Below are 230686 nucleotides of genomic sequence, written 5' to 3'. Positions count from 1 at the left end.
ATGACTGGCCGCGTCGAGCTCGATCACGTCGAGGTTCCCTGGCCCGCCTGGCCCGAGAGCGACGCACGAATTACAGGTACCGCACGGCGTGGCGGTGGGGCCGTGCTCACAGTTCAGGGAGCGAGCGAGGATGCGCGCTGAGGAAGTCTTTCCGCAGCCACGCGGACCCGAAAAGAGGTAAGCGTGGTTGATCCGGCCGGCATTAAGCGCAGCACTGAGCGGCTCAGTCACGTGCTCCTGGCCGACAACTTCAGCGAACGTCGCGGGACGGTATTTGCGGTATAGCGCCACGCGGCCAGAGTACCGGTCAGCTCTGACTAAGGTGTCCTCGCGCCGCGGCTCCGAGCACGGCACAATGGCCAGCAGGTAACCCCAATGCCGGGGACTACAGGAGGTAGCCAGTGGCCAGCGAAGGTACACACGCATCGAGTGCGCTTGATCGACTTTCTCCGTTTCTCGACGACGGCCGTATCGCGGACGGTGTGATCGGCAGGCCACGCCTCGTGAACGGGTACGTCGATGTTCTGCCTGACAGTCCTGAAGATGACTCAAAGTCGCTGGCCCAGCGCACCATGGAGTTCCCTCTGCTCGCACCGATCTATGAGCACATCTGGAGGCCGGCCGGTGTGCTCGCGTTCATGGGTTTCAATCTCCAGCACTTTCGCGAGGAACGCGAAAAGACAGTGCAGGCTCTGCATCTCTCCGGGGATCAGACAGTCCTCGACATCGCGTGCGGCCCCGGCAACTTCACCGCAACTTTCGCCGACGCGCTGAGCCCTGGCGGGCTCGCGATCGGTCTCGATATTTCGCGTCCTATGCTGCGGAAAGCGGTGGAAACCAACAGCCACCCGAATGCGGTATATCTCCGCGGTGACGCCACAAGCCTGCCATTCCCAGATGCAGCGCTCGACGCGGTTACCTGCTACGCCGCGCTCTACCTGATCCCAGACCCTTTCACCGTGCTCGACGAGATGATGCGGGTGCTCAAACCGGGCGGGCGAATTTCCGTGATGGCGAGCCGCGCATCCGAGTATCCCGCGATCCGTCGAGCACAACGGCGCGTCCTAGGACTGACCGGGTTGCGGATGTTCGACATCAATGCGTTCACGGATTACTTCCGCTCCTCCGGACTCACCGAGATCACGCAGGAAATATACGGTGTGGTGCAATATGTGCACGGGATGAAGCCGACGGGCTAGGTATCAGGCTTCCGGGCTCTCGGAGAGCTTCTTCTCCGCCGCGGCGAGCAGCACGCAGGTCGCGACACCATCCATCGCAGCGCGCAGGTCGTCCATCGAGGGGAAACTTGGTGCGAGACGAATGTTGCGGTCGTTCGGGTCCCTGCCGTAGGGAAAGGCTGACCCTGCGGCAGTCAGCGCAATTCCTGCTTCCTTCGCCAGCTGGATCGTCCGCTTCGCCGTTCCATCCATGACGTCGAGACTGATGAAGTATCCGCCTTCAGGTTCGGTCCACGTCGCGACCTTCGACTCACTGAGCCGTTCGTCGAGAATATCGAGTACCGCCTGGAATTTGGGCGCGAGTATGGCGCGATGCCGGGCCATGTGTGCACGGACGCCGGAAGCATCCTTGAAGAACCTCAGGTGACGGAGCTGGTTGATCTTGTCCGGGCCGATGGAGGCCTTGCCGAGGCTGTTCTTGTACCAGGCAATGTTCTCGTCGGAGCCACCGAAAAAGCTGACTCCAGCGCCCGCGAAGGTGATCTTCGACGTGGACGCGAAGATCAGCGGTCGATTCGGGAAGCCCGCTTCCGAGGCCATGCCCAGAATGTCGTAGACCGGCGCGTCCCTCTCTGTCAGCGGATGGACCGCGTAAGCGTTGTCCCAGTAAATCCGGAAGTCCGGGGCACCGGTGGGCATCGATGCCAGCTGTTGAGTGACCTCTTCTGAAAAGACAGCCCCGGTTGGGTTCGAATAGATGGGAACGGCCCACAGTCCCTTGACTTGGGGATCGTTGACGAACTCGGTGACCACATCCATATCGGGGCCGTCAGCCAGCATCGGAACCGGAACCATCTCGATTCCGTAGTGCTCACAAATCGCGAAGTGCCGATCGTAGCCAGGGCTTGGGCACAGGAATTTGATCCCCGGTTCAGCTGACCACGGCCGGACAGAATCCGGATTGCCCGTGAGAAGCTGGAAGGCAATCGTGTCATGCATGATCTCGAGGCTGGCGTTGTTGCCTGCCAACAGGTTCGACACCGGCATACCCAGAAGTTCAGCGAAAATCGCGCGCAATTCGGGCAGTCCGTCGAGCCCACCGTAGTTGCGGCAATCCGTGCCCTTGCCGTCCCGGTAGTCCGGCCCCGGCAGGGACAGTAGCTCACCCGCGAGGTCGAGTTGCTCGGGAGAAGGCTTGCCTCGGGTCAGATCGAGTGTGAAATTCTTCGCCTTGAGTGCTGAATACAGGTCCTTCAGCTTGTCTGCCTCGTTTTGCAGTTCGTCACGGCTAAGGGTCTCGATCGACACCATGTATGGCCCCGCCTCTCACGAAGAAGTTGGGGGACCCCGCGCACCCGTCAGAGCCCGTTGACCCTTGCTGCCTTCCGGCCCTGGGGGGATTCACAGGATGCACGCCACGCGGGATCCACGGGACAGTGTAGCGGGTCGCTGACTCCCGCGCAGAACCCCCTCATAGAAGTGTCGCTCTCCGCCTCCGCAGCGCGGGCCTTGCAGCGAGTTTGCATTCGAGGCCCGCCAAACCGGTATCATTCCCCGTGGAGGATTCGCCTAGCGGCCTATGGCGCTCGCCTGGAACGCGAGTTGGGTTAACAGCCCTCAGGGGTTCAAATCCCCTATCCTCCGCCAGATGCGCGAGTGGACCCCCGGTAAGCAAAGCAGACCGGGGGTTCACTCGTCCCAGCCGGAAACGCAGGGGTGGCTCGCTGGAACAATGAAGACAGATTTCAAGAAAACCCTCGACTCGTACAAAGCGCGCCACCACACGTTCCGGATCGTCGACGTACCCCCGTTGCAGTACCTCATGGCCGACGGACACGGCGATCCGAACACCGCGACGGAGTACGCCGACGCTATCGCGGCGTTGTACCCGGTCGCCTACAAACTCAAGTTCGCCAGCAAACAGGATCTCGGCCGGGACTACGTGGTCATGCCTTTGGAAGCACTGTGGTGGGCGGCGGATATGGACGCCTTCACGGTCGAACGTGATAAGTCCCAGTGGGACTGGACGGTCATGATCATGGTGCCTGACTGGATCACTCGCGACATGTTCAACACAGCGGTCGCCAGGGTTGCCACCAGTAATCGTCCGATCAGCCTCGACAAGGTTCGCCTGGAGACGCTCCGGGAGGGCAGGTGCGTACAGACGCTCCATGTCGGTCCATACGACGACGAGACCGAGATCCTCTCGGAAATGCATCACGAGTTCATCCCGCGCTCAGGCTTGCGGATGACGGGGAAACATCACGAGATCTACTTCAGCGACTTCCGGAAGGTCGCGCCATCGAAACTGCGCACCATCCTCCGCCAGCCGGTCGGGGAAGCGTAGCCAACGATCCGTTTGGCTTCCAGGCTAGGCTTAATGAATACTATTTTCGTTATAGCCGCCGATCGTGAGGACTCCGGTGCCTGCCCTAGCCACTACTGCGATCCTTCTGCTGGCCATCGTGGGCGGCGCCACAGTAGGTCTCACCACACCTGAGTTGATCCCGGACGGCTTGATAGACGTCACGATCTTTGCGCTGCTGGTGCTGCTTTTCCTGCCAATCAGTAGCCAATCGATGCGGCGCGCGTTCCGCAATGTTCGCTTCACCGCGAGCGCGTGGCTCGCCAACTTCGTCATCGTCGCCCCTTTCGGCGCGTTGCTGGCGTGGCTTCTATTGAGTGGGCACCCAGCCGCGATCGCCGGTCTGACGATCTACTTTGCTGCGCCCTGCACTGATTGGTTTCTGGCTTTCACCAAACTTGCCGGCGGGGAAACCGCCGGTGCCGCGGCATTGATCCCCCTCAACCTCGCAACGCAAGTGGCGCTGTTTCCTGTAGTGGTCTGGCTCGTGTCGGATCACGTTTCCGGCTTTGCGATCGCCGATCTGTTCACCACGATGCTGGTGTGGTTCGCCCTGCCATTTGGCGTGGCCGCCCTCATCCGGGCGTTACTGCCGCGTGCGGGATATCGGAGAGGTGCGGAAGCGTTGCTCTCGCGACTGCCGGATGTAGGCGTGACCGTCGCGCTCGGCTTGCTTGTGTTCCAGATCTTTGCGGTGCACGCGGGAACGATCACCGGCGCACTGGCTCTCGCGCCACTGGTTCTCGCCGCAGTAGTCGCCTTCTTTGGCTTCGCCCTCGCCGTTTCACAAGTCCTCGGCCGCGCAGCAGGGCTTTCATCGCCGGAACGGACAGCGCTCACGATGACGACGAGCGCTCGCAATGCCCCACTAATGCTGGCCCTGACGATGACCACGATCCCCGACCAGCCGCTGATGTACTCGGTCATCGTCCTCGCAATGCTGGCCGAGTTTCCCCATCTCACCGCGCTCGCCTACGTCTTCCGCCGCAAGTTCGGAAGCGCACCCACCCTGGTCCCCCTGGTGCCGCGCAGGCGCAGCAACCACGCCGTTCGTTATAGATAACGATTATCGGTATCGTTGTAGGGGTGTCTTCCTCAGCTACGTCCCCACTTCCCACCGTCGACGTCCTAGTCGCGGGCGCGGGCCCAGCAGGTATCGGATGCGCCCTTGCCCTGCAGTCGGTCGACAGTCTGACCTACGGCGTCATCGAGCGCGGTGTGGTTGGCCAGTCGTACCGCGACTGGCCGCGGTGGACGCGGTTCCTTACGCCCTCCTTCACCGGCAATGCGTTCGGCGCGATTGACATCAACGCCATTCACCCCGAAACCTCACCTGCACTTTTGCTGCAGACCGACTACCCCTCAGGTGAGGCGTACTCGCATTACCTCAGCAAGCTCGTCGAACTGTTTGAGCTCCCTGTCGTCGAGAACACGATGATCGAATCGGTCGCACGCGGCGCCCGTGACGAATTCGTCGTGACAACGTCGCGCGGCCCCGTCACCGCCCGAAACCTGATTTGGGCGGGCGGCGAATTCTCGGCACCTCACATACCCGAGGTCAGCGGCGCTCACCTAGCAGTCCACAGCTCACAGCCGCGGGCCTGGGAGCCTTCAGACGGCTCACGCGTCGTTGTTATCGGCGGATACGAATCCGGCATCGACATCGCCTGCTCACTCGTGGCACGCGGCCACCACGCAACCGTCCTCGATCCCGAATCACCATGGGAAAAAACCGGTTCTGACCCGTCACTCACGCTCTCGCCCCGAACACGGCAGCGCCTCCGCGTCGCACAGGCCAGAGGTGCTCTCGACCTCGTCGGCGCGGCCGCAGCTGCGATCTCCCAGCCAAACGGCAGTTATACGGTCACGGATACCACCGGCACACACCACACCTCGACCGCACAACCAGTGCTCGCCACTGGCTACCGCCCACACCTCGGCCCTGTCCAGCACATGTTCGCGACGCGTGATGACGGGTGGCCATTGCTCAACGCCGACGACGAGTCGACTCTCCAGCCCGGCATCTTCCTCAGTGGTCCCGCAGTACGGCACAAGAATCTCCACCTCTGCTTTATCTATAAATTCCGGCAACGCTTTGCCCACGTCGCCAAAGTCATCGGTGAGCGGCTGGATCGAGATACCAGTGCCTTGCGGTCCTGGAAGCTCGCGGGAATGCTTGTCGAAGACGTCTCCTGCTGCGATAAGGAATGCGTCTGCTGACGCACGTACGATCGTCGAGTGGACAGTTCGCAGACCGCTGGTCGCGCCGGTCGTTACGCCCCCAGCCCCACTGGCGATCTCCACATCGGAAACCTCCGCACGGCGCTGCTCGCATGGCTCTTCGCGCGCTCAACGAGCCGCCGGTTTCTCATGCGTATGGAAGACCTCGATGACCGTGTCCAGCCTGAATCGGCTGACAGGCAGCTCACGGACCTCGAGTCACTCGGTCTCGACTGGGACGGCGAGGTCATCTACCAGTCCGACCGGAGAGATCGCTACAACGCGGTCGTCGAGGAACTAGCCAGTGCGGGATACACTTTCGAGTGCTACTGCTCGCGCAGAGAAATCCACGCGGCGGCGTCCGCTCCTCATGCAGCACCGGGCGCGTACCCGGGCACATGCCGCGATCTCACGGCCTCACAGCGAGAAGAAAAGCTTCGCAGCGGCAGGTCTCCGGCCGTGCGGCTTCGCAGCAGGGTCGCCGAGTACACCGTCGACGATGCGCTCCACGGCCAATTCACGGGCGTCGTGGACGATTTCGTGCTTCGCCGGGGAGACGGAACACCCGCCTACAACCTCGCTGTTGTCGTCGACGATTCCGCGTCTGGGATTGACCAGGTAGTGCGCGGCGATGACCTTCTGACGTCCGCCCCGCGCCAAAGCTACCTAGCCTCACTCCTCGGGCTCCCGATACCGCACTATGCTCATGTGCCGCTTGTCCTCGGCCCGCATCGGAAACGGCTCGCTAAGCGAGATGGTGCGATCACGATGAGTGAACTGCACATGTCGCCGCACGCGCTCGTCGGCCTGCTCGGCCGATCACTCAACCTCACCGATCGTGACCGCGCCACCCCTGCTGACCTGCTCGAAAGCTTCAGCCTGGAGCGGCTTCAGCGCCACCCCTGGGTGTTCCATCCCCGGAAACGCTAACCACTGCCTGGAGCCTTCGCGTGCACCGGACTTGTAGGGTCAGACCGATGCCAGCACTCAGAGCGCCACGCAAGCGGATCGGAGGACGCGACTCGTGACGACCCTCGAGGCGCTGATACTTGGCATCATTCAGGGCGTTTTCATGTTCGTTCCGGTCAGCTCGACGAGTCACCTTGCGCTCGCGCAGCACTGGCTGATCAGTGCCGGGTCCGGTATGCCGGCACCAGACTCGCCCGAGATGATCCTGTTCGACATCATCGTGCACGTTGGCACGCTGGTATCGATCGTGATCGTCATGCGGGAACCGCTGTTCCGCCTCCTCCGCGGACTCCTCTCCGACGCACGCACACTCGCCGACGGAGATCTCGCGGGCAGAGTGAAGAGCGGACAGCTCATGTACATCCGGCTCGCTTTGCTCGGCACGATTACGGTCATGGTGACCGGGTTCCTGGGCCTCGCGATCCGCGCATTCGGAACCGAGGTGTTCGCAACCCCGGCGCTTATCGCAGGTGCGCTGATAGCCACAGGCGCAATCCTGTGGTGGACCGACACTATTGGTCCTCGATGGCGCGGCGCCGCCCAGCTCACCGTGTGGGTGGCCGTGGCGATCGGAATCGCTCAGGCAGCGGCGCTCGTGCCGGGTTTGAGCCGCAGCGGTTTGACGATCGCGATGGCGCTGCTGCTCGGACTGCACCGGCCGCTCGCGGCGCAGTTCAGCTTCTTCGTGGCGATACCCACAATTCTGTCTGCAGCAATGCTCCAGGGATGGACCGTGATACGGGCTGAAGAATTGACCATCCACCTCGGGTCATACGCGGTCGCCTTCGTCGCGGCTGCGGTAGTAGGTGCTGTCGCGCTAGCTCTAGTTCTCAAGCTGCTGTATGCCGCCAAATTCCGATACTTCTCCGTCTACGTGTGGATACTTGCAGTCGTAGTCCTCATCGTGCAGCCAGCGACCACTCACCTATGACGATGGGGCGAATGTCGTAATGTGGGTCTGTTAGCCACCGGGCACTACTACAGCGCAGGGATGACGGATGAGCGAGAAGGAGAAGCCGCAGCGCGGCAAGCACGGACGGCCCCGCAAGAAGAACAAGCCGCAGGGCGGAAACGCGTCGGGCGCGGGCAATCCGCACGCTTTCAATCCAGATGCGGCCTACGGGTCGGGCAGGTCGTACCTGCCGTCCGGCCACACACCCGCCGACCTGTTGCCCCGACTCGCCGCCCGCGTGATCGATGGGCTGTTCGTTGGCGTACCGGCATTGCTGGTGTATCGAGTGCTCGTCGAAGGCCTCGGCGGGCTCGGCGCCGTCCTCGGAGCATTGATCTACGGCGTCACGCTCGTCGCATATGCCACCATCCTCGAAGCCGGCGGCGGCCAGACCATCGGCAAGCGAATGCTGGGAATTCAGGTTCTCGGACCGAGCGGCGGTTTCCCCACCAAGTCTGAAGCGTTCCGCAGAAACTCCTTCTACGTGTTGCAGGCAGTAGTCATGCTGCCGTTCTGGCTTGTTCAGATACTCGCCCTGGTTGTTCTACTCGCGGTGTTCATTTCCATCGTCGTCAGCATCGAGCGCAGCCCGCACAAGCAGGGCCGTCATGACGAAGTCGCCGACGGCACGCAAGTGGTCCGTGTCTGAAATCTGTGCTTGGATACCCTGGTGACAAAGGCGACCTTCACCCCTGATCAGCCACGCACTGCCGTTTTCGCGCAGGTGAACAGCGGTCTTTACGCAACTGTGGTCGCGGTGTTCGCGTCACTGTTATTCATGTCAAACATCGCTGCCACCAAAGGAGTGGAGTTCGGACCGCTTCTCGGCGGTTGGTCGATCATCACCGACGGTGGGTTCTTCCTGTTCCCGTTGGCGTACATACTCGGGGGGATTCTCGCGGAGGTCTACGGGTTCAGAGCTGCGCGTCGCGCGATCTTCATTGGGTTTGGTGTAGCCCTGCTCGCTGCCGCCTCATTCTGGGTCGTGGCCGTCTTGCCAGCTGCGGGATTCTACGAAAATCAGGCAGCGTTCGAAGCGGTCGTCAAGGCATACCCGCAGATTCTGCTCGCCAGCCTCACCGCCTTTGTCGCAGGACAGCTACTCAACTCTTACGTCATCGTGCGGGTCAAAGAGCGGACCCGCGAGCGCCACTTGTGGGCGCGGCTGATGGGGTCCACGGTCGTCGGCCAGTTCGTCGACACATTGATCTTCTGCGCCATCGCCGCGACCGCGATCGGCATCGCCACTGGCGGTGACTTCCTGAACTACCTGTTCTTCGGTTTCGTCTACAAGACGGTGCTCGAAGCGCTGCTGCTGCCCATCACCTACCGGGTGGTCGCCTTCATCAAGCGACGCGAACCCAGCTACCAGGCTCAGCTCGCCGTGTCGACGTCGTAGACTTCGGTTGCCGGTTTCGCGAGAAGCCGGTCGGCCATTTCCTGTTTGAGGACAGCAAGTCGTTCCGCTTCCGCCGATGTCCACTCCCCTTTGCGGGCAAGCTCGATGAACTCACGCACAACGAACCCTTCACGAATGATCAGCGTGACGGAGCGTTCGCGATAGGTGAGGGTGAACACGTACCGCTGCAGCAGGTCTCCTCGTTCGGCCCGCTTCAACGTGGGGTCAACGGTGTAGCGATTCTCCAGCACCGCCCTGGTCACCATCTCGAACGCGTCACGCGCACCGGGACCGGGGAACGGGGTGACGATGCTGACTTCGCGGCGCTCAACAGGCTGTCCGGGATCGAGGAGCGGGAACGCACGCTCCATCACTTTGAACGCGTGGGCGACACCGCCTGGCGCTTCCATACCGTTGTAGCGCAGCAGATCGTCGTAGCTAAAGGCGATCGCATTGCCGTTTTCCTGCACGAGCAGAGCTTCCGTCACGGTTCACCTCCCCGACCTACTCATACCGGAACTCACTCCTCGCGAGTACCCGCAGCCCGCTTCCGGAGCATCTTCAGCGCATCCGTGCACCACAACGCCCACAGCACGAGGACCGGCTGAAACAGCAAACGGACCCCGCGCGCGACGTCGGAGTCCAGCCCGAACGCGTCCGTTTGGGTCACGAACTGATTGATGTTCCCGGGGAAGATCGCCACAAAGAACCCTGCGACGATCCAGCCGACAAGAACACGCTTGCGCCGCAGCGCAATGAGTGCGGCACCGAGTGCGATTTCCACCAGTCCGGACGCAACGACAACGAAGTCGCCATCCAATGGCAGCCAGACGGGGACCTGCGCCAGGAATTCACTGCGCGCCCACGTCAGGTGAGCAACTCCGGCAGACACCAGGAAGAGACCAAGTATCCACCGGGCGATCGTCTTCGGCAGTGCGCTGCGTTCGGCAACCTCGAACCGTTTGGCCATGCACCGAGTATGGCAGCTACGCGCCGTAGTACGTCCCCAGCACCTCGCTGCGGAGATCGGCGAAGTAGCCGCCGTCAATGCTGTCGCGTATCCGGTCGACGAGCCGAACGATGAAGCGTTCGTTGTGAATGGTGGCGAGGGTAGAGCCGAGCAACTCCTTCGACTTGTACAGATGATGCAGGTACGCGCGCGTGTAATTCGCGCAGGTGTAACAGTCACATGTGTCGTCGATCGGATTGAAGTCGCGCTTATACCGCGCCTTATCCATGTTCACCCGGCCGGTCGGGAGATAAATCGCACCGTTCCGGGCGACACGGGACGGCGATACGCAGTCGAATGTGTCCGCGCCGTTCTCGATCGCGACAAACAGGTCGTCGGGTTCACTGATGCCTAACATGTGCTTCGGGGTTTCGTCGGGCAGTTCTTCATTCACCCACTGAACAATCGTCCCAAGCTGGTGTTTCTCCAATGCACCCCCGATCCCGTACCCATCGAACGGGCGCCCATCGAAGCTCCGCAGCTCGGTCAGCCCACGTGCCGCCTTCCTGCGGAGATCCTCGTACTGTGCGCCCTGGACGACGCCAAATAACGCTTGGTAGGGCCGGTGGGGTCGGTCGACCGTCTGTTGTTCGTGCTCATCGAGGCATCGTTGCGCCCACGCGTGTGTTCGCTCGACCGAACTCTCCTGGTATTCGCGAGTATCGACGAGCGTGGTCAGTTCGTCGAAGGCGAAGATGATGTCCGCACCTAGCTGATGCTGAATCCGCATCGACACCTCGGGTGTGAAGCGGTGCTTCGAGCCATCGATATGGGACTTGAACGTCACGCCCTCGTCATCAACGTGGGCGAGCCGCTCCCGCTGGTGGGCACGGATGTCTTCGGGCTTTGCCTGACTGACCTCCATCGCGAGCACCTTTTTGAACCCCGCACCCATCGACAGCACCTGGAACCCACCACTGTCCGTAAAGGTCGGTCCGCTCCAGTTCATAAATTTGCCGAGACCGCCCGCCTCGTCCACGATGTCAGCACCTGGCTGCAGGTATAGGTGATAAGCGTTCGCGAGGACCGCCTGAGCGCCGAGGCCACGCACCGTTTCCGGCAGTACCGCCTTAACGGTCGCCTTGGTGCCGACGGGGATGAACGCGGGGGTCCGGATTTCGCCATGCGGCGTGCGGAGCGTGCCCGTTCGGCCAAGCTTCCCGTCAAGGGGTGTGGTTATCGTGAAGTACTGAGAAGAGTCAGGCACACGCGCAATCCAATCCGCTAGCCCCGGTCGTGTGCAAGTTCGTGCATGGTTTCGCGGTTCCCACTGCACGAACGTGCACACGACACGAGCGACTAGACCTTGGCTAGCTCGGTATCAGACTTGGGAGTCTCGAGTTGCCGCGTTAGCTTCTCGCCTTCCACGTCAACGTTCGGAAGGATGCGGTCAAGCCAGCGTGGCAGCCACCAGGCCTTGTCACCGAGCAGCGACATGACCGACGGGATGATCACCATCCGGACGATGAACGCGTCGAACAGGATCGCCGCGGCGAGGGCGAAGCCCATCACCTTGATGAATGCCATGTCCTCCGCGATGAACGCGGCGAACACCGACATCATGATCACAGCTGCAGCGGTGACGACGCGGGCACCATGCGAGAACCCACTGATAATCGCATCCTTAGCGGACTCACCGTGGACGTATGCCTCGCGCATCCGGCTGACGAGGAACACCTGGTAGTCCATCGCCAGACCGAAAACCACACCGATCAGGAAGATCGGCAGGAAGCTCACCAGCGGTTGCGGGTTGGACACGATGCCCAGCCAGTCCAGCTGGAAGATCGCAACCGTGGCGCCAAATGTCGCCGCGACACTCAAGAGGAAGCCCAGCGTTGCGGTCAGCGGCACCAGAATCGACCGGAAAACCAGCATGAGGAGGATGAACGCCAGCCCGACAACAACCAGGAGATACGGGATCAGCGCGTCGGCGAGGCGATCCGAGACGTCCAGTTCCATCGCTGTCTGGCCAGTCACTCCGAACTGGATACCGGTCTCCTCCGCGAGTGCAGCTTCCGCGTCGCGGATGTCCTGCACCAGCGCCATGGTGTCCTCCGAAATAGGACCGGATAGCGGCGTGACCAGGATCTGAGCAGTGTCACCGGCCTCGTTGACACCGACGATCTGCGCGTTTTCCACATCTCCGAACCCGTACATAGTTTCGACCACCGTGCCGAATGCGTCCATGCGGGCGTCCTCATCGACGTTCTGTGCGTCCGCGACGACCAGCAGTTGTCCATTGCGGCCTTCACCGAACGACTCGGCCGTGATCTCGTAGCTGTCGCGCGCCACCGTGCCAGGCGGTTCAGTCGCCGGTGTCGGCAGTGCAAGCTGCAGATTCGCGGCCGGTATCGCGAGCACACCCAGCAGCGCCACTCCACCGAGGAGCGTGACGACCGGGATTCGGGTCACGACGTTGGCCCAGCGGCGACCGTTCGTCATCTTGGTGGGGTGCTCTGGATCGACCTCACGCAGGAACGGGAGCCGGCCGCGGAACACCCACGACTTCGTCAGTCCGAGCACTGCGGGAAGCATGCTGATTGCGATCAGCACTGCAAGCGACACCGTCAGCGCCGCGGCACGTCCCATATCTGTCAGGAATGGAATGTTGACGACGCGCAGTGCGAGCAACGCGATGATCACGGTGAGACCAGCGAACACAACCGCCGAGCCGGCGGTGCCGACGGCACGCCCCGCAGCCTCGTCCCGGGGGATACCAGACGACAGCTCGGCGCGGTATCTCGAGAGGATGAACAGCGAGTAGTCGATCGCTACGGCCAGACCAATCATGATCGCAAGGGTCGACACCATAGAGCTGAGCTCCAGAAATCCGGTCGCCGCGGTGATCAGAGCGACACCAATACCGACACCGACGATCGCGCTGAACAGTGGCATGCCCGCCGCGACGAGGGAGCCGAAGGTGATCACGAGAACGACAGCGGCCACAGCCATCCCGACGAGCTCCGAAGCGCCACCTGGCGGTTCCATTATCTCGACTGCGGAGCCGCTGACCAGGACGTTCAGGCCAGCATCGCGTGCAGCCTCGGCGGGTTCCTGCAGTGCTTCGCGGAGTTCTTCATTGACATCGGAAAAGTCCCCAGCGACAGGAACATCCAAGTAACCGACGGTGCGGTCCGCGCTCAGTGGGCTTACGGCCGCAGCATCAGCATTGGCTTGCTCTTCAGGTGTGCCCTGCGATAGCAGCTGTTCAACGAGCCCGTCATGTGCCGCGACCGGATTGACCAGTGCGCCAGGCGCGTCCGGCCCAGGCTCTGCTTTCGCGAAGTCCTCGACCTGTTCGACGCCACGGATCGCGTTCAGCATGTCCTCCATCGCCGCCTGGTTCTGCGGCTCGTCGAGGGTCTGGCCCTCTGGCGCGGACACCAGGTAGCGAGCGGACAGGGAACTGAAGGGGTCGGCTGCCCCACCGGGGAACCGCTCCGCCATGAGCTCTTGGGCTTCCTGTGCAGGAGTACCAGGAATCGAGAATGTATCTTTCGTCGGGCCGGACAAGGTCACCGCGGCCACGCCCGCTAGGACAAGCGCAGCTAACCAGAACGAAAGGACTATGCCCTTCCGGCGATAGGCGAACTTGCCCAGCCGGTAGAGGTAGGTTGCCATCAAAGCTCCTGTCGTGGACGTGCAGACGACATCGTCTGCACTGAAGTCGGTTGCTGCAGACCGGACTCGACGAGGTCGAAGGCCTCATCGATCAGCTCAGGAAGAGTCCGTCCGGACACATTCCCGCTGAGCCACAATTCGACTGCTGTGCGCAGCGCGGCTGTCGTCGACGCGAGCACAACGTGCGGATACAGGTCAGTTCTTGAGTCTGTGCCCGTCCGTTGCGCCACGATGCGTGCTGCCCGCGCCATCGCGCGGGTGTAAAGAAGCTGATGACCAGCTGCGACGTGTGGATGCACCTCCGCGAGGTGTAACGCACTAGCGAGTTCCCCAAGCCGGATGACGTCATCTTCAGCGGCCACCGCAAGCAGCCGCCGCAAGGAAACGAGGATTGGTTCGCCCTCCGGCATCGCGGCAAGCGTGTCGGTCAGCCCCTCCAGCCGTGTCTCGAGGTGAAACACGATCGCGTCTTCTTTGTTCGCGAAGTAGTTGTGGAAAGTCCGCGCGGAGACACCGACCTCGGCTGCGATGGCTTCTGCCGTCGCAGCTTCGAAGCCTCGCTCGCGGATGATCCGGACCGTCGCAGCGCTGAGCGCAGCACGGGTCGCGGCTTTCTTCCGCTCGCGGAGACCAATCGATGGATCCATGACATCGATCTTCGCGATTTTTGCGACAGCCTGCAATATTTCCGCTAAATGCAGAAATATGATTTACAACACGGCGTTACTCAATTCGTGATGCCGATTTGGGCAACCCGGGCACCTGACGCCCACACAAGATCAGCTGGAGCCAACTCGAGTTCTACTCCCGCCGCCCCACCCCCAATTAGCACGGTGGGCTCAGCAAGAAGCGCTTCGTCGACCACAACAGCAACATCGGACGGCAAGCCGAGTGGCGACACCCCGTGCTTGGGATAACCGATCACACGATCGAGTTCCTCGGCACTCGCGACTTCCATTCGCGTGGACTGATGCAGCCCGTCCGCGATTGCTGCAAAATCGAGCTTGCGGTCCATCGCGCACACTGCCACTGCGTAGTGGCCAGAAGACTTCGAGCGCAGAAACACCGTCTTGGTGATCCGACTCAACTGGTAGCCCAAAGCATCAGCGAAATCTTGCGGTGAACGAATCGGCGATTCAAACGACTCATGATCGTGAATCGCGACATTGACACCAGTCGCATCAACGGAACGCAACACATTGACGTGCGGTGAAGTCACCAGTCTCCCGCTCTCCTGCAGTTAATCGTTTTCGGGATGAAGGCGATCGATGATCGCCGAGCGCACCGGCGCTGGGACAGCTGGCGCATAGCGCTTGAGGTACGCGGCAAGCCACTCTCGCCGCGAGGCGAGGAAGGCGAAATCACTCGCCACCATGTGCCGCAACGCGATCAGTGGGAACGGGCAGTCGAGCGGACGGAAGTCCTGGTTCCACAACCCTGCCTCACCGCAACCGGGATAGAACTGACCGATCATCAGACCCTCGGGAACCACCAGCTGCTTGCGTGCTGACTGCACCGCATCGATCAGCGAGTAGTCCTTCAGATCTGGGAAGACAACCATCACCGACTTGTATATCTCCTGCGGGCCGTCGACTGGCTCAAGCGTGCTGAACGCTTCGATCAACTCGTCCGTGTACTGCCCGACCTGATCTTCCGTCAGCTCCGAGCCGCGCACGACGGCCGCCCACAGCATCTTTCGGTTGAGTGACGGTGCGGTATAAGGGCAGACAGGCCCCGTGCGGCCAAGATCAACATGGGGATGCGTCAAGAACTGCGTCGCCCATCCGAGCAGTCCGCTGAGAACATCGTCGTCGGCGACCTCGGCCTGAGAGGCAAGATTGACCAGCGTGATGCTCCTCGCGAACTTAGTTCGACGCTCCGTCGCTGTCATATCCACCACCCCTCACATGCCCGCCAACATCAACAGCTCCCGTCGCGAGGGTAACCCGCGGCCACCCTTACACGATAAATTTGTGACTTCCGTCATCAGCTTGATACACACGTATGGATCACGTGAGGCTATCGGCTTGACGATCAAATTCGTTGCAGCTGAGGCCCATCAGCACGACAAATGGGCGGTTATGTCCGAAAATTCACCTCACATCTTTTACATAGCCGCCCGCTCGTCTAGGGCAGTGTTGTGACGTAGCCTGTCTTGGAGCTCGCGCGAATGCGGTCCGGCTGTATCGCGATGCGTCATCCGACTCTTCGAACATTCTGCGCACCGAACTCCCCCGGCCAGCGCCGCGCCGACCAAGATGGCAACCACCTGAAGTCTGGTGAGCGCGCCGCCGTCGGCCACGTTTGCGAGGAGTCCGAAGTCATCTTTGACCAGGCCGCCGATCCCGTTGATCAGCAATATGATGCCAACAATCTGCAGTGTCGCGCGCATTTTTGAGGCTCTTTCTTAATTGTTCAGAATCACTTCTGCAGTGCATTCACCAGCAACAGCACCCTACGATGCCGGCAATCCACAATTGGGTCTCGCTGGACTTCGCGCCCAGCCGCTCATGCCAGCGCCGCAGCTGTGGCTCAATGCGCTCCCGCGCGAGCCGATATCCGACAACATGAGCAGCGGGGGCGCCAGCATGACCGATCCAGACTCGGCAGCTGTGATTGCGGGTGCCGGGGATCCCGCGTCCACACCAATCAGAGCCCTCCTGGCCGATGACTACGAGCCGCTCAAGACCGCGCTGCGTTTCGTTCACGACGCGGCGGACGACATCCTCATCGTGGTGAAGCCGCGGATGGCCACAGCGAGGTCACCAACGCGCGAGCGTTGCGACCGGACGTCGTGCTAATGGATGTGCAGATGCCGCGCGTCGACGGGATCGACGCCACTCGGGAGATCGTCCGTGAAGAACTAGCAGAATTACTCGTGCTCACCACGTTCGATCTCGACGAGTACGTCTTCGGCGCGCTGCGTGCCGGTGCCGCCGGCTTCCTGCTCAAGACTGCCGGACCAGGTGACATCCTCTCCGCGGGTCGCCGGGTCGCCGGGTCGCCGGGGATGGTGTCGCCGCCCCGACCCAAGCGGCGAGCCGGACCCGGCCGTGTCGGCACTCGATCGCCACACCGACCTGACGCCACGCTGGCCAAACTCGGCTGCGTCAGCCGTGTCCAAGCTGCCATTCTGGCGCGCCAGGCCGGTCTCGTGTAAACCGCTGGCACCACGAGCTATGGGTGCGGATTGCGCCAATTCGACGTTCACGCAGCGGCTTTCCCCGAGCGATCCGACTGGACTCTCGAATCGAGATCCGGCACTGCCCATCATCGGACGGCAATCGGTGAAGACGCTGTTTGGCAGCCTGCGCGAAGGCAAGAGAGATCGTCCGGGCGACTTGCGAGTGCACTAGATTCAGATTTCGATTCCCGCCTTCTTCAGAAGCGCCGGGTCGGTATCTTCGGTGGCGATGCACGACATGATTTTTGATTTCCTGTTTTCACGACCGACTATGATCATAGTGCGTTTGCGCCGGTCACCCGGTTCGGCTTGGCCCATGCCGCTTTCGACCAGTTCATCTTCGTAGTCGTTGATCACGTCGCGTGCTTCCCGCTCGCTTGGGTAGTATTCGACACCAAAGTAGGTTCGGCGCTTCTCGGTGCCTTCCGTCGTGATCACGGCGATGCCTTCCTCAGTCAAGAGGACACCGCTCGGCATGATCTTGGTTCTGGACTCGACACCCGCCTTCTCGTCGAACACCTCGTGCGGACCATCGTTGAACGGTGGTTTGTGAAGAGCCGCCACCTCAGCTTCGCCCCAGTTTTGCGGGACCGGGGGCGGCTGCCATGCCGGTGCTGCGGGTTGTGGCTTGGAGGCCGCATCGGCCACATTCTTGTTCTCACGCTGGCGGAGTAGCACCCAGGCGAACAAGCCAGATAGGCCAGTCGCGACGAGGAACTGATCGAGTCCCTCAGTGATCGACAGCGCAGCGCCAAGCGCAAAGAAAATCAGACCGATGCACGCGAGCGCGGTTACCGCTTTGCTGTTAAAGATGTCGCTCATTCGCACGCCACCCCGTCGTTGTCGCGGTCAAGAGCCGACCGGTAACCGGGCTGCCCCGCATAAATTGGTGCCGCGCCAGCTGCGCGTGCCGCGGTGCAGTTCTGGTAATACGCGCTGCCCCCGGCAGGCTCCTGATAGACCGGAACTGGCGCTGGTGCAGGAATGGGGTCCTGTGTTTGAGGAGGCGGCGGCAGGATGTAAACCGGCTCAGGCAGCGGCTCAGATTCGGGCTGAGGCTGCGGTTCTAGTGTTGGCTCCGCGGTAGGCACTGGTGCGGCCGCAACGATTGTGCCGCCGCAGTCAACAAGTACCCGCTCGATAGCTTCGCGCTCGGCCTGCGTCACCCACAAGTCATACTCCGCTTTGACCTCAACTTGTCGGCTGACAAGGGCACAGCGGTAGGAGCGATTCGGTGGCAGCCATGTCGCAGCGTCACCGTCACCCTTCTGCTGGTTCAGGGTGCCTTTGGTTGCCTGGAGATTCCGCGGGTCATTCGCGAAGTCCTGTCGCTTGACCGCGTTCCACAGCTGCGCGCCTTTTTGCCATGCGTCTGACAGCGAGACGACGTGATCGATCTGAACATCGCTGGAGCGCTCCCCTCGCGTGAACTCGATGGTGGTGCCTGAGTAGGGGTCGGCGAGAGTGCCTGCCAGGACCGTGCAGCCGCTTGATCCAGGCTTGATCCAGATGCTGTTGAGGTCTCGCCTGAGGATGTCGTTGCGGGTGTCGCAGCCGTTGCGGCCTCCCTCGACGTTCACGTCGTCGGTCCAGGCTTGACCGAACAGCGCACGATCGTAGCCAGTCTTCGGTGCTCGTCCCTTGATATCTAAGGTTGCGAGAAGTGCGAGGGTGCTGGTGGCATGTTCAGGGGTGTCATTGACCTGAACGATTCCCGGCGCCTCGAGCGGTTCTTCGCGGCTCGCAGCGGGGCTGCTTGTTACGGGGCTGCTTGTTACGGGGCTGCTTGTTTCGGGGCTGCTTGTTTCGGGGCTGCTTGTTTCAGGGCTGGGAGGCGCCGGTGCAGGGGCCTGTGTTGTGGTGCCTACGATCGTGCTCGCGACAGCGGTGTCCTGGGGGTCTGCGTCAGTCTCGGGTGGTGGCGAGATGATGGCGCCGAGGAGGATTAGGGCGGCGGCAGAGAGTCCCACGATGCTTGAGGTGCGCATCGGTGTTCTGGGTTTTTGGAGAGTCGTCAACTCTGGTTGTGTCCGGTCTGTCAAAGGGGTGGTTCGTGATTGTGTAATCACTACATCGACCGCAGTCAGCTTTCGTTACGTTTGCACCCGCAGCGACTTGGAGTCCACACCGACCAGCGTGGGCAGCTTGCGGGCCTGACGAAACACCGCACATCAAGTCCAGAAAGAAAAACCTCCCTACCTGCACACACAGGCGGGAGGCTATGGCGGTGGCGGAGGGATTTGAACCCTCGGACGGGGGTTACCCGTCACGCGCTTTCGAGGCGCGCTCCTTAGGCCGCTCGGACACGCCACCGCGCACAACTGTACCCGAGGCTAAACACAGGGCCGAATCCGCTGGATAACGCGGCAAATGGTCATCGGTGGCCGGCGAAGAATTCCGTGACGAGCGCTGCGCACTCAGCTTCCCGTACTCCCCCACAAACTTCTGGCCGGTGCGTGAGCCGCCGGTCGCGCACCACATCCCACAGGGACCCTACTGCGCCGGTTTTGGGTTCCCACGCTCCGAACACGACCCGGGCGACGCGAGCGAGGACGATGGCACCCGCGCACATCGTGCATGGTTCGAGTGTGACGGCCAGTGTCGTCCCTTCGAGTCGCCAGCCGTCGCCCACGAGTCGTGCTCCCTCACGCAACACGGATATCTCCGCGTGCGCTGTCGGGTCGCCATCGCGTTCGCGGGTATTGCCTGCCCTTGTGATGACTGCTCCGTCTGGGCTGAACAAGACCGCGCCGACTGGGACGTCGTCCGGGCCGGACAGGGCCGCGGCTTCAATCGCGGCACCTATCCAACCGGCGTCGTCGGCGTTACTTCTGGATGGAATCGACAACGGCGGCAAATTCCCGCTCGAAACCGAGCCGCTCGGCGATCATCTGCAGCTGTTCGTCCGGGTAGAGGTCGGTTTCAGCCAGAATCACACTCATCACCGGTTCCGGCAGGCCGAGATCCGCCAGAATTCCCAGTTCGCCCTCTTCCCACGGATCAGTTTCGTCGAGTTCGTCAGGGTCGAGGTCGGGGACCTCCACATTGAGCATCTCAAGCACATCCGCAGCTATGTCATAGTCGATCGCCGCTGCAGCGTCGGAGATCAGCAGGTGCGTCCCTGCTGGGCTCGGTCGAACGATAACGAAAAACTCGTCGTCGACGTCAAGCAGACCGAATGTTGCTCCCGAACTACGCAGTTCGCGAAGTTCCGTTTCCGCCTCGCTCAAACTTGTGAGCGCCGCAAGCGGCATTGGGACGCACCGCCAGCGTCCCTCTTCCCGGACAACCCCAATGCCGAAACCATCGATGTCGTACTCGTCATCATTTTGTGTGCGAGCGCGCTGTGCAGCCATGCGGTGAGGTTAGCGCGCAGGGTCGGCACAAGGAACATCTGCCGGCAAATCGTTGAAGATCGGCGCGAGTGTGGGCGTGAGACACTCCGCGCTGTGGTGTGCGACGCTAATCAGGTGTCTGTTCCAGTCTGTGTTCTCGGCCTCGGTCTCATCGGTGGATCGCTCATGCGTGCGGCGCACGCTGCAGGGCGAAGCGTGTACGGATACAACCGTTCTGGTGGACCTGTCGCAGCCGCGCAAGCCGACGGATACGACGTCAGCAGTGACCTCGGAGCTGTTCTTTCACGCGCCCAGGCGGACGGTGCGCTGCTCGTCGTCGCCGTTCCGATGCCCGCGGTGAACACCGTGCTGCAGGCGATCGCCACGACTGCGCGGGACTGTCCCCTTACCGATGTCGTCAGTGTCAAGGGCCCGGTCGCGGATCTCGTGCGTGACCATGGCCTCGACGGACGCTACGTCGGAGGACATCCGATGGCCGGGACTGCGGAATCAGGCTGGGCTGCCGGGTTCGCCGAGCTGTTCAAGGGAGCGACCTGGGTTGTGAGTGCGGACGAAGGACGCGACCCAGTGGTGTGGACTGAGGTGGCGCGACTCGCGCTCGACTGCGGCGCAGCCGTAATCCCTGCCGAGTCGCGGGAGCACGATGACGCTGCTGCGCGCATCTCGCACCTGCCTCACCTGTTCGCGGAAACCCTCGCGTTGTCCGGCGTCCGGGGCGGAGATCTGACGCTGGCGCTCGCTGCGGGTTCTTTCCGTGACGGCACGCGTGTGGCAGGCACGTCGCCTGCCCTCGTGGACGCCATGTGCGAAGCGAACGCGGCCGCATTGCTGCGGGTACTCGACGAGGCGCTAGAAACACTCGCGGCGGCCCGTACCGCGCTCGCAGGTGGCTCAACATCTGAACTCACTAAGAGTGGCTTCGCTGCGCACCAGAAGTACCTGGGGCGCGGGGGGCGACCGTCGATCACCGGGATAGTTCCTGGTGACCACGAGTGGCTAGCGCGGCTACGTGACGCCGGGCGGCGCGGCGAAGCGCTTCTCACGCTCCCTCGGGAGATCTCATGACATTGAACGAACTAGCTGCCCTGCTCGGCGCCGGGCAACTCACCGCGCGCGAGCACATTGAGCATGTTCTTCAGCGGATCAATGATCTCAATGGCACGCCCTGGGAGAATTTGATCGCAGGATGGGACCATCAAAGTCGCCTCGCCGGTGCCGCGCTCGAACAAGCGGACGCGCTTGACGCTCACTTCCAGGAGCGAGGGGCCAGGGGACCGTTGCACGGTGTTGCCGTCGCGGTCAAGGACCTCGTTGACGTCGCGGGCTTTCCGACCCGATGCGGCAGCGGTGCACGTAACGGTGCCGCACCCGCCACACGGGACGCGGACATTGTCCGGCAGCTTCGCGCAGCCGGTGCGGTCATCGTCGCCAAAACTCATTTGCACGAATTCGCGTATGGGCCGACCGGAGCGGTCAATGTCGATGGCCCGGCGGCGAACCCTCACGATCCCGGGCGCATCACAGGTGGCTCTTCCTCTGGCTCAGCGGGCCTCGTGGCTCTCGGCATCGTTCCGCTCGCAGTCGGCACCGACACCGGATGCAGCGTGCGCACGCCGGCCGCTTTATGCGGCATCACAGGACTGAAGCCAGCTGCGGGCGCCCTCTCCACAGCGGGTGTCTTTCCGCTTTCGACCACTCTCGACCATGTTGGGCTACTAGCGGACACCCCGACCGATGCTGCATTCGCCTGGCATGCTCTCACCGGGCACAGCAGCCGCGCTACACCCCGAATGGATCAACTCACTATCGGACGGCTGCACGGACCCGCGTGGACCGTTCACGACGCGGCGGCGGCTAAGGCCGTCGATCGGGCAGCAGAGAAACTGAGGGCCGCGGGGGCCGTTGTCGTCGACGTGGACCTTCCGCATGCTGAAGAACTCATCGCGCTCTACGGCGTCATCACTGGCAGCGAAGCGTACGCAACGCATGAAGAAGCGCTCCGAGCCACTCCTGACCTGTTTCAGCCCATCACGCGCGAACGGCTTCTCGCGCAGCGGGACCGTCTCGCCACCGAATACATTCATGCGCTGCGACGGCGGGATCAGATCCGGGACGAGTGCTTCGCCGCGATGCGAGACGCGGGCGTTGACGCGGTGCTAACCTCCACTACTCCCCTGCGTGCTACCGCGATCGGTGTGGAGGAAGTCGAAACGACGACCGGGACTGTCCAGGTCCGCGCTGAGTTGCTGCGTATGTGCATCCCTTTCAGCATGCTCGGGGTTCCCGCGGTGTCGGTTCCGGCGCAGCACGAGGATGGCCTGCCGTCCGGGGTGCAGATCGCGGCGTTCCCTCAGGGCGCCACAGCTGGAGTCGGTGAGGCTGTCGCCCTCGCGCTCGGCGGTGAAGTCGCCGCCTAGATCCGCTGTCCAAGAGCCGGGTAGTCAATCAGGAACCCGTCGCTGTCGACCGTGACAGTTGCGCTCGCTACCGGGGAGAACACGTGAATGCCCTCTGCGTGGGAGCTATAGGTCAGTGTCTCTTCCCGCACTGTCAGGTCAGGCAGTGACACGTAAACCACGGGTACCTGAACGTCGTTGGCTTCGGTGTGCAGGTCAAGGCGACGGATCGGGAGTGCGTTGAAGAACGGGCTCAAAATGACGTCCACGTCCAGCGCTCCGCCGAACCGGGAACGTGTCGAGGTGTTGCCCTCGTGGACCGTCCAATATCCCTCAGTGTCACGGCTCACTGAGAGGACACGCTCGCCGCGGGCGACGGTCGCGCGCAGCGAAAGCCGCCGCGTCGCACCGAACTCATCGGTGATGAGGTCGTACGACGCGCTGAAGGCCGGGTGCTCGGCGCAGTCCGCGCCGATGATCCGTCCCGCAGCCTTGATCTTCTTGCCGGAAAGCTGGATCCGGACGGATTCCATCCGTGGCGCTGAATGCGCGCCCCAGGTGAAAACAGCGGGCCAGCTTGTCGACGTAAGAGCGTCTGTCACGCCCCTACGGTATGGACCTCACTGCCATGCGCGCAAGAAACTGGGGGAAGTGCCATGAAGTAGGCGTTTCGGGGCCGAGCAATCGGGGCATTCGAGCCAGATGTGGTTCGATACTTGGCCAGATATGTTCAGAGTATTAGCGGTAGGTACGGCCGCGTACATCACGCTTGTCCTGGTTCTGCGCATCTCCGGGAAACGCACGCTCGCCAAACTCAATGCGTTCGACCTGGTGGTTACGGTCGCACTCGGGTCGACACTCGCCACCATCTTGCTCAATTCCGACGTTTCCTGGGCAGAGGGCGCGCTGGCGCTCGTACTTCTCGCCACTCTGCAGTATCTCGCAGCGATCGTGTCGTCGCGGGTATCGTTGGGCCGCAAGGTTCTTACTTCTGCACCAACGCTCCTCCTTCACCACGGCATCGTTCTCGACGACGCTCTGGTGCGGCAGCGAATCAGCACAGCGGAGTTGAATCAGGCCATCAGGGCATCGGGCAGTGCTGACCTGAAGAAGATTGCTGCGGTTGTGCTCGAGACGGACGGGAGCATGAGCGTCATAACGGTGGAGCAGTTCGGTGAAGGCTCAGCCATGCGGGATGTGCCCGGCTCGGCAGTTACCGGCTCATGACCGCCCGATCTTCAGTTCGTTCGGCGAACCGAGTCACAAACGGCAGGACCCTCGTCTCGATAGTCTCGTTGTACACGTAAGGCTGCTGGATGGGGTTCGCGTGTCCCGTCCCATACATGCGGGCCACGAACAATGCGCCGCCCGGCCCGCCGGCACGGTCGAAAATCGCTCGCTGGCTATAGTCGACGTCCACGACGTCATCGAGGATGCCCCGGTGCGGCCGCATGAACACGATCGCCGGGCGTGGTTTGTCGTCGCGTTCCCGGCTCAACGCCACCAAATTGTCCGCCGCACCAGAGGCCACGATGGTGAGGAACTGCGCCTCGATCAGGCTGTTGCTCGCAGCGTTCTCTTCGAAGATCTTGTCACGAAACACTTCGTCAATCGCATCAACCAGCGCATTCGGCTCAAGGATGGGCATGCCGCGAGGGTGGTCGATCAAATAGCGGTCGCGGCGGGCGGCCGTTTCCACCGCAAAGCGCAGAGCACGGCTCTCACGGGCACCCGGCAACCAGCCCATCCAGCGCAACATGTCTTCACCCGCGTCTCTTTTCGCGGGCCGTACGGCGTGGAGGTCAATGGGGGTGCAGTCGAGCACGACCGCCAGGAGGCTCAGCTCAGTGTCGTCGAGAATGTGCTGGGCAACCTCGAGAGCGATGATCCCGCCCATGCTGTGGCCTGCGAGCAGAAGCCGTTCCACTCCCCGCTGCTCAGCATGCTCGGCAATCATCCGGCTGATCACCGCAGTGTCGATACCGGCATTGTCATATTGCACAGCCCACACCTGGCCGACCGTGGCGAACGCAGGCAGTGCGCGGGCTGTGTCACTCGCGTCGAGGTTGCCTAAACCGACCAGATCGACGACCGCCGTGTCTTGGTCGGCCGGTTGCGCCGCATCGTAAATATGATGCAGCGCCGGTTGCGTTTGGGCTAGTCGCTGCTGCTCCGGATAGACGTCGTGCACCCAATACTGGGCAGAGACGATCATCACCGGTATCAGCGCAAGTCCAGCGCGCGCAAGCAGACGGCGAGAACGGCCGAAACGCCGCCACCTGCACCCCAGGCGGGTCGTGCGCAGCCGGGCTTTCCGGCGCTCGTCGTTCCAATCGGTCACCGGGCAGGGAGAGAGAATCCAAACCTTCATGTACCAACCAGCGTAGCCACGCTCATTTGCTCCGGAGAGGACCGAAGTTCGGCGGCCGCGCCGGATACCATCCCACTGTGACGCAATCTCGCCTCGACCAGCCACGTCCGAATTCCCGATTCCTGCTGCTCTCAATCAGGGCACAGGATGAGGCGGCGGACAATGAATACGAGGCGGTGCGCCAGTTCGGTGGCCTCGAAAAGTCGCAGCTGCACAGAATCCGGCTCACCCACGAGCCGCTCGGCGACATCACACTCGATGACTGGTCCGGCATCATCCTCGGCGGCGGACCGTACAACGTCACCGACCCGACCGAAGCCAAGTCGGCCACGCAACTCCGGGCAGAGACCGAAATCCAGGCGCTGCTCGCCGAAGTCGTCCCGCGCGACTTCCCGTTTCTCGGATGCTGCTACGGCATTGGAACACTCGGCACCTACATTGGCGCTGAAATGGACCGCACGCACAGCGAGCCCGTCGGCGGCACGACAATCCACATGACCGACGAAGGCCGCGCCGACCCGCTGATGGAAGGCCTCCCCGCTGCCTTCGATGCTTTCGTCGGCCACAAAGAAGCCATCAGTACGCTACCGCCGCACGCGGTCCGCCTCGCCTATTCCGCGGCATGCCCAGTGCAAGCGTTCCGTGTCGGCAACAACGTGTACGCCACGCAGTTTCACCCCGAACTCGACCTTCCCGGGATGCTCATCCGAATCGCCGCGTACAAGAACCACGGCTACTTCGCGCCCGAAGCGGCCGATACGCTGCGAGATACCGTGCGCCGCTTCGATATCGCTTACCCATCGCGAATACTGCGCCAGTTCGTCAAACGGTACGGCTAGGAATTCACCTCCACCGTGTCATGAATCTGGATCCTGTCTCGTTCATAGGTAAAGAACAAGACAGGAGCTACGCCATGACACACCGCATCGTGGTCCTCGGGGCCGGTTACGCCGGAGCCCCCGCCGCCGGAGTCCTCGCTCGGCGTCTGCACCCCGCAGACTTCGAGATCACCGTGGTCAACGCCGAACCCGACTTCGTTGAGCGGATACGCCTGCACCAGCTCGCCGCCGGTCAGGCCCTGCAGCGTCACCAGTTGGCGGATATGTTCGCCGGCACCGGCATCCGGCTACAACTTGGGCGCGTCACGGCCGTCGATGCCGATCGGCGTACCGTCACCGTGACCGGCGACGAAGGCGCTGACCGCCTCGAGTACGACACCCTCCTATACACGCTTGGCAGTACCGCCGCCAGCCATGGAGTGCCCGGTGTCGACAGTTACGCCTTCCATGTCGCCGGACACTCGGCAGCGCTGCGTCTGCGCCAGCGCCTCGACGAGCTTGGCGAGAATGGAACGGTACTAGTCGTTGGCGGCAACCTGACCGCCATCGAAGCCGCTACCGAAATCGCCGAATCCCGGCCCGGACTGCACGTCGTCCTCGCCACCAGCGGCGAGCTGGGCGGCTGGCTCGGCCCCAAAGCGCGCCGACATTTGCTGCGCGCCTTCGACCGTTTCGGTATCGCGGTCCACGAGCACACAACCATTGATCACGTCGAGGCTGTGGGTGCCATGGCCTCAGATGGGACAGTTTTCCCGGCCGACGCGACCGTGTGGGCGGCGGGATTCGCCGTCCATCCCCTAGCCGCAGCAAGTGGTCTCAGTGTCGAAGACGACGGGCGGATCACCGTCGACCGCATGATGCGGTCGGTCTCACACCCGGAGGTCTACGCTGCCGGCGACAGCGTCTACACCATCGGCGATAACGGGCAGCCGCTGCCGATGTCCTGCGCTTCGGCGGGCTTCACCAGGATGCAGGCGACGGAGGCGATCGTCGGACACCTGACTGGTCGTAGGATCGCTCAAACCAAGTTGGCTTACTTCGGCAACTGCATCAGCCTCGGACAGAAAGACGCGATCCTTCAACTCGTCGACAACAACGCGACGTCCAAGTCCGGGTCGCTGCGGGGCCGTCCAGCAGCGCGGGTCAAAGCGGCCGTCCTTTGGGGCACCGTATGGGGCGCAGCCCACCCGACCTACGGGCTGCCGACTAGGAAGCGCCACCTGACAACCGCGAAGGACCATTCCGCGGAGACGGTCGTCGTAGGGTGACGCTCATGGACACCGCCACCGTGGAGCGTTTCGAGGCCAGCCGGACCCGGTTGGCCTCGCTGGCGTACCGTCTGCTCGGTTCCGCCGCCGACGCTGAGGACGTCGTACAGGACGCTTTCCTGCGTTGGCAAGCCGCCGACCGGGAGCGCATCGAGGTGGCCGAGGCATGGCTGACCAGGGTGGTCACCAACCTGTCTCTCGACCGGCTGCGTTCGGCAAAATCTCGGCGGGAACGCGCGGTCGGCGCATGGCTGCCTGAACCGCTCCTCGACGGCGACCCGATGCTGGGCCCGGCTGAAACCATCGAGCAGCGCGAATCGGTGACATTGGCGGTCCTGACTCTGATGGAGCGGCTCTCGCCGGTCGAGCGGGCCGTCTATGTCCTTAGGGAGGCGTTCTCCCACAGCCACGCCGAGATAGCCGAGATCCTGGATATCACCGAGTCCGCGAGCCAGCAGCACGCGCTGCGCGCTCGGCGCCGTATCGCAGCCGAGCGCAATGTCAGTGAAGTCGACGGTGCCTCCGCGCACCGAATCGTCGAGGCGTTCGTCGCCGCTGCCTCGTCGGGCCGCACCGAACGGCTACTGGAGTTGCTGACCGACGATGCGACCGCAATCACCGACGGCGCTGGCATGGCCGAGAAACTACTGCAGTTCTCGGGCTCCGAGCGGATCGCGATGATACTGCGAGCTGGCTTCAAACCAACTCCGGCGAAACGGAAACTCGCCGGAGGCACCCCTTCGATTCATTCCGGCGTGGTGAACGGTTCCCCGGCGATAATCGCCGCGATTGATGACCGGGTAGTTGGCGTGGTGGTCCTTGAGGTCCGTGACGACAAGGTCGCGATCGTGCGCGGCGTGGCCTCCCCGGCACGTCTCGGTCGCCTCACCGAGGAGTGGGCTCGACGCAAGCACACCGACCCAATTATCGAATCGTGGTGAGAGGTCAGCACTCACTTAACTCGTTGCGAACTTGTGGACGCCACGGGCAATGAGCACTCCGCCGGCGATGCCGGTTGCGGCGCCCACTGTCTGAAGTCCGCCAACGAAGATGCCGAAGACACCGACGAGCGGTCCGGAAACGCCGAATAGCCACGCACCTAGAGAGGAAACATGCGCAAGGGTGTGGGCAGCGCGAGCCAGGAGGACAGTCGAGAGGGCAAACAAAAGGGCTCCGCCAAGCAAAACTGAGATCGCGATCGGCGAGTACACATTTTCGTAGACAGCCTGGGCGCCTGCGTATCCGTCGATCTGGAGATCGCCGAGCGCAGGCTGGGCGAATGCAGCAGTGCCAAAACCCGCCAGCAATCCAGCGCTGCCGATCACTCCAGTGGCCACGCCCCACAGGGCCTGCCTAGGTCGAGCGCTACGGAGCACCAGCACCGCCCCGAGCGCTGACACGGCCAGCGCGAACAAAGCCTGCCCACCGATGCTCCCGATGACGTGCTGTAACAGAAAGCGATCTGTTGTCACGAACTGTGACCAGGCGCTGAACTCGCTCAGCGGATCGGGTTGATGCTCGAACGTTGTCCACAGCGTCAGCACGCTGAATACCGGAAGTAGCCACACGCCCCGGGAGATCATGCGAAGACGATCTCTATCGGGGTTGAGCTCCTGAACTGCTGGTGGATCACGGTGACTCATGTTTCTCCCATGACGCCGGGCTGAGGCCTTGGCTGACTACGAGTGGTCCGCGAAACGCAGGCCACGTTCAGTAAGTGCGGTACGAAGCAGTCTCACGGCTTTCGGGCCTACCCCGTGAAATGCGAGCAATTCACGCTCGCTTAGCGTCGCCACCTCCTCCATTGTGGTGATGCCGCGCGCGAGAAGTGCACTGTTAGCTGGTCTGCCGATGGGTGGGAGGTCACCGATTTGCTGAGGTACGTCGCGAGTGCTCACGACCGCAATTGTCGGTGAGAACGCACGCTTCGGCAGCAGAACAGCGAAACGCTCTTTGCGCGAAAGTTTATATTCTCAAGCTTTCACTATTGAAACTAAAGCAGTCACAAGTTTAGAGTGCAGGTATGCGCTCCTACCGGCAGTACTGCGCGGTTGCCAAGGCTCTTGATGTGGTGGGTGATCGCTGGACACTGCTTATCGTCCGGGAGTTGCTGCTTAGGGGCGGGTGCCGGTTCACCGACCTCCAACGAGGCTTGCCCGGAATCGCCACTAACCTGCTAAGTGAGCGCCTCAAGGAGCTCGAGCGGCACGAGATTGTCAGGCGCGAAGCGGCCGCTCCGCCGGTCGCCACCACTCTGTACCACCTGACCGACGCAGGCCGCGAGCTTGAGCCGGTGGTACGCGCTCTCCTGCGCTGGGGGGCGCGGTTCATGCCTAATCCCGCTGGTGACGAGGCCTTTCGGAGCCACTGGCTCACCTTCCCAGTGTCGGAGCTGCTGCGGGATTCCGAGCCTGACGGCCCGCCTGCCTCGATCGAGGTGCGCACACACGACCAACCCGCCGTCATCGAGATAGCCGCCGGTGAGGTCACCTCTCGAGTTGGTGCTGCGACTTCGCCGGACCTCGTACTCGAAGGTGACGCCCCGACGATCCTGGGGGTTCTCACCGGCATGCTCGGCATGACAGAGGCCCGCCAGCTCGGGCTGCGCACGGAAGGCTCTGCAGTGGTGCTCAGCAGGCTGCAGTACCGAGACCCAGCCCAAAGCGCCGCCGAACGCGGCATTGCGCGACACGTCAGCCATGTTCACCGCCCCGAAGAGGTCCAGTTATGACAAATCAGTGGTCCGCCGATACACGTCCGTCCTGGGTGGACGGTGAGCTGTTTCCCTTCCGAAGCCGTTTTTTGGAGATCGACGGCAACGCAATTCACTACATCGACGAAGGATCGGGACCGACGCTACTGTTCCTGCACGGCAATCCCACCTGGTCGTTTGTGTACCGCGATGTAATCCGCTCACTGCGGGACGAGTTCCGCTGCGTGGCACTCGACTATCCAGGTTTCGGCCTCTCCGTCGCTGCACCCGGCTATCGATATCTGCCCGATGAGCATGCCGACGTAGTCGTGGCCTTCATTGACCGCCTGGGCTTGTCAAACACCACCCTCATCGTCCACGACTGGGGTGGCCCGATCGGCCTATACGCGGCCGAGAAACGGCCGGACAAATTCGAACGCCTCGTCGTGGCCAACACGTGGGCGTGGCCATTCAACGGCGACCTGCGGGTCGAGCTGTTCTCCCGCCTTCTGGGTGGACCAGTCGGACGCGAGCTGATTCAGCGGTTCAACCTGTTCGTCAACGCGTTGATCCCCGCCGGGCATCGGCTGCGGAAGCTCGACGCCGCCGAGATGGCACACTATCGACAGCCTCTCGCCACGCCTGAACGGCGGGCCGCATCAGCCGTGTTCCCGCGGGCTATCACGGCAAGCCGTACCTTTCTTGCCGAGGTCGAAGCTGGGCTGGCTGACATCGCATCCCTTCCGGTCCTCATCGTGTGGGGCGACGCCGACATCGCGTTCCGGGCAACGGAACGTCAGCGATGGGAGCAGATTTTCGCCGATCACGACACAGTGATCATCGAAGGCGCCGGCCACTTCGTGCAGTCCGACGCACCGGATAAGGTCGCGGCGTCGATACGCCACTGGCTCCGGCCAGGAGGGTGACAGACCCCGCACCGCAACGGGCCGCTTCGGCGACACGTTCTGACAGAAGATCGCAGAACGAAGCCTCCTACAGAAACAACTAAACCCCCTGCTAAAGGGGGTTTAGTTGCTGTCTCAACCAGACGTGCGCCCGAGAGGATTCGAACCCCTAACCTTCTGATCCGTAGTCAGATGCTCTATCCGTTGAGCTACGAGCGCGTGTATTCAGTTATACCGGCTAGACCGGCGGCGGAGGCGAGAGGATTTGAACCTCCGGTCCCCTTTGAGGGGGACAACTCATTAGCAGTGAGCCCCATTCGGCCGCTCTGGCACGCCTCCCTGGGCCCCTTGCGTGGGCCACCGGAAAGACTACACATGTCTATACCGCTATTGCAAAACGCCTGCCCATACCCCGTTCCCTCATCGCAAGTTGCTGTCGAACCATTCGAAGATGTGCTGCCGGGCGGCGACTGCAGCCACTTCTGGTGAACCGTCTCCTGTGGCAGGTATGTCGTCAACGTCATCGGCACCTTTCGAGGTGAACCCGAAGCCTTCGTCGGGCCGGTGCCCGAGCCCTGGATACGTCACGATCAGCGTCGCCACGTTCGCGCGGGCAGCGGATTCCCGCAGTAGTTCGATCTCTGACGGCGGCGTCAGCGGGTCGTCCTCTCCGAAGATTCCCAGCCACGGCACCCGCAGTTCGCGGACAGCGTTGACAAGTGGCGGGGTCCCCGCCGCAACCGGCTCGGATATGCCGTGTGCCGCGATGCTGACGGCCGCTCCGATTCGCTGAGTAGTGCTGACGAGCGCCGCCGCCGTGCCTGCACTGTCGAATCCCAGCACGCCGACACAATCCGGGCGAATCCCCTCCCCGTGGAGCCACCCCTCCGCCGCAGCGAAGTCTTCAAATAGTGCGTCTCCGAAGACGGGATCGGTTGATTGGGGCTGCCTGTGAAAGAGATCGGGCGCCGTCACCGCCCAGCCCTCCTCGGCAAGATCTTCCATGAACTGAAAGAGGCTGCGGCTGAAGGAATGGGTTTCGTGCAGGAGCACAATGCCACCGCGCGCCCGTCCCTCCGGTTCCACAACTGTGAGCGGCACTCGTTGTTTCGCGCTACCCGGCAGGGCCGCTGATTCCTGCCGGACACGCACCATACGGATCCCCGACATATGTCTACTCTCCCACCGGTTTGTCCGTTTTTCGAGTGCCAGTCTCAGGCTGAGCCCGCGAACACGAGGACCAGATACTCTGACAGGCGTGAGTGATTCCGCACCGACGGCGCGCACCCGTCCTGATCTCGCCAGCATCCCCGTCTACGTTCCGGGCAAATCGTGGCCCGGTGCCATCAAACTGGCGAGCAATGAAACGTCGCCTGGGCCGCTTCCCAGCGTGGTGGAAGCGATCGGGGAAGCGGCAGCGTCGGTGAATCGCTATCCAGATAACGGTGCGATCGCGCTGAAAGCTGCCCTGGCGAACCATCTGAAGGTCGATCCGTCTCGAGTCTCTGTTGGTTGCGGGTCTGTCAGTCTCTGCCAGCAGCTCGTGCAGGCGACGTGTGGGCCGGGCGACGAAGTACTCTTCGCGTGGCGCTCGTTCGAGGCCTATCCGCTGGTCACTCTTGTCGCGGGCGCCACTCCGGTCCGTGTGCCTCTTGATTCCAGCGCTGTGCATGACCTCGACGCCATGCTCGCCGCGATCACGGACAGCACGCGGTTGATCTTCGTCTGCAATCCCAACAATCCAACGGGGACCGCAGTCGGTCGCGCAGCGCTGGAGCGGTTCCTGGATGCGGTGCCCGATCACATTCTGGTCGTGCTGGACGAAGCGTACTTCGAGTACTTGCGCCCTGAAGGGTTCGCGGAAGGGGACCAGCCCGACGGCGTCGTAATCAGCCGGAACCGCTCGAACGTTGTTGTTTTGCGCACTTTCTCGAAGGCCTACGGGCTTGCTGGGCTGCGCGTGGGGTATGCCGTCGGTCATCCGGAGGTCATCGCCACACTCGGGAAGGTGTACATCCCTTTCAGCGTCAACAGCATCGCGCAAGCAGCGGCGATCGCTTCTCTCTCAGTGGAGGATGAGCTGCTTGCGCGAACATCTGCGGTTGTCGACGAACGGGAGCGTGTGCGGCAGGCGCTCGTCGACGCCGGTTACTCCGTTCCGCAAACACAAGCGAATTTCGTGTGGCTCGATCTGGGTAGCGCTACTAGCGAGTTCGCGGCGCGCTGCGCTGAGGCTGGAGTTCTCATTCGCCCGTTTACCGATGAAGGTGCGCGGGTGACGGTCGGAGATCGCGATGAAGACGACGTATTTTTGCGGTTCGCAAGGAGCGCAGCCGCTGAGCGCGTTTTCGACGTTGTGTGACTAATATCAGCGGTTCATTCCAGCCACACCCGTGACAGAACTGTGACCGCAATGCGCCATGCTTGAGCACCGGTATGGCCTGACACTAGTAGTGATGGCCGAGATGCCGCGTGCGCCACACAGCGTGCGATGATGCCGCAACGACGAGGAAGGAGGAGGCCATGCCCAAAGCACGTGGCCCTGGCAACTCCTTCCCACGGCGCACACACGGCATCGCGGCAGGCGTAGCTGCTGTCGTTAGCGCCGCGGCCTTAACGTTGACGTCTGCGCCCACAGCGCTGGCAGCACCTGATATCCACCCACGTAATCAGCCGTCAGACGACGTCGAACTCCGGTTGCTCTCGTTCGGCGACCTTCGCGATGCGCTGCGGCCGCCAGAGGGAGATGCCGGCAGCATCGTGCAGTCGGACAATTCACGCGTTGAAGCTGGTGGCGCGGGCCATCTTGCTGCTTTCCTTGATCAACTCCGGCGACAGGCACCCCGGTCGCTGCTGTACTCCGCGGGCGGAAACATCGGGTTCGATAACGACAGCGCGTCCCGCGCCTTTCGGATGTTCTCCGGGGAACCGACCATCGATGTGCTGAACTCCTGGGACATTGCCGCATCCGCCGTCGGCGCACCCGAACTGGCTGAGGGACTGCCGGAACTGCTCCGGAAAGCGCAGGGCGGGTGCCACCCCGACCATGGTTGCCAGTTGAACGAAGAGTTCGCGGGCGCGAACTTCCCGCTCCTCGGCGCGAACCTCGTGGATGACGAGAACGAGCCCGTCACATTGCCCTTCTCCATCAATCACGTCGACGACATTCCAGTCGGAGCGATCGGTGTTCTCATGCGTGATGCGGCCACCGGCGCCGCCGAGGCAGGCGCGGCCGGGGATGAGATGCGGATCGAGGACGAGCTCGAGGCGATCGAGCGAACTGCCGAGGTCTTGGAGTTCTTTGGCGTCAAGGCAATCACTCTCCTTCTGTACGGCGATGCGGGACCGCGCGCTGAGGAAGGCCCGAATGGGTGCGGGCTGAGCGAGGGACCCGCGTATCAGCTCGCCTCGGACGCCAGCCCGAATGTTGACGTCATCTTCTCTGCCGGCGGGCCGGATGCATTCAACTGCACAGTGCGCGACCCTGCGGGTGTCGAACGGCCCTTCATTCGAGCAGCGTCAAACGGGCGGGCCATCTCGGTCGCGGACGTCGTCATCAACCGTGCAACCGGAGAAGTGCTCCGAGACCGGACCAGCGCATTCAACCAGGTCGTAACGCGCAATGTCCCTCCTGACCAAGAGACCGAAGACATCATCGCCCGCGCTGAGGAACGCGCGAGCGAGATCGGCGGGCGCCAGCTCGGCGAGATTAGTGGTGAAGCGCTGAGCGAACGCACCGACGCCGGTGAGTCATCCGCAGGCCGGATCCTCGCTGACGCCGCCCAACTCGCCGCTGCCGGTGCCGCGGACTCCCAAGCCACCTTGCTGCCCCCGTCAGCCTTGCCGGAGGACCTAGCGGAATCGATCACCTACGGTGACGCGTTCAGCGCTCCGCGCTCCGCCATGCTCGTGACGCTCACACTGACTGGCGCGCAATTGCAGGAGGTGCTCGAAGAGCAGTTCCGGGACGGTGGCGACGTCGTTCTCCAGCCTTCTGAAGATCTGACCTACGTGGTCGATCCGGACGCGAGCCCGGGTGAGCGGGTCACCGATCTCCAGATCAACGGGGAGTCCGTTCAGGCGACTGATACGTACCGCATCACCGTGACGGACCGGATCGCGGTTGGCGGATACGGCTTCACCGCACTCTCGTCGGGCACCGACCGGGTCGCGTCGACTACGACGAGTAAAGCGTTCACCGACTACATCAGCACCCGCTCCCCTGTCGCGGTGCCTGAGCAGGAGCGGATCGCGCTGCGCTGACCACGTCTGCACCCGCCCACTAGGGTGAGGATATGCCGCGCACCATGACTGTCTCAGAGTCAATCGACATCAGCGCACCCCCGGAGCAGATTTATGCGTTGATCAGCGACCCCACGCAAACAGGCAATTGGAGCCCGGAGAACACAGGCGCGCGGGTGACCAGCGCTCCACATTCGGCCGGAATGGTCTTTCACGGGACGAACAGGCGGGGGCCTTTTCGCTGGGTCACAGAATGCGTCGTCACCGGCGCCGACGCACCTACCCGGTTCCGTTTCCAGGTCCGAAAATGGGGTGTCGGTAAACCTTTCCTGACGGTCCCCGTCGCGACGTGGGAGTACCAGCTTGCGCCTACGCCGCACGGCACGCGCGTCACTGAAACGTGGATTGACGATCGGAGCGCCTGGCCCGATTCAGTCAGTGCTGTGGTCGACCGTTTGCTCACCGGTGGCCGCACGTTCGCGGAGTTCAACCGCCGCAACATCGCTGTGACGCTCAAGAACTTGAAGGCGGCGGTGGAAGCGGATCGCCGCTAGAAGCTTGGTTGACTGCACGCTTGCCCCGCAGAGCTAATTGGTGAAGACTGTCCCCAAATATTCTGGTGATGCGCGTCACCATTTTGCTCAGCGAGGAGCCCAACCGTGACAGGTGTATGCAGGCGTATCGGAGCCGCCGCCCTTGGCGTGCTGCTGTGCAGCATTCCACTCATATTCGCGATCCCTACCGCCACAGCGGCACCGTATTCGCAGTACCTCGACCTCGCCGAAGACAACAGCCTCGGGGAGCGCGGCGGTGGGTTCTCCTCCCAGCTGCCACTCGACCAGCAGACCTTGCGAAGCGCGCTCGACGACGCGCGCGCGGCCGGTGTCGCACCAAGCCGCTACGGCACACTGCTGCGCCAGTATTGGCTAACCGTAGCCGCCGACAACGCCGGGATCGACCTCGCCGAATGGGAGCCACACCGCGGGCTGACCGCAAACCTCGACACAGTCGACAAGGTCTACATCAATTATCTGCGGCTCTACAACGAGAACCCCGAGTTCTACTGGACCGGGATGGCTGGCCTCGCGGGGATCTCTTTCGCTGCGGGCTTCTGGGACCTCGACGACATCGGCCAGCTGCTCAGCGTTCCCGGCATTCATGAGCTTGGTAGCGCAGTAGCGGACGCACTCGCGGACCTCCCCTGGCAGATCGCGGAAGACATGCCGCGCGACGTCCACCTTCTCGCCACCGAAGGCAGCACAATCACCCAGGCCGACATCGACTGGTACCTGCACCGGCTGCTCATCAAACAACGCAACATCTTCATGGACATGGCTCCCCTGCACGAGGCCTACGTGGCGGGCGGCATGGCAGAAATCAATGAGCTTGCACAGAGCGGAGCCTACGACCCCTACATCATCCAAGCCTGGCAACTCCTCTCCAGCGGCACCCGTCAAGGGCTCGCCGAGGCGCTGCTCCGAATGGCATCACGCGAACAAAACCAGATCATTGCCGATCAGTGGGACGAAACCGCAGCAGGCCGCGGCAACAAAGGCCGGATACTGACGTACGTGACGACGGTCGGCGGCAATCCCGACGTGCCAGGCGCGTCACCGCTCGGCACGTTCCGGCCGCTCTCCGTCCATGCCACGATCGAGGGTCAACGCGTCGCAGTCCACACTCCGCTCCCCGCGTTCAACTGGGCCGACCGTGAACCGCGATGGGAGTACATCGAACAAGACCTCGTTCCCGCCTTCCGCACACTTGTGCAAGACAGGCCTGGGGACGCTGCACGCGCCCTCGGGGTGTCCTTCAAAGACCAGGCAAACTCCAACCGGATCCTCATGCGGCTTCCAGACTTCATCGTGCAAATGACGAGTGGCTGGGCGGTGGTGCCTGCATAAGGGGAACAGACCCCACCCCCCACCCCTGGTGACGTCTACGAAGTCACGGCGCGACATCGTCGTCGTGCGAATGGACCGTTACCCTCACCACGGCGTCGTTTTCGACGACTAGCCGACGAACCCTTGCTCCCACACGTATCGCAATATTGCGGTCCAGGCAGCTGGCGAGCAGAGCGCCGATCAAAGCTCCTCGCAAGTTCGGACGCCGGTGGACTAGCTGCCGGTTCGTGTAGAGCCGACAGCAGCATTCGTCGTGCGTGATTACTTTGACTTCGCCAGGTCCAGAGCGATGTCGGTGATGAGGTCTTCCTGCCCGCCGACGAGTCCGCGCTCTCCGACTGCGAGCAGAATCGTGCGGGTGTCCAGGCCGTACTGCTTCGCGGCAATCTCCGCGTGCCGCAGGAAGCTCGAGTACACACCGGCGTATCCGAGTGTGAGGGTCTCACGGTCGACCTGAACGGGCCGGTCTTGTAGCGGCCTGACGATGTCGTCGGCTGCATCCTGCAATCTGAAGAGGTCACAGCCATGCTTCCATCCGTGCAGCTCAGCCACCGCCACGAACGGTTCGATGGGGCAGTTACCGGCGCCAGCACCATGCCCCGCGAGTGAGGCGTCGACGCGGATCACGCCCTCCTCCACTGCGACGACGGAGTTCGCCACCGACAGTGAGAGATTCTGATGCGCGTGTATCCCGATCTGGGTCTTGGAGTCGAGTACATCGCGGTATGCACGCACACGCTGGCGGACTCCGTCCATCGTCAACCGGCCACCCGAATCGGTGACATAGACACACTGCGCACCATACGATTCCATCATCTTGGCTTGCTTCGCGAGCTGGTCGGGCTCGGCGAGGTGAGACATCATCAGAAAGCCGGACACATCCATTCCCAGTTCACGGGCTTTTCCGATGTGCTGTGCTGCGACGTCTGCTTCGGTGCAGTGGGTTGCCACACGGACCGAGGTGACGCCCATCGAGTAGGCACGTTCGAGTTCACTGACTGTCCCGACGCCCGGCAACAGCAAAGTGGTCAACTTGGCACGATGCACCACCGACGCAGCAGCTTCGATCCATTCCCAATCGGTGTTGCTTCCCGGCCCGTAGGTCAAACTATGCCCGGCCAGGCCGTCACCATGTGTCACCTCAAGTGCGTCGACACCGGCCCGATCGAGAGCGCCGGCCACGCGGGCTACGTCGGCAGGGCTGATTCGATGACGCATCGCGTGCATGCCGTCCCGGAGGGTGACGTCCTGAATGTAGAGAGCGGCCCCCTCAGAGGCGTTCGCGCGGCTCGAAGTGTCGGTCATCGTGCTGTCTCCAAATCTTTCTTTTCCGCCAATTTCTCGGCGACCTGCAGGGCGGCAGAGGTCATGATGTCCAGGTTTCCCGCGTATGCAGGGAGGTAGTGCGCAGCACCCTCGACCTCGAGGAACACCGATACCTTCCACAATCCAGGGCCTTTGTCGACACCGCCGGTGAGCGTGGAGACCGACTCGGCCTCGTCGAGTTCGGTGAACTGGACTTCTTGTTTGAGGCGGTATCCAGGAACGTATGCGGCGACCGAAGCGACCATGTCCTCGACTGACCGGCGAATCCGATCCTGATCGGGGTTGGTCACCAGCGCCAACACGGTGTCGCGCATGATCAGCGGAGGCTCGGCCGGGTTCATCACGATGATTGCTTTGCCGTGTTCTGCTCCGCCGACCTTTTCGATTGCTTCAGAGGTGGTTTCGGTGAATTCGTCGATGTTGGCGCGGGTACCTGGTCCTGCGGATTTCGAGGCGATGGACGCTACGATTTCGGCGTAGTGGACTGCTGTCACAGCAGAGATCGCCGCCACAATCGGGATGGTTGCCTGCCCACCGCAGGTAACCATGTTGACGTTGGGCGCATCGAGATGCTCGTTCAGGTTGACGGCGGGAACGACATAGGGGCCTACGGCCGCCGGGGTCAGGTCGATGATCCGTTTACCGAAGGGCCGCAGGGCCGCCTCGTTCGCGAGGTGCGCGGTCGCGGACGTCGAGTCGAAGATGATGTCGATGGAGTCGAACTCGGGGTGTTCGATCAGACCTTGGACGCCTCGGTCCACGGTGCTGATGCCCAATCGTCGCGCCCGTGCGAGCCCATCGGACTGGGGATCGATGCCAACCAGGACGGCCATCTCGACGTTCTTGGCGATGCTTTCGAGTTTGATGACCAGATCGGTGCCGATATTGCCGGACCCGACGACGGCCACTTTGGTGAGAGTCATGCTGATTCCTTCCATGAAATATTGGACAGTTCACGCGGTGGTGAAAGTGGCGCTCACGTCACCGATGCCCGTTATCGATGCGTGGTAGCTCCCCCCGGGAGAAACAGGAACGATGGGGCCGAGTGCACCGGAGAGGACTACATCGCCCTCGCGGAGAATCGAGCCGTACGCGCGGGAGGTGTTCGCCAACCACGCCAGCGCGTTCCAGGGGCTGCCCAAGCAGTCCGAGCCGCGGCCGTGGGATACTTCCTTTCCGTCCTCGAGCAGCGTCATAGTCACTTCGCTCAGAGGCGGTACTGCTTCGACCGGTAGCGATTGTCCGAGTACATACAGTCCGGACGATGCATTGTCCGCCACGGTGTCGGCGAGGCTGATGTCCCAATTGGCAACTCGGCTGTCGACGATCTCGAAGGCTGCGAAGACAGTCTGTACGTAGTGCGGTGCCGTCGCCGCGTCGATCTCGTCGGTGATGTCGTGGGACAGAACGAACGCTATTTCTGCCTCGATCCGCGGCTGCAGCAGCCGGGTGATGTCGATCGTCGGCTCGCCTGTGCAGTCCATGTCATCCAGGAGGACTCCGAAGTCAGGCTGATCGACGCCGAGCTGGTTTTGGACGGCCTGTGCCGTGAGCCCAATCTTTCGTCCGACTACCCTTTTCCCGCGAGCCAGCTCGGCTGCGATATTGACCGACTGAATTCGGTAGGCGGAGTCGATGTCGTGGGTTCCGATGAGATCTCGTATCGGTTGAGATGGGGTCTTGGTTGCAGCGGCGGCGGAGAGTCTGCCTGCCGCGGTGTCTACTACGCGTTGTGCCACGGTCGTCAGTGTGGTGTGGTGTTCGTCGAGTAGGTCGGCGAGGATGTAGCGGGCTCCGAAGTGTTCTTTTCGGGAGCTGGAGTCGTAGACGTAGGCGCCGGTGATGGCGTTGACGGGCAGGTCGGCGAGTTCGTCGAGTTCTCCGGAGTGCAGTTCGACGAATCCGGAGTCGGCGTGCCATGCGCGTGCGACGCGGTCTTCGGTGACGGGGTCGCTGATGACGATGGAGCGTTCGATGTATCCGGTGTAGTCGACGTTGGGGAATTCGCGGACTCCGAAGACGCCGAGGCTCGACTGGTTGAAGGCGCGTAGTTCGGTGTCGTCGACGGGGTCACCGGCGCGCAGGCCCAGTTTGATCAGTAGCTTGCCGCGGCGGATGACCTCGACGTTGAATTCGTGTGCCCCGGTGTGGGAAACCTTGATGTCGGCGAACTTCTTGAGCATTCCGAAGTGCAGTCCCCAGGGGCCCATTATGTCCATCGCGGTCTTGTCGCCGTAAAGTCCGTCGACGAATTCCCACCCTGCCACGCCCTTGCGGTCTCCCCATTGGGTGCGTGCGGTGAGCATCACTGCCTGGTAGGGGGTGTTGCGGCCGTCGTAGGCGTAGACCTCGGCGTTGGTGAAGTAGGAGATGGTGACGATCGGTGGCTCGGAGCGGTCGCTTTTCAGCGGTGGTGGGAGCACCAGAGATTCGATGGCGTCGTGAGTGGATTCGAACGTGATGTCGAAGTGGATGACGCTGGGCATGGCTTTCTGTTCGTAGGCGTACGCGTTGCCCGGGCGCACACCGAACAAGTTGAGCACGCTGCGCCCGATGGGTTCCTCAGTTGCGGGGATGTTCGACTGCGGTTCGGTGGTGCTCACGTCCGATGTCCTTTCGTTTCTTCTCATCTCACCCACCGTCGACGCCGTACCGAACGCGGTCGGAGGCGTTACGGCTCCGCAAACCGACAAAGATCTCGGTGTTGCAAATAGTGAACCGTGATGGGCGTTATTAGAATAGTATTAGTGTGATCCGCGCCTCTGTCAAGAGTGGGCCCGTCTGCGCGGTCGGTATATCGGAACAGCTCTTGCCTCTGCGTCCCGGAGGTGGTAGTCCATATATAGAAGAGTGATGTTCGATAAATGAGACCTACGGACTTCATGACGAGGCCACGGTCAGCAACAGAGGGGTGCATCGTGAATCAGGCCGAGCGAGGCGGGGGCCGTACCGTAAGCCGCAGAACCACCACGGTAGACGGACTCACCACCAGCTTTCTCGAGTCCGGCTCCGGCCCGACCGTCGTTCTACTGCACGGCGGGGAGTTCGGAGGCGAGGCAGAGGTGTGCTGGGAGCGGACGATCCCTGCACTCGCCGCGCACTTCCGCGTGATCGCCCCTGACCTTCTCGGGTTCGGCCACACAGCGAAAGTGGTGGACTTCGTCGACGGAAGGGGACGCCGGCTTCAGCACCTGTCCCGTTTTCTTCAGCAGATTGGCGCGGAAGGCGCGCCGTGCGTAGGAAACTCGATGGGCGGAATGCTGTTGCTGTTCGATGCCGCTTCTGCCTCACCACTTCTCGCTCCCTCGAAGATCGTCAGCATCACCGGAGGCGGCGACCTCACCGAGTCCGCGCACACCGAAGCTCTTTTCGACTACGACGGATCATTCGAGGGGATGCATCGAGTCGTCCAGGCCCTCTTCCACAGGCGAGAGTGGCTCGATGCGGCGTACGTCGAACGGCGCCGCCAGAACAGCCTCGCGCCAGGAGCGTGGGAGGCCGTCGCAGCAGCTCGATTCCGGCGTCCAGGACGCGTCAAAGAAACTCGTCCGAAGCAACCGATCGACTACTCGGCGATCACGACACCGACGTTGGTCGTCGAAGGTGTCGAAGACAAGATCAAGCCCACCGGGTGGTCTAAGACCGTCGCGGATTTGATGCCGAACGCGCGCAACGTACTCGTCGAGGGAGCAGGACATTGCCCACAACTGGAAAACCCCGATGTAGTGAACGAATTGCTGATCGAGTTTCTCGCCGATTCGTAGCTGGTCCGCCGCGCTCGGCGCGATCGCGTCACCGTTGTTACCACCAGCGTCATTCCTTTGAAAGGACACTTCGATGCCCGTAGCTCTTGTTGCGACGTCGCATTCACCCCTGATCGGGCTCAACGACCCGACGACCGAGATCCGAGACGAAGTTCGAGGCGTCCTCGACGATGCCCGCGCATTCGTGCGCGACTTCGACCCCGAACTCGTTGTCATGTTCGCACCGGATCACTACAACGGATTCTTCTACGACATGATGCCGCCCTTCTGCATCGGCGCTTCGGCGCACTCAGTAGGGGACTACGGGCTACCGACCGGCGACCTGAGCGTGGACAAGGCCGCCGCGTACGACATCGGAGCATCCGTACTCGCACAAGGCGTGGATCTCGCGATATCGGAAGACATGCAGGTGGACCACGGTTTCGTACAGCCGCTGCTGTTTTTGTTCGACACCCTGCAGTCGGTACCGATCGTTCCGATCTTCATCAACTGCGTGGCCTCACCGCTCGGCCCTGCTCGTCGAAGTATGGATCTCGGTTCGGCGGTGGGGGCCGCGCTCGCCGATGACGACCGCCGCATTCTTCTCGTCGGGTCGGGGGGTCTCTCGCACGACCCACCCGTGCCTCGGATGGAGGACGCCGCACCGGAAGTGATCGAACGGTTGCTTCTTCGAGGAAGAAATCCCAGTACGGAGCAACGCGCAACACGGGAAGAAAAAACTGTGAAAGCGGCGCGGGCGTATGCCGCGGGTGAAGCGGGCTACCGAGAACTGAATCCGGAGTGGGACAAATTGGTGCTGGATGCACTCAGTTCCGGCGACTTCGCTCGCATCGTTGACCACGACAACGACTGGTTCGTACGCGAGGGCGGGCACTCCTCGCATGAAATCCGAACGTGGATCGCGGCGTACGCGGCCCTGTCCGGTCAGGGTCCCTACCAGGTCCAATCCAGGTATTACCGTCCGATCAAGGAATGGTTCGCGGGATTCTCCACCACGATTGCAACCCCTGCTTCTGCACTCGCACATGCACGGGTATCCAACAAAGGAGTAGTTCGATGAGTATGTGGACGTCCTTCGACGAGGTCCCGTTCCGCGTCAGCTGGATCGACGTGGGCGAGTGGCGCACCCGGGTCCTCGACGCCGGGTCGGGGCCCGTTCTGGTTTTGCTGCACGGCACAGGCGGGCACCTCGAGGCATTCACCCGCAACATCCGAGCGCTCACCGAGCGCTTTCGTGTCATCGCCTACGACATGCCAGGGCACGGCTACACCACACACGCGCACACCGATATCGAGATCGGAACCTACGTCGATCATCTTGCGGAACTGCTCACGACGCTGGGCATCTCGCGAGCGCACCTGTGTGGCGAGTCACTCGGGGGTTGGGTGGCGATCAAGTTCGCCGAGCAATACCCCACGCTCGTCGATCGGATGGTGCTCAACACCCCAGGCGGCACGATGGCGACGCCGGAGGTGATGGAACGTATCCGTTCACTCAGTCAGGCTGCCGCGGACGATCCCTCGCCCGAGCGCGTGCGTTCGCGTCTGGAGTGGCTCATGGCCGACAACTCGTCCGTCACGGACGAACTAGTGGAAGTCCGGCGAGCGATCTACGCTCGCCCGGGTTTCAGTGAATCCATGAAGCACATTCTGTGCCTTCAGAACCCCGCCGTGCGAACACGTAACCTCGTTACCGAGGACACACTCGGCGCGGTGATTGCGCCAACCCTGGTGGTGTGGACCTCCGATGACCCCTCCGGTCCAGCCACTGCAGGTCGAACGATGGCGGAGCAGCTGCACAACGGCAGCTTCGCACTGATCGAGAATGCCGGTCACTGGCCACAGTGGGAGCAGCAGGAGCTGTACGACCAACTGATGCTCGACTTCCTCGCCCGCTCCGAAGTCCCAACCTCATGACCGCGCATCGAGAACGACACGGATATGTCGGTCGGCGAGCCGCACACAGACCACGGTGGGCGTTGCACCTCATGCGAGATCGGACGGTATGAAATGATTACGAGATCGGTCAAGGTCACCGAAGAGTCAGCACGCGGAAAGCGAGGTCGAGCCATGAATCCCAGAGCGAAAGCGGAATCGAATGCACGGCACGGCCTTGGTTCCTTACCCGCGAGCGACGACCCCGCAGCGGTCACAGCAGTCCGCCAGGGCGGCTCTCAAACCCTTGCGCGGGGCCTGTCAGCGCTGATGGCAGTAGTGGAATCAGCCGACGGAATGACCGTCCAGGACATCGCGAAATTGCTCGATGTGCACAGGTCGATCGCCTACCGCGTTGTGCAAACGCTTGTCGAATTCGATCTGGTGACGCAATCGCCGGACAAGGTATACCGCCCAGGTGCCCGGCTGGCTGCGCTATCCGAATCCTACCTACCGACTCTTCGCGCGATCGCAATTCCGGCAATGCGAGAGCTGGCGGAACGAGTGGGATGCACCGTCTCGCTGTTCGTCGCAGAAGGTGACAGTGCCGTCTCGATCGCGATGGCCGAGCCCACCACGGCCACCCACCACATCCGGTTTCGCTCCGGCATGCGTACGCCGCTCGATCGGGGTGCAGCCGGCTATGCGTTGCTCGCACAGAGTCCATTTCGTGACGGCGAACCGTCCCAGGTGACCAAAGCGCGCGTCGACGGGTACGCAACCAGTCACGGAGAGGTCGAGGAGGGCGCGCACGCCGTGGCGGCCGGGTTCTCGGTTCCGAATGTTCGGGCGTGCCTCAACGTCATGACCTATGTCGAGGAACAGGCCAAGCAAGCAGTGACCGAGGTACGTGACTGCGCAGCACTCATCGGCGAGCGCCTCGCCGCCGGCGATCTACGGTAGCAGCCCACTCATTTACACCTCATACGGTCGGCTGCGCGCCGACGTATGTCGCATCGCGCACCCGACCGGCCCCGCTCGGTTCTTTTCGGGTCGCCTGATCTCGAACCATTTCGGGTCTAGCCGACCACTACTGACTCTGCTCAGGCCCTCGCCCGACGCTCCTGCGGCAGGCTCTTTGACAGACGAACAATGGGCCTTAATCAATGAAATAAAACGATGATTTATAGAACGGATGCTCTCATGGGTGACATGGACGGCAAGGTCGGGTTGGTATTCGGGGGCGCGAACGGAATCGGCCGTGCCGGTGCGATTGCACTGGCCCGCCGGGGCGCTGACATTGTCATCGCCGACCGAGACCGCAAATCCGGAGAAGAGTTGGTTAGCAACCTGTCTCAGAAATACGGGAACGCAGCATTCGTCGACGTGGATGTCCTCGACGACGACTCGGTCGCGGCCGCCTACGCATCGACCGAGGAGCGTTTCAAGGCTGTTCACGCGGTCGTGAATTCGGCGGGCACTATCGCCCACAACGTCCCCGACGTGTTCGAGCGCAATATCAACATGTTGCTGTTGTCGGTGTATCGATCGATGCGATGCGCCGTGGACTCGCTCGGACGGGCCGGCGGGGGATCGGTGGTCAATATCGCCTCGATCGCCGGCATCACCGGATCGATCGGCGCACCCGGCTACGGACCCGCCAAGCACGGGGTGGTCGGCATGACCAAGGATTACGCGCTCAGTACGGCAAAGGACAACATTCGGGTCAACGTCGTGTGCCCAGGCTACGTCCTCACTCAACAGGTTTCACGGCTCGCACCGGACCAGGAGTCGAGCGATCGACTGATCAACGAGCAATTGCGTGTACCGATGCGGCGCTGGGGCAAGCCCGAAGAAATTGGGTCGGTCATCGGGTTTCTGTCCTCACCCGAAAGTTCCTTCATGACAGGTTCGGTCATCGTCGTCGACGGTGGACTCACGGCTCGCTGACCCGCTGCGACCACACAAACCCCACGACGGTCACACCGCGCCGTCGCTCGGCCAATTGGAAAGGATGCGAAATGATCATCGGAGACACGAAAATCGAAGCACTGATCGACGGCGAGGCGCTGATGCCGAAGGAATACCTCTACATCGGCGAAAACGCGCCGACCGAGGAGGACTGGTCGCCGTACACCGAGTACCTCGATACCTGTACCGGGCACCAGCTCAACTCGATCGGATCGTTCCTGATCCGTACCGGGGAACGTCTGATTCTCAACGACGCCGGGTCAGGGCCGAACGTGAAGGCGCCCTTCTCCGGCGGCGGACTGCGATCCGCACTCTGGGCCGCAGGTGTCAAACCAACCGACATCACCGACGTCATCTACTCGCACCTGCACCTCGACCACGTCGGATGGACGACGCTTGACGACAAACCGTTCTTTCCCAACGCAGACCTCTGGATCGACCGTCGCGATTGGCATCACTTCGCCGCCGATGACTACGAGATGCAGGAGTGGGAAGCTGCCGCAGTCGACCCCGTGCGCGACAAAATAGCCGCGAAATTCGCGCCGGTCCACGACCGAGTGAACCTATTCGAACCCGACACCGAGATCCTTCCCGGCGTCCGGGCGATGGACGCCGCCGGCCACACACCAGGCAACACGGTCTTCGAGTTGGTCTCTCGCGGTGAACGTGGACTGCTGATCGGCGATCTGGTGCACACCCAAGGCGAACTGGTCAACGGATGGGATCTCGCATTCAACGGAGATCATGCCCAATCCATCGAGACGATCGAGAAGTTCCGGAAGTACATCCTGGACAACAATATCCCCTTCGCTGCGGCGCACTTCCCCGGACTCCGGTGGGGTCGGCTCTGGATCGAACGCGGCACATCTCCGGCGATTGCGTACGCGACAATCTGATCTTTCGCTCCAACTTCGCGCTCCAACTGATAACCCGAGGTCCGAGAAACCCTCTCTCCGAGCGCCTGGGTTGCTCGGTGCCCTGTACACGCCGTCCCGACGCTCCACCTCGGGCTGGCGGCGGTCGGTGCCCTCACGCTCGCTGCTGTCGTGAATTGCCCGCATGCCGACGCGAATGAGTAGGTCGACAACGACTGTCTAACCACCCTGCTACCTAAGGTTTCGAGCTTGTACGCGAGCCCTCCCGCAGGTTGACACGGCGTGTGACCGCTGTTACATTTGTACATAACGATCACCGTGTTGCAAATAACGCACGCATTCTCGTCCGTCGGCCGCGGGGATCGGCACCCGGCTTGCACCGCGTCGGCCGGGATTTCTCCGACGACAACGAATGGACAATGGACATGGCAGATCGCGTGAAGGGCAAAGTTGCCTTGGTTACCGGTGCGGCGAGCGGAATGGGCGCTGCCGACATCCGGTTGCTCGCCGAAGAAGGCGCATCCGTCGTCGGCTGCGACGTGGACAAGGCGCGTCTCGATGCGCTCGTCGACGAACTCAGAGGCGAAGGCTTGGCGGTCACCGCTGCGACCCTCGATGTGTCCGATCCCGACGCCTGGACTGACGTCGTTCGTTTCACCGAGGAGACGTACGGCCCGATTTCGATCTTGGTGAACAACGCCGGCGTCTACGTCACGCCCGGTGTCGAGGACACCGACCAGTCGACATGGGATCGCACCATCGGCATCAACCAGAGCGGAGTGTTCTACGGAATGCGAGCCACCATTCCCTCCATGCGCCGCGCAGGAGGCGGGTCGATCGTCAACATCGCTTCCATTCACGGGATCGTCGGAACGGAGCTCGCGACCGCGTACCACGCCAGCAAGGGCGCAGTCCGGTCCTTGACCAAGCAGGCCGCATGCCAGTACGGCGTGGAGAACATCCGCGTGAACGCAATCGACCCCGGCATCATCGAAACCGCGATCGTGGCCAATGCGCGCCAGTTCGTGGATCTGGAGCCGATGAAGTCGCTCATTCCGCTCAAGCGTTTCGGCGACGCACGTGAAATTGCGAACGGAGTTCTTTTCCTTGGCTCCGACGAGTCCTCGTTCATCACCGGTACCGACCTGGTGATCGATGGCGGAATGATCGCCATCCAATAACAGCCCGCACGATCCCCCGCGCACCGATTCGGTGGCACCGAGAGGCGTTCACCTTGATTCATCCCGAAAGGTTCACATGTCCGAGATCAATAGAGTCGACGTAATCATCGTCGGGGCCGGACCGGTGGGGCTGACCCTGGCGAACATTCTCGGCCAGAACGGCGTCACCACAAAGGTTGTCGAAGAACGAGCAACACTCATCGACTACCCCCGAGGTGTCGGGTTGGACGATGAGTCGCTGCGAGCCTTCCAGGCTGTAGGCCTCGCCCACGCCATAGTGCCGCACACCGTCCCCAACCAGGTGATGCGCTTCGTCAACAGCAAGCGCCGTGTGATCGCCGAGATCGCACCGAGCACCCAGCCTTACGGGTGGCCCAGGCGAAACGGTTTCGTCCAGCCTCTCGTCGATGCGGAACTACTGGAAGGGTTGGGCCGCTTCTCGAATGTCAGTGTCGAGTGGGGCCAGGCGGTCTTGGGCCTGACCGATCGAGGTGACCGTGTCGAGGTCGTCACAAGCAACAACGGTCAATTACAAACGATCGAGGCGTCCTACGTCGTGGGCTGCGACGGCGGACGCTCGGTAACTCGCCGACTCATCGACACCACGTTCGAAGGCACCACCTCGCCTACCCGGTGGCTGGTCATCGACATCGCGAACGACCCGCTCGGCACCCCGAACATCTATGTCGGGGCGGACCCCTCTCGGCCCTTCGTTTCCGTCGCCATCGCGCACGGCATCAGGCGGTTCGAGTTCATGGTCAAAGACGACGAGAGCACCGAAGAGGCGAACACACCGGCGTATCTGCATGCGCGTCTGAAAGACTTCCTGCCCCGGCCTGAGACGGTGGAGATCATTCGGAGCCGGGTCTACACCCACCATTCACGAATTGCCGGTTCGTTCCGCAAAGGCCGGGTCTTCCTCGCCGGAGACGCGGCGCATCTGATGCCGGTGTGGCAGGGCCAGGGCTACAACAGTGGAATCCGCGACGCGAACAACCTGGGTTGGAAACTTGCGGCAGTGGTCAACGGCCTCGCGGCGGACCGGTTGCTCGACAGCTACGACACCGAGCGACGTAAACACGCGCAATCGATGATCGACCTCTCGACCATGGTCGGCAAAGTGATTTCACCGACCAACCGTGTGGTCGCTGGAATCCGCGACGCATTCCTGCTTAGCGCCTCGCGAATCCCCTCGCTCAAGAGATACATCATGGAAATGCGGTTCAAGCCGATGCCCAGCTACCAGACTGGCGCGGTCGTTCACGAATTCTCCTCGAAAGGCCGACTGTCGTCCGCCAGCTCCTCGGGGGTGGGGTCGCTGTTCGTGCAACCGAAGGTCACTCTGCGCGGAGGTGACGTGCACAAACTCGACGAGGTGCTGGGCACCGGTTTCTCCGTCCTCGCCTGGGGAAATTCGCCCAAGAGGATCTTGGACAAGGACGTCGCCGCCGATTGGTTGGGCCTGGGGGCAAGGTTCGTAACTGCGCTCCCGCTTTCGCAGCTTCATTGGAACGACGATGACGATCCCGACGTCACCGTAGTTGCAGACACCGAGGACGTCTTGAGGCAATGGTTCGATTCTCACGACGACGCAGTTCTGTTCATACGACCTGATCGGGCCATCGCGGGATCGTGCATCGCTCAAGACGCCGACGCATTGGCTCGCAAGTTGATCGACACGCTGGGTATGCGCAGCCCCGAACGTAGCTGAGCCTGATCCGACTGCGAATGAGACAGCACGCCACGGCGACATCACGCTGGGGCGTGCTGCGTTCGTTTTCCGTGGTGCCACTCTCGCGTTCGGCACGGTTCGAAGTCGACTCTTCCCCGAGGCGTACAGGGTTGACAGCGATGCAGATCACAGAAATACTGACTCAATAACGACTAAGAACATTCGTTATTTGCACGTGAGCCACTGTCAAAGTCCGGCACGATGGCTTCGGACCTCACTTGAATGTCACGGCGTTCTGCGGGACAGCAACGAGAAGGGAGACACCGGACTCATGGCTGGTGATCGAACATTGAAAGAGACCACATTCGATGTGGTGGTAGTTGGCTCGGGCGCAGGAGGGATGACGGCTGCACTTGCGGCGAACAAGCGCGGCCTGGACACGGTGGTGATCGAGAAGGGTGAATTCTACGGCGGATCCACCGCGTTGTCCGGCGGTGGAATCTGGGCGCCCGGCGCGAAAGCGATGACGCGCAGGGGGCACGTACCGGATCCCGCTGGGGTTTTCACCTACCTGAAAACCATCACCGATGGACTGGTGTCCGACGAACGGCTTCGGGCGTACGTGGATTCCGCGCCAGCGATGATGGACGAGTTGGAATCAGTGAGCAACTGGCTCGAATTCGTCTGGAAGCCTGGTTATCCCGACTACTATCCGGATCTGCCAGGTGGATCAGCGGTAGGTGCCACCATGAATGTCAATCCCATCGACCTACGGAAGCTGGGCGACCTCCGGGACGAGCTCATTCCTCCGCTTGCCCTGGCACCGAAGGGTATCTACCTTGGTCCCCTGGAACTGCGTGACTTCTATCGAATCCGCCAGTCCTACAAAGGAAAACTGGTTCTGCTTCGCTTGCTGTGGCGAATGGTCAAGGCGCGTGTGACGGGCGAGCAGATCGTCGCGATAGGCCAGGCCCTGGTCGCACGTCTGCGTCTGGCAATGCGGGATCAGGGTATTCCCTTGTGGCTGAACAGTCCGATGACCGGCCTCGTGGTAGACGACGGCAGAATCGTCGGTGTCGAGATCGAGCGTGACGGGCATCCGGAGACCATCTACGCGCGCGGTGGCGTCATCATCGCCAGTGGTGGATTCGACCACAACATGCCGATGAGGCAGCGATACCAACCCACGATTGCCCAGGACTGGAGCATGGGCAATCGATACGCCGAGGGCGATGGCATCGAGGCTGCTCAAAAGACCGGTGCCGCCGTTGATCTCATGGACGAAGCGTGGTGGTTCCCGGCAATCGAATGGCCCGACGGGCGGTTGCAGTTCATGCTGAATGAACGAATGATTCCCGGGCAGTTCATCGTCAACGGTGCGGGCGAGAGGTTCGTCAACGAAGCGGCCCCCTACACCGATTTCGGCCATGCGGTGATCGAAGGACAGCGATCGGGCACCACTCACATACCCAGCTGGCTGATCATCGATTCACGATCGTGGCGGAAGTATCTGTTCGCTGGTCACCTCCCACTGCCCAAGATCCCGTTCGCACCGGTCCCGACCGGAACCAAACCTCCGAAGGCGTGGTTGGAGACGGATGTAGTCCAAAGCGCATCGACGTGGCCGGAACTGGCCAGAAAGATCGGTGTCCCGGTCGAAGCACTCAACCGCACAGCGGATCGGTTCAACAACTTCGCCCGAGCCGGAGTCGATAGTGACTTTCACCGCGGCGAGTCCGCATACGACAACTACTACGGCGACGTCACCTTGAGCAATCCGAACCTTGCGCCGCTGGAGTCACCACCCTTCTACGCATTCAAGATCGTTCCAGGCGACCTCGGAACCAACGGCGGAATCCTCACCGACGAACGCGGCCGCGCTTTGGACGAAACGGGAAATCCCATAGAGGGACTCTACGCAACCGGCAACGTCGCGGCATCCGTCATGGGCCGAAGCTACGCAGGCGCAGGCGCCACCATCGGCCCAGCGATGACCTTCGGCTACATCGCAGCGAAACACATCGCCGCGACCGCAGATACTCATCCACACAAAGCCGCGAAGTCGGCAGCCGATCGCCTCGATGAGAAGAAACGAAAGGACATCGGACGTGAGCACCACCGAACCGCAGTCGAACATCCCCGCAACTGAGGAACCCATCGGGCGCAGCGTGCTCAACTTGTTCGGTGTGCGCCCGGGCAACGCGTACGCCTACGAACAGAAAGCCATGCCCAGCGTCATCCACTTCGACATCACGTTCGAATCCACTCACGACGCCATCGAATCTCTGGTGCTCCCACCACCGCTGAAAAGCGACCGCTCCGAGCCACCGATCGTCACCATCTCCTACTTCACCAACGCCGAGGTCTACGCCTACGACGGCCGCAACACCCCCTACCAGGCAGTGATGCTCACCGCACGCACCCAATGGGGAGACCGCAAGGGCGTGGCAGGGTGGGAATTCGTCGACGGACTTTACGGCGACAAGACCGCGATGGACATAATGGGCCCCTGGGGACTGCACTTCGGAATGCTCAAGAAGTTCGCCGACATCAAGGTTTCCCACACCGGGGCACACGAATTCAACGTCGAGGTCATCCGCCGCGGCAAGCTACTGATCAAACTGGGCCTGCGCGCCGGTGACCCCGTCGACGACACCGAACTACGCGCCTTCAACCAGTCGAGCCTCGGCGTCTTCGGAGTCCGCGAATTCCCCAACGTCGACTACACCGGATACATCGAACGCTCCATCGTCATCAGCGACCCCGTCACCGAAGACCGCGTCGCACGCGCATGGCACGCCGACTCCGGATTCGTCGAACTGCACTCCGGAGAACTCGACGAACTCGCCGACCTGCCCGTCAACGCCATCACCGGCGCCTACGTCTACGACTCCAGCTCCCGAAAAGAACACTTCGGAGCCCGCTACATCCTCGCCGACCTACTCGACGAACACCACACCACGCAAGCACCAGCACCAGCACCAGCACCAGCACCAGCACCAGCACCAGCACCAGCAACGCACTGAAAACAACTGCGGGTCGATACAACCCGCACAGAGTTCGGCCAGTGTTTCAACCATAAGTCTGCACCAGATCCAGCATCGAAGACACCGAAGGAATCAACAATGGCTACCGACCGCATCGCTCGAGGCGCCGAACAGTGGGTACAGGATTTCGCGGCGGCCCTGGCGTCGCCCGATGGCACCGACCTCTCCGCGCTCTTTCTCGACGAGTCCTACTATCGCGACACAGGCGCGCTCACCTGGGATTTTCATCAGTACGAGGGACGCTCCGTCATCGAGGGTGTGCTCGGCTCCGTCACCGGTGACCTCGAACCGACGAACTTCCGCCTGGCCGAGCATTGGCCGGCTCCTCAGGTCGTCGACAACGGCGCGGGCCCGGCCGTGGAGATCTTCTTCGAGTTCGATACCCGGTCCGCGAAAGCGATCGCGTTGATGTACGGCGTGCCCGACGAGAACAGCCCGTACGGATTCCGAACACAGTCTCTGTATACCCGACTCGAAGGTATCCACGGCGTCGACACCCCCGCCGTACACCCGGCCGGCTACGGCTACACCCCCAGGCACACGGGCGAGAACTGGCTCGAACATCGCGAACGTCAGCGCGCGTTCGACGAACGTGAACTCGAGGTTCTGATCGTCGGAGCCGGACAAGCCGGACTGATGACGGCCGCGTACCTGCGTTACTTCGGAGTCAACGCACTGGTGATCGACAAGCACGACCGCGTCGGCGACAACTGGCGCAAGCGTTACAGTTCCCTGTTTCTGCACAACACGATCAACATGAATCACTTCCCGATGCTGCGGTTCCCGGAGCACTACCCCCAGTACCTCCCGAAAGACGTTCTCGGAGAATGGCTCGAGACCTACAGCCGTTACCTCGATCTCGACGTATGGACCTCGACAGACTTCGTTGGCGGAGAATACGACGAGGCCAACAAGTCATGGTCAGCGACGGTCGTCACGGCCAGCGGTGAGAAGCGAGTACTGCACCCGCGCCACATCGTCCTCGCAACGGGCGGAATCGGCGGCAAGCCGAACGTCCCGAACCTGCCAGGTCTCGATAAGTTTGCCGGCAAGGTCATGCATTCCTCCGAATTCCACGATTCGGACGAGTACCAGGGCAAGAGCGCCATCGTCATCGGGATGGGGTCAAGTGCACACGACATCGCCCGCGACCTGTGCAACCACGGCGCCAAAGTTACCATGGTCCAGCGCAGCCCAGTAGTGATCAACAGTGTCGAGATCGCCAACTCCGCGTACGCAGCGGGCTACGCAGACGGCGTCCCCATCGAGCTCGGCGACATCCGCTATGGCTTGGCGTTGATCAACTCTCTCCGGGTCGCGAGCTCGAAAATGGCACACCAAATAGGCAAGGAAGCAGACGCCGAACTGCACAGAGGTCTCGAAGCCGCAGGCGTCGTCCTCGGCGACGGACACGATAATTCGGGTTGGCTGGATCTGTTCCTGCGCACCGGCGGCGGCTATTACCTCAATGCCGGCGCCTCAGAGCTGATCATCTCCGGCGACATCAAGGTCATCCAGGCAGATCAAATCACCACATTCACCGAAGCCGGTGCACAACTGGCCGACGGAACGACACGTAACGCAGACCTCGTTCTACTGGCAACCGGTTACCAGAACCGCAAGGTCGAAGTTGCCGAGCAGTTCGGTCAGGAGGTCGCTGATCGCGTAGGAGATATCGCACGGCTCACCGACGAGGGTGAATGGGCCAACATGTGGAGTCAGACCGCGCAGCGTGGATTGTGGTTCAGCGGCGGCGGCATCCCACAGGTCCGCCCCGGCGCGCGCATTCTCGCCCTCCTCATCAAGGCCGACCTACTCGAACTGATTCCCGAGGCCTACCGACGCGACGCTCACTTACTGGCAAGCCAGTAACAGCCGCGGACACAGAAGTGATGGCGGGTGCGGCCTCGTCGAGGCACACCTGGACGAGGCCGCATCCGTCACCGCCTCTGCCCAACTCGCCACAGGAGAACGATGAAAATCACCGTAGACGAAGGGAAGTGCTGCGCAGGCGGCCAGTGCGTGCTCGACGCGCCCGATGTCTTCGACCAGCGCGCCGACGACGGCATAGTTGTTCGGCTCGACGACTCCCCCGGCGAAGATCAACGTGCTGCAGTCCAGGAAGTTATTCCGTACCGGAGCGACAGTCTGAAGCGGAGCCAGCGACCCACCCGTCGCATTCATCAAGTCAACCAACCGGTCTCGGCGCAAGTGAACCGTGAACTCAGCGACGTCTTCATCGAACCAATCGATTTCAGGTCACTCCATCGCAGCCTTGACAGAGACGCACATCACACACAACAGTTCGTTTATTGGTTAGCCCCATTCTTTATATGCACACGAACCGTGGGTTCGAAGCGTCGTGTCGGTAGCCACTTCGAGTGCGGAGGGGTGTACAGCCGGGCCATCCATCGGATGATCGGCGCGACGGCCGACTGTTGCCTGCGCCGCGAACCGGAAACCGATCTCAACGCCCCATGCCTTGTCGAACACCTTCCCCCCAACGAAAGAGAAGTCATGACGAACTCAGTGGTCACCGAAACTTTGAGCCCCCAGGACATCGTCCGTGCGGTCTACTCGGCTTTCAACTCCCTCGACCCTGACATTATCGAGGAGACTGCACGGACATACTTTGCGGACACGGTAGTTGTGCGAGAAGCCGAATCCTTGCCGTGGGGAGGGATCTACGAGGGCATCGAGACCGTCGCTGCCATGACGAAGGGCCTCGCATCCCCCGCCTCCCCCGTCGATGCAGCAAATCTGCACATCGACCACCTACACGTGGGCGCAACCAGCAGCGACAACACCACCCACGTGCTCGCGGCCGTCTCTTTTCCGTGGCGAGGTGCCGTGACCATCCCGATGAAAGCACTGGAATGGTTCACTGTGCGCGACGACAAGGTCGTCGAAATCCAGGTTTACCTGTGGGACACCGCAGCTGCGATATCAGCGTTGCCTGCAACCTGACGATCCCCCGGAGCCGGTGTCGACGCCGACTTTTCGGTTCGCGGACTGACACATGGTTGTAGCGGATGCCGCTCACGCTCCATGACAACGACGATTACGAGATCAATTAGGAGGCAGGTATGAAGCTCGGAGTATCCTTTCCCCAAGTCGAGCTGGCCGGGAGCGCCGCAGCGCTGTCGCAATTCACGACTGCAGCAGAAGATCTCGGGTACGACCATGTACTCATGTACGATCACGTCGTCGGTGCCGTTCACAGAGATCGCACGCCAGCTCTCCCAGAGCTGGCCTACACCGAGCACGACCCGTTCCACGATCCACTTGTCTCGTTCGCATACCTGGCCGCATTGACCACAAGAATTCGTCTCGTGACAGGGGTTCTCGTTCTCCCCCAGCGCCAGACGGTGCTGGTGGCACGACAAGTAGCCGATGTCTCGATTCTCTCAGGTGGGCGCCTCGCGTTGGGTGTCGGCGTTGGGCTGAACTACGTCGAATACGATGCCCTCGGCGAACAATTCAGTACGCGCGGTGCTCGATTGACCGAGCAAATCCCGTATCTGCGACGACTGTGGACCGAGGACGTCGTGACTTTCTCGGGAAAATTCGATCAGATCGACCGCGCCGCGTTGAATCCTAAGCCTCGCATGCAAATTCCCATCTATACCGGAGGCTGGTCGGAAGCCGCCTTCCAACGGGCGGTCGCGCTCGCCGACGGCTTCATCTTCGCGGGCGGCAACGACCACTCTCTCGCCGCATGGTCGCGAGTGCAGCAGTTGCTTCAGGAATCAGGCCGATCACCCTCCTCGTTCGCGTCTTACTTCAATCTGCACATCGATGAACACGGCCCCGATCGCCAGCGGACACTCGACACTATCTCTCGATTGAGTGACGCGGGCGCCACCCACATCACGGCCAGCACCTTCGGCCAAGGCTTCACCCACGTCGGCGAGCACGTCGACTATCTGGAGTGGTTGGCAACCCACGTCGACCAGGGGCCCTGACCATTGACTGATGCCCGCGTAGCCCGCCCTGGTTCTGCGCCGTGAGACGACATCGCACACCCAACATGCACAAGCAATCCAGGAGACACGTGTGAAAGAGCTTGCAGACAAGTCCATCATTGTCACCGGCGCCGGTTCAGGTATCGGCGAGGCCGCAGCAGTGCTCGCAGCCGAACGAGGGGCCCAGGTTACCCTCGCCGACATCGACGACGACGCCGGCCAATCCGTCCTCGACAGAATCCATCGAGACGGAGGAACCGCACAGTTCGTCCATGTGGACATCTCGATCACAGAGCACGTGCAGAACATGGTCGCCGCTGCAACATCCGCATACGGAAAACTCGACGGCGCCTTCAACAACGCAGGGCTGCCGGCATGGGGACAACGCCCGGGAAACACCTCGACACCGTTCGCAGACCTCACACCCGAGATGCTGCAGGGAACCCTCGACGTCAATGTGGTGGGTACCTTCTTGTGCATCAAACATCAGATCGAGGCGATGCTACGCACAGGGGGAGGCTCGATAGTCAATACCTCATCCGATGCAGGAATTCTGGCCATCGCCTCCGCCGGCGACTATGTGACGAGCAAACACGCGGTGATCGGCCTGACCAAGTCGGCGGCGCTTGACTACGCCACCCAGGGAATTCGGGTCAACGCACTCCTACCAGGAATCACCCTGACACCTATGATGGCAAAGTCCTTCGACAAGAACCCCGAATTGAGATCCTGGGCGGACAAAATGCAGCCCATCGGGCGCGTCGCACAACCGGCAGAAGTGGCGGAAGCTGCCTTGTGGCTGCTCTCGGACAGGGCATCGTTCGTGACCGGATCCTCCCTCGTCGTCGACGGAGGCTTCTCCATGGTGTAACGACCGCGCAAGCGTAGTATTTCACGAAAAGCGCTGCGAGCATGAGCACTCGCACCTGCGGCCGTCTGCGCCACACTGTCGTCGGGGCTCGCCGCGGGGAGCCAACAACTCGCATCGGAATCCGACTCACGTCCCGGGCACGGATAGCACCCACGTCCTCTCTCACCCGGCTAGCCACTCCGGCTGGTTATCAAGGTCGTGGAGCGGACCAACGTTTCGCGAATTGCGCCGCGGAACCTCCGCGACGCGACAGCATCCTTGGCCGTGTCTCCGCCCGTCAACCTATAGGCGCTGCAAAGAATGCTCGGCGCGGCGGCGCTTCGGCAATGAAACTGGACACCTACGTCGACCGTTTGACAACGATTGTGCGTCGGCGGAATGGCTCTGGAACAGGCAAGATCTGCCGCGATTGTGGCATTGGCACGAATATTCAACGCGTCGGCACAAATATGCCCTGACTTGCGGGTACAAGTCAGGGCATCCAAGCGGAAGCGGAGGGATTTGAACCCCCGGTCGCTGTTAACGACGCTCGCTTTCAAGGCGAGTGCATTCGGCCGCTCTGCCACGCTTCCACCGGAGATCCTAACGAACGGCCACCGGGATCCGCGAATCGGCTCGTCAACTACTTTGCTCGTGCAGGAATGAGTCGATTTTCTCGAAGACGTCGCTGAGGGCGTTGAGTTGCTTTTGATCGAGAAGGTCGATGAAATTCGCGCGGACGCTTTCTACATGACCAGGAGCGGATTCCCGGAGCGTGTCCAGCCCACGCGGCGTGATGCGCGCAATGACGCCCCGGCCGTCGTCCTCGCAGGACTCACGCACCACAAGACCTTGCCCTTCAAGGCGCCGCACCTGATGGGTCAACTTGCTCCGCGATGCGAGAATGCCCTCAGCCAGTTCGCTCATGCGCAGGGCATTCCTCGGCGCTTCTGAGAGCAGCACAAGGATCCGGTAATCGGCCAGCGTCAGCCCAGTGGCATCAGCGAGGTCCCTGTTCAGGACGGCCATCAGACGCTGACTGCCATCAATGAACGCTCTCCACGCCCGCTGTTCCTCGTCATTCAGCCACCGCACTTGTGTTGGCTGTACGGGGATCATATGCGGTCTCCCTTTGCTCCGGATTTCTGCGTACCGAGCCTAGCTAGGTTCGATGGTTACCAAAGGAAAATACTGCCACAATTTGGGAACAAGGCGGTGTACTGAGAACCGCTAGGCTCGAAGCATGCGTGCCATCACGATCTCAGAGCCCGGTGGACCCGACGTTATGCGCTGGTCCGAGGTGCCCGATGTTAAGCCCGGCCCTGGTGAAGTCCTCCTTCGCGTCGCAGCGACCGCCGTGAACCGTGCGGACTTACTGCAGCGTCAGGGCCACTACCCACCTCCCCCGGGAGCCAGCGACGTGCTGGGCCTCGAATGTTCCGGAGTCATCGCTGAGCTTGGCGAGGGCGTGCATGACTGGGAGGTCGGGGATGAGGTGTGTGCACTGCTCGCAGGGGGTGGCTACGCCGAGTACGTCGCTGTTCCGCACTCCCAGCTCCTGCCCGTGCCGACAGGCGTTGACCTGCGCGTAGCCGCGTGTCTACCAGAAGTGGCATGCACTGTGTGGTCGAACCTCGTGATGACAGCGGGAATGCACCGCGGCCAAACGGTGCTGATTCATGGCGGCGCGAGCGGTATCGGGACGCACGCCATCCAGGTGGCGCGTGCAATGAACGTCCGTGTCGCCGTGACGGCCGGATCAGCAGAGAAGCTCACCGTGTGTAAGGAGTTGGGGGCGGAATGTCTCATCAACTACCGTGAGCAGGATTTCGTTGCCGAAATCGCGGCCTTCACGAGTGACTTTGCCCGGCAGGGTGCAGATATCATTCTCGACATCATGGGGGCGAAGTATCTGGACCGGAATATCGATGCGCTAGGCAAAGACGGGAATCTCGTCATAATCGGACTCCAGGGGGGAGTGAAAGCGGAGCTGAACCTCGGCAAGATTTTGACGAAACGGGCACGAATCGCGGCGACAAGCCTGCGCGGACGCCCCGTCACCGGCCCGGGCTCCAAAGATGAAATCATCAAGGAAGTGGTTGCGCACGTGTGGCCCATGATCAGCAGCGGGCTCGTCCGGCCGATTGTGCATGACGAGGTGCCCATCGCTGAAGCCGCATCTGCCCACCAGATGCTCGATTCCGGCGCGGTTACCGGGAAAATCCTGCTCAGCGTCGCCTGACCATTAACAAGCACCACCCGCAAGAATAGGAACATGTCCTTGTCAGAGAACGATGACATCGAAGTGATCAGCACCGAGCCAGTAGAGGCCGAGGAGTCAACGGCGGCACAAAACGGGAAGCCGGAATCATCATCCACCGCGCTCACCGACCTCGTCGAGCAGCCGGCGAAGGTCATGCGGATCGGCACGATGATCAAGCAACTGCTTGAGGAAGTACGCGCTGCACCGCTTGATGAGGCGAGCCGCACCCGTCTGCGTGAAATTCACGAATCATCCATCCAGGAACTTCAGGATGGTCTCGCCCCAGAACTGCGAGACGAACTCACCCGGATCACTCTGCCGTTCGGCGAGGATGCCGTACCCAGTGACTCGGAGCTACGAATCGCGCAGGCGCAGCTGGTCGGATGGCTGGAGGGGGTCTTCCACGGCATCCAGACAGCACTTTTCGCTCAGCAAATGGCGGCGCGTGCGCAGCTCGAGCAGATGCGTCAGGGCGCCCTGCCCCCAGGAATGAGCCTCGGACATGCACATCACGACCCTGAGCACCCGGAGCATGGCGGACACTCCGCGACAGGCACCGGCCAATACCTGTAGCTAGTCCTGTCTCGCCAGCAGAGCTTTTCCTCGCTGGACTCCGGCGCGAAGCTTGCGCCGCACCTGCGGTGGTAACGCCTGTTTGACACGTACCCGCGCGGACTGGCGCGGGTACAACTGACCGGCAAGGCGTCGTTTGCGCGCCACCAGACTGTCCACGACTCCGGCGGCAAATCCGCCGCGCGACGGCCTGGCGGGAGCGTCGGTATCAGCGTTCAGCGGCAGAACTACCCATGGTGATCCTTCGTCGGTGAGCGAGCGGTGCTTGGTGTCGTAGTAGTCCTTGCGCCCGCTCAGCGCGACCCCCGACGCGCCTGCCGCTGCGGCGAGCAGGTGCGGATGGAAGCGAGTGCTGATCCATGTTTGCCCTGCCCGCGCTGGCAGCCCGTCACGCCACAGCACGGTGAACGGAACAAATACGGCCCCTTCTATTCGGTGCGCGATCTGGTCGTAGGCGACCCGGTCAGTACCCGGGATGCATTCAATGACGGCTACTTGATCGCCGGTCACACCCCATTCGTCGAGCAAACGAATGGCAAGGTCGGCGACGTCCCCGCCGGGCGCATCATCGGTGTTCGTCACTAGGTCGGACTGCAGACACAGGACGACGTCGCGTTGAGCGGCGTCACTCGTGCCGTCGTACACAGGCACCTCGCGACGCAGCTGTCGATCGGTTCCTGACTTCGGTGGCACAGCGAGCCACGCGTCATCTCCGGTCGCGGTGACACCGAGGAGTTCGGCGGATTCACGGTCCCGGACGTCGAAGACGTCGAAGTCACCCACGCTCGCACGGAGCTCGTCCGCACTGCCTGCCGGCATGAGTCCCTGACCGGTCGCGTATAGGCGGGCGCCGGACCGTCGCGCTGCTGCGCGTACAAGCCTCAACAAACCGAGATGGTGGGGCCACACCGAATTCAGGTAGCCACCGCCAAGCAGGTGGATGCTCGACGCCCTGGACAGCAGCCCGATCCCGTCTACGAGCAGGCACGCACGCCCCGGTTCCTCGATGACCCCGTCCAGCAACTCATGCGATTCTTCCTGCGGCCGGTCGCCTGCCTCCACAGCGAGGCGCCACGCGGTGTCCACGAACATCACATGCGGATGACAGCCGTTCAGCAGCACGGACGCCTGGCCCGGTGTGTGGCAGTCGAGCACGATGAGCGCGTGCGGCCGGGCCCGCGCCAAATATCGCAGCCAGGCCGCGGCGATGAATTCGTCACCGTAGTTTGGGTGCCCACTTGGAGCGATGAGGTAGACGACTTCACGGCCTTCGTCGGGCTGCAGCATGAGGACAACTTTGGCGATCTCTTTACCTTTAGGCAACTCGAAGGCTCCTTCCGAGTGTCCCCCGCGCGGCCCTTCCACGATTCCATCCCCCGGCGACTAGGCTTACCGTTCGTGCCCGACTCACCGACTGATCCCCAAGGCGGCGCTCAACAGCCGGATGCCGAACACGCGCACGCGTTGCAGGTCGAGGTTCACGAGATCACTGCGAACTCACGGACCTTTGCGCGGGCGTTCGGTGATCTTCGTACAGGCCTGTCACAGCGCGAACTGTGGCTTCAACTCGGGTGGCAGGACATCAAGCAGCGTTATCGGCGCTCCGTCATCGGCCCGTTCTGGATCACCATCGCTACCGGCGTCCAGGCCGTCGCGATGGGGTTGCTCTACTCGGTGCTTCTGGAGGTTGAGCTTCGGACATTCCTTCCACACGTCACCGTGGGACTCATCATCTGGACGATGATCCAGGGCGCGATCATCGACGGCGCGGAAGTGTTCATCAAAAACGAAGGCTTGATCAAGTTTCTGCCGTCCGCACTGAGTGTCCACGTGTATCGGCTGGCCTGGCGATTGTTCTTGCTCTTCGTTCACAACATCCTGATCTACGTCATCATGCTCGCGATTTTCCGGCCCTCGCTCGACTGGTCGAGCTTGCTCGCGATCCCCGGCCTCGTGCTGATCATGCTGAACGTGGTGTGGGTGACGATGTTCTTCGGAATTTTCGCCACCAGATACCGGGACATCCAGCCGATCCTCAACAGCATGACGCTGTTGCTCTTCTTCATGACTCCGATCGTGTGGACGACGGAGGGCCTGATCGCGCGTGGCGGCGAGGCTGCTGACCGCGCCCGTATTGTCGAGATCAATCCGCTGTACCACTACCTGGAGATAGTCCGTGCACCCATGCTGGGGAACTCCGTCGCGCTTTATCACTGGGGGATCGTCATCGCCTGCACTGTTGTCGGCTGGGTGCTGACAATCGTCGCGCTGCGCAACTACCGGGCCCGCGTGCCCTATTGGGTTTAGGAGGGGACCAGTGCCTGACGAAGTACGCATTGACACTGCGCATGCCTGCGTAGACTTTCCGATATTCGACGCGAAAACCCGGTCGCTGAAGAAGGCCTTCCTGGGTAAGGCGGGTGGTTCGATCGGCCGCACCAATTCGAACGTCGTGGTGGTGGAAGCACTCAGGGACGTCACCATGTCGCTGCGGGAAGGCGATCGGGTCGGCCTTGTCGGCCACAATGGTGCCGGTAAATCCACTTTGTTGCGATTGCTCGCCGGAATCTACGAACCCACCCGCGGCAAGGCGCGCATCCAGGGCCGCGTAGCTCCGATCTTCGACCTCGGTGTCGGCATGGACCCGGAAATTTCCGGCTACGAAAACATCATCATCCGCGGGTTGTTCCTCGGTATGACCCGCAAGCAGATGATGCAGCGGATGGATGACATCGCGGAATTCACTGAACTCGGTGACTACCTGGACATGCCGCTGCGCACCTATTCGACTGGCATGCGAGTCCGGGTCGCGATGGGTGTTGTCACCAGTATCGAGCCGGAGATCCTGCTGCTCGACGAGGGCATCGGGGCGGTGGACGCCGACTTCATGCGCAAGGCCCGCAAGAGGCTGCAGGAGCTGGTTTCCCGCTCCGGCATTCTCGTGTTCGCGAGCCACTCTGATGAGTTCCTGGCCCAGCTCTGCGACACTGCCATGTGGATCGACCACGGCACCGTGCGCGAACGCGGGATGATCAAAGATGTTCTCACCCACTACAAGGGACCCGAAGCCGCGAAGATAGTCGACAAGGTGCAGGCAGATATGGCGGCAGAGGAATGAAGATCATCGCAGTTGTGGTGACACATCGCCGACGTGAGCTCCTCACCGAATCTCTCGCGGTTGTGGCGGGCCAGAACCGTCCCGTCGACCACCTGATAGTCGTGGACAATGCCTCCGAGCCGGAGGTGAAGGAACTCGTCGAATCACAACCGGTACCGGCAACATACCTCGGTTCACAGCACAACCTGGGCGGCGCCGGCGGATTCGCGCTGGGTATGCTGCACGCCCTCGCGCTGGGTGCAGACTGGGTGTGGCTGGCCGACGATGACGGCCGGCCTGAGGGGCCGGAGGTTCTGCAGACCCTGCTGGACTGCGCTGAACGGTACGACCTCGCTGAGGTGTCCCCCGTGGTGTGCAACATCGGCGAACCAGACCGGCTGGCGTTCCCCCTTCGGCGCGGGGTCGTGTGGCGACGCTGGCGGCACGAGCTTGGCGACGAGGACTTCCTGCCGGGCATCGCGTCGCTGTTCAATGGGGCACTGTTCTCGTCCAAAGCGATCGAGGCGGTGGGCGTCCCGGATCTTCGCTTGTTCGTGCGGGGCGATGAAGTCGACGTCCACCGGCGACTGGTCCGCTCCGGCCTTCCATTCGGGACGTGCCTGCAGACGGCATATCTGCATCCCGACGGGTCAGACGAGTTCAAGCCGATTCTCGGCGGGCGCATGCACACTCAGTACCCCGACAACTCGGTGAAGCGGTACTACACCTACCGCAACCGGGGATATCTGCTCGCGCAGCCGGGCATGCGGAAACTTCTGTTCCAGGAATGGGTCCGGTTCAGCTGGTACTTCCTGGTGAACCAGCGTGACTTCACTGGCTGGAAGGAATGGAACCGGCTTCGCCGCCTGGGGCGCCGCGAGCAATTCCGTCGCGTGTAGCAGGTCCACTGACTTCGCGGGCTGATGTATCCCAAATCTGCCCGCAAGATGGCACATCCGCCCGCAAACCCTTCAGTTGGAATTGATAACTGTTTCCATTACTGTCGGCGGTTATGCGCGCGCACTTCCCCTTCACCGCGATTCTCGGGCAGACCGACCTCAAGAATTGCCTCCTATGGACCGCCATCGACCCCGCGATCGGTGGCGTTCTCGCCATGGGTGACCGCGGCACCGCCAAATCGACCACCGTCCGCGCGCTCGCAGACATGCTCCACGCGGCCGGAATCTCCGCGCCCGTCGTCGACCTCCCGCTTGGCGCCTCCGAAGACCGCTTACTCGGATCACTCGATGTTGACGCTGCGCTCGCACGTGGCGAGGTTCGCTTTCGCCCTGGACTACTCCAGGAGGCCCACCGCGGCTTCCTTTACATCGACGAGGTCAACCTGCTCGACGACTACCTCGTCGACCTTCTCCTCGACGTCGCGGCCTCCGGAGTCAACCGGGTGGAGCGTGACGGCCTCAGCCATCAGCACGAGGCCCAGTTCGTTCTTATTGGCTCCGGTAACCCCGAAGAAGGGGAGCTCCGCCCACAACTGGAAGACCGTTTCGGCCTGTCGACGCACGTCACCACGATTCGTGACGTCGGCGTACGCACCGAGATCGTCCGGCGACGGCTCGCGTTCGACGCTGACCCCGACTCCGTGCTGCACGCCTTCCACGACCAGCAGCAAGACCTAGCTGGGCGAGTCAGCCGTGCACGGAACTCACTGGACGACGTGACGATCCCACACAGAGTAAGTGAAGCCGCGGTCCAGCTATGCGTCGAATGTGGTGCCGTAGGTCATCGCGGGGAGATCGTGCTCGTGCGCACCGCGAGGGCCGCCGCGGCACTTCAGGGACGCGCTGAAGTCACCACGCGCGACATCCTGGCCGTCGCCGTGCCCGTACTGCGCCACCGCGTCGCACGTGAACCTTTCGAAAACCCCACTACTGCAAGCGCTCGCGTGCACAACATTGCCGTTCGCACAGTCGGCCTCCACAGCGCGGCCTGATGTGCATCGAACCCGATCCGCGGGAGCTGCTTTCAGCCTCTGATTGGGCACTATGTGAAACATGGCTGCGTGGTGGCGAATTCGGGCTCCTCCTCGTGGGCGACAACTGGGGCCGGGAGCAACTGTGGCGTGAACTCGCACTCGCAGCAAAGGGCAGCGGCACCATGCAACTCGTACCCGCTGCGGATCTCGTCGACACCGAGGGCGTTGCGCAATTTCCCATGCGGATACTCGCCGCCGCGCCCGACACTGAATCCGTCCCGCCCATCCTGTTACGGCGGGTGACCTGCATAATCGGAGTTCAAGCAAGTCCAGTTCGCAAACCAAAACGGATACCGCCGTCCCCAGACCTCACGCGCGCGGTCGTCGAAGCGCTCGAGGCCAACGGACTTCGCGACCACGGTCTTGACGTCACCGCCGGCCGATTCACCCACGCTGTTGCGCAGATGCGCGGCAGCGCAAAGGCAGGGCTCGAAGCCCTGTACCGCACGGTAATTGCGCCGCGGCTTCTCGGCCCAGCGGGAGCTGACCCCGACGGAAGCGTTGGGCGTTCGGATGCAGATGAAGATGCTGACCAGTCTGCCGGGCAACCACCCGAGGCGGACTCTGCTCCTGATCACGGTGACACTGCGACCGAAGGCAGTTCAGCGGACGCCAGCGAAACGGCCAACGTGACCGAAAGTCACGCGGACGAGGAAAGTGCAGCGGAACCCTCTGAGCTGCTCGAGGCGCCACCTACCTGCCAGCCTCCCGAGCAAGCGCGGTTACGCGGCCCCACCGTGCGCGCCTCAACCCGTCGTGGCCCCCAGGTCCACAGTGATCGTGGGCGGCCGGGCCGAGTCGTTTCCGTGGAACGAGCACAAGGCAAGGTCGCCATCCACCCCACCCTGGTGGCGGCTGCACGCCGTCACGCCGCAGGCCAGGGCGAACAGTACCGGGTGACGCGTGCTGACCTGCGCGGCATGCTCCGCACTGGACGCGCGAAGACCGTCACAATCGTGATCGTAGATCGGTCGGATTCAATGGGAATGTTGCGGATCCGCCAGGCAACGGCGATCGCCACCGACGCGCTCGAGCGCGCGTACCGCGACCGCTGCGACGTGGCAGTCATCAGTGCACGCGGGGCCAAAGCCCAGCTCGTGCTTCCTCCCACACGCGGACTCCTGCGCGCCCACAGAGTGATCACCAAGCTGCCTAGCGGTGGAGGCACCCCCCTGGCATCGGCCTTTCAACTGGCCAGAGTGGTCGCGGCGCCGTACCTTGCGCGGAGAAACGTGGCGGTCCGGGTCCTCGTTGTGACCGACGGCAGTGCGACCGTAAAACTCGACCCTGACGAAGCTGCGGGTGCCGTCGAACAAGCGGCTGAGCAACTGACCATGCTCGCGGCGGCGTTGCCTGTGGAGGTCCTGCCATTGACACACACTGGCAGGCGCGTCAGCGCAGAAGATTTGGCGTGGCTGGAGCGAGCTGGGGCCGCTTTCACGGTGGTTCGCACCGTGGGTGGTACTTGAGTCCAAAACTGAACGCGACGACACCCGAGGCGAGGGGCACGCCAGCTAGCCAGATGCTCCCAAGCCGATTAGTTCACTAATGAACACCCCTCAGTCATGACGTTGACGTCAGCAGGCGGCGACGACACACTCCCGGCCGAAGGTAGGACGATACGGACGCGGACGATCATTCAAGTCACATGCCCCCCGCTGGTGTCGTACCGTAACTCTTTTAAGACACTGCGCAGTTCGTTTCGAGAGAACCTTAGGGAAGACCGCATATCGCGGGTCCTGTCGGCAATGCCGCAGGCCGACTCGCGGGGAAGGATCCTCATGTCCGCGAACGTGATCGGCTTCGCCCTGCTCCTCATCGGCGTGTTTATGCTCCTGTCAAAGATCATTCGTGTGAAATGGCGGCTGGCACAGCGACTGTTCATTCCCAGTTCCATCATCGGCGGCGGCATCGCTTTGCTGCTCGGTCCAGACGTGTTCGGCCAGATCATGGGCCTATTCGGAGTTGATCGGTTCTCCGAATCCGGCCTCTTCACCGAGGCAGTACTCGATGTCTGGAGCGCACTTCCGGGGCTCCTCATCTCAGTGGTCTTCGCGGCACTGTTTCTTGGTCACCGCTTGCCGTCGATCAAAGAAGCATTCCATGTAGCTGGGCCACAGATCAGCTTCGGCATGGCGCTAGGCAGTGGGCAGTACGTGCTCGGTTTGCTGCTCGCGTTCCTCGTCCTGGGCCCACTTTTCGGGTTGCCGATCATCTCGGGAACACTGATTGAGATCGGTTTCGAAGGCGGTCACGGCACAGCGGCCGGAATGGCAGCTACGTTCGAAGAGTTCGGGTTCCCTGAAGGGCAGGACCTCGCCCTGGGCCTCGCGACGATTGGTATTTTGTCGGGCGTAATTGTGGGCATCATCCTCATCAACTGGGGTGTGCGAACGGGTAAAACGACGCAGATTACTGACCGGGACGATCTCACGGTCGCCGAGCAGGCCGGCCTCATCGAGAAGGAGGACCGTCGCCGCGCAGGTACGCTCACCGTTCAGCAGTCCTCGATCGAGCCCCTCACGCTGCATTTCGGTTTGATCGCGTGTGCCGTACTCATTGGCTGGATGATCCTTGAGAGCCTGCGGTGGATCGAACAGCAATTCTGGGCCGACAGTTTCGAACTATTCGCGTTCGTTCCGTTGTTCCCGATCGCGATGATCGGCGGAATCATCGTGCAGCTCTTAATTCAGTCATTCGACAAACACGAGATCGTCGACCAGCAGTTGGTCGAACGCATTCAGGGTTTCTCGCTGGACGTTCTGATCATCGCCGCGCTCGGCACCCTTTCGCTGCAAGCGATTGCGGCAAACATCGGCCCATTCCTGCTCCTCGCGATCACGGGCCTCCTCTGGGCGGTGTTCGCGTTCCTCGTCCTCGCGCGTCGCGTTATGCCTGACTACTGGTTTGAGCGTGGCCTCGCCGACATTGGCCAGTCACTCGGTGTGACGTCTACCGGGCTCATCCTGCTGAGGGTCGCCGACCCTGACCTCAAGACACCCGCCTATCCCGCTTTTGGCTACAAGCAGCTGGTACTCGAACCGTTCTTCGGTGGCGGTCTCATTACTGCCGGCTCAATACCCCTGATTATGAGCTTCGGCGCAGGCTGGTTCTTCGGCGGCATGCTCGCGCTGTTCATCGGTTCTATTGCCGCCGGTTTGCTCTACTTCGGTAAACGGAAACCCCTGCGGGTCGAGACCAAGACCAGCTGATTCCGCGGGGGCCACTTGGGTTACTCCGCATCACCGTAATCCGCCGTGCCGCGCTTCCAATACCCCGTGATCAAGTGGTCACACCGCTCGGACGTGACTTCCGTGCGAACCCACCTGCGCAGCGGACGAATCGACCCCGCTTCCCCGGAGATCCAGATGTAAACGCGCTCACCGGAAGGCAGCGCGAGCGTCCGGATCGCCTTTTCCAGAAGATCCGTTGAACCGGGCGCCGCGTCGCCGCGGTGCAGCCATTGCACGTCCAGTCCGGCGGGGGCGTCAAGAGCGACCTCCTCGGATTCGTCCGCAACTTCCACGATTGCCCAGCCGCGCGCATCGCGCGGCAACGTCTCGAGCCAGCGAGCGATGGCGGGTAGCGCAGTAATGTCCCCCGCCAGCAGGTACCGGTCGTAACTGTTCGGTACCACGACGCCACCGGGCGGTCCCGCGATGTGTATCCGGGTGCCGGGTTCGGCACTCGCAGCCCACTCAGAGGCGAGCCCTCCCGGATGGATCACGAACTCGATGTCCAGCTCGCCACCCTCCGCATCGAAACGGCGAACCGAATACTCGCGCGAAACCGGCCGAGGCGCTGACCATCGCAACGACAGACCGTCGCGTTCGGGCAACCGGAGAACGCCATCCGAATCCGGAAAGATCAGCCGTACATGTTCGTCGGGCACGTGCGAGACGAATCCGGCGAGCTCTGGACCACCAAACGTGACGCGCACTATCCCAGAACCGACGGCTGTGCGCCGCAGCACTGTCAGTTCGCGGAGCCCAATCGGGTACCCGACCTTAGCGGCGTTGTGACCCGCTAGAACCTCCGCGAGCCGGTCCTGATAGTCCGTCCGGTTCATTTCGCGCTCCTTCCGCTAGCGGCAGTTACTTCTTCGTTGACATGCGTTCGCTCATTCACACCCCGCAGCGTTCTGAGCCATGCACACAGCACGAGTGTCAGCACACACCCGATCAGTCCGTACACCACCAGGGCTGCGGAAATCGGCACAAGAAAAGACACTGCACCTGCGGCGATAGCCCCGATGGACGCCCCTGCCGTCATTTGAGCGGACCAGACACCAGCGATGCGACCGCGGTACTTGTCGGGGGTGCCGCGCTGGATGACGGCGTAACGCATGATGTCGGTGATCGTGTCGCCGAAGCCGTGCGTGGCGAGTCCCACGACCACAAGCGCGACGGCAGCGGTTGCACCTGCGCCCGCCAGTCCGGTGGCGGAGATCAGCATGCCACCGAAGATCACCCGTCCGCTCCATTGCACCGTCGACGTCCATCCGCTGGTCAGCGACCCAAGGAGCGCTCCCACCGCGGGGGCCGCGTAAAGCAGGCCGATGACTGACGGACCCACACCGAGGACCTCGGTGGCGTATTCGGGTATGAAAACAGTCCACCCGGCCAAGAGCATGGACACGAATCCAGCGATGAGAACTCCGCCGACAACACGGTCACCTAATGCGTACTTGTAGCCGCTAATGACCGACGCGACGGGTGATTCGCGAGCGCGACCTGGAGGCGGCAGCGATGGTAGTCGCGAAATGCAGAACGTGGTCACCGCAGTCGCCACAGCCGCAACGGTGTAATTGACACCCACTCCCCCCACAGCGATGACGACGCCACCAAGTGCGGGGCCCGCGAGGGCGCCGATGTTCCCCGTCAATGCGACGAGCGCACCTGCGGCAGCGAGCTTGTCGCGGGGTATCAGGCTGGGTGTGACAGCCATCAGCGCAGTGACCGAGATGCCGCCACACACTCCGTCGACGACAGCACAGAGGTACAGCACCCAAGTCTGTGGCTCGGGAAGAACGGCGTTGATTGCGAGTACCGCGAAGAACACACCAGCGGTCCCGCGCGCGAGCATGATGAGGCGACGGCGGTCACAGCGGTCCGCGAGGACGCCACCGAGGAAGGTCGCCACAAAGGTGGCAGCTCCGAAGACAGCAGCGACCGCGGCGACCTGCGTGGTGGAGCCGGTCAGGTCATACATTTGTACGGGCAGTGCGACCATCAAGAAGCCGATGCCGAGGATCGACACGGCCCGCGCGGTGAACAGGTACCGGAACTCGCGGCTGGTACGCAGCGGGCTGATGTCGATGAGGAGTCTGTCGCGCAGTGCCACGCGGATCAGTTCGCCCCGAGGACGGCGAACCAGTGGTCGAGTTCTGGCTGTGTTGACAGCGCCACGAAGTCAACGTCCACGCCAGTCTCACGCCACTGCTCGACGAGCGCGATCAGCCGCACCGAGTCGAGTCCCTGATCCACGAGGCTGACGGATGGGTCAAGCTGGTCCGCGGGAACCTCGAGGATGCGCGCGGTATCGGCAAGAATGGTGGAGCGTTGCAGTCCCATGGCTCTTCCTTATTCTGTGATGTGAATGACGGCCTGCCGCCAGATCGCCGCAATTCGCTGGGTGGACTCGGGCCCGAGAACGCCACTGGCAGCGGAGAATTCGCATTCGATTTCGGGCCCGTCGGCACTGTCGACGGTCACCGCGTCCACGTGGAGCGGGTGGTTGAGCCTGGTGGCGGGGTCAACGGAACCACCGAGCGCCTCCCCTTCATGCGCTGTGGTCCAGGCCGCACCGGTTTCTTCCCCGAGCGTCATGCGGCCCAGATAGTTGAACACCACGGACGGCCGCTGGTAGGGCCTCGCCCTGAACTCGTTGTCGTATTCACGCAACAACCCGAAGCCGATGCCACCATCAGGGATGGCCCGCAGCGACGAAGCTGTGTTGTGCAGTGTCGCTGTCAGGTCGTCATCGACGTCGATCAGCACGGGGAACGTCGTGGTGAACCAGCCGACAGTTCGGGAAAGATCTGCGCCGGGGACGAGGTGTTCTTCGCGGCCATGTCCCTCGAGCTCGATTTTCACGGCGCACCCCCCGCGCACTTCTCGCACCGCGAATGCCAGTGCGGCGAGGAGGATGTCGTTGACGGTCCCGCTGGCGAGGACCTTCTCGGTGGTTCGAGTGGGCAGGCGGACGTGGGCGGATCGCATCGTCGCGACAGTGTCCGTTTCGGTCAGCGCACGCGTTCCCAGCACCGGTTCCTCCGCGCTGAGAGCGGGCAGCCACACGTCCCGTGTACTGGGCACCCGGTGGCTGGTAGCAAGGGTCGTTGCCCAGGCCCGGAAGGAAGTGCCCTCCGGCTCGATCCCGTCGCCGCGCACGGCGGCAGCCAGCTCAGGAACTAGCGTCCGCCACGAGACCCCATCGACGGCAAAATGATGGATCGCAAGGAAAACACGACCGGGGACATTAGGCCCCATGTCGAACAGCACGGCTTGCAACATGATGCCGCGATATGGATCGAGAGCATCGAGCACACGGTGCCGTTCCGCGCGGAAAAGCTCCTCCCAGGGGCCCTGTGCCGCGTCGACCCGGCGTACGAGAACCTCTGGCGCGGGGCCGGTCTCATTGAGAACCCAGGTATCGCATGCAAGCCTGGATCGGAGTGCCGGGTGCGCTGAAATAAGCACCCCAATCGCGCTGCTGAGCGCTGCGACCGTCAGTCCAGCGGGCGCGGTGAGAAGCCGGGATTGGGTGAACCGGCTCAGGTGACCGCCCCATTCAAGGGCGTCGCGCATGATAGGCGTGAACGGGACTTCGCCGGTCGCGGGAATTGCGTCGAGTCGTACCGCGGCTTCAGCGTCGGCGACGATGGCGTCCGACTTATCGCACGCTGCCGCCATCGCGGCGATGGTGCGCAGTTCGAATACGTCTCGTGCACTCAAGGCTATGCCTGCCGCGCGGGCTTTCGACACCAGCTGGATGGAGACGATGGAATCCCCGCCGAGCGAGAAGAAATCATCGTCGATTCCGATGTTCTCCAGGCCAAGAATCTCTGCGACAACACCGGCCAGCGTCGCTTCAGTGGCGGTCCGGGGCGCTCGACTGCTGGTCAATGCGGCGAAGTCAGGGTTTGGCAGCGCTTTCCGGTTGATCTTTCCGTTGGGCATCGTTGGGATCGAGTCGATCAAGATCACGGCCGCGGGCACCATGTAGTCCGGCAGACGCGTGTGGAGATCGCTGCGCACATCGAGCGGGTCGACATTGGCCTCAGCAGGGTCGTCACAGGTTATGTACCCGACGATGCGACGAACACCGGACTCGTCGGTGTGGGCTACTGCGATCGCACTGCGCACTCCGGACGCTGCGGCCAGCGCCGCTTCCACTTCGCCGAGTTCGACTCGGAAGCCACGTATTTTGACCTGGTCGTCACCGCGTCCGAGGTATTCAAGACGGTATGGCGATCCGGCAGAGAGTCGCACTACGTCGCCGGTGCGGTACATGCGCTGCCCCGCGATTCCGTGCGGGTCGGCCACAAACCGCTCCGCGGTGAGCTCCGGGCGGTTCAGATAGCCTCGGCCCACCCCGGCCCCACCAAGGTAGAGGTCACCGGTCCCGCCGGGTGGGACGGGGCGCAGCAGGTCGTCGAGCACGTACGCGCGGCCTCCGTGCACAGCACGTCCGAGCGTCGGTGACTCCGCGTCCGCGGCGAAACCGATCAGTGAATCGACGGTGCATTCGGTGGGCCCGTACAGGTTCGCTGCCAACACTGGTGCCGCCCGCAGACGCCGCCACAGATCGGGGTTCACCGCTTCACCACCGAAACCGACAGCGGCCGGACGGTGCGCTCCGCTGAACAGGCCTTCACCTGTCATGTGGTCCAGGAAAGTGGGGGTGACCTCGAGGAAGTCGAGTTCGTGCTCGAGGGTGTAGCGCGTCATCTCTGCCGGGTCACGCATGGTGGTGTCGTCAAAGATATGGACTGTGTGGCCGTCGAGCAGCCACAGCATGGGCTGCCAGGAAGCGTCGAAGCTGAATGACCACGCGTGTCCGACACCCAGGTTCTCGCGAGCCGCCGCCTGCACTGCAGGCTGGTGCAGATCAGCGCGATGGCTGGCGAACAGGTTCACGAGGTTCGAGTGGGTGATCGCCACACCTTTTGGGCGGCCGGTAGAACCTGAGGTGTAGATGACGTATGCGGTGTTGCTGGGCCGCAGCGGGCCGCACCGATCGTCGTCGGTAATAGGGCGTGCCGGCTGTCGTGAGATCAGCTCGCGAGCCGCGTCGAGGTGGAGCACATTGCAGCCACTCAGCACGCTGCCCAGCGCCTCGGATGTCGCAGCGTCAGTAATGACCATGACGGGCCGCGCGTCGTCAAGCATGTGCGCGAGACGCTCCGGTGGATACGACGGATCGAGTGGGACATAACAGCCGCCCGCGGCGAAAACACCGAAAATCGCGGACATCACGGCTGCGGAGCGGGGCAAGGCGATCGCCACTACAGCTTCGGGCCCGACGCCGTGAGATATCAGCGCCCGGCCCAGTTGATTCGCCGCACGACTGAAGTCGGCGAAAGTGAGAATGTCACCGCCACAGACGACCGCGAGGCGGTCTGGTGTTGCTTCGGACTGCGCGGTGAGGTGGTCCGCCATCGTCGTCGCGCCAGCGCGGGCGGGAAGCCAGGACGCGAGTTCCTTACGCTCTTCGTCGAGCAGAAAGGACATCTGCGGGACTGGACGCTCTGGCTGACCGGTGACTTGTGTGAGCAGCGAGACGAAGCGGCGGCCAATAGCGGTGACGGCGTCGGGTGAGAACAATGCTGGCTGGTATTCGAGCCGGACAATCAACTGGTCATGCAGGCCTGCGACCAGGACGAGCGGGAAGTTCGTCGCATCCGCTCCGTGCACGGCATCCACGCGGATACCGCCTGAATCCTGTGCTCGTTCGAGCGCATCCTTGTCGATTGGGTAGCTTTCGAAGATGGTCAGGGTGTCGAAGAGTTCACCGAGCCCCTGGTCACGCTGGATATCAGCGAGGGCGGCGTACTGGTGATCGATGGTTCGGGCGTGGGACCGCTGGACTCGCTCTAAAAGGTCGCCGGCTGTGTCGCCTGGCTCTATCTGTACGCGAACGGGAACGGTGTTGATGAAGAGCCCGACCATGGATTCCACTCCAGGCAGTTCTGGAGGGCGTCCCGATACTGTCGCTCCGAAGACCACATCCCGACGGCCAGTAAGGCCGCTGAGCAGCAACGCCCACGTTGCCTGCAGAACTGTATTGACCGTTACCCCGCGCCGCTGCGCACACGCAAGAACCGCAGCAGTGAGTTCGGTAGGGGTCCCGGGGTCGTGAGTATCGATCTGGCGTGCTTCGCGGGTAGATCCGGGCGCCGCAACCAGTGTCGGCTCAGTGAGCCCCGCGAGCGTCTCCTGCCAGATAGCCCGGGCGGCGGCAAGATCCTGCTTGTCCAGCCAGGCGAGATAGTCGCGGTAGGGACGAACCGGCGCCAGCTCCCCGGTGCCGGCATACAGTTCGAGCAGTTCACGAACGAGGATCGGTGTGGACCAGCCGTCGACGACGATGTGATGCGCCGTCATGATGAGATGGCATTCGCGGGCACCCGTGCGTACGAGATGCCAGCGGATAAGGGGCGGCTGTGTGAGGTCGAACCATTGCCCACGATCGGCGGAGCAAATCTTCTCGAGTTCGGTGAGCTGGGCACCGTTGTGCAGGTGGGTCAGGTCGCTCGTTGTCCAGGGTGCGGTCACACCACGGACAACCAGACCAGCGGTGCGCCCATCTTTACGCTGCCGGAAGCAGGTGCGCAGAGCCGCGTGCCGTTCAAGGAGGGCGTGTGCCGAGTCCCGCAGCCGCTGCTCATCGAGGTCACCTGTCAGCCTCAATACTGACTGCACCGTGTACACGTCAGGCCGAGTATCCGCATCATCGTCCGGCTTGGTGACGGTATGAAGGTAGAGCAGACCGTGCTGCAATGGTGACAGAGGGACAACGTCTTCGAGCGCAGTGGTGCGGGACATCAGAGATCTCGTCCTTAGCCGTTAGTTGTTGGCTGCGGGCAGCGTTTCAAGTGTTTCCTCGATGGAATCGAGCGCGAGTACTGCCGTCTGGTAGGTCGCGGCGTGGCCGTGGCGGACAGGGATCAAGTTCCCGGCCTGAACCGCTGGAAGCGACTGCCACAGATCAGAATTCATAAGTTCCTCGAGTTCCTCGGTAACGGTGCCGTCTTCCTGAACCGCGTAGACGATGACATCGGCGTCGCCGAGAAGCTCGGGAATGCGCTCGTACGACGCGTACTCTGCATGCTCGATAGCATCGTCGTCGGGTTGACCGGGGAAGTCGGCGCCGAGGTCAGCGAACAAGTTCGTGGTGTAGGAATCCGCATACTCGCGGACGAACTCCCCTGCGTTGGCACCACAGATATCGCACACGCCAGCGAATTTCAGGCTGCCAAGACTGGCCTGATACTTCTCCGCGATTTCGGCGGCACGCGCGTCGTATGTCTCTTTGTAGGGACCATAGTTCTGGGCGACTCCGGCAGCGTCGGTCTGCTGTTCACCCAGTTCCCGCCAGTCTGACGCGGTCGTGGGACCGAGGAAGACCACCGGAGCCAGTGCTTCCAGCGCCTCCATGTTGAGGCTTTCCTTCGCGCGAATCGGGACTCCCATGATGATCAGGTCTGGCTCGGCCGCGGCGACTGCCTCATAGTTGATCGACTGCGCCGCCCCATCAGGTGCGATTTTCGGCAGTGCATCGTAGGCAGCGCGAGTTTCCTCGTCCATGCTGTCGATCTCGCGGGTCCACTCGCACACTGCTGAGAGGTTTGCCTGGGCCTGGATCAGCGGCAGGACAGCGTAACCGCACGCCACGATGCTCTGCGGCTCTGCGGGAATCTCGATGGAGCCGTTCTGCGCCTCGAATGTGCGAGTCGAGTCTGATGTGGCTGCCACGTCCGCCGAGTCCGAGTCGGCAGTGGCACTCGTGCCATCTCCGTCATTTCCGCATGCCGCCAGCCCCAGCGCCAGCAGCGACGCCGCAGCGAGTGCCCCCGCACGGCGTGCGCCACTCAGTTTTGTTCCTCGCATGTGCTTGATCTCCCCGGAATGAGAATGCCGGAATTGCCCGACATATTTGGTTAGCCTTACCGAACTTATCATGATCAAGTGTTCAGTTGATGTCCGAGAACTCTGTGAACTCCGCCTCGAACTCTTCGATCTCGTCCTGATTCAAACCGCTTAATGTGAGGTCAGAGGCGGTAAACCCGCCTACCGACGCATCCTCGGCAAGCCCGCTCAATTCCCTTGCCCATCGCTCGGCCATCTGCTGCACCACGTGCTTGGTGACGACGCCAGTGCTGAAGCCGAAGCGCGCGCGCAACACTGTTCCTGCATCGGTTTCCAGCGCCACCACCCCCACTTCAATCGCATGGCTCACTGGCATCTCCGCATCAGTCGATCCACCGAGCGCGTCAGCGGCAGCAGACCACGGCTCTCCCGCCTCCTCACCGAGCGTGAAGCGGCCCAGATAGTTGAACCCAATCTCCGGAGCGGGAAGCGAACTGAGTTCCGCGCGCCCCCCAACGTCAAGGTGCCGCAGCATCCCGTAACCGATCCCGTTATCGGGAATGGCGCGGAGTTGCTCCTTCACGCGCTTCAGCGCGCTCGCCGCATCACCCTCACCAGGGTCGAGCCGAGTGGGGTACAGCGTCGTGAACCATCCCGCGGTACGTGCAAGGTCAGCCCCCGGCACCACGGACTCCTCACGACCGTGCCCCTCAAGATCAACAAGCACACCGCCGGGCCCGTGCTCCGCGACCACCGCCCGGGCGAGCGCACTGAGCAAGACATCGTCGACGCGGGCCCGGAAACTCTCGGGCAGCACAGTAAGTACCCTTTTCGCTACGTGCACAGGGACGTCGACTTCCACTGTCCCGGTCTGTGACATCACGTCGCTGGGACCAAGCTCGCGCGACCCGACCCGGACTCGCCCCCGAGCAGCGAGGATTTGCCTCCACAGCGGCAGTTCGGCCCGCCGCTCGCTGGCACGCTGCGTCAATGCCTGCGCCCAGGCGCGCATCGGCATCCCCGACCGCGCCAGTAGCCGCCCTTCACACGCCGCAGCAAGGTCCGGAACGACGATCCGCCATGACACACCGTCGATCGCGAGATGGTGCACAACGATGAGCACGCGCGGCGTCTCGCCGGTAAACAGAACAACCCTCGTCATTCTGCCTGCCGCCGGATCGAGTTCGCGGTACGCCTGCGCCGTCACCTCCGCGATGACCTCCTCCGCATACCCTGCCGGCAGCGCCACCTCGGCGACGACATCTTCCGCGCGCACGGCGCCCGCCGGGGGAATCTCCAGCGTTCGCATCTGCGCTGTGAAACTCGCCCGCAGGACATCGTGGATGTCGAGAACCTGCTGCATGCCCGCGACCAGCGCCTCACGTGTCAGATCTGCGGGGGCATGCAGCAGCCGCGATTGCGCGAACCGGCGATACTCGCCACCGCGACCGATCATGTCGTGGGTGATCGGCAGCACCGGCACCGTTCCCGTCGCTGACTGCTCATCCCAGGTCCACCGTGCAGGATCATCTGGGACTGCCACTCGAGCCAGTCCCGCAGCGGTGCGATGCTCGAACACCTCGCGTGCTGTTACTCGGAGCCCGGCATTCCGCGCGCGCGACACGAGCTGGATCGCGACGATCGAATCGCCACCGAGCGTGAAGAAGTCGGCATCCGGATCCACCAATGGCAGCCGGAGCGCGTCCGCCACGATGTCGCACATGAGTCGCTCCCGCTCGTTCGCAGCGTCACGCACCGGTTCGGCAGTGAAATCCGGTTCCGGCAGTGCGGCCCGATCAACCTTGCCGTTGGGAGTCTGAGGCAGGACATCAAGGACGGCCACCGAGGCGGGGACCATATGCTCAGGCAATCGTTCTGCGAGGTAGCGGCGCAGCGCGTCAGTGGTGACCACTTCACATGCCGTGACGTAACCCGCAAGTAGGCGCCGACCCGGTGCGTCCTCGCGCAGCATCACGGCGGCCCATTCCACCGATGGATGCTGAGACAGCGCCGCTTCGATCTCGCCCAGTTCGATCCGGAAACCCCGCAGCTTCACCTGGTCATCGGCGCGACCGAGATAGTCGAGCGCCGCGTCATCGGCGCGCCACCGAACTAGGTCCCCAGTCCGGTACAGTCGCTCGCCCGCACCACTGAACGGGCTCGCAATGAATCGGCACGCCGTCACGCCCGGCTGACCCAGGTAGCCACGGCCCACCCCCTGGCCGCCCACATACAGCTCGCCAGCAACGCCCGGTGGCACGGGCCGCAAGAGGTCGTCGAGAACGTACGCCTGGACTCCCGGGATCGGTCTCCCGATCACGGGACGTGCCCCGGCTACCACAGAGACAGCAGTGTCCACAGTGCACTCAGTTGGACCGTAGACGTTGTACGCGGTGATACCCGGGGCGTGCGCAAGCTGCCTCCACAGCTCCGGCGGCACCGCTTCACCGCCGACCATGACCGTGTCAGGGCGGTGGCCTGCACCATCGGCGAGCACCCCCGCAGCGAGCAATTCCGCCATCAGCAGGGGCACACAATCGATGACGTCGATCTGGCACTTCCGCACGTAGTCGACGATTCCGTGAGCGTCAGCTTTGAGCTCCGCGGGCAGCACGTGCAGCGTGTGCCCGTTCACCATTGCCATCAACGGATCCAGGGCAGAATCGAAGGACAAGCTGTATGTCAGCAGAACGCTCTTCGGTCTAGCTGAGCCAAGCACGTGCGCGTCACGTAGATTCGCGAGTCCCACGTGCGGTACGACCACTCCCTTCGGCAGTCCAGTCGAACCCGACGTGTAGATCACGTATGCGGCGTTCCGCAGCTCCGCGCGGCTGTCGCTCAGAGGCGGGCCAAACGTTTTGTCCTCCAGAACAAATTGAGGTGCCGCATCGTGCAGCATATGGTCGACGCGTTCAGCCGGGTAGTCCGGATCGATAGGCACATACGCAGCACCCACCTGCCAGATCGCGAGAACCGCCGTAATCGCGTCCGCCCCGCGCGGAATCTTCAGCGCAATACGTGATTCCCGTTTCGCACCCCGGTCAGCGAGGTCCCCCGCGATACGACGCACGCGCTCCGCGAGCTCGCCGAAGGAATAACGGGCTTCCTCCGATACCAGCGCAGTCACAGCAGGGGTACGCGCCGCCTGCGCGAAAAACGCATCGATCACGGTCATCTGCGGCGCCAATGCGCTGGATGCGTATTCAGGGGGTCCATCCACGAGCTGCTGTTCCTCCCGGGACAGCAGTTGCAGTTCAGTAAGCCGCTGATGGGGATTCGCTGCGATCAGTTCGAAAACCCGCGCCACCCGCGCAGCGAAACCTGCACCTGTGCGGTCATCGAACAGGTCGTGGGCGTACTCGACACGAATCCGCGCCGAACCGTCACATTCCCCCACGACGTCGAACACCAGGTCATACATCGCGGCCTGCGTGTCCACTGTCGCAACCTGAGGCTGCAGGTCCCCGAACACCTCTACCACGGGTGGCGTCCTGTACTGGACGAGCACCTGGAACAACGGGTGCCGTGCAGCATGACGCGGTGGGCTGAGGACCTCGACGACGCGGTCGAAAGACACGTCCTGGTGAGCAAACGCGCTCAGGTCAGCATCGCGGATTCGCATCGACAACTCTTCCAGAGTCGGGTTGCCTGAAAGATCGGATCGCAGAACCACCATGTTGACGAAGAACCCGACGAGACCGTCGAGCGCCGAATCGGGGCGCCCCGCTGTGGGAGTGCCCACCACGACGTCCTGCCCGGCGCCGCTCCCATTCAGGGTTACCGCAACCGCCAAGTGCGAAAGCAGGAACATCGTCAGGCCGTTCCGGCGCGCGAAGCTCTGCAGTTCAGCGACCGTGGACGCACCCACAGTCACCTCCGCGACACCCCCTCGATAACTCGCCGTGCCGGGCCGCGGGCGGTCGTACGGCAACGTCATCTCCGGTGGCAGCCCAGCCAGCGCACCGGTCCAGTACCGGATCTGCTCAGCGGCGAGGCTGCCGGCGTCGTCGGGACTGCCCAGAAGAATGTGCTGCCAATGCGCGTAATCGGCGTACTGGACAGGCAGCGCCGGTGGCGCCCACCTCGTCCCCTCTGATGCTGCGGCGTATGCGGCACCGATGTCCCGCAGCAAGATTGGGGTCGACAGTTCATCACTGGCGATGTGATGAGCAAGCACGAGCAGAACCGACTCACCGCCGGTGACGAACAGCGTGACGTGCAGGGGGATGTGGTGTTCCAGCTCGAAAGCATGCCGAGCCGCTTCGGTGAGCTCATCGTCGAGCGACTCCGCTGCGACGTTGCGGACCGTAAGCGGCACTTCGGGAAGCGGCAACACGTGCTGACTCGCACGACCGTCCTCATCTGCGCGAATGACGGTGCGCAACACTTCATGCCGGTCAAGGACTCGCCGCAGCGCCTCGGTCAGCGCCTCGATATCCAGGGTTCCGCACAAACGCAGTGCGACGGGAATGTTGTATGTCGGTGCCGCGCCTTCTAGCTGGTACTGGAACCAAAGGCGCCGTTGCGCCGCCGACACAGGCGATACGGCTCCCCTGCAAACAGGCTTAAGGGCAGGGCGGTGGCGCACCTGCCGACCACACTCCCTGGCGAGCCCCGCCACGGTCGGGTTGTCGAAGACTGACCGGATCGACAAGTCACTTCCGAGTTTGTCGCGCACCGCTGCGATCAGCTTCGCGGCCGCAAGAGAGTGCCCGCCAAGCATGAAGAAGTCGTCATCTACACCGACGGCACGGAGGCCGAGCACCCCCGCAACAATGTCGGCGACCACACGCTCCACGTGGGTACTGGGCTTTCGCGCCGAAACCATCGTCTGAAAGTCCGGGTCGGGAAGACGTTTCCGGTCGACCTTCCCATTGGTCGTAAGTGGCACCGCATCGAGCGGCATCACTACGGCAGGCACCATGTAGCTGGGGAGCCACTGTGCTAGCTGCTGCCGAACCGAGGTGGCGTCACCGACCTCATCGCCGACGCCGACAATGTATCCAACAAGCTGATTCGCTCCGGTCTCGTCGGGACGAGCGACCGCCAGGGCAGCAGTGACTCCCGGCAGTCGGCGGAGCGCGGTTTCGACCTCAGCAACTTCGACCCGGAAACCCCGGATTTTCACTTGATCATCGCCACGGCCGCGATAGACGATCGTGCCGTGATCAGTCCACCGCACAACGTCGCCGGTGCGGTACATACGCCCGTCCCCAAACGGATTGGCCACAAACCGAGCGGCGGTCAGCGCGGCGGCAGCGAGGTAACCCTGCACCACACCTGGGCCCGCGACGTAAAGCTCACCGTCGCACCCCGGCGGCACGGGCTGCAGCCCTGCATCCAGCACGTACACCTGCAGATTCGAAACCGGCCGACCGACGACAGGTTCTGGATGGTCGCGCACTTCGGCGATCAGCACATCAACGGTGCCTTCCGTCGGTCCGTAGAAATTGAATGCGGCACCCGGACGTTCACGGAGCTGCTTCCAGAGCGAGGCCGTGACCGCGTCGCCACCGAAACCAAGCACCGGCACGCTCCCCTCAGTCAGCAGGCCATGGTCGATGATGTACTCCAGCTGCGCCGGCGGTAGCTCGACGAAGTCCCAGTTCTCCCGGTTCGCCCACGTCGCGAGCAACTCCGGGTCGCGTTGCGTTGTCTCATCGACGAGGTGCAGCGTGTGCCCATCCAGCATCCACAGGTGCGGGCCCCACGATGCGTCGAACGCGAGCGACCACACGTGGCCGACGATTAGGTGTTCTTTGTGCGCGACCTCTTTGGTGCGGCTGAACACACGCGCGCGGTGGCTATGGAACAGGTTCACCGCACCGGCATGCGGTACCTCAACGCCTTTGGGGCGGCCGGTCGACCCGGATGTGTAGATGACGTAGGCGATGTCGAGTGGATGCGGCCTGCGCCGTTCCTTGTTCGTAAGGGGACCATCGGGGTAGCTGCTCACGTCAGCCTCGTCGAGCCAGATTTCGAATGTCCCGGCAACGCGGGAAGCGCAGTCGGCTGTGGTGATGACGCTGCCTGGAGCCGTGCCCTCCAGAATGTGCGCGAGCCGCTCTGCCGGCTGGTCGGGATCGAGCGGTACGCAGGTTCCGCCTGCTTCCAGGACCGCGAACAGCGCAACCAGAGCGTCAGCACCGCGCGGCAGAGCAACCGCGGCGCGACCCGTTGTTCCCAGCCCATCCACTGCGAGCACATGGCGGGCGAGGCGGCGAGCGCGGGACGCCAGTTGCCGGTAGGTCATCGACGTAGCACCGTCATAGATCGCGACGCGGTCGCCGTTGCGGTCACAGCAGTCGCGGAAGAGGTCGACGAGTGTCTGACCCGCTGGAACGCTGGCGTGGTGGCTGTTCCACCCGTGCAGGATGGTTCGCATTTCGGGGTCAGTGAGCATCTGCAATCGAGCGACCGGCGTGTCGCTGCCACCCAGCGCGGCGACGTCGCGGAACACCTTCGTCAGCCTTGCTGCATGCACGGCCAGATCGTTTTCTGTGTACGCCGCGGCGTCAAGGTCGAGCCACACCTCGAGTTCGCCCGTGTTGTCGATGGGGCGTGCCGTCACCATGAGGTCCTGGAGCGGACCGCGGGCGATCGAATGAACCGAGGCGCGAATGTCCCCGAAGCTGAAACGGTCCGCGAACGGTTTGACGTTGATGGAGGCACCCATCACGCCGCGTGAGCCAGCCGGGAGGCGGAGGTCGTTGACGATGTCTTCGCCGCGGTAGCGGAAGTGCGTGCGGCACTGCTTGATGGCCCCGCTCACTTGGCCGATGATGTCAACGACGGTGAACTCGGGCCGCACATCGAGTCGCAACGGAACCACGTTGACAGCTGACATCGGTACAGCCATGGAAGCGCTGCCCAGCCGGTTCATGACCGGGAACCCCACAATGATGTCCCCGCGTCCCGTCACGCCACGCAGATACGTCGTGATCGCCGCGGTGAGCGCGTCACCCCAGCTCGCGCCTGGTACTCCCGTTGCCGCAGCGGCGCTGGCCAGGCCGCGCTTGTCTTCCGCGGTCAGAATGAGGCGGGCGCTGCGGACGGTGCGCGCGATACCGGTTGCGGTGCTGGAAAGGCTGACCGCCTCTTCAGCGCCGTCGAGGTAGTTGAGCCAGAATTGCCTATCCTGCTCCCAGTCGCTGGAGGCGCGATACGCCGATTCCTCCTCGACAACCGGAGCGAATGGGGAAGGGCCAGTGGGGAGTTCACCGCCGTTCACCAGTGCCGTGTACCGCTGTGCTATCCGGCGGATGAGCAGCCCGAAGCCGTACGCATCGATCACAACATGGTGGATGCACAGATAGAGCAGGGCGTGATCGGGAGCCAGCTGCAGGATGGCCCCGCGGACACAAAGCTCTCGCGCCGGATCGATGACCTGCTGGTGATCCGCCGCCATCCACTTCTGGGCCGCTGCCCACGGATCCGCGTGGTGACGCATGTCGAGTCGTTCCACGGCCGGGAGGCTGCGCCTTCCAGGGCGAAGCGAGACTCCCCCGCCAGGATCCGGGATGAACTCCGCAACAAGCACTTCAGCTTCGTTGACTGAGTCTTGCACGGCTGCGGCGAGAGCTTCGTGTGCCACCGCGCCGCACAATTCGACACACTCGGATGTGTTGAAGATCGCATTGGAGGGGTCGAGTTGCTGCGCGAACCACACTCCGAGCTGAGCTCGGGTAAGTGGAAACGACGCATTGTCCTGGAAGAACGGGACAGCCATGTACCTTCCTCATCTTCTGCATGTCGGGGGCTATTTACCGGCCGAGAGGTGGCCAAAGCGGGCTAATCGGACGTCTACCTGGGGGAATCCCCCAAAAGGTTAGGCTAACCATATATGTTCTCGATTGGCGCGGGGGATGCCCGCGGCGACCATCACGTCAGGCAATCGGGAGGAAACTGCGGCATGCAGGCACAGGTGATTTCACAACCAGCCCGCGACTTCCACGGCTGCCTCGAACCCTCGTCCTTCGTGCTGTCCAGGCCGCATGGAACCGTGATCGCGATGGGCACAGCCGCCACGTTCGACTGTGCCAATTCGGCAGCTCACGCGCTGCGGTCGGGAAAAATATCCGCCATAGCTGGAGCACTGCCTTTCGACCCCGAGCACCCCGCCGCGCTCACCGCCCCGCACGACCTGCTCCGCTACAACACCCCGCTAGACCCCAGAGAAGTTGCGCTGCCGCGACTCTCCGTCACCGGCTTCGCCCCCTCGCCCGACACCCACCTCAATCGCGTTCATGCTGCCGTCAGGGCACTGAGCAGCACCACACTGCAGAAGGTAGTCCTTGCACGTGCAGTGGAACTTCGTGCAAGCTCACCCGTCGATTCCTCCGCTCTTCTCGCCCGGCTGGTCCACAGCGACCCGAATCGCAATGGATTCGCGATCAACCTCAGCGCAGCTGGAGGTCCGTGGCAGGGTTGCCATCTCATTGGCGCCAGCCCCGAAGTGCTGATATCGCGCAGCGGCACAACGATCACCTGCCACCCGCTCGCCGGATCAGCGCCGCGTGACCGTGACGCAGAGCTCGACCGAGCGCACGCCGCCAATTTGCGGGCTTCCAGCAAAGACCTCGCTGAACACGCATTCGTCGTAGACCAGATCCGCGCGACGCTGACCCCGTTGTGCCGCGAACTCCGCACCCCGCGTCAGCCCACGCTCACCAGCACGCGGGAACTCTGGCACCTTGGCACACCGATTCGGGGCGAACTCCGAAGCGCCTCAACGACCGCACTTGACCTGGCTCTCGCGCTGCACCCAACCCCAGCCGTCTGCGGCACACCAACGCCGGCTGCGCAGGCATTCATTCGCGAAACCGAGGGGGACCGCGGATTCTACGCAGGCGCGCTCGGCTGGACCGACGCTGCCGGAGACGGCGAATGGATGGTGACCATCCGGTGCGTAACCCTCGCGAGCGACGGTGTCACCCTCACTGCCCATGCGGGAGGCGGCATTGTCGCCGAGTCTGAACCGCATGAAGAGCTCGACGAAACAACCAGCAAGCTGCGCACCATCTTCGACGCATTCGGGGTGGAACAGTGACGGAGCTGACCCTCGTTACCGGCGCCGGAAGCGGCATCGGACGCGCCACCGCCCTCACGCTCGCGAAAGCCGGCCGCACCGTCGTCCTCACTGACGTCGACGAAGCGGCACTCCACGAAACGTCGCGGCTAATCGGCGACCAGCCTGCGTATGTGCTCGACGTCCGGGACACCGCAGAAGTTGAACGCGTGATCAGCACTATCGAAGTCGGCCACGGGCCGATCACCCACCTCGCGCACGTCGCCGGGGTTCTTGTCACTGGCTCGATTCTCGACACCGGCGCGGCGGCCTGGCAGCAGGTTTTCGACGTCAATGTCCATGGCACCGTGAACGTGCTCCGCACGGCTGGCGCAATCATGCGTAAACGGCAGCACGGTGCAATTGTCGTCGTCGGCTCGAACGCAGCGGGAGTTCCGCGAACAGGAATGGGCGCGTACGGCGCTTCCAAAGCTGCTGTCTCCATGATTGTCCGGGTTCTCGGTCTCGAACTTGCACCCTTCGGGATCCGCGCGAATGTGGTGGCACCGGGCTCCACAGACACGGCGATGCAGCGATCTCTCTGGCGCGATGAGGAAACCGGCCTTCGCACCGTGCTCAGCGGCGACCCTGACTCGTTCAAAGTGGGCATTCCGCTGGGCCGCATCGCGGAACCCAATGACATCGCTGATGCGGTGGACTTTCTGCTGTCGGAACGCGCACGCCACATCACCATGCAGACCCTTTACGTAGATGGGGGTGCGACCCTTCGTGCCTGATCACATTCCGTTTCCAGCCGAATTCGCCGCGCGATACCGCGCCGCCGGGTACTGGACGACCGAAACATTCCAGGAATTCCTGCCGCGCCGCGCGGACCGCTTTGCAGATCACATCGCGGTCATCGGACGGGACGCCACAGGCGCCAACCGGGCCCTGAGCTACCTGGAACTCACCACGTCGGCCGAGCGGATCGCCGGGGGATTCGGTCGGCTAGGTATCCGTACCGGTGACCGTGTGGTCGTTCAACTCCCCAACATCGTGGAGTTCATGGAGGTCGTGTTCGCGCTGTTCCGGCTCGGTGCGCTGCCCGTGTTCGCGCTGCCCGCACACCGCAGCGCGGAGATCGGCTTCTTTTGTGAATTCGCGGCGGCGAAGGCATATGTGATCGCTGATCAGCATGGCGGGTTCGACTATCGCGGGATTGCCCGGACCCTGCCGTCCACGCCGCACGTCATCGTTGCTGGGGACGCAGGCGACTTCCTCGCGCTTTCCGGCGTTCGGGCCACTGGGCCCTCAGATGTCACACATGTCGACGCGGAAACGGTCGCGTTCCTGCAATTGTCGGGCGGCACTACCGGCACACCCAAGCTGATACCGCGAACACACGCCGACTATCTGTACTCAGTGCGGGAATCGGCCGCGATCTGTGGCGTGAGCAGCGCGACACGGATGCTTGTGGTCCTGCCCGCCGCACACAACTTCCCGATGAGTTCACCCGGATTTCTCGGCGTGCTGCATGCGGGCGGCACTGTGGTGCTCGCACCAGATCCGAGTCCTTCCACCGCCTTCTCGATGATCGAGCGCCACCGCATCACAATGACCTCGCTCGTGCCACCGCTCGCACTCACATGGCTCGCAGCGCGCAAGAACAGCAGCGCCGATCTGTCGTCGCTCGGGGTATTGCAGGTGGGTGGCGCGAAGTTCACCGAAGAAGCAGCGCGCCGGGTCACACCAGAATTGGGCTGTACGCTGCAGCAGGTATTCGGGATGGCGGAAGGCCTCGTGAACTACACGCGGCTTGACGACCCCGAAGACGTGATAGTCACAACACAGGGCCGCCCGATCAGCCCGGATGACGAGGTTCGCGTTGTCGACGACGCCGGTTGCGACGTCCGCGCCGGTGAGGTGGGCCATCTCCTGACCCGCGGTCCCTATACGATCCGCGGCTACTACAACGCCGCCGAGCACAATAAGACGGCATTCACCGAGGACGGCTTCTACCGCACCGGTGACATTGTGCGCCTCACCGAATCTGGCTACCTCGTTGTCGAGGGACGAAGCAAAGACCAGATCAACCGGGGTGGCGAGAAGATCGCCGCCGAAGAGGTTGAGAACCACCTCGTCGCGCATCCCAACGTGCTCGACGCCGCGATCGTCGCCATTCCTGACGCCTACCTCGGAGAACGCACCTGCGCGTTCGTCGTCGCAGACGGCGAACCACCGAACCCGATCGCACTCAAATCATTCCTGCGCGGCCGTGGACTTGCCGGCTACAAGGTGCCTGACCTCGTACAGGTCGTGCCGGAATTCCCGGTCACCGGTGTCGGGAAGATCAGCCGCGCCGACCTTCGCCGCGCCCTGACTCGCAGCTGGGAGAAAGTGAAATCCTGATGCCCCAGACCTCTTTGCCTAAGTCGATCTCGTATGCCCTGCCGTATGAGCAGCCGTCGAACGTGGCGACGTGGACCATCGATCCGCGGCGCACGGTGCTCTTGCTGCATGACATGCAGGAGTACTTCATTCGCGCGTTCGAGCGCAATGCGGAGCCCCTCGCAACGGTTGTCCCGAACATTCAGCGGATCAGAAAACAGGCGAAAGAGCTGCGGGTACCCGTCGTCTATACCGCGCAGCCCGGCGACCAGCACCCGGCGGATAGGGCGCTGCTTGCCGACTTCTGGGGGCCTGGGCTCAGCGATGATCCACGTGAAACATCCATCATCCACGATCTCGCTCCCGATCCTGATGACACGCTGCTGACCAAATGGCGCTACAGCGCCTTCATTCGGACGAACCTCCGTGACCTGATGCGGGAGTGGGGCCGCGACCAGTTGGTGATTACGGGCGTCTACGCCCACATCGGATGCCTCACAACCGCCCTCGACGGCTTCATGCAGGACGTGGAGATCTTTCTCGTGTCCGATGCGGTCGCGGACTTCTCCGCACGCGAACACAACGAAGCTCTTGCCTACGCCGCCGCCCGATGCGCCGTCGTCCTGCCCACCTCCGGCGTGGACGCAGCATTAGGTGCGGCGCGCGTTTAGGCCACCTGCCCACCCGCCCCGCTCCAGCGAGAGGAACTTCATGAGCGACCAGGATTCCACTGAAATCGACATCGCCGGAATCGGTTTCGGCCCCTCCAACCTGGCGCTGGCCATCGCGATCGAGGAGTACAACGAGACTGCGAGCCAACCACTGCGCGCCGTTTTTTTTGAACGGCAGGAACGCTTCGGCTGGCACCGGGGCATGCTGCTCGACGGAACGTCCATGCAGGTCGCTTTTCCCAAGGATCTCGCGACGTTCCGCAATCCCCGCAGCCGATACACCTTCTTCTCGTACCTGCACGATCAGGACCGGCTCGTCGACTTCGTCAACCACCAGACGTTCTTCCCCTCCAGAAAGGAGTTTCACGCCTACCTCGAGTGGGCCGCTGACCGGGTTGGTGCCGACGTCCGCTACGGCACCACGGTCACCAGCGTCACACCGATGTACGACGCGAACGGCCAGGCGGACACACTCAGAGTCGACACGGAGGGCAAATCTGTGGTTGCGCGCCACGTTGTTGCCGCGGTTGGCCTCCGTGAGCGACTGCCCGAAGGCATCCAGACATCGCGGCGGTGCTTCCACAACCACCAGTTCCTCCATCGGATCGCAGAGATGCCCCCACCTGCGCATCAGCGGTTCATCGTCGTAGGCGCTGGCCAGAGCGCCGCCGAAATCGTGGATTACCTGCACACTCACCACCCGAGCGCCGAGGTGCATAGCGTCTTTTCGCGTTTTGGCTACAGCCCCGCCGACGACAGCCCGTACGCCAACCGCATCTTCGACCCCGCCGTTGTCGACGAATTCCATCACGCGCCCGCCGCAGTCCGGCGGCGCCTGCTCGACCTCCACCGCGGGGTGAACTACTCCGTCGTGGACCCTGATCTCATTGCCAAACTGTACGCGGCGGAGTACCGCGAACGGGTCAGCGGCCAGCGGCGACTGTTCATGCGCAGAGCCTCCCAGCTAACTCGCGTGCAGGAACGACCCGACGGTGTTGACGTCACCATCCGCTCCGATCTTGACGGCCTCGATGACGAGCTCACCTGCGATGCCGTAGTTTTCGCGACCGGTTTCACCCCAACTCCCCTACAACCGCTGTTCGGGACACTCGTGGCGCAACCGCCTGCTGTCACACGCGAGTATCGCCTCAGCACCAGCCCAGGGATTCGCGCCGGAATCTACTTGCAGGGCGGAGTGGAACACAGCCACGGCATCAGCTCGTCCCTGCTGTCCAACGTCGCAGTGCGAGCCGGCGAAATCCTCCAGTCCATCGCCCGGGCGCCGAGCTTCACAAGAAACGAGACATCCGCATAGGAAACGAACAATGAGTCTGTCCTGTTTACGCTGAATTTGCGTGGGCACGGGGTGGCCGCCCCGTCACGGCGGTGATCTCAGCGCTGTGAGCCACGGTCGTAAGCTCGCTCGGTGGCGTCCTTGAACGGGCGCCACCAGGCCTCGTTGAGCCGGTACCAATCGATCGTGGCGGCAAGTCCGTCACGGAAATCGCGGAACTCTGGCTTCCACCCAAGCTCAGAACGCAACTTTGACGAGTTAATCGCATAACGCAAGTCGTGGCCCGGCCGGTCCGCCACGTGGTCGAAGTCGTCCGCGCCGCAGCCCATCAGGTCGAGGATGAGCGCAAGAACATTGCGGTTCGACTCCTCCCCGTCCGCGCCAATCAAGTACGTCTCGCCTGCAGTGCCCTTTTCCAGAATGGTCCACACCGCGCGGTTGTGGTCGTCGACATGAATCCAGTCACGCACGTTCAGGCCTTCGCCATACAGTTTCGGCCGGACCCCGGTCAGGATGTTGGTGATCTGCCGGGGGATGAACTTCTCGACATGCTGGTAAGGGCCATAGTTATTCGAACAATTCGAAATCGTGGCGTGGACCCCGAAGGAGCGCACCCAGGCGCGGACCAGTAGGTCTGCTGAGGCTTTAGACGCCGAGTAGGGGCTTGACGGGTTATACGCCGTCACCTCATCGAACCGCTGCGGGTCATCGAGCTCCAGATCACCGAACACTTCGTCGGTCGATATGTGATGCAGGCGCACACCATGCGACCGGACCGCTTCGAGCAGCGTGAATGTTCCGACGATATTCGTGTTGATGAACGGCTCGGGACCGCGCAGCGAATTGTCGTTGTGCGATTCAGCGGCGAAATGCACGACGAAGTCAGCCTGCGCAACGAGGCGATCTACCAGCGGAAAGTCAGCAACGTCACCGTGCACAAACTCAATATGGCCCCCGACCGGCGCGAGCGACTCCTTATGTCCCGCATATGTGAGCTTGTCGAGGACGGTCACCTGAACATCAGGGTGATCGCGCACGGTCAGGTGCACGAAGTTAGCACCGATGAACCCGGCGCCGCCGGTGACGAGGAGTCGCACAGCACCACACTTTCGGTAGGGGACCCCTACAACCTAGCGAACCCCTCAGAACACGCCAGTGTGAAACGCATGCGCGAGCTGTCGCAACACTTCGATGTTGCCCCACGTTCCCGGCATCACCGCGTCACTGCTGACTGCGACGATTCTGTCCTCACGAACCGCACTGACGTCACCGAACCGGCTCGTCAGGAAGTCGCGAACGGCCCGCTCATGAGCATCATTCTCCACTGAGATGACGATGACCTGAGGGTCCCGTGCGATGAGTGTTTCGGGGGAGATCACCGCTGCGATGAAGTCAGAGAACTCAGGATCAGCTGGATCGAAGACATTGTCTCCGCCCGCTGTACGGATAGTGTCGTATTCGAGCCCGGCACCGATGGCAGAAATGGTCGTGCCTTCAATGTAAAGCTGAGCTACCGAAGGGTTCTCGCGCTCCGCGACAGCAGACTCGATTGCGCTGATCTCCGCCTCAACGGAGCTGGCCAGCTCGCTCCCCTGTGCCTTTACGCCAAGTAGTGCCGGAAGGTTCTCGATGTCGACGACCAGGTCCGATACTTCAGCGGTCTTTCTGCGATCAAAGCAGCCCGCCGCCGCGATATAGACTCCCGCTCCCGCATCGCCGAGCTGGTCGATGCTCGCAAAGCCCTGTTCCGCGGTGAATTCGTAGCTGGTTGGAGATACCACGAGATCTGGCTCGACATTCAGCAGCACTTCTCGCGAGGGTGGCGAGTCCTCACTGAGAATCACGACTGCCTCGCCATCGAGTTGTGAGTTCAGGGCAGCACCCTTGCCCTGCGCCTCACCGACGATGCGATCGGCCACGCCGAGCCGGACAAGCAGATCCGTGGTACCCGGCATCATCGAGACGATTCGCTGTGGGTCACCGTCGAGGGTGACGGGCTGCCCACAACTCTCAGCGGTGCGCCTCTCATGCGCCTCTTCGTCGCTCGCAACCGGGCTCACCGACTGACCACAGGCGGTCAGTGTCAGCAGTCCCGCTGCAGCGGTAGCTATCCAATAGCTCGCTTGCCGCATCCTCATCGTGCTCCTCGGGTGGTGGTCGATATCGGGCTTCGCTGCGCGCTGAATGCGATCACACGGCGCCCATCTGCCGGGTGCGTGAGGGTGTGCGCAGCAACCCGGAAGACATCGCGCAGAAGATCGGGCAGCAGGACATCCTCGGGGCTTCCCTGGGCAGCCACCGTCCCCTCGTTCAGAACAACCACCGAGTCACAGAAAGCCGCAGCGAGGTTGAGGTCGTGGAGAGCAGCGATCGTGGTCAGCCCCCGTTCACGCACCATCGTCATCAGTTCGAGCTGGAAGCCGATATCCAGGTGGTTGGTCGGCTCATCGAGAACCAGTATCGGAGCCTCATGCACGAGCGCACGCGCGAGGAGAACTCGCTGTTTCTCGCCGCCCGACAGGTCGGCGAACATCCGGTTGGCGAGGTGCTTCGCTCCCACCGAGCTGAGCATCTCGTAGGCCAGGGTGAGGTCTCGATCGGAGTCGCCGCCGAAGCCGCGCTGATGTGGGACGCGCCCCAGCAGCGCGATGTCGAGCGCGGTCAAAGCAAAGTCCTGCGATGTTTCCTGAGTCATCACAGCCACGGTTCGCGCGGTCTGCTTGGCGGTGAGTTCACGAATGTCGTGGTCACCGAGGAAGATCGACCCCCCGGTGGGCTTGTGTATGCGGTAGAGCGTCCTCAGCAAGGTCGATTTGCCGCTGCCATTCGGTCCGAGCAAGCCCGTGAAGGTGCCGTCTGGCACGACGAGTGTGACGTCCCGCACGATCTGGGTGCCACGCAGGGCGACGTCCACCTGGTCCAAACGTATCTCCATCAGCTCACTCCCCCGCGGACTGCGCTAGCGCGCCGCATCAGCCAGAGGAAGAACGGTGCCCCAACAACGGCAGTGAGAATCCCCAGTGGAATCTCCGTCGGCTGTGCGAGCGTTCGGGAAAGCAAGTCCGCGAGCATCAGGAAGAGCGCGCCGCCCAGCACTGTTACGGGCAGCATCCTCCGGTGATCCGCACCGACAAGGATCCGCGCGACGTGGGGTATCACAAGCCCGACGAAGCCAATCCCACCGGCAACGGCGACTGTCGCTCCCGTCAGGAGCGCCGCAGCGAGGAGGAGCAGCTTCCGCATGAGGCCTACGTTGACGCCCAGCGCGGTCGCCGCCTCATCCCCCGTGAGCATGGCATTGAGGGAACGCGACTGCAGCATCACCAGCACCGCGAGGGCGGCCAAGCACACCGCCGGGAATACGATCTGGGAGTAGGTCGCGGCCGAGACACTGCCGAGCAGGAAGAACAGCACACTGAAGACGTTCTGCGCTTCGGTTGTGATGGTCAGGAAGTTCGTGATGGCGGAAAGCAGCGCACCCAGGGCGACACCAGCGAGGATCAGCCTGGCTGGAGCAATAACGCCGCGCTGCTGAGCTAGCAGGTAGACAAGCACCGTAGCGACCGTGGCGCCCAGGAACGCGGCGATGCTCAGCGGCACCCCCGCTAATGCGGTCGACCCGAAGACGATCGCAAGTACCGCGCCGACGCCCGCTCCGGCGGACACACCGAGTATGTACGGCTCAGCAAGGGGGTTGCGCACCGTGACCTGCATGATTGCGCCAGCTAGTGCAAGCGATGCCCCGGCGACACCAGCGAGGATCGTCCGAGGCACCCGGAAGTTCCACACTGCCTGGTCCTGGGCCAGCGTCAACGATCCGTCAGCCATCCATGGCATGTTCGGCAGTAGGTGGCCCACGACGATTTTCAGGGCATCGATGAAGGACGTCTGGAGAGGACCGGTGCTTGCTGAGACCAACAGAACCGCAGCGATTCCGACTCCGATAAGCCCACAAAGGAGCGCCGTAGCGCGGCCAGGAGGCCGAGCCACGGTGCGAGCTTCAACGGTCGGACTGGGCACGCAATCTCACAGACTCGAGGACTAGATGAAAACAGTAATCATTCTTAGTACCTTGTCGGTGAATGCGCCAATCGGACCAGCTAGCCGGGCGTCACCAGTCCCGATTCGTAGGCGGCCACAACCGCCTGAGCACGGTCGCGCAGCTGCAATTTCGACAGCACATTGCTGACATGGCTTTTCACGGTCTGCTCCGCAACCACCAGCGCGTCCGCGATCTCGGCGTTACTCATGCCGTGCGCAACGAGTTCAAGCACCTCGCGTTCACGCGGCGTCAACTCCATGAGCAACGACTTGCGACGCTTTGGAGCTGCCCGCCGTTTCGTGACCTCGGCGATGAGGCGGCGCGTCACCGAGGGGGCTAGCAGCGCATCACCGCTCGCGACAATACGCACTGCCCTAACTAGCTCCTCGGCAGTGGCGTCTTTCAGGAGGAAGCCGCTGGCGCCGGCGGCGAGCGCCTCGTAAACATAGTCATCGATGTCAAACGTCGTCAGCATCAGCACTTTGACGTGGTCCCGGGCCGTCGCTGAGGTCAAGATCTGCCGGGTCGCCTCCAGCCCATCCATCACTGGCATACGCACGTCCATCAGCACCACCTCAGGCTCGAGGCGTTTCACAGCTTCCACCGCGTCAGCACCATTCGCGGCATCACCAACGACGATCATGTCGTCCTGCGAAGCGAGCAGCGCACCGAAGCCTTGACGCACCATCGCTTGATCGTCGGCGATGAACAACCTGATGGTCACGTGTCCACCCTATGCCGGCCGGGGTCGCACAACGGTGATGGGCAGCTCAGCGCGAACCTCAAAACCCCCTTTAGGGGTAGGGCCTGCATGAAGGGTGCCGCCAGCGCTGACGGCACGCTCGTTCATTCCCGCAATTCCGTTGCCTGGTACGCCTGACAGCGGCTGCAGCAGCTTGTTTGTGATCACTGCCTCCACCGCGACGTCGGTGTAGGAAATCTGAACGCGAACCGGAGTTCTGGGCGCATGCCTGGAAGCGTTAGCCAGCGCCTCCTGCACGATGCGGTAGAGACTCATCCCGGTCAGCGTGCTCAGATCCTCAGGCGCCTCCCCGCTGAACGACCAGTTCAGCGGCACGCCTGCTCTTTTCGTGCTCGCGAGGAGTTCAGGCAGTTGCTGCGCCCCCGGTTGCGGCGCGCGCTGCACCACCGCATCCTCTGCACGGAGTACCCCGAGCAGACCGCGCACTTCGAGCAAAGCGTCCCTCGCTGTTCCCGCTATCGATGTGAACTCATCACGCACCTCACCAGGAACATTCTTCAATCGGAACGGTGCCGTCTCCGCTTGCACCACCACGAGCGACATCTGGTGCGCGACAACGTCATGGAGTTCACGCGCGATACGTGCACGCTCTTCCAGGATGATGCGGCGTTCGCGCTCCTCATCCCGCAGCCGCTCTTGATCAGAAAGCTGCAGCCGCGACAGCACCAGGCTGCGGAGAAGCACAGCCACGACCATCAGGGCGGTCACGCCTAGGGGAAGTCCATCGGCGCCGGCAGTCAGGTCGAAGACAGCAACCGTCACCGCCCAGACGACCACGCTGACCCATATCCGGCACTGCAGAGCCACCGCCCCAGCCAGCAGCATCAGCACGATCACGTGCACCACTTGCCACGGAAAATGCCATCCGGGCAGCGTCTCGATCTGCATGCTGACGATGACCGCCCACCCGGCAGCCGCGCCGAATCCGAGCACCGGTTTCCGGCGTGCCGCCAACAAAGGCGCCGCAGTAACCGCAGCGACAACCGGCTGCGTCGCGAGCGACACATCGTGCGTCAGCTGCAGAGTCGACCACGCGACCACGAACAGGATCACACTCACGACCGCCAGGGACGCGTCGATCCACACCGTCAGGTTCGCACGCACCCTCGACGCAAGGCCCATGCCATTACCGTACGCAGGCGCGAACCCCCGCGCCTCACTCTGCGGAGCGATCGCTGCGTCATACCTCAGTACTAGGCGCTGACGTTCTCCCCACACAGACTGAGGAGGCATTTCAGTCCCGAAGGTGATGTGTGCAAGCGGCCGCGGTCCATACCGTCCGCCCTATGAACAGCTCAGTGCCGCTTCGTCGACGACGAATAAGATACGCGACTGGGGCCGCCATCCTCACCGCACTGGCGCTCGCCGCCGTCACTCCGGTTGACGCCGCGATCACCGCGAATGCGGTGTCCACGCTGCCTCAGCACAGCGGTCCCAGTACTTCCATGCGAGCGATCACAGCCTTCACCTCGCCCTACTCGCAGTACGGCTGGTGGCCGTCCGACTTCCCTGAGGTGATTGGCTATACGCCCCAGCTGCGTAACGGCATCTGGATGAACATCGACGGTGACTGCTCGTCACCAATTCCGCTGCCCCCCGAGTTCACCGATCCCTGCCGGGAGCACGACCTCGGCTACGACTTGCTGCGATACGCGTCGAGTACTGGCGACGCGCTCGGCAGTGAAGCACGTCAGGCAATAGACGAACGCTTCGCTGCCCGGCTGGACGCCACCTGCGCGAGGCAGACCACCGATACGCCAGCATGGCTGTGCAGCGCCGCAGCGACCACGGCATCTACGGTGGTCGCGGCAAATTCGCTGCGTCAGGCCAATAGTGTCCCCGGACACGAACCGCTTCTGACCCTCCAGCTCGCGGGTATCGTGATCGCCATCGTCATTGCCGCTGTGGGCTTCTCCAGGCTTCGCGGCTTCAGGAAAAACCCTGAAACTTCTCCGTCCATCCCTGACATGCGCGCGAAAGAAACCCGGGGTCGCCCCGGTGCCCCAGTGAATTCCCTCAGAGAAGGATGGACGCCATGGCTGTAGCCCAGCTTCGACACATGACGCCCGCCGTCTCGTACCCTGCTGAGAAGATCTCGCTGGGCACCCTCGCCTGGCCAATTCGTGACTGGTTCATGTTGCGCGCCGGCATGCTCTCCACGAGCGGGATCGCGGTCGCACTGTCCCTCACGCCGGGGTTGCTGCCCCGAGCGGCAGCAATGCAGGCCTTCGTCACCGGCCTTTTCGTACTTGTGGCGCTCGCCCTTCGCGGCGGCATTTCGTGGGTATTGCGCCGCCGTGGGGTGACGGTGCCCGCTGCGTTTCGGGTGGTGGCCGCGGGACTGGGAGTAGTCGTTGCCGCCTACGCGATTTGGCGCAACTCCGAGTGGCAGAACGCGCTCAGGAGCGAAATGCGGATGCCGGAGATCGGGGCAACCTATTGGGCGGTGTTCGCTGGCCTAGCCGGAGCCATGATCGCGCTTGCCATGCTCGGTGTCCGCCTCATCGCGCGAGCCTCCCGCTCGCCGATGAAGCTCGTGGGGACCGCCGTCGTTGTCGGCGCTGTCGTGTACCTCGTCGCGCTGCCCGCGGGAGGTTCCATGGCCACTCGGGCTGTTCAGCCAGTCAGCCTGGATATGCCCGGGCAACTTGCTAATACTCCGTGGGTCTCAGGCAGTGTGGATTCCGGGGTCTCCTGGGAGGAACTGGGAAGTTACGGTCAGCGTTTCGTGCTGGGCTCGGGAGCCGCCGGGGCATCGAGTGGTGCGGTACGCGTTTATGCGGGCATGTCCGCGGCGGATTCCATCCAGCAGCGCGCGGCCCTAGTGGTGCGCGAGCTTGAAAGGACTGGGGGGCTGATGAAGTCGCATTTAGTCCTCGCTTTCCCCACTGGCAGCGGCTGGATTGACCCGGCTGCGGCCAGGGCGATCGAAGATCGATTCGGCGATGATGTGGCGACCGCGGCCATGGCCTATTCGACAAGTCCGAGCTGGATCAATTATCTATTCGGCCGGGTGGAAGCGGAGGAAGCCGCAGCGATCTTCACCTCCGAAGTAGCGGCGCGCCTTCAGGAGATGCCCCGGGCGGAACGCCCCCGAATGTACCTTTACGGTCTCAGCATGGGTTCGGTCGCTGGTGCAGCAGCACTGGCCGCACTCGATCACGTTGGCCTGGAGCCCTGTGGTGTCCTCTGGGCCGGAGCGCCGCCCGCCGTGGACCGCACGACGACGCGAACCGTTGTTGTCGAGAACCCCAGCGATCCCGTTGCTGTCTGGGAACCGCGCCTCGCTGTATGGCCGACAGAACGCCTGGACGTCTGGCTCCCAGTTGTGTCGTACCTCCAAGTGAGCGCTGATCTGGCGAATTCGCTTGCCGCTGGCCCCGGCTTTGGCCACCGCTACGGCGCCGAGCAGGGTGACCTTTTGCCGGACTGCGGACCTGAACACTATTAATTTCAGTCCGCTACCGATTCCCGGTGCTTGATTCGGGCCCGGAACCTGACACGATTGCCTTATGCGGGGAATAATCCTGGCGGGCGGCACAGGTTCGCGCCTGCATCCGATCACGCTTGGCATCAGCAAACAGCTGCTGCCGGTCTACGACAAGCCGATGATCTATTACCCGCTCTGCACGTTGATGATGGCGGGGATTTCGGATGTTCTTGTGATCACTACCCCACACGAACAAGGGCAGTTTCAGCGTCTGCTCGGTGACGGCTCACAATTCGGAATCAGCCTGACGTATGCGGTCCAGCCCGAACCACGCGGGCTGGCACAAGCGTTCACCCTTGGTGCGGCGCACATAGGCACAGGTGCGGTCGCACTCATTCTTGGCGACAACATCTTCTACGGTCCGGGAACGGGAACGAGTCTGAAACGGTTCCACGGACTCGATGGAGGTTTCGTCTTCGGCTACCGGGTGTCGGACCCGTCCGCATATGGGGTGATCGAGTTCGGTGCCGACGGGCGGGCGATATCTCTGGAAGAAAAGCCAGCGAAACCCAAATCGCACTATGCGGTGCCGGGCTTGTATTTCTACGACAATGACGTTGTCTCCATCGCGCAAGGTTTACAGCCTTCTCAGCGCGGTGAATACGAGATCACCGACATCAACCTCGCGTACCTGAACGCAGGCAGACTTTCCGTGGAGAAACTCGGCCGTGGCACCGCCTGGCTCGACACTGGAACGTTCGACTCGTTCCTCGAAGCGTGCAATTTTGTACGCACAATCGAGCATAGGCAAGGCATGAAAATCAGTGCGCCTGAAGAGGTCGCATGGCGGTGCGGCTACATCGATGACCAGACTCTCGAGCGCCACGCGCATGTGCTCATGAAATCGGGGTACGGAAGTTACCTCCTCGAACTGCTGGAAAGCGAAAAAGACGATGGAATTTCGTGAACTGAGAATTCCCGGTTCCTGGGAAGTCACTCCTCGCCAATTCTCTGATGACCGTGGCGTTTTTCTCGAATGGTTCAAACAGGAAACCTTCACAAGCACGACCGGTCAGCGCTTTGAACTGGAGCAGGCGAACTGGTCTGTATCAAGCGAAGGTGCGCTGCGTGGTATTCATTTCGCTGACGTACCGCCAGGCCAGGCGAAGTACGTCACGTGCGTGCGCGGCGCGATACTCGACGTCGTCGTGGATGTCCGTGTCGGCTCACCAACGTTCGGGCAGTGGGACAGCGTCTTGCTTGATGACACAGCGAAGCGCGCGGTCTTCATCGACGTAGGGCTGGGACACGCCTTTTACGCACTCGATGAGAAGGCGACGGTCCTTTACCTCTGCACCAGCGGGTACAACCCGAAAGCGGAACACGGGATCAACCCACTCGACCGCGATATCGGAATCGAGTGGCCGCATATCGGCCACACGGGACGGCGGCTGGACCCGATTCTGTCCGACAAGGATGCTGCGGCGCCGACCCTGAAAGAGGCTCAGGAGCAGGGGCTCCTGCCGACGTTCCGCGGGTAGGAGTGTTGGACGCGGTCAGCGAGGCTATCCGGGATTGTTGTTGTGACGCGGTCCGACGGACCCGACAAGCGTGTGGCCGCAGCGGAGGTCGTCATTGCCATCGAGATCGTCTCACCTGGATCGAAGCGCACCGATACCGTCACGAAGCGTTCCGAATACGCCGAGGCCGGAAGCCCGCACTACTGGATAGTCAATCTTGATGAGCCCGCCACATTGACGGCTCTGCACCTCGCTGGGGACTTCGGCTACCAGGAGGCCCCCGCCGTTTCCGGCGATTTCACGACGGCGGAACCGTTCGCTCTGACGCTCCAGCTTAACGGACTCGCCGACGCTCGCTGACTGTGCACGAGTCAGGAGATCTTGAAGATCACTGCGCGCTGAACGATGAAGTTAATGACTGTCGCCGTCCCTTGCGCAATCACGAACGCTACCGGGACCCGCCAGAGCGCGTCTTCGGGAAAATAGTGGTACAGCGCGGTCGAGATGCCTACTTGGAGCGCAAAAGTGACGCCGTAGAGCGCGATGACCGCCACGAATCGCGCGTTGCTGTGGGGTGCTTTGAAGGTCCACCGCCGGTTGATCATGTAGGCGGTTGTGGTGCCCAGGATAAAGCTGATCGATTTCGCCAGCCAGAACGGAAGCCCGAGGCCAAGAAACGCAAGCAGGGAACCGAAGTCCACAATCGCTGAAAGCCCGCCCGTTACACCGAAGCGGATCATCTGTGTCTTCAGGCTGACATCGGCGGTGCTGGTGTATTCGTCGAGCGGCAGCTCAACGGGCAGGGGCACTTCGTGGTGTTCTTCGGACGCTGTTGCCACGAGGCGAGCCTATCGTGCCTTTGGCAAGATTCCCGGCACTTGCGCGAGCTAACACTGTTAGCCCACAATGGAGCTAACAGTGTTAGCCAAGGAGGCTGTCGTGAAGTTCGCCAAATATCCGCTCATCGCACTCGGTGTAGTACTCCTTGCCGGAATCGGCAGCTACGCCTGGACCGCAATCACTAAACCCTCCATTCACACATCGGTGGACATCAACGCTGGCCCCGATGCTGTGTGGGAGATACTCACTGACTTCGACGCGTACGGCGAGTGGAACCCGTTCATCATCCACTCCTCTGGCGCAGCCGAAGTCGGCGCACAACTGCACAACACGCTGAGCAACGGCGATACCGAAATGGAATTCGCGCCCACGATCGTCGTCGCCGATCCGGGTTCAGAACTCCGCTGGATCGGTCAGTTCCTCCTGCCAGGGATCATCAAGGGTGAGCACTATTTCCTTATCGAAGAGACCAGCCCCGGCAGGGTACGTTTCATTCAGGGTGAAGACTTCCGCGGAGCACTCGTTCCTTTTGCTGGAAGTGCACTCGACGTCGAAGACGGCTTCGACGCAATGAATCAGGCGCTCAAGAAGAAAGCAGAGGAGGAGAGTGACGCCCGAGTTGCCGGAGCGGCCCCCACTCCCTGAACTTTCCGTGCGCGCTCGTGAAATCACCGATTGCGCGAGACGCCTCCTCGAGGCTCACGGCTGGGAGTACGTGACTATGCGAGTTCTTGCGGCGGAGCTGGGCATCAAAGCCCCGTCGCTGTACAAACACTTCCGCGGCAGAGAGGCGCTGCGCGCCGCACTGATCAGCGATGGGCTCGCTGAAACCGGTCAGCGACTATTCGCCGCGATCACGGAAGAACACTCGATCGCGGCGCTTCTGCACGCCTATCGCCAACTGGCACGCGAGAGCCCCAGCATGTACCGGCTCGCGACCTCGGGTGAGATGCCGAGAGCAGACCTTCCGGACGGGTTGGAAGAGTGGGCCGGATCGCCATTTTTCCTGGTCACAGGTGACCCATACGATGCACAAGCACTGTGGTCTTTCGCACACGGAATGTCGATCCTCGAGATCGACAATCGCTACCCTCCAGGTTCAGAACTTGACCGCACCTGGGAGAGGGGCATCCGGGCCTTCACTAATTCCCTGCGGGCTGAGTGAGTTCGGCCTGTCCGCCGCCAGGTGTCAGAGCGGGCGAGTAACCTCTACCTCGATGTCAACGACTGCCAAATCAGGCGCTCCGGGGTTCAGCCCGGAACTGCCCACTCAGACAAAGACGCTAATGGGCTGGGCACGTACCGCGCCGACCACAGCTCAGGTGCTTTCGACGCCCGACGTTGAGCTCATCGCCAAGGCCGTGCGCATGGCCAGCGAAAAGGCCGAAAGCAAACCCTCCTACCTCCAGCGGGGAATCATCGCGCGGGGGTTGGGCCGCTCCTATGGCGACCCGGCACAAAACGCCGGTGGCCTCGTCATCGATATGAATCCGATCAACCGGATTCATTCGATCGACGCGGACACCCAGCTCGTGGACGTTGATGCGGGCGTCAACCTCGATCAGCTGATGAAGGCGGCACTGCCGTTCGGGCTGTGGGTTCCGGTCCTCCCGGGGACCCGCCAGGTCACCATCGGCGGGGCGATCGGGTCCGACATTCACGGCAAGAACCATCACAGCGCGGGGAGCTTCGGCAATCACGTGGTGTCAATGGATCTGCTCACCGCAGATGGCCAGGTTCGTACGCTCACGCCACACGGAAAGAACTCCGAACTGTTCTGGGCCACCGTGGGCGGTCAGGGGCTCACGGGGATCATCTTGCGGGCAGTCATCAAGATGACGCCGACGGAAACCGCGTACTTCATCGCCGACGGTGACCGCACGCGGAATCTGGATGAGACGATCGCCCTGCACAGCGACGGCAGTGAGGATCAGTACGACTACTCCTCGGGATGGTTCGATGCGATCTCCAAGGGCCCCAAGCTAGGCCGGGCCGCGATCTCGCGAGGATCGCTCGCCAAATTGGACGAGCTTCCGAAGAAGCTGCAAAAAGACCCGCTGAAGTTCGACGCGCCGACATTGATGACGCTGCCCGACGTGTTCCCGAACGGGATGGGCAACAAGTTCACCTTCGGCATGCTCGGTGAGGTTTGGTATCAGAAGTCCGGCACCTACCGGAACAAGGTGCAAAACCTCACGCAGTTCTATCACCCGCTCGATCTCTTCGGTGAATGGAACCGCGCCTACGGAACGACTGGCTTCCTCCAGTACCAATTCATTGTTCCCATAAGCGCGGTCGATGAATTCCGGGCAATCATCCGCGACATTGCGCACAGCGGCCACTACTCGTTCCTCAACGTGTTTAAGAGATTCGGTCCAGGCAATGACGCGCCGCTGTCCTTTCCCATGCCTGGGTGGAACATCTGCGTCGACTTCCCGATCAAGCCCGGTCTCCACGAACTCGTCACAGACCTGGATCGTCGTGTTCTCGAAATGGGTGGTCGTCTCTACCTCGCCAAGGATTCGCGTACCACTGCGGAAACCTTCCATGCGATGTATCCGCGGATTGACGAGTGGATCAAGGTCCGCCGCTCCGTGGATCCGAATGGTGTCTTTGTCTCCGATCTCGCCAGAAGGCTGGAACTCCTATGATCGATGCTGTTGGCAATCCCAAGTCCATACTGCTGCTCGGCGGCACGTCAGACATCGCGCTCGCTATCGCTGAGCAGTACCTCGCAGCAGGGCCTGTCCGCGTCGTGCTGGCAGCGCGGCCCTCAGATCGCCGTGAGGCCGCAGCCAGCCGCATGCGACACGCGGGGGCCACCGTCGTTCTGGTCGACTTCGATGCGCTCGACGCGTCCAGCCACGAAAAGTCCATCGACGAAGCCTTCTCCGGCAATGACATTGACGTCGCTGTAGTGGCATTCGGGCTCCTCGGTGATGCCGAAGAAATGTGGCAGGACCAGGTCAAAGCTGTCGAGCTCGCAACCGTCAATTACACCGCTGCGGTCTCTGCTGGCGTGCTCATCGGCGACAAACTGAAAGCCCAGGGCTACGGACGGATAATCGCGCTGTCGTCAGTCGCTGGGGAGCGGGTCCGCCGGTCGAATTTCGTCTACGGTTCGAGCAAAGCCGGATTCGACGGTTTCTACCTCGGGCTTGGCGAAGCGTTGCGTCCGTTCGGTGTTCGCGTCACCGTGGTGCGCCCGGGCATGGTTCGCACCAAGATGACCGACGGTATGGACGAAGCTCCCATGACAATCACCGCCGAAGAAGTCGCACGGATCGCCGTCAACGCGTCGCGCAAGGGCAAAGAACTCGTGTGGGCTCCTGCGCCGTATCGCTTCGTCATGTCCGCGCTACGGCACGTACCCCGACCGCTCTTCCGAAAGCTCCCGATCTAGCCCGAAGATGCACCCGCACTAGAAGTGGGCAGCTGCGTTAGCAATTTCCTGCGCAGCTGCCCACTTCTAGTGCATTTGGGTGCTTCTGGCCGCGGTCCTACAGCACCCGTGAGGAGTTCCTGACGGGCCCGTAACGCCCAGGTAGCGCGGCAGACACCGCAGCGCGAGACGCTCGGTTTATGTTGAGCACACCTCAGTTCCTGCACGGCGTCTTCCCGTTCAGCGGGAAAGGTCTCGACAAGCCGAGGCTGATCGACGATTCGATGGCGTTCACCGTTCCGTCAGGTCACCTCGCGCAGCCGCTCTACTTCCGTGGCGGCCACACAGGCTCCAGCCTTGTCACGGTCACATTGGTTCGAGACGGGACCACGATGCGGATATTCCCCATGGCCGCACAGGGCGCGGTTAACATTCCCCTCCGCGTCGTTGAAGACGTCGACCCCGATACCCGACTGGAACTGCACGTCGCCGCGCCGAAGGGATGCTCCGGCGAGGTCGTCATCGACTTCGGGCTGGTACTGATATGACGCGGAGGCGCCTTCTCGTCATCGGCAACGGGATGGCCGGGGCGCGGACAGTCGAAGAGATCATCCACCGTGGCGGCAAGGAGCAGTTCGACATCACCATGATCGGTGATGAGCCGTACGGCAACTATAACCGCATCATGCTCTCGCACGTTCTGGCTGGTGAGGCCACGATCGACGACGATGATCTGCTGCTGAATCCGATGAGCTGGTACCGGGACAACGGCGTGACCCTCTACGCAGGTGATCGCGCGACCCGACTTGACCGCTTCGCCAAATACGTGCGATGCGAAAGCGGACGGTCGGTCAGCTACGACACCCTGATCATCGCGACGGGTTCGACGAGTTTCTTTCCGAACATCGACGGCCTCCGCGCCTCCGATGGCCACCTGATGAAAGGTGTCTTCGGTTTCAGGAACATCGAGGACACCAACGGGATGCTGCAGATGGCGCACTCCCGCGACAAGACACACGCTGTAGTCATCGGTGGTGGGTTACTGGGGCTGGAAGCGGCGTACGGCCTGCGCACCCAAGGGCTCACTGTCGATGTGGTGCATTCGCCCAGCTACCTGATGAACCAGCAACTCGACGAGCGCGGCGGAAACGTGCTGCGCAGGGAAATCGAAAAGTTGGGGATCGCTGTACACACCGGCGCGCGTACGACCTCCGTGCACCGGGACGCGGCAGACGACGTCACGGGCGTTGGGTTCGCCGACGGGACCGATCTCCCCGCCGACATGGTCGTCGTCACTGCTGGTATCCGGCCCAACACCGAGTTCGCGCGGGCTGGTGGAGTCATCGTGGAGCGCGGAATCGTGGTCGACGACCACATGCGCTGCGAAGACGAAAGCGCCATCTACGCGGTTGGGGAATGCGTGCAACACCGCGGCGAGGTCTACGGTCTCGTCGCACCGGTGTGGGAGCAGGCAGTCACACTCGCCGATCATCTCACTGGAGCCAACCCCGACGCCGCGTATCACGGCTCTCGCATCACCACGAAGCTAAAGGTCGCGGGCATCGACGTCGCCGCGATGGGTGTGAAGGGACCTGAGCGAGACGATGACGAGTTCGTTCAGTTTTACGAGCCTTCGACTGGCGTGTACAAAAGTGTCGTCGTCCGCGACGGCAAACTCATCGGGGCAATGCTGCTTGGAGACGTCAGCAAGATCGGGTACCTGAGCCAGGCATTCGACGACAAGGTACCCCTGCCAGAGGAACGCATCAGCATGTTGTTCGACCTGGGCGGGCCCGGAGAAACAACCGGCGCCATGGAACTTGCTGATGACGCGCAGGTTTGCAACTGCAATGGCGTCACCAAGGGCGCGATCGTCGATTGCGTCCACCGTGGAGCGTCGTCGCTTTCCGAGGTGATTGCGCAAACCCGGGCCGGAAAGGGTTGCGGGTCCTGCAAAAACCTCGTGGGCGATATCGTGGCGTGCGCCGCAGGCGGAACTCTCGAGCCCGACCCGGCAGCCGACTACTACGTTCCTTGCATCCCATTGACAAAACCACAGCTTATTGCCGAAGTCCGCGATCGTGGGCTGCGGTCTGTGTCGGCAGTTTTCGCCGACCTCGCCGTTGACGGCAAGGAGGACGCCACCGCGAAGATGCCCCTGGCGTCCCTGCTGCGAATCATCTGGGGACCGGACTGGGCCGACGAGCGTGGAGCGCTCTTCATCAACGACCGTGTGCACGCGAACATCCAGCGCGACGGCACTTTCTCCGTCGTTCCGCAAATGAAGGGTGGCGTCACCACGCCCGATCAATTGCGCAAAATCGCGGACGTCGCCGACAAATACAACGTACCGATGGTGAAAGTGACCGGTGGCCAGCGGATCGATCTGCTGGGCATCAAGAAGGAAGAACTCCCCCGCGTCTGGGAAGATCTTGGGATGCCTTCCGGCTTCGCTTACGGAAAGTCGATGCGCACCGTGAAGACGTGTGTCGGCAGCGATTTCTGCCGGTACGGGCTCGGCGATTCAACTGCCCTCGGAGTTGAGCTGGAGACTCGGTTGCAGGGCCTCGAGTCGCCGGCGAAGCTGAAAATGGCGGTGGCGGGCTGTCCCCGAAATTGTAGTGAGGCGTTGTGCAAAGACGTCGGCGTCGTCGCGGTCGGCTCCGGCTGGGAAATCTATCTAGGTGGCGCGGCAGGCGCTCACATCCGTAAGGGTGATCTCTTCACGACCGTCGAAACTCCGGACGAGGTCCTACTGCTGTGCGGGCGATTCGTTCAGTACTACCGCGAGAACGCCAAATGGCTGGAACGCACCTACGACTTCGTTCCTCGAGTCGGTCTCGACACCCTCAAATCGGTGCTGCTTGATGATTCGGAGGGAATCGCCGCGGAACTCGACGCACGCCTGCAGCTTTCGGTAGAGGGCTACCGTGACCCCTGGCTTGAGCGCGCCGCGCCGCGTTCGCCCGCGCAGTTCGCGTCGGCGCTGCCGCTACTGCCGCTACCACGGGTACCTGTCCGATGAGTTGGGTAAGTGTCGGTCATGTCCGCGACCTCACGCCCGGTGAGGGACGCACGTTTGTCGTTGATGGCCACCAGATCGCGGTGTTCCTGTTGCCGGACGGATCAGTTCGAGCGACTACTGCCGTGTGTCCACACAGAGGCGGCCCGCTCGCGGACGGGCAGATCGACTCGGACGTCGTGGTGTGTCCGCTGCACCAATACGCGTTCGCTTTCGAATCAGGCCTTTGCACCACGGGGGAGGTCGAACCCGTGCCGATCTACGCCGCGCGCTTGCAGGACGAAGCTATCCACATTCGGGTCTAACGATTTCAGGCGGAGGAGACCAACGCGGCAGACCCTGCCGCCACGGGCGCTGTCAATGCGGCGCCGCCTCGCCTTCTGGTGTCACGACAAGCCACAACCCGCCGAAGCCGAAGACGTTGTGGCACTTAACCTCCCACGGCTCTTCGGCCGCGTAGAAGTACAACGGCCAATCGTTGTAGGTGACTTGGGTGGCGCCGTCCGTACGCTCGACAGTTCCCAGCAATTCGGTGACGACCCCGTCGGCCCCCACGGGCTCGCCCTCGGTCAATACTGGAGGCCAGGCGAGCGCGCACTGTTCGTAGCACAGTGGCTCGCCGTCGCTTTCGACGTCGAATAGGTAAATCGCCTGTCCCGAATCGTCGTAGAGCATGTCGCCGAACTCACTGCCCGCAGCAATGATGCCCGTCCCAGCCGGGCTGTCGTCTGACTCGAGTGCAGGCTGTTGCGGCTCAGCAGCAGTGGCCGCGCCTTCGGTTGCCGGCTCGACTGGTGGCGGTTCCGTAGTTTCCACTGCCGGTTGCTCGCCACCACACGCGGAGACTGAACACACCACGAAAGCTGCAAGCAGCACACGGATACGCATATGACACCTCCAGGAGCCGGATTGAGCATATCGTCCGGATTTGGTCTCGCCCAGACCTGACTCTGCTACCCGACATACCACTTTTTGTCCGATTTGCGCCCTCCACCGGGACTCGAGGTGGTGAAGTCGTACTGGCAGCGGGACGGGTAGCGCCCCGACCCATGTTCACTACACTGGATAGGCAAGCTAGAAGCCGTGCAGCTCACCAGCGGGCTCACTTCTCGACAGAGATGTAAGGAGGAGCACGATGTCAGCACGAATTCCGTCTTCCCGCAGGGTTCCGTCCACTTCCGAGGATGTGCCCGAGGCTGACCGCCTCGAACAGGAACTCTCAGTGGGAGCTGACGAAGACACCGGCTCGTCTCCGTCCATCAGCGCATCAGAGATTTTCGGTGCCAACGAGGCCGACGTAGCTGAACAGCTTCAGGAGGTCCCCGAAGACGACGATTACCCCCGCGAATAGCAAACTCAGGTTCCCGGCGACGGCCCGTCGGAAGGTAATGCCACACCGTACGAATACCATCGGGGATTGTGCCGAGTTCTGGTGGTTCGAAATCTGATGGTCGCCTACGCGTCGCGCGCATTGTTGCGCTGCTGACGGGTCTGGCCGGGTTCCTGCTTGCGGTGGCGACGCCGCTGCTGCCGGTGCATCAGACCACCACCACGATCAGCTGGCCCCAAGACGACCAGGCCACCAGCATCGAAGCGCCCCTCATCTCCTACCTGCCCGTCGAGGTCAGCGCCACCATCCCCTGCGCAGTCTTCAACGACCTGCCCGACGAGGGCGGACTCGTCGCAGCCACCATCCCCGCACAATCACCCGACAGCCAGCGCTTCGGCCTCCAGATCCGCGCCACCGAAACCCAGGCTGAGGTGCTGGTCAGGAACGCGCTGGTCGCGTCGCAGCCGCTCGAAGAACTCGCGAACTGTGATCAGCTTCTAGTAGGGATCACAAAAGGCGCGGTCACTGCCGAATTCGCGGGTATTGATGTGGAGCCCCAGATCCGCGACGGCAACCAGATGCCGTACGTCGTGGGTGTGTTTTCGGATTTGGAGGGTCCTGCTCCGGACGGGCTGAACGTCACCATCGAGGTGGACTCCCGGTTCACCACCAGCCCCACCCTGCTGAAAATCCTCGCCATCACCATCGGCGCCATCGCCACCCTCGTCTCCCTCGCCGCCCTGCACCGCCTCGACCTCACCGACGGCCGCCGCCACCGCCGCTTCCTGCCCGCCTCCTGGTGGAAACTCTCCCCCCTCGACCTCATCGTCGGCGCGATCCTGCTCGGCTGGTACTTCATCGGCGCCAACACCGCCGACGACGGCTACATCCTCAACATGGCCCGCGTCGCCGGCCACGCCGGCTACATGGCCAACTACTACCGCTGGTACGGCGTCCCCGAAGCCCCCTTCGGATGGTTCTACGACGTCACCGCCGCCCTCGCTGCCCTCTCCACCGCCAGCCCCTTCGTCCGCCTCACCACCCTCATCGCCAGCATCCTCTGCTGGTGGATCATCTCCCGCGAAGTCATCCCCCGCCTCGGCCGCCGCGCCCGCCACACCCCCGCCGTCTACTGGACCGCCGCCGCCGTCTTCCTCGCCTTCTGGCTCCCCTACAACAACGGCCTGCGCCCCGAACCCGTCATCGCCGTCGGCGCCCTGCTCACCTGGATCAGCGTCGAACGCGCCATCGCCACCGGACGCCTGCTCCCCGCCGCCATCGCCACCATCATCGCCGCGTTCTCCCTCGCCGCAGGCCCCACCGGACTCATGGCCGTTGCCGCCCTGCTCGCCGGCTCGCGCCCCCTGCTCGCCATCCTCATCAAACGCGCCAAACAACTCAGCCAAAACACCACCACCGGCAACAAACACACCCCCCTCGCCTGGGCCGCCCTCACCGCCCCCCTCCTTGCCGCAGGCACCGCCGTCCTCTTCATTGTTTTCCGGGACCAGACCCTCGCCGCCGTCAGCGAAGCCAGCCGCCTCCGCACTGCGGTGGGCCCGTCATTGACGTGGTACGAGGAAATGGTCCGATATGAGGAACTGTTCGGTCCTGCCTCGGATGGCTCGCTGTCACGGCGTTTCGCTGTACTGATTTTGTTCTTCTGCATCACGATCTCCGCAGCGGCGATCATCCGTAGGGGTGGCCTGCCTGGAGTACCGACCGGCCCTGCCGCGCGCATCCTCGGCGTAACGGTCGGTTCACTGCTGTTCCTGACACTGACACCCACCAAGTGGACGCACCACTTCGGCGCGTTCGCCGGAGTCGGTGCTGCTGTGGCCGCACTCACGGCCATCGCGATGGGCCCGACGATCCTTCGGTCCGCCCGTAACCGCCTTCTCGCGCTGTCTGTGCTGATGTTCGTTGTCGCCTTCGCGCTGACCGGCACAAACCGCTGGTGGCACGTCTCCAACTATGGGGTGCCCTTCGATGACAGGCCCCCGCTGTTCCTGGGGCGCGGTGTGGCGAACTGGCTCCTGGCCCTGACGCTGCTGCTGCTCATAGCGGCGGCGATTTTCCACTATCTCGAGCTCCGCAAAGGAAAGTTCGACCCACCCTGGCCGGTCCGCGTGGTGACCACAGCACCCGTCATGATCGTGTCCTTCGCTGTGGTCATCTGGCAGCTCGTGTCAATGACGGTGGGCGCGGTAAGTCAATACCCTGCGTATTCCGTGGCGCGCGCCAACTTTGATGCCGTCGGTGGCGAGCCGTGCGGAATGGCGAGGGACGTGCTGGTTGAGACTGATCCCACAGCAGGGCTTCTCAAACCGATAGGTGACATCGACGCAGTCACAGCGCTCGATCAGGGGGAAAACACTGGTTTCACCGCGAACGGCGTCGCCGGGGACCTCACTCCGGAGTCGCTCGAAGATGACGGCACAGCATCGACGCCCGTCGCCATGGGCGAGAGTGATGCTGAGGAAGAGCTGACCACGATAGATCCGACGGGCACGGGAACGTCAGGTCCGCTGGAGGCTCCTGGCATCAATGACAGCATTGTGCCGCTCCCGTTCGGGCTTGATCCGGCGCAGGTGCCACTTCTTGGCAGCTACCGCCCCGGTGGCGGCCGCGGCGCCCTCACATCGGGCTGGTACGAGCTTCCTGCCCGATCCGACGACACGCCCGTGCTCGTTATGACTATCGCGGGACGTGTAGCTTCCGTAGATCCGTTCGGCCGCAGTATTCGCGGACCGGTGGTCGAGATCGAATACGGGACCCAGGGTGGCCCGGAAACTGACATCGAAGTCCAAGGCAGCATCCAGCCGCTTGATATCGGGCCGATCCCGTCGTGGCGCAATCTCCGCATCCCCATGGCCGCGATCCCGGAGGAAGCCAACGCCGTTCGCGTCATAGCTCGCGATGACGAACTCGCTGAGGATCAGTGGGTTGCGCTGACGCCGCCGAGGCTTCCGGCAATGAGCACACTGGGCGATGTTGTCGGTACCGAATCACCGGTTCTCATCGACTGGTCCGTCGGCCTCTCATTCCCCTGTCAGCAGCCTTTCCTCCACAGATACGGTGTTCTCGATATGCCGCGGTACCGCATCACAGGCGATTTCGAACTCAAAGCTGGCACGGATATCGCGCAGGGCAGCTACGGGGGCGGTCCCGTGGGCGTGACCGCGCTCGTGGGCGCACCTATAGCGCTCCCGACTTACCTGCGCGATGACTGGGATCGAGACTGGGGTTCACTGCTCACTTTTGAGCCTTATGATCCCGATGCTGTCCCTGCTGAGCTGGCGCTGGATACTACTACGCGGTCTGGGCGGTGGAATCCTGGTCCGATCCGGTAGATAACACTCCGATCAATAACACAGCACTCACGTAAATGAGTTTGTGATCACTCTTAAGCTAAGAATCCGTACGCTCAGGCGGGGATTCGGACGCTGTGCGAATACCATCGTGACTTGTGCCTGTGGGAATGGAGTCGTCGAAGACGGGTGGTTCAGTGACTGACAGTGGTGTAAGGGCTGCGCGCATTGTTGCGCTGCTGACGGGTCTGGCCGGGTTCCTGCTTGCGGTGGCGACGCCGCTGCTGCCGGTGCATCAGACCACCACCACGATCAGCTGGCCCCAAGACGACCAGGCCACCAGCATCGAAGCGCCCCTCATCTCCTACCTGCCCGTCGAGGTCAGCGCCACCATCCCCTGCGCAGTCTTCAACGACCTGCCCGACGAGGGCGGACTCGTCGCGGCCACCATCCCCGCACAATCACCCGACAGCCAGCGCTTCGGCCTCCAGATCCGCGCCACCGAAACCCAGGCTCAGATCGTCGCGCGAAACAGCGTCCTGCACTCGATCCCCAGAGAGCAGATCACTGGGTGCGACGAGATCCGCCTCAACATCACGACTAATCAGCTCACCACCGAGTTCACTGGTGTTGCCGGTTCTGACGACCTCGCGTCCACCACCCGTGAGGGCAACTTCATGCCACAGGTCGTGGGTGTGTTTACGGATTTGGAGGGTCCTGCTCCGGACGGGCTGAACGTCACCATCGAGGTGGACTCCCGGTTCACCACCAGCCCCACCCTGCTGAAAATCCTCGCCATCACCATCGGCGCCATCGCCACCCTCGTCTCCCTCGCCGCCCTGCACCGCCTCGACCTCACCGACGGCCGCCGCCACCGCCGCTTCCTGCCCGCCTCCTGGTGGAAACTCTCCCCCCTCGACCTCATCGTCGGCGCGATCCTGCTCGGCTGGTACTTCATCGGCGCCAACACCGCCGACGACGGCTACATCCTCAACATGGCCCGCGTCGCCGGCCACGCCGGCTACATGGCCAACTACTACCGCTGGTACGGCGTCCCCGAAGCCCCCTTCGGATGGTTCTACGACGTCACCGCCGCCCTCGCTGCCCTCTCCACCGCCAGCCCCTTCGTCCGCCTCACCACCCTCATCGCCAGCATCCTCTGCTGGTGGATCATCTCCCGCGAAGTCATCCCCCGCCTCGGCCGCCGCGCCCGCCACACCCCCGCCGTCTACTGGACCGCCGCCGCCGTCTTCCTCGCCTTCTGGCTCCCCTACAACAACGGCCTGCGCCCCGAACCCGTCATCGCCGTCGGCGCCCTGCTCACCTGGATCAGCGTCGAACGCGCCATCGCCACCGGACGCCTGCTCCCCGCCGCCATCGCCACCATCATCGCCGCGTTCTCCCTCGCCGCAGGCCCCACCGGACTCATGGCCGTTGCCGCCCTGCTCGCCGGCTCGCGCCCCCTGCTCGCCATCCTCATCAAACGCGCCAAACAACTCACGCCAAACACCACCACCGGCAACAAACACACCCCCCTCGCCTCGGGCCGCCCTCACCGCCCCCTCCTCGCCGCCGGCACCGCCGTCCTCTTCATCATCTTCTACGACCAGACCCTCGCCGCCGTCAGCGAAGCCAGCCGCCTCCGAACCATCATCGGACCGTCTAATAGCTGGTACAACGAGTTCTTCCGATACAGCGAACTGTTCAGTCAGACTGCCGACGGATCGATTGCGCGCCGGTTCCCAGTCCTGATCATGATCGTCTGTATCTTCACTGCCGCGGCGGCGATCATTCACTCCGCGTCGAAGAGCAAACTGGCGAAGGGCCCCACGCTGCGTTTGCTCGCGGTGTCGATCATGTCGTTCGGATTCCTCGCAGCTACACCGACCAAGTGGGTACACCACTTCGGCGCGTTCGCGGGTATTGGAGCCGCGATTGCGGCGCTTGCGGCCGTCGCACTGACGACGCCGCTTTTCCAATCGCCGCGAAACCGCGTGTTGTTCACCGGAATAGTCGTCATCATCGCCGCGTACGCAGCTACCGGGCCCAACGCGTACTGGTATGTGGGAAGTTTCGGCGTGCCGTGGTGGGACAAGCGGCCGTCTATCCAGGGCTACACGCTAGCGACGGGTGTGCTCGTTTTCGGTCTGGCGCTGCTCCTGGTGGGCGCTTTCCTCTATCTCCGGTATACGGAGGCTCAGGGCAAACGAAAGTGGTTCCTGGTGCCTCTCGCGGCCCCAATCGCCGTCGTGACAGGACTGGTGGTGCTGTTCCAGTTCGCGTCACTCGCGAAGGGCGCCGTTTCGCAGTACCCGTCCTACTCCATCGGACGGTCGAATGTGGACGCGGTACTCGGTGAGCCGTGTGGCCTCGCCCGCGACGTTTTAGTAGAAACGGACCCCAATGACTCGTTCCTGACACCGGTCAGTACCGACGACCCGGTTGAAGCGTTTACCGGACAGTACAGCCAGGGTTTCGACCCCAACGGTTTCCGGATCGATCTGGCACCTGAAGACATCGAAGTACGGGCCAACGGACCCAGCACCATCGACCCTGATGGCCCGTTCGTGACCGGCGGTTCCCTTGACGCGCGGGTACTGGACGAGCCTGGGATCAACGGCAGCTTGGTACCGTTGCCCTTCGGGCTTGATCCGTCACGCATCCCCACCGCGGGTACCCATGAAGCTCAGCAGAGCAATGTCGCTGAGCTCACCACTGACTGGTACGAGTTGCCCGAGCGGTCCGACGCGACGCCGCTCGTCGTGATCACCGCAGCGGGCCGCATCGCGTCAGTCGACAGCGATGGAATCGACACGTACGGACAGCGGGTAGAGCTCGAGTACGGCCGCAGCGATGGTGACGATTATGAGGCTCTCGGCCGCATTCAGCCCATCGACCCGGGCCCCAGCCCCATGTGGCGGAACCTGCGGGTTCCGATGGCTGACATCCCGCCCGAGGCCGATGTCGTCCGCGTCGTCGCACGCGACGCGGACCTCGAGCCCCGTCAGTGGATCGGCCTCACACCACCGCGTGTACCCCAGCTTGAGACACTGCAGGACATCGTCGGCACCACAACACCTGTGCTGCTCGACTGGACTGTTGGTCTGCATTTCCCCTGCCAGCAGCCTTACCTGCACCGCTACGGCGTTGCCCAGAATCCCGAATACCGGATCACCCCTGACCGCGGCGTGATCGCAGGCGCGAACAACTGGCAAAGCCACCCGGCTGGCGGCTCGCTCGGGCTCACCAACACTCTGAATCGGCCAACAACTCTCGCCAGCTACCTCGCTGATGATTGGCGCCGGGACTGGGGCGAGCTCATCCGCTACACGCCACATGTCGAGGAGGCCGCCCCAGCTGACCTCGAACACAGCACGGAGCTGCGTTGGGGCCGGTGGACGCCCGGCGAGATCAGCTGGTAGGCAGCAGGACGGTTTGCTACGGAGCCGACCCATGGGTCGGCGCTACGCCTCCACAGAGGTGAGGTGGGCAGATATCTTTATCGCCCACCTCTGAGCGACAGACTGTTAGTGGATGGAAACTGTCGCTCAGAGGCGGGCAGACCGTTACCAGTCCTGGCGCGCAGAATCGGCGGCGCGGATCAGCCGGGATGAAGCGAATACTTCTTCGGCATACGCTCCGGGGCCTTGTCCTGCAGCGCACGCAAAGCCCGGCGGAGTTCCAGCCGCGTAGCTGACGGTTCGATCACGGCATCGATGTACCCGCGTTCCGCAGCGATGTAGGGCGTGGAGATGAACTCGTTGTAGTGGTCGATGAACTTGCGCCGGAGTTCCGGGGCTTTGTCCCCCGCTGCGGCAAGTTCTCTGCGCTTTAGGAGTGCGACCGCGCCCTCCGCGCCCATGACAGCGATCCGGGCGGTGGGCCAGGCAAAGTTGAGGTCCGCGCCGAGGTTCTTCGAACCCATCACGGCGTAACCGCCGCCGTACGCTTTACGCACAACCACGGTCACCTTCGGCACATCTGCCTCAAGATACGAATTGAGGATCTTCGCTCCCCGGCGAATGATGCCGTTGCGCTCCTGCTCCAGACCGGGGAGGAAGCCCGGGACATCGACCACACAGACGATCGGAATCTCGAACGCATTGCAGAAGCGGATGAACCGGGACGCCTTCTCGGAAGAGTCGATGTCGAGGGCACCACTGAGGTGCAGCGGCTGGTTCGCGAGCACACCGACTGGGCGGCCGTCGATCCGGCTGAAACCGACGATTATGCTGCGCGCGTATTCGGACGATATCTCGTGGAACTCGCCGTCATCGAATACTCTCCGCAGGATTTCGTGCATGTCGTACGCGGAGTTGTCCGCATCCGGGATGAAGGAGTCAAGCGACCGGTCTGAATCCGTGATTTCAGGTTCCAGACCGGGGTTGACGACAGGCGGTTCCTCATTGCAGTTGGAGGGCAGGTAACCGAGAAGTGTGCGAACCCAGGCGAACGCATCTGCCTCGGTTTGTGCGACATGATTGACCGTGCCGTACTCCGCCTGCTTGCGTGCGCCGCCGAGGTCTTCAGCGGAGATGGTTTCGCCTGTCACCGCTTTCAGGATCTCGGGTCCCGTGATGAACATGTACGCCTGATCATCGACGGCGACAACGTAATCGGTGATAGCCGGGCCGTAAACGGCGCCGCCCGCACATTTGCCGAGCATGACAGATATTTGGGGGACTAAGCCGGAGAGTTTGATTTGGCGCCTGCCGATCTCCGCGTAGAAAGCGAGCGAAGTGACAGCTTCCTGAACACGCGCCCCACCCGAATCATTGATGCCCACCACGGGGCAGCCGATCTTCAGCGCGAAGTCGAGTGCGGCACACACTTTCCGGCCGAACATCTCACCGAGGCTTCCGCCGAAAACAGTCAGGTCGTGGGAGAACACAACCACGGGCCGACCCTCGACGGTGCCGTGGCCAGTCACCACTCCATCGCCGTACGGATTGTCGGCCGATCCCGGCGCCTTGACGAGCGCGCCGATCTCGACGAAGCTACCGTGGTCGAGGAGCATGTCGATACGCTCACGCGGCGAGGGAAGCCCTTTCGCGTTGCGCTTTTCGATTGCGCTCGGGGCGCCGGGTTCTTTGGCCTTCTCGAGTTTTTCTCGAAGGTCCGCCAGCTTCGCTGCTGTGGTGCTCACGCGCTGGTGCTCCTTACTGTGCAGAACGACGGTTTCTTTCGATCTGATCAAGTCTGCCAGCAAGGTGAGCGGCAACGCGCGCGATCACCGGTTCGTCGACAACGCCGAGGTGATCGCCGGTGAGCTGAACGATCTCCAAATCCTGGGCTACTGAGCCCCAGCCACCGTCCGGCGCGATCTCCGCGTAGCGGGGCTCCAGCTGGATCGCGCCGTCGTGCATCCGCTCAGCCTTATACAGGACCACGGGGCCCTCGTAGGGGTCAGGCTGGAGCATCTGAACTGCACGGTTGTCCAGGAATGAGGCGCGTTGATGCTCGATGATGCCGCCGCTGATCGTGTGGTTCGCGTCCTTCAGCATGCCGAGCAGGAGCTGAATCTGGCCCTGGTCATCCCTCTTGGTGAGCTCATCGATGGGCAACGGGAACTGGAAGCCGTAGTTGACTGCGGCAAAGTCGTTGAAACGCTGCCAGCGCAACGCGATCTCTTCGGGCGTGTCGGGTATCGGCTCTGACGGGAAAACCGTGTCAAGAAGGCCGAGCAGCGCCACCTCTTCACCCGCGGCCCGCAATCGCTGGGCCATCGCATAGGCCAGTGCGCCGCCGAACGACCACCCGACGAGCACGTACGGCCCGTGCGGCTGGATTTCACGCAGCGCCGGAAGGTACTCGTCGACGCGGCCCACGAGTTCGCCCTCGACACGTTCAAAGCCGAAAACCGGGACGTCAGTGGGCAGTCGCTTCGTGAGTGGCTCGTACACCACCGTCGATCCACCCGCAGGATGGAAAACGAAAACCGGGAGGCGGCTGGACTCGGTGGGGGCACGCAGGGTGCGAACGAGGCCGACGTCCCCTTCTAGGTGCGTCCGGACGAGGTCGGCAAGCTTTTCGATCGTGGCTACTGAGAGAACCTCATCAGCGGTGATCGTGCCGCCTGTCCTTTCCGACAGCTTCGCGGCGAGCGTGGCCGCGACGCTTTCCCCAATCGGTGGCAGCGGCGAGAAGATACCGCCGGCGGACGTCCCGGTGACAGTCGCCCACTGCGCGAAGGCGAGTCGTTCCGCCGCATCGCGTGGTGGGACTTCCAGCCCGGCTGACTCGGCGACGCTGCGCTGATCGAGCGCGTTCGCCTCTTCCCGTGGCGGGACAGGTGGGATCGTCTGCTCAGGGTTCGCAGTCAGTTGCTCGATCGCGGGAGGTGTCGCTGCAGTGCCCTCGCGTTGCTGGTCAGCCAGTGACGCGACGTCTTCCGGGTTTTCCAGCGCGAACCTCAAGTATTTGTCAACGTCGTTCAGGCTTGCGTCACGCAGTACTTGGACCTGCACTTGCGGAATATTGAACTCGTATTCGACGCGATTCTTGATCCGCACAGCCATCAGCGAGTCGAGGCCTAGCTCGATCAGCGGTATCTCAGCGGGCAAATCCTCTGCTGAATACCCCATCGACTCAGCAATGATGCGGGTGAGCCGTTCGGTGGCGGGCTCATCACCTTCGGGATCCCACCGGTCGCCGGTCTCGTCGAGTTCGACATCACTATCCGGCGTTTCTGGACGCGCAGCCGGACGCGGAGCGTGGAAAGTTTCGGGAGCATTCAGCGGACCGCCAGCGGTGACAACCGCATCAGCTACCAGCGAAAATTCGTCACCGTTCTGCGCGTACACGCGCAGCGATGCGCCACCTGGGTGTGGGTGAAGCATCGTGGTCAGAGTGCCTGCCTCCGGCAACCCACCGTGGTAGATCACCGCGCCCAAGTCGACATCCGACAGAACCTGCGCAGCTGCACCGAGTACCAGGCTGTCGAGATCAGCCACGGCCCCGGCCACGACCTCCCAGGCGTGCTGGCCGTCAGGAAGCGCGACGTGCGCGCCCGGCACACGCTGGCTTCCGCCACCCGTAGCGGCGCGAGCCCGTGTCCAGTGTGGCCGCTTTATCCAGGCTGTCGGGGGCAGTGCCGTGAGTTCACCGGAGCCGGCGACGTGTGCCAGGTCAAGCGCATGCCCATGCACATAGAGCTGCGCCATCGCATTCAGCAGGGTGGCGGCTGATTCTTCCTTGCGGTTCTGCGTGTAAATGAGCTGCGGTTCGTGCAGCCCAGCGGCGAAGGTCGTCGCAGCGACTGACATCAAGGCGACAGGGTGCGGGGCGAGTTCGACGAACGTCGTGTAACCATCTGAAACGGCGTTGTTCACCGCCTGGGTGAACCACACCGTGTGCCGGACGTTCTTTGTCCAGTAGTCCTCTCCGTGCAGCGGCGCCCCGCGGCGCGGGAATTTCTGCCCTTCGTGGACGGACGAGAAAACTCCGCATTCAGGTGGCCGTGCGTTGATACCCATGAGTTCCGCGGCAAGTTCACCGATGATCGGATCCATCTGCTCGGTATGGCCTGCGCCTTTGGTCTCGAGCAGCCGACCAAGCTTCTGCTGTGATTCGGCGCGCGCTACGACGGCGCGGACTTCGTCGTCGGGACCACCGATGACAGTCTGCGTTGGCGCCGCATACACACAGATTTCGATGCTGGGATAGTCGCTGCGCAGGTCAGCGAGTTCGTCTGCCGAAAACTCGACGATCGCCATGCGTCTGATGTCGGCACCGCTCAGGCCTGCTTCTGTCTCACCCATGAGGCGCGCACGGGCGCAGATCACTCGCACCGCGTCGTCGAGTGGCAGGCCTCCCGAAACAGCGGCAGCTGCGACCTCGCCAACTGAGTGGCCCAGGACGGCAGCTGGGCGGGCGCCGAACGCACGCAGCGTCGCCCCGAGCGCCACCTGAATCGTGAAGATGCCGAGCTGCGCGAGTTCGACGCCGTACTGCACCTCTTCGTCAAAAAAGAGGTTTTTAATGCTGTGCCCCGACTCGTCGATCATCAGCGCATCGATTTCGTCGACGCGTGCCGCGAACGCGGGAACCGCCTCGTACAGCGCGCGGCCCATACCGCGGAACTGAGACCCAAAGCCGGAGAACACCCACACTGGAGCGTTGCCAGCGGGTGAGTTCGCGGAGAAAACACCTGGCCCAGGCTTGCCGGAAGCTATCGCCTGCAGACCGGTGATGAGATCCTCGTGACTGCTCGCCACGACGGCTGCGCGTGAACGACCATGGTTTCGTTTCGCGAGACTGCGCGCAATCACATCGAGCGGCGCCTTCTGACCCTCGTCCGTTTCCAGCCATTCGATCAACTGGCGGGCAGCCAGCCGTCGACGCGACGGAACCGCGGCGGAAACTGGGAAAATGAACGGTCCGGACTCCGTCAGCGGCGCCAGCGCTGGCGGCTCCGCTGCCGCGTCACGGTGGTACTCCTGCACCACGACATGCGCGTTGGTGCCGCCGAAGCCGAAACCGGAGATGCCTGCGGTTGCGGTACCCGAGTACCGTGGCCACTCTCGTATTTCGTCGACGACCTCGAGTTTCGCCTCGTCAAAAGGAATGTACGGGTTGGGTCCGGTGAAGTTGATCGTCGCGGGCAACAAATCATGCCGCATCGAAAGCAAAACCTTGATGAGCCCAGCTGCGCCTGCCGCTGACTCAAGGTGGCCAAAGTTCGTTTTCGCCGATCCCAGCAGCGTGGGAAGCAGATCGTCGCGACCGCGCCCGAGGACCCGGTTGAGCGCCTCCGCTTCAATAGGGTCGCCGAGTAGCGTGCCCGTGCCGTGGGCCTCAATGTAATCCACCGTTGTCGGGTCGATTCCCGCATCGCGGTAGGCGGCGCGCAGGACTGCGACCTGGGATTCTGGATTCGGGGCGGTCAGCCCGTTGGATCTGCCATCGGAGTTGACAGCGGACCCTTTAATCACACCGAGGATCGTGTCGCCGTCAGCCACCGCGTCGTCGATTCGCTTCAGCGCGACTAGTCCGCCGCCTTCCGCACGCGCGATGCCATCAGCATCCTTCGAGAACGCCTTGATCCGGCCATCTGGAGCGAGCACGCCCGCGGCGCCGAACCCCAGCGTGGCGGCAGGGGTGAGGAGCATGTTCACACCGCCCGCCAGCGCAATATCCGACTCGCCGGAACGCAGACTCTGGACCGCTTGATGCACCGCCACCAGTGACGACGAGCATGCCGTGTCCACAGAAATCGACGGACCACGGAAGTCGAACGTGTACGAAACACGGTTCGGGATGATGCTCGACGATGTTCCTGTGAGCGCGTAGTAGTGCGCAGTCGACGGGTCGCTCACTGTCAGCAGGCTGTAGTCGTTGGACGAGCTGCCGATGAAGACACCGACCTGCTGGCCCCGCAGATCACTAGCGGGGATGTGCGCGTTCTCGAGCGCTTCCCACGCAAGTTCGAGTGCAAGCCGCTGCTGTGGATCGACATTCTCCGCTTCAAGCGGTGACATCCCGAAGAATTCGTGATCGAAACTCTTCACATCCTCGAGGTAGCCGCCGAAAGTGGGAGTTTTCTCCAGCTCCGCAGCGATCACTGGGTCTCCCGCGTACTCCTGCCAACGGCCAGGAGGCAGGTCGCTGATTCCGTCACGGCCTTCCGCGAGAAGATTCCACATCTCTTCGGGAGTGTTCGCGCCACCGGGGAACCGCGCGGCCATTCCGATGATCGCGATATCGACGTGCGCAACAGCAGCGGGCCGCTGCGGTTGCGCAGTGCCCGGCGCTTCTTCAGCCGATTCTTCAGGCCCATCGATGATGCGCTTGGCCAGCGCTGCGATCGTCGGGTTCTCATACGCGATCGTCGCACTCAGCGCAATTCCGAGGAGTTCCTCAATTTCACCGCTCAGCGCGACAGCATCACGGGAGGAAAGACCGAACTCCTCCATCGGGCGGTCTGCTGAAACCTGCTCGCGCGGGAGACCGGCGGACACCGCCACCCAATCACGAAGCCAATCGGTCAGCTGGGCAACAGTCATCTGCTGTGCGGTCAAAACTACTCGCTCACGCTGTCAGGGAACGCGGTCTGGGCATGGCCCCCACGAAGGGTCCCATCAATGTAACTGGCCTTGCACGCCCGGCGTGCAATCTTCCCACTCGACGTCCGGGGAATGGAACCAGCGGGCACCAACAGCACGTCGCGGGCGGTCACGCCGTGACGAGACGCGATTGCTGCGCGCACATCGTCGGCGATCGGTCCAGGATCGGCCTTGCCAGCTCCAGGAGCCCGCTCGCCCACGACGACGAGCTGCTCAGCCGAATCGTCTGCGTCGAACCCTGACCCGGCGAGCCCGCTGTGCGGGTTGTCGAAGACAGCGCGAGGAAGCTGATTTGCAGAAACCGAGAATGCGGCGACGAAGCCCGGGCGCAGCGAGGAACTCGCCTCCTGAGCTGAATATTCGAGATCCTGCGGATAGTGGTTGCGGCCGTCAACGATCACGAGGTCCTTGACCCGGCCGGTGATGTACAGCTCTCCATCGATATAGACGCCGTAGTCACCAGTGCGCATCCAATTCGCGTCCTCGTCCACGCCGGAAGCATGACTGCCTTCCTGGAGCCGGACCTTCAGCTTGTTCTGGAAGGTTTCGGCTGTCTCGCCTTCGCGGCCCCAATACCCTTGGCCGATGTTGTCACCGTTGAGCCAGATCTCCCCCACCCGCTCGTCCGGAAGCTCTTCGCCGGAATCGGCGTCGACGATTGTCGCCCACTGGCTGGTCGACACATAACCGCACGAAACCTGCGGCACGGCCTTCGGGTGAGACGGGTCTACGCGGAGAATCTTGCCGGCATTGAGTTCCTCACGATCGACATAGAGGACCCGCGCTTCTTCGTCGCGGTGCGGTGTCGAGACGAACAGCGTGGCCTCGGCCATGCCGTACGACGGCTTGATCGCAGTGTTCGGGAGGCCGTAAGGTCCGAAAGCGTCGTTGAACTTCCGCATCGCCGCAGGCGTTACCGGCTCACTGCCGTTGATCAGCCCAATAACGTGGCTCAGATCGAGTTCCTCACCATCTTTTGGAAGCCCGCGCAGCGCGGCATGCTCGAACGCGAAGTTCGGCGCCGCAGCGAACGTGCCCTCGCCATCACTTTCAGCAGCAAGTTCCTTGATCCAGCGGTACGGGCGCTGGACGAACGCACGCGGCGACATGATCGTGATGTACTTCCCGCCGAACGCCGGCAGAATAACTGTCAGCAGACCCATGTCATGGAACAAAGGCAGCCACGTCACGCCGCGTGAATGCTCGTTGAGACCTAGCGACCAGCACATCTGGAGCACGTTGGTGCTGACAGCGCGATGCGTGATCTCCACACCGGCGGGAACACGCGTCGAACCGGACGTGTACTGCAAATAGGCGATGTCATCGAGTGAGGGGTGCGGCAAAGTCCACGACGCTTCAACAGAATCTGGGATCGCATCGACGGCGATGATCCGGGGGCGTTCATTCGCAGGCCGGGAGCGGAAGAACTGCCGCACACCGGCAGCTGACTTTGTGCCAGTCAGGATCGCCACCGGCTCACAGTCACCCAGCACCGCGTGCAGGCGGTCGGTGTGGCCAGGCTCATCTGGGTCGAAGAGCGGCACCGCGATTGTTCCCGCGTGAACAGCAGCAAAGAACGCTACGACGTAGTCGAGGCCCTGCGGCGCGAGGATCGCGACACGATCACCTTTATGCGCGACCTGCTGCAACCTTCCCGCGACGGCGCGAACACGCATGCCGAAGCGCTCCCACGTCAACTCGTGCGCAACACCCTCGCGGTCGTGCGAGTAGTCAACGTAGCGGTATGCAAGTTCACCTGCGTTGTTTCGGGAATGCTGCTCAACGAAGTTCACGAGAGTTGCCTCCGGGGTGAGGATAACCTCACCCGCTTCGTTGAAGAACTCGTCCATGCCTCTCCCTAAATATGCAGGTGTGAACTGGCGATTCCAGCAGCCAGTCCCGGGCGCAGCAAATCTGCTCTAACACCACACCCCATGTGACCGATGTACCGTTTCGTATGCCGCTACGGCGTCGGCTTATCCCGTAGCGTGTCGCATTAAGCCCTCTGTATGTTACAGACGCGCTCACAATGCGCGATAAACCGCACCGAATCGGTTGTCAGCCTCACTTCTTCTTCCGGTAACTGCCCTGCCGCCGCTAAAGTACCCGCCTACCTGCGTCTTCGTGTGTGTAAGAGGGGACCACATTACTTACGTCTCGGTGAGACGAACGCATCATTCGTGACAGGCCTGTGACTCGGCAATGTCGCGAATGACACGAAACGGCCACCGATGCTCGAAGGCATCTAATCACGGATGCGCAGGTCGTGGCGCCTCATTGATGAGGTCCGTCGACCACTGCGTCAGCCACTGCGGCGTTGTAGTTCCATTCTCATCGATCACAAACGTGTGATACATCGCATGTACCGGGTTCTGAATATAGTCATTGAACAGCCGATGGATCGCGCCCAGCAGGTCCGTGAGCACGGGGGCGTCACAGATCCCGTCATTCGGTGCACAAATCTGAACTGTCTTGTCGGCAAGATCGCCGAAGCCTCCGCTGCGCTTGCCGGAGAATGTCGCACCGGGGAGGAAGGGGAACCCAGCGAGCGACACCTCGAGACCGATTCCACTCACGGGAGGCCCGGCAGTGGGCGCAGCTTCGGGATCGCGGCGGCCATCAGCGACGAGAGCCACACCCAGCACGTTCTCTGCGGGCACTGGCCCGTTCCCGTTTCCGATCTCCGACGCAATGTCACCGGCGATCACGGCGCCCTGCGAAAACCCGACTAGCACGTAGCTCGTGAGCCAGCACTCATCATGCTTTGCAGCAAGCACGTCACGGGCCGCGTCCGTACCAGCGCGGCGACTGTCGTCGTACGTCATCTCGGGTGGTCCACCTGGCCGCTGAAACTGCGCCGGGTACGGCAATGTGTAAATTTCAGCGCGCTCCGCGCCGAATTGCTGCTGGAGCGGCTGTGTGACGCTCAGCAGCAGAGAGTTCGGGTTGGCGCTCGGATTGAATGGGTCGTCATTTGCGGAGGACTCCCACGTGCCCGGGATAGACAGCAGTTGCACATCCGGGCAATGCGCAGGTTGCGTCAGCTCCTCCGTTGGCTCTGGCTCCGGTACGCCAGGGATGGGGACGTCGACGCGCTGGGCTATGCGCAGCGCAAGCACGACGAGCGCCACGACGGCGGCGAGCACTAGCAGTACGACTAGCAGTCTGCGAAGACCTCGAGACTTCCCGGATTTCTTCCGCCCGCGTCGTGTCGTTGATTGGTTTGCCCAGGCCATGCGTCACTCTCCGCAGTAGTGTTGCTCGGCGACTTCAATGTAGGTCTGTGCCACGTCATCGACTGTGTCGTCAGAACCACTCAGTTGCATCTCGAGGCCGACCATGGCGGTTACGTTGACCAGCATGTCTTCACGGGAGGCGCCGTCACGCACCGCCGCGCACACATATTCAGCCGTACCCACGGCCTGTTGACCTGAACCGTAAGGCGAGGCGCCAGAATCGCGCAGCTCCTTGACGTAGCGGGTGCCGCGCTCGTCAAGCGGCGGGTATTCGGGGTCCGAGGTATCTGGGTCCGCCTCAGCTGTTTTCTCCGGCCGCTCGGTGTTACGGTCGCCGTCACCGTCCTCGTCGTCTTCAGCTTTGGGTTCGGACGACGGCGCCTCAGTCACGGTGGTGCCCAGGTCAGGCGTTCCCGAGACGACGGACTCATTTCCGCAGGCCATCGTGAATCCGCTAGTAGCGATGAGCACAGCGAGCAGCACCGGCAGACGCCAGCGCACGCTGGATCTTGACTGCGTCACTTTCCCATCATGCATTTAAGGCCTTCCCCCAATTCAGTCACGGGCGGGCGGCGCATCCCCGTCAAGCGCCCTTCGCCAATCACCGCACCAGCGTACAGAGCTAGGGCGGGCTGCGATGCGCACCGCACGGTGCACGTCACAGCCCGCCCCCAACGGCGCTGCTGGGGAAGACGCCGTCAGCCTGTGTTTACTTTCGTTTCGCCATCGCTCACCAGGACGTATCCGTTCTGGAAGTTTTGCCGCAATCCCTCTTCGGTGTCATGGGCATCACTTGTGGGGTATCCGAGGGGGCCAGCTTCGTAGCCTTGTTCAGCCCAGGCATCCATGATGTCGCCCTCGAGCACCGCCCAGGCGCCCGAAGCCGGTGACCAGTAGATGTTCCCGTTCGCGAACTCAGTGAACCTGCCGGAACCGATGTTGTGCTCGCCTGATTGTGGGTACCCCAGGACACCAGTTTCGCGGCCCAGCTCGTTGTAGTGATCCCAGATCTTTCCGAACACAGCCGTCGTACCACCACGGGTCGTTGCGAATACCGCTCCTCGCTCGAATTTCTGCAGTCGGCCGCGGCGGTCCTCGGTGTTCTCGATGCCAGAAACGGGGTAACCCATGTCACCTGCTTCCCAGCCATTTTCGCCCCACACTTCGCGGAAGCCGGAATGAACCATCTGAGCGCCCGTCTCGGGTGTCCAGTAGATCGCGCCCTTCTCGAATTGAGTGAAGAACCCGCGGCCATCGGGGGTGGGGGTTTCACTCGTCGTGGGTAGCCCGAGCTGACCGCGCGCGCCGCCTTCCTTCTCGTAGAGCGCTTCGATCTCGCCCTCGATCTGGTGCGCCCCGAGTTCTGGGGACCAGTAGATGGTGCCGTGCTCGAACTCTTGCCGCTTGGCGCCGCCCCGCAAGGTGCGCTCATCTGTCAGGCAGACCCCGAGGTCGCCGCGCTGTTGAGCAAGTTCACCAATTGCACCGCCGACCTCACACGTAGGTTCGTCGATCACGGACCTGTTCGGCGCGGCGGTACTCACACCAACTGAGTCGACATTGATGGCCTCTGCGATCTGCGGCCAGGCTGCGTGCAACTCTGACTGCCAGTACGGCCACGAGTGGGTACCGGTGTTTCGGTAGCGGACCGTGGCGTCGATGCCGAGATCGTTGAGGCGAGCGGCAAAGTTCTGCGTCGTCAGTCGCGAAAGCACTTCGAGCGCCATGCCCGCCGAGTTCTCGGGGATACCGGGAACCAGCCCTGGCCGGTCATGTGTTCCCTGCGCGCCCGTGCCCGCCGATACGTAGAGGCTCATGCCGCGCAGGTTCCGAGCGAGTTGGAGCGGGTCGTGTTCCGCCCACAGTGAGTTGTCTGGCGTACCCCACATGTTGTCGGAGTTGAAACCACCTGCATCGAGCATCGCAGCCTTGATCGCCCGCTGCATGCCGTAGGTGGTCGTACTCAGATACCCCGACAGTGACCCCGCGAACTGGAACATTCCCCGGTTTCGGGCTGGCAGGAACATCGCGGCGGTGCCGCCCATCGACAGGCCCAGAATGCCCTTGTTGTCGTTGACGCGATAGTCGCCGTGCAGAATCGGCGGGAGTTCCTTCGTCAGGAACGTCTCCCACTGATAGTTCTTGTCATTATCGGGCTGCAGCCAGTCCGCATAGAAGCTCGACTGTCCACCGACGGGCATAATCACGTTGACGTTTTTGTCACCGAAGAAGGCAGCCGCGTCCGTCTCCAGCATCCAGCCGGACTGGTCGTCTCGTGCCCGGAGGCCGTCGAGCAGGAAGAGTGCGGGAAAGCTCCAGTCTGGCTGCGCGTGGTAGTCACGCGCGAGCAGCATCTGCACCTGGATGGTTTCGTTCATCGCGGGCGAGTACACCCACAGCGAAAGCTGGCGGTCAGAGATCTTGTCGACCCGGTCTACCCGCACCCCTGGGACCGGCGCAGGCGACATTGGATGCAGCGCGGGACTCTGGGATGAGATCGCGGGAGGCGCGGCCAGCGCCGCCGGTGCAATCCCGGACGAAATAGCGAGCGGGGCGATCAGGATCGCCGCACAGGCTGCTACTTGGCGACGTCCGGCACCCCGGCTCCGGCGGTCGGTTCCGCGATCGCCGTGCTGCAACGAAAGCCGCATGAGGCACTCCTCAATTCGTGGTGGTATCGAGCTAGATCCGGCTAGGGCTGTTAGACCCACTGCCAAATGCACAGTCTCTTCATACCTTCCAACACCACAGTTACACGAGATGCGCCATGCCATGCGTGAGGCAATTGTTACTAGATGTGCGCAGGCTAGTTATCGAAACACCCACCCTCGGTCGTCAGCATTCAGTACGACTGACTCTTCGGCGGGGCCTTGTAGGGTCAGCCCGACGGAAGCAATGTAGCGAAATCCACCGCTGAGGTGGATCCGGCTACCATCCGGTCCCGCCCCAGAAACGCCGAAACCCCCCGTCCCTAAGGACAGGGGGTTCACGACCGACGAGATTCCCCAGCAGAGGTTCACTCACCCAGCGTTACCGCTGCATCACGCACCAAGTGCGCGGAGGATGCCCGGCTTGGCGTTCGCAAGCTCATCCTGCCAGTAGCCCCATGCGTGGACACCGACCGGCGGGTAGCTGTACGTGGCGTTCAGGCCAAGCGCATCCGCACGACCCTGGAATGCACGGGTGTTGAGCAGCGAAACGACCTCAAGTCCCATTGCGTTCGCAGTGTGGAAGTAGTCGATCGGCTCGCGGATCTGGGTGTGCTGACCTGGAATGCCGCTGCCTGCCGAGATGAACAGCGTCTTACCGGCGAGCTTCGGAGCGAAAACAGTCGGGTCATGCGCTGCCCAGGCTGGATCCCACGGCGGGCCCCACATGTCGTCAACGTTGTAGCCACCCTCGTCAAGCAGGGCGAGCCGGATGAGTGACGGCATACCCGGAGCAGAAAGGTTCAGGTAACCCGAGAACGAAGCGGCATAGGTGAAACGGTTGCCGTGATCGGCAGCAAGCTTGAGTGCTGCACTACCGGCCATAGAAAGACCTGCAACCGCGTTGTTCGTGGTGCGGATACCGATCGTGCCGAGGTAGTTCGGGAGTTCCTGCGCGAGGAAGGTCTCCCACTTGTAGGTGTAACCCTGAGCGTTGGTGGAGCTCGGGCCGTACCAGTCAGCGTAGAAGCTCGCGCGACCGCCGACCGGCATCACCAGGTTGACGTTCGAGTCACGGAACATTTCGACCGCGTTGGTTTCGATCGTCCAGCCGCTGCGGTCCTCGCGAGCACGAAGACCATCCAGCAGGAAGAGCGCACCGTTACCGCCACCTGACGAACGAACGATATCCACTGGAATGTTGCGGTCCATCGCTGCCGAGTACACGTTGTGACGTTCAATACCCGGTTGGGCTGAAGCGACAGCACCTCCGGTGAGTCCCGCAATCAGCGGCAGCAGTACGCCGACCGCAAAGGCGGCGACTGTCCGCTGTCTCCATCTTTGAGACAGGCGCGGTTTGGCGAAACGCATGGATAAATCTCCCTCTTCTCGTGTGCACCACCGTGTCGCCGCGTCAGCGTCGGGTGCCGTCGCGACCACACTGGTTCCCTCCCCGACACCAGCGCTACGACCCTCGCGGATCTAGCAACCCTGGCAATCTCCTGAGAGCTCGGTGTGTAGATCGACTCGGACACCATAACCGTTACACGTCGGCAGTATCACATTTCCAACACCGCCCGGTGACGAATACAGTACCGCAGCACCGCGACCTGGGGCGGTGCGAATGGGAGAACTAATGGTGGTCACAATTGCATCACGGAACACTGACGCCTCTAAATTCGCAGGTGACCTGGCTGTTACCCCGAGAAGCAGCGTTCGATCTCGTCGGCAGGAAGGCGCTCAATCCGGTAGGACGAACGCCACATCGAGTCCTTCAGATTGCGGAGGAATTGGCCCGTGTTGAGCTCATCACGGTAGCCACCGAGGAGCTTCTGAGTCTGAGGACAGTTGAGAGCTTCCTGAGAGTCCGCGACCCACTCAGGATCGAGGAAACCGGGCAAACCAGCCGCCCGAGACGTCACGGCACCGCTGTCCGCGATAACCCAGTCTGGCAGCAGAAACTTGTCGTGTCCGATCCGGCCACCGGGGATTCGCTCAGTGTGCCCAGCAAGGGGGTAGGCAAGCCCCACCGGGTCGAGGATACGCACGTCAAGCGGCGACAGCATGCTGGTCATTCCCAGCTGCAGGAAGAAGACCGTTGAGGCGGGAGCGTTGCCGTCCACTGGCTCCGCGAGCGGCACGACCGCCCAGTAATACTGGTCTGCCGTCGGCAGTAGCACCGCACCTCGGGGGGCTACTTCTTGTGCATCGAGCATCGATTCCATGCGCGGATATTCAATGTAGTCTTCGGCAAGTATTGGATGCGCCACATTTGTCCAGTAGCGGTAGAACTGGCGCTCATCGACGATCCCATGGTCTGGGACACCGTCGACGACTCCGGGATCGCTCACAATGACAATTACGCCCGACCACGTCATCACGCCGACCCAGAATGCGACTATGACGCCGCTGACGCGGTAGCCGTAGTGCCGCCGCGTTGGACCAGAACGAGTCTTAACCCGTCGCGGGACGGTCAGCGGCACGACAGCCACCGGCAACAGCAATGTAAACAGCACCGGGAGCAAGGTCCGGCCGTGCATGAAGTCACCGCCGACCCGGATCACATAAGTGCCGAGCAGCAAGCCGTTGGCGAGGAAGAACGCGACCACGAAAGTCGGTGTTTGCAGTCGCGCCCGCAAAACCGGCCGTGCCGCGGGATCGCTATCCCCCACGACCGTCGACTCGTCCGGGGAATTAACAGACCGCGCATCCCTGCCAACCGCGCCGTCACGCCCCCGGAACTGGATGAGAATGACCACTGAAAGCAAGACCAGGACTACCACCGGCAGCCAGAGCCAGTAAGGCCCGACGAGATCGCCAAGATACATCCAGCCCTTATCCCAGCGTGCGCCGCCAGCATCCTTCGCGACGGCGGTACTCGGATACGGCAGAGCGTAGTAGCCCATCCGGAATACCTGGTAGGTGACTGGGATGACGCCTGCAGCCGCGACTATCGCGATCCGGAACAACAGCCCCGAGGGCACGAGCAGAAGGACGATGATCGCGAGCCCACCGAGGACCGCCAGTTCTGGCCGCACAAGCGGGCCCAGCCCGGCGATGAACGCGATAAGCAGTGTGGCTGCACCTGCATGTCGGCCGGCGAACGACCATCTCACAAGTAACCACCACATAAGCCCGATCCACGCGAGCACGAGCCCCGATTCAAGACCTGAGGTCGCGAAATCACGAGCTGGGGGGACCGCAAGGTACGCGATAACACCCCCGGGCATCAGTACGACAGCCGAGGCTGGGCGTCCGAACAGGGTCTGCCCATAGAGCCGCGCACTGCCGAGCATCGCCAGTGCGAGGGCGCTCACGCTGAAGAGGAGCGCGAGGGTCAGTACGACGTATTCGAGGCGGCTGCCGGTGGCCCAGCCAGCAAACGTCACGATATACGTCCACAGGGTGGAGGTATTGGCCTCGACCCGCTCGCCCGCGTTGAAGACGGGGCCATTACCCGCGAGAATGTTGCGCACGGTGCGCAGCACGATCAATCCGTCGTCAGAAATCCATCTCCGCTGCCACGCGCCGAACGCAAACAGAGAAATGACAGCGAGAATCCCCACGCCGAATACGGCACGTGACGCCGTAAAGCGAGGGGAAACTGTGTCACGCGACGTAGACCGCGACACCGACGACTCCAATCCATGCAACCGCGAGGAACTGCAAGACCCGATCGCCAAGGGCGATTTCTTCGGGCTCGCCAGCGTGTCCACCATCAATATCAACGGCGTAGCGCAGGATCGCGATTGTAAACGGAATCATCGACAAAACGAACAACCCAAGGCTGCTGCCATCGCCGCGTGGCGCGCCCGGGCCGCCGGCATCCTGCTCGAATGCCCACAAACCGTAAAAGATGATTACGGCCGTTGCGGAGAGGGTCCACACGAAGCGCAAGTATGTCGCCGTGTAACTCTCCAGTGCTTTCCGGATCTTCGCACCGGTCTCTTCAGCGATGCGCAATTCGGCATACCGCTTGCCCGCTGCCATGAACAACGAACCGAACGCCGCGACCAGCAAGAACCACTGTGAAAGTGGGATTCCGGCTGCGACGCCACCTGCCACGGCCCGAAGCAGGAAGCCTGAGGACACGATGAAGATATCGAGCACGGCCTGATGCTTGAGGCCAAAGCAATACGCGAGCTGAACCACGATGTAAATCGCGATTACCACCGCTAGCCCGCTGCTAGCAACAAAGGACAGGGCGATAGCAGCGGCAAAGAACACCACTGACAACGCGTAAGCGAGCGGCACAGGCACAACACCGGCCGCGATTGGCCGGAAACATTTCGTCGGGTGCGCACGGTCCGCTTCCACGTCGCGCGCATCGTTGACTAGGTAAATACCTGAAGCCGCGAGGCAGAACACGACGAACGCGATCGCGACGCTGGTAAGCACCGGTCCATGGCCAATCGAGCCATCCGCGAGAGGCGCGGCAACGACAAGGCCGTTCTTCACCCATTGACGTGGGCGGATCGCCTTGAGCAGCCCATCAGCCAGCGATGTCGGTGGCTTCCGCGTTCTGGCGCGAGTCGGGTCCTCAGGCTCGACCAGATCGCTCATCCTTACCCCTCTCGACCGCATGTGGTCACAACTAGTCCAGGTGCCGCACTAGCACGCACAGCTTATGCCCATCCGAGCTTTTCCTCGGCCAACCCCACGGCAGCCGCGGAAGCCACGCCCACAGCGGCGCCCGCGAGTACATCGGTCGGGTAGTGCACGCCGAGCACGAGACGAGACAGCAACATCGGCGGAACGATCAGCGTCGCAAGTGGAAGCCCGGTGAGCCTACCTAGGAGAATCGCCGCTGCGGTCGTCGACGTTGCGTGAGATGACGGAAAACTCAATTGGCTAGGTGTACCGACATTGATCACGATATCTGGATGCGTTGGACGCGGACGGCGGACGACACGTTTGATTGCTATCGACGCGGCATGCGCACCCACGGCCCCGACGGCAACCCCAAGCCACTGCCGCCGCCTGGCTGGGTCAGCCACTGCACCCACCGCAGCGATACCCACCCAGCCGAGTGCGTGCTCACCGAAATGTGACATAAGTCTTGTAGCTGGAATTACCCCGGGCTTGCTCACAATCACGCGCTGGATAGCTGCAAGGAGTGCAGCTTCTCCTGCCGGTGGCGCGCCGAGTTCATGGCGGTGATCACTCGCGATCTGGCTCATCGTCCCTCTCATTGGTACTGGGCGAAGAACTGGCCCCAACGTTCCCGGCTGGTCAGTTCTGGAGCTGCACGCCGGTACTCCGCCTGCACCTCGGGGAAGCGGCGTTCCAGTTCCCTGCGCAGGCGCATCGCTTCCTTGAGGAGTGACTTCGCGAGCTTTTTGTCTCGTTTGCGGTAGACGACTCCCCGACCATCAGCAGTCGTGACTGTCACACCGTCAACCTGTGAGAGCAGGAACCAGCGGGCGTCCATCGTCGCGACGTTCATCTGCGGGCGTTCAAGGTGCTGCTCGTTCACTGGGCGCATGTTGTGGATGATCGCCTTGCCGAGCCGCTTCACCTTCGCAGGCATCCCGAGCGGCAGACTCACATCACCGACATCCGCGCCGGAGGGGAGCGGCAGATCCGTGGCAGAGCCTGCGACTATCGCGTCCGGATACTCGCCGCGAATCTTCTGCACGTTTGCCAGCGATGTAGGCAGCACATCGAACAAACCATCCGGTCCCGCGAGGAAGTCCGCAATCGCGGCGTTCTGCAGCGCAACTGTCGAGTATTCGAGACACAGCAGGTGCTTGAAGAGCGGCTTCATTGTGCTCTTCACTAGTGCACGAGCCCCCCCGGGATTGTGAAGCGCTGCGACGATAAGACGGTTGCGCATGTGGTAGTACGCCTGCCAGTCAATGACGTCGTCCTTGTCTGACCACGCCATGTGCCAGATCGCAGCACCCGGAAGCGTGACGGTCGGATACCCCGCTGCGGCCGCGCGCAAGCCGTATTCCGCGTCGTCCCATTTAATGAACAGCGGGAGCGGCTGGCCGAGCTCTTCGGCGACCTTCCGGGGGATAAGGCACATCCACCAGGCGTTGTACGTGACATCGATACGTCGATGCAGGTCGGGCGACTCGTCGAGCGGCTTTGCCGCGAAATCATGGTCATACTCTGTGTGCGGCGCCGGTCCCCAGACAAACTCACCAAAGCGCACAACCTCGCCCATTACGTGCAAATGGGCCCGGTTCTGCAAGTTCAGCATCTGGCCACCGACGAGGACAGTGCCGCGCGCGAAGCGGGAGAAAGCAATGGCACGGAGGATGCAGTCCGGCTCGATCTCGATGTCGTCGTCCATGAAAAGAATGAACGGGCTATCGGTCGTTTTCAGCGCCTCATACATCACCCGGGAGTAACCACCGGAACCACCGATGTTCCCCTGGTTGTGGATTCGCAAGCGGTCGCCGAGTACCTCCGCGGCCTCGTCAAACCCTGCCTGATCCTTCACCTTCCGCGTGCCCTGGTCCGGAATGATGACCGCATCGATAACGTCGAGCACCAGCGGGTCAGAACCCAGCGCAGTCAGCGCTTTCACACAGTCATCAGGACGATTGAACGTCGGAATTCCGATTGCGACTCGTGCCTCACCTGGGGCAGGCGCTGACGCATACCACCCGCCAGCCAGGAGTTCGATGTCCGCCTCTGCGCTGAGGTCAAACCAGATCCAGCCGCCATCCTCGAACGGCGCCAGGTCGATCGCGGCTTCGATCACTCGCGTACCCGACTCTCCACCGTCTGTCTGCACGCTGGTGACGTGGATGCGGGTTCCATCGGCTTTCGACCGATAAATATCGGCACGGCAATCGCCACTGACTTCGAGACGCAGAACTATGCTCCCGAGAGTGCTCCAGCGGCGCCAGTAGCTGGCAGGAAAGGCATTGAAGTAGGTGCAGAACGAGACTTCTGATTCGTCCGCGATTCGCACCGATGTGCGCGACGTCGCGTGCGCACGCTTAGGGTTCGAATCTGCCTCGACGAGATACAGTCGCCGGACGTCGAGCGGCTCGCCGGGGCGAGGCAAGAGTATCCGCTGAAGGAGAGACACTGCCTGAGAGGATCCGTCTCCGGCTGCCTTGTCGGTCTCCACTGCATGCGCCTTTCTGGTGATATTCGTCGGTCGAACGGCCCCCCGCCGACGTTTATTCGCCGCCATCATGCCTACTCAGAGGCGAACCGTCGGTGAAGTGCGGGGCGAGGACATTGTCGAACAGGGTGAGAGCACTCGCGATTGCCATGTGCATGTCCAGGTACTGGTAGGTCCCGAGCCTTCCGCCGAACAGCACATTGTTCGCTGCGGTCTCAGCTTTCGCCCGGTCGCGATAAGCCGCGAGCCGCGCTCGGTCGTCCGCGGTGTTGATCGGATAATACGGTTCGTCGCCCGACTCCGCGAACCTCGAGAATTCGCGCATAATGACCGTTTTGTCGTTGGGGTAGTCCCGTTCCGGGTGGAAGTGCCGAAATTCGTGGATTCGGGTGTACGGGACCTCCGGGTCGGGGTAATTCATGACCGGGGTTCCCTGGAAGTCGCCCGTGTCGAGCACGTCCAACTCGAAGTCGAGGGTGCGCCACCCAAGCTCGCCGTCGCAGTAATCAAAGTAGCGGTCTATAGGGCCGGTGTAGACAACCGGCGCGGCCGGAGAGGTGCTCCTCAGTTCCTCGCGCACGTCGAAGTAGTCAACATCCAGCCGCACTTCGATAAGCGGGTCGGCAGCCATGTTCTTCAGCCAGGCCGTGTAACCGTCGACGGGCAGGCCTTCGTATGTGTCGTTGAAGTACCGATTGTCGAACGTGTAGCGGACTGGCAGGCGAGTGATGGTGCTCGCCGGGAGCTGCTTCGGATCGGTCTGCCACTGCTTCGCCGTGTAATGCTTGACGAACGCCTCGTAAAGCGGCCGGCCAATCAGCGAGATGGCTTTCTCTTCTAGATTTTGCGCCTCTTTGGTGTCGATCTCGCTCGCCTGCTCAGCTATCAGCGCGCGCGCCTCGTCAGGTGCGTAGTAACGGCCGAAGAACTGGGCAACGAGCCCGAGCCCCATGGGGAACTGATACACCTGGCCGTCGTGGACCGTGAATACGCGATGCTGGTAGCCCGTGAAGCTCGTGAACTGGTTGACGTAATCCCACACGCGCTGATTGGAAGTGTGGAAGAGATGGGCACCGTACTTATGGACCTCGATGCCGGTGGCGGCCTCCGGCTCCGAGTAGGCGTTGCCGCCGATGTGGGGTCGCCTGTCGAGGACGAGGACTCGCTTGCCGAGCTGCGTTGCAGCACGCTCCGCGATCGTCAGCCCGAAGAAGCCGGAACCTACCACGATCAGGTCGAACGCGCTCTGCCCGTCAGACTGCCCGTCAGATTCTGAAGCCACTTTTACCCCTGTCGATATCCACGTGCCCGGCTACCGGGCTTCAGGGTAACGGACCGCTACCGCGGTAACGGTGCGAAGGCGCGCGGGCGGGTCCTATGGGGCGGCCCTCATACACACATTCCCGGTCATGTCACGACCGGGTACTCCAGATCTTAACCACATAGAGACTGTTCAGTGCGTTACCTGTGTTGCTGGGGTGCCTATGGTCTTTGCAGTGACTGAAGGGTCTGTTGTGCATTGACGGGACAGCCGTGAATGTGATGGGCCGAAATCGACGTCACGCAAGAGCGACCAGACCGCAGATCAAGGGAGTCACTGCGTTGCCGAAACACCACCCGAAACGATTGCTGTCGCTGAGTGTTGCCGCCGGTGTCGCTGCTGCTGGCTCGCTAGCGGGAATCGGATTCACAAGCAACAGTCCCGGCGTGATCAACGCTGCAGAAGAAACCGACCACGAGCCCACGTCGATCGAAGAAGTGCCAATCAACCCAGGCACAACCTCCGCCATCACGGGCATCGGAGGGGCGCCCGGGCACATCTCTGACGACGGAGATGAACCCGTCGTCCGCGAGATCAGCCAGGACACCCCATTCAACATGTTCGGCCTGACCTGGGAGGGTGAAGGCGACCCGGAGGCCTGGGTTCGTGCGCAACTCGAAGACGAAACCTGGACCGACTGGTTCGAGGTCGAGCCGATCGACGCATCCAGCTACGTCAACGAAATCGAGGAAGGCCGGACCGCAAGCGAGGTCGTCTTCGTTGGTGACACCAACCGGGTCCAGATCAGCATTGGCGGCAAGGTCAACCCCGTGCTGAGTGGTGACACCGAACCTAGCGAACCGATCGCACCCGAAGACGCCGCACCGAACGACGGGGCCGCCGCGGACGAGGCGCCCGAAGGTGCACCAGCCGAAGCACCTGCCGACGAGGTGCCAGCCGAGGCACCTACAGATGAGGCGCCCGAAGAGGCGCCCGGCGAACCAGGCGACATCTCTCGGCCCCTGATCGCACAGCCACCCGCACCTGAGCGGTCCGGCACTGCTGAGAACCTCACCGCGATTCTCGTTCGCCCGAGTCGCGCCCCGATCGCCGATGCACCATCGGACGTCTCTGATCCAGTTGACATCGCGGGGGTGCCGACGAAACCAACGGTGATCAGCCGAGCTCAGTGGGGCGCCAACGAAGGCATCCGCTGTAACCAGCCCCGGGTCAACGGTGGCCTTGGAGCCGTTGTCGTGCACCACACGGCCGGCAACAACAACTACACGCAGGAGCAGTCGGCGCAGATCGTCCGCGGCATCTACGCGTACCACGCGCAAACACTCGGCTGGTGCGATGTCGGTTACCACGCCCTGGTTGACAAGTACGGCCGCATTTTCGAGGGCCGTTTCGGCGGAATGGAACGGGATCTACAAGGCGCTCACACCGGCGGCTTCAACGTCAACACTGCCGGGTATTCGATGATCGGGCACTACAGCAACGTGACGCCGCCACGTGCTCAGGTCGAGGCGATCGGCAAGCTCGCGGGCTGGCGCCTCGCACTCGAGAACCTCAGTGCCACCGGCAACTCGCTCCACTACTCTGAGGGCACCTCGTTTACATGGATTCCGCAGGGCCAGAGCGTCCGTCTGCCGAATATCTTCGCGCACCGTGACGTCGGTTACACCGAGTGCCCAGGCAATCTCGGGTACCAGCAGATGGCAACCATTCGGAACATTGCTGCCGAATATCAGCAGTCAGCTTCGGGTGGCACTCCGCCACCAAGCAACGGCGGTGGGGGCGACAACCCACCCACAACTCCGCCGACGACTCCTCCAACGACGCCACCGTCAACCCCTCCCCCCGGTGAAGGCTCAGTGACGCCTCCGGTGCGGGGGAACTCGGGATGGAGTTCCAGCGACCTGCTTAGCGCGATCGACAACCAGCTGCCACGGCTGCTCGCTCAGCTTCGCACCGACGCTAGCGATCAGGTCGGGGAAGAAATTGCCCGCCGCTGGTACACCCTTGGCGGCGCTGAGGGCCTCCTAGGCACTGTCGTTGAAGGCATCAGCGATGCCTCCGGCGACGTCAGGAATGCCAAGTTCGAGAACGGAACGATCTACTGGTCCGAAGAAACCGGTGCACGTGCTGTTTGGGGCGCCATCGGTGAGAAATGGGCCGCGTTAGGTGCAGAGCAGTCCGATCTCGGCCTGCCGATCACCGAGGAGTTCACTGTGCCTGAGGGAGTTCGGACGAACTTCCAGAACGGATACCTCGTCTTCGACGGTACGACCGGCACGGTCGACGCTCACCTCAGCGCGGAGGCAGCTCCCGCCGAGGGATGATCCGCTGAACACAAGGGTGGCCCGCGTTTCAACGCAGGCCACCCTTTGCGTTTCGGGGTCATCCCCACCAGTGTTCGAGGACATGGGCAACGCCGTCGTCATTGTTGGTCTTCGTGATCTCGTTCGCTGCGATGACCGCGTCGCGGTGCGCGTTACCCATCGCAACACCATGCTTCGCCCATGCCAGCATGGGTACATCGTTTGGCATGTCACCGAAAGTGACGGTTTCGGCGGGGGTTCTGCCGAGGCGCTCCGCAGCCCATGAGAGTCCCGATGCTTTGGTGACGCCGGGCGCGGAGAGCTCGATCAATCCGTGATTCGTAGAGAAAGTGATGTGTGCGCGATCCCCTACGAGGGGCAGGAGTGCGGCTCGAAGATCAGCGCTCGCTGCACCAGCTTTACGCACGAGTAGCTTGATCGCAGGTGCGGACAGCACTTCAGTTGCGGACAACTCCACGTTGTCCGGGTTCAGCCACGCGTGCTCGTAGCCGGGTGCGCTGACGAATTGCGGCGACGCCGCGTCATGGGCGCTGCGCCCCACCCGTTCGGCCGCGAGACCGCAACCCGGGATGGCTGTCAGGGCGCAATCTGCCAGCCATTCCAGCGTTTCCACTGGTAGCGTGCTCGCCGTTAATATCTGGTCCGCCGAACTGTCGTACACCACCGCACCGTTCGCGCAGACCGCGAGCGGCGCATAGCCAAGTTGCTCGATGATCGGCTTCAGCCACCTCGGGGGACGTCCAGTGGCGAGCACAAATTGGGCACCGTCGGCGACGGCCGCGGAGATGACTCTCCGTGTGCGGTCAGTGATGCGGTCTTGATCATCGATGAGGGTTCCGTCGACATCTGAGCCGATGAGCCGTGGCGGCTCGGATGGCCGGTGAGGTAGCGAAGTCACCCTACTATCCTGCCCCGCGATCCAATCCCGCGTTTACTCAGGCGTCCCGGTTCCGCTTCCGGGCGCGCCGCTCAGCAATTTCCTCGTTATCCAAGAGGGTTGCCTCATTGAGAGTCGGGGCGCCACCACCAAGGCGCTGCGGAACCCACCACGCACCTGACGGATGGGCACCGTACTGCTGCTGAGCGTGCTCGAGCAGCTGCTGCATACTCGACCTCACTGACAGCACGAGCTCGTCGAGTGGTTGCGTCGGGAGTATCGGCTCGCCGATGTGTAGGCGCAGCGGTGTCCGCGAACGGTGCAGATTTTTCGGTTTGCCTTTGGTCGCTATCCGTTGGCTGCCCCACAGCACAGCCGGGATGATCGGCACGTCCGCGTCAATCGCCATCCGGGCGACGCCACTTTTGAACTCCTTGAGTTCAAAGCTGCGGCTGATGGTTGCTTCCGGAAACACTCCCAGAAGGGCACCTTCACGGAGTGCTGCGACCGCTGCCTGGTAGGAGGCTGCACCGGCTTCCCGATCCACGGGGATCGTACGCGTGAGTGTGACGATCGTTCGCGATAAGGGGTTTCGCCACAACTCGTCCTTGGCCATATAGCGGACTGCCCGGCGAACGCGAAGCGGCCCGAACCCTGCATACATTGGATCCATGTAACCGGTGTGGTTGATCGCGTAGACAGCGCCACCCTGGCGTGGAACGTTCTCCGCACCTACCACGGTGAGCTGGGCTCCCTGGTAGGCCCGAATGATGTAGGCGAGCAACACGAAGAATCCGTATGCCAGCACAGCAATTGAGCTGGCGACTGTCTCTCGCGCGCTACGGATCATTGAGGCCCTGCTTGTTCTCTGGCCTTTCTGGCCGCTATGCGCGCCTCCGTGTCCCGACGATCCAATTCGGTTGCTTCCTCCAGCGTTGGGGCACTGCCCCCGAGTCGCCGCGGGACCCAGTACTCGCCCTGGGGGTGCGGGCCATACTCATCCTGAACCTTCAGCAGCATTTCTTGCATGACGCCCTTCACCTTCGCTGTGAGTTCGGCGGCAGGCTCGAACGGGGCGATCGGTGCGCCGACGGATACGGAGATGGGCGTGTTCGTTCGGCCCAGCCGCTTGGGGTGGCCCTTGGTCCACACACGCTGCGCACCCCAGACAACGATCGGGATGATCGGGACGTTGGCTTCGATCGCCATACGCGCGGCGCCAGATTTGAACTCTTTCAGCTCGAAACTGCGGCTGATTGTCGCCTCGGGGTACACGCCCACGAGTTCGCCGTCGCGCAGCGCCTGAACTGCCGCCTCGTAGGCACCTGAGCCGGCTACCCGATCGACCGGAATATGCTTGAGGGAACGCATGATTGGGCCAGTGATGCGATGGTCGAACACTTCCTGCTTGGCCATGTACCGGATGTAACGCTTTGCGGGAACCATCGCTTTGCCCGCATACAAGAAATCCAGATAGCCGGTGTGGTTCACGGCGATCACCGCGCCGCCCTTCCGGGGCATGTTCTCTTCTCCCTTGATGGAGAATTGGAGTCCCTGGGCGCGGAAAAGAACTTTTGCAATGGCAACGACAGGGCCGTAGACAGGTTCCACGCGCCCTAGCCTAGCGGGTAATCCGGACATTGTCCTTCGGGATTCGGGGGCGGGACGCGACCTCAGCCGCTTCGGGGAGAATGCAGGCTATGGCATCCAATGGGTCTTCAAAACGACGCGAGCGCCAGTACTCCTGGGTGGATCCGATGGCGGTGCGCGGAAAGCACTTCGAATTGAGCGGTCTCGAGTTCCTCCGCGCGCTTGCCTCCGGCGAACTAGAGCACTCCCCTATCGCACACACCCTTGGCTTTCGAGTGACGGAGGCGAAGGAGGGCTCAGCCACAATCGAGCTGGAACCGGCGGAGTTTCTCTACAACGCAGTTGGTTCCGTGCACGGCGGTGCCGTTACAGCGATTGCTGATTCCGCGATGGGGTTCGCGGTGAGCACCACGCTCCCGGCATCCGTCGGTTATACGACGCTCGATCTCAACATCCGGTTTCTCAGGCCAGTGACTGAAGAGACCGGCACGATCAGAGCGACCGGCTACGCCGAGCACAGCGGGCGGACGACCGCGACCGCGCGCGCTGAGATCCGCGACAGCGACGACCGCCTGCTTGCGAGCGCTACCGCCCGCTGCATGATCCTCCGGCCGGAATCTTCCTAGTTGTTCGGCGTCAGCAGTTCAGTGCCCACGAACGGGACGAGCGCAGCTGGCACCCGGACGCTGCCGTCTGCCTGCTGATGGTTCTCGAGCAGCGCGACGATCCAGCGTGTGGTCGCCAGCGTGCCATTGAGGGTTGCGGCCATCTGCGGTTTGCCGTTCTCATCTCGGTACCTGATGCCAAGGCGGCGGGCCTGGAACGTCGTGCAGTTCGATGTCGACGTCAATTCCCGATAGGTCTGCTGGGTGGGGATCCAGGCTTCACAATCGAACTTGCGCACAGCCGACGAGCCGAGATCGCCAGATGCGACATCAATGATCCGATAGGGAACTTCGATCGCCGAGAGCATGTCCTTCTCCCACCCGAGGAGCCGGTTGTGCTCAGCGGTGGCCTCGTCTGGCCGGCAGTACGAGAACATTTCGACTTTGTCGAACTGATGGACACGGATAATTCCGCGCGTGTCCTTGCCGTAGCTGCCAGCTTCCCGCCGGAAGCACGACGACCACCCAGCGTAACGCCGCGGCCCTGCGCTGAGGTCAAGAATCTCACCCGAGTGATACCCCGCTATCGGTACCTCAGACGTCCCGACCAGGTACAGGTCATCATCCGCGAGATGATAAACCTCGGCAGCATGCGCGCCGAGGAAACCTGTACCAGACATGATTTCTGGACGCACCAACACTGGCGGGATCATCGGGGTGAAGCCCGCGGCGACTGCCTTCTGGATAGCAAGCTGCAGCAAACCGAGCTGAAGCAGAGCGCCGTACCCCGTGAGGAAGTAGAAGCGAGCACCTGAGACCTTTGCGCCGCGTTCCATATCGAGCAGACCCAGCGATTCTCCGAGCTCGAGATGGTCCTTCGGGTTTTCGATCGATCGCGGCTCTCCCACAGTCTCGAGCACCGCGAAGTCCGCTTCGCCTCCGACGGGAACGTCTGGATGCACGATATTGGAGATCGCGCGGTGCGCCTGCTGCATACGGTCGTTAGCCGCGCTCTCATCGGCTTCCGCATCTTTAACCCGCTGTGCGAGTTTGGCGGCGCCGTCGAGCAATTCCGCGCGGTCTTCAGGCGACGCTTTGCCGATGCGCCTTCCGAGTGCCTTGTGTTCAGCCCGCAAGTTGTCCGCGGACGCTACAGCCGAACGGCGTTCTGTGTCCGCCTGCAACAGCGTATCCACTAGACCGGCGTCTTCACCACGGGCGCGTTGTGAGGCGCGGACCGCTTCTGGATCCTCACGGAGGAACTTAAGGTCGATCACAGCTGAACACACTACTGCGCGGGGCTGGCAACTGTCTTATCGTGTTACTCGCCTGGGCCAGTTACGGGCGCCGACTCCAGCAGCCGCACATAGTCTTCGCGCCCGAACATCGTCGCTGCGGCGATAGCCGGTGGCACGCCCGTGTAGGGGTCCGCACCCGCGCGCACGAGCGTCGCGACAATCTCGTCCTCGCCCTTGAATACTGCGCCCGCAAGTGGTGTCTGGCCGCGATCATTTTGCTGATCCACATCGGCACCCCGCTCGACGAGTAGCGTGACGACCTCCGCATGCCCGTGGTATGCCGCAAGCATCAGCAAAGTGTCCCCCTTCCCGTTGGACAGATTCGCTGGCACTCCGGCGTCCAAGTATGCGGCCAGCGCTCGTACATCACCCCTGCGTGCCATGTCGAAGAGGCGTCCCGCGAACTCGGCGAGTTCGGCATCGTCCGTCTCGGCGTCGCTCATTCTTCGACCGTACCGGGGGCGAATTCCGGGAGCCCACTCGTCCCCCCGGCGAAATGCGTGCATCATAGAGGCCGATGACGAACGAACACGATGAGCGTGACGAACCGAGCAGCGGTGACGATGCCGCCGCCGATCAGCCATTAGATTCGGCTGCTGCGCCCGGCTCCGAGGAGCCTGGAGAAGGTGTGAACAGCGCGCCGACAGACAGCACCGCGACGACCGCGCCCAAACGGCCGCGCAAAGGCCTTCGGATCGCCGCGCTCGTCGTCTTACTAATCCTGGTAGCCGGCGGAGTGACGAGTTTTGTCCTCACCCAAGATTTTGGTGAGCAGGAGGACGAACCCTCACTGACAACTGTCGCCGCGCCCGAAACTGGTGCAGTAGCGGGTGAAGCGTTCGCGTCCGCGGAGGCAGGCGACTGCTTGTTCTGGGAGGCGGGCGACGCCGGTGACCTTTCGCTCGTTGAGTGTTCGGAGGAGCACCGCTTCGAGGTCGCGTCCGTAATGGACCTAGCGCACTTCCCGGGCGGTGAGTTCGGCGCGGAAGCCGAGTTCCCTTCTGAACTTCGCTTCGCGGAACTTCGCGCCCAGGTATGTGAACCGGCCGTCTCGGACTATCTCGGAGCTCGGTTTGACCCTCGCGGCAAGTTCAGCGTTAACCTGATCAATCCGGGGGAAGCGGGCTGGAACGCAGGCGAGCGAACGATCCGGTGCGGTCTGCAGAACGTGGGTACCACTGGAGAAGTTTTCCCGGTTCGAGGCCATGCTGCTGACCAAGATCAGTCCGTGACCTGGGAGCCGGGCGAGTGTATCGGGATCAACCATGACATCCCCACGGACCCCGTTCCGTGCGAGGATCCCCACGCGTTCGAGGTCGTCGGAATTGTCAACCTGGTTGACGAGTTCGGGGAGGGCTATCCCTCGCCTGACGATCAGGACCGATTCCTTGATGAGCGGTGCCGCCAGCTGAGCGCAGAATTCTTGGGGGGCCCCGAACGGCTCGAGGAGCTCGGCCTCACCGCATTCTGGGATACGCGCACGCTCTCGAGCTGGCTTGCGGGGAGTCGTTTGGTGAATTGCGCGGTCGGCGCGCAAACCGAAGGTGCTGGGTTCGCGACGATCGCTGGTTCGGTGCGCGGAGAGTTCACGATCAACGGGCAGCCGCCCGGTGACGCCCCGGCTCCTGATGCTCCCGAAGACCCGGAGAACTGAGGACTGAACCAGTCGATGCCTGTAGCTATGACCGACGAGCGTTTCGAAGAGCTCGTGTCTGATGCGCTCGATCTCGTTCCGGAGCAGCTTGCGCGCGCGATAGACAACGTCGTCGTGCTCGTGGAGGAACGTAATGAGGAAGAACCGGACCTGCTCGGGCTTTACCATGGTGTTGCGCTTACCGAACGTGACTCGTTCTACGCTGGCAGCCTTCCTGACACCATCACGATTTATCGCGATGCGCTGCTGACAATGTGCGAGTCCGAGGATGACGTGGTCCACGAGGTAGCAGTGACTGTCATCCACGAAATCGCCCACCACTTCGGTATTGACGACGACCGCTTACACGAACTCGGCTGGGCCTAAACCTCAGCACACGACGGCACGCTCCACCGAATTTCGTTACTCCCGAAAATTTCGGTGAAGTTCGCGGAACCAAGTGGGGTTTCGCTGCGTCGGTCTATAGCGGGCCGGTGAGATCGATGACATCGCATCTCTCTCGAGGACCCATGTCCGCTGACAGTGGGAGGTTTCGCGGTGGGGGATCAGCTGTATGTCAATCCAGAAGCGCTTTGGGAGGCCGCACAGCGGCTGGAGGCGATGGCGCATCGGATCACTGCCGATCTAGCGAGATGCGCATCCGCGCTGAGCCCTGTGCCAGCGGGGCTGGATGAGGTTTCACTCGCGGCAGCCCGCTGGAGTTCCTCGGCTAGTTCCAGTCTCAACCACCGCACGCATGCTGCCGTCGCTGAGTTGCGGGCGGCCTCGGGTGCGCTGGCAGCCATCGCGGCGGACTATTCGGCGAATGACGAGACGTTCAGCGCAGCGCTGCACGCTCGTTCGTGACCACAGCTGTCAGGGGTAACGACATGGGATTCACAGGCATTGTCTGGGCGTTGCGTCGAGTCGTACGGCTCGCGACCGACCTTCGCGGCGGAGCGCGATCAGGCCCAATGGCTACAGCAAGCGCGCAATGGTCAGACATGAGCACCACACTTGCCGAGACGGCTGACCAGATCGCGGCAGTCACCCGCTCTCTCGGTGAGAGCTGGCGCGGCGACGCGGCCGCCCGGGCGCTGCCCAAGCTCGGTCAAATGGAGGCCTGGCTACGCGCAGCCAGCGTCACGGCCAGCTCGGTGAGCACACAGGCCCGTCTCTGTGCATCGGGATACGACGCTGCGAACGTGGCAATGCCCACTGAAGCGGAGATCTTGGCTGCCCAGGCGATGAAAGCCGCCGGCGCTGCGGCTCCTGGCGTCGCTAGCGGGCTGACTGCCGCGGGCGAGGGCATGGAGCGGGCACTCGACATCCGGGCTGCCGCAGCGATGCACGGGTACGAAGCGGCATGCTCCCCTGTCGGTGTTGCTGTCGACTTCCCGGCCCCGCCAGCTCTTACCAACCTTCAGAGCGCGGAGCCGCAATCGAATCCGGACGGTGCGATTCCGGATGACGTTTCGCTCTCGACCACGCCTGCGTCTGCGTTCAGCAACGTCGGCAGCTCTGGTCCCGCCCACATCAGCCCCGCGCAGGTCTCGCCCGTCGCTGGGGCACTGTCTGGGCCCACTACTCCGCTCGCAGCCGTCACTCAGGGGGCCTCCCACCTGTCGCACGCTGCACATTCCGCCGCGACGATCGCGGGCGTCTCGGCGGCAGCCGTGCGTTCAGTTTCCTCAGTCCTCGGAACTATTGCCGGACCCGCCTCCGGAAGTTCTACGTCGTCCGCAGGTGCGGTGCAGTCCACAGCACCACGATCGAGCGTTACCACGCCCCTTGCGACAGTCAGCGCAAGCCTTGCGGTGGGCGCCATACCTGCGAGCGATCGGCTCCTTTTATCGCGGGGAGCCATAGGTGATGAGCTTTCAGGACACACTCGCGATGCCGATCAGCGAAGCTCACGGGCGATCCGCACGCCTGATGGCACTGGGGAGGCTGGACGGGGTGTTTCGCATCGGACTACACCGGTTTCAGGAGCGCGGGACACGGTGACGCCCGCGGCAATGCCCTACGCACCATTCGCCGGACGCGCAGTCGCATCCGCCGAGGAGGACGACGTCCGCCCCCTCAGAAAGGCTGCCGGTCCCAGAGAGTCCTTTGACACGGGTCCAGCTGGGCAACTCGTCTGTCCTCCGATCATCGGCGCGAATGCTGGGGGGCGGTGACCGTGATACTGGCGCCGCAACTAACGAACGAGCTCGAGGCAGCAACAGTCACGGTTTCCGAACTGGCCGCGCTGCAGTCCTTCGCAGGAATCGAGGAACTGCCGGTGGCTCTGCAGGTCCCGCTCGCGAGCGAAAGCGCGCACCATATCGATAACCTGTCCCGACGCGGCCTGGTCACCGACGGGTATGTGCACCCTGACCTCGCTGATTGGCTGCGCACGCTCATGCTTGCTGAACATGAGGTCACGATCCGGCGTATCGCGGTAGCCCAGCCCGAGCGAATGGTGATCTCCTGGGGAGGTCGCCGTGGCTCGCCGGTGGGTGCCGTCCGCACCGGAGACATCATCAGAATTGCGGCGATCACCGGTGCACCAGCCGCGCCGCTGCGGCGGTTCCTCGGCTCTGTTCCCGCTATGCGAGTGCGCGATGTGCGAGCCCCGCGCGAAGATCTTCTGGAGGCGCTCGGGATGGCGGGAGAGCCAGCAGGAGCGGAGTCTGCGTTCAGGCGCCTCGGCGTTCCCGCTCAGGACGCCCGCCGATTAGTGGATGCATTTTCACGATTGACGGGGATGTCAGAGATCGTCGCCGGCGCACCTCGTGCGGGCAGCATGATCACTTCAGGGGTGTTCGACACCCCGATAGGGAGGCTGATGACAATACCTGCCTGCCCGGGAGACCCACCGTGGCTAACGCTATGTGGTGGCAGCGACGCCCGTATCTCGGCACTTCTCAAGGGGTTGTGCTGGGCGATGCCGACAGGCTCCTGAGCAGCCCCACAGGTCAGCCCATCACGTCACGAACGTGTTCAGCCACGTCGGTGAACGGTGCTTTGAGTTGACCCCACTGGCCAAGTTCCCAGCCACCCCGGGTCGGCTGAAGCTCAACGACCCCCGTGTTCTGAAGCCTATTCATGATCGCGAACATCGGGGTAATCCCCGTGAGCCTTGCAGCAACCAGCCTGATCACCGCGCCGTGACTAACAACAACGACCGTTCCGTTGTCGTCTGCCAGGTACTGATCATGAAGGTCGCCGATGACGGGTAAATAGCGGTCCAGAACGTCGTGCCCGCTTTCACCACCCGGGATCCTCACCGAGTAGTCACCGTGCATCCATGCTGAGTACGCATCGAGGTAGAGACGATGCGCTTCGCGGTCCGCGCGGTCTTCGAGTTCACCTGCCTGAATCTCGTGGATACCCTCGACAATTTGAAGTTCACGGCCAAGCGTCCTCGACAAAGGGTCGGCAGTCTGCTGCGCACGCAATGCGATCGAACTGACGAGCGCGTTGCACGTCCAGGACTGAGCGTCCTTCGCGAGCGCGCTCGCCTGTTCGTGTCCGCGCGCGGTCAGCCCGGCGCCGGGTGGCCGCGTGTCCAGTTTCTGGAGAATATTCGATTCTGATTCAGCGTGCCTTACCAGCACCAGGCGCCCACTCATAGTGTCCTGTCTCCCCGGCGCAAACGCTCAAGCCACGCCGATACCGCGGTGTCGTCAGGAGGCGGACACCCTCCTGACACTACTGTCGGCCAGGATCCCAGAAACCTCACTTCTCCGCCACCGCGACGGAGAGCTTTGAGCGCCTCACCGACGGCCGAGTCGTCGATATGGCCGATGCAGTCGAGGTAGAAGCGGTATGTTCCCATTCCTGTCCTGGTAGGCCGCGACTGAATTCGGCTGAGATCTATCCCGCGGAGAGCGAACTCGTTCATCGCCTTCGCGAGTGCGCCGGGCTCATTTGGCAGGCCAAGAACGATCGACGTGCGGTCACGACCGGTGCGCGGGGGCGGCGGGCCGGGCTTCGTCACAAGGACGAAGCTCGTTCGGGCCCCCTCGACGTCAGCGACTTCGTCCGCAAGGATCTGGAGGGAGCGCTGGCGAGCGGCGAGGAGCGTCGAAATGGCTGCGTCGGCCCGGTTCGCGGCAACATCGTCTGCCGCAGCGGCGTTGGAGGCGGCGGGAACGATCCGGGCATGTCCGAGGTTGTCGGAGAGCCAACTCGAGACTTGGGCGGCGGCAACGGGGTAGGCAGCGATAGTCCGCACGTCCTCCAGGGAGGTTCCCGGGCGCGCCGCGACAGTGAACGCGATCGCAAGTTCGGTTTCCGCGATGATCTGCAGCCGCTCACCACGCGCAAGCGCGTCCAGTGTGGGCACCACCGGTCCTTCGACGGAACTTTCGATCGGAACGCAGGCCATCTCAGCGTGCCCGTTCCGGACGAGGTCGAGTGCCGCAGGCGGGCTGGCGGCTGGGATTCGCTCTACCGTGTCTCGCACGGTTCCTGCGGCTTCCATCTGCACGAGTGCCGCTTCAGTGAAGGTTCCGGCTGGTCCGAAGTAGGCGATTCGCTGCACGCATAAGAGCGTACGTGCCCGGGCCTTCCCAGGCAGCTTAAGTACTAGCACTTCCACCGGAAGGATAAATTGGTTAGCCTTACCTCACCTACTCGAGAGGATGCGATCGATGGCACACCGATCACCGGGCCAATACGGCCCCAACGCCGCGGAGCGGGTCCGGTCCGCATTTAGCCGCGCCCGCACCGCTGTCCTCGCGCTCGACGGAACCGATCCGGTGGCGACGTCCGTTCACCACTTCGACGGCATCGGGGGCATGATCATTGCGGTCCCTGAGGATTGCGCCGCCACCGCCCTGACATGGCAAGCTTGTACTGCGGGAATGCCCGCCGTCCTGGAATTGACCGACGAGGCCCCAGTTGAGCTGCGCGAACCGGTGCGGGCACTCGTATGGATCCGCGGGCAACTGTTCCCGATCGATCCCGACGCTCTCGCAGCGACTGCGGCACGAATCGCGGCGACCTCCCCTCACGTCGAGCTTCTCGACGTCGGCCACGGTATGACCCTGCTGCGCCTCGAGATGACATCCACGGTTGTGGCCGATCACACTGGCGCGGAAGCTGTCCCTGTCGACGCACTCGCGGCAGCCGAGCCGGACCCCTTCTGCTATGTCGAAACGTGCTGGCTTCGTCATCTCGACAGTGACCACACCGATATGCTGGCAATGATCACCCGTAAACTTCCCGCGTCGGCGCGCGCCGGCACTATCCGCCCCCTCGGACTTGATCGCTACGGACTGCGTTTGCGGGTCGAGCATTCTGGCGCGAGCGACAACGCGGATCAAGACATCCGCATCGCGTTCCCTGCCCCAGTCAGCACTCCCGACCAGCTCAGTCAGGCTCTGCGCATTCTGATGGGCTGTCCATTCCTGAATGGGATGCGCGCGAGAGGCCAGTAACGCTGCTAGCTTGACTCAAGGTGAGTATCCGTACCTGGTTCAGGCCCGACCTCCGCCACCTGCCCGAGCCGGAGCCTGACCCCCGCCAGCGGCGACTGCTGTGGATCGAGGTCGGCCTAGTCGTCTTCATCACTCTCGGGATTCAGGGTCTATTCAGTGTCCTTACGTTTGCCGAAGCCTGGCTCGATCCGCGACCGATCGCCGAACAGACCGTCGCGCTGAACGTGACGCGGTCTGATTCCGCGATCATCGACTTCGCGCGGAACGCACTTCTCGTCGTGCGCTTGCTAGCGTGGGCCGGGCTTGCTGGATTTCTGCTGTGGCGGACGGGTGCCGCCACCTGGCTGGCCGCCCAGCTGCGCCTGAGACGTGCTGACATTGGCGCCGGACTCGTCCTCGCGGCGGTGATTGGCCTTCCCGGCCTCGGGCTTTACGCAATCGGCCGCACCCTCGGGATCACATTGGAGGTCGTCCCCAGCGCATTGCAGGACAGCTGGTGGCAGGTGCCGATGCTGGTCGCCTCAGCGATCGCGAATTCCGCCGCTGAGGAAGTCATCGTCGTCGTGTATCTCCTCATCCGGATGCGTCAACTCGGCGTCAGCCCAAACGCGGCGCTTGCCGCATCAGCCTTGATCCGCGGAAGCTACCACCTCTATCAAGGAATCGGCTCCTTCGGGGGCAACATCGTCATGGGCATCGTTTTCGCCCGCTACTTTCAGGTAAGCGGACGGGTATGGCCGCTGCTCATCGCGCATGCCGTAATCGACATCGTCGCCTTCGTCGGGTACATCCTCGTGGTCGCGCGCTAGCCGACGCTTGCACTCGCGTGACGCTGGCTAATACTGAGAACATGACCGAATCTCTCCCCGACATCGGTGACAACAGTCGCAGTCGCATCGTCATCACCTATTGCGTACGCTGCGGATGGTTGCTGCGCGCCGCCTGGATGGCGCAGGAGTTGCTCACCTCGTTCCACGGCGATGTGAGTGAAGTCGCACTGCGCCCCGGGGCCAGCGGTTCGTTCCGCATCGATGTGGGGGAGAGCAACGTCTGGAACCGCGAGACTGACGGTGGGTTCCCCGAGATCACTGTTCTCAAGCAACGCGTCCGCGACGTAGTCGCCCCCGCTCGCGACCTCGGTCACTCCGACCGTTCCACCCTGACAAGCGGCAACGATGACTGATCCGAAGGAATTCTGGCTTGGGTACGTACCCGGCGCCACACCCGCGAAGTGGGCTCAGCGCTGGTCTGAGCGGGTAACCGACGTCCCCCTGCAGCTAGTGCAGGTTTCCGTCTCGGACCAGTGCGCAGCGCTGGTGCAGCGGCGCGTCGACGCCGCACTCGTGCGACTTCCCCCACAACGCGCCGAAGAATGGGACCTACTTAGCGTGGTGCCGCTGTACGACGAGATGCCGGTAGTTGTCGTTCCGCGCGGACACTTTCTCTGCGCTGGCGAGGAGGTGACCTGCGCGGACCTTGCCGACGAAGCAGTGTGGCACCCACTTGATGACATGTTCGCCTGGGAGTGCGTCGGCGGCGTTCCCGGTGTACCGCAGCTCCACCGGCCCGCGACTTCCAGCGAGGCTGTAGATCTCGTCGCGACCGGGACTGGCGTCACGGTAGTTCCGATGTCCGTAGCGCGGCTGCACCATGATCCAGAGCTCGTTCTTCGTCCGCTCGCTGCCGGACCACGCTCGCATGTGGGCATCGCCTGGCTGGCCGAGCGATCGACCGATACGGATGCACTGCTCGACGAGATGGTCGGGATCGTCAAGGGCCGCCGGGCGAATTCGAGCAGAGGGCTCCGCGGTCAGACCTCCGCGATGCAGAAGCCCGCGCCAAAACCGACCGCGAAGACGCCGGGGCGTGGCAAGTCCCGCCAGCCCCCGGCGCGCCGGAAGCAGCCTCGCAAGCCGGGCCGGTGAGGCCACCAAGTATCAGGAATCACCCCGACGGGCAATTTTTGATGCGTAAAGTCGTGGCATGCCCGGCGATCATCGACGAAATCCTCCACTAGGGGAGGACCCCCGCCGTAGTCGCCATCAGCAGCCTCCATGGCCACCGGGGGACCCCCGCGTGCCGCCGGAGAACCAGGCGTGGTCAGCCATACCTCCCGGTCAAGCGCGCCAGCCGCCGCAGCCGGATGCCCGCACACGGCAGTATCGAGGGCAGGCATTCCCCGCGCAACAACCGCCACCTCCCCCGGCGCGACCTCCCCGGACGCGGCAACACGCTGGCCAATGGGCTGCGGTCCCACCTTCAGGGCCGCCCCGGCGCCCGGCCCCGCCGCCACGACAGCACGGACGCCACTGGAGGCGTCGCCGACGCCCGCTGCGGGTGTTCATGATCCTGCTGCTGATTCTGGTGTTCGTGGTCGGGGTCGGTGGATTTCTGCTGGACAGGTCGATGCCGCGAGTCGACGCGCTCTCCTCCTATGAGGGGCGCATAGGCGATACTCCCGGGACCAACTTCCTCATCGTGGGGTCGGACAGCCGGATGGGCCTGACGCCTGAACAGGAAGCCGAGTTCACTACTGGCGGGGAGTCCGGCGCGGACCGTACCGACACAATTCTTCTGGTCCATAAGCCCCGGGGTGGTGACACCGTACTCGTCAGTATTCCGCGGGATTCGTACGTTCCCATTCCTGGATACGGCTATGAAAAAATCAATGCGGCATTTGCATTTGGCGGTGCTCCGCTGCTTGTTCAGACCATCGAAGAATCCACCGGTGTCCACATTGACCATTATCTCGAGGTCGGTTTCGCCGGTTTCGCGGGAATTACCGACGCCGTGGGCGGCGTAGAAATGTGCCTCGACAATCCAATGACTGATCCGTTGGCAGGCATTGACCTGGCCCCCGGCTGCCAGACTCTGAACGGGCGTGAATCCCTCGGCTTTGTACGCAGCCGCGCAACCCCTCTCGCCGACCTCGACCGAATGAACAATCAGCGCAAATTCATGTCCGCACTTTCGGATAAGATCGCGAGCCCAGCGACTATCCTCAACCCCTTCCGCAGCATCCCCCTTGCTCGCGCCGTCGGACGGGCAATCGCCATGGACGAGCGCGATACCCTGATCGATGCGGTGCGCCTCGGCCTGGCACTGCGCGGCACGATCGTGACAACGACCGTCCCCGTCGGTGGTTTTGGTGACCTCGCCGGAGTTGGCAATGTCCTGTACTGGGACGCTAACGACGGGCCTCGATTCTGGGGTGCGATCTCGAGGGGTGAACCATTACCAGCGGATCTCATCACTTCGGGATAGAAATCTGCCCTGAGAGTTAGGGATGGCTTTGTTTAGCTACCGTTGAGCTATTTTAGGTTACGGTACCTTCACTGTGGGAACACTATCCTTAATTAGGCTGAACTGGCATGACATGCCTGTTGTCAGAGCCTATTCTGGAACCATGACAAACAGCACGGATTCTAAGTTCATCAGCCTGTTGCGGGAACAAGTGAAGCAAGAATTCACTGCATCGCAGCAATATATTGCGATTGCCGTTTACTTCGATAACGAAGACCTGCCCCAGCTTGCAAAACACTTCTACGCACAAGCCAACGAAGAGCACAATCACGCGATGATGATCGTGCAGTATTTCCTCGACCGCGACATGCGGGTCGACATTCCGGGCGTCGAGCCTGTCCGCAACGACTTCACGAATGTCCTGCAGCCGCTTGAACTTGCGCTGGACCAGGAGAGGGAAGTCACCGACCAGATCGTTAAGCTCGCTAGCACTGCCCGCGACGAAGGTGACTATGTGGGCGAACAGTTCATGCAGTGGTTCCTGAAGGAGCAGGTCGAGGAGGTCGCGACGATGACGACTCTGCTCGCCATTGCCAAGCGCGCGGGAGACAACCTCTTCGATCTTGAAACGTTCGTTGACCGGGAAGTCAGCCCAGTTGCACGGGATTCGACCGCCCCTCATGCGGCTGGCGGCGCGATTTAACCGCATTCGCCGCAAGGCCTGGCTCCCAGCGAATTCTCATCGGAGAGCGCCGGGGGCCAGGCTTCTGTATTCAGCGCAGCGTCACCTGGCGCCCGATCAGCCCGTCACGTGAGCGTCGTTCTGCGGTATTCAGTGGCGCGTCGTCCGCAAGCGCCTGTAGGAGCCGCTCTTGCAGCGTTACGGCAGGCCGCACCCATTCCTCATGGTGCGATTCGGGGTCGAGATCGAAGACCGGCACTAGGAGCCCGTGCGCCCGGAACGACCCCGCGAAACGTGAACCCTCCCCCAGGGTCAATTCATCGCGGGCGTGCAACCGCGCCAGCGCGCGCATTAGCGCTTCTTCATCCTCAGGCCGCACCCACCGCAAGTGAGCCTTCTCCCCCGCATCAACCCACCATGCCGCCACGATCCCGTCCCCCGCTAGGCGCGCTGAGGGCATGATCACCTCGTTAGCACGCTGGACCGCTGCCGCTACCTCAGCGGCAGGTTCCGATCCTTCAGGAATCCACCAGTTGAAGTCGTTGTGGACGGTGATATCCAGCAGACTGTCGGAGTCGAGAATGTCGGCTAGTGCCGGAGTGTCGCTAGAGGGTGTCGCTTGCGTCAGTGAGGAGCCCGGCTTCGCGCCGAGGACCCATTGGGTTGCGGCCGCCAGGTCCCGGCCAGGGTTGTCTGTATGCGCAGCCAGTTGCAACGCTACATATGCTTCATCCACTGCAGGATCACCTACCGTGCGTACCAGCGAGGCCACGGCGCCTGGCAGGACCGTCGCCAGCTTCAGCTCTCGATTATCAGCGCTCTCTGCGGCAGACGCGGCGAGCGGCAACGGCGCTACCGCGGACGGAACGAACTCGCGCAGCGCGACGATGTCGCACTCTGCCGCGAGGCCTTCAAAAGGCCTGCGTACCGGTAGTTCCGCGAGCCGTGCCTGGCGCTGTGCGAGCTTCTCAGCTCGCCGACTTCCCTCTTTCGGGCCTGCATTGCGCTTGCTTTTCTTTCCCACACCGCCAACCTACCGGGCGCGGTGAGTGTTACCCCGATTGGCGCTGCGAATGTTGCTCCTCAAGCTGCAGCCTTGTCCGCAACGGGAAGTTCGTGGCAAGCCAGCGAACTCCCAAATCACGGCAGAGTGCCACGTCCGCCGGATGGTCCACCGTCCAGCAATATGTTGCGCGGCCAGATGCTCTTGCTCGTTCAACGATGGACGGCCGCTCCCGCAACATCTTGATGGAGGGCCCGATCGCCGTCGGCATTCCGCTCGCGCTCGGAGCGACGCCGAGATAGCGCGAGTTCTCCCCGAGAAGAACTGACGGCAACCGAGGTGCAGCACGCCGGATCCGGAAAACTGCCGAGGGCGCGAAAGACATGAACACGACGGGCGGATCGGTATCGGTGCGGGGATTGGCAAGCCCGAAGCGCTGTAACTCCGCGAGAAGCTTGAACTCGACGAGGCCCCCGAACCGCACTGGATGCTTGGTTTCGATGAAAAGTGTCTTTGGGCTTGGCCAATCAACCACCAGCGTTAACAACTCGCGCAGAGTAAGAACTGTGTGCGGTTCCGACGGTTCGGAGTAGCGATCAACCTCCGGGTTCGAGATGTCGGGATCACCCAGGGCGACAGATGTTCGCTCTGACGCTGTAACCGAAGCATGCCAACTGCCGTAGTCGTGCGCTTTCAGCGCATCGAGGGTCATGGAACTGACTACGCCACGCCCGGTTGACGTCCGGTCAATCCGGCGATCATGCATACAGATCAGCTGGCCGTCGCGCGTCAAGCGGACATCACACTCAAGACCATCAGCGCCCTGTGCCAGTGCGAGCTCATACGCCGCAAGCGTGTGTTCAGGCCGTTCCCCGGACGCACCCCGGTGCGCGACTACACTCGGACGCCCACCAGGCCGCCCAGCCGGTCGTGTCTTCACACCCTCATCGTTCCCGGACAAATCAACCGGAGCAACAGCCCCAGGTTACGGCGATGCGGCAACCACCCAGCGTTTTGATGAACGCGGGCGGGTGCGATCGCGCAGATGGAGTAGCTCACGCATGACAACTAGCGTCATCACTGCGAATGCAGCAGCCAGGAAATGAGTAAGCGCCGCGAACTCGACACCATTCGCCTGAGCCTGCAGAGTGTCAGCCGTCTCGCGCCACAGTAGTGACAGGCCCTGACAGATCCAGGTGGCCACCCACATCCCCCACCACACCCTTACCCGCGTCAGCACCGAGCGTGCCTGCTGCCCAAAATGGTCGCGGGCGCGCGCACTGCTCAGCATTTCGCTCAACAAGGTGCCCGGGTACCAGAGTGTCACCACTGGGAGCAGACAGCCGAGCAGTTGCTCTCGAACCGAACGCGTATCCCGAAGCTCTAACCGCGCGAACCACTCCCGCCTGAAGTCGACCAGCCAGCACGCCGCACTGACCGCCGCAAGGAGTGAACAGATGATCGCCGCGAGCGCGGTCACCGCGACGAGGAAATCTGAGGAGAAGGCGAGCCAGGCCGGAACGAGCCTGGACCGGTTATAGAGCAGGAGCCCGAAGCGGAAAACCTCTGCCAGGCCCGCAGCGAGATACAGTCCTGCTGCCACAACGAGGAATGAAACGGCATACCCGCCCCATATTCGGGTGCGGGGCTGTTTGGGTAACGCCTGCTGCGGCTTCTCATACAAGCTCCAGCCTGGGACACTTGCGGCCCGGGGAGTAGGCGTGACCGGTGCGGGCCTACGTCCACGCGACTCGGCAGACTCCGTGACAGCGGGCGGGGCGAGTGCCAGCCAGCGGTGCGACAACGGGCGGCGGAGCACTGGGTGCATCGACGGTGCAGGCCGCGGGGCCACCGGGGTCACCTGAGCCGGATCGCGCATCGGCGCGGCGAGCCTACCGTTGCAGCGCGGACACCACATCGCGGCTACGTCACCAATCGGCCACAGAGCACCGCAGCGTGTGCAGCCTTGAACCCAGCCCATTTTTGCGCCGTCCGCTAGTAGACCGACCCGGGCGTTCCGTCCCCGGCAATCACGCGGCGTCCTTCTTTCTGCCACGCCACCATGCCACCTGAGACGTTCGTCGCCTCGTATCCGATCTGGTTGAGCCATTGAATCACGCGGAAGCTGCGACCGCCGCTGCGGCAGATGACAAAAAGCTCCGCATCGGGATCTACCTCATCGACTCGCGCGGGCACGTCCTCCAGGGGGATATGCAGCGCGCCTGGGGCATGCCCCTGGTCCCACTCGTCTGGCTCGCGGACATCGAGCAGTACGACCGACTCCGAGAACTCCTCGGGAAGGTCGCCGATAGGCACGGAAGGCACACTTTCACTCACACCTCGATACTGACACGCGGATCGCGGTTGTTCCAGGCGACCGCGCGAACGCACCCAGCGAGAGTGGAATTCGAGTGGGTTGTAGAGCGATGAACACCGAATGGCAACACGCCGTTCACAATGTGTGATCTCGCTAACATTAGTTAGCAAAGTTATCCACAATATCCACAGGTCTATCCACAGAATCGGTGGATAACCCGCCCAAAACTAGCTCTGTGGCCTGGGATGATAAAAACTTATCCACAAGTTCCCCTTTGTCCACACCCAAGTTGTCACCAGCCTGTTAACTCTCGGCACCGTCCTGTTTGCCCGAATATTCAGAATCGGGCTCATCGGCCGAAACGCCCCCACGCAACACGCGCCTCAAGAGTCTCGACTGTCGCACCGACAAGCGCTTGCGCAGCTGCGGCACCGAAACGTCCCAGCGCACTGTCCATGCCTAATGGGTCCGGAAACGGCATGCCCAGCCGCGCAAAGAACGGCTTCTTCGGCGCGACGAATTCCACCTCCGCGTGGGGGAACTTCTTCGCAGCGATCTCCCGCAGCGAACCGACACCGTCTATCAGGCCGCGCTGCAATGCCTCGCGCCCGAGCCAGACGTCCCCGTTGAAAAGGTCCCCGTCCTGCTGAAGCTGAGACCCACGACGTTCCAGCACCCACTGGCGAAAAAGATCATGCAACGCGCCTTGCAAGCCCGAAAGCCACTCGACATCGTCCGCCCGCTCCGCGGTAAAAGGATCGAGCCGCGCCTTCTCGGTTCCGGACGTGTACACGCGCCGCTCTACACCCAGCTTCGACATCAAGTCCTGGAATCCAAACCCCGCCGAGATCACCCCGATCGAGCCGACGACTGAGGTTTCCGCCGCATAGATTTCGTCGGCGGCGCACGCCACCCAGTAACCTCCCGATGCAGCAACGTCCTCGCAGAACGCGATAACCGGAACCTTGTGCTTCTCCGCGAGCTGCCGAATCCGCGAGGCGATCACTTCGCTCTGTGTAGGCGAACCACCTGGGGAGTTGATGAGCAGCGCGACAGCCTTGACGCGGTCCATGCCGAACGCGCGGATGAGCTGCTCGTCGATCGATTCTGCGGACACCACGTGCCGTGCGATACCGGCCGGTCCTGCCGCGATCATCCCATGCACGCGGACAACTGCCACCACACCGCGGCCGTCTCCGCCAAGCGCGCTGGGGAGCTTCGCGGTCAGTGGCTTAGGGAGATTCATCAACTTAGACATGCCGCCAGCGTAGTTGCGCAGGGAATATGTCGCCGGTGCCTGATGTCATAGGACACATGCCGCGCGGGCGGCAAGGGATGCGGAGGAGCCCTCATGAGCATGGAAGTCACCGCGTGGACCGCGATGTACAACGCGATGCACGCGCAACAGGATCGCCGCCCCTTCTCGAAAGAAACAGTCAAACGCATCTGGGCTTTCGCGCGGCCGCACCGCCGCGAACTGTGGGTATTCCTTGGGTTCGGTGTCGTCCTCGCGGTGCTTGCCGTTCTCACGCCACTGCTAGCCGGCCGGGTGGTAAACGCGATCGTCGACAACGCTGGGCTCGCAACCGTGGCGTGGCTCGCGGTCATCATCGCGATCATTGCTGTCGCGGAAGCGGTCTTCGGAATCGTTCACCGGTGGCTGTCCGCGCGGATCGGCGAGGCACTGATTCTCGACTTGCGGACCGCGGTATTCGATCACGTACAGCGCATGCCGATCGCCTTCTTCACGCGGACGCGCACCGGTGCGCTCGTCAGCCGCCTCAACAATGACGTCATCGGCGCCCAGCGCGCTTTCAGTGACACTCTCGCAGGTGTCGTCAGCAACCTCGTCACCCTCATCCTCACGCTCATCGTGATGATGACTCTCTCGTGGCAGATCACCTTGCTTGCGCTGCTCCTGCTGCCCGTATTCATGCTGCCGGCCCGTAGCGTTGGTTCACGTTTGGCGCGGCTCGAGCGCGAAGCGGCAAACCACAACTCCGCGATGAGCACCCAGATGACGGAGCGCTTCTCCGCCCCCGGCGCAACACTGGTCAAACTCTTCGGACGCCCCCAACGAGAATCTGCCGAGTTCGCGATGCGCGCTTCCCGAGTACGCGACATAGGCGTGCGCTCCGCGATGGTGCAGTGGCTTTTCGTGACGGCGCTGACCCTGGTGTCGGCACTCGCGCTTGCGCTGGTCTACGGCGTCGGGGGTTTCTACGCGCTGCGTGGCCAACTGGATCCTGGCACAGTGGTTGCTCTCGCCCTCTTGCTGACCCGGCTGTACGCGCCACTCACCTCTCTCGCGAGCGCGCGCGTAGACGTCATGAGTGCTCTGGTCAGCTTCGAGCGTGTCTTCGAAGTCCTCGACCTGAAACCCCTGATCGTCGAGAAGGCCGATGCCACCGACGTTCCCGAAGGTCCCGTTGGGGTCGAGTTCTCGCAGGTCCGCTTCGCGTACCCTGCTGCGGACAAGATCTCACTCGCTTCGCTCGAAGAAGTGGCGCATCTCGATACCCGCGCCGGGACAGAGGTGCTGCACGACGTCTCGTTCCACGTGGAACCAGGCCAGATGATCGCGCTCGTCGGATCGTCCGGCGCCGGGAAATCGACGATCGCCCAGCTAGTCCCCCGCCTCTACGACGTGGACGAAGGGACTGTCTCCATTGGTGGTCGCGACGTCCGGGATCTGCGCACCGCGTCCATCCGAGGCACCGTAGGCATGGTCACCCAGGATGGGCATCTCTTCCACGAGTCCATCCGCGAGAACCTTCTGCTTGCCAACCCGGAAGCAACCGAAGAGCAGCTGTGGGATGTGCTCCGGCGCGCGCGCCTCGAAGACTTGGTCGGGACCCTGCCTGACGGCCTCGATACAGTTGTCGGGGAACGGGGTTACCGATTGTCGGGTGGCGAACGTCAGCGCCTCACCATCGCCCGACTCCTGCTCGCTCAGCCACGAATCGTCATACTTGACGAAGCGACTGCGCACCTCGACTCGACGTCAGAAGCGGCTGTCCAGGCCGCGCTGAACGAAGCGCTCGAAGGACGGACCGCACTCGTAATCGCGCATCGCCTCTCCACGATCCGGGCGGCGGACCAGATCCTCGTCGTCGAGGACGGCCGGATCATCGAGCGCGGCACCCACACCGAACTGCTCGCACGCAACGGGCGATACGGTGAGCTCTACCGCACCCAATTCGCCGAGCAGCCGGGTGTAGATAGCGATGACATGTGCGGCGCAGAAGCAGCGTGCACTCCAGACAAAGCCGCCGCGAGCATCTACGGGGCGTGATCGACAGCCACCTTCATTTCGGCTGCTTTTGCCGCCATTCGGAGCTTCCCGATCGTCGTCAACACGAGGACAATGATTTAAGTCACTTAGTGTTGAAAATGGAGAAGAGGCGACCATGACCACCATGAGTGAGTCGACAACAACGACGCCAGCACAGCAGTTCATGGGAGCCCTCGCCCCCAAGCTGGCCTCACTCACCGACGAGGTTCTGTACGGCGACATCTGGACGCGGCCCGAACTCTCCCCGCGGGACCGAAGCCTGATCACGGTGGCCGCTCTCATCTCTGGCGGCAATCACGAACAACTTCGCTACCACCTGAAACTGGCGCGGGAGAACGGTGTCACCGAGGCCGAGCTCATAGAAGTCATCACGCACATCGCCTTCTACGCCGGATGGCCCAAAGCCATTTCGGCTGTCACGGTGGCCAAAGCCTTATTTGCTGGCGCTCATGTCACGCTGCCCTCTCGCTAGACGAAGTGCAAGCCTTGTGTTCATCGTGCTGCTGTGAGAGTCAGTGCGTGACCGGCCCGGCCGGGGCCGGGCCGACTGGCATGGGCGCCTTGTTGTGGGCATCGAATGCCGAGTACGCGCGGTAGATCACGAGCATCGCCAAGCCCCACGTGAAGAGCGCGAGCGTGTAGACGATTGTGTGGTTCGCGTCGTCGCCGGGGATTGACCAGAAGTCGTAGATCGCTGCGATGACAACGTTCATTACTGTGGCCACGCCAACCCACAAGGCGTGGCCACGCTCACCGATCCCCCAGAGCCGCCAGGTGAAATATCCCAGGAACAGCGACGTCGCGATCGCGGCCAGAAGGAAGAACACCGGTCAGAGCAGCCATGTTACCTCGTTGAAGCTCCTTTTCTCGCCACCGCGATGTCGATACGCCACGAAGGCCTTACTCGCCACGAAGCCGGCGGCATAGGGTAGGTCTACCCTCTCCAACTCCGACTCCGGCAACGCGTTGTCCAGCTCTTCGATGGTGTCGAAACCGTCGGCAACCTCGGCGTAAATGATCGGATTTATGACGATAGGCCCTGGATCACGCGCCTCGGCCAACGCATCGTCAGACCAATCGGCCCAATTCGGGTCGTCGGTGAGGACATCGAGAAGCACACATGTATCCATCAGCGTGACAGGATGTTTTGAGACCGCCCGCAACGCGCCGCTATTCGCCACGGAACAGTTCCATCAACTCATCTGTACTCATCGTCGTAGTCGCGCGCCCACGCATATGTTGAATGAGGCGCTTGCCCCGCCGCCGCGCGCCCTTGCGCCGCACGGTTTGCAGCGCGTTGCCAACCTCCACTACCTCTAGCTGGTCGCCTTCCTCTAGCGCATACTTCCGGCGCAGTTCGGCAGGAATAGTCACGTGCCCTTTGCTATTGAGGCGCATCGGAACCCCTAATACGTACTACTTCAGATACGAAATACTACCTCGCAGAGGTGGGCGGAAAGAGCCACCATTTCCCCGGCTCCGCAGCAAACAACCCCTCAAATCCACCCGAAACGCCGTGCGATCACACACGCCTCATATCGATTCGCCGCACCAAGTTTCGACACCGCGGACGACAGATAGTTGCGCGTCGTCCCCGGTGTGAGCGACACCCGGCGGGCGATTTCCTCGACGGAAGCACCCTCTGCCGCGTGTTCGAGAACGTCGGCCTCCCGCGGGGTGAGGGGGCTGTCGCCAGCGCTGATCGCTTCAGCCGCGATCTCGGGGTCGACGAAACGGCCGCCCGCCGCGACCTTGCGGATCACGTCCGCAAGGGTGCTTGCTGACGTCGTCTTGGGCAGGAATCCCCGCGCGCCGACACTGAGTGCACGCTTGAGGTAACCGGGGCGGCCGTGGCTGGTGACGATGACGACGCCGCAGTTCGGAAGATGTTCACGGAGCCGCTCGGCCACCTCTACCCCGTCGAGCACGGGCATCTGAAGGTCAAGCACCGCGATATCCGGAGTAAATGCTCGTGCTTTGCTCAGCGCTTCGTCCCCGGTAGAGGCTTCGGCGACGACGTCGATGTCTGGTTCAAGGTCGAGCATGGTGCGCAATGCCGCGCGTATGAGGTTTTCATCATCGGCGAGAAGAACGCTGATTACCGCGCGACCGTCGTCCACTACGTCTCCCTTTTGGTGTGCGGAAATTCGGCGCGAAGCTCAAACTCACTACCTGTGTGCCGGGAGACGAGCGCGGCACCTGCCGCGTTCATCCGCTCGGACAGCCCGGCCAGCCCATTGCCGTGTTTCGTGGCACCGTCGTCTGTTTCTCGTGACGGGGCACCATCGTTGCGGAGCGAAATGGCGCCTGCGGCAACCATGATGGTGCAGTTGCGTGCGACTGAGTGCCGCAGGATATTCGTTACGCCTTCGCGCACCATCCACGCCGCGGCCTCGCGGAACCTCTCCGGTACGTCCGCGACCTCCCCCTCGACCGTCACGTCGATGCCGGCCGACTGCAGCAGCGCTCGCGCACCGTCAACTTCAGCGGCGAGATCGAGTCCGCGATAGCCGCGAACAAGTTGACGCATTTCACGCAGTGAGTCGTTCGCGAGTTCTCGGACTTCCCGCATCTGATCTGCAGCGCGCTCAATGTCCCGGTCGGCTAGCACTGTGGCAAGCTCGCTTTTTACGCTGATGACGGAAAGCGCCCGCCCCACTACATCATGCAGGTCCCGCGCGAAACGCAGCCGTTCTTCTGCCACCGAGAGCGCCGCTTCTTTCGCCCGCGCGGCATCGAGTTCATCCACGACTCGCAGCATCCACAGGGAGATACGTGTCGTGGCGATCAGGAACACCGCTGCCCCACCGAGAAGCACAGCGAGCGGCGCTTCCCCGACGATCACATACGAAACGAGCCCCGCCCCCACGGCGATCGTGGCGGCTCGCTGACCAGACGCCAGCGGCGATACCGCTAGGACACCGAGGATGAGCGCTGCGTGGGACACCTGGATCTCCCAGTTTTCCGTGTCTCCACTGCCTAGAGCGGCAACCATAACCGCTGCAGCTACCAGCAAGGCGAGAACAGCGAACGGCCAGACCGATACAGCCGTACCGTGCCTGTTGCGCCGGATGCCGAGCTGGAGCACATACGCCGCTGTTCCCCCAGTAGCGAGAAGCACAGCGAAGCCCGCGAATTCGGACGGCGTTCGGGGTACACCGAGGCCAACAAGGAACACCACCACGAACATCCACGCGATCATGTGCAGCGAGCCGATCGTGTAGAGCGCTACACGATCGACTTGGGTGCGGGAATGCCACGTCCGCGACATCAGCGTGGTCACTCTGTCGATTCTTGCAGAGCCACGCTGCCAGGACGTATGCGGCGGTCACGATTTCGCGCTGACATTTGTCATGGCAAGCCGGTGACATCGCGGACTAACGAAAACTCCTGGCGAACGCGACGCTGAATGCATGGAAAAGCTTGCGTCCCCACACCACAGAGACGGCGCCGTAATCGCGTCCCACGATGCAGTGATCGATGCGCGCGGCATTTGTTACGCGTACGGCGCACACCGCGCAGTGAACTCCGTCGACCTGCAAGTTCAGCGCGGCGAGATCTTCGCGCTGCTCGGCACAAACGGCGCTGGGAAGACAACGACGCTCGAGATTCTCCAAGGCTTCCGTGCCAGAGAGGCCGGAGAATTGAAGGTCTTTGGCACAGATCCGCGCCAGCATCCAGGCACCGTCCGTGCCCGCACTGGTGTGGTGCTGCAAGAAGCCGGCTTCTTCGGCGAAATTAGCGTCACCGCGACCGTCAAACTGTGGAAATCCCTGTCGTCCCGCACTGACGACGTCGATCGCGCACTCCGCACGGTCGGCCTCGATCACCGCGCCAGCCACACAGTCACGTCCCTTTCTGGCGGTGAGCGGCGGCGCCTGGATCTTGCCCTGGCGATCTGGGGCAACCCGGAACTCATCATTCTCGATGAGCCGACGACCGGCCTCGACCCGGAATCGCGGCGAACCTTGTGGTCTGTCATCAGTGACTTACGCGGGGCTGGAACAACAGTCGTTCTGACCACGCATTACCTCGAGGAAGCTGAGGCGCTCGCTGATCGCGTCGCGATTATGCACGGCGGTGAAATCGCGGTAACCGGAACGCTCAGCGAAGTTCTCGCGAGCCGCCCCTCACGAGTCACCGTGGAACTCGACGACGGTTATTGGCCGCCAGCGCATCATCGGCTACCGGATGGTGTCGAGATGCGCCGTGAGACACAGCGCGGGAAAGAGGTACTTGTTCTCGAAAGCACCGACCAGCAACTCGCCCTCACGTGGCTCATGAACGCAGCCGACGCGTCCGGCTTGCGTCTCGGTCCCCTGCGCGCCACACCGGCGTCGCTGGAAGAAGTGTTTCTCGACATCAGCGGCCAGCCGCTCAACTAAGGAGCCAGCACATGACAACCACAGCACCTCCAGCGCCCGTATCCGTCCATCCGATCACCCGCACGCTGCGGATGATGCGTTTTGAACTCACGATGATCGTGCGCCAGCGAGTCACCCTTTTAACCATGGTGTTCGCGCCGGCATTCGTAATGATCTTCCCGATTCTCGCTCAGCCTGAAACGTCGGAGCAGTGGGCGCAGATCGCCGCACCGATGTGCATTCTCGCGTTGTTGTTCTCGGTATACGTGACGAGCGCATCGGTGGTGACGGCGCGGCGCGAAACACAACTGTTCAAGCGGCTGCGGACGAGCGAATTAGCTCCGGCACAAATGCTGAGCGCCATCGCGGGACCACTCATTCTCATCGGTACCGTGCAGGGACTCATCGTCCTTGGCGGATGCCTCGCGCTGGGAGCACCCTTCCCGCAGCAGCCGGGGTACGTCGTGCTCGCGCTCCTCGGCACCGCCGTGCTGGCTGTTGCCGCGGGAGTCGCGACTGGCAGTGTCGCGCCGAACATCGAGCGGGTGCAGTGGACGGTCATGCCGCTGATCATCCTCGGAGCAGTAGGCGCAAACCTGGTGCTGCAGCCACTTGACGAGATGCAGGGCCGCCTCGTCAGCGCGATCCCGTTCGCCTCCCTGACCAGCCTGCTCGCACGCGGTATGGGCGCCTCCGAGGATATGATCGCGCAGGGCGCACTCACCGCGTTGCCGCCACTTGTCAGCGCACTGTTGATCACGGCCCTGTGGACGTGGATCGCGGTGTCGGTTGCCCGGAAACGCTGGCGCTGGGAACCCCGGAGTTGATGGCTCCTCCGTAGACGCGCGGGAGGCGGCTAGGCGCCGAGGCCGACTGGGCAGCTGACTCCCGTGCCTCCGAGCCCGCAATATCCGGCAGGGTTCTTGTGCAGGTACTGCTGGTGGAATTCCTCCGCGTAATAGAAGGAGGTTAATGGTGCGATCTCGGTGGTGATCCGGCCGTATCCAGCCTTGGTGAGCGCCTTCTGGTACTCCTCGGCGGAGGCCTGAGCGGCTGCGCTCTGATCGTCCCCGACTGTGTAGATCGCTGAGCGGTACTGGGTGCCTACGTCGTTGCCCTGACGCATCCCCTGCGTCGGGTCGTGGCTTTCCCAGAAATTGCGGAGGATCTGCTCGTAACTGATCACATCGGGATCGAACGCCACCAGTACAACTTCGTTGTGGCCGGTGAGGCCTGTGCATACTTCCTCGTACGTCGGGTTGGGGGTATACCCGCCTGCGTATCCGACTGCCGTCGCGTGCACGCCGGGCAGTTTCCAGAAGACGCGTTCAGCACCCCAGAAACAGCCCTCACCCACAACAGCCGTCTCCGTTCTGGCGGGAAACGGCGGCACGATACGAGCGCCATTCACCGCGTGCACACCCGAGATCCGCAACGGTGTATCCCGGCCAGGCAGAGCCTGCTCGGGAGTGACCATAGTCGTCTTCTTCCGGCCTGTGAGTTCATCGAACCACGACATACTGCGATGCTACGCGTTCCCGGCCGCTCCCTGCCGGATAGAAAGATTGGCATACGACGTAATTTAATTCGGTTCCCCGAACTCTTCCGTTGGCGGAATTCGCTCAGCGCGAAGTTGTTGCGGAAAGTGTGTCGATCAGAAAGAGTTGGCACGGCATTGAAAAACTCAACAGTCCGCGCTGCGGGCATCTGCATTTACCTGCAGGCGGCCCGCAGGCTCGCGTAGAAAGGACACTCGTGGCTGTCTACACGCTTCCGGATCTGCCGTACGACTACTCCGCTCTGGAACCCCACATCTCGGGCCAGATCATGGAGCTCCACCATTCCAAGCACCACCAGACTTACGTGACGGGTGCAAACACCGCACTCGAGAAGCTCGCTGAAGCGCGTGAGAACGACACGCTCGCCACTGTGGTGAACCTTCACGAGAAGAACCTCGCGTTCCATCTCGGTGGCCACACCAATCACTCGGTGTTCTGGAATAACCTCTCACCGGACGGCGGTGATAAGCCAGAGGGCGAACTAGCAGCCGCTATCGATGAGCACTTCGGTTCATTTGACAAGTTCCGGGCGCATTTCAGCGCGAACGCAAACGCGATTCAGGGCTCCGGCTGGTCCATTCTCGCGTATGACTCGATCGGCCAGCGCCCCATTATCGTTCAGCTGTACGACCAGCAGGGCAACATCCCGATTGGTCTCACTCCGCTGCTGATGCTCGATATGTGGGAGCACGCCTTCTACCTGCAGTACAAGAACGTCAAGGCGGACTATGTCAACGCCTTCTGGAACATCGTGAACTGGAACGATGTCGCGGCGCGCTTCGACCGTGCGCGCTCCCAGGCCAACGGCCTCATCGTCTAGAACCGCACGAGACTGTGAAGCATTTTCCCTCACGAGGAGGGAAAATGCTTCACTACTAAATGCCCAGGACTAACTTCGCAATCACGAAGTAGAGGATTAGCCCGGTGGCATCAACAAACGTCGCAATGAATGGCGTCGACATGACGGCTGGGTCGATCTTCACAGCCTTCGCGAACAACGGAATCACGCCGCCCACCGAGGCGGCGAGCGTACAGATCGCGAGCATGGACACAGCGACGACGACGCCTATTTCTGCTGTGTAGCCGTCGACGAACACTGCCACCAGACTGATAGCGCCAAGCGCGAGCGTGCCGAGTAGGGCACCCAAAACGGCGCCGGTCCGAACCTCACGGAAAAGGACGACCCCGACGTCTCTCGGTCGAACATCACCCACCGCCAGCGCGCGAGTAATTGTGACCGCCGCCTGCGAACCCGTGTTACCGCCCGATCCGATGAGAAGCGGGATGAAGACCGCCAGCGTCACTACAGCGGCCAGATCGTCCTCGAAGTGGTCGAGCACACCCACCGTGGCTACCGCGGAAACCGCGAGCAGCAGCAGCCATATGACACGCGTGCGGACAAGGGTACGCACGGGCGTCGACAAATAGGGCCTGCCCAGCGGCTCCATAGCACCTGCACGGGCGGCGTCCTCTTCCTCTGCGACCGCGGTGATGCGCACGGCATCGTCGACGGTGAGGATCCCCACGAGCCTGTCCTCTTTATCGACCACCGGCAGCGCCAGGACTTGCGCGTCGAGACACAATCTCGCTGCAGTCTCGTCAGCTTCGGAGGCGGTCACGCTGATCGGCTCGTTCATCACTTCGCTGACGAGGACCTCTGGGTCCGCCAGCATCAAATCTCGCAAGCTCACAACGCCAACGAGGCGCTTCGCAGTATCTGTCACCGGAACGGTGTAGATCGTCTCCGCATCCCTGCCCCGCTGCCGGATCTGCATCAGCGCTGCCGCGACGGTTTGGCCCTCGAGTACGCGCACGAACTCGGTGCTCATCCAGCGGCCAATCGAACCGCGGTCGTAACCAAGGATCGGGGCGGTGAGTTCCCGTTCATGCTTGGAGAGGCCCTGCAGCAGCTTCTTCGCGACGGTCGCGGGCAACTCATCCATCACATGGACGCGGTCATCGGGATCGAGGTCTGAGAACAACGACACAACCTGGTCGTCCCGCAGACTAGTGAACAGTTCGCCCTTCAGACCGTCGTCGAAACGTTCGAAGACCTCGTGCGCAAGACTTTTCGGGAGCAGCCGGAACACAATGGCGCGGTCGCGGACGCGTAACCGTTCCAGCACCCAGACCAAGTCAGGAAGGGATAAATCAGCGGCTTGACGCGCGACAGCAGATAAGGAGCCCTCACGGATCCGGTCAGGCCAATCGTCTACCACTGCATCGAGATCTTCAGTGACCACGCGCCATCCTCTCCCGCTCGCTTCCGCCCACCATCCAAACCCAGCCTTCCCACTTTGGCACGAATACGTTGCATGAGCATGTACAGCCCGCGAATACGGTTAGCACTCGCATAGCCTTGTGTGACAGCGGGATAATTGTTCATAGTCCTATCACCAGGTCTTTCGCCAACCCAATCGGCCGATCGGGAGGTCTCTCCGGAAAAGCAGGAGGTAGCAATGAATCGGGACACAGTAGAGATGTCTCCGTTCGAGCAAGGCGGCACTCTTAAGGGCTTCCTGCTCAGCGGACGCTGGCCGGAAAGCACCAAGGAATGGGCCCAGCTACTCGTGCTCGCCGTCCGGGTTGCCTCTCTCCCAGGACTTTTGCCGACATCGACGGTATTCGGTGCGCGCGAGGATCATCCAGAGACCTCCATTCCCGATGTCGTGGGACTGCTTTTCGCCGCCGGGACAGTTCTCGGTGATCAAGCTCTCACCCCGGGCGTCTTCGCCAGTGAGCAGCCGCCGGCTCTGCTGATGCTGCATCCACCGTCTGAGACCACACCCTCACTACCGGAATGCAATGGTGCTGCATCGGGTTGCCTACTTCTGCCGGGTTTGCCGCATCTCGGACTGGAGCATCGGGCAACGTGGGCGGAGGCCGAGGCGGACGGTACCGTGACCTCTCTTGTCACCCGGATTGGTGTCGACCCGAACGCGCATCCAGATACAGCGGTACTAGCAATGCTCCTAGCAGCCTGAATGGCTGTTGTCCCTATATTTGCCGACAGCCCGAGACCGATTTGCGCCTCAGTGTCAGCTAACCAATCGACACCTTAGTGTGAATTGGATCACACTCAGGTAGACGCGTTAAGTTCTCAGTAACAGAAGCGCCTGCCGCAGCGAAACTTCTTCTGATGGCGATGAACGCGGTTGCCTCGCATTTAACCATTTCGCCCCATTCCACATCCGCACGCACCCTCCCCACCTTCTCGAAGGAGAAAACACGCTATGCCTGTGACACCATCCCGTCGCGTTCGAGCGCTCACTGTTGCTGCAGCGCTGGCGGTTTCAGCAGGGATAGCACTCCCGGCCATTGCCATGGCGGAGGATGAGGAAAGCGGGTTCGAAACGACGACACAGCCGTCTGAGCCCACTACACCACAGGCACCGGTAATTGCGCCGGAGTCAACGTCCACGAATGACGTTAATACCGCGGTCAACGAGCCGACACTAGAAAATTCCGTAGCGGCGACGACCGCCGTCACCACCGAAACGAATGTCCTCGAAGAAGCGGAGAAGAACACCGCGGAAAAGGAACAGTCGGCGACCGAAGCACGCCAGAACGCCGAAGAAACCCAAAAGGCTGCGGAAGAAGCCGGACAGGCTGCAACGGAGGCGGAGAAGCGGCTCGCCGAGAAGAGTGTCGAGTACACGCGGGCCACAGTCGAAGCTGATCGTGCTGTCGAGGAGCGCAAAGAGGCACGCCAGAAGGCGGACGAAGCCGCGGCACAGGCCGCTGAGGCTGAAGCTAAAGCCAGCGCCGCCAAGGCGGAGCTCGATGCAGCGAACGAAGAACTTGAGGACGCCAAAGAGGACCTCGCGACCGCGGAGGACCGACTGAACACAGCGGGCGAGACGGATGCGGAGGCGCGGGCAGAACTCGCCGGTGCGCAGGATGCGGTCGCAGCAGCCGAGCAGACTGTCTCCACAGCCGAAGAAAAGCTGAAGCAGGCCGAAGAGGAAGCCGCTGCGGCGAAAAAGGCCTTCGACGACGCACATGGCCAGGAAAAACGAGCAGCCAAAAGGGAGCTTGAGGCGAAGCTTGCCGCCAAGGCCGCGGCAGCAGCAGAATTCGACGCCGCCACTGAAGAACTCGACGCGGCGAAAGTAGTCGCTGAGGAGAAACGAGCGGCCGCCACAGTCGCCGCCGACGCGCTGACAGCAGCCCAGACCGAACACGCGGAAACTGAGCAGCGGTACGAGGACGCGAAAGCAGCTGCCGACGAGGCGGAGCTGGAGTACAACGCCGCCCTGGCACAGTTCGAAGGCGCGTCCGGTGACTCGGACGAGGCCCGCAAGATTCTGATCGAGAAGCGTCAGGCTGCGCGGGAGAAGCAAGCCGCCGCCGAGGAAGCCAAGGCGCAGGCCACCGAAGCGTACGAGGATTACGAAGCCGCGAAGAAGCAAGCCGCCCTCGCGGAGGAGGATGCGGATGCCGCAGCGAATGCGCTCGCTGAAGCCGAAGCAGACCTCGAGGCAGCGAAGCTCGCAGAGGAAGAGGCGCGCAAGGCCATCACGGAGGGTACGGAGGACACCGTCGACATCGACCTGGACGGAGACAAGCTGGACAACGTCGACGTCACAAAGGTATCCGATTCAATCGTCGTCTCGAGTTCTACCGGAGTTGTCCTCGCCGGCCTATACAACGATGACGGGACATTCGAGGTCGTCGACTACTTGGCCAGCGACGACACCCTCGCCGGCGAACTTCCTCCAGTTGACCTCGTCCTCGGCGACCAGGCCGCATCCGGCGGTGGCATTCCGATCCAGGTGATCCTTCTCGGCACGGCGGGAGTTGCGGGAGCAGCCGCAGCGGGAACCTACTTCCTCCGCCGCCGCGCGAACTAGCCGTCGCTCCGCACCCGTTTTTCCCGCCGCCTGCACCGCTTTTTCAGGGTGCAGGCGGCGTTGCGTTTCGAGGCCGGCATAGAGTTGGTTACAGCGTCTCAGTAACTCCAGATCACGCAGGAAGGACCAGCGTTGGACATCTCAGGAACCGCAGCAATCGTCACGGGTGCAGCCTCAGGTCTCGGAGCCGCAACTGCAGCGCTTCTCACCGAGAAGGGCGCGACTGTTTACGGCCTCGACCTCGCTAGCTCCATCGACCGTGCGGGTGATTCCGCCCCGGCGGGTGTCACACTGATCGCCACAGATGTCACCAGCGACAGTGATGTCACCGCAGCCGTCGATCAGGTGTCCGCGAGTGAAAAGCCACTTCGCATCACCGTGAACTGCGCTGGCGTTGGCTGGGCGGGACGGATCCTCTCCAAGCAAGGCCCGCACGACCTCGAACTCTTTCGCACCGTCGTTACTGTCAACCTCATCGGAACGTTCAACGTCATGCGACTCGCCGCGCAAGCGATGGCAGAGACAACGCCGATCGACGACTTCGGCCAGCGCGGTGTCATCGTGAACACTGCGTCCGTGGCAGCTTTCGAGGGCCAAGTCGGTCAGATCGCCTATAGCGCTTCTAAAGGCGGGGTGCATGGCATGACTGTCCCTGCAGCACGCGACCTCGCGCAGTTTGGTATTCGCGTGAACACAATAGCGCCGGGAATCGTCGATACCCCAATGCTCGCCGGGGTCACCGAGGAGTACCGGAAGGGTCTCAGCGCTGGAGTACCATTCCCGCGCCGACTCGCCCTCCCCGCGGAATTCGCGCAGCTCACTACGATGATCATTGAGCATGATTACCTCAACGGGGAAACCATCCGTATGGATGGTGCGCTCCGTATGGCCCCGCGGTAACCAGCCCAGGCAACAGCCCCACCGACCACGCAGGAGCAGCGATGACGGCAAACGGACAGAACGTCGACATCAAGCCACGGAGCCGCGATGTCACAGATGGCCTCGAGAAAACCGCAGCCCGGGGGATGCTCCGCGCGGTCGGGATGTCGGACGAGGACTTCGCCAAACCTCAAATCGGTGTCGCGTCATCGTGGAACGAGATCACGCCGTGCAACCTGTCACTAGATCGCCTAGCGAAGGCAGTCAAGGATGGCGTCCACGCGGCGGCAGGCTATCCGCTTGAATTTGGCACGATCTCCGTGTCCGACGGCATCGCAATGGGCCACGAAGGCATGCACTTCTCGCTTGTGTCACGAGAGATCATCGCGGACAGCGTGGAAACCGTGATGTGCGCCGAACGCCTCGACGGATCGGTTCTACTCGCAGGGTGCGATAAATCGCTTCCCGGGATGCTGATGGCCGCAGCCCGCCTCGAGCTGGCGTCAGTTTTCCTCTACGCCGGCTCGATCCTTCCGGGGTGGGTGAAGCTGTCCGACGGCACCGAAAAAGAAGTCACGATCATTGACGCTTTTGAAGCCGTCGGCGCCTGCGCGCGGGGATTGATGACCCGCGAAGATGTCGACGCGATCGAGCGCGCAATCTGCCCAGGTGAAGGCGCATGTGGCGGGATGTACACGGCCAACACCATGGCTAGCGCCGCCGAAGCACTCGGCATGTCGCTTCCCGGCAGCGCAGCCCCACCCGCCACTGACCGTCGTCGCGATGGATTCGCACGACGTTCAGGTGAGGCCGTCGTGAACCTGCTGCGCCGCGGTATCACCACGAAAGACATACTCACCAAGGAAGCTTTCGAAAACGCGATCGCGGTAGTGATGGCGCTGGGCGGCTCCACCAACGCGGTGTTGCACTTGCTCGCAATTGCCAACGAAGCCCAGGTCGAATTAACACTCGACGATTTCCAGCGAGTCGGATCCCGCGTCCCGCATCTCGCTGACGTCAAACCATTCGGCCAGTACGTGATGACGGACATCGACAAACTCGGGGGCGTCCCCGTCGTGATGAAGACGCTGCTCGATGCCGGTCTCATGCACGGGGATTGCATGACCGTCACCGGGAAAACGCTCGCGGAAAACCTCGCTGGGATTGCTCCGCCCGATCCGGATGGGAAGGTGCTGCGCTACCTCAGCGAGCCAATCCATCCCACCGGCGGTATCACGATCCTTCACGGATCGCTCGCGCCCGGCGGTGCGGTCGTGAAGTCGGCTGGCTTCGACACAGATGTGTTCACCGGTACCGCGCGCGTGTTTGAACGTGAGCGGGCAGCGCTCGATGCGCTCGAAGACGGCACGATCGCCGCGGGCGATGTGGTTGTCATCCGCTACGAGGGCCCCAAGGGCGGCCCCGGGATGCGGGAGATGCTCGCGATCACCGGCGCGATCAAAGGAGCGGGGCTCGGCAAGGACGTCCTGCTCATCACCGATGGCCGCTTCTCTGGTGGCACGACGGGACTGTGCGTCGGGCACATCGCGCCTGAAGCAGTCGACGGGGGCCCGATCGCATTTGTTCGGGACGGCGACCAGATTCAGCTCGACGTTGGTACAGGCACCCTCGACGTTCTCGTTGACCCGGCTGAACTAGAGAAACGCAAAGAGGGATGGGCACCCCTGCCACCTCGGTACGAACGCGGCGTTCTCGCCAAGTACGCGAAACTCGTCGGCTCGGCATCGTATGGCGCCGTCTGCGGGTGATCTGCACCAGAGGTGCGTTAAAACGTCGGCGCGCCCTAGCAGGTGTTCTGCAGAGTCTGTCTCCGGCGTGCGATGCGCTTGTCGTGCCGGTAATGTCCAATCCGCCGACACCCATAGTCAAGCGTCTGGAGATGTGCCTGAATGGCCACGAGTGCCGAAGAACCAGTGTTTCCCGACGCCTACCGCACAGCTGACCCCGAAGAGGTGCGGCCGAGCCTCGAAGGGCCCCTGGCCACGGTGTATCCCATGCCCGCGAGCTCGCGACACAAATGGGCGATTCTTGTGCTGATAGGTCTGTTCGTCGGGTTGCCCGCGCTGGTGGGAGTCGTGTCGATGCTTTAGCGTCTAGCGCTGCATCTGAGCCGCAAGGTCGTCGACGCTAGGAACCTGCGCGGTCGCAATGCTGGTCATCCATTCACGCAGCACACGAGTCGCCCATACGTCGTCCTCGTTGTACTGCAGTATGCGCGTGCGCTGGTCCAGGACGGGATCCCCCTCGAACCCGACTGCCTCGCGGTACCAGATCATGGACGCTTCACCGCCTGCTTCGGGATCACGCCACGAGAATCCTGCATTCGGTGCGATCTTCTTCAGCCCACGGCCCTGGGGGCAATGAAACTGCTCAGCGACGGCTTCGAACATATCCACCCACTCATCCGATTCGATGAAGTGCTCTACCTCTGAGATCAGCGGCATATCGTTCATCCCCCGGAACCGATGCGCGGAATCAAGCAGCCACCGATTCTCCGCCGCCTTGGAGTAGCAGTAGGCAGCGAACGTCAGTCCGCGCTGGGCAGCTGAGCGGCGAACACCTGTAAGCCAGTCCCAGAACTCCGCGAAGTTGCGGCCCTCGTCCCGCGTTGGCAAGGGGTCCCACGTCACGAAAGGACGGTACACGGGGGGTTTGCCGGGCTCGGTCAGCAGTGTCCCCCAGAGATATGCCCCGTGATCTTGATAGCTTTCCATATCGATATCGACCTCGACATCGGCACGTTGCGCGCTTACCTGGTTCACCTTGCGGACGAGCGTGACGTCATGCAGCCACGCCTGCGCAAATATCTTCGCGTCCGCGAAGCCGGAACCTGGCCACTGCTCAGGCGCTTCCCCTTCCCACCGTGCGAGTTCGTCGATGGTGGTAGCTCCCGCGCTGCGAATCGCGTCTGCCTGCGCACCGTTGACCACAAGCGAAACATCGCGGTCCCGGGTGAGTTCGGTGTTGCATTGCGGCCACCACTCACACAAGCCGCATTCCCCGATCCGGGTCGGCTGTGTCGCGACTTCACCGTTGATGACGGCAATGCGGTCGGTGATTCGCGCGTCATATTCATCGAGCAGACTGTGCCCGAATGACGGGATCTCGCGGGTGAGGTCATGCACCAGAATGCAATCGGCGTCGTATCCGATCGCACCACCGATAGCCTGCGGGGACGCCAGACTCGAGGCCTGAAGCAGCCGATACAGATGAGCTAGACGCAGCTGATCGCGCAACTGACTGCGAACCTTACGCTTGGGGTCATTGCCCGGTGCGAACGCGGTGAGCGGCGAAGTGAACGCTCCCGAGCCTGGATCAGTCACCTTGTGATTCACCACGATGATCGGCACGTATCCACCACGTGCAGTATCGCGCATGAGAATCTCGGAGCTGCCTCGCTGCCCATCCGGCCCCAGCGGGAGTCGCGCTCCCCAGATCCACGACACGCCCGAAGCGCATGCTCGCAACGTGTCGTCTTCACGGTCGCGGGCCGACTGGTCAGAATCGACGGTGACCCAGCTGTCGTGGTGCAATGCACTCATCACCTCACGCACAGCCGTCCGGTGCAGCGCTGCAGCTTCCTGACGCTGACGAACGCCCGGCGGCACGGCACGCCGCTGCACCCCCGGTACGAGTCCTTTCGCAGCCGCGGCATCGAGGTGCACTCGGTGGCGGCAGCGGGACAAAAGGTTCGCATCTAGCAGAATGCGGACACCAGACTTCGGGTTCACGATGACGAAGGATATTCGCTGTCCTAGGGTAGTAGCGAATACTAGAGGTCGCGCCCAGATGCGATCGTCACGGATTCGGCCGCCATAGGGAGGACACTCGGATGGGTTTGTTCAGCAAGAAACCCAGTCGCGCTATGCGAAAAGCTGAGGCAAAAGCCCTCAAAGCGAAGGCAAAGACGGAGGCAAAGCTCGCGGCAAAGAACGAGTCCAGAAAATGGAACAAAGCCCTGAAGCAAGAACGGAAGCTCGCCAGGCAGCAGGACAAGACGCAGCGCAGGTCGGAAAAGGCTCAGATGAAGCTTGCCGACAAGCAGGTTAAGGTAGCTGAGCATCAGGCGCGCACGGCAGCGGAAGGGCGAGTGACTGTGAGCAGAGCCAGGCGGTTCGTCGGGGTCACCCGCGTGCTCGCGCCAGTCCTTGTTCCCGTGGTGTACCGGGGCGTCACCGCCGCCCGCGGTTACCTCGACGAACGGCGCGCGCGCCACTTCGGCGTCCCACTCGACGAACTCGGCAAGTTCACCGGCCACGGCGCAAAGCTCAGCGCTCGGATCGCCGGCGCGGAAGCGTCCACCCGCGAGGTTCACGACCGCGATCCGAAGAACGCCGAAGTGCAGCAGTTCTCCCAAGCCATCTCAGGGCGCCTTGAGGAACTCAGCACTGCCGTGCGAGCTGCCGAACGGATGGCCCCGCCGCGGCGGCGTGCAGCCCATCAGGCCATCTCGACGGAACTCGACGGAATCGAAGCGGATCTCCTTGCCCGCCTTGGTGTCCGCTAGCGCAACGAGCCTGTATCGCGTGCTGCTGCAGTGAGTCCCCCATGACCAACGGCCGGTCCATTGCCACAGCGCTGGTGTGTGCGGCGATTACCCTCGCCGCACACGGCGCCGCGGGCGGCCACCTCGACGCGTCGAGCCTGATCGCGCTGGCACCCATCGCGGTGATCGTTGGATGTCACGCTACTTCGGCGTTCATCTCGGGAAAATGGTGGAAGCTCGCCGGAATTCTCGGTGCCGGTCAGGCAGTTGGGCACCTAGCCCTCCATCTCACCGGGCATCCACATTTAGCCGTCGTCCCGGAAGCGGCGGCGACCACGGCCCCACCTGAACCAGCGGCGATGCTTGCTGCGCACGCCATCGCTACCCTGCTGTGCGCGCTGCTCCTCATGTGGGCCGATCACCTGGTCCACATGGTTTCCACGACTGTGGGGGCGCTGCTGTTTCTAGTCGTGGGACCGGTGAAGCATGACGATGCCGACGCACCGCGGATCCCGGGCTCACAAACACCCCGGCGCATGCCGGTTCACCTCGGTTCCTGTGTCTCTTGGCGCGGTCCGCCCGTGGTTGTCTGACCACGAGCAACCACACTTATCCGAGAGACAACAACATGAACAAGAGAATCCTGCCTGCGCTGGTTGTCACCAGCGCGGCGATTTCACTAATGCTCGCTTCCGCCCCGCTCGCTGGCGCGCACGTTACCGTGGACGCACCTGACGCCGAACCCGGCGGCTACACCGTTCTCACATTCCGCGTTCCGACCGAATCAGATGACGCAAGCACGACTGGTCTCACCGTCACCCTTCCGGAGATCAAGTCCGTTCGAACCGAGCCCATTCCTGGCTGGACGTCCGAGGTCATTCGGGACCAAAAAGACGGCGCGGCAACCAAAGTCCGCTGGCAGGCTGCGGACAGCACCGGGATAGCACCTGGCCAGTTCGGCCAGTTCCGATTATCAGTTGGTCCGCTGCCCAGCGAAGACACACTGCCGCTACCGGCGGCGCAGTCCTACAGCGATGGCAGCGTCGTGGAGTGGTTCGAGGAGGGCTCGGAATCCGAATACCCGGCGCCAGTGGTCCAACTCACCGCGAACACTGAAGCGCAACCGGCAGCTACTAGTTCGCGCGAAAGCTCCGACGACACCGCGCGCTGGCTCGGCGGCGCGGGTCTCGTCTTGGGGGCCCTAGGTGCCGTGCTCGGGTTCGGTGCCTTCGTCAGGAAAGGACGCGAGTAAATGCTGTTACTGCGTCGTTTTGTCGCCTTGTGTGCGCTTGGATTCGTCGGTGCACTGATGACCCTTGCCGTCGCCGCGCCCGCCTCGGCGCATGCCGTACTCATCGCGAGCAACCCGGAAGCCGGCTTGGAAGTGGAAGCGCTGCCCGACCGGGTGTCAGCTCAGTTCAACGAGCCGTTGCAGGAGTCCTTCGCCGCGATCACGCTCACCGATTCCGATGGTAACCAATGGTCGAATGACGACATTGAGGTGTCGGGCGATACGGTCAGTGTCGGGGTCGTAGGGGCTGGAGCAGCTGGCACCTACACGATCGCGTACCGCGTCATCTCTGCTGACAGCCATCCCGTCAGCGGGACGGTGGAGTTCACGCTCACCGCCGACGGTAGCGGCGAGCCAGTTACCCCCGCGACGGAAACTGCCGGTGAAGGCTCCGCTCCGGCACCAGCCGATCCGGACGCCACGGCCGAGGAGGAGGCCACATCTCTTCCAGCATGGCCATTCGTACTGGGAACGGTCATCGTCCTTGGTGGCGGCATCGCGCTGATCCTGAAGTCATCAAACAAGCGGGCCTGAGCACGTGGTTCAGACCGCCCGGGATGCTCGCCACCTCTTGTGGGCCGCCGTGCCCGCTGTCGTCGGCGGCGCAATCGCTGCGACTCTCATCGCGCAGCATGATGCGGCCACAGCCGCCCTCACCCGGGCGGTCACGCTCGGCTCTGGAGTCGTCACGCTAGGTCTGTGCGCCTACCCGTGGCTGCTCCGGGCCGAGCACGGCCAGCGGAAGCGGGCCGCCGCGCGGGATGTGCGGCGGTGGCGCATGATTTCAGTGTTCGCTGCCGCGTGGGGTGCTGCCGCGATCGCGGGTGCCACTGCGTCGGCCGCGAACCTTGCCGATGTCACGGTCGATTCACTCAGTATCGACGATCTCGCGACGTATTTCGTCCATATCCTGTCGGGCCGGATCTCACTTCTCGTTATCGGTTGCGCACTCTTGCTCAGCGTCGCGGCCGTGGTGGTTGGCCGCCACGCTTCTCCGGAGGTTCGTCGCCAGTGGGACGTTCCTGCGGCCTGTGTGGCCCTCCTTGGGGTTCTCGCGCTGCCCCTCGCGGGTCATGCATCGCACCAGACCCTCACGGCCGTATTGATCACTGCGCACACCGCCGCGGCAGCGCTGTGGTGCGGGCTGCTCGCCGCGCTTGCGCTATTCGCCCGCTCCCGCGCGGAGTGGGCGACCGCGCTCCCCGCGTTTTCGAGGCTCGCCGCCAGTTGCATCGCGGTCGTTGCGGTGACAGGTATCGCCTCGGCTGCAGCTCTTCTGGAGTCACCAATCGCACTGGTCAGCACGGGCTATGGGCAAGTCCTCATCGGTAAGGCGATCGTGCTGTCCGGTCTCTTCGCGCTCGGCTGGTGGTGGCGGCGGGTGTGGGTCAGGGCAGTAGTAGGACATCGCGGCGACGCGAATGTGTCCATCCGTCGTGCCGCAACCGAAGTCGCACTCATGGCGATCGCATTCGGCCTTGCAGCAAGCCTGGCGACGACCCCGTAGATCAGACGTCAGGCCTCGAGTTCCGCCTTCATCGCTTCGAGTGTCGCCCGCATACCGGACGTCATCAGTTCATCGCGATCCTTGCCTATCACGCCGGAGTCTGAAATCACTCGGGAAGGGAGCGGTGGGCGCTTCGTGATCTCCCTAGTTTCGGTGACCACTGTCGCTTCGCCGTCTGCCTCCAGCCGGTACGTCCAACGGGCTCGTGACTCGAGCACGTCGAAAGCAAATACGTACGGGCGGCGCGACTCAACGACTTTCGCGTGCGTCAGCCATGGCACCCAGCGGTGACGGTTGAAACCCTGGAACCAGGAGCCAGCCTCACCCGGCTTTCCTTTGATCCACCAGCCGCCTCGATTCTCGGGGCTGTAGCGGCCCATTCGCGCCAGATCGCTGACGAGGTGCCACACTTTTTCCGGCGGAGCATCGATCCTTATTGACACAACATCAGCGGGGTCACCTGGTTGTTTGGCCATGCCGATCACTCTAGCTTCCTCGCGCAACTAAGATAACGTTCGTATCTCGGCGCGCAGCGGGGCATGATGGATCCGTGTGCCCGGTGCACTGGCCGCGACGCAGGTAAGGTCGTGTTGCAGCCAGTCTCAGCAAGCGGTGCCCGGACGGGCATCCGAATTATTGGCGCGAAGGAGCAGTTAATGGCAGAACTCGAGAACACTGCAGACAAGGTCAAAGGCACGGCAAAAGAAGCCGCTGGAACTGTCGCCGGCGATGACTCGCTCAAGTCAGAGGGTCAGGGCGATCAGGCTGTCGCGAACGCTAAAGACGCAGCTGCAAACGCTGCGGACTCGGCGATGACCGCTGCGTCTGACGCTGCGGGTTCCGTGGCTGAGAAAGCGACCGTCGTGAAGGAAAAGACCACGGACGCCCTGAACTCGAGCCGCGCGGCTGCATCCGAAGCTCGGTCCACGGTGGAAGATAAGGTTGCGGAACTACGCCAGGCGACCTTCGACTCGCTGTCAGATCTCGACGAAGGTGACACGCGCAAGGCTGGCGCGGCCATCGCTGCAGTGGTAGCTGCAATCGTGCTGTTCTTCGTCGTACGCGCAGTTCGCAACCGCTAAAGCACAACTCCCTGGGCAACACCACCGAAGGCTGGAGCCGGGCCGGAAGAATACCGACCGGCTCCAGCCTTCGTCGTTCGCTACCGCCCGGGCAGGTACTTCATTGCGCGCACCGCCCACGGGAGCGCTGCCGAAAAGTACTTCTGATCCAGCCAGCTCGGACCGCCGAGGTCAAGTAGCCGCTGCGTCGCTACAGTTTGCACCTCGGTGAATTTGGTCAGGCCCTCGGCGCCGTGGCGACGGCCCATGCCGGAGGCACCCATCCCGCCCATGGGGGCACCGTAACTAGCCCATGCCGGCCCGTAGCCCTCGTTGACATTCGCGGTGCCCGAATTGATGCGCTCCGCGATCGCTTCACCATCGGCCTCGTTCGCAGCCCACACGCTGGCGTTGAGGCCGTATTCCGTGTCGTTCGCCTGCTCGATGGCCTCATCGATGCTGGCTACGGGATAAATCGACACGACCGGACCGAAGGTTTCCGTGCGGTACACCATCATCTCTGGTGTCACGTCGGTCAGCAGCGTGGGCTCGAAGAAGAGCGGCCCCAGATCTGGCCGTGCCTTGCCGCCCGCGAGTACCGTCGCGCCCTTCTCGACCGCGTCCTCGACGAAGCGTTTCACGGTTTCGAGGTGGGACTCTGAGATGAGACTTCCCATGTCACCAGCAAGATCGTATTCAGCAGTGAGCGCCATGTTGCGCACCTTGTCCGAGAACAGGGCAGTGAACTCATCTGCGGCGTCGCTCTCCACATAGATGCGTTCAATCGATATGCACAGCTGCCCGGAGTTAGAGAAGCATGCTCGCACTGCCGCGTCGGCGACGTGGTTGAGGTCAGCGCCTTTGGCGACGATCATGGGGTTCTTGCCGCCGAGCTCCGCGGAGAAGCCAATCAGCCTTCGTCCGCACTGCTCAGCAAGCGTTCGGCCCGTCTCCGTAGAGCCGGTGAACATGATGTAGTCACAGCTTTCCACCAGCGCAGTACCGACGACAGAGCCCGGCCCTGGGACAACCGCAAAGAGATCCTTCGGCAAGCCTGCCTCGTACAGGATCTCCGCCACAGCAAGAGCGCAGAATGGTGTTTGACTATCCGGTTTGACTACCACAGCGTTACCTGCCAGCAGAGCCGGGATCGCGTCCGAAACCGCAAGTGTCATCGGGTAGTTCCACGGTGAAATGACCCCGACGACACCCTTCGGCCGGTAGTTCACAGTCGTCTTCGTGAGTACCGGGAAGAGGCCTTGCACGGTCTTCTTTTCTAGCGTTTTTGCCGCAGTCCGCGCGTAGTAGCGCGACGTCATCGCAATATCGATGACCTCTTCCAGTGCGGAAGTCCGTGCTTTCCCCGTCTCAGCCTGCGACAGGTCCAACAACCAATCACGGCGATCAAGGATCAAGTCGTGATACTTGTTGAAGATTTTCGCCCGCTCCGCGACGCGGACCTTCGCCCATTCCTTCTGCGCGACCCGCGCACGTTCCACAGCGGCAACCGCATCTTCAGCTGTGGCTACGGGAATCGTCGCGAGTTCTTTCCCTGTGAAGGTCTCATACAACGGACGCGTCTCTCGCGCTGCCTTGTCGGTTATCGCGGCGAGGTCAGCCAGACGCGCGAACGTCTCGGCAGACGGAGCAGCCATGTCACTCTCCTTGCTGGGAGATTGGTCGGAATTCGCCTTCAGGTTACTCGCCCGTTTCACAAAAGACTTGAAGGCCACGAAAGCGGACGATCACCACGTCACAACCCCGCAGTGCGGAGTAGGTTTGGAAGCTGTGGCGCGAACACACGGCCTTCACATCCGCCCACTCAGGAGCGCTGAAGTGACGGTTGCGGTTGAGTGGGCCGCGGCCGAAGGCTGGAACCCGGGCCTGGGTGATGCGCGCATCTTTGCTCTGACCGATCCCGGTGGCTTCTATGGCGGTTTCCTCGAAGACGAACTAGTCGCCACGATTTCCGCAGTGAATTACACCAGCGATGCTCAATCCTTCGGCTTCATCGGCTTCTACATCGTCAAACCAGAATTCCGGGGATGCGGGTTCGGCTTCGAGATCTGGCAACACGGCATGCGCGCTCTCGCCAGGGTGCCCGTCATCGGTCTCGACGGGGTAGTCGATCAGCAATCCAACTACCGGAAGTCAGGGTTTATCCTCGCCCACCGCAACATCCGCTATGCGGGAGAACTGTCAGGTCTCCGCGCAGAGACAGTCGTCGAAGCCGCCACCGTCCCTGCAGACGAGCTGACAGCCTTCGACTGCCGCCACTTTCCCGTCCCAAGGCCGGAGTTCCTCAGGCTGTGGCTTCACCAGCCAGAAGCTCATTCGCTCGTGCTGCGCTCGCACAGCGGGGTGCGCACGCTGGGCACAATTCGGCGCTGCCGTAACGGCTGGAAAGTCGGGCCCCTCTTCGCGGCAGACGCCTCATATGCGGAGACGATGCTGCTGGCGCTCGCCGATCGTGCCGACGTCGGAGCTGCCATCTACCTCGATGTCCCCGAAACGAACGGTGCCGCGATGGCTCTCGCGCAACGGCACGGTATGAGGCCGATGTTCGAAACCGCGCGTATGTACCGGGGGAAGGATCCACAGCTGCCCATCGACCGGATATTCGGCGTGACCACCTTCGAACTAGGCTGAAGACGACGGTGAACGCTCGCAGCGTTCATCAGCTAGTTTGGGCGTCAGTAAACATCACCGGACCACAGCAAGAAGGATGGAGTGTCGTGAGTGAAGTCGAGTTCACTGCTACCGCTGACCTCGCCGACGAGATCGGGCCCGAGATCAAGAGCTGCGATACACAATTCACTCAGTTCGGGGGGCGCCGCGAGTTCGCTGGCCGCATCACCACCGTGAAGTGCTTTCAAGACAACGCACTCCTGAAGTCAATCCTCGGCGAACCCGGGAACGGTGGTGTCCTTGTCATCGACGGCGAAGGCAGCGTCCACACAGCGCTGGTCGGCGATGTCATCGCGGAACTCGGCCGCAGCAACGGCTGGTCCGGTTTAATCATCAACGGCGCGGTGCGAGACGCCGCGGTACTCGGCACGCTCGACTTCGGTGTCAAGGCACTGGGGACCAACCCCCGCAAGTCAACTAAGACTGGTGCTGGAGAGCGTGATGTGCCGATCGAGATCGGCGGTATCACCTTCGCGCCTGGGGATATTCTGCACAGCGACGACGATGGCGTCGTTGTCGTTCCTGCGTGACAATCGAATGAGACTGATGGCGTCCACCCGCAAGATTGCGCGGCGCGTGAACTAGGGGCCCGAACGAGCGAGGGAGGAACCCGGTGGCAGGAACCTGGCAGAACTGGAGCGGTCAGGTTTCCTGCACGCCTGCCTCAGTCGAGTACCCCGAATCGGAACTCGCGGCCGCGGCCCTCATCACAGCAAAGCGCGACCAGGGAAATGTTCCCGTGCGTCCCGTCGGAGCCGGTCATTCGTTCAACGACCTATGCGCCACCACCGGCACACTTATCGACCCTGGTCGCATGAACCGTGTCCTGGGCATCGATACCGCAACTGGCCGAGTACGGGTGCAGGCCGGTATCACGCTTCGTGATCTCACCGAATCGCTGGCGAGTGCAGGTCTGGCTTTGCGGCACAGCGGCGGTGCCTATGACCAGCAGCTTGGTGGCTCGCTCGCGACAGGCACGCACGGCACCGGGACGACGTCCGCGAGCCTCTCCGCTCAAGTCCGGTCCGTACGTCTCGTCACCGCTGATGGCACTGTGCGCGAGGCCGCCGCCCCCGCCAGCACGAGCGAAGACAGCGATTTCTTCAATGCGGCAGTGCTGGGCCTAGGCGCACTCGGACTCGTTACTGAGGTGGAGCTAGAAACCGTTCCCGCGTTCCGGCTGCACCGGGTACAAACACCAAGAATCCTTGACTCGCTGATGCCCGAGCTCCTCGACCGCGTCGCGGCAACTGACCACACCGAGATCTTCCTCTTCCCCTATACGCGTCGCGCGCTCCTGCTTGAAGCGACACGGACGGACGCCCCGGCGCAACGAGAGAACCCCCTCAGGCTTTGGTTCGAGCGTGACATCCTTGAATCCACCGCACTGGGATCAATGCTCCGGATCGCTGCGACGAAACCCAAAGTTGCTCCCCTGGTTTCGCAAGGCATCGCGGCGCTCGCAAACTCGGGTGAGCGCATCGACGACAGCACCAAACTCTCGATTCCGGCGGCGCGCGTCCGCTACACAGAGATGGAGTACGCGATTCCCATTCCCCGGGTAATCGAGGCGATTGAACGGATCCTCGCGGTCATTCAGGTACGACGACTACCCGTGGCATCGCCGATTGAAGTGCGGTTCGCGGCGGCGGACACTGCGCTGCTCTCCCCTGCCTCGGGCGGCCCGGTGGCTTATGTAGCGGTGCATCAGTATGTGGGTCTCCCCTGGGAAGACTACTTCGCCGCAGCGGAGAGCATCCTGCTCGAACTCGGCGGGAGACCCCATTGGGGGAAGCGGCACAGCCTTACCGCGCGTGATTTCGCTGCCAGCGTTCCGGGCTGGGACGCCTTCGGTCGGGTGCGGGCTCATGTGGATCCTGACGGGATATTCTCGGGCGAGTACCTTCAGCGCATCCTCGGCCCGGTTCCGTCTCTCCCCGGGGGCCGACCTTGACGCCCACCCCTCCTGAGCCCACAGTGTTGCCCCGCGCTTGTCACTAGACTACGAGCGGCGTTTCGGCACACAGCGACAACGCCAACGAGATCACACACCTTAGACTCGCTCTGTGACCGCACACGATCCCGCAAGCCCGCACGACGCACTTCCACCACATGGAGCCGGCCGGGAACGCCAGAATCGAATCTATCGCGACGGGGTCAGCGGCCTCGTGCCCAATATCCCCACCGATCCGCAAACGCTTGAGAAAGCTGCCGCCGATGCGCTTCCGGAGAAGGCTTGCGCTTACCTTGCTGGTGGCGCAGGTTCCGAAGCGACGATGCGCGCCAACCGAGCAGCCTTCGAGTCATGGTCAATAGTGCCGCGCGTGCTGCGGAACGTCGCCGAGCGAGACCTCTCCACGGAGATCTTCGGGCGGCGACTTCCCGCTCCGCTCGCGCTCGCACCCATCGGGGTCCTCGAACTTGCGCATGAGGAGGCCGATCTTGCGGTCGCCCGCGCAGCTGCCGCGACTGGGGTTCCGTTCATCTTCTCCAACCAGGCGTCCGTACCCATGGAGGACACCGCAGACGTGATGGGAGACGCGCCGCGCTGGTTTCAGCTGTATTGGAGCACCAATGACGATCTCGTTGCGAGTTTCGTTGAGCGAGCGGAGAAATGCGGGGCGGACGCCATCACCGTCACCCTGGACACCACCATGCTGGGGTGGCGGCCTCGCGACCTGAATCTGGGTTCGCTGCCATTCAGCCAGGGCCAGGGGATTGCTCAGTACACCAGCGATCCAGTTTTCGCGCGAATGGTGAAGCAGCGCATCGTCAGCGAACGGGTAGGTAAGCCAGATGTCAAGATCACGCGCAGCACGGTCAAAACGCTGATCAACATGACGCACCACTATCCCGGCAAGTTCCTGCCGAACCTGCTGTCAGCACAGCCGCGTACAGCCGTCGAAACTTTCTTAGAAACCTATTCGCGACCGTCGCTGACCTGGGATGACATTGCGAAATTGCGGGAAATGACGAAGCTGCCGATTCTACTGAAGGGTGTTCTGCACCCAGATGACGCGCGCCAGGCTGCTGATCTCGGTGTCGATGGAATCGTCGTCAGTAACCATGGTGGACGCCAAGTAGACGGGTCAGTCGCCTCCCTCGCGGCGCTTCCGGATGTTGCGGCAGCAGCGGGGGGACTCACTGTGGTGTTTGACAGCGGGATCCGCACCGGCGCAGATGTTTTCAAGGCACTTGCCTTGGGCGCGGACCTGGTCCTGATTGGCCGGCCCTACGTGTGGGGGCTCGCCCTCGAGGGTGAGCGGGGCGTCGAAGACGTTATCCGGAACTTGATAGCTGAGTTTGATCTCACAGTGGGGCTGAGCGGCCTACGGTCGGTTGAGCAGATCACGACGGACGCGCTGAGGGCGAACTAGCGTGTCCCCGTCGAAGGGTGATTCCAACGAGCGAGCCCCCCAGTATCAGAGTCTGGGGGGCTCGCTGTCGCTCGGATTGCGTCCAATCAGCGGATCGGCATCGTGGTGGTTTTCACCGGCGCCGGCAGCGCTGTACTGCCTTCCAGGTAGCTGTCGACCGCAGACGCGCAGGCACGGCCCTCAGCGATAGCCCACACGATCAGTGACTGCCCGCGACCCATGTCACCGGCGACGAAAACGCCCGGGACACTGGTTCCCCAGTTGGAGTCACGCGACACATTGCCCCGGTCGGTGTACTCGACGCCCAGCTTGTCCAGCAGGTCTTCCGTCTCGGGGCCGACGAAACCCATCGCGAGGAATACGAGGTCTGCCTCGAGTTCGAAATCGCTTCCTTCCACCTTCTGGAAGCGCCCGTCCACCATCTCGACTTCGTGTGCGCGAACCCCAGTGAGTTTCCCCTCCTCGCCGACGAACTCTTCGGTGTTCACCGAATAGACTCGCTCGCCGCCTTCTTCGTGAGCAGAGGAGACCCGATAGACCATTGGGTACGTCGGCCAAGGGTTGGCCGAGGGACGCTCCTCCGGCGGGCGCGGCATGATCTCGAACTGGTGCACAACTTCTGCACCCTGCCGTAGTGCCGTGCCGAGGCAGTCAGCACCCGTGTCACCACCACCGATGATGACGACTTTCTTACCCTTGGCACTGATGGGCGGCTCGTCAATATCGCCGAACTGCACGCGGTTGGAGAACGGCAGATACTCCATCGCTTGGTAAATGCCTTCAAGTTCCCTGCCCGGAATCGGGAGGTCACGCCACTTCGTGGCACCGCCAGCCAGCACAACAGCATCGAAGTCCGACGTCAGCTGCGACACGGGGAAATCCACACCCACGTTGATACTCGTGCGGAAGATCGTTCCTTCGGATTCCATCTGAGCGAGGCGACGGTCGATGTGTCGCTTCTCCATCTTGAATTCCGGAATGCCGTACCGCAGCAGGCCACCGATCCGGTCCGCGCGCTCGAACACCGTGACGGCATGGCCCGCACGCGTCAACTGCTGCGCGGCCGCAAGACCTGCCGGCCCCGAACCTACGACCGCGACATACTTGCCGGTCGTGCGGGTCGGATGCACGGGTTCAACCCAGCCCTGATCAAAAGCGTGATCAATGATCTCGACCTCGACCTGCTTGATCGTCACAGGGTCTTCATTGATTCCCAAAACACATGCTGCCTCGCACGGGGCGGGACACAAGCGGCCAGTGAACTCCGGGAAGTTGTTCGTCGCATGCAGGCGGTCGATGGCTTCGCGCCACCGGTTTTTGTGCACAAGGTCGTTCCACTCGGGAATGATGTTTCCAAGCGGACAGCCCTCGTGGCAGAACGGAATGCCACAGTCCATGCAGCGTCCCGCCTGTGTCTGGAGCAGCGTCTGGTCGAATGGCTCATACACCTCATGCCAGTCCAGCAGGCGCAACGCAACTGGACGCCGGACGGGGAGTTCCCGGCCGTGCTTGAGGAAGCCTCTTGGATCACCCACGTGCGGCCTCCATGATCGCTTCGTTCACGTCTGTTCCCATCCTCTTGGCAGTGGCGATTGCCTGCAGAACCTTCTTGTAGTCGCGGGGCATCACTCTGACGAAGTGATTCACTTCCTGAGACCAGTTCGACATGATGCGCTCAGCTACCGCGGAGCCGGTGAGATCCCGGTGCCGTTCGACGATGTCGTAGAGAGCACGGACGTCGTCGGACTCGAGGTCCTCAACATCAACCATTTCGGGGTTAACGTTCGCATCGAAGGTGTTGTCTGGGTTGTACACGTAGGCGACGCCACCGGACATGCCGGCCCCGAAGTTGCGGCCGGTCTTACCGAGAATGACGGCTTTACCACCCGTCATGTACTCGCAGCCATGGTCACCGACACCTTCAACGACCGCCACTGCACCCGAGTTCCGGACGCAGAAACGCTCTCCGACCACACCTCGCAGGAAGACTTCACCCTTGGTCGCCCCGTAAAGGATGACGTTCCCGCCGATGATGTTGTCCTCCGCGACGAACTCGTCGGGCGCGTTCAGCGGCGGCCGGACCACGATGTGGCCGCCTGAAAGGCCTTTACCGATGTAGTCGTTGGCGTCACCGAAGAGCTCCAGGGTGATGCCCTTCGGCAGGAACGCGCCGAAGCTGTTGCCCGCAGAGCCAGTCAGTTTGATCGAAATCGTGCCATCGGGCAGACCGTCGCCACCGTACTTCTTGGTCAGCTCGTGGCCGAGCATGGTGCCGACCGTGCGGTTGACGTTCGTGATCTTCGATTCGATCGACACCGGTGTGCCGGTTTCCAGCGCTTCCCGCGCCTGGTCGATCAGCTGGTTGTCGAGTGCTTTCTCCAGGCCGTGATCCTGTGTTTGCGTGCAGCGCAGGGCCTGATCCTCGAAGTACGAATCGGCCTGGACCAGGATGGGGCTCAAGTCGAGCTTTGACGCCTTCCAGTGATCGACAGCGGGAGTGAAGTCGAGCATCTGAACCTGGCCTACCGCCTCATCGATTGAGCGGAAGCCGAGGGCAGCCAGGTATTCGCGTACCTCTTCTGCGATGTAGTAGAAGAAGTTCTCCACGAACTCAGGTTCGCCGTTGAACTTCTCACGCAGCGCCGGGTTCTGGGTTGCAATACCCACCGGGCAGGTGTCGAGGTGGCAGACACGCATCATGATGCAGCCAGACACAACGAGGGGTGCGGTCGCGAAACCGTACTCTTCTGCACCGAGCAGGGTCGCAACGATGACGTCGCGGCCCGTCTTCATCTGGCCGTCCACCTGCACGACAATGCGGTCACGCAGTCCGTTCATCAGCAACGTTTGCTGCGTTTCCGCGAGGCCTAGCTCCCACGGCGCACCAGCGTGCTTGAGCGAAGTCAGCGGTGACGCACCCGTGCCGCCGTCGTGGCCGGAGATGAGCACAACATCCGCGTGAGCCTTGGAGACACCTGCGGCGATTGTGCCGACACCAATCTCAGAAACGAGTTTGACGTGGATGCGAGCACCGGGGTTCGCGTTCTTCAGATCGTGGATCAGCTGCGCGAGATCCTCGATCGAGTAGATGTCGTGGTGCGGCGGCGGCGAGATCAGGCCTACACCCGGCGTGGAATGGCGAACCTCCGCAACCCACGGATAGACCTTGTGTCCGGGAAGCTGCCCGCCTTCACCGGGCTTCGCACCCTGAGCCATCTTGATCTGGATGTCGGTGCAGTTCGTCAGGTAGTGAGACGTCACGCCGAATCGCCCGGACGCGACCTGTTTGATCGCGGAGCGCCGCCAGTCGCCGTTCTCATCTGGGGTGAATCGGCTGACGTCCTCGCCGCCCTCACCCGAGTTCGAGCGGCCACCAATCCGGTTCATAGCGATGGCCAGCGTCTCGTGAGCCTCCGCGGAGATCGAGCCGTAGCTCATCGCACCGGTTGAGAAACGCTTGACGATCTCCTCGACGGACTCGACCTCGTCGATCGGCACTGGCGGGCGAATGCCCTCACGCAACTTGAACAAGCCGCGCAGCGATGCCAACTTCTCCGACTGGTCGTCGACGAGTGACGTGTATTGCTTGAAGACCTCGTACTGACCTGAGCGCGTGGCGTGCTGCAGCTTGAAGACGGTCTCCGGGTTGAACAGGTGGTATTCGCCCTCACGCCGCCACTGGTATTCACCGCCGACTTCAAGTTCGCGGTGCGCCAGTTCTTCCTTGCGCTCGAGGTACGCGAGCTGGTGGCGAGTCGTCACACTCTTAGCGATCACATCGAGGCCGATACCCTCGATCGCACACCTCGTGCCGGTGAAGAACTCGTCGAGCAGCTCCTGCGAGAGCCCGATGCAATCGAACAACTGCGCACCGGTGTACGAGGACAGCGTCGAAATGCCCATCTTCGACATCACCTTGAGCACGCCCTTGCCAGCGGCCTTCATGTAGTTGGCGACCGCCTGCTCAAAGGAGATTCCGTTGAGCTGACCGCGCTCGACCAGATCCTCGATCGTCTCGAACGCCATGTAGGGGTTGATCGCCGCGGCGCCGTAACCGAGGAGCACGGCCATGTGGTGGACCTCGCGCGCATCACCGGTCTCGACGATCAGTCCGACCTTTGTGCGGGTCTTCTCACGCACCAGGTGGTGGTGGATGGCTGACGTCATCAGCAGTGCCGGGATCGGAGCGAAATGCTCGTTCGAATTCCGGTCGGACAGCACGATGACCCGCGCGCCACCGTCGATCGCGTCAGAAACCTGTCGCTTCATTTCGGCGAGTGCCTTGCGGAGCCCCTCGCCACCCTCGGCAACCTTGAATAGTCCCGAAATAACCACGGAACGGAACTCGGGCAGATGCCCGTCATCGTTGGCGTGGATGAGGCGGGCGAGGTCGTCGTTGTCCAGAATCGGCTGGGGCAGCACGATCTGACGGCACGACTGCGCAGTCGGGCTCAGCAAGTCACCTTCGGGGCCAATCGTTCCGAAGAGACTCGTTACAAGCTCTTCGCGGATCGCGTCCAGCGGGGGATTCGTAACCTGAGCGAAAAGCTGCTGGAAGTAGTCGTAAATCAAGCGGGGACGCGCCGACAGAACAGCAATCGGCGTATCTGTGCCCATAGAGCCGATGGCTTCCGCGCCCGTACGCGCCATCGGTGAGATGAGGATGTTCACCTCTTCCTGCGTGTATCCGAATACACGCTGGCGCAGCAATACACGCTTGTGCGGCATGTGCACATGGACGCGCTTGGGCAGCTTCTCAAGCGGAAGCAGCCCCTTTTCCAGCCATTCGCCGTACGGATGCTCAGCGGCTAGTTCCGCTTTGATCTCGTCGTCGCTGACGATGCGGCCCTCTTTGGTGTCAACGAGGAACATGCGGCCGGGCTGCAGGCGCAAACGCTGCACGACGCGCGACGGCTCGATGTCGAGAACACCAACCTCGGAAGCCATCACGACGAGGCCGTCATCTGTCACCCAGATACGCGAGGGGCGAAGGCCGTTACGGTCGAGCACAGCGCCAACCAGGTCACCATCGGTGAAGCACACTGAGGCCGGGCCGTCCCACGCCTCCATCAGTGAGGCGTGGTACCGGTAGAACGCGCGCTGTGCGGGATCCATCGACTCGTGACGCTCCCAAGCCTCCGGAATCATCATGAGGACGGAATGCGGCAGTGAGCGCCCACCGAGATGCAGCAATTCCAGCACCTCGTCAAAACGCGCAGTGTCGGACGCACCGGGCGTCACGACAGGGAAGATCTTCTCGAGAGCCCCGTCACCGAAAATGTCCGACTTGATGAGCGCCTCACGCGCGCGCATCCAGTTCTCGTTGCCATTAACAGTGTTGATTTCACCGTTGTGCGCTACAAGGCGGAAGGGATGCGCCAGCGGCCACGAAGGGAACGTGTTCGTCGAGAACCGCGAGTGGACGATGCCAAGGGCACTCTCCACCCGATCGTCCTGCAAGTCGAGGTAGAGCTCCTTGAGCTGAGGCGTAGTCAGCATGCCCTTATAGACGATGGTGCGCCCAGACAGCGACGGAAAGTACACCGTCTCCTGACCGGGGCCATCCTGGCCCGGGCCCTCTTTGCCGAGTTCGTGCTCGGCGCGTTTGCGGAGCACATAGACGCGACGCTCAAGGTCCATCCCGGTGAGCGGCGAATTCGAACCCGTGAGGAAGGGCTGCCAGAAGGTCGGCATTGCGTCGCGTGCCATCCGGCCGAGCGAAGACGCGTCGACGGGCACTTCGCGCCAGCCGAGCACCTTCAGCCCCTCCGACTTGGCAAGCTTCTCGAATGCGCTGCGCGCATTCTTGGCCGCCCAAGCGCCTTGTGGGAAAAAGCCGATTCCAGTCGCGTACGCACCCGGGTCAGGAAGGGCAAAGTCGACGACCTCGCGGTAGAACCTGTCGGGCACCTGAATAAGGATGCCCGCACCGTCACCACTGTTCGGTTCTGAACCTGCGGCGCCACGGTGCTCGAGGTTCAGCAGCGCGGTGATCGCCTTGTCGACGATGTCGCGGCTTCGCCGACCGTGCATGTCGACGACGAAAGCCACACCACACGAGTCATGCTCGTTGGCGGGATCGTAAAGGCCGTACCGGCCCGGCATCTTCTTCATAGGTCGCTTTCGCGGCTGGGGTGTTCGGTCATTCTCCGCGCACTCCGATCCTGTTGGACTGAAGTACGTGAGTTTCGCGGACGAGGGCGTTACGGTGAAGGTGCCCCGTACAGTGACGGCAACGGGTTATGCCCGCGTCGTCCCGATACGTTGTCCAGTGAGCTGGCGCCGCTTTGCGCGCAGTTCAAGCCTCCACGATAAGGCAGGGAGCCACAGTCAGGGCAAATTAGGGTACGTTACCAACGCGATGACCTGCGGTTTTTATTCTGAATCGTGATCTCGTCAACACCGTCAAGCCCCACGGACTGGGATAAGAATATCCCCTGGTCCAAGAAACAACAATGAACGCGCCCCGAACGGGGAGATGTGCTTCGCTGACCGCAGCGATGAGATCAGCTACGGCCAGCGTGGTGGGCGAGGGGGGACTTGAACCCCCACGTCCTTACGGACACTGGCACCTGAAGCCAGCGCGTCTGCCAATTCCGCCACTCGCCCGAGCGACCGGGAAACAGTAGCACGAATCACCAAGGAACGATAAACAGCAGGTCACGGGTACGCTCCGGCGTGTCACGGGTCGGCTAAGACCCGACTGCGAAAGCCCCTCCCGGGACCGATCCGCACTACCATTAACGGCAGGAGATTTCGCGACCTGGTGCCCACACGAGAATTCGTGCTCACCTGGTCGCTTTCGCCATGTCACCACGAGTGCTTGGAGCGCGGCGAAAGCAAGACGTCAGAAAGGAGGCCCCATGGGAATGCTCGACCGGTTCGAGCGAAAACTCGAAGGGGCCGTCGGGGATGCGTTCGCGCGACTGTTCCGCAGTGCTGTCGTTCCACAAGAGATCGAGTCGGCTCTTCAGCGGTCGGCTGCTGACGGGGTTCAGGAACTTGACGGGGGATACCTCCTCGCACCCAATAACTATGTGGTCACGATCGGCGCATCCGACCACGAACGACTCACAAATGACCGAGAACTAACCGAACGAGTGTTTGCGCGGCACCTTGCTGAGTTCATCACCGAACAAGGTTGGCAGACATACGCCGCAGTGCGCGTGCACTTCGACATGTCAGACGAGCTTCATACTGGGCAATTCCGTGCTTCGGGGATCATCGACCCCGACGTGGCGCCACAGTCCGGTGCTGTCTGGCCGGTCGCGGCAAGCAATCAACCGGCAAGCATTCAAGAGTCCCCCGAAGCAGATCAACAGTCAGGAGCTGGCTCTATGACCCCTCAGCGCGATGCCGTCCGCAGCATCGGTCGGCACCTGTTCGGTACCCGCCGCGGACGCAGCCACGAGGAAACTGCCTATCCGTCTGCGTACCGTTCCGGATCGAAGGGGCAGTCGGCATCTGAATCACAGGGCGAATCCGCATACTACGATCCCGATTACGGTGAGCCGATCTACGATGACCTCGATTTCGCTGAGGAGAGCTACGATCAACAGCCCGAAGCAGCGTCACCGCCCATCCACCGCCGCCCGACTCAATGGACCCGCCAAGCGTTAACAGCGGTCCTCGAACTCGGCGACGGGAGCGGCCGGAGTCTCACCATGCGGAAGGGTGCCACCGTTATCGGTCGCGGGCAGGACGCGCAGTTCCGCGTCCCCGATACGGGTGTCTCCCGACGGCACGCGGAGATCCGCTGGGACGGCCAGCTTGCGCTGCTGTCAGACCTGAAATCTACAAACGGCACAACGGTAAATGGATCCCCCATCACGGTGTGGCAGCTTGCGGATGGGGACGTTATCCGGGTAGGCCATTCCGAGATCATCGTGCGGATCAACTGAATTCGGCAGGTGTCCCACTCTCAAGGGGATTTCTGTGGACAATAGGCGGTGATCGCCACGTGGTACGGATCCACCGAAGAGGAGGTGTGCACCCATGCAGGGGTTAGTTCTGCAACTCACGCGCGGTGGGTTCCTCCTCCTGCTTGTGCTGTTCGTCTGGGCAGTGCTTCGGGTCCTGCGGGCTGATATCTACGCAGGGTCGGGGCTGCGTGTGCCGAGCCGCCAGAGCGCGGGAAAGCCCCGTCTAGGCCTCCTGTCGCGCAACAAGGTCGCGCGAACTCTGATCGTGACCCAGGGTGCGCTCGCGGGTACCCGCATCACTCTGAGCAGTCAGCCGATATTGCTGGGCAGAGCAGATGATTCAACATTGGTGCTCACCGACGACTACGCGTCCAATCGGCATGCACGAATATCCCCGAAAGGCAACGACTGGTACGTCGAAGACCTCGGATCAACCAATGGCACGTACCTCGATCGCGCAAAGGTGACTACGGCAGTGAGAGTTCCGCTCGGTACGCCCATCCGTGTGGGCAAGACTGTGATCGAGCTCCGGCCGTGACCCTGGTCCTGCGCTACGCGGCACGCAGTGACCGGGGCCTCGTCCGGGCGAACAACGAGGATTCCGTCTACGCGGGCGCTCGCCTGCTAGCTCTCGCGGACGGTATGGGCGGTCACGCGGCAGGCGAGATCGCATCCCAGCTGATGATCTCTGCGCTCGCACCGCTCGATGAAGACGAACCCGGCGGAGACCTGCTCAGCAAACTCGCGTCGGCGACACGCGCGGGAAACGAGGAGATCGCGCACCAGGTTGAGGAAGAGCCCGAACTCGAGGGCATGGGGACCACTTTGACCGCCATCTTGTTCGGGGGCACCAAGCTCGGCCTCGTACACGTCGGTGATTCCCGGGCATACCTCATGCGCAACAGCACGCTCACCCAGATCACCCGGGACGACACCTTTGTTCAGTCCCTCGTTGACCAGGGAAAGATCACCCCCGAGCAAGCCCACACGCATCCCCAGCGTTCGCTGATTATGCGCGCGCTCACGGGCAACGACGTCGAACTCACCCTGACCGTCCGCGAGGTCCGGGTCGGAGACCGTTACCTCCTTTGCTCAGATGGGCTGTCCGACGTCGTCAGCGATGAGACGATCGCAACGACCCTCCTTGAGGGAGATCAGGCACACGCCGCCGATCGGCTAATCGAGCTCGCACTGCGCAGCGGCGGACCGGATAACGTGACCGTGATCGTCGCAGACGTCATCGACGTCGATTACGGCCAAAGCAGGCCGATCGTCGCTGGCGCGGTATCGGGGGACCAGGAGGACGCTCCCCTGCCCAACACCGCGGCTGGCCGCGCAGCCGCGATGCGGCCGCCGCGCGCGAAGCCACGCCGTGTCGCGGCAGCGATCGCGCCGCCTCCGCCAAAGAAGAAGCATCCGTTCCGATGGATCGCACTCGCCTCTGTGCTTGTCCTTCTGATCGCTGGCGCCCTCGTTGCGCGAACCGTCGTACGAAGCAACTACTACGTCGGCGAGTCGGATGGCCAAGTCGCAATCATGCGTGGCCTTACCGGTTCCTTCCTGGGCATACCGCTGCAGGAGGTAAATAAGCTTGGCTGTGTCGACGACGGCGGCGGATTGACGCTACTCGATGCTGGGGAAACGCCGCCCTCAGGCGCTGACTGTTCACTACTCACCGTCAATGACCTGGTCCCCTCCGCTCGGGAACAAGTTCGCATCGGGCTGCCCGTTGGTTCCTACAACGAAGTTGAGAATCAGCTGACTCAGCTCTCCCAGAATGAACTGCTGCCGGTTTGCCAGACCCCGCGCCAGACCCCGCAGACCGAGCCTGCCGCAAACGGCGACGAAGATGGCCCCGAAACTACCGGGGACTCCAGCACCTCACCGCGAGGCAATCAGCTCCAAGTGCCTGGATTCACCTGCAGGACGAGTCGCTGATGACCCCACAGCCGCCACCCAGCTCAGCCGGCCCGTCCACGCCCCGGCCGTTCTCGCGGCTGGGGCTCACCGGTACTCGAAACTCCGAGCTGCTTCTTCTCGCCTGCGTCGCAGTGATCGTGAGTGCTGCCTTCGTGATCGTCCAGGCGAGCCTGCAACAAGCGGTGACGGCAGACTTCGCCCGGTACATGGGTGCGCTCGTGGCGCTGATCGCCATTGCACACGTCGCGATAAGGCAGTTCGTGCCTTATGCCGATCCGGTTATCCTGCCGATTGTCGCGTTGCTTAATGGGCTCGGCCTAGTGCTGGTGCACCGGCTCGACCTCGCAGAGCAAGAGGCTGCACGAACTGCTGGACGCGCGATCCCCGCGCCGGACGCCTCGAAGCAGATCCTCTGGACCGCAGTCAGCATAATGGTGTTCATCACCGTGCTGTATTTCCTCCGAGACCACCGAAAACTTGCCCGTTACAGCTACACCGTGGGACTGGTGGGGCTGGTTTTCCTCGCCATTCCTGCTTTTCTCCCAGCCAGCCTGTCGGAAGTCAATGGGGCAAAAATCTGGATCCGTCTGCCGTTTATCAGCATCCAGCCTGCCGAGTTCTCCAAGATTCTGCTGCTGATTTTCATCTGCGGCCTGCTTGTCGCCAAGCGTGACCTTTTCACCACGGCGGGCAAGCACGTCATGGGCATGGACTTTCCCCGTTTGCGCGACCTCGGGCCTATCCTCGCCGCCGCAGGTATCGCGCTGGCCATCCTCGTAATCCAGACCGACCTCGGAATGTCGCTGCTCCTGTACACAACCGTCCTGGTGCTTATGTACATCGCAACGGAACGCGTCGGCTGGATCATTATCGGTGGAGCGATCTTCTTAACCGGGGCGACTGTCGCGTACATGCTATTCGGACACGTGCGCGTCCGCGTGAACGTGTGGCGCGATCCATTCGACGACTACTTTGGCACCGGTTATCAGATCGGCCAGTCACTTTTCAGCCTTGCGACGGGAGGCCTGTTCGGGACCGGACTCGGCAGCGGACGGCCCTCGGAAGTTCCATTCGCGAAAACCGACTTCATTGTCGCCACGATCGGTGAAGAACTAGGCCTGGTCGGGCTGACAATCGTGCTACTGCTCTACTTGATTGTGATGATCCGTGGATTGCGTGCGGCGATCGCCGTCCGGGACAGCTTCGGGAAGTTGCTTGCTGCGGGATTGTCGTTCATCCTTGCCATGCAAGTGTTCGTGGTCATCGGCGGCGTGACGAAACTCATCCCGCTCACCGGTCTGACAACCCCTTTCATGTCCTACGGAGGATCGTCTCTGCTCGCGAACTACATCCTCGTGGCGATACTTCTCGTGATTTCACACGAAGCTCGTAATCCCCATGAACCCGCTCGTCGCGCCGGACCTGCTCCGATCGCGGACGCGCCGACCGCGATGGTGAAACGAACGTGAACACGTCACTTCGCCGCGTCTCAGTGGCCGTCATGGTGATGATCGTCGCGCTCATCGCCAACTCCGCGTACGTGCAGGTTTTCCGCGCCGATGATCTACGCAGCAATCCGTTCAATTCGCGCGTACTCATCGACGAGTTTTCACGCCATCGAGGGCAAATCTCGGCAGCCGGGCAGGTGCTCGCATCGTCGGTGCCCTCCGACACGCGCTTCCGTTACCAGCGTGTCTACCCAGATGACGCCACCAGCCCGCTCGCTTTCGCTCCTGTCACGGGCTTCTACTCGATGCAGTACCGATCGTTCGGGCTTGAGAACGCGGAGGATGCGCTCCTTAATGGCTCCGATGACCGCTTGTTCGGGCGCCGGCTCGTCGACCTCATCACAGGTCGCGACCCGCGCGGCGGCAACGTCGTGACCACCCTGGATCCGTTCGTCCAGCAGGTTGCCTACGACCAGCTCTCCAGCCGCGGTTACAACGGTGCCGTTGTCGCGATCACGCCTTCAACGGGTGAGATCCTCGCGATGGCGAGTACTCCAAGTTACGACCCCAACCCGCTCGCCAGCCACGACTCCGCCGTCAGCAGCGAAGCGTGGCGCGCCCTGCAGGCTGACCCCGACAATCCCCTCGTCAACCGTGCTGTGCAGAACACCTATCCACCCGGTTCGACTTTCAAAGTCGTCACCACAGCAGCCGCGCTCGCAGCAGGTGTAACACCAAACGATCAGTTCACAGCCGCATCCCAGTACACGCTGCCCGGGACGACCACGACCCTGCAGAACTACGGTGGTGCCACCTGCGGCGGCGGTTCGACCGCCACACTGCTGGAAGCCTTCCGGCTGTCCTGTAACACCGCTTTCGTCGAGATGGGCATAGAGACGGGCGCGAGTGCGCTGCGGTCAACAGCCGAAGCATTCGGTTTCGACGCCGAACAATCTCAGATCCCGCTGAACGTGGCTCCTTCGACTGTTGGTGAGATCGCCGACGACGCGTCATTGGGTCAATCCAGCATCGGGCAGCGCGACGTTGCCGTAACACCGTTGCAAAACGCGGTACTTGCCGCCACAATCGCTAACGGCGGTGTACGGATGGAGCCTCAGCTGGTTCACCAGCGGCAGGGCCCAGATCTGTCCGTGCTGGAGTCCACTGCGCCTCAAGAAGCGGGGCGGGCGGTTTCTCCGGCTGTCGCAGAAACAATCCGGCAGCTGATGGTGGCGTCAGAACAGAACACCGCCGGCGCCGGAAGTGTGCCGGGAGTGCAAATCGCGTCGAAAACGGGGACGGCCGAGCACGGGACTGACCCCCGGAACACCCCGCCGCACGCGTGGTATATCGCATTTGCGCCAGCGGAAAACCCGCAGGTGGCCGTTGCGGTGATTGTTGAGGACGGCGGCGATAGAGCGCTCGCCGCGACTGGCGGATCGGTCGCTGCGCCTATTGGCCGGGCCGTAATCCGGGCTGCATTGCAGGGGGGCTGAACGTGACGCTGAATAGCGGAACCGTCATCAAGGACCGTTACCGGCTACAGCGATTCATCGCTAGCGGCGGAATGGGTGAGGTATGGGAGGCGCTCGACACCGTTCTTGATCGCCGCGTGGCCATCAAGATTCTGAAAAGCGAACTGTCAGCCGACTCCGAGTTTCTCTCACGCTTCCGGATCGAAGCACGCACGACGGCTCAGCTGCACCACCCCAGCATCGCGAGCATCTTCGACTACGGCGAAACCAGCGATGACGCAGGGCGCTCGACGGCGTTCCTTGTCATGGAACTCATCAATGGTGAGCCGCTGAACGCCGTGATCTCACGGATGGGCAGAATTCCTGTTCCCCTAGCACTAGACATGCTCGAACAGACCGGGAACGCGCTGCAGGTCGCCCATGAGGCCGGTCTCGTCCACCGCGACGTCAAACCCGGCAATATTCTTGTCACGCCTGCAGGCCAAGTGAAGATCACCGACTTCGGCATCGCAAAAGCGATCGACGCCGCGCCGGTTACGCGCACCGGGCTCGTCATGGGCACTGCTCAGTACATCTCGCCCGAACAGGCCTCCGGGCAGAACGCAACCGCGGCAAGCGACGTGTACTCGCTTGGGGTGGTCGGTTATGAAGCGATCGCGGGCAAGCGTCCCTTCGTCGGCGAAGGCGTGCTCACCGTCGCGATGAAGCACATCCATGAGGCCCCTGCCCCTCTTCCCGACGATGTGCCCGCTGAAGTACGGACACTTATTGAGGTGGCACTGTCGAAGGATCCCGCGACTCGCTACGCCAACGGCGGCGCATTTGCGTCCGCTGTGGCGAAGGTCCGCGCGGGGAAGCAGCCGCCGGATCTCCGCGGTGCCGCTGCGGGCGCCGGTGCAGCTGCGGCTGTGGGCGCAGCATCGACGCGAGTGATGCCGCCCACCGGAGCAAACACGCGCAGCGCATCACGCGCGGCGCCCGCCGCCTACGGCTACCAGCCAGCGACTGCCGCCCACGGGTACTCGACACCCCCACCAGCGGGGCTGTCAACAGGGCAGAAAGCCGTAGCGTGGGGTGCTGCGGCGCTGCTCGTGCTCGCTCTTATCACCACCGGCATCCTCATGATGAGCCGTATCACTGACACGCGGGATCCGATTGCCCCGCCGGTGCAGACCACCGAGGTGCCGGTCCAGCCGGAGCCGGAACCGATCGTTCCCACAACACCCGAGGAAACGACACCGGAGACCACCGAGCCGGAACCGACAACACCCGAGGAAACCCCCGAGACGGACGAACCCCCGGTAACGGAACCCGACGACCCCGAGACCGTCACGGAAACGCCTGACGGGTTACTGCCACGGATCATTCCTGGCCGTGGCAACAGTGCTGGTCGCGGCCCGTCCGAACTTCCGGAGGACGTCTCCACACCCAGCGTGGACTCCGAAGCAGCGGTCGGCGAGGCAGAGGAGACGCCGGAGGAATCCGGCCCATGATTACGCCGCGGCAGTTGTCCGGCCGATACGAACTCGGCGAGACAATCGGGTTCGGCGGAATGTCTGAAGTTCATCTAGCCCGCGATCACCGTTTACAGCGTGACGTGGCAATTAAGGTTCTACGCGCTGACCTTGCCCGCGACCCAAGCTTCTATCTCCGGTTCCGACGGGAAGCGCAGAACGCGGCCGCATTGAACAACTCCACGATTGTTGCGGTTTACGACACTGGTGAAGCGCACACGGAAGCTGGGCCACTGCCCTACATCGTCATGGAGTATGTGGACGGCGATACGTTGCGCGATATCGTCCGTCTCAATGGGCCGATGACGCCGATGAAGGCGATGGAGGTTATCTCCGACGTCTGTACGGCACTCGAGTTCAGTCACTCGAAGGGGATAGTTCATCGTGACGTGAAACCGGCGAACATCATGATTTCGCGCAGCGGCGCGATCAAAGTGATGGACTTCGGGATTGCGCGCGCGATCAGCGACAGCACGAACACCATTACCCAAACCGCGACGGTAATCGGTACCGCACATTACCTGTCACCTGAGCAAGCGCGTGGCGAGAAAGTAGGCCCGCGCTCTGATATCTACTCGCTCGGCTGCGTCCTCTATGAACTGGCCACTGGTCAGCCACCATTCACTGGCGACTCCCCCGTTGCGGTGGCCTACCAGCATGTGAAGGAGGATCCGCTACCGCCGTCGCAGATCGATCCCAGGGTACCGCGTGAACTCGACGCGATCATCCTCAAAGCGATCAGCAAGAACCCCGCGAACCGCTATCAGACTGCCGCGGAAATGCAGAGCGACCTCCGCCGCGCAATCGACGGCCAGAAACCGAGTGCCCCCTCGGTGATGACCGATGAGGAGCGGACGACGATCATCGGGATCAGCTCGGTGCCCGGGGACGAGGCTCCAATGCCGACAGCGGATGTCTATCCGCGTGGCCGGCGCCTAGTTCGCCGAAGCATTTTGCTTGTTCTGCTGGTCGCGCTCCTTGCGTCTGCCGCTTTCGCTGTGACGTGGATGCGACGGGATGATGCCGTGGTGATGGTCATGGTTCCGTCGGTCGTTCGCTTGTCGTCCGCTGAGGCACAGAGCGAGTTGGGGCAACTTGGTTTCGATGTATATACAGAGTTCCGCGCGGACCTATCAGTCCCTGAAGGCAACGTCATCGGCACGGATCCGCCGTCAGGCACGCAAGTCACGCAAGGCAGCCAGGTCACTGTGCATGTGTCGACTGGCCCTGGGAGGGTGCCAGTACCCGACATTGCGCAACTCACAATGGATGAGGCGCGCGATGCGCTCGAAGATGCTGGTCTCGAGCTCGCTGAGGACATCGAACGTGTGGCGTCGTCCGCAGCGGACGCCGACCTAGTGATTCGCCAGAACCCTTCGTCCGGAGTGTCCGTAACTGTCGGTACCGCTGTGCGCGTCACCATCGGTACAGGACCTGAGCTCGTTCGCATCCCGGACGTTACTGGGCAGAATGTCGTGATTGCTGAGGCGAATCTCAGTGCCGCAGGATTTGCTGTCGATATCGACGAGATCGACTCGGACGAACCCGCCGGGACGGTGGCGACCATGTCTCCGCAGGGTGGAACGCAAGCCGTCAGCGGCAGCATCGTCACCATCCGCGTCTCAAACGGAGCACAGCTGACAATGCCCAACCTCGTAGGTCGGCGGCCGTCCGAAGCGCTGGACTTGCTGCGCTCTGCCGGGTGGACGGGCGATGGCCTCGCGGAGAGCACGCGAGCCACCCTGAACCCCGCCGAGGTTGGGCGAATCGTGTCTCAACAGCAAAGCGCCGGTTCAACAATCAGGCGGGGAGACACCATCGCCGTCGAGGTGGGTGAACTGGGCATTCCCCAGTAGGCGCTCAGTGTGTGAGCGCGGTCCCCAATGCGGCTGCCATCTCCTCTTCGAGGCGCAATACCAGTTCTTCGGCGGGCCGCTTTCCGCACATTTCCAGCCAGTTCGCGAGCATCCGGTGCCCGCCTTCTGTCAGCACCGACTCTGGGTGGAATTGCACACCGTGGATCGGGAGCTCGCGATGCCGAAGCGCCATGATGACGCCGCTATCCGTCTGCCCCGTGACCTCGAGGATGTCCGGCATGGTTTCCGGCCGAATCGACAGCGAATGGTACCGGGTCGCGGTGAACGGGTCGGGCAGGCCCGCGAGCACGCCGGTACCAGTGTGGTGCACCACCGAGGTTTTGCCGTGCAGCAACTCGGGGGCCCGGTCGACCACGCCGCCAAACACTGCACCAATCGCCTGGTGTCCGAGACATACACCCAGTAATGGCGTTGCTTCGGCTGCTGCTGCTTCGACAAAGGGCATCGTGACGCCAGCCCGCTGTGGCGTGCCCGGGCCGGGGCTCAGCAATATGCCGTCGTAGTTGCGGGCATGCTCACGCAACCGGCCGTCACCTCGTAGTTGCTCGTCGTCGTTGCGCCACACGTCAGCTTCGACCCCAAGCTGGCCCAGGTACTGCACCAAGTTGAAGACAAAGCTGTCGTAGTTGTCGACGACGAGAATTCGCATAAGGGAAGGGTACCGGGTGCAGCTAGTGAACGGGTCGCGCGTATCTCAGCGAGGGGCGGCCTTCGTACGCCGCTACCTGCAGTTCGTCCTCCGCTTCGACCTCGTACCCGAGGCCGTAGCGAGCCGCATACTGGCGGAACAGGCGCACCCCGGGTTCACTGTCCAGGGAGTCTTCCAGTTCCTCAGCGTCGCCGATGGCGGTGATGACGTACGGCGGGCTATACGCTCGCCCGTGGAGGAGAAGAGTGTTTCCGATGCAGCGTGGAGCACTCCACGTTGTGATTCTCTCGTCCTGCACCGCGATCGCAGTCGCTCCGCCCGCCCACAATGCGTTCAGCACACTTTGCAAGTCCTGCTGGTGGACGACCAGGTCGTCCGGCGACGCACCCGGAGGGTAGTTGCCATACTGGTCGCGAGGAGCATCAGTTAGTGTCACCACTAGACCCGGACCCGCAACTTCAGTCAACGCTCCGGGGCCTGCGAGCGGTTCGAGTCGATCCAGCGCTTGAGCAACACCCTGATCGGATGCTGCTTCGGACTGCGCTTCGCGCAGCTGTGCGGTCAGGGCATCACGCTGCTGCTCAACGTCACGCACTGTGCTCTCGACATCACTCACGAGATCTGACAGACGGGACGTGTGCAATTCCCGTAATTCGCCACCTTGCGACGATGCGTGGGCGCTGGCCAAGAGGAAACCGGCAGCGATGCACACTACGGGCACACCGTAACGCCAATTCTTCCTCACAACTCGTCCTGTCGATGGTGGCCCGTCGATGGTGACCTAGCTCTACCCGCTAGGTTAGCGTGTTATATAGGCCTCTATCGAGGTCTGGCTTGCCGGGTTTTACGGCTCGGTGGGTCGCTCAAACAAACTCTCTCGTGGAGAACGACCGAGGAACAGATGCCCAAGTCACGCGTTCGCAAGAAGAACGACCACTCGACCAGCCCAACCACAAGCCGCACTCCGGTGAAGGTCAAAGGCCCGTCGAGCACGCTCTATGTCTCGGTGATGCTCGGCTTCATGCTCGCAGGTTTGATCTGGCTCGTTGTGTATTACCTAGCCAGTGAGGAGATTGCGTGGCTCAATCAGCTTGGCCCGTGGAACTTCCTTATCGGTTTCGGCCTATGGATCGTCGGGCTCGTCATGACGCTGCGCTGGCGATGACAAATTACACACATGTAATTATCCCCAACTGTGGATAACCCCTGTGGATAACAGGTCTAGTTTTCCACAGGGTGTGGAAGAGCTTGAGTGGTCACCGCGGCCCGCCGCTCTCGGAGTCGCAGCGGCGGGCGGTATCACACTGTCCGCAGTCGCAGTCGTGCTGCGTGCCGAACCCGCCGGCCTCTTCCTCACCGGGCTCGCAGCGCTACTGCTCATCGGCATTGCAGTCGCGGGCTCGCTTGCCCGCCCACGCCTCGCGATCCGCAAGCCAGACGATTCCGACAATCCACTGCTCGTGTTCCGAAGCTTCCTTGGGAAACAGCACACATTGAGGGAGAGCGAGATCGAGCGGGTTCACATCGTGCGTTACCCACGATGGGGCCGACGGGTGCCGATGCTGGAAATCGAACTGGCGCCGCCCTCAGATCGGCTCATCATCTTGAGCCGATGGGACCTGGGTACTGAACCCCTTGACGTTGCGCACACGCTGGCGCGTCACGGCGTCCGAAGTGTCGACATCTCGCCTGGCGCCGAAGGCTAAATACCCCAGATCAACTCTCTCAACATGACGACCCGGATCGCGATGGTCGCGACGATGATGAGGGTGATCACGACCAACGCGACCACCCCGATGCGACTCGCCCGCTGCGCGCTCAAACGCTGGCCACCGAACAGCCGCGGTAGATAAAGCAGGGCGGCCGCCGATGCGGCACCGGCAGCGAGGCCACCGAGATGTCCCCACAGGGAAATCGCGGGGATCGTGACACTGATGAAGACGTTCAGGCCGATAATGACGAGGATGCCGGTGGGATTCTGCCGGAGCCGGGTGAGAATAACCGCGAGCGCACCAAACAACCCAAATACTGCACCACTGGCGCCCGCGGTGGCAGCGTCGATCTGCATCCACATCACCGCTGCTGAGCCGCTGAGCAGTGAGATGGCGTAGACCGCGAGGTAGCGCCACCTTCCGAGAACCAGCTCGATCTCTCGCCCCACGATGAACAGCGCGAACATGTTGACGAGCAGGTGGATCGGCCCGTAGTGGAGGAAACCGGAGCCGATGAGACGCTCATATTCGCCCGCAGCTACGTACGGGGGGAAAAGCGCGAATGACTCGAAGATTCCAGACCCGCGGTAATTCGCCGCAAGATTGCCGGACTGCATCACCGTGAGCGCGAAGATCAGGACGTTTACACCGATCAGGGCTTGCGTGACGACCGGGCGCGTGTGCTCAGTGGGCATCGGGGCTCCCGCAATAGTGCGTGCTTGCGGCGTGTTGCGGGCCGCTGCCGCGATGCAGTTCACACATTGAAAGCCAACCGGCGCTTCACGCAAACATTCGGGACAGTACGGACGGCGGCACCGTGCACACTGCAGGCCGGTAGGTCGATCGGGGTGACGCACGCACCCCGGCTGGGGCACTGGTGCTCCTCCCCAGCCGGGGTGGGACATGATGATTTACTCCGAGAGTGTGATGCTGTTTATCACCACAGGGTCGACTGGGCGATCTGCCCGATCAGTCTTGGTGGTCGCAATCGCGTCGACAACCGCGCGGCTATCGGCGTCAACAACCTCGCCGAAAATTGTGTGGCGCATGTTGAGGTGCGGCGTCTTCGTCACAGTAATGAAGAACTGTGATCCGTTGGTACCCGGGCCGGCATTAGCCATCGCGAGGAGGTAGGGCCGATCGAACTGGAGTTCCGGGTGGAATTCGTCGCCGAACTCGTAACCCGGTCCGCCACGGCCCGTGCCGGTGGGATCGCCGCCCTGGATCATGAACCCATCAATGATGCGGTGAAAAACCGCTCCATCGTAGAAGGGGCCACTCTTACTCCCGGAGGCGTTCTCGGTCTTGTATTCAGCGGAGCCGTCCGCGAGGCCAACGAAGTTGGCGACCGTTTTCGGTGCATGGTTGCCGAATAGGGAAATGTTGATGTCGCCGCGATTCGTGTGCAACGTCGCGACAGCGGTCTGATGTGGTGAAGTCACGGGTTCCATCGTGCCATCCCGGCGAATTTTGTGACGCGCGCCCCGCTCAGAGACCTCACGGGACCATTAGTGTGGTCAAGGGAGGTACCCACTCCAGTCACAGAATGGGGAGGTTTGATGCGCGGAAAGCACGGCAAGAAGTCGAAGTCCCTTGGCGGAACGCTCGGAAAATCGATCGCCGCTGCTGCGGTGCTCGCTGGTGTTGCAGGTGGGGTGAAGATGTTCATGCGTCGCGGGGAGGGAATAGATGAGCCAGCACCCGCACCGCCCACTTTGCAGGACTACGACAACCCCATCCGGTAGCCGCCGAACCAGTCAGTTCGGCGACAGCCCTAGACTGACTGCCATGAAGACACTGTTCAGCCTCGAGGAAGTCGACATGGACTTCCTCGCCGCGGCTCCCTATCGTTACGAGTTCATCACCGAACTCCCAGCCCAGATCGACGACGTGTGGGCCGGTCTCGCAGGTGACGCGCCACTCTCCTGGTGCAAGCTCGTCAAAGATGCGCGGTACACCACCGAGCGGCCCTTCGGCCCGGGCACCATTCGGCAACTCACCGTGATGCCTGGTCTGGTCACCGTCGAGGAGAAGTTCTTCCTCTGGGATGAAACACCGGGCGAGCGGTACGAGCACGCGTTCTCGGTCGTCAAGTCGTCAGCCCCAGGACTGAAGCGTTTCGGCGAAGCCACACTGCTCGAGGCAACGGAATCCGGAACCCGATTGACCTGGACCTTCGGCATCGAGCCACAATTGCCGCTGCGTCCCGCGCTGCCCCTTGCGAACCCTGCGCTACGGCAGGGGTTCAAGAGCCTGGTCACCGACACCGAGAAGTACTACGCCTAACTGAACTGAGTTCTAGGCTCCGATGGCCCGGAACAATGCGTTTCTGATTCGCCTGTTCCGGGGCTCATCGAGCATCGCCACACCGAGCTGGTTCATTGTGTAGCCGAATCCAATCCCCGTTGCAGGGTCGGCAAAACCCATCGAACCCCCAATGCCTGTCGTCCCGAATGCCCGGCCATCTCCGTCGCCCGGGCCGGGTACGGCGCCGAACCGAAACGCCGGATGCGGTTTCCGGAAGCCAAGGTGATAGCGGCTCGGGACGTGGAGAACGAGATCATCGTCCGGAACATCGCCCCGTTCTGATGCGGCCGCCAGCGCTGTCCGCACGTCCTCGGTGAATAGGTCAGTCAGCGCGGAACTGACCGCTGCACTATATAGTTTCGCCACCCCGCGAGCTGTGCCCACGCCGTTGGACGACGGGAGCTCGGGCGTCAAGAACGAGGGCCGAGTTGCATGGTGCGGGAACCCCACCTTCGGATTGGTCAGCGCCTGTACCGACAGCTGCGGCCGGCGAACGGCGGCATGAAGGGCGACGTCGACTCCGATTCGCCACGGCACTTCAGTGATGTTGTTGACGACCAGCCGCCGGTGCGTCCGTTCGAGAACTGCAACGTCGTCGAATTCGGTGCCCTCAGGTACACCAATCATGAACTGCGCTTCGTGCGGACCGGCGATCTCGTCAGCGAGGTACTGGCCCAGGGTTCTGCCACGCGGCTCTGCACGCCGGAAGACTTCATTCAGGTAAAACCCCAGCGAGATCGCGTGGTAGCCGTGGCGTGTGCCTGGCCGCCACCGGGGCTTCTCCGCAGCGAGGACTTCCGCGAGTCGATCGAGATCATGCAGATCCGCGGTGCGCAGCGGGGACTCGATCGCCGCTAATCCCGCCTGATGGTCCAGAAGCTGTCGTAAGGTGACGTTTTCCTTGCCATGGCAGGCGAACTCGGGCCAGTAGTCGGCAATGCGGGCGTCGTAGTCGAGGAAGCCTTTCGAAACGCCAGCGGCCACTACTAACGCAGCGATCCCTTTCGTGGTCGAGAACACGGGCACCCACGTGTCCCGTTCCCACGGGAGCCGCCTGCGCCGGTCACGGACGCCTGCCCAAACGTCGACGATCGGCTTTCCGTGCTGGAACACCGCGAGAGAAGCGCCAATCTCGCCGTGTTTCTCGAAGTTGACGCGAAACTCGTCGACGACCGCGCCTAAACCCGCATCCGTATCGCCATGGATCTCTATCTTGGTGGCTGCCACCGGGCTACCGTAACGCCGAGCCCGCGTATCGGGGCCGAAGATGGTTCTCAATTGAGGTGCGCATCACCGATTATCGAGTGTGGGCGGAAAAAACCTACACAAGTGGCCGCCCAAGTTTGTGGCGCACACGTGTGTCGAGCAACAGCAAGCGGAATCCCAACTGGGACAGCCAGAGTGGTTTACGTCGCTCACGCGCGATCAATCGCCGAACGTAACCGTCGAACCAGTCTTGATCCTCGGCTGTCCAGATTACGCCCAGCGCCTCGCGAAACGGTTGCGGAAGATACCCGATAGTGCGTCGGTACTTCAGGGGCCCGTACCGCTTCTTGATCAGTCGAGGGGCATAGTCGAAATGAGCGATACCCAACAGAAAGTCGCGCACTTCATCGCTGATATCGATCATCGCAACCTGCTGTTGCCAATAGACCTCGAACGCATCGCGGTCGGTGGGCCACAACTCCGCTGGCATCTGGAGCGTCGTTCCCAACACCATCCCCTGACGGTAAAATTCCTCACGATACTCTCCGCAGAGAGGACCATGCACGCGCTGGTAGATGTCCTCCCAGCCCACGTACAAACACGCTGCAACCCACAGTTGCAGGCGAACACTCATCGCGTCGTAGCTGACGGGGCTGTCCAACGTCGACCGAACTTGTACGTGCTGACGATTCACCGCCTGCCGGTAGCGCCGACGATCTGTGGCCGTGCCAAACACTGCCACCGCTAGATACGACGCCGTTGTGCGCGCGCGCTTGACCGGATGCCGATCCAAACGCCCGCTGTCGACAGTGCTGCGCGCAACCGCATACCCCACCGCCGGATTAGCCAACTGCATGATCACATTTGCAGTGCTCATTGTCTGGCCCATCGACAACAGCGATCGAGCGAACACTTTACTGTCTAGGCTGTCTAGATCAACCCTGGACAGGGCTCTCTCGTATCTCACGTACCCTCCCTCGATTGGTGCGTTCTGAACAGTCCTATATCGGCGAGGTAATGCTCCCGAGCGCGGTCCCAAGGGCAAGAATGCCGGCCACGAAAAGCCTCGGTATGTCCTCGGTCACATACTGGGGAACGTATTCGAGTATTTCGATTGATCCCAATGTCGGATCCTTTCTTTCTGTCCTGGCTGTTGATTGCCGATGAACCTCAGGGGTAGTTCGGATTGTTGAACTCCGGGATTTCGATGCTGATGGGCCGTAGTTCTGACATGTAAAGCAGGACGAATTGGCGCAGGAACTCATCGAATGTCCAATACGCTTCGTCGGTGTTAGGCAAGGTCAGAAGGCCTTCCCGCACTTGGATGAACGGACCCCAGGAAACTTCGAGGAGCGGCCCCCAGACCGGTTCTCTGGGTATCAGCAGCCAGTCGGCGATCTGATCGCCCAGCACGAAGCGCGTGAGCGCGCCCAGAACGGGTCTAGTCAGGAGCGTGAGATCAATTTGCTTGCCGAGGTCGAGCAGCATGTCCGCAAGCTTGAGGCCTTCGGGGGTGGGAGCGAGGATCGGGTCGAGCACCTGTTCTGCCTGGGCGTTCGCTGCGGCCCATGTGCCGGGGATGTACTGATCTTCAACGCCGAGCATATGAGCGCTCACCTGCCAGGAGTGGAGGAAGGCGTCGGATTCGCTGGCAGGAATGGGCACTTTCCATGCGTTCAGCGTCCGCATGACAGTGGTGGGCAGACTGTGCCACGTAACCATAATGTCGTGCTGGCTGATCGGAATATTCTCGGGCGCGGAGCTTGTCCAGTGCGGGGACTTCGGCAGCAGGTTGCGCACCCCCGCATGCGCAAGTCTCGTCTTGACAGCGGTGACCATCATTTCGCCGTCGGGCTGGTAAGCGTTGCGCGACCCTATGTCGTACCCGAACTTCGCGGTTCTAGAGATGCGGCCCTTCATGTTCGCGCCGCCTTTTGAGTAGTACACCGCGCGCGCCTCTTGCGGGATAACCGTTGCAAGCATTCCGCTAGCAAAGCCGTAGAGCACTCCTAGGTAGGTCCCCCGTTTCTCGTTGAACTCGACAGCGGTCGCCAGCTTGTTCTGGTCCGCCCACGACGGAAGCTGGCGGGCTCGCTCAACGAAGTCCCGCACATCACCTGGCAGGCCATCTGGCAACGGTTGCCCGTTCTTCTTCCAGCCGCGCAGCAGTTCGTTCACCCTCGGAACGTCACCTCGATCAAGGAGATCAGCTACCAGCGGATCGGCTTCGGGATCCCACACCTGCCTGGGATCCACGCCGCTTCCTTCACCAAGTACTGAGCCGGCGGGCGACCAGGTCCAAGGGGTGCGGGCTGTGGCCGGTGCGGCCACCGCGAAAGCTCCCACCGCGCCAAGTGCGCCGCCAAACTTGAGCAAAGCGCGTCGATTCAGGTTCTCCATGCGTAGATGTCCCTTCGCCGTGGCCATTCACCAATGATACTGTGAAACACATATTGTTTCGTAGTTCCATTGGACTGTAATACACATCACAGCTTTGGCCAACTTGGCTGGTGTGAGCGACGCAGCCTCATAGCCCGACGGGCCTCAATCAACCGGTAGGCTTGCAGTTCCAACGATTCGCAGCGCCGTACGGCACACGAAGGGAGACCGTGAAGTTGTGGCAGCAGTGCGCGTGACAACCTCCAACGCGCAGTCTCTGGTCGAGCGGGCGTACGCCGACGCCGTCGAAAATGTAGATGACGGCGACATCACCCGCGCCCGTCTTCTCGATGCTGCCTACGAGCAGTTCTGCCAGCTGGGAATAGACCGTTCATCCATGGAGGACGTGGCTCGCCGAGCGGGCTTATCCCGGATCACTGTGTACCGCAAGTTCGAATCGAAGGGTGCACTCGTCAACCAGGTGATACTTCGGGAGTTCCGCCGATACTTCACGCAGTTCTTCAGCGACATACGACAGGTCGAGACTGTCGCCGACCGTATCGTCGTCGGCTTCGTTAGCGCGCTGCGGACCAGCTGGAACAATCCGCTCATCAGTGAGCTGATCAACGCAGAACCGACCGTGGCGACCGGTTCCATAGTCGGTGCTGACGGAAAAGTCTTTGCCGCTGTACAGCAGTTCGTGGCAGGTCAGCTCCGCAACGCGCAGCGCTCGGGCGCGGTCTCCAATGCAGTAGACATCGAACTCACAGCGGAAATGATGGTGCGAGTCTCCATTTCGTTCCTCACGATTCCGAGCCAGATCGTAGACCTCGACGACGATGCACAGCTCGCCGCGGTCGCCCGGCGGTTCCTCGTACCGATGCTGGATGTACCAGCGCCTGACGGCACATGATCGTGTAGCTTCCGGCATGGGCCACCGCGGCCCGAAAGTGGGCGGGGCAGAGCTCTTTTGCGCCGCCGACGGGCGGCGTATTCTCAAGCGAAAGAAGTCCACGGAGCCGCCGGGGTACGACATGGGCATATCACCGAAGCAGGCTGCATTGACCGGGACTGCTCTCGTGCCGGGCGAGGGTGAGCGCGTCACCGGATACGGCGTCATGGCTGCCCCATTTTCGAGCGGCCATCTCCTGGCGACCAGAACCTTTCCGGTGAGCAGTTTCGGTCCGCCCTACACATCCGTCTGGCACCGGGATCCAGAGGGGAACTGGACGATCTACAGCGATGTCGAGCCGGCGGCCAGTTGCGCGCGTTTTTTCAGCGCGGCACTTGTCGAGGCCAGTCAGGCTGACGTTAGTTGTTCGTGGGTTACGGACTCATCGATGCACGTATCTATTCCCGGCGTGCTGGACTGGGAGTTCGAACTGATGGAGTCCCCGCGCACAGCGATCATGAATGCGGTCGGCAAGGGAATGCCCGAAGCAATGTGGCGTAACAAGGGCGTTCTCGGTGCTATGGGTCCCGTTGCTGGGAGATTCCTCGGACTCGGCCATATCGGTCTTGCAGGCAATGTGCCGAACGGGCAGTGGTTCCGGGCAAATCCACGGCTTATGTGGTTCCTTCGAACCATCCGCGGATCGATCAGGGGCCAGGAACTTGGCTATGACACGCCACTTCGTGAGCAGGTCAAGCTAGGCGACTTCTGGCTGCCGAGCCGGGGAATCTTCGCGGTTGGAAATTCGCTCTTCGAGCCGCTTGATCCCGACCGCCACCAGCGGCCTGAACGATCTCTTTAGCCACGATCTCCGGATCTCAGTTGAGGTGCGAATCACCGATGTTGGGTGTGTAGGCCGTCCTTGCAATAACCCAGGGAGCGGCAAACGCCTCAGTCAGGAAGCTCACGATCGCCGGTGCCACTGCCTGCGGACGCGTCCGCAACGTCCACGAGCTAGGTACCGGCTGCAAATGCGCGTCCGGTATCTCCCTGGCGAGTTGCAACGCATCGAACCGTGAATGGAGGAACGCGCGTTCCGGGCCAATCACCAGCGCTGGCACAGAAATTGAGCGGCGGCGGTTACGCGGCGGCGCCACGCGACCCATGAACAGACCTTTGACCAGTGACGCATGCTCCTCGGTCGGGGTCGCCAGAAAATCCCATAATAGGCGGGTGGCGAGACTGTGCGACGGCAAAAACCCCGCGAGACGCCGTGCCCCCCACAAGACGGGACGCCCAAGCGTGAAGAGCTGGTGAGCTAAGAGCAACAGGGGCGCGAGATTCACCGATGATTTATCTAACATCGGAGACTCAGCGATTACAGCGACTGTTCGATTCGGTTCACGCAATGCAGCTTCGAGCGCCGCGTTCGCGCCCAGAGACGTTCCACCGAATACAGCGACCTCGCCCCCCATCGCATCAAGCAGGGCGACCATGCGTTTGCCGAGCGCTTCCGAGCTGTACTGCTCAGGATCCGCTTTTCTCCGTCCACTCGACAGCACCGAGTTCATGCACACGACGTGGAAGCCCTTTTCCGCGAGCGTACGAGCCATCGGCTCCTGCATCCGCCGCGACATCAGCAATGAGGGCGCGAGGATGACCAGTCGCCCACCCGAGCCGAACTCGGTGATTCCGAGCCGTACTCCTCCCACGACGACGTGACCCTCACGGCGGCGAACCTTTGCCGAACCAACGGCTGCGTGCACCTGTGACACTCACACTCCTCTGCAGGCGATGAAATACCCGTTACGCATTGTCGGCGAAGTGCAGATGCGAACGCAACGCAGTAGTTGCCAAAGTAACTATCCTCATCATCGCCGCGCGCTACCAGTTCCGCCGGAAAACTACAATCTTGTTGCCGCTGGGCGTGTCCGAGCGGCGACCGGACACCCGACCGGGCACCATTACGGGCATGACCGAAAACTCCACTGTAGGAACACGACCGCGCTGGTCCGCATCTGAGGCCGCGCGGCGTTGCGGAGTGGGCCGTGCAACGATCCAGCGTGCACTCGATGGCGGGAAGCTTCCTGGCGCGGTGAAGACCGAAGATGGCTGGCAAATCCCCCTTGAGGACCTGCTAGCTGCGGGGTTCAAGCCGGACCGCCCCTCCCCACCCGATGAACCGGCGAAGGATGAGACAACCGACAAAAACGAGACGCCTGCAGATGCTAGCCACCTCGGCAAGCTGACCGCGCGCGTCAGCGAACTCGAGACCGAGCTGGTGGTCGCGAAAACACGCGCCGAAAGCGAAGCAGCACGACGGGCTGCCGCGGAACAACTCGCCCAAGAACGTCTCGAGCGAGTGTCGGATCTGCGGACCGCGCTGCGCATGCTCGAAGCTGCCAAGCCGGCAACAACACAGCCGACCACGAATGGGAATGGGAATACGGGCGCCCCCACCCAAACTTCCACCGTCGTGATCGCTGCTCCGCGTCACCGGCGCCGTGAACGCCGCCGTACGTTCCGCGAGTGGTGGGCAGACCGCAAAATGCCCGACAACTCGTCGAACCCTGAGGTGGCTACCACCGAGGACGCTTCACGCAACGCCGGCACTGCCTCCAACAACGCAGCTCAGCACCAAGAGACCGGGCGGGGCGCTACCACGGTGATCGAAGCTGACGAAATCATCGAAGCTCCAGCTGCGCCCAAGAAATCCCAATAACACCACGTAAATCACCCGCGGTCATGACCGAGCAGGCTCTGTGAATGCTGCTCGGTCATGCTCGCGGTCACCGGTTCAGTGAGTTCTTCCTCACACTCGACGACAACGGCAGCACGACCGGCTTGCCCGCCCACGAGTAGCCCTACTCGCAGTTCACGGCCCTTTTCCTGAGCGCGCACTGGTGTTCCACGTGAAACCACCCCCTGCTCCACCGGCGGCGCCCCTCCGCTACACTCAACGACAAGAAGGGGCCATGACGTCCCTTTCGCGTCGTAGACGACTTCCTCTCTCCCCGCGTTGAGCGCGGGTCGATGATTCTTAATACGGCGAACGGATGCGCAGCTGCGCGTTCGCCATTTCCGCTGACGGCAGGGACACAGTATTTACGCTGTGCCGGGCTGCCTTGAGCGCCAATGCCTGAAAGGCACCATGAGTAACACTGCACCCTCCTCCGACTTCGCTGCGCTTGGCGTACCCGCCTCACTTGTCGCGGAACTCAGGAGTGCTGGGAAAACAAGTCCCTTCCCGATCCAGGCTGAAACCCTGCCCGATTCTCTGCAAGGCCGTGACGTCCTCGGCCGCGGCAAGACGGGATCTGGAAAAACTTTGGCATTCGCCTTGCCGCTGGTAACTCGCCTTAGCGGCGGCACACGCAAGCCGGGGCTGCCCCGAGGTCTCGTCCTCGCACCTACCCGCGAACTCGCCACACAGATTGCTGCCGTCATCCAGCCGCTGGCCGCGGCGATGAAGCTGACGACAACAACGGTGTTTGGCGGAGTGAGCCAGCATCGTCAGGTTGTCGCTCTCAACCGGGGTGCGGATATTGTTGTTGCCTGCCCCGGCCGGCTTGAGGATCTTATGCGGCAACGGCACGTATCACTCGATGCCGTGGAGATCACTGTCCTCGATGAGGCCGACCATATGGCTGACCTCGGCTTCCTTCCGGTCGTCACGCGCATCCTGGCCGCCACCCCGCCGCGCGGGCAGCGACTGATGTTCTCCGCGACGCTCGATAATGGTGTGGACAAGCTGGTTAAACGGTTCCTGACCAACGCAGTACTGCATTCGGTCGATGAAGCCACCTCGCACGTCGCAGCGATGTCACATCACATCTTCGAAATCGATGGTGAAGCGGAGAAGAAGGAACTCGTGCGCACCCTGGCCTCTGGTTCGGGGCGCCGAATTCTCTTCATGCGAACCAAGCACCACGCCAAGCGACTCGCGCGCCAACTGACGGAACAAGGAATCCCCGCAGTTGACCTGCACGGCAACCTTTCCCAGCCGCAGCGCGACCGGAACCTCACCGCGTTCGGCAGCGGGAACGTCAAGGTGCTCGTGGCGACCGACGTGGCCGCCCGAGGCGTCCACGTGGACAACGTCGAACTCGTCGTACACGTGGATCCCCCGATGGAGCACAAGGCCTATCTGCACCGTTCGGGTCGCACCGCGCGTGCCGGCAGCGAGGGCGACGTCGTCACCCTCGTGCTGCCCCAGCAACGCGGGGACATCAAGCGGCTCCTGCGCAAAGCCGAAATCAACGCAACGGGTCGTCGCGTAACGCCGGCCTGCGAGGTTGTCACCTCCCTCGTGGGTGAGGTCGCCGCAACGGTGCCCTACACGCCGCCGGCTCCACGTCCGGAGCGGTCACACACCCCCAGGCGGCCAAGCCGGGCAGGTGCACCACAATCACGTGGCCGCGGTGGACGTGCACAGACCGGGTCCGGTCACCAGCGTGACCGCCGTGCTGGAGCCCGCACCCGCTAGTCGAGATTCTCGGCTACAGCTCGCCTGATCGGCTCGGGAACCGCGACTGGCTTGCGCGTCGAACCATCCACGTAGACGTGCACAAACCGGCCAGTCGCGGCGGCCGTCAGGCCGTCACGACTGTTACGGAAGATCGCGAGCCGGTAGGTAATGCTGCGACTCCCGAGCCGCTCGCAAGCTATCCCTACCTGTATCTGCTCAGGGAACGACAGTTCAGCGTGATACGTGCATGACGTTTCGGCCACGACCCCTATTGCTGATAGGGACCGGATATCGACCCCGGTCGCCTGTATCAGCCACGCGTTCACCGCAGTGTCAAAAAACGAGTAGTAGACAACGTTGTTGACGTGCCCGTAGTGGTCGTTATCCGCCCAGCGCGTCGCTATTGGCCACAGCACGGGGAAGTCTGCCGCAACTGGGAGTGTCACTCCGTCTCCTGCATCTGGGGAAGAAGGATCTGCCGGACCGCTGCGCCTTCGGCCAGTCGATCCATCGCCCAATTCACCGAGCTCAACGGATACGTTCCGTCCACCAGCTTCTCGACAGGCAGAAGGCCCTGCCGCCACCACGCGATCATCCTGGGAATGTCACGCTGCGGCTGACAGGAGCCCATGTATGAGCCGATGAAACTCTTCGCATCAGCCACGAAAGCCACAGCTGGGAGCGTCAATTGCGCGTCCGGCGCGGGCAGCCCGACGGAGACCACCGCGCCGCCACGGCCGATCAGTGAAAAAGCCTGTTCCATCGCTGGGACCACGCCTGCCGCTTCGATCGCCCATCTCGTCCCGTCCCTTGTCAGGCTGCCAATGAGGCGAGCGGCATCCCCCGGATGGCACGCGTGTGTAGCACCGAGTTCGAGCGCCAGTTGTCGCTTCGATTCCACTGGGTCGATCGCGACGATCGGGTTGGCTCCCGCAATGACCGCACCAAGGACGGCAGCGAGTCCCACACCCCCGAGGCCGATAACGCATACGCTTTCACCCTGCTGCACTCCCGCTGTGTTGAGGACTGCTCCTGCACCGGTGAGCATGGCACAGCCGAACACCGCGGCGATCTCGAAGGGAATATCGTCGTCGATCACAACTGCGGACGAATGGTGCACGACCGCGTATTCACTGAATGCAGAAACTCCAAGATGGTGGTTGACACGCCGCCCGCCCACATTGAGCCGGTGATGACCGCCCAGCAGAGCGCCTTCTCGGTTGCTCTGTCCCCCGGGAATGCAGAGTGTCGTTCTCCCCGCTACGCAATTCGCGCACGCGCCGCAATGCGGCATGAAAGCAAGCACCACGTGGTCGTCAGGCCCGATACCTGGAACGTCGGGCCCCACTTCCACAACGCGCCCCGCAGCCTCGTGGCCAATCGCCATAGGCATAGGTCGGGGTCGCTGGCCCGTGAGTACTGACAGATCTGAATGGCAGACACCGGCAGCCTCGATCTGCACTAGCACCTCACCCGGGCCCGGCGAATCGATGTCCACGTCGAGAATCTGCAGTGGTGCGGTTTCCGCGAAAGGACGCGACTGTCCCATGTTCGACAGAACCGCAGAGCGTGATTTCACAGCCACCCCCAGCGACGATCATTTCTCGCTATCGTTGCATATCCTCACGTCACCGGTTCAGTGACACCTACGACTAGGGCCGCGATCTTGACTAGTTGTCACCGACGTGACCATGAATCTGGGCCGCGCTTGAACTCTGTCTCTGACGGTAGGAGCGCATCTTGGCTCTGGAACCACACATGTCCATGTCACACCAACTACCCGATCGATTCTTAGAACGGTCGTAGAAAGCCCATCCGCAATCTTTGTTGGCACATACTTTCAGCCGTTCCCAGATTCCAGCGTGTACTGCCCATACGGCACCAGCCACCAATCGCTCCTCGAAGCCCTTGAGTGTGGCTGAACGCGGGGCCAGCTGAGGCTGGCCTGCCGATGAGAATGAGACGTGCAGCGGCACCCGGTCAAGAATGCGGTTGAGCTCCGCAATAGCCGACTCCATTTGTGGAGCCGTTCCCCTGGTATGTGCGACCAAGATCGTCCGCAAAGTCTCGCGGAGCCTCAGCAAGCGTTCAAGCTCCTCAGGTTCGAGGGGCGCATTTGCAAGCCCATAGCCCAGTTCATCGAGCCACTCAGCAAAGCTCCTCGAACTGGCAAGGTGATCCACATTCCGCATCAAGCTCCTGGTGTTCACGAACCGCTGTAGCAGCCTCAAAGGCTCGGGCGCTGGTTTCAGATCGTCAGGCTTCAATCGGGCTTCTCTCGTCTACGACTCACGCATCTCCCTATAGATTACCGTCTAACAACATTGACCGGTAACTGTTACCAACGTACGATTTTTACCAGTAACAACGGAGCTGCACGCTGCCCCCGCGTGATGCGGACACAACGAAGGAAACCCCGCCTAGCTGGGCGGGCAGGCACAGACCCGAAAGTGGCAACAATGATGACGGACAAGACATGGCAGCTGGGCCTCGCTGGGATGGGGATGATTGCGGTCGCGTTCGGGTTCGCTCGCTATGGCTACGGCCTGTTCGTCCCCGTCTTTCGCGACGAGTTTGGGTTGTCGACCGGATCACTAGGGCTCATATCTGGCGGTTCTTACGCCAGCTACTTGATCGCCCTACTCCTGGCTGGCTTCCTCTCCTCCCGTCTCAACCCTCGATTCCCCATAATCTTGGCGGGGCTATTCGCAACGACCGGGATGATCCTTATTGCCGCGGCTCCCAATTCCGTGGTGCTGGCGGCAGGGGTACTGATCGCAAGCACCAGCCCGGGCTGGGCATGGGCGCCTTTCTCTGATGCAGTAGCTCAACTCATCAGGCCAGGGGCTCGGAACCGCACGCTTTCGATCGTCAGTACCGGCACCGCTTTCGGTCTCCTAGTGTCTGGACCGATCACACTGTTCGCCGGCGCCACGTGGCGAGTCGCCTGGCTGTTGTTCGCCCTAGTCGCGCTCGCATGCACTATATGGAACGCCAGGATACTGCCGAACAAGCCTTACAACCCGGCCTCCGGCGCAGAGAGTCAACGAGGTGCGCGTGGCGCCAACCTTGCCCTCGGCAGGTCCCGACCGACTTGGCGCTGGTATGTCAACACTCCCTCGTTACCGCTGTTCCTCGTGGCTTTGATATTCGGGTTCTCCGGTGCCTTCTACTGGACGTATGCAGCCGATATCGTATTGGACAATGGCTTGCCACCCGCCACGCGATCGATTCTATGGACACTCGTGGGCATAACTGGCGTTGCAGGTCTAGCGACTGGAGACCTCGTCGGACGCTTCGGTCTGCGAAGAGTGCTAGTGGCAGCGCTGCTTTTGCTCACTGTGGCGATCGCGTTATTGGGATTATCACCAGGATCATGGCTAGCAATCGGCATCTCGGCGGCGCTGTACGGGCCGAGCTTCATGATGATGTCCGCTCTGCTGGCACTATGGAGCTCTGAAGTTTTTCCCGACCGCCCCTCCGCCGGCTTCAGCGCGACCCTCTTGCTGTTAGCAGTGGGTTCGATCGGTGGCCCGACGACGCTAGGGCTAATTGCAGATGTCGCCGGTCTTCGCTCGCTCTTCCTTGTCGCTGCCGCACTCACGCTGATCGGTCTCGTCGGGGCGATTCCCCGACGGGGGAGCGCGGCGGCGATACCTGGGTCTGGAGACGAGAAAACCCTGCCTCGCGTTAAGACGGGACAGGGCTAAACGTCTTACTCCAAGTGGAGCCTAGGGGAATCGAACCCCTAACCCCCGCCTTGCAAAGGCGGTGCTCTACCAATTGAGCTAAGGCCCCTCGTACTAGCTCCCAGCAGTCCCCTCGAATGGCAGGGTGTGCCAGGTTTCGGCCGCGTACTCGCTCTCACGGGATTTGATGATTTTAATGACACCAAGTCCCACAGCGATTCCGATTCCAGCCGCGGTGAGGATCTTGATAATTCGCATATCGAGAACCTTACCGGAGTGGGCCTAGGAGGACTTGAACCTCCGACCTCTTCCTTATCAGGGAAGCGCTCTAACCGCCTGAGCTATAGGCCCGTGAACCGAGAAGCGAGACTACCCTACTGCAGAGCAAAGTACCAAAACCGCAGTTCACGACTCGCTTCACCGGAACTTTCGCTGACCCCTAGTCGCGGTCAGCGAGAGTGACTTCGATCCCTCCGACAAGGTCCGATGCCAGGTTGTAAATGAATGATGCAAGGGTCAGCAGGGCGGTGAAAAGAATCATATTGATGAAGCCGATTGCCGCTGTCCAGCCAAAGATCTGGCTGGCGCTGATTATCTCTCCCGCCGCCCCTTCATCCACGATCTCCAGGAATGCACTGTTGAGCCGGTCCCAGACATTCATGAACTCGAGGACCAAGTACAGCGTCCCCACGGCGATCATCCACACAAGGAAAAGTGCCGCGGAGATGATTGCGGAGATTTTCAGTGTCGACCATGGATCGATTTCACGTATCTGAACACTCGCCCTTAGTCCCGCCTGGGTGGGTTTTGCCGTGACAGTCACCGGCGGACGGCGTCGTGGAGGCGCCGCAGCGGACGACTTGCCCTTGTCCGCTGCGGACGTCGTCTGGGCAGCACTCTTTGAACTGGCGTTCTCAGTCGTGCTGTCGGTCGTATTTTCTGAGGCTGCCACTTAGGACTCCTCTGGTGCGTCGGGTTCTTCGGGCTCATCCGCATTACGAGCGATTGCGAGGAGATTGGCCCCCTCGCCCAGGTTCATCAAACGCACGCCCTTGGTTTGGCGGCCGGCCTTGCGAACCTGGCTGGCGGCTGTGCGGATGATGCCACCACCGGAGGTTATCGCATACAGCTCATCTTTCATGTCAACGATAATTGCGCCCACCAGCGTGCCACGACGAGCGTCAAACTGGATCGTCAGCACGCCCTTGCCACCGCGGTTCTGGACTGGGTATTCGTCGAGCGGAGTCCGCTTCGCGTACCCACCAGAGGTGGCGACCAGGAGGAACATCGTCTCTTGCACGACGTTCAGTGACAGCAGCTCATCATCAGTGTTGAAGCGCATACCTTGCACGCCCGAGGTTGCCCGGCCCATGGGTCGCAGCGCCTCGTCTGTCGCGGCGAACCTGATCGCTTGTCCCTTACCGGAAACCAGGATTAGATCATCATCCGAGGAGCAGAGAACCGCACCGACCAGCTCGTCGTTCTCACGCAGGTTGATCGCGACGATTCCGCCACTGCGATTGGAATCGAAGTCCTCGAGACGAGACTTCTTCACCAACCCGTTCCTGGTCGCAAGGACAAGGTATGGCGCGTCCTGGTAGCCCTTGATCGCAATGATCTGGGCAATCTTCTCGCCAGGCTGGAAGGCCAACAGGTTGGCGACATGCTGCCCGCGCGCGGTACGACTCATTTCCGGCAGCTCGTATGCCTTGACGCGGTAGACCCGGCCCTTCGTCGTGAAGAACAGAATCCAATCGTGCGTCGAGGTGACGAAGAAGTGCCGCACCATGTCGTCCTGCTTCAGGCCGGCACCCTGCACACCCTTACCGCCCCTACGCTGAGCCCGGTAGAGATCGGTTTTTGTACGCTTCGCGTAACCCGTCTCAGTGATGGTCACCACGACGTCTTCGCGAGCGATGAGGTCCTCGTCCGCGACGTCACCCTCACCCTGGATGATTCTCGTGCGGCGTTCATCGCCGTACTTCTCGACGATCTCCGCGAGCTCGTCATGGACAATCTGCCGTTGCCGCTCAGGCCGGGCGAGAATGTCTTTGAGGTCTTCAATCTCGCGCTCGATTTCGGCGAGCTCATCAACGATCTTCTGCCGCTCGAGGGCAGCGAGACGCCGGAGCTGCATCGCGAGAATCGCATCTGCCTGAATCTCATCGACATCGAGAAGCTCCATCAACCCGGTGCGGGCGATATCCACCGTCTGTGAGCGACGGATCAGAGCGATGACCTCATCCAGTGCATCCAGAGCCTTGACGAGACCCCGCAAGATGTGGGCACGTTCCTCGGCTTGCTTGAGCCGGAATTTGGTACGGCGGATGATCACATCGAGCTGATGTGCCACATACAAGCGGATCATCTGATCAAGCCGCAGCGTACGCGGCACACCATCGACGATCGAGAGCATATTCACACCGAAGCTGTTCTGCAGCTGGGTGTGCTTGTAGAGGTTATTCAGGACGACCTTGGCCACCGCGTCACGCTTCACCGTCACCACGATGCGCATGCCGATACGATCCGACGACTCATCCTGAATCTCCGAGATCCCGGTGAGTTTCTGGTCGCGTACCTGCTCCGCGATCGACGTGATCAAGTTATCAGGGTTGACCTGATAGGGGAGTTCTTTGATGACGATCTGCGTGCGCCCGCGGTTATCCTCTTCGATTTCCGTGACCCCCCGCATACGGATGGAGCCACGCCCGGTCGAGTATGCCTCCGAGATCCCATCCGAACCCACTATCAGGCCAGATGTCGGAAAGTCCGGGCCCTTGATGCGCTCGCACATCGCAATGAGGGTTGTTTCCTCATCGGCCTCGTAGTTCTCCAGGCACCAGAAGATCGCGGCGGCGACCTCACGCAGGTTATGGGGAGGGATATTCGTCGCCATACCGACGGCAATGCCGCCGGAACCATTGATGAGCAGGTTCGGAATCCGGCTGGGCAGGACCGTGGGTTCCCGCGTTTTGCCGTCGTAGTTCGCCGCGAAGTCGACCGTGTCTTCCCGAATGTCGCGCAGCATCTCCATGGCAAGCGGAGTCAGGCGCGCCTCGGTGTACCTCATCGCGGCTGGCGGATCGTTGCCGGGTGACCCGAAGTTACCCTGGCCGTCAATCAGCGGGTACCGCATCGACCAGGGCTGAGCGAGACGCACCATGGTGTCATAAATCGACGTATCGCCGTGGGGATGGTAGTTACCCATCACCTCACCCACGACGCGGGACGACTTCACGTAGCCGCGGTCTGGCCGGAACCCTGCGTCAAACATCGCGTAGAGAACACGGCGATGAACCGGCTTCAAGCCGTCGCGGACCTCGGGGAGTGCCCGACCTACGATCACGCTCATCGCGTAGTCGATGTAGCTACGCTGCATCTCCTGCTGGATGTCAACAGGCTCGATGCGGTCGCCGGGAGTCTCCTCCGGCGGCAACGTGGTGTCGGTCATGTGCTCCTTCTTCTCTTCTTCACCCCAGGACTCGAACCCGGTACCCAACTGAAGACCCTATGCACTGAGTTCAGCCTATCCGCGCAGGTCAAATCAGTGGGCAAGTGACTCGCCACTGAACTTGTGATCGTCGCATTCTTTCGACGTCAGACGTCGAGGAAACGGACATCCTTCGCATTCCGTGTGATGAAACTGCGGCGCGCACTGACGTCCTCACCCATCAGGATCGAGAACAACTCATCAGCGGCCGCCGCATCGTCAAGCGTTACCTGACGGAGAACGCGGACACTCGGATCCATCGTGGTTTCCCACAGTTCCTTCGCGTTCATCTCACCGAGACCCTTGTAGCGCTGGACTCCGTCGTTCGTGTTGATCTTCCGGTTGGCCTCGAGCCCGCGCTGCAGTAGCCCATCCCGTTCACGATCCGAGTACGCGAAATCCGGCTCGCCTTTGCTCCACTTCAGTTTGTACAACGGTGGCGCCGCCAGGAATACGTGGCCCTGCTCGATCAGTGGGCGCATGAACCGGAACAGCAGCGTCAAAAGGAGAGTCGAAATGTGCTGACCATCCACGTCCGCGTCCGCCATCAGAATGATCTTGTGATAGCGCAGCTTCGCGACATCGAATTCGTCGTGGATTCCGGTGCCGAGAGCCGTGATGATTGCTTGCACTTCAGTGTTCTTGAGCACCCGGTCAATCCGGGCCTTCTCCACATTGATGATCTTTCCGCGCAACGGGAGAATCGCCTGGAACATGGAGTCACGACCGGACTTGGCGGAACCGCCGGCGGAGTCACCCTCCACAATGTAGAGCTCCGAAATCGAGGGATCACTGGACCGGCAGTCCGCGAGCTTTCCAGGAAGACCGCCCAGATCGGTCGCAGATTTCCGCCGGACTAGCTCGCGAGCCCGCCGCGCAGCCATGCGAGCTTGAGCCGAAGAAACAGCTTTATTGATGATGATTTTTGCTTCAGTCGGGTTCGCTTCGAACCAGTGGCCGAGGTTTTCGTTGCACGCTTTCTGCACGAACGACTTGACCTCAGTGTTCCCGAGTTTCGTCTTCGTCTGGCCCTCGAACTGGGGTTCGCTGATCTTCACCGACACGACGGCCGCAAGGCCTTCGCGAACATCATCACCGCTGAGGTTAGGATCCTTCTCTTTGAGGAGCTTCTTTTCCTTCGCGTAACGATTGACCACGCTGGTCAGCGCCGCGCGGAATCCCTCTTCATGCGTTCCGCCTTCGTGCGTGTTGATGGTGTTCGCGAATGTGTGTACGGACTCCGAGTAACCGTTGTTCCACTGCATCGCGATTTCAAGCTCGTGTCCCGTGCCCTTCGCCGTGAATCCCACGACGGAAGTGTGGATAGCTTGCTTTGTCTTGTTGATGTGTTTGACGAAGTCTTCTAGTCCACCCGGGTAGTGGTACAGGCGCTTCTTGACCTTGTGCCCCGACTCCGTTGACTTCTCCGCTTCGTCGCGATGTTTGATCGGCTCCGCGGTGTCACTGACAACCTCATCTGTGACCTCAGAATCCGACACCCGTTCATCGGTCAGACTTATCGTCAGCCCTTTGTTCAGGAATGCCATTTCCTGGAGGCGCCGCGAGACTGTCTCGAAGTTGTACTCGGTGGTCTCGAAGATATCCGGATCTGCCCAGAAGCGAACGACCGTACCTGTCTTCGATGACGGTTCGACTTGAGTCAATTCACCCGGGACGGAGTATGTATAGACCTGATTCCAGAGGGATCCCTCGCGGTCAATTTCCACTTCAAGGCGCGTTGACAGTGCGTTGACGACCGAGATACCAACACCGTGGAGACCACCGGAAACTGCATACGAGTCTGAGTCGAATTTACCGCCGGCATGCAACTGGGTGAGTACAACCTCGACCGTGGGCCGGCCCATCGAATGCATACCGACAGGGATGCCGCGACCGTCATCGCGAACCTCAACGCCGCCGTCTTCGAGAAGTCGCACGTGAACCTGCGAGGCATGCCCTGCCATCGCCTCATCGACAGAGTTGTCAACGACTTCCCATATCAGGTGGTGAAGACCGCGCTCGCCAGTCGAACCGATATACATGCCGGGTCGCTTGCGGACCGCCTCAAGACCCTCGAGGACGGTGATGGACGAAGCGCCATAGCCTGCATCGGCGCCACTTCTCTTTCCGGACTTTTGAGCAGCCACGGTCTGGTAGCTCTCCTTCTACTGAATCAGTACCGCCCCGCTAACGGGCCGGGAGTGGCGGATGATCAATTCGCTATCTTAGTCGCTCGCCGCCCCACACCCTCGGTCCTGTGCTGATACGGCGTGCTGTGCGTCGATACTGAGACGGATTCGCCGCCGCCCACGCTACCCATAGGTATCGCGCGGGCCTCGTCCTCGGACATGAAGCTCGCCCTTTCGCCAGCTAGGTGCAGCCGGCCCGAGAATTCGGAGCTTAGTGACAACGCCGTTTCCCACCGCGGCGGCGATTCGCGCGATGATCTGTGACTGCATGTAACGCAGTTGGGTTGCCCACGCTGTTGATTCTGCCTGCACTGTCAAAATACCGTGTTCGAGCGAGCGGGGTTCAGCATGGCAGGCGATATCAGATCCGACGACAGTTTCCCAACGGCCAAGAACCGCGCCGGCAGCAACCTTGTCTGTCCAGCCACGGCGTTTCGCGATGCTCCCAGCCAATTGTCCCAGTAGCTGGGGATCTCGATCATCAGGTCTCGCGCCTGACCAGCTTCGCCGCAGCGACCTGCCCTTCGTGCCGCGCTCACTGCGCGAGGGAGTTGGCCCCTGCCCTGTCACGGATGCTCGCGTACCCGCGCGTGATCGTGCGTCGTCAAGAACCTTCCGCACAAGGTCAATTCCTCGAAGATGAGCTTCAGGACTATTGCCTTGAGAGGACTCAGACTCGCTCACTGCGGCTCCAATCTGAGACTCGTGATACTCGACGCCTTACGTTATCTGCGACCTCTGACATTTCCGCGTGAACAGCGCGCACCCGAGCATCAAGTGTCATCGGAATGTCATCTTCAACGGCAGCTGTGATCAGCACCTGCTCAGCCGTCGCCGCGTGTCGGGCAAGAGCATCACGGCGTTTGCGATCTAGCTCGGCGAATACATCATCGAGGAGTAGAACCGGGTCTGTGCCGTCAGACCGGAGAAGTGCGAAGGAGCCCAGCCTGAGCGAAAGTGCAAACGACCAGCTCTCCCCGTGGCTTGCATACCCTTTTGCTGGCTGATCGCCCAGCTGGAGTTCGAGATCGTCTCGATGTGGTCCGACCAAGCAAACCCCTCGGTCAAGTTCGCGTTCCCGATTAGCGCGCAGCGCATCCAGGAACATCTCCTCCAGCGCGGCTTTGTCATTCACAGCCTCTGCCAGCAGGTCCTCACCAAGACTGGTTCTGTACCTGATAGTTGCCGGGCGAGATCCCGGAGCAATTTGCGCGTACGAGTCCGCGACGAATGGCCCTAGTTCTTCGACAAGGCTGAAACGCGCCCCCAGAAGCTCCGACCCCGTGTGTGCAAGGTGACCATCCCATACATCAAGCGTGGCAAGGGCACCCGGATCTGGCTGGCGGTGACGATTCCCTCCGAGACTTTTCAGCAGTGCGGTCCGCTGACGGAGAATCCGATCGTAGTCGGACCGGGTTGCCGCGAGCTGCGGCCGCCGTGAAACCAGCAGATCATCGAGGAAACGCCGGCGTTCCCCGGGGTCTCCCTTCACAAGACTCAGGTCCTCCGGAGCGAACAGAACCGAACGGACAACCCCGAGTATGTCGCGCGGCCGACGAGTAGGCGACTGATTGAGACGCGCCCTGTTTGCTCTGCCGGCATGAAGTTCGAGATCTACTCGCAGCTCTCGCCCAGCATTGACGGCGATAGCGGTGACGCGAGCAGCTTCAGATCCTTCTTGCACTAGCGGCTGATCACTGGAAACTCGATGCGAGCTCAATGTCGCGAGGTAGTTCACCGCTTCCAGCAGATTCGTTTTGCCGTGTCCGTTTGGCCCGAGAAACACAGTGCATCCCGCTGCGAGGTCGATTTCGACGTCGTACCACGAGCGGAATGTATGCAGTGCGAGATGACGAACGAACAACAGCCAGTCACCCTGGCAGACGAACGGGCATCAATAGATACGTGTACTGGCTGTCGATCGCTGGGTACGATCCGTCGGCCTCACTAGGAACCTCGAAATCCGCCGGCGCCGGCTGCAAAACCGCTGGCCGGCTCGGAAGCGTGAAGCCAAGTACGACTTTTTCGGTGTGTAGCGCGTTGAGACCATCGAGCAAATATGTCGGGTTGAAAGCAATCACCAGGGGAGTGCCTACGAACTCCACGGGGAGCGACTCCTCAGCCTTACCGGCATCATCTCCGCCGGCCGAGAGCTGGAGGCCGTCCTCAGAGAAATCCATCCGAACCTGCGCGCCGCGTTCTGCAAGAAGCGCTACGCGCTTGATCGCGTCCACCAGCGGCGCGATCTCAACAACGGCGAGAGCCGTATGGGAGGTTGGCAGCAATTGTCTGAACTTGGGGAATTCGGCATCAAGAAGTCGAGACGTCGTGCGCCGGCCCGAACCCAAGACACCAATCAGTCCCTCTGAAGCGAGCGACGCGCCTGTCCCAAGTGCGAGTTTCACTGTGGCATTTCCGGCCCCACCAAGCGTCTTGCCGGCTTCAGACAGTGTCTTCGCAGGTACAAGGACCGACGTTTCGGTCCCTGAGGCTTCCGGGGTCCACTCGATAGTGCGTACGGCAAGGCGGAAACGATCCGTGGCAGCCAGGACTACGGCGTCTCCCGAGATTTCGACCCGGATCCCGGTAAGCATGGGCAGCGTGTCATCTTTACCCGCGGCAACCGCGACCTGTGCAATCGACTCAGTGAAAACCTCTGCCGGGAGGGAGCCAGTAACTTCGGGGACTGTTGGTAGCTGGGGATAGTCCTCGACCGGCATCGTCGGCAGGCTGAATTTGGCGTTGCCGCAGATGATGTGGACGCGAGCCCCATCGACATCGACGTCCACAGGACGGGCTGGCAGCGCCTTCGTGATGTCAGCCAGAAGCCGGCCTGAGACCAGCGCACGACCGACACCAGCGATTTCGGCCGGCACCGTGATCTGCGCTGAGGTCTCGTAGTCGAATCCGGAGATCGTCAGTCCTGATTCAGTTGCGTCGAGTAAAACACCGCCAAGAACAGGAACGGCCGGCCTACTCGGAAGATTTCGTGCTACCCAACTGACTCCGTCAGAAAAGTCGTCGCGGGCAACGCGAAACTTCAGGTTCGCAAGCTCCATGGGCTCGACGTGTCCTCTCACCGCTCCAGAAGGGCCACAAGATTGTGGTGCCGGGTCGCTACCGCTCCACAACAGTAGAGCATCGGATCCCCACTGTAACCCGTTCGATGGGCCTTGTCTGAGGCCGGTGACTGCGCTGCCGGCGAGGAAGGCCCGGCGGGTATGAGCGGACCGACGAGTCATCCACAACACCTGCTTTTTATCTTTCTCCTTTAAAGAGATCTCAGTAGTAGTAATAGGTGTTGTGGATCCTGTGGATACTCCAGCAAGCGTGCTGCTAATGGCGGGTTGCTTGCTGGGGACTAACACGTTGATGAACGGTGGATAACTGGTACGTGGCTGTGCATAGTTCTCGCGCCTGGGGACAGAAGGCCGGCTTACCCACAGCAATCCACAGTTGTACACAGCTCTATCCACAGGCGGATTTCGTGCAGAGATAACCATAAACTGGTACTTAAGTACCAGTTTGTTGCGGCGTGTCGTGTAGGTGTGTCGTGCTCAGGGGCAACTTTGAGGCGGAACTGGCCGCCGCGTTCACTCAGGACAGCGGGGAATGGAGGCACGATTGGAGCTCAAGAAACTGCGCGTTTCCCCAGTTAATCCACAGAGCCATCGGCCGACAAGCCGCGGAAGCACGACGATCGTGAAGGTGGAATTCTAAATCTTGGAGCGCTGCCTGATGCGAGCAGTAAGTTCCTGTACCTGCTCGTAGACACGACGACTGTTGGCCATGTCTGCACGCACTTTACGATCGGCGTGCATCACCGTGGTGTGATCGCGTCCGAAAGCCTGGCCGATCTTGGGGAGCGATAGGTCTGTCAACTCGCGACAGAGATACATCGCTATCTGGCGTGCCTGCGCTACGGCGCGGGTGCGGCCGGGACCGCACAGCTCGTCGACGCTGATGCCGAAGTACTCCGCAACTGTCGACATGATTGTTGCCGCGGTGATCTCTAGAGTCCTTGAGTCTGGCGCCAGGTCGCGTAGTACGACTTCGGCTAGCCGAAGGTCGATCGCTTGCCTATTGAGTGAGGCGAACGCAGTCACGCGGATGAGAGCTCCCTCGAGCTCCCGGATATTGCGCTCGACTCGGCTTGCTATGAACGCGAGGACGTCGTCAGGTACGTCAAGCCTGTCCATCTGAGCTTTTTTGCTGAGGATCGCTATCCGTGTCTCGAGTTCGGGAGGTTGAACATCAGTGATGAGACCCCACTCGAACCGCGTGCGAAGTCGCTCCTCGAGCGTCGCGAGTTGCTTGGGTGGCCGATCTGACGAGATCAGAATCTGCTTGTTGGCGTTGTGCAGGGTATTGAAGGTGTGGAAGAACTCTTCCTGGATACCTTCTTTATTTTCGATGAACTGAATGTCGTCTATAAGCAGAAGGTCGATCTCGCGGTAACGACGCTTGAACGCAACGCGTCTGTCATCGCGAAGGCTATTGATGAAGTCGTTCGTGAATTCCTCGGTGGACACATACTTGACCCGCATGCCAGGGAACAGTCGCTGCGCGTAGTGACCGGTCGCGTGGAGCAGATGAGTCTTTCCCAGACCGGACTCGCCCCAAACGAACAGCGGGTTGTAGGCGCGAGCCGGCGCCTCCGCAATGGCCACTGCGGCTGCGTGAGCGAACCTGTTGGAGGCACCGATAACAAATGTGTCGAAGGTGTACTTCGGATTCAGGCTGGACTTCGCTGAAACGGCCCGCGGTGGCCTCGGAGTCTGCGTGAAGTAGTTCGGCCACCCCGCGGAGGCGTTGTCGATCGTGTCGGATTCAAAGGGATCCGCACCGAAGGTGTCGGGAGCATCATCACCGAGTGGCCCGTCGCCATTGCCTACCAGAACGTCGTAGGAACTGTGATCTGACTCGGATGTGTCGTGCAAGGACGATGACTGTGCCGCCGTGGCTGTGGACTCGGTGCCGAGTGGAACGACATCCGAAGAAGCTGCGATCCGCACTGCTAGCTCAACTGGCTCGCCCAGGTGACGACTCAGAGATTCTGTTATCGGATCGCGAAGACTGCTCTCGATCGCCTTCTTGGCAAAGGCAGTAGGCGCCGCGAGTAACGCGAAGCCGTTCGAAATATCTAGGGGTTTGACGAGCGGAAGGAGTGCGCGATCTTTACGGCTGAGCATCCGCGCTGGACCTTCAGACGATGCGCCTGAAGCAAGTTCCTCGACGACCTTCATCCAGACGTCCGCGAGAGCACGTGGATCGTTCTCCACCGTGTAAACCCTCCGCTGCTCCAATTGATGCCCGCATACGTTCGTTGTTGTCCGCTCCCCCGCCATCTCGACTGCCACGGCGTGCGCGCTCGAGCGACTGAACCGAACTTGCTCCGCAACGCTGCGGAGCCAACTGTCCACATAGTTATCCAC

At 62.2% G+C, this 230686-nt stretch carries 207 protein-coding genes, 8 tRNA genes, 1 other RNA gene and 2 pseudogenes (1 of these 218 cut by a window edge); 114 read left to right on the top strand and 104 right to left on the bottom strand.

Features of this window, described 5'->3' with window-relative positions:
* Positions 1-291, bottom strand: partial view of a DNA polymerase III subunit gamma and tau gene (locus AS9A_RS01065; protein ID WP_013805029.1) — the 5' end (the start) only. Its footprint begins 1890 nt before the window's first position; only the first 291 of its 2181 coding nucleotides appear in the window; the start codon lies at positions 289-291; the stop codon falls past the left edge of the window.
* 110 nt (positions 292-401) lie between these two features.
* Between AS9A_RS01065 and AS9A_RS01060 the strand changes: the two genes are divergently transcribed.
* A complete protein-coding gene (locus tag AS9A_RS01060) occupies positions 402-1199 on the top strand; it encodes a methyltransferase domain-containing protein (RefSeq protein WP_013805028.1) in 798 nt (265 codons plus the stop codon).
* 3 nt (positions 1200-1202) lie between these two features.
* On the opposite strand, the gene AS9A_RS01055 is transcribed toward AS9A_RS01060, so the two are convergent.
* Together AS9A_RS01055 and ffs are read right to left on the bottom strand one after the other, a co-directional pair.
* Positions 1203-2489: an aminotransferase class I/II-fold pyridoxal phosphate-dependent enzyme gene (locus tag AS9A_RS01055; protein ID WP_013805027.1), complete on the bottom strand. Its 1287-nt coding sequence runs from the start codon at positions 2487-2489 to the stop codon at positions 1203-1205.
* Positions 2490-2514: 25 nt separating this feature from the next.
* An RNA gene (gene ffs / locus AS9A_RS23065) (signal recognition particle sRNA small type) lies at positions 2515-2609 on the bottom strand.
* A gap of 127 nt (positions 2610-2736) precedes the next feature.
* On the opposite strand from ffs, the gene AS9A_RS01050 reads away from it, so the two are divergent.
* The 8 genes from AS9A_RS01050 (at position 2737) to AS9A_RS01015 (ending at position 9083) form a co-directional block, all read left to right on the top strand.
* A tRNA-Ser gene (locus AS9A_RS01050) sits at positions 2737-2825 on the top strand.
* Between the two features lie 85 nt (positions 2826-2910).
* Entirely contained in the window at positions 2911-3525 is a 615-nt protein-coding gene (locus tag AS9A_RS01045; RefSeq protein ID WP_013805026.1) for a GyrI-like domain-containing protein, read from the top strand.
* A gap of 76 nt (positions 3526-3601) precedes the next feature.
* Positions 3602-4606 (top strand): arsenic resistance protein, encoded by a 1005-nt coding sequence (locus tag AS9A_RS01040; RefSeq protein WP_013805025.1) that lies wholly within the window; start codon positions 3602-3604, stop codon positions 4604-4606.
* A gap of 23 nt (positions 4607-4629) precedes the next feature.
* Positions 4630-5763: an NAD(P)/FAD-dependent oxidoreductase gene (locus AS9A_RS01035; protein WP_013805024.1), complete on the top strand. Its 1134-nt coding sequence runs from the start codon at positions 4630-4632 to the stop codon at positions 5761-5763.
* Positions 5764-5781: 18 nt separating this feature from the next.
* Entirely contained in the window at positions 5782-6693 is a 912-nt protein-coding gene (gene gluQRS / locus AS9A_RS01030; protein WP_013805023.1) for a tRNA glutamyl-Q(34) synthetase GluQRS, read from the top strand.
* 94 nt (positions 6694-6787) lie between these two features.
* Positions 6788-7663: an undecaprenyl-diphosphate phosphatase gene (locus tag AS9A_RS01025; RefSeq protein ID WP_013805022.1), complete on the top strand. Its 876-nt coding sequence runs from the start codon at positions 6788-6790 to the stop codon at positions 7661-7663.
* A gap of 67 nt (positions 7664-7730) precedes the next feature.
* The gene (locus AS9A_RS01020; RefSeq protein WP_013805021.1) at positions 7731-8333 is read left to right on the top strand and encodes an RDD family protein; all 603 of its coding nucleotides are present in this window, start codon (positions 7731-7733) and stop codon (positions 8331-8333) included.
* Between the two features lie 21 nt (positions 8334-8354).
* A complete protein-coding gene (locus AS9A_RS01015; RefSeq protein WP_013805020.1) occupies positions 8355-9083 on the top strand; it encodes a queuosine precursor transporter in 729 nt (242 codons plus the stop codon).
* On the opposite strand, the gene AS9A_RS01010 is transcribed toward AS9A_RS01015, so the two are convergent.
* The 8 genes from AS9A_RS01010 to AS9A_RS00975 form a co-directional block, all read right to left on the bottom strand.
* A complete protein-coding gene (locus tag AS9A_RS01010) occupies positions 9059-9571 on the bottom strand; it encodes a hypothetical protein (RefSeq protein ID WP_013805019.1) in 513 nt (170 codons plus the stop codon). The genes AS9A_RS01015 and AS9A_RS01010 overlap by 25 nt on opposite strands.
* A 32-nt stretch (positions 9572-9603) precedes the next feature.
* On the bottom strand, positions 9604-10053 hold the full coding sequence (locus AS9A_RS01005) for a DoxX family protein (protein WP_013805018.1): 450 nt from the start codon (positions 10051-10053) through the stop codon (positions 9604-9606).
* Between the two features lie 16 nt (positions 10054-10069).
* On the bottom strand, positions 10070-11299 hold the full coding sequence (tgt, locus tag AS9A_RS01000) for a tRNA guanosine(34) transglycosylase Tgt (RefSeq protein WP_013805017.1): 1230 nt from the start codon (positions 11297-11299) through the stop codon (positions 10070-10072).
* A 92-nt stretch (positions 11300-11391) separates the two neighbouring features.
* Positions 11392-13713: an MMPL family transporter gene (locus AS9A_RS00995; protein ID WP_013805016.1), complete on the bottom strand. Its 2322-nt coding sequence runs from the start codon at positions 13711-13713 to the stop codon at positions 11392-11394.
* Positions 13713-14360 (bottom strand): acyl-CoA-like ligand-binding transcription factor, encoded by a 648-nt coding sequence (locus tag AS9A_RS00990; protein WP_148262379.1) that lies wholly within the window; start codon positions 14358-14360, stop codon positions 13713-13715. Before AS9A_RS00990 ends, AS9A_RS00995 begins: the two co-directional genes overlap by 1 nt.
* Before the next feature lie 80 nt (positions 14361-14440).
* Positions 14441-14932: an aminoacyl-tRNA deacylase gene (locus AS9A_RS00985; RefSeq protein WP_013805014.1), complete on the bottom strand. Its 492-nt coding sequence runs from the start codon at positions 14930-14932 to the stop codon at positions 14441-14443.
* Positions 14933-14953: 21 nt separating this feature from the next.
* The gene (locus AS9A_RS00980; RefSeq protein WP_049793626.1) at positions 14954-15604 is read right to left on the bottom strand and encodes a DUF6875 domain-containing protein; all 651 of its coding nucleotides are present in this window, start codon (positions 15602-15604) and stop codon (positions 14954-14956) included.
* 216 nt (positions 15605-15820) lie between these two features.
* Positions 15821-16105: a hypothetical protein gene (locus AS9A_RS00975; RefSeq protein WP_013805012.1), complete on the bottom strand. Its 285-nt coding sequence runs from the start codon at positions 16103-16105 to the stop codon at positions 15821-15823.
* 40 nt (positions 16106-16145) lie between these two features.
* On the opposite strand from AS9A_RS00975, the gene AS9A_RS24495 reads away from it, so the two are divergent.
* Together AS9A_RS24495 and AS9A_RS24490 are read left to right on the top strand one after the other, a co-directional pair.
* A complete protein-coding gene (locus AS9A_RS24495) occupies positions 16146-16514 on the top strand; it encodes a hypothetical protein (RefSeq protein WP_237707859.1) in 369 nt (122 codons plus the stop codon).
* On the top strand, positions 16508-16873 hold the full coding sequence (locus AS9A_RS24490; protein WP_237707989.1) for a response regulator: 366 nt from the start codon (positions 16508-16510) through the stop codon (positions 16871-16873). Before AS9A_RS24495 ends, AS9A_RS24490 begins: the two co-directional genes overlap by 7 nt.
* Positions 16874-17071: 198 nt before the next feature.
* Here the strand turns inward: AS9A_RS24490 and AS9A_RS00965 are convergent, their stop codons facing one another.
* The 5 genes from AS9A_RS00965 to AS9A_RS00945 all read right to left on the bottom strand — a co-directional run bounded on the left by AS9A_RS00965 (position 17072) and on the right by AS9A_RS00945 (position 20253).
* Positions 17072-17719 (bottom strand): hypothetical protein, encoded by a 648-nt coding sequence (locus tag AS9A_RS00965; RefSeq protein WP_013805008.1) that lies wholly within the window; start codon positions 17717-17719, stop codon positions 17072-17074.
* Positions 17716-18885 (bottom strand): GmrSD restriction endonuclease domain-containing protein, encoded by a 1170-nt coding sequence (locus tag AS9A_RS00960; RefSeq protein ID WP_013805007.1) that lies wholly within the window; start codon positions 18883-18885, stop codon positions 17716-17718. Before AS9A_RS00960 ends, AS9A_RS00965 begins: the two co-directional genes overlap by 4 nt.
* 234 nt (positions 18886-19119) lie before the next feature.
* A tRNA-Ser gene (locus tag AS9A_RS00955) sits at positions 19120-19210 on the bottom strand.
* 61 nt (positions 19211-19271) lie between these two features.
* Positions 19272-19745 (bottom strand): nucleoside deaminase, encoded by a 474-nt coding sequence (locus tag AS9A_RS00950; protein ID WP_237707858.1) that lies wholly within the window; start codon positions 19743-19745, stop codon positions 19272-19274.
* Entirely contained in the window at positions 19723-20253 is a 531-nt protein-coding gene (locus AS9A_RS00945; RefSeq protein ID WP_013805005.1) for a tRNA adenosine deaminase-associated protein, read from the bottom strand. Before AS9A_RS00945 ends, AS9A_RS00950 begins: the two co-directional genes overlap by 23 nt.
* Before the next feature lie 165 nt (positions 20254-20418).
* Between AS9A_RS00945 and AS9A_RS00940 the strand changes: the two genes are divergently transcribed.
* Positions 20419-21318, top strand: a complete 900-nt coding sequence (locus AS9A_RS00940; protein ID WP_237707988.1) for a prephenate dehydrogenase — start codon at positions 20419-20421, stop codon at positions 21316-21318.
* Positions 21315-22670: an amidase gene (locus tag AS9A_RS00935; protein WP_013805003.1), complete on the top strand. Its 1356-nt coding sequence runs from the start codon at positions 21315-21317 to the stop codon at positions 22668-22670. The genes AS9A_RS00940 and AS9A_RS00935 overlap by 4 nt, the downstream gene beginning before the upstream one ends.
* Here the strand turns inward: AS9A_RS00935 and AS9A_RS00930 are convergent.
* Complete coding sequence (locus AS9A_RS00930; protein WP_041450767.1) at positions 22667-23251, bottom strand: putative glycolipid-binding domain-containing protein; 585 nt, start codon at positions 23249-23251, stop codon at positions 22667-22669. The genes AS9A_RS00935 and AS9A_RS00930 overlap by 4 nt on opposite strands.
* Positions 23252-23351: 100 nt before the next feature.
* Here AS9A_RS00930 and AS9A_RS00925 point away from each other — a divergent pair, with 100 nt between their 5' ends.
* A complete protein-coding gene (locus tag AS9A_RS00925; RefSeq protein WP_013805001.1) occupies positions 23352-23876 on the top strand; it encodes a DUF421 domain-containing protein in 525 nt (174 codons plus the stop codon).
* Here the strand turns inward: AS9A_RS00925 and AS9A_RS00920 are convergent.
* Positions 23863-25020, bottom strand: coding sequence for an alpha/beta fold hydrolase (locus tag AS9A_RS00920; RefSeq protein ID WP_041450766.1), 1158 nt, complete (start codon positions 25018-25020; stop codon positions 23863-23865). The genes AS9A_RS00925 and AS9A_RS00920 overlap by 14 nt on opposite strands.
* A gap of 77 nt (positions 25021-25097) precedes the next feature.
* On the opposite strand from AS9A_RS00920, the gene AS9A_RS00915 reads away from it, so the two are divergent.
* From AS9A_RS00915 to sigJ, 3 genes are all read left to right on the top strand, one after another.
* Positions 25098-25859, top strand: a complete 762-nt coding sequence (locus AS9A_RS00915; protein WP_013804999.1) for a glutamine amidotransferase — start codon at positions 25098-25100, stop codon at positions 25857-25859.
* Positions 25860-25933: 74 nt separating this feature from the next.
* Positions 25934-27127, top strand: coding sequence for an NAD(P)/FAD-dependent oxidoreductase (locus tag AS9A_RS00910; protein ID WP_013804998.1), 1194 nt, complete (start codon positions 25934-25936; stop codon positions 27125-27127).
* A gap of 5 nt (positions 27128-27132) precedes the next feature.
* The gene (sigJ, locus tag AS9A_RS00905; RefSeq protein ID WP_013804997.1) at positions 27133-28068 is read left to right on the top strand and encodes an RNA polymerase sigma factor SigJ; all 936 of its coding nucleotides are present in this window, start codon (positions 27133-27135) and stop codon (positions 28066-28068) included.
* Positions 28069-28083: 15 nt separating this feature from the next.
* Here the strand turns inward: sigJ and AS9A_RS00900 are convergent, their stop codons facing one another.
* Together AS9A_RS00900 and AS9A_RS00895 are read right to left on the bottom strand one after the other, a co-directional pair.
* Entirely contained in the window at positions 28084-28770 is a 687-nt protein-coding gene (locus AS9A_RS00900; RefSeq protein WP_013804996.1) for a hypothetical protein, read from the bottom strand.
* A gap of 36 nt (positions 28771-28806) precedes the next feature.
* Positions 28807-29025: a helix-hairpin-helix domain-containing protein gene (locus tag AS9A_RS00895; RefSeq protein ID WP_013804995.1), complete on the bottom strand. Its 219-nt coding sequence runs from the start codon at positions 29023-29025 to the stop codon at positions 28807-28809.
* Positions 29026-29150: 125 nt separating this feature from the next.
* Here AS9A_RS00895 and AS9A_RS00890 point away from each other — a divergent pair, with 125 nt between their 5' ends.
* Positions 29151-29858 (top strand): winged helix-turn-helix transcriptional regulator, encoded by a 708-nt coding sequence (locus AS9A_RS00890; protein ID WP_013804994.1) that lies wholly within the window; start codon positions 29151-29153, stop codon positions 29856-29858.
* Complete coding sequence (locus tag AS9A_RS00885; protein WP_041450764.1) at positions 29855-30745, top strand: alpha/beta fold hydrolase; 891 nt, start codon at positions 29855-29857, stop codon at positions 30743-30745. The genes AS9A_RS00890 and AS9A_RS00885 overlap by 4 nt, the downstream gene beginning before the upstream one ends.
* Positions 30746-30870: 125 nt before the next feature.
* Here AS9A_RS00885 and AS9A_RS00880 read toward each other — a convergent pair.
* From AS9A_RS00880 to AS9A_RS00870, 3 genes are all read right to left on the bottom strand, one after another.
* Positions 30871-30943: transfer RNA gene (locus AS9A_RS00880), tRNA-Arg, on the bottom strand.
* 31 nt (positions 30944-30974) lie between these two features.
* Positions 30975-31063: transfer RNA gene (locus tag AS9A_RS00875), tRNA-Ser, on the bottom strand.
* 81 nt (positions 31064-31144) lie between these two features.
* The gene (locus tag AS9A_RS00870; protein ID WP_041450763.1) at positions 31145-31894 is read right to left on the bottom strand and encodes a dienelactone hydrolase family protein; all 750 of its coding nucleotides are present in this window, start codon (positions 31892-31894) and stop codon (positions 31145-31147) included.
* A gap of 88 nt (positions 31895-31982) precedes the next feature.
* Between AS9A_RS00870 and hisC the strand changes: the two genes are divergently transcribed.
* The 4 genes from hisC to AS9A_RS00850 all read left to right on the top strand — a co-directional run bounded on the left by hisC (position 31983) and on the right by AS9A_RS00850 (position 36870).
* Positions 31983-33086 (top strand): histidinol-phosphate transaminase, encoded by a 1104-nt coding sequence (gene hisC, locus AS9A_RS00865; protein WP_013804990.1) that lies wholly within the window; start codon positions 31983-31985, stop codon positions 33084-33086.
* 161 nt (positions 33087-33247) lie between these two features.
* Positions 33248-34987: a bifunctional metallophosphatase/5'-nucleotidase gene (locus tag AS9A_RS00860; RefSeq protein WP_013804988.1), complete on the top strand. Its 1740-nt coding sequence runs from the start codon at positions 33248-33250 to the stop codon at positions 34985-34987.
* A 32-nt stretch (positions 34988-35019) separates the two neighbouring features.
* Positions 35020-35520, top strand: a complete 501-nt coding sequence (locus tag AS9A_RS00855; protein WP_013804987.1) for an SRPBCC family protein — start codon at positions 35020-35022, stop codon at positions 35518-35520.
* Positions 35521-35625: 105 nt separating this feature from the next.
* Positions 35626-36870: a DUF2515 family protein gene (locus tag AS9A_RS00850; RefSeq protein WP_013804986.1), complete on the top strand. Its 1245-nt coding sequence runs from the start codon at positions 35626-35628 to the stop codon at positions 36868-36870.
* A gap of 261 nt (positions 36871-37131) precedes the next feature.
* Here AS9A_RS00850 and dmpG read toward each other — a convergent pair whose 3' ends face one another.
* The 4 genes and pseudogenes from dmpG to AS9A_RS24900 all read right to left on the bottom strand — a co-directional run.
* Positions 37132-38175 carry a 4-hydroxy-2-oxovalerate aldolase gene (dmpG, locus tag AS9A_RS00845; RefSeq protein WP_013804984.1) on the bottom strand — a complete coding sequence of 348 codons (1044 nt, stop codon included), beginning with the start codon at positions 38173-38175 and terminating at the stop codon, positions 37132-37134.
* Positions 38172-39119 (bottom strand): acetaldehyde dehydrogenase (acetylating), encoded by a 948-nt coding sequence (locus AS9A_RS00840; protein ID WP_013804983.1) that lies wholly within the window; start codon positions 39117-39119, stop codon positions 38172-38174. The genes dmpG and AS9A_RS00840 overlap by 4 nt, the downstream gene beginning before the upstream one ends.
* Before the next feature lie 30 nt (positions 39120-39149).
* On the bottom strand, positions 39150-39944 hold the full coding sequence (locus tag AS9A_RS24905) for a 2-keto-4-pentenoate hydratase (RefSeq protein WP_041451340.1): 795 nt from the start codon (positions 39942-39944) through the stop codon (positions 39150-39152).
* An 84-nt stretch (positions 39945-40028) separates the two neighbouring features.
* Positions 40029-40682 (bottom strand): annotated as a pseudogene (locus AS9A_RS24900) (acetoacetate decarboxylase family protein); the annotation flags it as partial.
* Between the two features lie 396 nt (positions 40683-41078).
* Between AS9A_RS24900 and AS9A_RS00830 the strand changes: the two are divergent.
* From AS9A_RS00830 to AS9A_RS00765, 14 genes are all read left to right on the top strand, one after another.
* A complete protein-coding gene (locus tag AS9A_RS00830) occupies positions 41079-41960 on the top strand; it encodes an alpha/beta fold hydrolase (protein ID WP_013804980.1) in 882 nt (293 codons plus the stop codon).
* 73 nt (positions 41961-42033) lie between these two features.
* Positions 42034-43020 (top strand): 3-carboxyethylcatechol 2,3-dioxygenase, encoded by a 987-nt coding sequence (locus AS9A_RS00825; protein ID WP_013804979.1) that lies wholly within the window; start codon positions 42034-42036, stop codon positions 43018-43020.
* Positions 43017-43877 (top strand): alpha/beta fold hydrolase, encoded by an 861-nt coding sequence (locus AS9A_RS00820; RefSeq protein ID WP_013804978.1) that lies wholly within the window; start codon positions 43017-43019, stop codon positions 43875-43877. Before AS9A_RS00825 ends, AS9A_RS00820 begins: the two co-directional genes overlap by 4 nt.
* A 153-nt stretch (positions 43878-44030) precedes the next feature.
* Positions 44031-44798 carry an IclR family transcriptional regulator gene (locus AS9A_RS00815; protein WP_148262377.1) on the top strand — a complete coding sequence of 256 codons (768 nt, stop codon included), beginning with the start codon at positions 44031-44033 and terminating at the stop codon, positions 44796-44798.
* 216 nt (positions 44799-45014) lie between these two features.
* Complete coding sequence (locus AS9A_RS00810; RefSeq protein WP_083826412.1) at positions 45015-45785, top strand: SDR family NAD(P)-dependent oxidoreductase; 771 nt, start codon at positions 45015-45017, stop codon at positions 45783-45785.
* A gap of 71 nt (positions 45786-45856) precedes the next feature.
* Complete coding sequence (locus AS9A_RS22510; protein ID WP_013804975.1) at positions 45857-46702, top strand: MBL fold metallo-hydrolase; 846 nt, start codon at positions 45857-45859, stop codon at positions 46700-46702.
* A 404-nt stretch (positions 46703-47106) separates the two neighbouring features.
* Positions 47107-47862 (top strand): SDR family NAD(P)-dependent oxidoreductase, encoded by a 756-nt coding sequence (locus AS9A_RS00800; RefSeq protein ID WP_041451335.1) that lies wholly within the window; start codon positions 47107-47109, stop codon positions 47860-47862.
* 76 nt (positions 47863-47938) lie between these two features.
* Positions 47939-49573 (top strand): bifunctional 3-(3-hydroxy-phenyl)propionate/3-hydroxycinnamic acid hydroxylase, encoded by a 1635-nt coding sequence (locus AS9A_RS00795; RefSeq protein ID WP_013804973.1) that lies wholly within the window; start codon positions 47939-47941, stop codon positions 49571-49573.
* A 292-nt stretch (positions 49574-49865) separates the two neighbouring features.
* The gene (locus tag AS9A_RS00790) at positions 49866-51683 is read left to right on the top strand and encodes an FAD-binding protein (protein WP_013804972.1); all 1818 of its coding nucleotides are present in this window, start codon (positions 49866-49868) and stop codon (positions 51681-51683) included.
* The gene (locus tag AS9A_RS00785) at positions 51643-52560 is read left to right on the top strand and encodes an acetoacetate decarboxylase family protein (protein WP_013804971.1); all 918 of its coding nucleotides are present in this window, start codon (positions 51643-51645) and stop codon (positions 52558-52560) included. The genes AS9A_RS00790 and AS9A_RS00785 overlap by 41 nt, the downstream gene beginning before the upstream one ends.
* Before the next feature lie 99 nt (positions 52561-52659).
* Entirely contained in the window at positions 52660-54453 is a 1794-nt protein-coding gene (locus tag AS9A_RS00780) for a flavin-containing monooxygenase (protein WP_013804970.1), read from the top strand.
* 102 nt (positions 54454-54555) lie between these two features.
* Positions 54556-55548, top strand: coding sequence for a 4Fe-4S domain-containing protein (locus tag AS9A_RS24835; protein ID WP_013804969.1), 993 nt, complete (start codon positions 54556-54558; stop codon positions 55546-55548).
* Between the two features lie 119 nt (positions 55549-55667).
* A complete protein-coding gene (locus tag AS9A_RS00770) occupies positions 55668-56546 on the top strand; it encodes an LLM class F420-dependent oxidoreductase (protein WP_013804968.1) in 879 nt (292 codons plus the stop codon).
* Positions 56547-56637: 91 nt separating this feature from the next.
* Positions 56638-57417: an SDR family NAD(P)-dependent oxidoreductase gene (locus tag AS9A_RS00765; protein ID WP_013804967.1), complete on the top strand. Its 780-nt coding sequence runs from the start codon at positions 56638-56640 to the stop codon at positions 57415-57417.
* A 486-nt stretch (positions 57418-57903) separates the two neighbouring features.
* Here AS9A_RS00765 and AS9A_RS00760 read toward each other — a convergent pair.
* Positions 57904-57989: transfer RNA gene (locus AS9A_RS00760), tRNA-Ser, on the bottom strand.
* 46 nt (positions 57990-58035) lie between these two features.
* Positions 58036-58515 carry a MarR family winged helix-turn-helix transcriptional regulator gene (locus AS9A_RS00755; protein ID WP_013804965.1) on the bottom strand — a complete coding sequence of 160 codons (480 nt, stop codon included), beginning with the start codon at positions 58513-58515 and terminating at the stop codon, positions 58036-58038.
* Between the two features lie 124 nt (positions 58516-58639).
* On the opposite strand from AS9A_RS00755, the gene AS9A_RS00750 reads away from it, so the two are divergent.
* Both AS9A_RS00750 and AS9A_RS00745 read left to right on the top strand, forming a co-directional pair.
* Positions 58640-59638: an NAD(P)H-quinone oxidoreductase gene (locus AS9A_RS00750; RefSeq protein WP_041450762.1), complete on the top strand. Its 999-nt coding sequence runs from the start codon at positions 58640-58642 to the stop codon at positions 59636-59638.
* Positions 59639-59671: 33 nt separating this feature from the next.
* Positions 59672-60232 carry a bacterial proteasome activator family protein gene (locus AS9A_RS00745; RefSeq protein WP_041450761.1) on the top strand — a complete coding sequence of 187 codons (561 nt, stop codon included), beginning with the start codon at positions 59672-59674 and terminating at the stop codon, positions 60230-60232.
* Here AS9A_RS00745 and AS9A_RS00740 read toward each other — a convergent pair whose 3' ends face one another.
* A complete protein-coding gene (locus AS9A_RS00740; protein WP_049793625.1) occupies positions 60233-61597 on the bottom strand; it encodes a polysaccharide pyruvyl transferase family protein in 1365 nt (454 codons plus the stop codon). It abuts the gene before it with no gap.
* A gap of 33 nt (positions 61598-61630) precedes the next feature.
* On the opposite strand from AS9A_RS00740, the gene wzm reads away from it, so the two are divergent.
* From wzm to AS9A_RS00710, 6 genes are all read left to right on the top strand, one after another.
* Positions 61631-62539, top strand: a complete 909-nt coding sequence (gene wzm / locus AS9A_RS00735) for a galactan export ABC transporter permease subunit Wzm/RfbD (protein WP_013804961.1) — start codon at positions 61631-61633, stop codon at positions 62537-62539.
* A 10-nt stretch (positions 62540-62549) separates the two neighbouring features.
* A complete protein-coding gene (gene wzt, locus AS9A_RS00730; protein ID WP_013804960.1) occupies positions 62550-63350 on the top strand; it encodes a galactan export ABC transporter ATP-binding subunit Wzt/RfbE in 801 nt (266 codons plus the stop codon).
* Positions 63347-64228: a galactofuranosyltransferase GlfT1 gene (gene glfT1 / locus AS9A_RS00725; RefSeq protein ID WP_013804959.1), complete on the top strand. Its 882-nt coding sequence runs from the start codon at positions 63347-63349 to the stop codon at positions 64226-64228. The genes wzt and glfT1 overlap by 4 nt, the downstream gene beginning before the upstream one ends.
* 113 nt (positions 64229-64341) lie before the next feature.
* A complete protein-coding gene (locus AS9A_RS00720; RefSeq protein WP_013804958.1) occupies positions 64342-65280 on the top strand; it encodes an ATP-binding protein in 939 nt (312 codons plus the stop codon).
* Positions 65280-66791, top strand: coding sequence for a VWA domain-containing protein (locus AS9A_RS00715; RefSeq protein ID WP_013804957.1), 1512 nt, complete (start codon positions 65280-65282; stop codon positions 66789-66791). The genes AS9A_RS00720 and AS9A_RS00715 overlap by 1 nt, the downstream gene beginning before the upstream one ends.
* A 312-nt stretch (positions 66792-67103) precedes the next feature.
* Positions 67104-68534 carry a sodium/glutamate symporter gene (locus AS9A_RS00710; protein ID WP_013804956.1) on the top strand — a complete coding sequence of 477 codons (1431 nt, stop codon included), beginning with the start codon at positions 67104-67106 and terminating at the stop codon, positions 68532-68534.
* Between the two features lie 20 nt (positions 68535-68554).
* Here AS9A_RS00710 and AS9A_RS00705 read toward each other — a convergent pair whose 3' ends face one another.
* The 6 genes from AS9A_RS00705 to AS9A_RS00680 all read right to left on the bottom strand — a co-directional run bounded on the left by AS9A_RS00705 (position 68555) and on the right by AS9A_RS00680 (position 84144).
* Positions 68555-69391 (bottom strand): siderophore-interacting protein, encoded by an 837-nt coding sequence (locus AS9A_RS00705; protein ID WP_013804955.1) that lies wholly within the window; start codon positions 69389-69391, stop codon positions 68555-68557.
* Positions 69388-70665: an enterobactin transporter EntS gene (gene entS / locus AS9A_RS00700; protein ID WP_013804954.1), complete on the bottom strand. Its 1278-nt coding sequence runs from the start codon at positions 70663-70665 to the stop codon at positions 69388-69390. Before entS ends, AS9A_RS00705 begins: the two co-directional genes overlap by 4 nt.
* A gap of 5 nt (positions 70666-70670) precedes the next feature.
* Positions 70671-70895 (bottom strand): phosphopantetheine-binding protein, encoded by a 225-nt coding sequence (locus tag AS9A_RS00695; protein ID WP_013804953.1) that lies wholly within the window; start codon positions 70893-70895, stop codon positions 70671-70673.
* 9 nt (positions 70896-70904) lie between these two features.
* Entirely contained in the window at positions 70905-75371 is a 4467-nt protein-coding gene (locus AS9A_RS00690) for a non-ribosomal peptide synthetase (protein ID WP_013804952.1), read from the bottom strand.
* A 21-nt stretch (positions 75372-75392) separates the two neighbouring features.
* Positions 75393-76436: an ABC transporter substrate-binding protein gene (locus tag AS9A_RS00685; RefSeq protein ID WP_013804951.1), complete on the bottom strand. Its 1044-nt coding sequence runs from the start codon at positions 76434-76436 to the stop codon at positions 75393-75395.
* Between the two features lie 82 nt (positions 76437-76518).
* Positions 76519-84144 (bottom strand): non-ribosomal peptide synthetase, encoded by a 7626-nt coding sequence (locus AS9A_RS00680; protein ID WP_013804950.1) that lies wholly within the window; start codon positions 84142-84144, stop codon positions 76519-76521.
* Positions 84145-84327: 183 nt separating this feature from the next.
* Between AS9A_RS00680 and AS9A_RS00675 the strand changes: the two genes are divergently transcribed.
* The 5 genes from AS9A_RS00675 to AS9A_RS00655 are packed head-to-tail and all read left to right on the top strand — an operon-like array spanning position 84328 to position 89796.
* The gene (locus AS9A_RS00675; protein WP_013804949.1) at positions 84328-85464 is read left to right on the top strand and encodes an isochorismate synthase; all 1137 of its coding nucleotides are present in this window, start codon (positions 84328-84330) and stop codon (positions 85462-85464) included.
* A complete protein-coding gene (locus AS9A_RS00670) occupies positions 85461-86219 on the top strand; it encodes a 2,3-dihydro-2,3-dihydroxybenzoate dehydrogenase (RefSeq protein WP_013804948.1) in 759 nt (252 codons plus the stop codon). Before AS9A_RS00675 ends, AS9A_RS00670 begins: the two co-directional genes overlap by 4 nt.
* The gene (locus tag AS9A_RS00665; RefSeq protein WP_041450760.1) at positions 86194-87831 is read left to right on the top strand and encodes a (2,3-dihydroxybenzoyl)adenylate synthase; all 1638 of its coding nucleotides are present in this window, start codon (positions 86194-86196) and stop codon (positions 87829-87831) included. Before AS9A_RS00670 ends, AS9A_RS00665 begins: the two co-directional genes overlap by 26 nt.
* On the top strand, positions 87831-88481 hold the full coding sequence (locus tag AS9A_RS00660; protein ID WP_013804946.1) for an isochorismatase family protein: 651 nt from the start codon (positions 87831-87833) through the stop codon (positions 88479-88481). The genes AS9A_RS00665 and AS9A_RS00660 overlap by 1 nt, the downstream gene beginning before the upstream one ends.
* A gap of 40 nt (positions 88482-88521) precedes the next feature.
* Entirely contained in the window at positions 88522-89796 is a 1275-nt protein-coding gene (locus AS9A_RS00655; RefSeq protein ID WP_013804945.1) for a lysine N(6)-hydroxylase/L-ornithine N(5)-oxygenase family protein, read from the top strand.
* Positions 89797-89873: 77 nt separating this feature from the next.
* On the opposite strand, the gene rfbB is transcribed toward AS9A_RS00655, so the two are convergent.
* From rfbB to AS9A_RS00625, 6 genes are all read right to left on the bottom strand, one after another.
* Positions 89874-90872 carry a dTDP-glucose 4,6-dehydratase gene (gene rfbB, locus AS9A_RS00650; RefSeq protein ID WP_013804944.1) on the bottom strand — a complete coding sequence of 333 codons (999 nt, stop codon included), beginning with the start codon at positions 90870-90872 and terminating at the stop codon, positions 89874-89876.
* 45 nt (positions 90873-90917) lie between these two features.
* Positions 90918-91913, bottom strand: coding sequence for an ABC transporter substrate-binding protein (locus tag AS9A_RS00645; RefSeq protein ID WP_148262376.1), 996 nt, complete (start codon positions 91911-91913; stop codon positions 90918-90920).
* Positions 91910-92710 (bottom strand): ABC transporter ATP-binding protein, encoded by an 801-nt coding sequence (locus tag AS9A_RS00640; protein ID WP_013804942.1) that lies wholly within the window; start codon positions 92708-92710, stop codon positions 91910-91912. The genes AS9A_RS00645 and AS9A_RS00640 overlap by 4 nt, the downstream gene beginning before the upstream one ends.
* Complete coding sequence (locus AS9A_RS00635) at positions 92710-93795, bottom strand: FecCD family ABC transporter permease (RefSeq protein ID WP_192808163.1); 1086 nt, start codon at positions 93793-93795, stop codon at positions 92710-92712. Before AS9A_RS00635 ends, AS9A_RS00640 begins: the two co-directional genes overlap by 1 nt.
* Before the next feature lie 80 nt (positions 93796-93875).
* Positions 93876-94541, bottom strand: a complete 666-nt coding sequence (locus tag AS9A_RS00630) for a response regulator (RefSeq protein WP_013804940.1) — start codon at positions 94539-94541, stop codon at positions 93876-93878.
* Positions 94542-94550: 9 nt separating this feature from the next.
* Positions 94551-95813, bottom strand: a complete 1263-nt coding sequence (locus AS9A_RS00625; protein ID WP_237707857.1) for a sensor histidine kinase — start codon at positions 95811-95813, stop codon at positions 94551-94553.
* Positions 95814-95866: 53 nt separating this feature from the next.
* Here AS9A_RS00625 and AS9A_RS00620 point away from each other — a divergent pair, with 53 nt between their 5' ends.
* The 5 genes from AS9A_RS00620 (at position 95867) to AS9A_RS00600 (ending at position 99890) form a co-directional block, all read left to right on the top strand.
* Positions 95867-96625, top strand: coding sequence for a hypothetical protein (locus AS9A_RS00620; RefSeq protein WP_148262375.1), 759 nt, complete (start codon positions 95867-95869; stop codon positions 96623-96625).
* Complete coding sequence (locus AS9A_RS00615) at positions 96616-98031, top strand: alpha/beta-hydrolase family protein (protein ID WP_013804937.1); 1416 nt, start codon at positions 96616-96618, stop codon at positions 98029-98031. Before AS9A_RS00620 ends, AS9A_RS00615 begins: the two co-directional genes overlap by 10 nt.
* A gap of 61 nt (positions 98032-98092) precedes the next feature.
* Complete coding sequence (gene rfbA, locus AS9A_RS00610) at positions 98093-98977, top strand: glucose-1-phosphate thymidylyltransferase RfbA (protein ID WP_013804936.1); 885 nt, start codon at positions 98093-98095, stop codon at positions 98975-98977.
* Positions 98964-99551 (top strand): dTDP-4-dehydrorhamnose 3,5-epimerase, encoded by a 588-nt coding sequence (gene rfbC, locus AS9A_RS00605; RefSeq protein WP_013804935.1) that lies wholly within the window; start codon positions 98964-98966, stop codon positions 99549-99551. Before rfbA ends, rfbC begins: the two co-directional genes overlap by 14 nt.
* Before the next feature lie 42 nt (positions 99552-99593).
* The gene (locus AS9A_RS00600; RefSeq protein WP_013804934.1) at positions 99594-99890 is read left to right on the top strand and encodes a Uma2 family endonuclease; all 297 of its coding nucleotides are present in this window, start codon (positions 99594-99596) and stop codon (positions 99888-99890) included.
* A gap of 11 nt (positions 99891-99901) precedes the next feature.
* Here AS9A_RS00600 and AS9A_RS00595 read toward each other — a convergent pair whose 3' ends face one another.
* Positions 99902-100369 (bottom strand): GtrA family protein, encoded by a 468-nt coding sequence (locus AS9A_RS00595; RefSeq protein WP_013804933.1) that lies wholly within the window; start codon positions 100367-100369, stop codon positions 99902-99904.
* Between the two features lie 100 nt (positions 100370-100469).
* On the opposite strand from AS9A_RS00595, the gene AS9A_RS00590 reads away from it, so the two are divergent.
* The 7 genes from AS9A_RS00590 (at position 100470) to AS9A_RS00560 (ending at position 107079) form a co-directional block, all read left to right on the top strand.
* On the top strand, positions 100470-101015 hold the full coding sequence (locus tag AS9A_RS00590) for an SRPBCC domain-containing protein (protein WP_013804932.1): 546 nt from the start codon (positions 100470-100472) through the stop codon (positions 101013-101015).
* Positions 100978-101535, top strand: coding sequence for a TetR/AcrR family transcriptional regulator (locus AS9A_RS00585; RefSeq protein WP_041450759.1), 558 nt, complete (start codon positions 100978-100980; stop codon positions 101533-101535). Before AS9A_RS00590 ends, AS9A_RS00585 begins: the two co-directional genes overlap by 38 nt.
* A gap of 52 nt (positions 101536-101587) precedes the next feature.
* Positions 101588-103021 carry an FAD-binding oxidoreductase gene (locus AS9A_RS00580; RefSeq protein ID WP_013804930.1) on the top strand — a complete coding sequence of 478 codons (1434 nt, stop codon included), beginning with the start codon at positions 101588-101590 and terminating at the stop codon, positions 103019-103021.
* Complete coding sequence (locus tag AS9A_RS00575) at positions 103018-103773, top strand: decaprenylphospho-beta-D-erythro-pentofuranosid-2-ulose 2-reductase (protein ID WP_013804929.1); 756 nt, start codon at positions 103018-103020, stop codon at positions 103771-103773. The genes AS9A_RS00580 and AS9A_RS00575 overlap by 4 nt, the downstream gene beginning before the upstream one ends.
* 179 nt (positions 103774-103952) lie before the next feature.
* A complete protein-coding gene (locus AS9A_RS00570; RefSeq protein WP_013804928.1) occupies positions 103953-104300 on the top strand; it encodes a hypothetical protein in 348 nt (115 codons plus the stop codon).
* Positions 104297-106777, top strand: a complete 2481-nt coding sequence (nirB, locus tag AS9A_RS00565) for a nitrite reductase large subunit NirB (protein WP_013804927.1) — start codon at positions 104297-104299, stop codon at positions 106775-106777. Before AS9A_RS00570 ends, nirB begins: the two co-directional genes overlap by 4 nt.
* Positions 106774-107079 (top strand): Rieske (2Fe-2S) protein, encoded by a 306-nt coding sequence (locus AS9A_RS00560; protein ID WP_013804926.1) that lies wholly within the window; start codon positions 106774-106776, stop codon positions 107077-107079. Before nirB ends, AS9A_RS00560 begins: the two co-directional genes overlap by 4 nt.
* 52 nt (positions 107080-107131) lie before the next feature.
* Here AS9A_RS00560 and AS9A_RS23050 read toward each other — a convergent pair whose 3' ends face one another.
* A complete protein-coding gene (locus AS9A_RS23050) occupies positions 107132-107662 on the bottom strand; it encodes a COG4315 family predicted lipoprotein (protein ID WP_013804925.1) in 531 nt (176 codons plus the stop codon).
* 247 nt (positions 107663-107909) lie between these two features.
* Between AS9A_RS23050 and AS9A_RS00550 the strand changes: the two genes are divergently transcribed.
* The 3 genes from AS9A_RS00550 to AS9A_RS00540 all read left to right on the top strand — a co-directional run bounded on the left by AS9A_RS00550 (position 107910) and on the right by AS9A_RS00540 (position 114837).
* The gene (locus AS9A_RS00550; protein WP_013804924.1) at positions 107910-108125 is read left to right on the top strand and encodes a hypothetical protein; all 216 of its coding nucleotides are present in this window, start codon (positions 107910-107912) and stop codon (positions 108123-108125) included.
* 68 nt (positions 108126-108193) lie between these two features.
* Positions 108194-111457, top strand: a complete 3264-nt coding sequence (locus tag AS9A_RS00545) for an arabinosyltransferase domain-containing protein (protein ID WP_013804923.1) — start codon at positions 108194-108196, stop codon at positions 111455-111457.
* Positions 111458-111585: 128 nt separating this feature from the next.
* Entirely contained in the window at positions 111586-114837 is a 3252-nt protein-coding gene (locus tag AS9A_RS00540; protein ID WP_013804922.1) for an arabinosyltransferase domain-containing protein, read from the top strand.
* A gap of 179 nt (positions 114838-115016) precedes the next feature.
* Here AS9A_RS00540 and AS9A_RS00535 read toward each other — a convergent pair whose 3' ends face one another.
* From AS9A_RS00535 to glf, 12 genes are all read right to left on the bottom strand, one after another.
* The gene (locus AS9A_RS00535) at positions 115017-116561 is read right to left on the bottom strand and encodes an acyl-CoA carboxylase subunit beta (protein ID WP_013804921.1); all 1545 of its coding nucleotides are present in this window, start codon (positions 116559-116561) and stop codon (positions 115017-115019) included.
* A gap of 13 nt (positions 116562-116574) precedes the next feature.
* Positions 116575-121419, bottom strand: a complete 4845-nt coding sequence (locus AS9A_RS00530; RefSeq protein WP_041451321.1) for a type I polyketide synthase — start codon at positions 121417-121419, stop codon at positions 116575-116577.
* 17 nt (positions 121420-121436) lie between these two features.
* On the bottom strand, positions 121437-123329 hold the full coding sequence (gene fadD32, locus AS9A_RS00525; RefSeq protein WP_013804919.1) for a long-chain-fatty-acid--AMP ligase FadD32: 1893 nt from the start codon (positions 123327-123329) through the stop codon (positions 121437-121439).
* A 399-nt stretch (positions 123330-123728) separates the two neighbouring features.
* Positions 123729-124715 carry a cutinase family protein gene (locus AS9A_RS00520; protein ID WP_013804918.1) on the bottom strand — a complete coding sequence of 329 codons (987 nt, stop codon included), beginning with the start codon at positions 124713-124715 and terminating at the stop codon, positions 123729-123731.
* Between the two features lie 3 nt (positions 124716-124718).
* Positions 124719-125237, bottom strand: coding sequence for a DUF732 domain-containing protein (locus AS9A_RS00515; RefSeq protein WP_158307336.1), 519 nt, complete (start codon positions 125235-125237; stop codon positions 124719-124721).
* A 176-nt stretch (positions 125238-125413) separates the two neighbouring features.
* Complete coding sequence (locus AS9A_RS00510; protein ID WP_013804916.1) at positions 125414-127366, bottom strand: alpha/beta hydrolase-fold protein; 1953 nt, start codon at positions 127364-127366, stop codon at positions 125414-125416.
* Between the two features lie 390 nt (positions 127367-127756).
* Positions 127757-128734, bottom strand: coding sequence for an alpha/beta hydrolase (locus AS9A_RS00505; protein WP_041451320.1), 978 nt, complete (start codon positions 128732-128734; stop codon positions 127757-127759).
* Positions 128735-129060: 326 nt separating this feature from the next.
* Positions 129061-131082: a flagellar motor control protein ZomB gene (zomB, locus tag AS9A_RS00500; RefSeq protein WP_407636557.1), complete on the bottom strand. Its 2022-nt coding sequence runs from the start codon at positions 131080-131082 to the stop codon at positions 129061-129063.
* Positions 130973-131926 (bottom strand): decaprenyl-phosphate phosphoribosyltransferase, encoded by a 954-nt coding sequence (locus tag AS9A_RS00495; RefSeq protein ID WP_013804913.1) that lies wholly within the window; start codon positions 131924-131926, stop codon positions 130973-130975. The genes zomB and AS9A_RS00495 overlap by 110 nt, the downstream gene beginning before the upstream one ends.
* Before the next feature lie 62 nt (positions 131927-131988).
* Positions 131989-132543 (bottom strand): phosphatase PAP2 family protein, encoded by a 555-nt coding sequence (locus AS9A_RS00490; RefSeq protein ID WP_013804912.1) that lies wholly within the window; start codon positions 132541-132543, stop codon positions 131989-131991.
* A gap of 8 nt (positions 132544-132551) precedes the next feature.
* Entirely contained in the window at positions 132552-134519 is a 1968-nt protein-coding gene (locus AS9A_RS00485) for a glycosyltransferase (protein ID WP_083826409.1), read from the bottom strand.
* The gene (gene glf / locus AS9A_RS00480; protein WP_013804910.1) at positions 134506-135732 is read right to left on the bottom strand and encodes a UDP-galactopyranose mutase; all 1227 of its coding nucleotides are present in this window, start codon (positions 135730-135732) and stop codon (positions 134506-134508) included. Before glf ends, AS9A_RS00485 begins: the two co-directional genes overlap by 14 nt.
* Positions 135733-136052: 320 nt before the next feature.
* Between glf and AS9A_RS00475 the strand changes: the two genes are divergently transcribed.
* Positions 136053-138056, top strand: coding sequence for an N-acetylmuramoyl-L-alanine amidase (locus AS9A_RS00475; RefSeq protein WP_013804909.1), 2004 nt, complete (start codon positions 136053-136055; stop codon positions 138054-138056).
* A 58-nt stretch (positions 138057-138114) separates the two neighbouring features.
* On the opposite strand, the gene AS9A_RS00470 is transcribed toward AS9A_RS00475, so the two are convergent.
* Genes AS9A_RS00470 through AS9A_RS00460 form a run of 3 tightly spaced genes read right to left on the bottom strand, consistent with a single transcriptional unit; the run spans position 138115 to position 140544 of the window.
* Positions 138115-138954: a Cof-type HAD-IIB family hydrolase gene (locus AS9A_RS00470; RefSeq protein WP_013804908.1), complete on the bottom strand. Its 840-nt coding sequence runs from the start codon at positions 138952-138954 to the stop codon at positions 138115-138117.
* Between the two features lie 37 nt (positions 138955-138991).
* Positions 138992-139783 (bottom strand): lysophospholipid acyltransferase family protein, encoded by a 792-nt coding sequence (locus tag AS9A_RS00465; RefSeq protein WP_013804907.1) that lies wholly within the window; start codon positions 139781-139783, stop codon positions 138992-138994.
* Entirely contained in the window at positions 139780-140544 is a 765-nt protein-coding gene (locus AS9A_RS00460) for a lysophospholipid acyltransferase family protein (RefSeq protein ID WP_013804906.1), read from the bottom strand. The genes AS9A_RS00465 and AS9A_RS00460 overlap by 4 nt, the downstream gene beginning before the upstream one ends.
* A gap of 89 nt (positions 140545-140633) precedes the next feature.
* Here AS9A_RS00460 and AS9A_RS00455 point away from each other — a divergent pair, with 89 nt between their 5' ends.
* Positions 140634-141149 carry a PaaI family thioesterase gene (locus AS9A_RS00455; RefSeq protein WP_041450755.1) on the top strand — a complete coding sequence of 172 codons (516 nt, stop codon included), beginning with the start codon at positions 140634-140636 and terminating at the stop codon, positions 141147-141149.
* On the opposite strand, the gene serS is transcribed toward AS9A_RS00455, so the two are convergent.
* Together serS and AS9A_RS00445 are read right to left on the bottom strand one after the other, a co-directional pair.
* Complete coding sequence (gene serS, locus AS9A_RS00450; RefSeq protein WP_013804904.1) at positions 141146-142405, bottom strand: serine--tRNA ligase; 1260 nt, start codon at positions 142403-142405, stop codon at positions 141146-141148. The genes AS9A_RS00455 and serS overlap by 4 nt on opposite strands.
* Before the next feature lie 44 nt (positions 142406-142449).
* Positions 142450-142869, bottom strand: a complete 420-nt coding sequence (locus AS9A_RS00445) for an ankyrin repeat domain-containing protein (protein ID WP_013804903.1) — start codon at positions 142867-142869, stop codon at positions 142450-142452.
* 74 nt (positions 142870-142943) lie between these two features.
* Between AS9A_RS00445 and AS9A_RS00440 the strand changes: the two genes are divergently transcribed.
* From AS9A_RS00440 to AS9A_RS00420, 5 genes are all read left to right on the top strand, one after another.
* Complete coding sequence (locus AS9A_RS00440) at positions 142944-144080, top strand: septum formation family protein (RefSeq protein WP_013804902.1); 1137 nt, start codon at positions 142944-142946, stop codon at positions 144078-144080.
* Between the two features lie 15 nt (positions 144081-144095).
* A complete protein-coding gene (locus AS9A_RS00435) occupies positions 144096-144446 on the top strand; it encodes a metallopeptidase family protein (RefSeq protein WP_083826407.1) in 351 nt (116 codons plus the stop codon).
* A gap of 171 nt (positions 144447-144617) precedes the next feature.
* On the top strand, positions 144618-144926 hold the full coding sequence (locus AS9A_RS00430) for a PE family protein (RefSeq protein ID WP_013804900.1): 309 nt from the start codon (positions 144618-144620) through the stop codon (positions 144924-144926).
* 23 nt (positions 144927-144949) lie between these two features.
* Entirely contained in the window at positions 144950-146239 is a 1290-nt protein-coding gene (locus AS9A_RS00425; RefSeq protein WP_013804899.1) for a PPE domain-containing protein, read from the top strand.
* Positions 146236-147006: an ESX secretion-associated protein EspG gene (locus AS9A_RS00420; protein WP_013804898.1), complete on the top strand. Its 771-nt coding sequence runs from the start codon at positions 146236-146238 to the stop codon at positions 147004-147006. Before AS9A_RS00425 ends, AS9A_RS00420 begins: the two co-directional genes overlap by 4 nt.
* Positions 147007-147019: 13 nt before the next feature.
* Here AS9A_RS00420 and AS9A_RS00415 read toward each other — a convergent pair whose 3' ends face one another.
* Complete coding sequence (locus AS9A_RS00415) at positions 147020-147676, bottom strand: histidine phosphatase family protein (RefSeq protein ID WP_013804897.1); 657 nt, start codon at positions 147674-147676, stop codon at positions 147020-147022.
* A complete protein-coding gene (gene pheA / locus AS9A_RS00410) occupies positions 147673-148590 on the bottom strand; it encodes a prephenate dehydratase (RefSeq protein WP_013804896.1) in 918 nt (305 codons plus the stop codon). Before pheA ends, AS9A_RS00415 begins: the two co-directional genes overlap by 4 nt.
* Positions 148591-148699: 109 nt before the next feature.
* On the opposite strand from pheA, the gene AS9A_RS00405 reads away from it, so the two are divergent.
* The 6 genes from AS9A_RS00405 (at position 148700) to AS9A_RS00380 (ending at position 153434) form a co-directional block, all read left to right on the top strand.
* Positions 148700-149488: a DUF2470 domain-containing protein gene (locus AS9A_RS00405; RefSeq protein ID WP_013804895.1), complete on the top strand. Its 789-nt coding sequence runs from the start codon at positions 148700-148702 to the stop codon at positions 149486-149488.
* Between the two features lie 20 nt (positions 149489-149508).
* Positions 149509-150297 (top strand): CPBP family intramembrane glutamic endopeptidase, encoded by a 789-nt coding sequence (locus tag AS9A_RS00400; RefSeq protein WP_013804894.1) that lies wholly within the window; start codon positions 149509-149511, stop codon positions 150295-150297.
* A 41-nt stretch (positions 150298-150338) separates the two neighbouring features.
* A complete protein-coding gene (locus tag AS9A_RS00395; protein ID WP_041450753.1) occupies positions 150339-150671 on the top strand; it encodes a SelT/SelW/SelH family protein in 333 nt (110 codons plus the stop codon).
* Positions 150664-151413 carry a LysR family substrate-binding domain-containing protein gene (locus AS9A_RS00390; protein ID WP_013804892.1) on the top strand — a complete coding sequence of 250 codons (750 nt, stop codon included), beginning with the start codon at positions 150664-150666 and terminating at the stop codon, positions 151411-151413. Before AS9A_RS00395 ends, AS9A_RS00390 begins: the two co-directional genes overlap by 8 nt.
* Positions 151414-151831: 418 nt before the next feature.
* Entirely contained in the window at positions 151832-152752 is a 921-nt protein-coding gene (locus tag AS9A_RS00385) for an LCP family protein (protein ID WP_013804891.1), read from the top strand.
* Positions 152753-152894: 142 nt separating this feature from the next.
* Entirely contained in the window at positions 152895-153434 is a 540-nt protein-coding gene (locus AS9A_RS00380; protein WP_013804890.1) for a ferritin, read from the top strand.
* A 70-nt stretch (positions 153435-153504) separates the two neighbouring features.
* Here the strand turns inward: AS9A_RS00380 and AS9A_RS00375 are convergent, their stop codons facing one another.
* From AS9A_RS00375 to AS9A_RS00355, 5 genes are all read right to left on the bottom strand, one after another.
* The gene (locus AS9A_RS00375) at positions 153505-154437 is read right to left on the bottom strand and encodes a DUF5926 family protein (protein WP_013804889.1); all 933 of its coding nucleotides are present in this window, start codon (positions 154435-154437) and stop codon (positions 153505-153507) included.
* 28 nt (positions 154438-154465) lie between these two features.
* On the bottom strand, positions 154466-155356 hold the full coding sequence (locus tag AS9A_RS00370; protein ID WP_041450752.1) for a glycerophosphodiester phosphodiesterase family protein: 891 nt from the start codon (positions 155354-155356) through the stop codon (positions 154466-154468).
* A gap of 45 nt (positions 155357-155401) precedes the next feature.
* Positions 155402-156295: a DUF4328 domain-containing protein gene (locus AS9A_RS23045; RefSeq protein ID WP_158307335.1), complete on the bottom strand. Its 894-nt coding sequence runs from the start codon at positions 156293-156295 to the stop codon at positions 155402-155404.
* Positions 156296-156411: 116 nt separating this feature from the next.
* Positions 156412-156753 (bottom strand): rhodanese-like domain-containing protein, encoded by a 342-nt coding sequence (locus tag AS9A_RS00360; protein WP_192808161.1) that lies wholly within the window; start codon positions 156751-156753, stop codon positions 156412-156414.
* A gap of 329 nt (positions 156754-157082) precedes the next feature.
* Entirely contained in the window at positions 157083-157991 is a 909-nt protein-coding gene (locus AS9A_RS00355; RefSeq protein ID WP_013804884.1) for a S49 family peptidase, read from the bottom strand.
* 93 nt (positions 157992-158084) lie between these two features.
* Here AS9A_RS00355 and AS9A_RS00350 point away from each other — a divergent pair, with 93 nt between their 5' ends.
* Positions 158085-160028: an ABC transporter ATP-binding protein gene (locus tag AS9A_RS00350; protein ID WP_013804883.1), complete on the top strand. Its 1944-nt coding sequence runs from the start codon at positions 158085-158087 to the stop codon at positions 160026-160028.
* A gap of 115 nt (positions 160029-160143) precedes the next feature.
* Positions 160144-160500 (top strand): carboxymuconolactone decarboxylase family protein, encoded by a 357-nt coding sequence (locus tag AS9A_RS00345; RefSeq protein WP_013804882.1) that lies wholly within the window; start codon positions 160144-160146, stop codon positions 160498-160500.
* A 40-nt stretch (positions 160501-160540) separates the two neighbouring features.
* Here AS9A_RS00345 and AS9A_RS00340 read toward each other — a convergent pair whose 3' ends face one another.
* The 5 genes from AS9A_RS00340 to AS9A_RS00320 all read right to left on the bottom strand — a co-directional run bounded on the left by AS9A_RS00340 (position 160541) and on the right by AS9A_RS00320 (position 163311).
* Positions 160541-160855, bottom strand: a complete 315-nt coding sequence (locus AS9A_RS00340) for a hypothetical protein (RefSeq protein WP_013804881.1) — start codon at positions 160853-160855, stop codon at positions 160541-160543.
* Positions 160856-160858: 3 nt separating this feature from the next.
* On the bottom strand, positions 160859-161146 hold the full coding sequence (locus tag AS9A_RS00335) for a hypothetical protein (RefSeq protein WP_013804880.1): 288 nt from the start codon (positions 161144-161146) through the stop codon (positions 160859-160861).
* Between the two features lie 52 nt (positions 161147-161198).
* Positions 161199-161426: an AbrB/MazE/SpoVT family DNA-binding domain-containing protein gene (locus tag AS9A_RS00330; protein ID WP_013804879.1), complete on the bottom strand. Its 228-nt coding sequence runs from the start codon at positions 161424-161426 to the stop codon at positions 161199-161201.
* Positions 161427-161524: 98 nt separating this feature from the next.
* Positions 161525-162148: a response regulator transcription factor gene (locus AS9A_RS00325; RefSeq protein ID WP_013804878.1), complete on the bottom strand. Its 624-nt coding sequence runs from the start codon at positions 162146-162148 to the stop codon at positions 161525-161527.
* Positions 162148-163311, bottom strand: a complete 1164-nt coding sequence (locus AS9A_RS00320) for a sensor histidine kinase (protein WP_013804877.1) — start codon at positions 163309-163311, stop codon at positions 162148-162150. The genes AS9A_RS00325 and AS9A_RS00320 overlap by 1 nt, the downstream gene beginning before the upstream one ends.
* A gap of 130 nt (positions 163312-163441) precedes the next feature.
* Here AS9A_RS00320 and AS9A_RS00315 point away from each other — a divergent pair, with 130 nt between their 5' ends.
* Positions 163442-164413 carry an ABC transporter ATP-binding protein gene (locus AS9A_RS00315; RefSeq protein WP_013804875.1) on the top strand — a complete coding sequence of 324 codons (972 nt, stop codon included), beginning with the start codon at positions 163442-163444 and terminating at the stop codon, positions 164411-164413.
* An 11-nt stretch (positions 164414-164424) separates the two neighbouring features.
* Positions 164425-165219 (top strand): ABC transporter permease, encoded by a 795-nt coding sequence (locus AS9A_RS00310; protein ID WP_013804874.1) that lies wholly within the window; start codon positions 164425-164427, stop codon positions 165217-165219.
* 29 nt (positions 165220-165248) lie between these two features.
* Here the strand turns inward: AS9A_RS00310 and msrA are convergent, their stop codons facing one another.
* On the bottom strand, positions 165249-165911 hold the full coding sequence (gene msrA / locus AS9A_RS00305) for a peptide-methionine (S)-S-oxide reductase MsrA (RefSeq protein ID WP_013804873.1): 663 nt from the start codon (positions 165909-165911) through the stop codon (positions 165249-165251).
* Between the two features lie 236 nt (positions 165912-166147).
* Between msrA and AS9A_RS00300 the strand changes: the two genes are divergently transcribed.
* Complete coding sequence (locus AS9A_RS00300) at positions 166148-166771, top strand: superoxide dismutase (protein ID WP_041450749.1); 624 nt, start codon at positions 166148-166150, stop codon at positions 166769-166771.
* Between the two features lie 55 nt (positions 166772-166826).
* On the opposite strand, the gene mgtE is transcribed toward AS9A_RS00300, so the two are convergent.
* Complete coding sequence (mgtE, locus tag AS9A_RS00295; protein WP_013804871.1) at positions 166827-168194, bottom strand: magnesium transporter; 1368 nt, start codon at positions 168192-168194, stop codon at positions 166827-166829.
* Between the two features lie 216 nt (positions 168195-168410).
* On the opposite strand from mgtE, the gene AS9A_RS00290 reads away from it, so the two are divergent.
* The 5 genes from AS9A_RS00290 to AS9A_RS00270 all read left to right on the top strand — a co-directional run bounded on the left by AS9A_RS00290 (position 168411) and on the right by AS9A_RS00270 (position 173794).
* Positions 168411-168935 (top strand): hypothetical protein, encoded by a 525-nt coding sequence (locus tag AS9A_RS00290; RefSeq protein ID WP_013804870.1) that lies wholly within the window; start codon positions 168411-168413, stop codon positions 168933-168935.
* 249 nt (positions 168936-169184) lie between these two features.
* A complete protein-coding gene (locus AS9A_RS22500) occupies positions 169185-170804 on the top strand; it encodes a coiled-coil domain-containing protein (RefSeq protein ID WP_049793619.1) in 1620 nt (539 codons plus the stop codon).
* A 132-nt stretch (positions 170805-170936) separates the two neighbouring features.
* Positions 170937-171704: an SDR family NAD(P)-dependent oxidoreductase gene (locus AS9A_RS00280; protein ID WP_013804867.1), complete on the top strand. Its 768-nt coding sequence runs from the start codon at positions 170937-170939 to the stop codon at positions 171702-171704.
* A gap of 41 nt (positions 171705-171745) precedes the next feature.
* Positions 171746-173452 carry a dihydroxy-acid dehydratase gene (ilvD, locus tag AS9A_RS00275; protein WP_013804866.1) on the top strand — a complete coding sequence of 569 codons (1707 nt, stop codon included), beginning with the start codon at positions 171746-171748 and terminating at the stop codon, positions 173450-173452.
* A 141-nt stretch (positions 173453-173593) separates the two neighbouring features.
* Positions 173594-173794 (top strand): hypothetical protein, encoded by a 201-nt coding sequence (locus AS9A_RS00270; protein WP_013804865.1) that lies wholly within the window; start codon positions 173594-173596, stop codon positions 173792-173794.
* Between the two features lie 3 nt (positions 173795-173797).
* Here AS9A_RS00270 and AS9A_RS00265 read toward each other — a convergent pair whose 3' ends face one another.
* The gene (locus AS9A_RS00265) at positions 173798-175435 is read right to left on the bottom strand and encodes a TM0106 family RecB-like putative nuclease (protein ID WP_013804864.1); all 1638 of its coding nucleotides are present in this window, start codon (positions 175433-175435) and stop codon (positions 173798-173800) included.
* Positions 175436-175536: 101 nt separating this feature from the next.
* Here AS9A_RS00265 and AS9A_RS00260 point away from each other — a divergent pair, with 101 nt between their 5' ends.
* From AS9A_RS00260 to AS9A_RS00240, 5 genes are read left to right on the top strand one after another with little or no spacing between them, the layout of a single operon-like run.
* The gene (locus AS9A_RS00260) at positions 175537-176211 is read left to right on the top strand and encodes a DUF6474 family protein (RefSeq protein WP_013804863.1); all 675 of its coding nucleotides are present in this window, start codon (positions 175537-175539) and stop codon (positions 176209-176211) included.
* 41 nt (positions 176212-176252) lie between these two features.
* On the top strand, positions 176253-176783 hold the full coding sequence (locus AS9A_RS22495; RefSeq protein ID WP_013804862.1) for a hypothetical protein: 531 nt from the start codon (positions 176253-176255) through the stop codon (positions 176781-176783).
* A gap of 35 nt (positions 176784-176818) precedes the next feature.
* Positions 176819-177442, top strand: coding sequence for a YcnI family copper-binding membrane protein (locus AS9A_RS00250; protein WP_013804861.1), 624 nt, complete (start codon positions 176819-176821; stop codon positions 177440-177442).
* Positions 177443-178015: a copper resistance CopC family protein gene (locus AS9A_RS00245; RefSeq protein WP_013804860.1), complete on the top strand. Its 573-nt coding sequence runs from the start codon at positions 177443-177445 to the stop codon at positions 178013-178015.
* A gap of 4 nt (positions 178016-178019) precedes the next feature.
* A complete protein-coding gene (locus AS9A_RS00240; protein WP_013804859.1) occupies positions 178020-178988 on the top strand; it encodes a CopD family protein in 969 nt (322 codons plus the stop codon).
* A gap of 8 nt (positions 178989-178996) precedes the next feature.
* Here the strand turns inward: AS9A_RS00240 and AS9A_RS00235 are convergent, their stop codons facing one another.
* Positions 178997-179464: an SRPBCC family protein gene (locus tag AS9A_RS00235; protein WP_085930627.1), complete on the bottom strand. Its 468-nt coding sequence runs from the start codon at positions 179462-179464 to the stop codon at positions 178997-178999.
* Between the two features lie 180 nt (positions 179465-179644).
* On the opposite strand from AS9A_RS00235, the gene AS9A_RS22490 reads away from it, so the two are divergent.
* Positions 179645-180070, top strand: coding sequence for a CsbD family protein (locus AS9A_RS22490; RefSeq protein WP_013804857.1), 426 nt, complete (start codon positions 179645-179647; stop codon positions 180068-180070).
* A gap of 80 nt (positions 180071-180150) precedes the next feature.
* Here AS9A_RS22490 and AS9A_RS00225 read toward each other — a convergent pair whose 3' ends face one another.
* A complete protein-coding gene (locus AS9A_RS00225) occupies positions 180151-181704 on the bottom strand; it encodes a succinic semialdehyde dehydrogenase (RefSeq protein ID WP_013804856.1) in 1554 nt (517 codons plus the stop codon).
* 181 nt (positions 181705-181885) lie between these two features.
* Between AS9A_RS00225 and AS9A_RS00220 the strand changes: the two genes are divergently transcribed.
* The 4 genes from AS9A_RS00220 (at position 181886) to AS9A_RS00205 (ending at position 186114) form a co-directional block, all read left to right on the top strand.
* On the top strand, positions 181886-182698 hold the full coding sequence (locus tag AS9A_RS00220) for a GNAT family N-acetyltransferase (RefSeq protein WP_013804855.1): 813 nt from the start codon (positions 181886-181888) through the stop codon (positions 182696-182698).
* An 86-nt stretch (positions 182699-182784) separates the two neighbouring features.
* The gene (rraA, locus tag AS9A_RS00215; RefSeq protein ID WP_013804854.1) at positions 182785-183267 is read left to right on the top strand and encodes a ribonuclease E activity regulator RraA; all 483 of its coding nucleotides are present in this window, start codon (positions 182785-182787) and stop codon (positions 183265-183267) included.
* Positions 183268-183350: 83 nt separating this feature from the next.
* Complete coding sequence (locus AS9A_RS00210) at positions 183351-184691, top strand: D-arabinono-1,4-lactone oxidase (RefSeq protein WP_013804853.1); 1341 nt, start codon at positions 183351-183353, stop codon at positions 184689-184691.
* A gap of 112 nt (positions 184692-184803) precedes the next feature.
* Positions 184804-186114, top strand: a complete 1311-nt coding sequence (locus AS9A_RS00205) for a lactate 2-monooxygenase (RefSeq protein WP_013804852.1) — start codon at positions 184804-184806, stop codon at positions 186112-186114.
* An 86-nt stretch (positions 186115-186200) separates the two neighbouring features.
* Here AS9A_RS00205 and AS9A_RS00200 read toward each other — a convergent pair whose 3' ends face one another.
* The 3 genes from AS9A_RS00200 to AS9A_RS00190 all read right to left on the bottom strand — a co-directional run bounded on the left by AS9A_RS00200 (position 186201) and on the right by AS9A_RS00190 (position 192723).
* Positions 186201-187649: a glutamate synthase subunit beta gene (locus AS9A_RS00200; protein ID WP_013804851.1), complete on the bottom strand. Its 1449-nt coding sequence runs from the start codon at positions 187647-187649 to the stop codon at positions 186201-186203.
* Entirely contained in the window at positions 187642-192228 is a 4587-nt protein-coding gene (gltB, locus tag AS9A_RS00195) for a glutamate synthase large subunit (RefSeq protein WP_013804850.1), read from the bottom strand. The genes AS9A_RS00200 and gltB overlap by 8 nt, the downstream gene beginning before the upstream one ends.
* 408 nt (positions 192229-192636) lie before the next feature.
* Positions 192637-192723, bottom strand: a tRNA-Leu gene (locus AS9A_RS00190).
* Positions 192724-192977: 254 nt separating this feature from the next.
* Between AS9A_RS00190 and AS9A_RS24755 the strand changes: the two genes are divergently transcribed.
* From AS9A_RS24755 to pknB, 7 genes are all read left to right on the top strand, one after another.
* On the top strand, positions 192978-194015 hold the full coding sequence (locus tag AS9A_RS24755; protein ID WP_013804849.1) for a DUF3662 and FHA domain-containing protein: 1038 nt from the start codon (positions 192978-192980) through the stop codon (positions 194013-194015).
* Between the two features lie 94 nt (positions 194016-194109).
* Positions 194110-194574: an FHA domain-containing protein FhaB/FipA gene (locus AS9A_RS00180; RefSeq protein ID WP_013804848.1), complete on the top strand. Its 465-nt coding sequence runs from the start codon at positions 194110-194112 to the stop codon at positions 194572-194574.
* Positions 194571-195974 carry a PP2C family protein-serine/threonine phosphatase gene (locus tag AS9A_RS00175; RefSeq protein ID WP_013804847.1) on the top strand — a complete coding sequence of 468 codons (1404 nt, stop codon included), beginning with the start codon at positions 194571-194573 and terminating at the stop codon, positions 195972-195974. The genes AS9A_RS00180 and AS9A_RS00175 overlap by 4 nt, the downstream gene beginning before the upstream one ends.
* Entirely contained in the window at positions 195974-197425 is a 1452-nt protein-coding gene (locus AS9A_RS00170) for an FtsW/RodA/SpoVE family cell cycle protein (RefSeq protein WP_013804846.1), read from the top strand. The genes AS9A_RS00175 and AS9A_RS00170 overlap by 1 nt, the downstream gene beginning before the upstream one ends.
* The gene (locus AS9A_RS00165) at positions 197422-198900 is read left to right on the top strand and encodes a peptidoglycan D,D-transpeptidase FtsI family protein (protein WP_013804845.1); all 1479 of its coding nucleotides are present in this window, start codon (positions 197422-197424) and stop codon (positions 198898-198900) included. Before AS9A_RS00170 ends, AS9A_RS00165 begins: the two co-directional genes overlap by 4 nt.
* A 2-nt stretch (positions 198901-198902) precedes the next feature.
* Positions 198903-200372, top strand: coding sequence for a serine/threonine-protein kinase (locus tag AS9A_RS00160; RefSeq protein WP_013804844.1), 1470 nt, complete (start codon positions 198903-198905; stop codon positions 200370-200372).
* A complete protein-coding gene (gene pknB / locus AS9A_RS00155; RefSeq protein WP_013804843.1) occupies positions 200369-202249 on the top strand; it encodes a Stk1 family PASTA domain-containing Ser/Thr kinase in 1881 nt (626 codons plus the stop codon). Before AS9A_RS00160 ends, pknB begins: the two co-directional genes overlap by 4 nt.
* A gap of 4 nt (positions 202250-202253) precedes the next feature.
* On the opposite strand, the gene AS9A_RS00150 is transcribed toward pknB, so the two are convergent.
* Entirely contained in the window at positions 202254-202919 is a 666-nt protein-coding gene (locus AS9A_RS00150) for an aminodeoxychorismate/anthranilate synthase component II (RefSeq protein ID WP_013804842.1), read from the bottom strand.
* A 22-nt stretch (positions 202920-202941) separates the two neighbouring features.
* Entirely contained in the window at positions 202942-203664 is a 723-nt protein-coding gene (locus AS9A_RS00145; protein ID WP_013804841.1) for a DUF881 domain-containing protein, read from the bottom strand.
* Positions 203665-203820: 156 nt separating this feature from the next.
* Here AS9A_RS00145 and crgA point away from each other — a divergent pair, with 156 nt between their 5' ends.
* The gene (gene crgA / locus AS9A_RS00140; RefSeq protein WP_013804840.1) at positions 203821-204084 is read left to right on the top strand and encodes a cell division protein CrgA; all 264 of its coding nucleotides are present in this window, start codon (positions 203821-203823) and stop codon (positions 204082-204084) included.
* A gap of 73 nt (positions 204085-204157) precedes the next feature.
* Positions 204158-204625: a PH domain-containing protein gene (locus AS9A_RS00135; RefSeq protein ID WP_041450748.1), complete on the top strand. Its 468-nt coding sequence runs from the start codon at positions 204158-204160 to the stop codon at positions 204623-204625.
* Here the strand turns inward: AS9A_RS00135 and AS9A_RS00130 are convergent.
* The gene (locus AS9A_RS00130; RefSeq protein ID WP_041450747.1) at positions 204622-205536 is read right to left on the bottom strand and encodes a rhomboid family intramembrane serine protease; all 915 of its coding nucleotides are present in this window, start codon (positions 205534-205536) and stop codon (positions 204622-204624) included. The genes AS9A_RS00135 and AS9A_RS00130 overlap by 4 nt on opposite strands.
* 6 nt (positions 205537-205542) lie before the next feature.
* The gene (locus AS9A_RS00125; RefSeq protein WP_013804837.1) at positions 205543-206082 is read right to left on the bottom strand and encodes a peptidylprolyl isomerase; all 540 of its coding nucleotides are present in this window, start codon (positions 206080-206082) and stop codon (positions 205543-205545) included.
* Positions 206083-206190: 108 nt separating this feature from the next.
* Here AS9A_RS00125 and AS9A_RS00120 point away from each other — a divergent pair, with 108 nt between their 5' ends.
* Positions 206191-206376 carry a hypothetical protein gene (locus AS9A_RS00120; RefSeq protein WP_013804836.1) on the top strand — a complete coding sequence of 62 codons (186 nt, stop codon included), beginning with the start codon at positions 206191-206193 and terminating at the stop codon, positions 206374-206376.
* Between the two features lie 43 nt (positions 206377-206419).
* Positions 206420-206917, top strand: a complete 498-nt coding sequence (locus AS9A_RS00115) for an SRPBCC family protein (RefSeq protein ID WP_013804835.1) — start codon at positions 206420-206422, stop codon at positions 206915-206917.
* A gap of 12 nt (positions 206918-206929) precedes the next feature.
* Here AS9A_RS00115 and AS9A_RS00110 read toward each other — a convergent pair whose 3' ends face one another.
* The 4 genes from AS9A_RS00110 to AS9A_RS00100 all read right to left on the bottom strand — a co-directional run bounded on the left by AS9A_RS00110 (position 206930) and on the right by AS9A_RS00100 (position 210544).
* Positions 206930-208165 carry a serine hydrolase domain-containing protein gene (locus AS9A_RS00110; protein WP_013804834.1) on the bottom strand — a complete coding sequence of 412 codons (1236 nt, stop codon included), beginning with the start codon at positions 208163-208165 and terminating at the stop codon, positions 206930-206932.
* Between the two features lie 94 nt (positions 208166-208259).
* A complete protein-coding gene (locus tag AS9A_RS00105; protein WP_237707854.1) occupies positions 208260-209021 on the bottom strand; it encodes an oxygenase MpaB family protein in 762 nt (253 codons plus the stop codon).
* 124 nt (positions 209022-209145) lie between these two features.
* Complete coding sequence (locus AS9A_RS24750; RefSeq protein ID WP_013804832.1) at positions 209146-209268, bottom strand: hypothetical protein; 123 nt, start codon at positions 209266-209268, stop codon at positions 209146-209148.
* 46 nt (positions 209269-209314) lie between these two features.
* Positions 209315-210544 (bottom strand): oxygenase MpaB family protein, encoded by a 1230-nt coding sequence (locus AS9A_RS00100; RefSeq protein WP_013804831.1) that lies wholly within the window; start codon positions 210542-210544, stop codon positions 209315-209317.
* A 217-nt stretch (positions 210545-210761) separates the two neighbouring features.
* Between AS9A_RS00100 and AS9A_RS00095 the strand changes: the two genes are divergently transcribed.
* Together AS9A_RS00095 and AS9A_RS00090 are read left to right on the top strand one after the other, a co-directional pair.
* Positions 210762-211436: a TetR/AcrR family transcriptional regulator gene (locus AS9A_RS00095; protein ID WP_013804830.1), complete on the top strand. Its 675-nt coding sequence runs from the start codon at positions 210762-210764 to the stop codon at positions 211434-211436.
* Positions 211411-212277, top strand: coding sequence for a hypothetical protein (locus AS9A_RS00090; RefSeq protein WP_202798180.1), 867 nt, complete (start codon positions 211411-211413; stop codon positions 212275-212277). The genes AS9A_RS00095 and AS9A_RS00090 overlap by 26 nt, the downstream gene beginning before the upstream one ends.
* Positions 212278-212293: 16 nt before the next feature.
* Here the strand turns inward: AS9A_RS00090 and AS9A_RS00085 are convergent, their stop codons facing one another.
* Complete coding sequence (locus AS9A_RS00085; protein WP_013804828.1) at positions 212294-213190, bottom strand: alpha/beta fold hydrolase; 897 nt, start codon at positions 213188-213190, stop codon at positions 212294-212296.
* 197 nt (positions 213191-213387) lie between these two features.
* On the opposite strand from AS9A_RS00085, the gene AS9A_RS00080 reads away from it, so the two are divergent.
* Positions 213388-214137 (top strand): helix-turn-helix domain-containing protein, encoded by a 750-nt coding sequence (locus AS9A_RS00080; RefSeq protein ID WP_148262370.1) that lies wholly within the window; start codon positions 213388-213390, stop codon positions 214135-214137.
* An 11-nt stretch (positions 214138-214148) separates the two neighbouring features.
* On the opposite strand, the gene AS9A_RS00075 is transcribed toward AS9A_RS00080, so the two are convergent.
* Positions 214149-214337 carry a hypothetical protein gene (locus AS9A_RS00075; RefSeq protein WP_041450746.1) on the bottom strand — a complete coding sequence of 63 codons (189 nt, stop codon included), beginning with the start codon at positions 214335-214337 and terminating at the stop codon, positions 214149-214151.
* A gap of 229 nt (positions 214338-214566) precedes the next feature.
* Here AS9A_RS00075 and AS9A_RS00070 point away from each other — a divergent pair, with 229 nt between their 5' ends.
* Entirely contained in the window at positions 214567-215901 is a 1335-nt protein-coding gene (locus AS9A_RS00070) for a DEAD/DEAH box helicase (RefSeq protein WP_013804825.1), read from the top strand.
* Here AS9A_RS00070 and AS9A_RS00065 read toward each other — a convergent pair.
* From AS9A_RS00065 to AS9A_RS24895, 3 genes are all read right to left on the bottom strand, one after another.
* Positions 215898-216329, bottom strand: a complete 432-nt coding sequence (locus tag AS9A_RS00065) for an acyl-CoA thioesterase (protein WP_013804824.1) — start codon at positions 216327-216329, stop codon at positions 215898-215900. The genes AS9A_RS00070 and AS9A_RS00065 overlap by 4 nt on opposite strands.
* Entirely contained in the window at positions 216326-217462 is a 1137-nt protein-coding gene (locus AS9A_RS00060; RefSeq protein WP_041451297.1) for an alcohol dehydrogenase catalytic domain-containing protein, read from the bottom strand. Before AS9A_RS00060 ends, AS9A_RS00065 begins: the two co-directional genes overlap by 4 nt.
* A 91-nt stretch (positions 217463-217553) precedes the next feature.
* Entirely contained in the window at positions 217554-218114 is a 561-nt protein-coding gene (locus AS9A_RS24895; protein WP_407636582.1) for a CGNR zinc finger domain-containing protein, read from the bottom strand.
* A gap of 228 nt (positions 218115-218342) precedes the next feature.
* Between AS9A_RS24895 and AS9A_RS00050 the strand changes: the two genes are divergently transcribed.
* The gene (locus tag AS9A_RS00050) at positions 218343-219593 is read left to right on the top strand and encodes an MFS transporter (RefSeq protein ID WP_049793617.1); all 1251 of its coding nucleotides are present in this window, start codon (positions 218343-218345) and stop codon (positions 219591-219593) included.
* A 15-nt stretch (positions 219594-219608) separates the two neighbouring features.
* Here the strand turns inward: AS9A_RS00050 and AS9A_RS00045 are convergent.
* From AS9A_RS00045 to dnaA, 10 genes and pseudogenes are all read right to left on the bottom strand, one after another.
* Positions 219609-219681: transfer RNA gene (locus AS9A_RS00045), tRNA-Ala, on the bottom strand.
* 5 nt (positions 219682-219686) lie between these two features.
* Positions 219687-219830 (bottom strand): hypothetical protein, encoded by a 144-nt coding sequence (locus AS9A_RS24015; RefSeq protein WP_013804821.1) that lies wholly within the window; start codon positions 219828-219830, stop codon positions 219687-219689.
* 19 nt (positions 219831-219849) lie between these two features.
* Positions 219850-219923: transfer RNA gene (locus tag AS9A_RS00040), tRNA-Ile, on the bottom strand.
* A gap of 88 nt (positions 219924-220011) precedes the next feature.
* Positions 220012-220524: a DUF3566 domain-containing protein gene (locus AS9A_RS00035; RefSeq protein ID WP_049793616.1), complete on the bottom strand. Its 513-nt coding sequence runs from the start codon at positions 220522-220524 to the stop codon at positions 220012-220014.
* Complete coding sequence (gyrA, locus tag AS9A_RS00030) at positions 220525-223023, bottom strand: DNA gyrase subunit A (protein WP_041450745.1); 2499 nt, start codon at positions 223021-223023, stop codon at positions 220525-220527.
* Between the two features lie 146 nt (positions 223024-223169).
* The gene (gyrB, locus tag AS9A_RS00025; RefSeq protein ID WP_013804817.1) at positions 223170-225209 is read right to left on the bottom strand and encodes a DNA topoisomerase (ATP-hydrolyzing) subunit B; all 2040 of its coding nucleotides are present in this window, start codon (positions 225207-225209) and stop codon (positions 223170-223172) included.
* A gap of 165 nt (positions 225210-225374) precedes the next feature.
* Positions 225375-225935, bottom strand: coding sequence for a DUF721 family protein (locus tag AS9A_RS00020; RefSeq protein WP_041450744.1), 561 nt, complete (start codon positions 225933-225935; stop codon positions 225375-225377).
* Positions 225922-227115: a DNA replication/repair protein RecF gene (gene recF, locus AS9A_RS00015; protein ID WP_013804815.1), complete on the bottom strand. Its 1194-nt coding sequence runs from the start codon at positions 227113-227115 to the stop codon at positions 225922-225924. The genes AS9A_RS00020 and recF overlap by 14 nt, the downstream gene beginning before the upstream one ends.
* Before the next feature lie 7 nt (positions 227116-227122).
* A complete protein-coding gene (gene dnaN, locus AS9A_RS00010) occupies positions 227123-228310 on the bottom strand; it encodes a DNA polymerase III subunit beta (RefSeq protein ID WP_041450743.1) in 1188 nt (395 codons plus the stop codon).
* A 657-nt stretch (positions 228311-228967) separates the two neighbouring features.
* Positions 228968-230464, bottom strand: a pseudogene (gene dnaA / locus AS9A_RS00005) (chromosomal replication initiator protein DnaA); the annotation flags it as partial.
* Positions 230465-230686: the final 222 nt, after the last annotated feature.

The sequence above is a fragment of the Hoyosella subflava DQS3-9A1 genome (assembly GCF_000214175.1).
Lineage (GTDB): Bacteria > Actinomycetota > Actinomycetes > Mycobacteriales > Mycobacteriaceae > Hoyosella > Hoyosella subflava.
This window is presented reverse-complemented; position numbering and strand designations above follow the sequence as displayed.

Excerpts from the sequence above, each read along its gene's own strand:
- AS9A_RS01055 (WP_013805027.1), bottom strand. The coding sequence starts at position 2,489 with ATGGTGTCGATCGAGACCCTTAGCCGTGACGAACTGCAAAACGAGGCA.
- AS9A_RS01045 (WP_013805026.1), top strand. The coding sequence starts at position 2,911 with ATGAAGACAGATTTCAAGAAAACCCTCGACTCGTACAAAGCGCGCCAC.
- AS9A_RS01020 (WP_013805021.1), top strand. The coding sequence starts at position 7,731 with ATGAGCGAGAAGGAGAAGCCGCAGCGCGGCAAGCACGGACGGCCCCGC.
- AS9A_RS01005 (WP_013805018.1), bottom strand. The coding sequence starts at position 10,053 with ATGGCCAAACGGTTCGAGGTTGCCGAACGCAGCGCACTGCCGAAGACG.
- AS9A_RS00995 (WP_013805016.1), bottom strand. The coding sequence starts at position 13,713 with ATGGCAACCTACCTCTACCGGCTGGGCAAGTTCGCCTATCGCCGGAAG.
- AS9A_RS00990 (WP_148262379.1), bottom strand. The coding sequence starts at position 14,360 with ATGGATCCATCGATTGGTCTCCGCGAGCGGAAGAAAGCCGCGACCCGT.
- AS9A_RS00980 (WP_049793626.1), bottom strand. The coding sequence starts at position 15,604 with ATGACAGCGACGGAGCGTCGAACTAAGTTCGCGAGGAGCATCACGCTG.
- AS9A_RS00975 (WP_013805012.1), bottom strand. The coding sequence starts at position 16,105 with ATGCGCGCGACACTGCAGATTGTTGGCATCATATTGCTGATCAACGGG.
- AS9A_RS00965 (WP_013805008.1), bottom strand. The coding sequence starts at position 17,719 with ATGAGCGACATCTTTAACAGCAAAGCGGTAACCGCGCTCGCGTGCATC.
- AS9A_RS00960 (WP_013805007.1), bottom strand. The coding sequence starts at position 18,885 with ATGCGCACCTCAAGCATCGTGGGACTCTCTGCCGCCGCCCTAATCCTC.
- AS9A_RS00945 (WP_013805005.1), bottom strand. The coding sequence starts at position 20,253 with ATGGCTGCACAGCGCGCTCGCACACAAAATGATGACGAGTACGACATC.
- AS9A_RS00940 (WP_237707988.1), top strand. The coding sequence starts at position 20,419 with ATGCGTGCGGCGCACGCTGCAGGGCGAAGCGTGTACGGATACAACCGT.
- AS9A_RS00935 (WP_013805003.1), top strand. The coding sequence starts at position 21,315 with ATGACATTGAACGAACTAGCTGCCCTGCTCGGCGCCGGGCAACTCACC.
- AS9A_RS00925 (WP_013805001.1), top strand. The coding sequence starts at position 23,352 with ATGTGGTTCGATACTTGGCCAGATATGTTCAGAGTATTAGCGGTAGGT.
- AS9A_RS00920 (WP_041450766.1), bottom strand. The coding sequence starts at position 25,020 with ATGAAGGTTTGGATTCTCTCTCCCTGCCCGGTGACCGATTGGAACGAC.
- AS9A_RS00910 (WP_013804998.1), top strand. The coding sequence starts at position 25,934 with ATGACACACCGCATCGTGGTCCTCGGGGCCGGTTACGCCGGAGCCCCC.
- sigJ (WP_013804997.1), top strand. The coding sequence starts at position 27,133 with ATGGACACCGCCACCGTGGAGCGTTTCGAGGCCAGCCGGACCCGGTTG.
- AS9A_RS00900 (WP_013804996.1), bottom strand. The coding sequence starts at position 28,770 with ATGAGTCACCGTGATCCACCAGCAGTTCAGGAGCTCAACCCCGATAGA.
- AS9A_RS00890 (WP_013804994.1), top strand. The coding sequence starts at position 29,151 with ATGCGCTCCTACCGGCAGTACTGCGCGGTTGCCAAGGCTCTTGATGTG.
- AS9A_RS00885 (WP_041450764.1), top strand. The coding sequence starts at position 29,855 with ATGACAAATCAGTGGTCCGCCGATACACGTCCGTCCTGGGTGGACGGT.
- AS9A_RS00870 (WP_041450763.1), bottom strand. The coding sequence starts at position 31,894 with ATGTCGGGGATCCGTATGGTGCGTGTCCGGCAGGAATCAGCGGCCCTG.
- AS9A_RS00860 (WP_013804988.1), top strand. The coding sequence starts at position 33,248 with ATGCCCAAAGCACGTGGCCCTGGCAACTCCTTCCCACGGCGCACACAC.
- AS9A_RS00855 (WP_013804987.1), top strand. The coding sequence starts at position 35,020 with ATGCCGCGCACCATGACTGTCTCAGAGTCAATCGACATCAGCGCACCC.
- dmpG (WP_013804984.1), bottom strand. The coding sequence starts at position 38,175 with ATGACCGACACTTCGAGCCGCGCGAACGCCTCTGAGGGGGCCGCTCTC.
- AS9A_RS00840 (WP_013804983.1), bottom strand. The coding sequence starts at position 39,119 with ATGACTCTCACCAAAGTGGCCGTCGTCGGGTCCGGCAATATCGGCACC.
- AS9A_RS00830 (WP_013804980.1), top strand. The coding sequence starts at position 41,079 with ATGACGAGGCCACGGTCAGCAACAGAGGGGTGCATCGTGAATCAGGCC.
- AS9A_RS00825 (WP_013804979.1), top strand. The coding sequence starts at position 42,034 with ATGCCCGTAGCTCTTGTTGCGACGTCGCATTCACCCCTGATCGGGCTC.
- AS9A_RS00820 (WP_013804978.1), top strand. The coding sequence starts at position 43,017 with ATGAGTATGTGGACGTCCTTCGACGAGGTCCCGTTCCGCGTCAGCTGG.
- AS9A_RS00815 (WP_148262377.1), top strand. The coding sequence starts at position 44,031 with ATGAATCCCAGAGCGAAAGCGGAATCGAATGCACGGCACGGCCTTGGT.
- AS9A_RS00810 (WP_083826412.1), top strand. The coding sequence starts at position 45,015 with ATGATTTATAGAACGGATGCTCTCATGGGTGACATGGACGGCAAGGTC.
- AS9A_RS22510 (WP_013804975.1), top strand. The coding sequence starts at position 45,857 with ATGATCATCGGAGACACGAAAATCGAAGCACTGATCGACGGCGAGGCG.
- AS9A_RS00800 (WP_041451335.1), top strand. The coding sequence starts at position 47,107 with ATGGCAGATCGCGTGAAGGGCAAAGTTGCCTTGGTTACCGGTGCGGCG.
- AS9A_RS00795 (WP_013804973.1), top strand. The coding sequence starts at position 47,939 with ATGTCCGAGATCAATAGAGTCGACGTAATCATCGTCGGGGCCGGACCG.
- AS9A_RS00790 (WP_013804972.1), top strand. The coding sequence starts at position 49,866 with ATGGCTGGTGATCGAACATTGAAAGAGACCACATTCGATGTGGTGGTA.
- AS9A_RS00780 (WP_013804970.1), top strand. The coding sequence starts at position 52,660 with ATGGCTACCGACCGCATCGCTCGAGGCGCCGAACAGTGGGTACAGGAT.
- AS9A_RS24835 (WP_013804969.1), top strand. The coding sequence starts at position 54,556 with ATGAAAATCACCGTAGACGAAGGGAAGTGCTGCGCAGGCGGCCAGTGC.
- AS9A_RS00770 (WP_013804968.1), top strand. The coding sequence starts at position 55,668 with ATGAAGCTCGGAGTATCCTTTCCCCAAGTCGAGCTGGCCGGGAGCGCC.
- AS9A_RS00755 (WP_013804965.1), bottom strand. The coding sequence starts at position 58,515 with ATGATCCCCGTACAGCCAACACAAGTGCGGTGGCTGAATGACGAGGAA.
- AS9A_RS00750 (WP_041450762.1), top strand. The coding sequence starts at position 58,640 with ATGCGTGCCATCACGATCTCAGAGCCCGGTGGACCCGACGTTATGCGC.
- AS9A_RS00745 (WP_041450761.1), top strand. The coding sequence starts at position 59,672 with ATGTCCTTGTCAGAGAACGATGACATCGAAGTGATCAGCACCGAGCCA.
- glfT1 (WP_013804959.1), top strand. The coding sequence starts at position 63,347 with ATGAAGATCATCGCAGTTGTGGTGACACATCGCCGACGTGAGCTCCTC.
- AS9A_RS00720 (WP_013804958.1), top strand. The coding sequence starts at position 64,342 with ATGCGCGCGCACTTCCCCTTCACCGCGATTCTCGGGCAGACCGACCTC.
- AS9A_RS00715 (WP_013804957.1), top strand. The coding sequence starts at position 65,280 with ATGTGCATCGAACCCGATCCGCGGGAGCTGCTTTCAGCCTCTGATTGG.
- AS9A_RS00710 (WP_013804956.1), top strand. The coding sequence starts at position 67,104 with ATGTCCGCGAACGTGATCGGCTTCGCCCTGCTCCTCATCGGCGTGTTT.
- AS9A_RS00705 (WP_013804955.1), bottom strand. The coding sequence starts at position 69,391 with ATGAACCGGACGGACTATCAGGACCGGCTCGCGGAGGTTCTAGCGGGT.
- AS9A_RS00695 (WP_013804953.1), bottom strand. The coding sequence starts at position 70,895 with ATGGGACTGCAACGCTCCACCATTCTTGCCGATACCGCGCGCATCCTC.
- AS9A_RS00690 (WP_013804952.1), bottom strand. The coding sequence starts at position 75,371 with ATGTCCCGCACCACTGCGCTCGAAGACGTTGTCCCTCTGTCACCATTG.
- AS9A_RS00685 (WP_013804951.1), bottom strand. The coding sequence starts at position 76,436 with ATGCGAGGAACAAAACTGAGTGGCGCACGCCGTGCGGGGGCACTCGCT.
- AS9A_RS00680 (WP_013804950.1), bottom strand. The coding sequence starts at position 84,144 with ATGGCTGTCCCGTTCTTCCAGGACAATGCGTCGTTTCCACTTACCCGA.
- AS9A_RS00675 (WP_013804949.1), top strand. The coding sequence starts at position 84,328 with ATGCAGGCACAGGTGATTTCACAACCAGCCCGCGACTTCCACGGCTGC.
- AS9A_RS00665 (WP_041450760.1), top strand. The coding sequence starts at position 86,194 with ATGGGGGTGCGACCCTTCGTGCCTGATCACATTCCGTTTCCAGCCGAA.
- AS9A_RS00660 (WP_013804946.1), top strand. The coding sequence starts at position 87,831 with ATGCCCCAGACCTCTTTGCCTAAGTCGATCTCGTATGCCCTGCCGTAT.
- AS9A_RS00655 (WP_013804945.1), top strand. The coding sequence starts at position 88,522 with ATGAGCGACCAGGATTCCACTGAAATCGACATCGCCGGAATCGGTTTC.
- AS9A_RS00645 (WP_148262376.1), bottom strand. The coding sequence starts at position 91,913 with ATGAGGATGCGGCAAGCGAGCTATTGGATAGCTACCGCTGCAGCGGGA.
- AS9A_RS00640 (WP_013804942.1), bottom strand. The coding sequence starts at position 92,710 with ATGGAGATACGTTTGGACCAGGTGGACGTCGCCCTGCGTGGCACCCAG.
- AS9A_RS00625 (WP_237707857.1), bottom strand. The coding sequence starts at position 95,813 with ATGCCTCCTCAGTCTGTGTGGGGAGAACGTCAGCGCCTAGTACTGAGG.
- AS9A_RS00620 (WP_148262375.1), top strand. The coding sequence starts at position 95,867 with ATGAACAGCTCAGTGCCGCTTCGTCGACGACGAATAAGATACGCGACT.
- AS9A_RS00615 (WP_013804937.1), top strand. The coding sequence starts at position 96,616 with ATGGCTGTAGCCCAGCTTCGACACATGACGCCCGCCGTCTCGTACCCT.
- rfbA (WP_013804936.1), top strand. The coding sequence starts at position 98,093 with ATGCGGGGAATAATCCTGGCGGGCGGCACAGGTTCGCGCCTGCATCCG.
- rfbC (WP_013804935.1), top strand. The coding sequence starts at position 98,964 with ATGGAATTTCGTGAACTGAGAATTCCCGGTTCCTGGGAAGTCACTCCT.
- AS9A_RS00580 (WP_013804930.1), top strand. The coding sequence starts at position 101,588 with ATGTCAACGACTGCCAAATCAGGCGCTCCGGGGTTCAGCCCGGAACTG.
- AS9A_RS00575 (WP_013804929.1), top strand. The coding sequence starts at position 103,018 with ATGATCGATGCTGTTGGCAATCCCAAGTCCATACTGCTGCTCGGCGGC.
- AS9A_RS00570 (WP_013804928.1), top strand. The coding sequence starts at position 103,953 with ATGTTGAGCACACCTCAGTTCCTGCACGGCGTCTTCCCGTTCAGCGGG.
- nirB (WP_013804927.1), top strand. The coding sequence starts at position 104,297 with ATGACGCGGAGGCGCCTTCTCGTCATCGGCAACGGGATGGCCGGGGCG.
- AS9A_RS00560 (WP_013804926.1), top strand. The coding sequence starts at position 106,774 with ATGAGTTGGGTAAGTGTCGGTCATGTCCGCGACCTCACGCCCGGTGAG.
- AS9A_RS23050 (WP_013804925.1), bottom strand. The coding sequence starts at position 107,662 with ATGCGTATCCGTGTGCTGCTTGCAGCTTTCGTGGTGTGTTCAGTCTCC.
- AS9A_RS00550 (WP_013804924.1), top strand. The coding sequence starts at position 107,910 with ATGTCAGCACGAATTCCGTCTTCCCGCAGGGTTCCGTCCACTTCCGAG.
- AS9A_RS00540 (WP_013804922.1), top strand. The coding sequence starts at position 111,586 with ATGGAGTCGTCGAAGACGGGTGGTTCAGTGACTGACAGTGGTGTAAGG.
- AS9A_RS00530 (WP_041451321.1), bottom strand. The coding sequence starts at position 121,419 with ATGACTGTTGCCCAGCTGACCGATTGGCTTCGTGATTGGGTGGCGGTG.
- fadD32 (WP_013804919.1), bottom strand. The coding sequence starts at position 123,329 with ATGGACGAGTTCTTCAACGAAGCGGGTGAGGTTATCCTCACCCCGGAG.
- AS9A_RS00520 (WP_013804918.1), bottom strand. The coding sequence starts at position 124,715 with ATGGCCTGGGCAAACCAATCAACGACACGACGCGGGCGGAAGAAATCC.
- AS9A_RS00510 (WP_013804916.1), bottom strand. The coding sequence starts at position 127,366 with ATGCGGCTTTCGTTGCAGCACGGCGATCGCGGAACCGACCGCCGGAGC.
- AS9A_RS00505 (WP_041451320.1), bottom strand. The coding sequence starts at position 128,734 with ATGCGTTTCGCCAAACCGCGCCTGTCTCAAAGATGGAGACAGCGGACA.
- zomB (WP_407636557.1), bottom strand. The coding sequence starts at position 131,082 with ATGGTGGACACGCTGGCGAGCCCGAAGAAATCGCCCTTGGCGATCGGG.
- AS9A_RS00495 (WP_013804913.1), bottom strand. The coding sequence starts at position 131,926 with ATGAGCGATCTGGTCGAGCCTGAGGACCCGACTCGCGCCAGAACGCGG.
- AS9A_RS00490 (WP_013804912.1), bottom strand. The coding sequence starts at position 132,543 with ATGAGCCAGATCGCGAGTGATCACCGCCATGAACTCGGCGCGCCACCG.
- AS9A_RS00485 (WP_083826409.1), bottom strand. The coding sequence starts at position 134,519 with ATGGCGGCGAATAAACGTCGGCGGGGGGCCGTTCGACCGACGAATATC.
- AS9A_RS00465 (WP_013804907.1), bottom strand. The coding sequence starts at position 139,783 with ATGATCCGTAGCGCGCGAGAGACAGTCGCCAGCTCAATTGCTGTGCTG.
- AS9A_RS00455 (WP_041450755.1), top strand. The coding sequence starts at position 140,634 with ATGGCATCCAATGGGTCTTCAAAACGACGCGAGCGCCAGTACTCCTGG.
- AS9A_RS00445 (WP_013804903.1), bottom strand. The coding sequence starts at position 142,869 with ATGAGCGACGCCGAGACGGACGATGCCGAACTCGCCGAGTTCGCGGGA.
- AS9A_RS00440 (WP_013804902.1), top strand. The coding sequence starts at position 142,944 with ATGACGAACGAACACGATGAGCGTGACGAACCGAGCAGCGGTGACGAT.
- AS9A_RS00435 (WP_083826407.1), top strand. The coding sequence starts at position 144,096 with ATGCCTGTAGCTATGACCGACGAGCGTTTCGAAGAGCTCGTGTCTGAT.
- AS9A_RS00425 (WP_013804899.1), top strand. The coding sequence starts at position 144,950 with ATGGGATTCACAGGCATTGTCTGGGCGTTGCGTCGAGTCGTACGGCTC.
- AS9A_RS00415 (WP_013804897.1), bottom strand. The coding sequence starts at position 147,676 with ATGAGTGGGCGCCTGGTGCTGGTAAGGCACGCTGAATCAGAATCGAAT.
- AS9A_RS00405 (WP_013804895.1), top strand. The coding sequence starts at position 148,700 with ATGGCACACCGATCACCGGGCCAATACGGCCCCAACGCCGCGGAGCGG.
- AS9A_RS00395 (WP_041450753.1), top strand. The coding sequence starts at position 150,339 with ATGACCGAATCTCTCCCCGACATCGGTGACAACAGTCGCAGTCGCATC.
- AS9A_RS00390 (WP_013804892.1), top strand. The coding sequence starts at position 150,664 with ATGACTGATCCGAAGGAATTCTGGCTTGGGTACGTACCCGGCGCCACA.
- AS9A_RS00385 (WP_013804891.1), top strand. The coding sequence starts at position 151,832 with ATGATCCTGCTGCTGATTCTGGTGTTCGTGGTCGGGGTCGGTGGATTT.
- AS9A_RS00380 (WP_013804890.1), top strand. The coding sequence starts at position 152,895 with ATGACAAACAGCACGGATTCTAAGTTCATCAGCCTGTTGCGGGAACAA.
- AS9A_RS23045 (WP_158307335.1), bottom strand. The coding sequence starts at position 156,295 with ATGCGCGATCCGGCTCAGGTGACCCCGGTGGCCCCGCGGCCTGCACCG.
- AS9A_RS00355 (WP_013804884.1), bottom strand. The coding sequence starts at position 157,991 with ATGTCTAAGTTGATGAATCTCCCTAAGCCACTGACCGCGAAGCTCCCC.
- AS9A_RS00350 (WP_013804883.1), top strand. The coding sequence starts at position 158,085 with ATGAGCATGGAAGTCACCGCGTGGACCGCGATGTACAACGCGATGCAC.
- AS9A_RS00345 (WP_013804882.1), top strand. The coding sequence starts at position 160,144 with ATGACCACCATGAGTGAGTCGACAACAACGACGCCAGCACAGCAGTTC.
- AS9A_RS00330 (WP_013804879.1), bottom strand. The coding sequence starts at position 161,426 with ATGCGCCTCAATAGCAAAGGGCACGTGACTATTCCTGCCGAACTGCGC.
- AS9A_RS00315 (WP_013804875.1), top strand. The coding sequence starts at position 163,442 with ATGGAAAAGCTTGCGTCCCCACACCACAGAGACGGCGCCGTAATCGCG.
- AS9A_RS00310 (WP_013804874.1), top strand. The coding sequence starts at position 164,425 with ATGACAACCACAGCACCTCCAGCGCCCGTATCCGTCCATCCGATCACC.
- msrA (WP_013804873.1), bottom strand. The coding sequence starts at position 165,911 with ATGTCGTGGTTCGATGAACTCACAGGCCGGAAGAAGACGACTATGGTC.
- AS9A_RS00290 (WP_013804870.1), top strand. The coding sequence starts at position 168,411 with ATGAATCGGGACACAGTAGAGATGTCTCCGTTCGAGCAAGGCGGCACT.
- AS9A_RS22500 (WP_049793619.1), top strand. The coding sequence starts at position 169,185 with ATGCCTGTGACACCATCCCGTCGCGTTCGAGCGCTCACTGTTGCTGCA.
- ilvD (WP_013804866.1), top strand. The coding sequence starts at position 171,746 with ATGACGGCAAACGGACAGAACGTCGACATCAAGCCACGGAGCCGCGAT.
- AS9A_RS00270 (WP_013804865.1), top strand. The coding sequence starts at position 173,594 with ATGGCCACGAGTGCCGAAGAACCAGTGTTTCCCGACGCCTACCGCACA.
- AS9A_RS00260 (WP_013804863.1), top strand. The coding sequence starts at position 175,537 with ATGGGTTTGTTCAGCAAGAAACCCAGTCGCGCTATGCGAAAAGCTGAG.
- AS9A_RS22495 (WP_013804862.1), top strand. The coding sequence starts at position 176,253 with ATGACCAACGGCCGGTCCATTGCCACAGCGCTGGTGTGTGCGGCGATT.
- AS9A_RS00250 (WP_013804861.1), top strand. The coding sequence starts at position 176,819 with ATGAACAAGAGAATCCTGCCTGCGCTGGTTGTCACCAGCGCGGCGATT.
- AS9A_RS00245 (WP_013804860.1), top strand. The coding sequence starts at position 177,443 with ATGCTGTTACTGCGTCGTTTTGTCGCCTTGTGTGCGCTTGGATTCGTC.
- AS9A_RS00235 (WP_085930627.1), bottom strand. The coding sequence starts at position 179,464 with ATGGCCAAACAACCAGGTGACCCCGCTGATGTTGTGTCAATAAGGATC.
- AS9A_RS22490 (WP_013804857.1), top strand. The coding sequence starts at position 179,645 with ATGGCAGAACTCGAGAACACTGCAGACAAGGTCAAAGGCACGGCAAAA.
- AS9A_RS00225 (WP_013804856.1), bottom strand. The coding sequence starts at position 181,704 with ATGGCTGCTCCGTCTGCCGAGACGTTCGCGCGTCTGGCTGACCTCGCC.
- gltB (WP_013804850.1), bottom strand. The coding sequence starts at position 192,228 with ATGAAGAAGATGCCGGGCCGGTACGGCCTTTACGATCCCGCCAACGAG.
- AS9A_RS24755 (WP_013804849.1), top strand. The coding sequence starts at position 192,978 with ATGGGAATGCTCGACCGGTTCGAGCGAAAACTCGAAGGGGCCGTCGGG.
- AS9A_RS00180 (WP_013804848.1), top strand. The coding sequence starts at position 194,110 with ATGCAGGGGTTAGTTCTGCAACTCACGCGCGGTGGGTTCCTCCTCCTG.
- AS9A_RS00170 (WP_013804846.1), top strand. The coding sequence starts at position 195,974 with ATGACCCCACAGCCGCCACCCAGCTCAGCCGGCCCGTCCACGCCCCGG.
- pknB (WP_013804843.1), top strand. The coding sequence starts at position 200,369 with ATGATTACGCCGCGGCAGTTGTCCGGCCGATACGAACTCGGCGAGACA.
- AS9A_RS00150 (WP_013804842.1), bottom strand. The coding sequence starts at position 202,919 with ATGCGAATTCTCGTCGTCGACAACTACGACAGCTTTGTCTTCAACTTG.
- crgA (WP_013804840.1), top strand. The coding sequence starts at position 203,821 with ATGCCCAAGTCACGCGTTCGCAAGAAGAACGACCACTCGACCAGCCCA.
- AS9A_RS00130 (WP_041450747.1), bottom strand. The coding sequence starts at position 205,536 with ATGTCCCACCCCGGCTGGGGAGGAGCACCAGTGCCCCAGCCGGGGTGC.
- AS9A_RS00125 (WP_013804837.1), bottom strand. The coding sequence starts at position 206,082 with ATGGAACCCGTGACTTCACCACATCAGACCGCTGTCGCGACGTTGCAC.
- AS9A_RS00120 (WP_013804836.1), top strand. The coding sequence starts at position 206,191 with ATGCGCGGAAAGCACGGCAAGAAGTCGAAGTCCCTTGGCGGAACGCTC.
- AS9A_RS00115 (WP_013804835.1), top strand. The coding sequence starts at position 206,420 with ATGAAGACACTGTTCAGCCTCGAGGAAGTCGACATGGACTTCCTCGCC.
- AS9A_RS00105 (WP_237707854.1), bottom strand. The coding sequence starts at position 209,021 with ATGAGCACTGCAAATGTGATCATGCAGTTGGCTAATCCGGCGGTGGGG.
- AS9A_RS00100 (WP_013804831.1), bottom strand. The coding sequence starts at position 210,544 with ATGGAGAACCTGAATCGACGCGCTTTGCTCAAGTTTGGCGGCGCACTT.
- AS9A_RS00090 (WP_202798180.1), top strand. The coding sequence starts at position 211,411 with ATGTACCAGCGCCTGACGGCACATGATCGTGTAGCTTCCGGCATGGGC.
- AS9A_RS00080 (WP_148262370.1), top strand. The coding sequence starts at position 213,388 with ATGACCGAAAACTCCACTGTAGGAACACGACCGCGCTGGTCCGCATCT.
- AS9A_RS00070 (WP_013804825.1), top strand. The coding sequence starts at position 214,567 with ATGAGTAACACTGCACCCTCCTCCGACTTCGCTGCGCTTGGCGTACCC.
- AS9A_RS00050 (WP_049793617.1), top strand. The coding sequence starts at position 218,343 with ATGATGACGGACAAGACATGGCAGCTGGGCCTCGCTGGGATGGGGATG.
- AS9A_RS24015 (WP_013804821.1), bottom strand. The coding sequence starts at position 219,830 with ATGCGAATTATCAAGATCCTCACCGCGGCTGGAATCGGAATCGCTGTG.
- gyrA (WP_041450745.1), bottom strand. The coding sequence starts at position 223,023 with ATGACCGACACCACGTTGCCGCCGGAGGAGACTCCCGGCGACCGCATC.
- dnaN (WP_041450743.1), bottom strand. The coding sequence starts at position 228,310 with ATGGAGCTTGCGAACCTGAAGTTTCGCGTTGCCCGCGACGACTTTTCT.